Origin of the sequence: Rhizobium sp. SG2393 (assembly GCF_042610495.1) — a bacterium.
Lineage (GTDB): Bacteria > Pseudomonadota > Alphaproteobacteria > Rhizobiales > Rhizobiaceae > RU20A.
Window position 1 is genome coordinate 1 of the sequence record NZ_JBHGAP010000009.1, and the last position, 182,330, is coordinate 182,330.

Consider the following 182,330-nt stretch of genomic DNA (forward strand, 5'->3'; position numbering starts at 1 on the left):
CCACCCCGTCGAACCACACGCTCCCCGACGTCGGCCGATCCAGCCCCGCCATCAGACGCATCAACGACGTCTTCCCGCTCAGCGTCGGACCCAGCAAAACATTCAAGCTCCCACGCGACAGAACCAAATCCGTCCCGTGAACATGAACATCCCCCCCAACAACCTTCCGGACACCACGTAACTCAAGCATGACGTCTCCGGCCTCCCGATCCGCAGGCGTTGACCCCTCGAGGTCACCAGTTCAAGCAGCCTTCACCGCAGCGGCGGCGTTCAGGTAATCATCGAGCGCTGCGGCCTCCTCCGCCGAGACGCGCAGGCCAAGCTTCGTGCGGCGCCACAGAATATCCTCTGCGGTGCGCGCCCATTCCTTCTCCATCAGCCAGCGAACCTCGGCCTCCGTCAGGTCCGCACCGAAGCGGCGGCCGAGATCGTCAAGGCTGCGGGCATTGCCCAGAATGACGCCGGCTTCCGTGCCGTACTGGCGCACCAGCCGGGCTGCAAAGGCCGGCGACAGGAAAGGGTAGCGGCCCGAAAGTGTGCGCACCTCGGCCTCGTAGCCCTCGATGGCAAAGCCGCCGCCCGGCAGGCGCGAACCCGCCGTCCAGGGCTTTCCCTTGACGCCGATCGCTTCGCCGATCTTTTCCAGCGCGGATTCGCCGAGGCGGCGATAGGTCGTCAACTTGCCGCCGAAGACATTGAGGATCGGCGCATCGCCTGAATTGCCCTCGAGCTTTAGCACGTAGTCGCGCGTCGCCTCCTGCGCCTTCGAGGCGCCATCGTCATAGAGCGGACGCACGCCCGAATAGGCCCAGACGATATCGGCCTCGCGCACCGGCTCGGCAAAATATTCGCTGGCAGCAGCGCAGAGATAGCGCTCTTCCTCGGCGCTGATGCGCACCTGACGGGGATCGCCCTTGTAGTCGCGATCCGTGGTGCCGATCAGCGTGAAATCGTTTTCGTAAGGGATGGCGAACATGATGCGGCCATCCGGGTTCTGGAAGAAATAGGCGCGCGGATCGTCGAACTTCTTCTTCACGACGATGTGGCTGCCCTGAACAAGGCGCACATTGTGGCTGTCATTGCGACCGAGCGCACCGGCCAGCACATGATCCACCCAGGGTCCGGCCGCATTGACGACCATGCGGGCGCGATGCGCGTGGCGAACGCCTTCGGCGTCCTCCGTCTCGATGCGCCAGAGACCGGAGTCGCGGCGGGCGGAGACGACACGGTGACGCGCAAGCACCAGCGCGCCGCGCTCGGCGGCATCGCGTGCATTCAGAACCACCATGCGCGCATCATCGACCCAGCCATCCGAATATTCGAAGGCCCGGCGATAGACAGGCTTCAGCGGCTTGCCGGCGGGGTCGCGCGTCAGGTCCAGCGTGCGCGTGCCCGGCAGGCGCTTGCGCCCGCCAATATGGTCATAGAGGAAGAGACCGAGCCGCACGAGCCAGGCAGGACGCAAGCCGCCCTTCTGGATCGGCAGGACGAACCGCATCGGCCAGATCACGTGCGGCGCCATGGCCCAGAGCACTTCGCGCTCCATCAGCGCCTCGCGCACCAGGCGGAATTCATAATGTTCGAGATAGCGCAGCCCGCCATGCACCAGCTTGGTGGAGGCCGACGAGGTACCGGACGCGAAGTCCTTCATTTCGGCCAGCGCCACCGAATAGCCGCGACCAACCGCGTCGCGGGCAATGCCACAGCCGTTGATGCCGCCGCCGATGACGAAGATATCGTGGACCTGATCCGACACGCGACGAGAGCCTCCCCTGCCCTCTTTCGCATCGCAGCAATTTTGCGCGCATGCGAAAGCATCAATAGTTAAAACGAATTCATTTCGAATGTCAAACGAATGCTTCAGCCGCTGAACGAAAGCGAAGCGTCAGGGATGCGTCTCGATCAGCCGCACCCCCTGCTCGGCACAGATCTGGCGCACGGTCACCGATGCGCAGTGGTCGGTGATGAAGGCCTGTACCTGCGAAATATGGCCGATCCGAACCGGCGCCGTGCGTTCGAACTTGGTGGAGTCGGCCACTAGGATGACGTTGCGCGCATTGGCGATGATGGCCTGCGCGACCTTCACTTCGCGATAGTCGAAGTCGAGAAGCGCGCCGTCGGGATCGATGGCGGAGGCGCCGATCACGGCATAATCGACCTTGAACTGGCGGATGAAATCGACCGCCGCCTCGCCCACGATTCCGCCATCGGAGGCGCGCACCACGCCGCCTGCAATCACCACCTCCATGCTCGGATAGACACGCAAGCTGTTGGCGACATTGATGTTGTTGGTAATGATCATCAGTTCGCGATGGTCGACGAGTGCTGTCCCCACGGCTTCCGTCGTCGTGCCGATATTGATGAAGAGCGAGGCATTGTTGGGGATGAGGGCGGCGGCGGCCTGGCCGATCGCAAGCTTCTCCGGCGCCGCGATCCGCCGGCGCGCGTCATACTTCACATTCTCCTTGCCGCTCGGATAGATCGCGCCGCCATGCACGCGGTTGAGCGCGCGGGCATCGCAGAGATCGTTGAGGTCCTTGCGGATCGTTTGCGGGGTGACGGAAAAGCGCGCCGCAAGGTCTTCGACCAGCACGCGGCCCTCCGCCTTGGCGAGTTCCAGGATCTCGCTCTGCCGCTCCGTGAAATACATGGCGCGCCTCCCAACTGTTTTCGTTTTTCTTCATGATAGGAGAAAACGAAAACTGCGCCAGCGATTTTCGCGTCTCGCGCGCGCCAGGGGGTGAACAGCGCTTGCAAAACGCGCCCGTCTCGGCAAGCTTCACGCCGGAGGAAAGCGGTGGTGGCAGGAGCCCGGCCGCAGGATCGAATATCAGGAGGACGTTTCGTGTTCAGTTCCACATTGTTTCAGGATGCCCGCGTGGTGGTCACGGGTGCCGGCCGCGGCATAGGCCTTGAGGTCGCGCGCGGCTTTCTCGATTGCGGCGCGACTGTGCTGCTGCATGGCGGCCGGGCCCCGCAGGATAGCCTGCCGGATTTCCTGAAGCAGGCCGTCGCCGATGGCCGCGCCACGATCGTATATGCCGATTTTCTGGAGCCGGCGGGTGTGCAATCCTTCATCGATGCCGTGAAGGCGCGTTTCGATGCCATCGACGTGCTCGTCAACAATGCCGGCACCATGGTCGGCCGCTTTCCCGCCGATCAGCTGACGGATGAGCAGTATACGGCAGTGACCCGCCTCAACCAGCATTCCGTCGTCGAACTGACGCGCGCCCTGATCCCGCTCCTGAAGGGCGGCACCCATCCGGCCATCGTCAACACCGTTTCCATCTCGGCGCTGACGGGCGGCAGCCCGGGCTCGGCCATCTATTCGGCGACGAAGGCCTTCGTCTCGACCTATTCCAAGGCGCTAGCGCGCGAACTGGCGCCGGCCGGCATCCGCGTCAACTGCGTGTCGCCGGGCACGATCACCACCGATTTCCACCAGCGCTACTCCTCCGCCGACAAGCTCGAAGCCACCCGCAAGACCATCCCGCTGCAACGCCTCGGCACGGCGGAAGATTGCGCGCCCGCCTATCTCTTCCTCGCCTCGAACAGCCTCGCCGGCTACATCACCGGCCAGATCCTCGAGGTCAACGGCGGCCAGCTGATCGTCTGATCGGCACTTCGAAAGGCGGCGGGCGTGATCGACAAGCTCGAATATTTCATCGCGCTCGCCCGCGAGAAGCATTTCGCCCGCGCAGCCGAAGAACTCGGCATCTCGCAGCCGACGCTGTCGGCCGCGATCCGGCAGCTGGAAGACAGTCTCGGCGTCGTTCTCGTCAATCGCGGCTCGCGCTTTCAAGGCCTGACGCCGGAAGGCCAGCGCGTGCTGGAATGGGCACGCCGCATCGTCGGCGATGCCCGCACCCTGCGCGAGGAAATGCGCGCCGCCCACAAGGGCCTGTCGGGGCACTTGCGGCTGGCCGCCATTCCCACCATGCTCGCCATGGTGCCGAAGCTCACGACACCATTCCGCGAAAAGCATCCGGAGGTGACCTTCTCCGTCATCTCCGCCAACTCGCTGCAGATTCTGAGCCTGCTTGAAAATCTAGAGATCGATGCGGGGCTTACCTACCTCGAAAACGAGCCGCTGGGCCGCGTCACCAGCGTCGCCCTGGCCCAGGAGCGCTACCATCTCGTCACCTCCAGCGCAGGGCCGCTGGCCGATCGCGACACCGTGACATGGCGCGAGGCCGCCGATCTTCGGCTTTGCCTATTGACCGCCGACATGCAGAACCGCCGCATCATCAACCGCCATTTTTCGGAGGTGGGTGTCACCGTCTCGCCGGCGCTCGAGTCCAATTCGATGATCGTTCTTCTCTCCCATGTGCGCAACGGCGACTGGTGCAGCATCATGCCCCGCAGCGTCGCCGCGCCCTTTGGCTACGAGGCGGACCTGCGGATGATCCCGCTTACCGATCCCGAACCGGTCCACACGGTCGGCCTCGTCGCTACCCACCGCGAACCCTTCACGCCGCTGGTCTCCGCCCTGCTGCACGAGGCGCGCGGACTGGCCGAAAGCGGCCTGGATTGATAGCTTTTCCCTATCGGTCAACGGATCAGCCTTATTGACCATTTCGACCCCGCCTGAGAAGCTTTGCGATCAGCGGGGGATGGCTCGGATGGCTTCCCTGCCGGGATGACGGACGGGAGGATCAGCGATGAACATGGCGCGGCGCGGCGAGGATTTTGCCGAGCAGACACGGGCGATCGTCGCCGATCACAGCCATCTTGAAGGTCCGCTGCTGCCCATCCTGCATGCCATCCAGGAAGCCTTCGGCCATGTGCCGCAGGACTGTCTGCCCGTCATCGCCCGCGAACTGAACCTGTCGCGCGCCGAAGTCCACGGCGTCGTGAGCTTCTACCATGATTTCCGCGATCACCCCGCCGGCCGCCATGTGCTGAAGCTCTGTCGCGCCGAGGCCTGCCAGGCCATGGGCGGCGATGCGCTGGCCGAACGCGTCAAGGCGCTTCTTGGCATCGATTTTCACGGCACGACGGCGGATGGCAGCGTCACGCTGGAGCCGGTCTATTGCCTCGGCCTCTGTTCCTGCGCGCCGGCCGCGATGCTGGATGGCGCCGTGCATGGGCGGCTGGATGATGCAGCGATCCGCGATCTCCTTGCGGAGGCGCGCGCATGAGCGTCACTCTTTACGTTCCCAAGGATGCCGCAGCCCTCGCGCTTGGTGCTGACAAGGTGGCCGCCACGCTGGCAGCCGAAATCGAGGCACGCGGCCTCGACGCCCGCATCGTGCGCAACGGCTCGCGCGGCATGCACTGGCTGGAGCCGCTGGTGGAAGTGGCAACCGAGACGGGTCGCATCGCCTACGGCCCCGTGAAGGCGAGCGATGTCGCATCTCTCCTCGACGCCGGTCTGCTGACGGGCAGCGCCCACGCGCTCTGTCTCGGGCCGACGGACGAGATCCCCTTCCTCAAGCGCCAGACGCGTCTGACCTTCGCCCGCTGCGGGGTCATTGATCCCCTCTCCCTCGATGATTACCGCGCCCATGGTGGCCTGAAGGGGCTGGAGAATGCCGTCTCCCTGCCGCCGGCCGAGATCGTGCAGCAGGTGACGGACTCCGGCCTGCGCGGCCGTGGCGGTGCCGGCTTCCCGACCGGCATCAAGTGGAAGACGGTGATGGAGGCGGCAGGGCCGCAGAAATACATCGTCTGCAATGCAGACGAGGGCGACAGCGGCACGTTTGCCGACCGGATGATCATGGAAGGCGATCCCTTCGTGCTGATCGAAGGCATGGCGATTGCCGGCATCGCCACCGGTGCGACCAGGGGCTACGTCTATACCCGCTCAGAATATCCGCATGCGATCGCGGCCATGCGCGCCGCCGTCGGGATTGCGCGCGCCGCCGGCATGCTTGGTCCTTCCGTGCTCGGCTCCGGCAAGGCCTTCGACATGGAAATCCGCGTCGGCGCCGGGGCCTATGTCTGCGGCGAGGAAACCTCGCTTCTGAACTCGCTGGAAGGCAAGCGCGGCGTGGTGCGCGCCAAGCCGCCGCTGCCGGCCCTTCAGGGCTTCCTCGGCCGCCCGACCGTCGTCAACAATGTCATTTCGCTCGCCTCCGTCCCCATCATCATGGACCGCGGTGCAGCCTATTATCGCGATTTCGGCATGGGCCGCTCGCGCGGCACCATCCCGATCCAGATCGCCGGCAATGTGAAGCATGGCGGCCTCTACGAGACCGCCTTCGGCCTCACGCTCGGGGAGATCATCGACGATATCGCCGGGGGAACCGCGACGGGACGGCCGGTGAAGGCCGTCCAGGTGGGCGGTCCGCTCGGCGCCTATTTCCCACGTGCCCTTTTCGATACGCCCTTCGACTACGAAGCCTTCGCCGCCCGCGACGGCCTGATCGGCCATGCCGGCATCACCGTCTTCGACGACAGTGCCGACATGCTGAAACAGGCCCGCTTCGCCATGGAATTCTGCGCCGTCGAAAGCTGCGGCAAATGCACCCCCTGCCGCATCGGTTCCACCCGCGGCGTCGAGACCGCCGACCGCATTGCCCGCGGCATCGAGCCTGAGAAGAACAAGGCGCTGCTCGCAGACCTCTGCAACACCATGAAATTCGGTTCGCTCTGTGCGCTGGGCGGCTTCACGCCTTACCCGGTGATGAGCGCCATGACGCATTTCCCGGATGATTTTGCACCCGCGCCGGTGCGGGAGGCGGCGGAGTGACACTGCCATTCTCGCCGTCATCCTCGGGCTTGACCCGAGGATCCACGCCCCAGGCTCAATGCCGACCGGTCGTGATGGGATCGGAAGTAACAGTTGAAAAGCAGCAGATCCTCGGGTCAAGCCCGAGGATGACGGCTGGGAGGTAAGCACCATGTCCCTCGTTCCTGAAATCGACTACGGCACGCCCGCCTCCCGCTCCGAGAAGATGGTGACGCTGACCATCGATGGCCGTGAGATCACCGTGCCCGAGGGCACCTCGCTGATGCGCGCTTCGATGGAAGCCGGCATTCAGGTGCCGAAGCTCTGCGCCACCGACATGGTGGATGCCTTCGGCTCCTGCCGCCTCTGTCTGGTGGAAATCGAGGGCCGCAACGGCACGCCCGCCTCCTGCACCACGCCGGTCGCGCAGGGCCTCAAGGTCCACACCCAGACGGAGCGCCTGAAGCAGATCCGCAAGGGCGTAATGGAACTCTACATCTCCGACCATCCGCTGGACTGCCTGACCTGTGCGGCCAATGGCGATTGCGAGCTGCAGGACATGGCAGGCGCTGTCGGCCTGCGCGACGTGCGCTACGGCTATGAGGGCGACAACCACCTCAAGGCGCGCGGCGCCACCGGCGACGTCAACGCCCGTTACATGCCGAAGGACGAGTCGAACCCCTATTTCACCTATGACCCCGCCAAATGCATCGTCTGTTCGCGCTGCGTGCGGGCCTGCGAGGAGGTGCAAGGCACCTTTGCGCTGACCATCGAAGGCCGCGGTTTCGACAGCCGCGTCTCGCCCGGCATGCATGAGGCCTTTCTGGAATCCGAATGCGTCTCCTGCGGCGCCTGCGTGCAGGCCTGCCCGACAGCGACGCTCACCGAAAAGTCGGTGATCGCGATCGGCCAGCCCGAACACTCCGTCGTCACGACCTGCGCCTATTGCGGCGTCGGCTGCTCCTTCAAGGCCGAGATGCGCGGCGAGGAGCTGGTGCGCATGGTGCCGTGGAAAGACGGTCAGGCCAATCGCGGCCATTCCTGCGTCAAGGGGCGCTTTGCCTATGGCTACTCCACCCACCGCGACCGCATCCTGAACCCGATGGTGCGCGAGAAGATCACCGATCCCTGGCGCGAAGTGACTTGGGAGGAAGCCTTCGCCCATGTGGCCGCGGAATTTTCCCGCATCCAGTACCAGTATGGCCGCGAGGCCGTGGGCGGCATCACCTCGTCGCGCTGCACCAACGAGGAGACCTACCTCGTTCAGAAGCTGATCCGCGCCGGCTTCGGCAACAACAATGTCGATACCTGCGCCCGCGTCTGCCATTCGCCGACCGGCTACGGCCTCGGCCAGGCCTTTGGCACCTCGGCCGGCACGCAGAACTTCGATTCCGTCGAACACACCGACGTCGTCATCGTCATCGGCGCCAACCCGACCGACGGCCACCCGGTCTTCGCCTCGCGCCTCAAGAAGCGCCTGAGGCAGGGCGCCAAGCTGATCGTCATCGATCCCCGCCGTATCGATCTCGTGTCCTCGCCCCACATTCAGGCCGCCTATCACCTGCCGCTGAAGCCCGGCACCAATGTCGCCGTCGTCACGGCGCTGGCCCATGTCATCGTCACCGAGGGCCTCTACGACGAGGCCTTCATCCGCGAGCGCTGCGACTGGTCGGAATTCGAGGACTGGGCCGGCTTCGTCTCCGAGGATCGCCACAGCCCCGAGGCGATCGAGCCTTTGACCGGCGTACCGGCCGAGCTTCTGCGCGGTGCCGCCCGCCTCTTCGCCACCGGCGGCAATGGCTCGATCTATTACGGCCTCGGGGTCACCGAGCACAGCCAGGGTTCCACCACCGTGATGGCCATCGCCAACCTCGCCATGGCGACGGGCAATATCGGCCGCCCCGGCGTCGGCGTGAACCCGCTGCGCGGCCAGAACAACGTTCAGGGCTCCTGCGACATGGGCTCCTTCCCGCACGAGCTGCCGGGCTATCGCCATGTCTCTGATGATGCGACCCGCGAGGTCTTCGAAAAGCTCTGGGGCGTGACGCTTTCCAACGAGCCGGGCCTGCGCATTCCCAACATGCTGGATGCCGCCGTCGATGGCACCTTCAAGGGCATCTACATCCAGGGCGAAGACATTCTGCAGTCCGACCCCGATACCAAGCACGTCTCGGCCGGCCTCGCCGCCATGGAATGCGTCGTCGTGCAGGATCTCTTCCTGAACGAGACGGCGAACTACGCCCATGTCTTCCTGCCGGGATCGACCTTCCTGGAGAAGGACGGCACCTTCACCAATGCCGAACGCCGCATCAACCGCGTGCGTCGCGTCATGACGCCGAAGAACGGCTATGCGGACTGGGAGGTCACCCAGAAGCTTGCCCAGGCCATGGGCCTCGCGTGGACCTACACCCATCCCTCGGAAATCATGGACGAGATTGCCGCGACGACGCCGAGCTTCGCGCTCGTCTCCTATGACTACCTCGAGAAGGTCGGCTCCGTGCAGTGGCCCTGCAACGAGAAGAGCCCGGAGGGCTCGCCGATCATGCATATCGGCGGCTTCGTGCGCGGCAAGGGCAAGTTCATCCGCACCGAATATGTCCCGACCGACGAGCGCACCGGCCCGCGCTTCCCGCTACTGCTCACCACCGGCCGCATCCTCAGCCAGTACAATGTGGGCGCCCAGACGCGGCGCACTGAAAACACCGTCTGGCACGAAGAGGACCGGCTGGAAATTCACCCGCACGACGCCGAAAACCGGGGCATCCGCGACGGCGACTGGATCCGGCTGGCAAGCCGGGCCGGCGAGACGACGCTGCGCGCCACGATCACCGACCGCGTGGCGCCGGGCGTGGTCTATACCACCTTCCACCACCCGAACACGCAGGCCAACGTCATCACCACCGACTTCTCGGACTGGGCGACCAACTGCCCGGAATACAAGGTCACCGCCGTTCAGGTCTCCCCGTCGAACGGCCCATCCGACTGGCAGGTGGAATATGACGAGCTGTCGCGCCAGTCGCGCCGCATCGCCGGCAAGCTCGAGGCGGCGGAATAGGGCGATGACCGCTCCCCTGCCGCCGCTCAGCACGCTGACGGCCGCCGCCTGGCGCGGTGGTCGCCTCCAGCCTGCCGGCCGCGTGGTGCCGGAGGAAGTGCCGGTCGCCTTCTCCTACGGTGGCACGACCCATGCCGTGATGATGGCGACACCCGCCGATCTCGAAGACTTCGCCTATGGCTTCTCGCTCGCGGAAGGCATCATCGCCACGGCCAGCGACGTTCTCGCCGTCGATATCATGGAAGCTGGTGACGGTCTCGACGTGCAGGTGACGCTGGCCGAGCCGGAGGCCGACGCGCTTACCGCCCGGCGCCGCCGCATGGCCGGCCCCGTCGGCTGCGGCCTTTGCGGCATCGAATCGATCGAGCAGGCGACACGCGCCGTGCCGCACGTGCCGGACCATGGCCTGACCGTGACACCGGGTGAGATCGAAGCCGCCATCGGCGCTCTTTCCGCAGCCCAGGTGCTGAACCGGGAAAGCCGCGCCGTGCATGGGGCAGGCTTCTACATTCCCGGCGCGGGCCTTCTCGCCGCGCGCGAGGATGTCGGCCGCCACAATGCTCTCGACAAGCTCGTTGGTGCCGTCCTGCGCCGTGGCATGGCCGGCATGGCGGGCATGGTCGTCGTCACCAGCCGCCTGTCGGTCGAGATGGTCCAGAAGGCCGCCACCCTCGGCAGCCCCGTCATCGCTGCGATTTCCGCCCCGACCGCCCTTGCCATCCGCACAGCCGAAGCCGCAGGCATGACGCTGGTCGGCATCGTGCGCGCCGACGAATTCGAGATTTTCACGCGTCCAGACCGCATCCGCACACCCGGAGACCGCCATGTCGCATAGCAACACCGACGAAAAGCTGGTCCGCATGGCGAACCAGATCGCCACCTTCTTCCTCTCCCAGCCGGAGGGCGAGCGGGTGGACGGCGTCGCCACCCACATCAACAAGTTCTGGGAAGTGCGAATGCGCGCGCGCTTCTTCGAGATGATCGATGCCGGCGAAGGCGATTTCCTGCCGCTGGTGAAGGAAGCGGCTCAACGGATCAATCGGCCGGTCAAGGCCACGGCCTGAGCGAATCAAAGCCGTTCAGCCTTCCCGCAAACGGCTGATGGTGTGAACCAGCCTTCCGCGGGCAGGAACATCTCGCCTCCGCAGTTGCCGACAGACGAGCATACGAGCCCAGGACAACAAAAAAGCCCCGCGAAGGGGCTTTCCGTTTGGCATCAGGTGCTTTCGCCCGGTCCCTTTCAGGCCGGGATGAGCGTTTCCTTCAGCGAGGTGAGTTCGCCGATCAGGCGCTCCAGCGACGTCTTGCGGTCGTCGTCACCGTGACCGTCCAGCTCGTCGCGGGCAGCGGCGATGCGGCGATCGAGCTGCGACTTGTCGAGCTCATCGACATGAACGGCGGATTCGGCCAGTAGCGTGCAGCCGGTGGGAACGATGTCGGCGAAACCGCCGAACACGACGTACCGATCCGTCTTTCCATCGGCCCTTACCGTCACGACGCCGGGCTTGATCGTCGTCATCGTGGGGGCGTGGTTTGCCAGAACGGTCATTTCGCCTTCAGTGGCGGGGATCACGACTTCGCTGACCTTCTGGGACAGGAGAAGGCGCTCCGGGGAAACCAGCTCGAAATTGAAGTTGTCAGCCATGACGATCACTCTTCCTGGGCGGTCAGCCTTGCGACCGCGAACGTCGAAAGCCTGCCACCGCATGTCCGGCGGCAGGCGAAGACCGGCGCGACGGGCGCGCCGGTCGATCGGTCATCAGGCTGCTTCGGCAGCGAGACGCTTGGCCTTTTCGATGGCTTCGTCCATCGAGCCGACCATGTAGAAGGCCGCTTCCGGCAGGTGGTCGTACTCGCCATTGACGAGGCCCTTGAAGCCCTTGATCGTGTCTTCGAGAGCGACCAGCTTGCCCGGCGAGCCGGTGAAGACTTCGGCCACGAAGAAGGGCTGCGACAGGAAGCGCTCGATCTTGCGGGCGCGGGCAACCGTCAGCTTGTCTTCTTCCGACAGTTCGTCCATGCCGAGGATGGCGATGATGTCCTGCAGCGACTTGTAGCGCTGCAGCGTGCCCTGCACCTTGCGGGCCACTTCGTAGTGCTCTTCGCCGACGATCATCGGGTCGAGCATGCGCGAGGTGGAGTCGAGCGGGTCAACGGCCGGGTAGATGCCCTTTTCGGCGATCGAGCGCGACAGAACGGTCGTGGCGTCGAGGTGGGCGAAGGACGTTGCCGGAGCCGGGTCGGTCAAGTCGTCGGCGGGAACGTAGATGGCCTGAACCGAGGTGATCGAACCCTTGGTCGTGGTCGTGATGCGCTCCTGCATGGCGCCCATGTCGGTCGCCAACGTCGGCTGATAGCCCACGGCCGACGGAATACGGCCGAGCAGAGCCGACACTTCCGAACCTGCCTGGGTGAAGCGGAAGATGTTGTCGACGAAGAACAGAACGTCCTGGCCCTTGTCGCGGAAGTCTTCAGCGATCGTCAGACCGGTGAGGGCAACGCGGGCACGCGCGCCCGGCGGCTCGTTCATCTGGCCGTAAACGAGGGCAGCCTTGGATCCTTCGCCGCCGCCATGCTTGTTCACGCCCGACTCGATCATTTCGTGATAGAGGTCGTTGCCTTCGCGGGTACGCTCGCCCACGCCGGCAAACACGGAGTAACCGCCGTGCGCCTTGGCGACGTTGTTGATCAGTTCCATGATCAGAACCGTCTTGCCCACGCCGGCGCCGCCGAACAGGCCGATCTTGCCGCCCTTTGCGTAGGGAGCGAGCAGGTCGACGACCTTGATGCCGGTGACCAGGATCTGGCCTTCCGTGGACTGCTCGACATAGGCCGGAGCGTCCTGGTGGATGGCGCGCAGGGTCGAGCGGTCGAGCGGACCGGCTTCGTCAACGGGCTCGCCGATGACGTTCATGATGCGGCCGAGCGTCTGATCACCGACCGGAACAGAGATCGGCGCACCGGTGTCGGTGACGGGCTGGCCGCGAACCAGACCTTCGGTCGAGTCCATGGCGATGGTGCGAACGGCATTTTCGCCGAGGTGCTGGGCAACTTCGAGAACAAGGCGGTTGCCGTTGTTGTCGGTTTCCAGCGCGTTCAGGATCAGCGGAAGATTGCCTTCCTCGAAAGCGACGTCGACGACGGCGCCGATGACCTGGGTGACCTTACCGGTAGCGGCCATGTCAATAACCTCTTTCGTAACCTTTAGAGCGCTTCGGCGCCCGAGATGATTTCAATCAGTTCCTTGGTGATCTGAGCCTGACGCTGGCGGTTGTAGGAAAGCGTCAGCTTGTTGATCATCTCACCGGCGTTGCGCGTCGCATTGTCCATGGCGCTCATCTTGGCACCCATTTCGCCGGCGACATTCTCGAGCAGAGCCCGGAAGATCTGGACGGAAATGTTGCGCGGGATGAGATCGCTGAGGATCTGGCCGGCATCCGGCTCGTAGTCGTAGATCGCAGCCGCACCCGATGCTGCCGGCGACACCGTCTCGGCCGAGGCCGGGATCAGCTGCAGCGCCGTCGGCACCTGGCTGATGACCGACTTGAACTCGGAGTAGAACAGCGTGCAGACATCGAATTCGCCGGCTTCGAAGAGCGAGATCACCTTGCGGCCGATCTGGTCGGCATTGTCGAAGCCGATCTTCTTGACTTCGCGCAGGTCGATACGGTCGATGATCAGCGACGCGAATTCGCGGCGCAGGATATCGTAGCCCTTCTTGCCCACGCAGACGATCTTCACCGTCTTGCCCTGGGCGAGCAGCTTGCGCACGTGATCGCGGGCAAAGCGCGCGATCTGCGAGTTGAAGCCGCCGCACAGGCCGCGTTCTGCGGTGCAGACGACGAGAAGATGCGTCTGGTCCTTGCCGGTTCCCGTCATCAGGAGCGGCGCGCTGTCGTCCTGGCCGACCGCCTGGGCGATATTGGCGAGGACGGCGCTCATCCGCTGCGAATAGGGACGTGCGGCCTCGGCCGCCTCCTGCGCACGCCGAAGCTTTGCCGCGGCGACCATCTTCATCGCCTTGGTAATCTTCTGCGTCGCCTTGACGGAGGCGATCCGGTTTTTCAGATCCTTAAGAGAAGGCATCCGTTTTCCGTCCTAGCTTCTGTCGTCCGATCAGGCGAAGGTCTTTGCGAAGGCATCGAGAGCAGCCTTGAGCTTGCCCTTGGTGTCGTCGCTGATGGCCTTTTCCGTGCGGATGGTGTCGAGGATCGCCTTGCCTTCCGAGCGCAGCGAGGACAGCAGACCCTGTTCGAAGGCACCGACCTTGTTGACCGGGATCTTATCGAGGTAGCCGTTCACGCCGGCGAAGATCACCGCGACTTGTTCTTCCGTCTTGAGCGGCGAGAACTGCGGCTGCTTCAGGAGTTCGGTCAGACGTGCACCACGGTTCAGCAGGCGCTGCGTGGAGGCATCGAGGTCCGAGCCGAACTGGGCGAAGGCGGCCATTTCGCGATACTGGGCGAGTTCACCCTTGATCGAGCCGGCAACCTGCTTCATCGCCTTGATCTGGGCGGAAGAGCCCACGCGGGAAACCGACAGACCGACGTTCACGGCCGGGCGGATACCCTGGTAGAACAGGTCCGTTTCGAGGAAGATCTGGCCGTCGGTGATCGAGATCACGTTGGTCGGGATGAAGGCCGAAACGTCGTTGCCCTGCGTTTCGATGACCGGCAGAGCCGTCAGCGAGCCGGCACCGCGCTCGTCGGAGAGCTTTGCAGCGCGCTCGAGCAGGCGGGAATGCAGGTAGAAAACGTCGCCCGGATAGGCTTCGCGGCCCGGCGGGCGGCGCAGCAGGAGCGACATCTGGCGGTAGGCGACGGCCTGCTTGGACAGGTCGTCATAGGCGATCAGGGCGTGCTGGCCGTTGTCACGGAAGTATTCGCCCATGGCGCAGCCGGCAAACGGTGCCAGGTACTGCATCGGGGCCGCGTCGGAAGCCGTGGCGGCAACGACGATCGAGTACTGCAGGGCGCCGCGCTCTTCCAGAACCTTCACGAACTGGGCGACCGTCGAGCGCTTCTGGCCGATGGCCACGTAGACGCAGTAGAGCTTGTCGTTTTCCGGGCCGTTGTCGTGGATGGCCTTCTGGTTGAGGAAGGCGTCCAGGATGATGGCGGTCTTGCCGGTCTGGCGGTCGCCGATGACGAGCTCGCGCTGGCCGCGGCCGACCGGGATGAGGGCGTCGATGGCCTTGAGGCCGGTCGACATCGGCTCATGCACCGACTTGCGCGGAATGATGCCGGGAGCCTTGACGTCGACGCGCGAGCGGCGCGTGGCGTTGATCGGGCCCTTGCCGTCGATCGGATTGCCGAGCGCGTCGACGACGCGGCCGAGCAGTTCCGGACCGACCGGGACGTCCACGATGGCGCCGGTCCGCTTGACGGTGTCGCCTTCCTTGATGTCACGGTCCGAACCGAAGATAACGACACCGACGTTGTCGGCTTCGAGGTTCAGCGCCATGCCGCGGATGCCGCCCGGGAACTCGACCATTTCGCCGGCCTGGACATTGTCGAGGCCGTAGACGCGGGCGATGCCGTCACCGACGGACAGAACCTGGCCAACTTCGGAGACCTCAGCCTCCTGGCCGAAGTTTTTGATCTGATCTTTGAGAATTGCGGAAATTTCCGCGGCGCGGATATCCATCAGCCGACCTCTTTCAGTGCAAGCTTAAGGCTCGAAAGCTTTGTGCGAAGGGAAGTATCAATCTGCCGGGAACCGACCTTGACGATCAGGCCACCGAGAATGGAGGGATCGACGGTGACGTTGACCGCCACGTCCTTGCCGGTGACGCTCTTCAGCGTCGCCTTCAATTCATTTTCCTGCTCGCCCGAAAGAGCGTGCGCGGAGGTCACTTCGGCCGTCACTTCGCCACGATGGCGGGCGGCGATGGCGCGGAAACCGCGGATGACCGCCGGAAGCGCGAAGAGGCGGCGGTTGCGCGCCACGACCTTCAGGAAATTGCCGACCAGCGGGGAAGCGCCGGCGCTGGAAACGATCGCGGAGATCGCCTTGAACTGATCGTCTGCGGAGAAGACCGGGCTTTCGACCAAGCGCTTGAAATCTCCGCTTTCGGAAATCAGCGCCTCGAACTTGCCAAGATCCTGTGCGACCGCATCCACCGCGCCGGCTTCCAGTGCCAGATCAAACAGGGAGGATGCGTACCTTTCTGCAACACCGGAAACAAGCTGGGATGTGTCTGCCACGGGCACAAGCTTCTCTAATTTCTTCCAGCGTTCCCACCACAAAAAAGGCTGTGAGCAAGACGCTGAAAAGGTTGCTGTTTTTTTGGCTATCGCGGGCGTTTTGTCCCGCGTCTCCTCAAATTCGCGGTTCGTCTAGCATAGGAACTGGGGACTCGCAACACGCGAACGGCACGAATGCGCCATAAGTCGCGCCCTGATCGAAGGATTCTTCAAATCCCCGTCCCTGCATCAAGCACCCCGCGAAACAGGCTTTAACCGCACAATTTTGCCTCCCGATCAAATCAGACCGAAGACGTGGAGAAGAGGTGCGGCGCCGAGACACAACTGCAGGATGAGGAAGGTCAGTCCCAGCAGACTGAAGGAACGGTCCGACATCAGCGACAGGAGGCGCCCGAACGCCGCCAGCAGGAAGGCGCCGCCAAGACCCAGATAGAGCCAGTCCTGGGCAAGCAGGATGGCGGAAATCGCCAGACCGGCCTGAAAGCCGCCGGATGAGCGTGCTGTCGCCAGCCCGTCCGCGCGCGCCGGATTGGTCGCAAGCCCACCGAGTTTCAGGGAGGTGCGCGGCGCAATGAGGCCGAGAAGCCCGAGAACAGCGGCGATGATGGCCGAGATGAAGGCTGCGAGCTCGCCGCTGCTGGTCGGTACATAGAAGTCCATCGCACGCCTCTCCTCTGCGTCGGCACTCTTATGACATGCCAGACGATTCGCCCGAAAGAGCGCTTCGCCCTCTATGAACAGAAGCCTCGGTGTTCAAAGGAAGCTTTGCGGATCGATGTCGATCTGCACCTGGATCGAGGCCCGCGGCTTCGGTCCGCGGTCGATCATCTGGCGCAGATAGGCCTGCATGTCGCTGGTCCGCCGACCGTGCACCAGAAGCCGGAAGCGGTGCCGGCCGCGAATCATCGCGAGCGGCGCTTCCGCCGGCCCGAGAACCTGGATATCGCCGACGGATGGCGCCGACTGCCGGAGCCCGCGCGCATGCCCTTCCGCCTGGGCACGCTCGTCTGCCGAAACAATCACGGAAGCGAGCCGCCCGAAAGGCGGCAGCAACGCCCGCTCCCGCTCGCCGATCTCGCGCTCATAGAAGGTGCGCGCATCGCCCGAAACGATCGCCTGCATCACGGGATGCTGCGGCTGGTAGGTCTGCAGCAGGCCGAGGCTCTTGCGCCCCGTGCGCCCGGCGCGCCCCGTTACCTGGCTCAGAAGCTGGAACGTCCGTTCCGCCGCCCGGGGATCGCCGTTCGTCAGCCCGAGATCCGCATCGATGATGCCGACCAGCGTCATCAGCGGAAAATTGTGCCCTTTGGCGACAAGCTGCGTACCGATGACGATATCCGCCTCGCCGCGCGCGATCGCCTCCAGTTCGAGCCGCAGGCGTTTGACGCCCATGATGTCGGAGGAGAGCACGATGGTGCGAGCCTCGGGAAAATGGCTTTCCACCTCCTCCGCGATGCGCTCCACGCCCGGCCCGCAGGCGACCAGATGGTCCAGCGTGCCGCATTCCGGGCAGGCGTTCGGCGTCTTCTCACTGTAGCCGCAGTGATGGCACTGCAACTGGCCGCGAAACCGGTGCTCCACCAGCCAGCTGGAACATTGCGGGCACTGGAAGCGGTGGCCGCAGACCCGGCACAGCGTCAGCGGCGCATAGCCGCGCCGGTTGAGGAAGAGCAACGACTGCTCCTGCCGCCCGAGCGTCTTTTCCATCTCGCGCAGCAAGACCGGTGAGAGGAAGCCGCCGCGCGCCGGCGCATGGCGCCTGAGATCGACGACGCCGAGCGTCGGCAGCGCCGCATCGGCAAAGCGCGTCGGCAGGTGCACATCATGGTAGCGACCGGCCTGCGCATTCACCTGGCTCTCGACCGATGGCGTTGCCGAGACGAGGACCACGGGGAAGGAGCCGATGCGCCCGCGCACCACGGCCATGTCGCGGGCATTGTAGAAGACACGATCCTCCTGCTTGAAGGCCGGATCGTGCTCCTCATCCACGATGATGAGGCCGAGATTTTCGAAGGGCAGGAAAAGCGCCGAGCGCGCGCCGGCCACCACCCGCACACCGCCCGTCGCCACCTGCCGCCAGACCTTTTCGCGGGTACGCGGCGCAAGGTCGGAATGCCATTCGGCCGGCTTGGAACCGAATCGCTCCTGGAAACGCTCGAGAAAGCTCGCAGTCAGCGCGATTTCCGGCAGCAGAATAAGCACCTGTCTGCCCTGCCGGAGCGTCTCGGCGATCGCCTCGAAATAGACCTCCGTCTTGCCCGAGCCCGTGACGCCATCGATCAGCGTCACGGCAAAGCCGCCGGCTTTCACGGTCGCCGCCAGCTCCCGCCCGGCGTCCGTCTGGATGCCCTCCAGCCGCGCCGGGGCAAAATCGGGATCGGGCGGCGCCACGACGGGCGGCGGCTCCATGAAGATCGTCTCGAACACGCCCTGCTGTGTCAGACCATCGATGACGCTGGAGGACACGCCGGCCGCATGGGCAAGGCCGGAGCGGGTCCAGGCGAAACCGTCTTCAGCCGTCGCGATCACCCGCTGGCGGGCCGGTGTCAGCCGCTCCGGCCGCAGTTCGGTCAGCTTCAGGCCCTCGACCATGGGCTCGGGATCGAAGGCGGCCGGCGCCCGCAGCGCCATGCGCGCCACCAGTCCCGGCGGCGAGAGCGTGTAGCTCGCCACCCAATCGAGAAAGCGACGCATGCGCTCGTCGAGCGGCGGGCAGTCGAAGACCTTTTCGATGGGTTTCAGCTTCTTCGGATCGACCCGGTCGTCGGACCCGCCATCCCAGACCACGCCGACGACGAGCCGCGGACCGAGTGGCACCTGCACGATGGAGCCCGGCTGCACGGCCATGCCGTCGGGCACGCTGTAGGAATAGGCCTTCTCCGCCGGCATGGGCAGCAACACCGGCACGGCCCGCACTGGTGCCGTCTCGCGCGCGCTCGCGCCAAAAAGGTCCGTCGAATCTCTCGTCATGATCGCGGACCATGCCTTCGGCGGCGGCAAAAGAAAACCGCCTTGCCGCAATCACGCACAAAGGCGAGCCTTAACAATTTCCTAAGCCGGATCACGGCAGACTGTGCGCTCAAAAGGATTGAAGCGACCTGCCATGGATGCACCCCTGATCTTTGCCAGTCCCGAGCTTGCGGAAGAGCGCCAGCGCTGGCTGGCAACCCTTGCCGGCGAACGGCGGCTGTCCGGCAATTCGGTCGAGGCCTACGAGCGCGACACGCGCCAGTTCCTCACCTTCCTCACCACCCATATGGGTGGTCCGGCCCGGCTTGCCGACCTCAGGGAACTGAAACCGCTCGATCTGCGCGCTTTTCTCGCCGCCCGCCGCCGGGACGGCGCCTCCGCGCGCACGCTGGGCCGCGGCCTTGCCGGCATCCGCTCCTTCCTGCGCTATCTCGAGCGCAAGGGCATGGTGAATGCCGCCGGTGCCGGCGCCGTGCGCACGCCGAAGCAGCCCCGCTCCCTGCCCAAGCCGCTGACCGACGGGCAGGCCCTGAAGGTGGTCGCAAGCGAGGCCCAGCTTCACGAAGAGCCCTGGATCGCCGCCCGCGACGCCGCCGTCCTGACCCTGCTTTATGGCTGCGGCCTGCGCATTTCCGAGGCGCTCGGCCTGACACCTGCCGATTTTGCCGGAGAGCCCACCGCCTTGCGCATCGCCGGCAAGGGCGGCAAGACCCGCATCGTGCCGTTGCTGGCCGCTGCCGTGGACGCTGTTGGCGCCTATCAGGCCATTTGCCCCTATCGCCTCGCCCCTGCCGAGCCCCTGTTTCGTGGCGCGCGCGGGGGCCCGCTGCAGCCGGCGATCATCCAGCGGGAGATGCAAAGGCTGCGCGGCGCGCTGGGCCTGCCCGACAGCGCCACGCCGCATGCGCTGCGGCACTCCTTCGCCACCCACCTTCTGGCCGGCGGCGGCGATCTGCGCACGATCCAGGAGTTGCTCGGCCATGCCAGCCTCTCGACCACGCAGATCTACACCGGCGTCGATTCGGCCCGCCTGCTCGACATCTACGATCGCGCCCATCCGCGGGCCTGAAGCCGGTGTTCACGGATGAGGGGGCAAGGTTGCGATTTGACCGGGTTCATTAAGCAATCCGTGACGCCGCACCGCTAGGCTGACGCGCGATCCGGTCGCTGCGCATCAGAAGCGCGACGCCATACCCATGCGCGGTGAGCCGCGCACCGCCTGCAAGGGGCATCGGAGACGGACATGAAGACGACTTTTTCACCCGCGCCGGCCGGGCGCAGCCAGCCCCTCGACAGGCTTGTCGATCTCATGGTGCGGGCCGCCTTTCTGCTGCCGCTCCTGCTGCTCGCCTGCCTTCTCGCCACGCTGACCGCCGTCGGCTCGGCCCGCGCCGAAGAGGCGTGCAGCGGCCGAGACCTGATGGCGGAGTGGCGTGCGACCTATCCGGATGTCTTCGCCACCGTCGAGAAGGAGGCGGCCGCCATCCCGAACGGCAAGGGCATTTTCTGGAAGATCGAGAAACCGGGCATTCCCGCCTCCTATCTGCTCGGCACCATGCATGTCACCGATCCCAGGGTCATTCAGATGCCGAAGGGGGCGACGCAAGCCTTCGCTGCCTCGAAAACGGTCATCGTGGAATCGGATGAAATCCTCGACCAGCAGAAGGCCGCCGCGGCGCTGCTGGCGCGCCCGGAGCTCACCATGCTCCCACAGGGAAAGGCGATTACCGATTACCTCGACGACGCCGAAGAAAAGACGCTGGCTGCCGAGCTCCAGGCGCGTGGCCTGCCATTGCCGTTGCTCACGCGCATGAAGCCCTGGCTGATCGCCAGCTATGTCGCGTTGCCGGCCTGCGAGCTCGCCCGCAAGGGCAAGGGTGCCGCCTTCCTCGACATGAAGATCGCACAGGACGCGGTGCGGGACGGCAAGCAGTTGAAAGGGCTGGAAACGCTGGTGGAACAGCTCTCCGCCATGGATGACCTGCCGATCGAATTTCACCTGAAGGCGCTGATCGAGACGCTGGCGCTCGGCAAGACGATCGATGACGTCATGGTGACGATGACCGATCTCTACCTTGCAGGCGAAACCGGCATGGTCATGCCGATGATGAAGGCCGCCGCCAAGGCGGCGACGGGCAAGGACGATACCGACAGCACCGATTTCGAACAGCGCATCATCATCGACCGCAACCACGTGATGGCGGAGCGCGGTGCGCCGATCCTTGCCCAGGGCAACGTCTTCATGGCCGTCGGCGCCTTGCACCTGCCGGGCGCGGAAGGTCTTGTCGAATTGTTGCGCAAGGACGGCTACACCCTCACCGCCGTCAACTGAGACGCCTGACCGCCGTTCCATCAAGGCCGAAGTCGATGCGTTGTTCGCCCGCCATATTCCGGCGGGCGCTCGTCGTTCTCGGCCTCAGGACACACGCCCGTGCGTCATGCGGGCCAGCACATTGGTCTTCCAGTAGAACTGATGGACCAGCGCACCGCCGACATGGGCGACGATCAGCAGCCACAGCAGAAGCTTCATGACACCGCCATGCAGTTCGCCGGCCACCTCGACGCCGAAGTAATAGGCGGCGATGCCCCCCAGCGGCATGGCAAACAGCAGCAGATAGAGAAGGCCATGCGTGGCCTTCGCCGCAAGCCGAAGAAGAGCCGGCTCCTCCGCCGGCGGTTCCGGCGCACCCTGCACGAGGCGCAGGATGATGCGCACGGCAGCCAGCGCCAGGATCGCAATGCCGACATAGGCATGGATATTGGCCGAAGCAATGTCATCGGGCGTCACCGTCTCGCCGCGACGAACGAGACGATTCCAATGCTCCATCCCATCGGAAAAGATCAGATTGAAGAAAATCAGCAGCGCCATGCCCCAGTGCAGGACACGTTGTGGCACGGAATAGCGAAGTGGAGACATTTCTTCACCTTTTCAAGGGCTTAAATTCAGCAAACAATACAGAACCCCGCCTGCGGGGCAAGCGGGGTTCTCGTGAAGGTTTCATGTCAGCCTGACACGGCGCTGAAAGCCCCGCGCCAAACGGCCGCAAGCTGTTACATGTGCAGCGGCTTGAAGAAGGTGGAAAGCGCGGCTTCCTTGACGGCTTCGGACATGGTCGGATGTGCGTGGCAGGTGCGGGCGAGATCTTCGGAGGAACCGCCGAACTCCATCAGCACGGCAGCCTCGTGGATCATCTCGCCGGCACCGAAGGCGATGATGTGCACGCCGAGCACGCGGTCGGTCTCGGCATCTGCCAGCACCTTCACGAAGCCGTCCGTTGCCTGCATGGCGCGGGCGCGGCCATTGGCCGTGAAGGGGAACTTGCCGGCCTTGTAGTTCACGCCGGCAGCCTTCAGCTCTTCCTCGGTCTTGCCGACGGAGGCGACTTCCGGCTGGGTGTAGACCACACCCGGAATGACATCGTAATTCACATGGCCATGCTGTCCGGCGAGGATTTCGGCAAGCGCCACACCCTCGTCTTCCGCCTTGTGGGCCAGCATCGGGCCCTTCACCACGTCACCAATGGCGTAGATGCCCGGCACGTTGGTGGCATAGTGACCGTCGATCTCGACGCGGCCGCGATTGTCGAGCGCCACGCCGGCTTCCACAAGGCCAAGGCCTTCGGTGTAGGGCTTGCGACCCGTGGCGATCAGCACGACGTCGGCAGGGAGCGTGACGGCCTCGCCGCCCTTGACGGGCTCGAAGGTCACGCTCGCGCCGCTCTCCGTGCGGGCGACGCCCGTCACCTTGGCGCCGAGCTTGAAGTCCATGCCCTGCTTGGCCAGCATGCGCTGGAACTGCTTGGAAACCTCGCCATCCATGCCGCCGAGGATCGTGTCGAGATATTCGACGACCGTCACCTTGGCGCCGAGGCGCGACCAGACCGAGCCGAGCTCGAGACCGATGACGCCGCCGCCGACCACGATCATCTGCTCCGGCACCTTCTTCAGCGCGATGCCGCCCGTGGAGGAGACGATGACCTCCTCGTCGATCTCGACGGGAACGCCGGGAATGCCGGCGACGTCGGAGCCGGTCGCAATCACGATCGACTTGGTTTCCAGCACGGTCTCTTCGCCGGCATCGTTCTTCACGGCCACCTTGCCGGCCGAGAGGATGCGGCCCCAGCCCTGCACGCCGTCGATCTTGTTCTTCTTGAAGAGGTAGGCGACGCCCTCGACGTTCGACTTCACCGTCGCGTCCTTGTGGGCCATCATCTTCTCGAGGTTCAGCACCGGTGCCGGAACCTCGACGCCGAGATCGGCCGCGCCATGGGCGACGTGGTGGAAGACTTCCGACGCATGCAGCAGCGCCTTGGAGGGAATGCAGCCGATGTTGAGGCAGGTGCCGCCATAGGTGGCGCGCTTCTCGACCACGGCGACCTTGAGGCCGAGCTGGGCCGCCTTGATCGCGCAGACATAGCCGCCGGGGCCCGAACCGATGACAACGACATCATAAGACATGGGACATTCCTCTCAAACCCGTTTCAGCGCGACGGAACCTCGCCCGGGCGCCCTTGCTGTTGTGTGGCCCCTGCGGAGCCGGCGGTGGCGCATTGTCCATCCGCGAAAGCCTGCCGGTCAGCGCGTCTGCGCCGTGGCGGCGAGCTTCAGGCCGAAGCCGATGAAGACGAGGCCGCTGACCTTGTTGATGGCGCCGGAGGCCCGCTGGAAGGCAGAGCGCATCGACGGCGTGGTGAGAAAGAAGGAGACGCCGACGAACCAGACGATCAGCGCCGAGGCCATGACGAGACCGTAGCCGAACTTGACGACACCGGGCGTGTCATGGGCAACCACCGTCGAGAAGATCGACAGGAAGAAGAAGACCGGCTTCGGGTTGAGTGCATTGGCCATGAAGCCGAGACCGAACGCCGTCAGGGCCGACTGCCGCTTCTTCTCGCCGACCGCCTCTCCAGCCTTGGCAAGATCGATGCGCCCGGCGCGCAGCGACTGGATGCCGATATAGACGAGATAGGCGACGCCACACCACTTGATGATGTTGAAGACGAGGATCGACTGGGAAATGATCAGCCCGAGACCGAGGATCGTGTAGCTGACATGGAACATCAGCGCCGTGCCGATACCGAAGGATGTCAGGATCGCCTCGCGGCGGCCCGCCACCATCGACTGGCGGATGACCATGGCGAGATCGGCGCCCGGAACGACGATGGCAAAGGAGAAGACCGCCATCAGCGATGCGAGTTCGAAGAGATAGGGATGCATCGGTGTCGGGTTCCTGTAGAGCGGTCGGGCGCTTCGGCCGGGGATCGGGATCCGGAGTCTAGGCGAAAACGATGGCGATGAACATCGCCAGCAGGCCCGCCATCGCCCCAAGCCAGACCAGCGAGCGCACATAGGGAACGCCGGCCAGATAAAGCGGGATATAGACGATACGGCAGGCGAACCAGACATAGGCGCCGATCAGCGCCCAGCCGCTGGTGATCCCCATGAGACCGGCCGCCGCCGCAAGTGCGACGAAGGCCGGATAGGTTTCGCGGAAATTGGCAGAGGCGCGTTCGGCGCGACCCGCGAGGGCGCCCTTCGGCTTCTTCTCGTCGTCGCGCGGGCCGGCATTCCACTTGGAGCCGAGTTCGCGCGTGGCCAAGTGCCCCTGCAGCATGATGTGGACGACGAGAAGCACCACGCTCCAGGCGAGCAGCAGCACGAAAGGCGAGTAGGCGAGCGTCGCGCCGTCCATCATAGGTTCTCCTTTTAGAGCATTTCCGGTGAAAGCCAGATCACCTGAAATGCCCTATCCATTGTTTTCCGCAGTCCGGACGCAAAACCGCTAACGCACTTTTGCTGGACGTGCTTCAGAGATCCAGAACCAGGCGTTCCGGATCTTCCAGGCTGTCCTTGACGCGCACGAGGAACGTTACGGCTTCCTTGCCGTCAACGATCCGGTGATCGTAGGACAGCGCGAGATACATCATCGGACGGATGACGATCTGGCCGCCGACGACGACCGGGCGCTCCTGGATCTTGTGCATGCCGAGAATGCCCGACTGCGGCGCATTGAGGATCGGCGAGGACATCAGCGAGCCGTAGACGCCGCCGTTGGAGATGGTGAAGGTGCCGCCCTGCATGTCGGCCATGGAAAGCTGGCCATCGCGGGCAGCCTTGCCCAGGCGCCCGATTTCCTTCTCGATCTCGGCAATTGACATCTGGTCGGCATCGCGCACGACCGGAACGACGAGACCCTTGTCCGTGCCGACGGCAACGCCGACATGGCAGAAGTTCTTGTAGATGATGTCGGTGCCGTCGATCTCGGCGTTGACGGCCGGCAGTTCCTTCAGCGCATGCGTGACGGCCTTGGTGAAGAAGCCCATGAAGCCGAGCTTCACGCCATGCTTCTTTTCAAAGATGTCCTTGTACTTGTTGCGCAGGCTCATGACCGCCGACATGTCCACCTCGTTGTAGGTGGTCAGCATCGCCGCCGTGTTCTGGGCGTCCTTGAGGCGCTTGGCGATCGTCTGGCGCAGGCGCGTCATCTTCACGCGCTCTTCGCGCGGCGCATCCTCGGCCGGCGACGGGGCGCGGGCGGCCTTGACGGGCTCGACGCTCGCGGCCGGAGCCGCAGCGGTGGCACCACGGGCGACAGCGGCGAGCACGTCGCCCTTCATCACCTGGCCGCGCTTGCCCGAACCGTCGACATCGGAGGCCGACAGGTTGTTTTCCGACAGAAGCTTGGAAGCGGCCGGCGAGGCGGAAACGGCGGCGGCCGCGGCATCCTTCTTCGGCTCGGCGGGCGTCTCGCGCTGTTCGACGGGCGTCGGGCCGGCAGCCGGCTGCGAGGCGGCCTGTTCACCGGCGGCACCGGCGGAGATCTGGCCGAGCAGGGCGCCGAGGCCGACCGTTTCGCCGGCCGCAGCCACGATTTCGGTCAGTACGCCGGCAGCCGGCGCGGGAACCTCGATGGTCACCTTGTCGGTTTCCAGCTCGACGATCGGCTCGTCGGCCTTTACGACATCGCCGACCTTCTTGAACCAGGTGCCGACGGTGGCCTCGCTGACGGATTCGCCCAGGGTGGGCACGCGGATTTCTGTAGACATGGTTTCTTCGTCCGTTTGTCAGTGTCTGTTTCAGGCTTTCGATCGCTGGAAGGGGCGAAAACGCCCCCTCCCTCAACCGCCGAGTGCGTCTTCCAGGAAAGCCGCGAGCTGTGCGAGATGCTTCGACATCAGGCCCGTTGCCGGCGAGGCGGCGGCGGGACGGCCGGTGTAGCGAACGCGCTGATACTTCGCATCGATATGCGCCAGCACCCATTCGAGATAGGGGTCGATGAAGGCCCAGGCACCCATGTTCTTGGGCTCTTCCTGGCACCAGACCATCTCCGCATGGCGGAAGCGCGAGAGCTCGTTGATGAGCGCCTTGGCCGGGAACGGATAGAGCTGCTCGACGCGCAGCAGGTAGACATCGTCGATGCCCCGCTTCTCGCGCTCTTCCAGCAGGTCATAATAAACCTTGCCGGTGCACAGCACGACGCGGCGGATCTTGGCGTCCTTCTGCAGCTTGATCGGGCCGTCCTTGATGACCTCCGCATCGTCCCACAGCAGACGGTGGAACGAGGTCTCGCCGGCCATTTCCGACAGCGAGGAGACCGCACGCTTGTGGCGCAGCAGCGACTTCGGCGTCATCAGGACGAGCGGCTTGCGGAAATCGCGCTTCACCTGCCGGCGCAGGATGTGGAAGTAGTTGGCCGGCGTCGTGACGTTGGCGACCTGCATGTTGTCTTCGGCGCAGAGCTGGAGGAAGCGCTCGAGGCGTGCCGAGGAGTGCTCGGGCCCCTGCCCTTCATAGCCGTGCGGCAGCAGGCAGACGAGGCCGGACATGCGCAGCCACTTGCGCTCGCCCGACGAGATGAACTGGTCGAAGACGACCTGTGCACCATTGGCGAAGTCGCCGAACTGGGCTTCCCACAGCGTCAGCGCATTCGGACGCGCCAGCGAGTAGCCGTATTCGAAGCCGAGCACGGCCTCTTCCGAGAGCATCGAATTGATGACCTCGTAGCGAGCCTGGGTCGGCGAGAGGTTGGCCAGCGGAATGTAGCGATCCTCGGTCTCCTGATCGTAGAGAACCGAATGGCGCTGCGAGAAGGTGCCGCGCTCGCAGTCCTGGCCCGACAGGCGGATCTTGTGGCCCTCGACGCAGAGCGTACCGAAGGCAAAGGCTTCCGCCATGGCCCAGTCGATGCCCTCGCCGGTCTCCACCATCTGCGCGCGGTTTTCCATGAAGCGCTGGATGGTCCGGTGGGCGCGGAAGCCTTCCGGAATGGTGGACAGCTTGCGGCCGATTTCCTTCAGCTGCTTCATCGGCACGGAGGTCTTGCCGCGACGCTGTTCGTCCTGGTTGTCGGCAACGCGAAGACCGGACCATGCGCCGTCCAGCCAGTCGGCCTTGTTCGGCTTGTAGGACTGGCCGGCGTCGAATTCCTGCTCCAGATGGGCGCGCCAGTCGGCCTTCATCTTCTCGAAGTCACCTTCGGAGATCAGGCCTTCGGCAATCAGACGCTCGCCATAGATCTGGGCGACCGGCTTGTGGGCGCGGATCACCTTGTACATCTTCGGCTGCGTGAACGCCGGCTCATCGCCTTCATTGTGGCCGAAGCGGCGGTAGCAGAACATGTCGATGACGACAGGCTTGTGGAACTTCATGCGGAATTCGGTCGCAACCTTCACCGCATAGACCACCGCTTCCGGATCGTCGCCGTTGACGTGGAAGATCGGCGCCTCGATCATCTTCGCCACATCGGACGGATAGGGCGAGGAGCGCGAGAAGGCCGGGTTCGTCGTGAAGCCGATCTGGTTGTTGATGATGACGTGCATCGTGCCGGCCACGCGGTGACCGCGAAGGCCGGACAGGCCGAGGATTTCAGCAACGACGCCCTGGCCCGCGAAGGCCGCATCGCCGTGCAGCAGCAATGGCAGCACCTTGGAACGCTCGCGCAGCGGAATGATGTCGCCTTCGAAGACGGTCGCCATCTGGTCCTGCTTGGCGCGGGCCTTGCCCATCACGACCGGATTGACGATTTCGAGGTGCGAGGGGTTCGCCGTCAGCGACAGGTGAACCTTGTTGCTGTCGAATTCGCGGTCGGAGGAAGCGCCGAGGTGATACTTCACGTCGCCGGAGCCTTCCACGTCGTCAGGGGCGTAGGAGCCGCCCTTGAACTCGTGGAACACGGCGCGGTGCGGCTTGCCCATCACGTTCGTGAGAACGTTGAGACGGCCACGATGCGCCATGCCGAAGATGATTTCCTTCATGCCCAGCTGGCCGCCGCGCTTGATGATCTGCTCCAGCGCCGGGATCAGGCTTTCGCCGCCGTCGAGACCGAAGCGCTTGGTGCCCTTGTACTTGACGTCGATGAACTGCTCGAAGCCTTCCGCCTCGATCAGCTTCTGCAGGATCGCCTTCTTGCCCTCGGGCGTGAAGCCGACACCCTTGTCCGGCCCCTCGATGCGCTCCTGGATCCAGGACTTTTCTTCGGGATTCGAGATGTGCATGAACTCGACGCCGATCGTTGAGCAATAGGTGCGCTCGAGGATCTCGACCATCTCGCGAACGGTCGCGTATTCGAGGCCGAGCACGTTGTCGATGAAGATCTTCCGATCGAGATCGGCATCCGTGAAGCCGTAATTCGACGGCGACAGCTCGTGGTAGTCCTCGACCGGAGCGGCAATGCCGAGCGGATCGAGCTTGGCATGGAGATGGCCGCGGGCGCGATAGGCGCGGATCATCATGATGGCGCGAACCGAATCGCGCGTCGCCTGCAGCACATCGGCCGGATTGACCGTGGCGCCGGAAACGGCGGCCTTTTCCTCGGCCTTGGCCTTGATCTTCTTTTCGACGGTCTTCTCGACCGTGCCCCAATCGCCGTCGAGCGCCGAAACCAGTTCGCCGCCTTCCGCCAGCGGCCAGTTGGACCGCTTCCAGGAAGCGCCCTTGGCGGCCTTCACCACGTCGTTCGGATTGTCCTGCAGCGCCCGGAAGAAGGATTGCCATTCACCGGAGACGGAGCCCGGGTCTTCCTGGTAGCGCGCATAGAGCTGCTCGATGTAGCCGGCGTTCGCTCCGTCAAGGAAGGACGTCAGCTGGAATTGCTCGTTGGCCTCTTGCCGTGTCATGGTGTTTCCGCGGGCCGCCGCCCGCCTCCTGACTTGTTGTCCCTGCCGGTTCGTCCGGCCCGGTCGTTTCTATGTCCGTATCGTTCTTGGATGGCTTCGATTGCGCCATCCTTGCGATCTGGGCCACGTGCCCACGTCTTCAAGCAAATTGATGGCGAAGCGGACGCTTTCACGCCCGCCTCGCCCGATTGTGTCAGCCCTTGAGCACGTCGACGAGCGTGGTGCCCAGACGTGCCGGCGAGGGCGAAACCCGGATGCCGGCGGCTTCCATGGCCGCGATCTTCGATTCCGCATCGCCCTTACCGCCGGAAACGACAGCACCGGCGTGACCCATGGTGCGGCCCTTCGGCGCCGTGCGACCGGCGATGAAGCCGGCCATCGGCTTCTTGCGGCCCTTCTTGGCTTCGTCGATGAGGAACTGCGCCGCATCTTCTTCAGCCGAACCGCCGATTTCGCCGATCATGATGATCGAGGTCGTGGCGTCGTCGGCGAGGAACATCTCCAGCACGTCGATGAACTCGGTGCCCTTGACCGGGTCGCCGCCGATGCCGACAGCGGTGGTCTGGCCGAGGCCTTCGTTGGAGGTCTGGAAGACTGCTTCATAGGTAAGGGTTCCCGAACGGGAAACAATGCCGACCGAGCCCTTGCGGAAGATGGAGCCCGGCATGATGCCGATCTTGCATTCTTCCGGCGTCAGGATACCCGGGCAGTTGGGGCCGAGCAGGCGCGACTTGGACTTGTCGAGCTTGGCCTTCACCCGCACCATGTCCATGACCGGGATGCCCTCGGTGATGCAGGTGATGAACGGGATCTCGGCTTCGATCGCCTCGATGATCGCATCCGCAGCACCTGCCGGCGGAACGTAGATCACCGATGCGTCGGCACCGGTCTTTTCCTTGGCTTCCGCGACGGTCGCGAAGATCGGCAGGGTCTCCCCCTTCGAGCCGGTCCAGTTTTCGCCACCCTTCTTCGGATGGATACCGCCGACCATCTGCGTGCCGTAATAGGCAAGCGCCTGTTCGGTGTGGAAGGTGCCGGTCTTGCCGGTCAGGCCCTGAACCAGGACCTTGGTGTTCTTGTTGACGAGAATCGACATGAAATCAGGTCCTTCAATTAGCCGTTGATCGCCGCGACGATCTTCTTCGCCGCATCGTCCAGATCATCGGCCGCCGTAATCGCCAGACCCGATTCGTTCAGGATCTTCTTGCCAAGCTCGACATTGGTGCCTTCGAGACGGACAACGAGCGGAACCTTGAGGCCGACTTCCTGAACGGCAGCGACAACGCCTTCGGCGATGACGTCGCACTTCATAATGCCGCCGAAGATGTTGACGAGGATGCCCTCGACCTTCGGGTCAGCCGTGATGATCTTGAAGGCGGCCGCAACCTTCTCCTTGCCGGCACCACCGCCGACGTCGCAGAAGTTTGCCGGCTCCTTGCCGTAGAGCTTGATGATGTCCATCGTCGCCATGGCGAGACCGGCACCATTGACCATGCAGCCGATATTGCCGTCGAGCGCGACATAGGCGAGATCCCACTTGGAGGCCTCGATTTCCTTGGCGTCTTCCTCGGTCTCGTCGCGCAGCGCCTTGACATCGTCGTGGCGGAACAGGGCATTGCCGTCAAACGACATCTTGGCGTCGAGCACGCGCAGGTGTCCGTCCTTCATGACGATCAGCGGGTTCACCTCGAGAAGGGCCATGTCCTTCTCGTTGAAGGCCTTGTAAAGCGCCGGGAAGAGCGCCTTGGCATCTTCGACGGCCGCGCCTTCGAGCGCCAGGGCCGAAGAGATCTTGGCAACGTCATCGGCGGTCACGCCGGCTTCCGGGTCGATGGCGATCGTGTGGATCTTCTCCGGCGTGTCGTGGGCGACAGCCTCGATGTCCATGCCGCCTTCGGTGGAGACCACGAAGGCCACCTTGCCGACCGAACGGTCGACCAGCAGCGAGCAATAGAGTTCGCGGGCAATGTCGGCGCCGTCTTCAATGTAGAGGCGGTTGACCTGCTTGCCGGCTTCGCCCGTCTGGGCGGTCACCAGCGTGTTGCCGAGCATGTCCTTGGCGTGTGCCACGACTTCCTCGATCGACTTCGCCAGGCGAACGCCACCCTTGGCGTCGGGGCCGAGTTCCTTGAACTTGCCCTTGCCGCGACCGCCGGCATGGATCTGGCTCTTGACGACGTAGAGCGGACCCGGAAGCTGCTTTGCAGCAGCTTCCGCTTCCTCGACCTTGAGAATGGCCACGCCCTGCGCAACCGGTGCGCCATAGCCCTTCAGAAGAGCCTTGGCCTGATATTCATGAATGTTCATCGGTTCATTCCTGCTTGAAAGCGGAGGAGGCTTACTTCAGCGCCGGGGCAATGTTGACGCAGGCGTCGCACAGGCCCTGAACGGCGCCGACCGACTTCTGGAAGGCCTCTTCCTCGGACTTGTTAAGGTTGATCTCGATGATGCGCTCGACACCGCCGGCACCGATGATCGTGGGAACGCCGACATACATGTCGTTGACGCCGTACTGGCCTGAGAGATAGGCGGCGCAGGGCAGAACGCGCTTCTTGTCCTTGAGGTAGGATTCGGCCATCTCGATGGCGGAAGCGGCCGGGGCGTAATAGGCCGAACCGGTCTTTAGCAGGCCGACGATTTCGGCGCCGCCGTCACGGGTGCGCTGGATGATCTCTTCCAGGCGCTCCTTGGTGACCCAGCCCATGGTGACAAGGTCGGTGAGCGGAATGCCGGCGATCGTGGAGTAGCGGGCGAGCGGCACCATCGTGTCGCCATGGCCGCCGAGAACGAAGGCGGTGACGTCCTGGACGGACACGTTGAATTCCTGGGACAGGAACAGACGGAAGCGGGCGGAGTCGAGCACGCCAGCCATGCCGACGACCATGTTCTTCGGCAGGCCGGAGAACTTCTGCAGCGCCCAGACCATGGCGTCGAGCGGATTGGTGATGCAGATGACGAAGGCGTTCGGGGCATACTTCTTGATGCCGGCGCCGACCTGTTCCATGACCTTGAGGTTGATGCCGAGCAGGTCGTCGCGGCTCATGCCCGGCTTGCGGGCAACACCGGCGGTGACGATGCAGACATCAGCGCCTTCGATGGCAGCGTAGTCGCTGGCGCCGGTCAGGCTGGCGTTGAAGCCTTCGACGGGCGAGGACTGGGCGATGTCGAGGCCCTTGCCCTGCGGCACGCCATCGGCAATGTCGAACAGGACGATGTCGCCGAGTTCCTTCAGGCCGGCAAGATGCGCCAGCGTTCCACCAATCATTCCCGAACCAATAAGTGCGATCTTCTTGCGCGCCATGACGTGTTCCTTTGGACCCGACTTTGTTCGAGGCCGGACGACGGGCAACATCAGCCCACGCCAAGCCTTTCGGCGCAAGGGATTATCCTTCCACAGAAAAAAATTCAACCACTACTTTGGAGGTGAGAAAATTCAATCGTTTAGAACATAAAAATCTTACGTAAACGTAAGAACTATCCTGAATAGTCGTGACTATTCAGTGTCCGCGAAGCTGCTGCTTCGGTCTCGTAGTCCCGGCTCTGCATCTCGGTCAGACGCGAAACGGTACGATCGAACTCAAAACCTTCCGTCCCGTGGCGTGCCGTCAGCAGGTCGAAGGGCGACGAAACGGCCGATGCGAAGAGGCGCGCACGCTGGTCGTAGAGGGTATCGACCAGCAGGATGAACCGCTTCGTCTCGTTGCGCCGTTCTGGCCCCATATGTGGCACGTGATCGATGAAGATCGTGTGATAGCGCTCGAGGATGGCAAGATAGTCGGAGGCGCCCAGCGGCGCCTCGCAAAGGTCTCGGTAGGAGAAGCGTGCCACGCCGCCCGCAGCAAGCGGAACCGCAATCGATCGCCCCCGATGCGGAATGCTGGCGGGCGCCGGCACATGCCCCGCCGTCTCCCGCTCGAAGGCAAGCTGCATGTTGCGGTCGGCATCAGGCCCCAGCGGGAAGGACCAGACCGGCACCTCCGCATGCTTTTCCATGCGGTAGTCCGTCTGGGACTCCACAGCCACGACGTCGGTATACTGTTTCAGGAGATCGATGAACGGCGTGAAGAGGCTGCGGTTGAGACCGTCGCGATAGAGGTCGTCGGGCGCCACGTTGGATGTGGCGACCAGCACGCAGCCGCGCTTGAAAAGCTCGCCGAAAAGCCGCGACAGGATCATCGCATCGGCAATATCCGTCACCGTGAATTCATCGAAGCAGACGAGGCGCGCCTCCGCCATCAGATCGGCGGCAACCGGCGGCATGGGGTCGGCCTGGTTCGTCTCGCCTGCCTTCAGCTTCTGACGGTGGCGATTGATGCGCTCGTGGACGTCGGCCATGAACTCGTGGAAGTGCGCCCGACGCTTGCGCTTGATCGGCACGGCCTCGAAGAACATGTCCATCAGCATGGTCTTGCCGCGCCCGACCCCGCCATGGATATAGAGACCACGCGTGGGCGCCTGCTCGGCCTTGCGCCGCGCAAACAGCCAGCCGAGCGCATTGGACTTCTTCTCTGCCCGGCTCTGGGCGAGCGCATCGATCAGAGCATCGAAGCGGCGGGCAATCGCAAACTGGACGGGATCGCGCGAGAGCGCGCCCTCGGCGACGAGCCGCTCAAGCTTCTGGGTGACGAGGGCTTGGGGATTGGGCATCCTCTATCGGCGCTCCGTCCTGGAGAGCGCGACCGACGAAGGCCCCAGGCGAGGCCCTTCGGGAAACGGTCGCGGCAGCCGCCGCGGAAACGGGCGGCTCGGGAATATCAGCGGCTGAGGCTCAGTGGCTGGCCGGAATTGGTCTGGCCATCGAAACGATTGTCGGCCGTCTTGAAGACGCGGCCGATCGGGTTGCCGTTGCGATCCTTCAGCACGACCTGCTTTCCGGCAACTTCCCAGGAACCCATCGTCGTCAGCTCGCCGACGCAGCCGCGCGTACCACCGCGCGAGCCGGAACCGAGATTGGTGAGCGTCAGGAACATGTCGCAGGAAGCGCCGCCATTGCTGACGCGCCAGTTGCCGACCATGCCTTCCTTCTTGACGTCGAGCGCATTGGCCGCGACCTCGACATTGGCCGGCTGACCCGGCGGCGTGGTGGTCGCCGTCACCGGGGCTGCCGGAAACTGGGACGTATTGGCAGCACCGGCTGTCGGATCTGGAAGCTGGCTTGCCTGCACGCCCGGCACGGGTTGTGCCTGAAGCGGCGCGGGCTGATACGGCTGGTTATTGGAGGCCGCGAAATCGTTCATGCTCGTGCGCTGACACCCGGCCACCGCCGTGATTGCCAACAGACCCGCTGCAACGCGAAGAAGCTGCATATCCAAACTCCCGATTTCCCGCATCCGAACCAATACTGCAGAGCAATATAGAGCGAATCAAAGCTTTGAAATGGCCGGTCAACCCTGATGGCCATTTCTTTATACGGTTGTGGCAAGAAGGCGACGCCCGCGTCAGAGGCGACGCTCGACCATCATCTTCTTGATTTCGCCGATTGCCTTGGCCGGATTGAGACCCTTCGGACAGGCCTGAGCGCAATTCATGATCGTGTGGCAGCGATACAGCCGGAAGGGATCCTCGAGATTGTCGAGACGTTCACCCTTGGCCTCGTCACGGCTGTCGATGAGCCAGCGATAGGCCTGCAGCAGCACGGCCGGACCGAGGTAGCGGTCGCCGTTCCACCAGTAGCTCGGGCAGGAGGTCGAGCAGCAGGCGCAGAGAATGCACTCGTAGAGACCGTCAAGCTTCTGGCGATCCTCGTGGCTCTGGCGCCACTCCTTTGCCGGCGTCGGCGACACCGTCTTCAGCCACGGTTCGATCGAACGATGCTGGGCGTAGAAGTTGGTGAGGTCGGGAACCAGATCCTTCACCACCGGCATGTGCGGCAGCGGGTAGATCTTCACCGTGCCGTTGATCTCGTCCATGCCTTTGGTGCAAGCGAGCGTATTCGTGCCGTCGATATTCATCGCGCACGAGCCGCAGATGCCCTCGCGACAGGACCGGCGCAGCGTCAGCGTCGGGTCGATCTTGTTCTTGATGTAGAGCAGACCGTCGAGAACCATCGGACCGCAATCATCGATATCGATGAAATAGGTATCGACACGCGGGTTCTGGCCATCGTCGGGATTCCAGCGATAGACCTTGTATTCGCGTGTGTTCTTGGCGCCCGCCGGCTTCGGCCAGACCTTGCCTTCGGTGATCTGCGAATTCTTGGGAAGAGCGAGTTCAACCATCTGCGAATCCTCCGATCAATACACGCGCGCCTTGGGCTCGATCTTGTGCGGATCGATGCCGTCGGCAATCAGGTCGGTATGAACCGGGCGGTATTCCAGCTTCACGTCGCCGGTCTCGTTCACCCAGGCCAGCGTATGCTTTCGCCAGTTCTCGTCGTCGCGGCCGGCGAACGGGCCGTCCTTGTAGTCCTCGCGCGCGTGCGCGCCGCGGCTTTCCTTGCGGGCCTCGGCGCCATAGACGGTCGTGATGGCGTTGGCCATCAGGTTTTCCAGCTCCAGCGTTTCCACGAGGTCGGAGTTCCAGACCATCGAACGGTCGGTGACCTTGATGTCGGGCAGTTCCTTCCAGATGGCGGAGAGGCGCTGGCAACCGTTTTCGAGCGATTCCTGCGTGCGGAACACGGCGGCGTCTTCCTGCATGGCGCGCTGCATCTTCTCGCGCAGCACCGCCGTCGGCGTGGAGCCGGAGGCATGGCGCAGACGATCGAAGCGATCCATGATCCGCGCGCAGGCAGCTTCGTTGATCGTCGGGATCGCCTCGCTGCGGTCGATGACCTGGCCGGCGCGGATGGCGGCGGCGCGGCCGAAGACCACAAGATCGATCAGCGAGTTCGAGCCCAGACGGTTGGCACCGTGCACGGAGGCGCAGCCCGCTTCACCGACGGCCATCAGGCCGGGCGCCAGGCGCTCCGGATTGTTGGCATCGGCATTCAGCACTTCGCCCCAGTAGTTCGTGGGAATACCGCCCATATTGTAGTGAACGGTCGGCAGAACCGGAATCGGCTCGCGCGTTACGTCCACACCGGCGAAGATCTTCGCGCTTTCCGAGATGCCCGGCAGACGCTCGTGCAGCACGGCCGGATCGAGGTGGTCGAGATGCAGGAAGATGTGATCCTTGTTCTTGCCCACGCCGCGGCCTTCACGGATTTCCAGCGTCATGCAGCGCGAGACGACGTCACGCGAGGCAAGATCCTTGGCCGACGGCGCATAGCGCTCCATGAAGCGCTCGCCTTCGGAGTTGACGAGATAGCCGCCTTCGCCGCGTGCGCCTTCCGTGATGAGACAGCCCGCACCGTAGATGCCGGTCGGGTGGAACTGCACGAACTCCATGTCCTGGAGCGGCAGGCCGGCACGCGCGACCATGCCGCCGCCATCGCCGGTGCAGGTGTGCGCGGAGGTCGCGGAGAAGTAGGCGCGGCCATAGCCGCCCGTCGCCAGCACGACCATCTTGGCCGAGAAGCGGTGGATGGTGCCGTCGTCGAGGTTCCAGGCGACAACGCCCGTGCAACGGCCGTCATCGGACATGATGAGGTCGAGCGCGAAATACTCGATGAAGAACTCGGCATTGTTGCGCAGCGACTGGCCGTAGAGCGTGTGCAGGATGGCGTGGCCCGTACGGTCGGCGGCAGCACAGGTGCGCTGCACCGGCGGACCGGCACCGTAGTTCTGCATGTGGCCGCCGAAGGGCCGCTGGTAGATGCGGCCGTCCTCGGTGCGCGAGAAGGGCACGCCGTAATGCTCGAGCTCATAGACCGCCTTCGGCGCTTCCATGGCGAGATACTGCATGGCGTCGACGTCGCCCAGCCAGTCGGAGCCCTTGACGGTATCGTAAAGGTGCCACTGCCAGCAGTCCGGCGTCATGTTGGTCAGCGAGGCGGCGATACCGCCCTGCGCGGCGACCGTGTGCGAACGCGTCGGGAAGACCTTGGAGATGCAGGCCGTCTTCAGGCCCTGTTCGGCCATGCCGAGCGTGGCCCGCAGGCCCGCGCCGCCGGCACCCACGACCACCACGTCAAAGGCGTGATCGACATAGGTATAGGCCTTGCCGTTGATGTTGGGCGAGGTGTTCGATGCCATGGCGAGATTATCCTGCGAAGGCGATCTTCAGAACGGCGAAAAGACAGAGCCCGCCGATCAGAACCGCGAAGAAGGTGTTGAGCATGAGAAGAAGGATCTTGGCGCCTTCCGCATGCACGTAATCCTCGATGATCACCTGCATGCCAAGCTTCATGTGGACGAGACCCGAAATGACCACCAGCCCCATGATGACCGCCACCAGCGGATGCGCCAGGGCAGCGCGAACCTCGGCAAAGGGCGCGCCGGCATACATGACGACGAAGACGACGAAGAATGTCAGGAGGGGAACGTTGGCGACGGCCGTCAGGCGCTGGCGCCAGAAATGCTCGGTGCCGTCCTTGGCGGAGCCGAGACCACGAACCTTGCCGAGAGGTGTGCGCATATCCATCAGTATTCTCCCCGCTCAGCGTACGGCATAGCCGATGATCCAGATCACCAGCGTCAGAGCAATCGAGGCGACCGGCGTGGCCTTGGCGAGCTTGGTCGAGAAGTGCTTCTCATAGCCGTGGCCCATGTCCCACATGAAGTGACGGAGGCCGCCCAGCATGTGGTGGACCAGGGCCCAGGTATAGCCGAACAGAACCAGACGGCCGATCCAGGTACCAAAGGCCCAGCTGACCCAGTCGTAATAGGCTTCACCCGAAGCGGCGGCGATCAGCCACCAGGCGACGAGAATGGTGCCGAAGTAGAGGGCGCCGCCTGTAATGCGGTGCACAATCGACATGGCCATGGTCGGAATGAGCTTGTAGATCTGGAGATGCGGCGAAAGAGGCCGGCCTCGGGTGACATTCGTCATCTGAACCTCACGTAAAAACCGGCTGAGCGCGTCTGCCTGCGACGCAGCCTGTCCGGCCATGCACAGAATTGTGCCCTATTATGTCCTGCGGAGCTTTAATCCCCGGATGTTTCAACGACAAGTCTGTTTGCAGGGCAAAATCGATTAAATGAATTTGGCCCGCTGCCCTGCAGGATCAAGCGGATCCGCCACCCGGCCGTTAACGTTAAGCGCCGAAATTACCAGACGAATCCGTGACTTCAGGAACAAAGAGGGCCATCCTTCCGGTTAATGAAGCGTTAACGCGCAACGGAGGTTCTGGCGATGATGAGAAAATCTGTCGCAGCACATGCAACAAAAGGACTAGGTCTTGCTCTAGCCACGACCGTCCTCATGCTCGCAGGCGCAGCATCGGCGGGCGACTATGGCAACTGGAACGATGGCTGGCGGGACGGGCAGCCACAGGCCTGGCGCCATCGCGAGCGGGAGCGGCGCGAACGGCCGGTCTATGGCGGCAATGGCCTGCCAAGCGTCGTGCCCGGCATCGGCACCTATACAGGCGGGCTTTCCGCCGTGCGTGTTCCCGGCAGCGGCGTCTATATCCAGGTCGATCATGACAGGGGCGCGCGTGCCCGTCCGGGAAATCCCATCGTGGACGACAGCGGTGAGACGAAGGTCATCCATGTTTCGCCGTCGAACAGCCGGCGCGCCTGCTCCTACGAGGCCGGCGTCTGCGTCGTCAGGCCCTGAGGGCGATCATCCGCGGAAACGCCAGACCGTCGTCTTCTTGACCTCGCTGTCTTCCAGCGCCCGCGACACCGGCACGCTATAGGTGGCAAGGGCTTCCAGGCGATCGCGCGGGCAATAGCTGCGGCCGGGATCGCCGACGATCACGCTGACGCCCGCCGAGGTCAGGGCCGAGAACCAGGGCAGGAGACGATCGGCAAAGGCCTTGTCGTAGAAGACGTCTCCGGCCAGCAGGATCTCCGCGTCGATGGGCAGCCCCAGCCGGTCCTCGCCGCAGAAGGTGAGATCGACGGCATTGAGACCCGCATTCAGCCGCACCGCCGTCCCGGCCCAGGGATCGATATCCGCCGCCGTGACATGGACAGCGCCGGCCATCCGCGCCGCGATCGCCACGAGGCCGGAGCCGGTGGCGAGATCGAAGACGCGCCTTCCGGCCACCGCCTCGGGATGATCGAGCACATAGCGCGCAAGGCCCTGCCCACCGGCCCAGGCAAAGGCCCAGAAGGGCGGCGGCAGGCCGATTTCCTCAAGCTCGTCTTCCGTCTTCAGCCAGAGATCATGGGCCTCGCTCGCCAGATGCAGCCGGATTTCCGGCACATGCGGCGGCACCAGGATGGCGGTGTTATCAAGGATGAACCGTTCGGGATCCGTCTTCACCGACTGCCGCCCTCCTCAACCACCTCAGCCTCAGCGCGGCGGATTGCCGAGCCCGCCCATGCGGCAGACTTCCAGATATTCGTCCTCCGTCACCGGCTGCACCGACAGGCGCATGGAGGTGACGAGCGACATTTTCTCAAGCTTCGGGTTCGCCTTGATGTCCTTCAGCGAAACGGGCTTCGGCATGTCCATGACGGCGCGGATATCGACGCAGTCCCAGCGCAGGTCGCCCTCTGCCGTCGAATCCGGATGGCTCAGCGCCGAGACCTCGGTGATGCCGACGATCTCCAGCCCCTCGTTGGAGTGGTAGAAGAAGCCCTTGTCGCCGATCTGCATGGCCCGCATGTTGTTGCGGGCCAGATAGTTGCGCACGCCCGTCCATTCGGTGCCGGCGCTGCCGGCATCCTTCTGCATCTGCCAGGACCACTTGAAGGGCTCGGACTTGTAGAGCCAGAAATTCGCCATGCCGCTCATGCCTCGGGCTTGTTGAAGACCCAGTTGAAGGCCTTGACCTCGACGCCGGCGAAAAGCCCGGCCTTGGCATAGGGATCCTGCGCGCCGAGAGCCGCCGCGGCCTCCTTGCTGTCGGCCTCGATGATCACGAGGCTGCCCATCGGCTTGCCCTCGTCATTCAGGAAGGGGCCGGCCATCTTCAGGATGCCCTTTTCATTGAGATCGGTGAGGAAGGCGACGTGATCGGGCCGGGTGTCGAGCCGAAGCTGCAGGCTGTCGGGGCGGTCGGTGCACAAAAGAGCGTAGAGCATGGAAGCCTCCTTGGATGATGATGGACGACCCGCCGGTCATTCCTCGCGGATCGGGCGGGACATGAGTTGTTCAAGCGCGGTCAGCACATCGAGTTGACCGTCGATGATGGCGGCGACCGCCGCGGTGATCGGCAGGTCGATCCCCAGCCGGCGCGCCGTTGCCGCGGCGACCGAGGCGGTAAAGGCGCCTTCCACGAGATCGCCGCCGGACGCCGATGCGTTTGCGCCCCTGCCCTGCCCCAGCGCGATGCCGAAGCGCAGGTTGCGCGACTGGTGCGACGTGCCCGTCAGCACGAGATCGCCGAGACCGGAAAGCCCGCTGACGGTCTCCGCCTCGCCGCCCTGCGCCGCCACGAACCGCGACAGTTCCGCAAGGCCGCGGGAAATCAGCGCCGCGCGTGCGGACTCCCCAAGCCCCGCCCCCTCGACGATGCCGCAGGCGATCGCCAGCACATTCTTCAGCGCCCCGCCGAGCTGCACGCCGACGCGATCCGTGGCGGCATAGAGCCTGAAGGTCGGACCGGAGAGCGCAAGCGCAAGCGCCGTCGCAAGGCCCGCATCCTCGGCCGCCACCACCATGGCCGTCGGCAGCCCCCGCGCAATGTCTGCCGCAAAACCGGGGCCGGAAAGGACGGCGACCGGATGTCCCGGCAGCTCCGCCTCCAGCACGTCGCTCAAAAGCCGCGAGGTCGTCTTCTCAAGTCCCTTGGCGCAGGTGACAACGGCAGCCCCCGGCCGCAGGTGCGGCCCGTAGGCCAGGGCAGCCGCGGCATGCGCCTGCGACGGCATGGCAAACAGCACGGTGCCGGCCGCGCCGAGAACGGCAGGATCGCCGGAAAAACCGAGCGCATCCGGCAGGCGGATGCCCGGAAGCGCCGCTTCATTGAGCCGGCTATCGGTCAGCGCTGCGGCCATCTCGGGCCGCCGGCACAAAAGCGTCACCTGCGCCCGCCCCGTGGAGGCGGCAACGCTGGCGAGCGCCGTGCCGAAGGCCCCCGAACCGATGACGACGATCCGTTCCGGCATCCCTGTCACGCCTTGGCTCCCCGGCGCCCGGAGCCGACCAGCGCGGCGGCACCCGCATCGAGCGGCCAGCGCGAACGCGGCGCGACATCAAGGCTGTCGGCCGGCAGACCGCAGGCCATGCGCTCGGCACCCGCCCAGGCGATCATGACGGCATTGTCGGTGCACAGGCGGATGGGCGGTGCGACGAAGCGGAAGCGCCTGGCCGCACAGAGATCGGACAGCATCGTGCGCAGCACCGTATTGGCCGCCACGCCACCGGCCACGACCAGCGCCGGCTGCGGCACGGCCGAACCGTAGCGCTCGCGGAACCGGTCGAGCCCGCGGCCAATGCGGTCCTTCAGCGTGCGCGCCACGGCGTTCTGGAAGGAGGCGCAGATATCGGCGACATCCTGCCCGGTCAGCGGCGCGACACTTTCGGCCGCCTGGCGCACCGCCGTCTTCAGCCCGGAGAAGGAGAAATCGAGCCGTGCTTCGCCCACCATGGGGCGTGGCAGGGAAAAACGCTCGGGATCGCCGTCGCGCGCCGCCCGTTCCACGGCGGGACCACCCGGATAGGGAAGGCCGATCAGCTTGGCGGTCTTGTCGAAGGCCTCGCCGAGCGCGTCATCGATCGTCGTGCCCCAGCGCTCGTAATCGCCCACGCCACGCACGAGCACGAGCTGCGTATGCCCGCCGGAGACGAGCAGCATCAGAAAGGGAAAGTCCAGCCCGTCCGTCAGCCGCGCCGTCAGCGCATGGCCTTCCAGATGGTTGATGCCATAAAGCGGCTTGCCGGTGGCCAGCGCCAGTGCCTTGCCGGTCATCAGCCCCACGATCAGCCCGCCGATGAGGCCGGGACCGGAGGTAGCCGCAATCGCATCGACATCGCCGAGTGCGAGACCCGAGCGCAGCAGCGCCTCTTCGACCAGCGTATCCAGCGCCTCCACATGGGCGCGCGCGGCGATCTCCGGCACGACACCGCCATAGGCGCTGTGCTCCTCGAGCTGGCTCAGCACCGTCTCGCCGAGAATCTCGCCGCGACCGTCGGGAAACCGGCGCACGACGGCCGCAGCCGTTTCGTCGCAGCTGGTCTCGATCCCGAGGATGGTGAGAGGCGCGGTCATGGGTTTTGACCCTGAGCAGTTCGGACACATTGCGAAGGCCGTCAAAGGCCGGTACACGTCACCCGGTAACAATGGATGCGCATGGATGCAAACAAAACCTTTCCGCATCGGCACGCGTGGCAGCCCGCTGGCGCTTGCCCAGGCCCATGAGACGCGCGACCGCCTGATGGCCGCCCACGCGCTGCCGCAGGAGATGTTCGAGATCGTGGTCATGTCCACGGCCGGCGACCGCATCACCGACCGGGCGCTGTCGGAAATCGGCGGCAAGGGCCTTTTCACGCAGGAGCTGGAGGACAAGCTTCTGTCCGGCGATCTCGATTTCGCCGTCCACTCCTCCAAGGACATGCCGACCCGCCTGCCCGATGGCCTGGTGCTGTCGGCATACCTGCCGCGCGAGGACGTGCGCGACGCCTTCATCGGCCGCGCCGCCCCCACCCTGATGGAACTGCCGCACGGCGCCGTCATCGGCTCATCCTCGCTGCGCCGCCAGGCCCTCATCCGCAGCCTGAGACCCGATATCGAGGTGATCACCTATCGCGGCCTCGTGGATACGCGCCTGCGCAAGCTGGCCGAAGGGCAGGTGGATGCGACGCTGCTTGCCTATGCCGGCCTGCGCCGTCTGGGGAAGGCCGATGTCGTGACCGAGCTTCTCGATCCCGAGCGCTTTCCGCCCGCACCGGCGCAAGGGGCGATCTGCATCGAAAGCCGCATCGACAATGCCGCCGTCAACGACCTTCTGGCCGCCATCAACCATGCCGACACCTTCGCCGCCGTCAGCTGCGAGCGCGCCTTCCTCGCTGCGCTCGACGGTTCCTGCCGCACCCCGATCGCCGGCCTGGCCCGCACGGAGGCCGGCCGCATCATCTTCTCCGGCATGATCCTGACCCCCGACGGGGCGAAAACCCATCGGGTGAACCAGGACGGCACGGCAGACGATGCCGCCCTGATCGGCGCCGCCGCGGGAGAAAAGATCAGGGCCGAAGCCGGCACCGCCTTCTTCGATAGCTGGGCCTAGTCCCATGCGCGTCCTCGTGACCCGGCCCGAACCCGCCGCCACGAGGACGGCGGAAAAGCTTGTCGGCCTCGGCCATAAGCCCGTGCTGTTGCCGCTGTCGCGCGCCCGCCATGATGCGCAGGCCGCCCTGCGGGCCCTTTCGGCTCCTGTCGGCATCCGCGGCGGCGCGGCCGCCACACCGGCGCTCCCCCACCCCGCCATCGCCGTCACCAGCGCCGAAGCGCTCCGCGCCCTCTCGGATGCCGGCGCGAGTCTGACGCCCTTCCTCGACCGCCGGCTCTTTGCCGTGGGGCAGGCGACCGCCGCCGCCGCCGAAGCGCTCGGCTTTCGCCGGATCGTCACGGGGCATGGAAACGGGGCAGACCTTGCCCGGCTGATTGCGGACCATCCGGAAGGACGCACCGGCATCGTCTACCTCGCCGGCCGGCCGCGTGCCCGGGGGCTGGAAGATGCGCTTGCCGCCGCCGGCATCCCGGTCTCGGTTGCCGTATGCTACACGATGCAGCCGCTCGACCACGATCCTAACCAAGTGGCCGCCCTGCTTGAAGAGGCAAACCCGGACGCTGTTCTCGTCTATTCCGCCGAAACCGCACGCGCGCTTTTGTCACTCCTGCGCGGCGATGCCCTTGGAGGACTTGCGGCAGCGATGACCTGGTATCCGCTGAGCGCGGCCATCGCGGCCATCCTGCCCGCGACCCTGAGCGTCGCCACCCCGCCCGCGCGGCCGGATGAAGATCTGCTTCTCTCCACCCTCGCTTGAGCTTTCGATTGAATTTGCCGTTCGGCCCTTTTCCTCCCGCCGCGCGGTGACTAGTTTGTCCCAAGGAACGGAAACGGGAAGACACTCATGGCCACCAAACCGCCGTCACGCCGCAAGCCGGGCGAGAGCACCGAGCAACCGACGACGATCGACCTGACTGCCGAAAAGACCGTGACGTCCGATCCGACAAGCGATCAGGCTTCCTCCGCGCCGGTAGCCCCGGAGGCAGCGGCCATCATCGAAGCTGCATCCGTCGATCCCCTGTCCACCCAGGCCGGCCCCACGGATTCCCCGCTTGCCCATGGCGATGAGGCCCTCGCGAGTTCGACAGCGGACAGCAGCGCCGGAACATTCGCAACCGAAACGCCGCGCGATGCCGCAGCCGATGCAGCCGCAGCCTTCAGCGAAGAACCCGCATCCTCCCGCCCGGAGAGCAGCAGGTCCGAGCCGGCCTACACGGCGCCCACCCGGCAGAAGTCGGGCACCTCCACCAGCGGTGCGCTGGCCGCCGGCATTCTGGGCGGCCTCATCGTGCTCGCAGCCGCCGGCAGCCTGCAATATGCCGGCATCCTGCCCTCGCTCTCGCCGCGCGAAACGAGCAGCGAATCCATCGCAGCCCTGCAGGCAGAAATCGATACGCTCAAGAACGCGCCCGCCGCCGCATCCGCTGACCTCGCCCCTGTCGAACAGCGCCTCGCCGCGCTGGAGCAGAAGACCGGCGAAGGCCAGGGCGTCGATCTTGGCCCCCTGACGCAGCAGCTGACGGATCTTTCCACCGCGGTCGCAAGCCTGCAGGCGGCGTCGGGCACCGCCGAATCGACGCTGGGCGGTCTCAACACCCGCATCGAGGCCATCGAGAAGAAGCTCGCCGAACCCACCGCCGAAACGCGCCTGGCCCGTGCCGTCGCCGTTACCGCGCTGAAGACGGCGATCGATCGCGGCGGCCCGTATCTGGCCGAGCTCGACGCTTTCAAATCCGTTGCGCCCCAGGATCCCGCCATCGCCCCGCTGACTGAGGACGCACAGGCCGGTGTCGCCACGCGCGCCGACCTGATCGACGCCTTCCCGGCCATCGCCGATGCGATGCTGGATGCCGTTCGCCAGCGCGACCCGAACCAGGGCGTCTTCGGCCGCCTGCTCGACAGCGCGGCCTCCGCCGTGCGCATCCGCCCCGTCGGCGATGTCGAGGGCAGCGGCCCCGATGCGGCAATCGCCCGCATCGAGCGCGCCCTCACCAATGGCGACCTGAAGGCCGCGGCCCTCGAATGGGACACGCTGCCGGATGCGGCAAAGACGGCCGGCGCCGATTTCCGCCGCAAGCTCGATCGTCGCATCGCCGTCGAGACCGCCATTTCCAGCGCCGTGGCCGCTCCGGTCACCACGCCAAACCAGGGTTGAGGACGAACCATGATCCGTATTCTCGTCTTTGTCCTCCTCATCCTCGCGCTCGGCAGCGGCTTTGCCTGGCTCGCCGACCGTCCGGGCGAACTCTCCGTCGTCTGGATGGGCATGCGCATCGAAATGTCGCTGATGGTGGCGGCCACCGTGCTGGTGGCGCTGGTGGCGGTGATCTTCTTCGCGATCTGGCTGGTGCGCACGCTGATGCTCTCGCCCCACACGATCACCCGCTACTTTCGCGCCCGCAAGCGCGACCGCGGCTATCAGGCGCTCTCGACCGGCCTGATCGCCGCCGGTGCCGGTGATGCCACGCTGGCCCGCAAGATGACCGCGCGCGCCCGCGGCCTCATCCGCGCCGACCAGGAGCCCCTCATTCACCTTCTGGAAGCCCAGACCGCCCTCATCGAGGGGCGCTATGACGATGCGCGCCGCAAGTTCGAACAGATGGCGGATGACCCGGAAACCCGTGAACTCGGCCTGCGCGGCCTCTATCTCGAGGCGAGCCGCCTCGGCGCGAGCGAAGCCGCCCGCCAATATGCGGAGCGCGCCGCCGCCAATGCACCCCATCTTGCCTGGGCAGCCCTTGCCACACTCGACCACAAGAGCCAGGCCGGCGCCTGGGACGAAGCGGTCCACATGATCGACCAGATCCGCGCCGCCCACGTCATCGATCGCAAGGAGGCCGACCGCAAGAAGGCCGTGCTGCTGACGGCGCGCGCACAGTCGCGCCTCGAAGCCGACCCGCGCGGCGCCCGCGACGATGCCCAGACGGCCCTCAAGCTTTCGGACGGCTTCGTGCCCGCCGCGCTGGTCGCCGCCAAGGCTCTCTTCCGCGAGGACAATCTGCGCAAGGGCGCCTCCATCCTCGAAAAGGCGTGGAAGCAGGAAGCCCATCCGGAGATCGCCAAGCTCTACGTGCGGGCCCGCAGCGGCGATAGCGCGCTCGACCGCCTGAAACGCGCGACCAAGCTCGAAACGATCCGCCCGAACAACCCCATCTCTCTTCTGACAACGGCTTCAGCCGCGCTCGACGCCCGCGAATTCGCCACCGCCCGCGCCAAGGCGGAAGCCGCCGCGCGCATGGCGCCGAGCGAAGAGGCCTTCCTGCTGCTTGCCGATATCGAGGAGGCCGAAACCGGCGATGTCGCCCGTATCCGCCACTGGATGAGCCAGGCGCTGAAGGCACCACGGGATGCGACATGGATCGCCGATGGCGTCGCCAGCGCGGATTGGCAGCCGGTCTCTCCGGTCACCGGCCGTCTCGACGCTTTCGAGTGGAAGACACCGGTGGTGCCAGGCAGCGGCGAGGTCATCGACGCGGAAGCCGCGATCCGCAGCCTGCCGCCCGTGAAGCCGGCGGCGAAGGTACAGGAGCCGCAGAAGGTTGCGACGCCCGTCGTCGTCACCGCAACGGCCCCGGTCCCCGCCCCCGTCATCGTCGAGAAAAAGGTCGAAGCGCCGGCGGCCCCTGTCGCAACACCGGAGGTGCTGCAGACCGCTGCAACCGCCGAAAAGGCGGTGGAGCCCAAGCCGGTCGCCAGGCAGGCTGCAAAGCCCGCACAGGCCGTCACGCAACCCTCGAAAGCCGCCGCAAAAGTCGAAGCCGAGGTGGTCGATCCCTTCTTCGGCCGGCCGCCCGACGACCCCGGCGTCCGTGATCCGCAGGCAGATGAAAAAGCCGCCGCTCGGCTCTATTGAGGACACCGGATGTTTGACCGCCTGCGCAGCTTTATCGATAGTCTCACCCGCCCCGATGCCAGCCACAGCTTCACCCCGGACGACCCGCGCGTGGCCGTCATCGCGCTCTGCATGCAGGTCATGGAGGCCGATGGCCAGATCATGGACACCGAGCGCGACACGCTCCGGCAGGTCGTCCGCGAGCATTATCAGCTGGACGACACCACGATCGAAGCGCTGATAGTGGCCGGCGAAACGGCCGAAAAGGAAGCCATCGACTACTACCATTTCACCACCTTGCTGAACCGCAGCCTGAGTGAGGAGCAGAAGATCGAACTGGTGGGCATGCTCTGGGAAATCGTTTATGCGGATGGCAATCGCAGCGAGATGGAAGACCATGCGCTGTGGCGCATCGGCGATCTCCTCGGCGTCTCCGGCCGTGACCGGATCGTCCAGCGCCAGCAGGTGGCATCAAAATTGCACCTCGGGGAGGAAAAGGCCGAAACGATCTGATCGGTCACCGGAGTCCTCCATGCCTGCAAGGCCTGCCCAGAAGCCCATTCTCATCATCCTCCATCAGGAGAGATCGAGCCCCGGTCGCGTCGGCCAGATTCTCGAAGAGAAGGGCTTCCTTCTCGATATCCGCCGTCCGGTTCTGGGCGATCCGCTTCCGGCAACGCTGGCCCGCCACGCGGGTGCGGTGATTTTCGGTGGCCCGATGAGCGCCAACGATCCCGAAGACTATGTGCGTCAGGAGATCGACTGGATCGAAATTCCGCTGAAGGAAGGCAAGCCCTATCTCGGCATCTGTCTGGGCGCCCAGATGCTGGTGAAGACGCTGGGCGGCACCGTTGCCCCGCATGAAAGGGGCCTGACCGAGATCGGCTGGTATCCGCTGAAGCCCACCCGCGTTGGCGAAGCGCTGATGGCCTGGCCGGACATGGTTTATCATTTCCACCGCGAGGGCTTCGACCTGCCGGCAGGCGCCGACCTCCTGGCGACCGGCGAGACCTATCCCAACCAGGCCTTCCGCTACGGTGACAACGCCTGGGGCATCCAGTTCCACGGCGAGCTGACGCGTGCCATGATGCACCGCTGGGTCGTCCACGGCGCGCATCGCTTTGATCTCCCCAATGCCCAGATTGGCCGCCAGCACCTCGACGGCCGCTTCCTCTATGACGCGGCCCTGCGCCGCTGGATGGAGGACTTCCTTCAGCTTGTATTCCTGCGCGAGGGACAGGAAGCGAGCCATGTGCGCGCAAAGCACGGGCAGCCCGCACAATTTTCAGCCGCAGGCGGATGAGCCGACCACATTTGGCGTTATCGCGTTAAACATGCCGAAACCAGCGGATGCGCGCGGGCTTGCCGGGTCTGGCGGCAATGACTACATGTCAAGCACCAAACGATTTGGAGAAGCGTATGCTCGCGGTCATCGCCACCTTGAATTTTATCATCAACATTGCCTGGTTCCTGATCATCGCATCGGCCATCTTCTCCTGGCTCTATGCGTTCAACGTCATCAACGTGAACAATCAGGCGATCAACATGATCGGCCGCTCGCTCTACCAGCTGACGGAGCCGCTCTACCGGCCGATCCGTCGTATCCTGCCGGACATGGGCGGCGTCGATCTCTCGCCGCTCGTCGTGCTCGTCATCCTGTATTTCATCCAGATGCTGCTGAACACGACCATCGCCCCGGCGCTCCTCGGCGTGTGACCCGGACGACGCCGCTTGACGCCCTGACGGTCCATGCCGACCACCTGCGCCTCACCGTCCGGCTGACGCCGGGCGGCGGGCGCGCAAAGGTGGAAGGCGTGGAGCGCGATGCCGCCGGCACGGCCTATCTGAAGGCGCGCGTGGCCGAGCCGCCGGAAAAGGGCAAGGCGAATGCAGCCCTCATCCTTCTTCTTTCAAAGACCTTCGACATCCCGAAAAGCGCGATCCGTTTCCAGTCCGGCGAGACGGCGAGACTGAAAACGCTCCGGATCGAGGCCGATCCGGAGCGTTTCAAATCCGTCTATCTGGCATTCTTCGGCGGGGCATGAACCCCGCCGCGACAGGCCTTACTTGGCCTTTTCAGCCTTGGCGCGCTCGATCGCCTCGACGATCAGCTGCTTGGCGACATCCACACCCTTCCAGCCGAAGACCTTCACCCACTTGCCGGGCTCCAGATCCTTGTAGTGCTCGAAGAAGTGCTCGATCTGCTGCAGGGTGATCTCCGGCAGGTCGGTGTATTCCTTGACCTTGTCGTAGCGCTTGGTGAGGTGGTAGTTCGGCACGGCGACGATCTTCTCGTCCTTGCCGGAATTGTCTTCCATCATCATCACGCCGATCGGGCGGACATTGATGACGCAGCCCGGGACCAGCGGACGGGTGCTGGCGATCAGCACGTCGATCGGGTCACCATCGTCCGACAGCGTGTGCGGCACGAAGCCGTAGTTCCCCGGATAGGTCATGGGCGTGTAAAGGAAGCGGTCAACGATCAGCGTGCCGGCGTCCTTGTCCATCTCGTACTTGATCGGGTGGCCGCCGACGGGGACCTCGACGATAACGTTGATATCTTCCGGTGGATTTTTGCCGATGGAAATTGCATCAATACGCATGATGGTCCTCAGGAACGGGGCTGGAAAAGCTGCCTGTCCGATAGAGCGAAACGGTGCCGGACGCAACATCACTTTCGTCGGTAAGGTAAAAATGGGCGATGACCATGAAATGGCGAAACGCGAGAACGAAGAATCTGTGCGGGATGCTCGCCGCCTTGGGCATGACCCTTGTCGGCCCCGGCTTTGCGGTACAGGGCTTCGCGGCCGAAAGCCGCTACACGGATCTTGATACCAACGCCTGTGAAAAGCTTTCCGAAGAGGAGGGGATGGGCGTCAGCCTGAAATGTGAAGGGCTGGACGGACTGCCGGTTTACTTCAAGGAGGGCGATCTGCGCATGTCGCTCTTCTTCGGCGCCGTGCCGCAGTCGTATATCGATGAGGGCTTCGAGACCTTCGGCGCGTTCAATTCCGTTGGCACCAAGATCGAATGGCGCAGTGACGGAAACGATCGACCACGCGCTGCGATCCTGCGCTGGTTCCTTGACAATATCGATCCGGATACCGGCGCCGTCGATCCCAAGCGCCGGGGACAAGTGCTTGTGATCTCGCGCGTCGCTGCAACAGCCGAAGAGAAAGGCTGCATGGTCGGCTTCGTCGATGCGCTCGCCAATGCTGATGCCAACGCACTGGCGCGCAACGTCGCCGACACGGTCGCCCCGGATTTCCAATGCGGCAGCGATACACCGGTCTATCACGGTGAGCGCGGCGACAAGGCCGGGGAACCGTCGCGACACCTTCCGGAGTGAGGGCCCGCATGGCCGAACAACCGTTCCTCAGTCGACCGCGGCCTCAGTCCCAGACGTAACCGATCTTCTTCAGAAGCGTATCGTCGAAATCTTCCATGCCCTCGGCAATGTCGCGCCCGCCGGCCGCCCGGAAGAAGCTGTCGGCATGGTGGCTGTCTTCAAGGCACCAGACCACAAGGCCGCGGCACCCGAGCGATTTCAGAAGGTTGCGCGCCTCGGTGAAGAGGATGCGGCCAAGCCCCATGCCCTGATATTCGGGACGCAGATAAATCTCGTAGACCTCGCCTTCCTGCGGCAGGGCGCGGGCGCGATTGAGCCCCATGGTCGCATAGCCGGCGATGTTGCCTGCGATCTCGACCACCATCAGCGTAGCCGGCCCGCGCGTCGCGCGACGCCACCACCGCTCGTCGCGGCGATTGACCATTTGCAGCAGCGCCCGATGCGGAATGAGCCCCTTGTAGGCCTGAAGCCAGCTTTCCCGATGCGCAGCCGAAATCGCGGCCGCGTCATCCGGCTCCCCCGGCCTCACTTCGATGGATACTGTCTTCATGGCAGGACTCTAGACCGGCAGGTCCCCGTAACGGAATCCCGCGGCGGCGAACGATCGGCTTAACTCACAGGCAACATTCATTGCGGCCCTGCCAAAAAAGTTAACGCAAAGCTAACCTGTCCCGCAAGCAACCAGAGGGACGCCGCACAACAAAAAGGCCCCCGGCTCGAACCGGAGGCCTTAACGATTTTGAAAGGGATGCAGCGCGGATCAGGCGGCGCCGACCGACTTCATCTTTTCGAAACGCTTGCGATCGTTCGGATCGAGATACATCTTGCGCAGACGGATGGACTTCGGCGTCACTTCCATCAGCTCGTCGTCCTGAATCCAGGAAAGCGCGCGGTCGAGCGTCATGCGGATCGGCGGGGTCAGCTTGACGGCCTCATCCTTGCCGGCGGCACGGATGTTGGTCAGCTGCTTGCCCTTGAGCACGTTGACCTCGAGGTCGTTGTCGCGCGAGTGGATGCCGATGATCATGCCCTGATAGACCTTCTCGCCCGGCTCGATGATCATCGGGCCGCGGTCTTCGAGGTTGAACATGGCATAGGCCACGGCTTCGCCCGAGGCGTTCGACAGAAGCACGCCGTTGACGCGGCCGGCAATCGGCCCCTTGTAGGGCTGGTAGTCGTGGAACAGGCGGTTCATGATCGCCGTACCGCGCGTGTCGGTCAGGAGTTCCGACTGGTAGCCGATGAGGCCGCGGGTCGGGGCCAGGAACTTCAGGCGCACGCGGTTGCCGCCCGACGGGCGCAGTTCCGTCATTTCGGCCTTGCGCTCGGACATCTTCTGCACGACGACGCCGGAATGCTCTTCATCCACATCGATGACGACTTCCTCGATCGGCTCCATGGTCTGGCCGGTCGTCTCGTCCTTGTGCATCACGACGCGCGGACGGGAAACGGCGAGCTCGAAACCTTCGCGGCGCATGGTCTCGATGAGAACGGCGAGCTGCAGTTCGCCGCGGCCGGACACGAAGAACGAATCCTTGCCTTCAGCCTCTTCGATCTTCAGCGCGACGTTGCCTTCGGCTTCCTTGAACAGGCGGTCGCGGATGACGCGGCTCGTGACCTTGTCGCCTTCGGTGCCGGCGAGCGGGCTGTCATTGACGATGAAGGACATGGTGACCGTCGGCGGGTCGATCGGCTGCGCCGTCATCGGCTCGGTGATGGCGGGATCGCAGAAGGTGTCGGCAACCGTGCCCTTGGAGAGGCCGGCGATGGCGACGATGTCGCCCGCATGCGCTTCTTCGATCGCGGTGCGCTCGATGCCGCGGAAGGCGAGGATCTTCGAAATACGGCCGGTTTCGATGAGCTTGCCGTCCTGGCCGAGAACCTTGACCGGCTGGTTCGGCTTGATCGAGCCCGAAGCGATGCGGCCGGTGATGATGCGGCCGAGGAAGTTGTTGGCTTCCAGGATCGTGCCGATCATGCGGAACGGACCTTCCTCGACGGTCGGAGCCGGAACGTGTTCCAGCACAAGGTCGAGCAGCGGCGCGAGACCCTGATCCTTCGGGCCTTCCGGGTTGACGTTCATCCAGCCGTCGCGGCCGGAACCGTACATGATCGGGAAGTCGAGCTGCTCGTCAGTGGCGTCGAGATTGGCGAAGAGGTCGAAGACTTCGTTGATGACTTCCTCGTGGCGGCCGTCCGGACGGTCGATCTTGTTGATCGCCACGATCGGGCGAAGGCCCACCTTCAGCGCCTTGCCGACCACGAACTTGGTCTGCGGCATCGGGCCTTCCGAAGCGTCAACGAGAACGATCGCGCCGTCCACCATCGAGAGAATGCGCTCCACTTCGCCGCCGAAGTCGGCGTGGCCGGGCGTATCAACGATGTTGATGCGCGTGTCCTTCCACTCGATGGAGGTCGCCTTGGCCAGGATCGTGATGCCACGTTCCTTTTCGAGATCGTTGCTGTCCATCATGCGCTCGGCAACGCGCTGGTTCTCGCGGAAGGAGCCGGACTGCTTCAGGAGCTCGTCCACGAGCGTCGTCTTGCCATGGTCAACGTGTGCGATGATCGCAATATTGCGCATTTTCATGTTTGGAATCTCGGAGGTTCGGGCAGACCCCTGAGGGTCGCAATCTTCAATTGACGGGGCTCATACAGCTTTTTCCGCATTTGCGAAAGGGGGAGAAGCGCGCAAAGCCCTGCCGTGCCGGACAGGGCGGCCATGCGCGAACGCGAGGGCAGGCTTTTGCCGGCGCCTTCGAAGCCGCGGTGGAGTGAGGCCGCGACCTCACACACCGACATAGCCTTCCGGCTGAAGCGTCACCCGCCACAGCTCGTGATTTTCGCGGTCCATCAGCCGCACCATCGCCTCGCCGGAGGCGGCGATGTCGACAAGGCCGAAGAACTGCAGGCCGGCCGACGGTGGCAGGTTGCTGTCGATGCCGCCGCCGGACGCCTTGATGAAGCGCACCTCCGGCCCGAAGGTGGGATCGAGCGGCTTCGGCCCATAGGTGCCGGAATGCAGGGGACCGGACACGAACTCCCAGAACGGATCGAAATCGCTAAAGACAGCGCGCGCCGGATCGTAGTGATGCGCGGCGGTATAATGCACGTCGGCCGTCAGCCAGATCGTGTTGCGGATACCCTTGCGCTTCATGAAGGAGAGGAGATCGGCAATCTCGCCCTCCCGCACCGATGGCGCACCGCCTTTACCATCCGCCACGCCCTCGATGCCGGATTTGCGGCCATAATCGTCCCAGATGACGAGACCGAGCGGCATGTCGCAGGCAAAGACCTTCCAGAGCGCGCGCGAGGCGGCAAGTTCCCGCTTCAGCCAGTCGATCTGCCGCCAGCCGAGAAGACCGCTCTTCTCGTCCTGGTTCTCGCCGCGATAGCTGCGCAGGTCGAGGAAGAAGACATCAAGCAGCGGACCATAGGAGACCTTGCGGAATATCCGCCCCGGCTCCGTCGGCGGCACGCGGATCGGCGTCATCTCGTCAAAGGCCCGCGCCGCGCGGGCCGCGTAGATGGAGATGTCCTTCTCCGGGTAGCGCGGGTCGCCGCCAAGATCGGTGGAAGCAGACCAGTTGTTCAAAACCTCATGGTCGTCCCACTGGTAAAAGGTCGGACAGGCCGCATTAAAGGCGCGCACGTGGTCATCCAGCAGATTGTATTTCCACTGGCCGCGATATTCGGGCAGCGTGCGGGCCACCTCGCGCTTTTCGTCCGTGACGATGCGGTTCTTCCAGACCGTGCCGTCCCTCAGCGCGATCTCCTCGGGGATGGGGTTGTCGGCATAGATCGTGTCGCCGGAATGGATGAAGAAATCCGGCTGGTGCCAGGCCATGGTCGAATAGGTCTTCATGCCGACATCGTCGATGCCCCAGCCCTGGCCGGCGGTGTCGCCCGACCAGGCAAAGCGCACGGCCCGGCGCTTCAGCGGCGCAGTGCGGAACTGACCAGTCGCGGCTTCCGAGACCAGATTGACATCGGCAATGTCATGGGCGCGAAAGCGGTAGAAATAGTCTTGGTCCGGCAAAAGCCCCTCGGCGAGCCACTTCACCGCATGGTCGCTCCGCGGCAGCGCATCCTTCGGCGCGAGCCGGATCGGGTCGGCGAAGCTTTCGGTCGTTGACAATTCCACGCTGACCCTCGCCGGCCGATCCGTCCGCGTCCAGACCATGGTCGACCCGCCATCGACATCGCCGGACTGCACGCCAAGCGAAAATGCCGGCCGCTGTGCATTGCGGGCATAGAAGGGCGCCGACAGCGCGGAGGTAGCTGCAAGACCGAGCGTGCCGGAGGAAATCAGGAAGGAGCGGCGGGAATAGGTGCGCGCGAGGATGGACATGGCGGAGGCTCCGGTCGCGAAGCAGGCAGAGGCCTGATCGCGGGACCATGAGCGCCCGCAGTGTCAGTCACGTTACGGCGTTGCGACCATTTCGTAACGTCGCGACGAAGTTTCCGTGACAGCCGGCATTTCCGGCAAAGGTGTGCAGCAGTTTTGCGCCCGGAAATGCGAAAAGAAGACTTTGAGCCGGATCAGGACTGGCGCCGTCAGGCCGCCAGCCCCTTCTTGGCGAGCATCGCATCCGGGCTCGGCAGCTTGCCCCGGAAGGCCTTGTAAGCCTCTTCCGGATCGATGGAGCCGCCGACGGAATAGATGTGGGCCTTCAGCTTCTCGGCCATGCCGGGGTCGAAGGCATTGCCGGTTTCCTCAAACGCCGCGAAGGCATCGGCATCCAGCACTTCCGACCACATGTAGGAGTAATAGCCCGCCGAATAGCCGTCGCCGGAGAAGACGTGCTGGAAATGCGGCGTGGCGTGCCGCATGACGATGGCGCGCGGCAGGCCGATGCGCTCCAGAACCTCGGCCTGCACGGCCATCGGGTCTTCCGGCGCCGGGATCGTATGCAGCGCCATGTCCACCAGCGCGGAGGCCGTGAACTCGACCGTCGCGAAGCCGGAATTGAAGGTGCGCGCCGCCAGCACCTTGTCGAGCAGGGACTGCGGCATGGGCTCGCCGGTCTCCACATGCACGGCATAGGTCTTCAGGATCTCCGGCACCGTCAGCCAGTGCTCGTAGAGCTGCGAGGGCAGTTCCACAAAGTCGCGCGAGACACCCGTGCCGGACACGGAGGGATAGGTGACATTCGACAACATGCCGTGCAGCGCATGGCCGAACTCGTGGAAGAGCGTACGCGCATCATCAAGCGAGAGCAGCGCCGGCCGGCCGGCCGCGGGCTTTGCGAAATTGCAGACATTGTAGATGATGCCGATCTCGCCCTTGGCCCCGTTCGGCAGATCCAGCCGGTGCTGCGACTGGAAGGAACTCATCCAGGCGCCGGAGCGCTTGGACGAGCGCGCGAAATAATCGCCGAGGAACAGCGCCACGAGGCCGCCGTCGCGATTGCGGATCTCGAAGACGCGCACATCCGGGTGATAGCCCGTCACGTCCTTGCGCTCCACCGCCGTGATGCCGAAGAGGCGGCTGGCGACGTCGAAGCATGCATCGATGATCTTTTCGAGCTGCAGATAAGGCTTAAGCTCGCTTTCGGAGAAACTGAAGCGCTCGGCGCGCAGCTTTTCGGCGTAGAAGCGCCAGTCCCACGGCATGATCGTCTCGTTGCTGCCGGCGGCGGATGCGAGCGCCTGCAGATCGGCCTCCTCCTCGCGTGCCCGCGCCACGGCCTTTTCCCAGACTTGGCTCAGCAGCCCGTTCACGGCCTCGGGCGTCTTCGCCATCGTATTGTCGAGCTTCAGGGCCGCGTAATTGGCGTAACCGAGCAGGCCAGCCTTTTCGGCGCGCAGTTTCAGCGTCTCGGCCACGACACCGCGATTGTCGGTCTCGCCGCCGTTTTCGCCGCGCGCCACCCAGGCCTTGAAAGCCTGTTCGCGCAAGGCGCGGACCTCGGAAAACGTCAGGAAGGGTTCGATGATCGAGCGCGACAGGGTGACGGCATAGGCGCCGTCGCGGCCGCGCTCGCGGGCGGCCGACGCCATGGCATCCCGCAGGAAGCCCGGCAGGCCGGCAAGATCGGCTTCGCTGTCGAGGAACAGCGCCCAGCTCTTCTCGTCCGCCAGCACATTCTGGCCGAAGCGCGTGCCGAGGCCGGCGAGCGTCTCGTTGATGGCAGCCAGGCGCTCCTGCTCCTCGCGCGGAAGCTTCGCACCCGATTTCACGAAGCCCTTCCAGTGCCGCTCCAGCACCCGGGTGGCTTCCAGATCGAGGTCGAGGGTTTCGCGCGTCTCCCAGAGACTGTCGATGCGGGCAAAGAGCGCCGCATTCATGCCGATCTTCGAATAATGGCGCGACATGCGCGGCGAAATCTCGCGCTCCAGCGCCTGGATCGCATCGTTGGTATTGGCTCCGGCAAGGCACCAGAAGACAGAAGACACCCGCGACAGCGCATCACCGGCGATTTCCAGCGCCACGATCGTGTTCTCGAAGGTCGGCGCCTCCGGATTGTTGGCGATCGTATCGATTTCCGCTTCGTGTTCAGCGAGTGCCGCATCGAAGGCGGGGGCGAAATCGGCGTCGCTGATCGCCTCGAAACGCGGCAGGCCATGCGGCCCGTTCCAGTCCGTCACGGCGGGGTTCAGGGCACGCGTCTCGGTCATGGCAGCTCCTTGCGGCAGGCGATGAATGTCGGGGCGAGCCTGATTCTCTCGCCCGCCGATCCGAGGTAAGCCGCCCTCGCGACAAGTTCAAGGCGGCCGGCCTCAGGCGCGCTTCAGCCCCAGGAGCCCCGGTGCCGCATGCCAGATGGCCTGCGCGGCAAAGCCGAGGAAAAGCAGGCCAGAAAGCCTGACGATCAGCCGCTCGTGCCGGCGGTAGAAGCGTCGCACCACACCCGCCCCGATGATGGCGATGAGGATGACATCGGCAACGAGGAAACCGGCAAGCGAAGCAGCCAGCAGCACCGGCAGCGCGTCGAAATCGAGCGCATTGGCCGAACCGGCCAGGAGGGCCGTGAAGGTGGCGAGCGCCACCGGGTAGCCCTTGGGGTTGGTAAGCCCGAAGATCAGCCCCCGGCGCAGCGGATGCGTCACGACGGCGATCGGCCCGCCATCCGCCTTGGGCTTGGCGGTCAGCGCGCTCCAGCCGATCCAGGCCAGATAGAGTCCGCAGGCAAGGCCGAGCGCATCGAAAATCACCGTCCCGAGCGTCTTGGCACCGACGATGGCGACAAGCGCCAGCGCCGACCAGACGAGGTCGCCGGCCAGATGCCCGCCCATGAAGAAGGCGCCCGCCTTGCGACCCTGCCCGGCGCCGATGCCGAGAAGCGCCAGAAAGGCGGGACCCGGAATGAGGACATAGAAGAGCGCGGCGAGGAACGCCCCGCTGATGAGTGTGGACGACATGCGATTCCCCTCTTGTTTTCGCCATGAGGGGTCAACCGCAGGCTGCCGTCAATCGCGGATTGCTGATGTCAGCATGAGTGGATTTGATATCTGCCGAACGCCGTTCACGCCCGCTTGCGCGTGGCCGCCCATTCGCGCGCATCTGCAAGAAGAGGATAGGTGCCGACCACCATCAGCGGCAGGCCGAAGACGAAGGAGGCGGCAAGGCCGAGCCAGGCAAATAACACGGCTCCGCAGAGACCGCCAAGGAAGAAGTGGCTGACCATGATCGTCAGGAGAGCAAGCTTGGCACGATCGGCGATCACCGGTTTTTGCGCCATCGCGCCGTTGCGATAGAAATACTTGCCGATCTCGATGCCGATGTCCGTCACCATGCCCGTGACGTGGGTGGTGCGGATGCGGGCACCCGAAAGCTTGGTGATCATCGCGTTCTGCAGGCCCATCACATAGCACAGCAGCATGATGACCAGAACCGCGTGGCCAAGCAGGCTCACATCCGCAAAACGGGCACTGCCAGCGAAGGTGGCGAGCAATAGAGCCTGCCACAACAGGGGGATGGCATATTGCGAATGAAGATCCCGCTGACGCGCCCAGTTGATGAGAATGGCCGATGTCGCCGCACCGATCACGAAGGCAAAAAAGGAGGACACGCCGAGAAAAGCCAAGGCCCACTCGCCGAGCACCAGATGATCGGCCAGCGCGGAAACGACCCCTGACATATGCGATGTATATTGATGCACGGCCATGAAGCCGCCGGCATTGATGCCGCCCGCCACGAAGGCGAGCAGGAAGGCGAGATGACGATCGGCCCGTTCGCTACGGTCGCGGTCGATGAGGCTCAAGAGATAGACATGCATGTCGGGTCCGCGAAGCTTCGGTCGAAAGCGCACCAGAAGACGTCCCGCACCTGCCGACTTACGGGACCGGTTCCGTCACCGGCTCGGGCAACGAAGACGCCAAGTGTAGACCAAAAACCTTCCGAAACGGAAATCAAACCACCCCAGGCCGCGACCAATCTTAGGGGTCGGTGTAGCCGAGGACCGTCAGCCGTAACGTTTGCGGCGTCGGCTCACCCGCAAAGAAAAGCGCCCCCTCCTCCAAGGATTCGGACGCGACATAGTCGAACGTCACGTCGGCACTCTCGATCGCCTGCCCGTCGCGCAGAAGATCGCCGCGCACATGCACCTGCGCGCCCGTGGAAAGCGAGGGATTGCTGACCGCGATGGTGACCCGGTATCGCCCGTCGGCCGGCTCGATGGCGGTCGCCGTGACCTCGAAACGCGCGGGTTCTTCCCGGTGCCGCACGATGTCGATGACGATCATGGCGAAGAGGCCGGCGACAAGCAGGCTGCACAGAAGCGCAGTCACCCACTCGACCCAATGGGACGACTGGCCCTTGCGGCTTGCGGGATCCATGCTGACTGCCATTTGTCGTGCGCCTTTCTCCGGACGGCGTTACAGGATGAGCCGTGCCGAGGCGGCGCCGATTGCGCCCGGCAGGCCCAGCACCACCGTCGTCGTGATGATCTGCTGCAGGGAAACGCTCTCCAGTCGCTCGAAGGTCCAGAGCACGTAGAGGCTGACGAGGAGCGCCAGCACATAGCCGGGGATCGTGTAGACGAGAAAGGGTCGCCACCACCCCGCCCCTTCCGCCCGCTTGTGGCCGCCGCGAAACTGCACGGCGTAGACGAAGCCGTGCATCAGCACGATCGACGTCACCACCATCAGCAGCGTGTGGATGGGTGTGATCTTGAAGGCGATGAGGTTCATCTCCTCCGTCGGCGCGACGTTGAGATTGAGGAAGAGAGCGCCCACCACCATCATGAAGAGTTCGCGCCCGTAGCCCGTCTCAGGAACGGCGTTGTCATCGTCCTCGTTGTCACCGTCCGATGTGTCGCCGAGCTGGCTCCGTCCGAGCAGGGCGCCGATGCTGGCCGGCACGGCCTGCAGCGCGATTGTCGCGACCAGCGTTTCGGCCGGCGACTGCGGACCGAGAACGTTGAACATCAGGAGGAAACCGGCAGAGACGACAATGGCGAGCCCATAGGCAGTGATCGCATCCCGGCAGGCCGTCCGCCAGGAGATCGATTTCTCGAAGCCGATATAATGGGCCAGCAGCACGAGCATCGGCAGGTTCACCGCGCAGAGCACGAGGAGCCTCACAGGATGGATGTAGAGGCCGAGAAACCACATCTCCATGGTCATGAGCATCGGCAGGCAAAACAGCAGCGCGCCGGCAAGACCGCGGGCGAGGCCGATCAGGAAGGCCCTGTCCGCGTCATCGAGCCCTTGCGAAGTGCCGGCCCCGCGCGCCGAGCCTGTCCGCGCCATTTTCAAGACTCGCGATCGGCTTCTTCGGATACGGATGGCAGGAGAAGCGCAACCTCGCGCCGGCTGGTCTCGTCCAGCGACTCGATATGGACGCGCCAGAAGTCGTCGGCCTCTTCCGGCTCGTCGTCCCATTGGCGGACGGAAACCTTGTTGTCATCGATGATCGCCTGGCGGCGTCCACCGAGCTGGAGGTAACGCTCGGCCAGATCCTGATGCGGCGTATGGATGCCCTGCATGATGCACTCCCCTCGAGCAAAGACACGGTACCGGGCTCAAACCGTCTGCGGCACGGAAAGTTCCGGCGACAGACAAAGGGGCAGCGGCCGGTGTCCACAATCGACCGATACAGCCGCGGGAGGAACATTCACGACCCTCGCCGCTTAGGCCGGGCGCCTTCCAGTCCGGCGAACGCGGCACACACAGAGAAAAAAGGAAATTTCATGCAAAGAGGCCTCATGCTCGCGGCTCTCATTGCCGTCATCGCCCTGGCAGCCTTCGCGTTATCGCAGCGGGGAAATTCCGATACGCCCGGACGGCCCTCGCCCCACGCCATCGACCAGTCGCCCTGAGACATCCATGAGGCATCTGATCGTGCCAATGGGGCGGGAAATCCTACCACCCTTGGGCCAAGCGGCTGTCAGTTGCCGCGCTTGCCATCAATGGCAATCTGAAGTTCGCGTGCCAGTTCGAGCAGACGTTCTGGCACGTCTTCCTGCTTGATCTTGCTCATCAGTGCCGCGACGCGGTCATCCGTCACGGCACCATTCGGCTTTGCGGACTCGGGTTTCTTCATCCCACGTTCCTTTCCTTGCCGCGGGTCTACGCCCCGGCGGCCGGATCGGTTCACCACGCGGTGATCGGAGCGATCGCCATGTGCCGTCAGAAAGGTCGCCGCGCCCATGCGAAGGCCCCGCCCGCGGCGAGAACCGTTGGGCAGGATAGCGAGGGCGGTGGGAGAGGAGGCGGCCAGTCAAAGCGGCGCCCACGGCGCCCAATGTTTAACGGACGCGCTGCCATTTCGGTGGATATGCGCCCTAGCGCCGACCGCCATCAAGATCGTGATGAACGCTCCATTCCTTCGGGCGTCGCTTCTTGTCGGGACGGCTGTGCGTGGTCGCATCGTCGCTGCCGGTGATCACGCGCGGCTTGGCGCTGGCAACGCCGTTATTGTCGCCACCGGCCTGCGTTTTGGCAAACTGGCCCTCCGCGTCCTTCTCGACGCGCGCCTTGGGATCATGATGGTCTGACATGTCTGTCTCCTCGACGTCCACACGGGGAAGATGCGGGCAGGCTATGCCGGCAGCGGACGGCCGCCGAGTTCGACAGCCAGTGCCTCCCGTGCCCGGCTGAGCCTGCTCTTGATCGTGCCCACCGCACACTGGTGGATTTCGGCTGCCTCTTCGTAGGAAAAGCCAAGCCCGCCAACGAGCATCAGAACCTCCCGCTGGTCGGTCGGAAGCCGGGCCAGTGCGGCTTGCAGATCGGCCTCCATGCAGGCCCATTCCTGCGTTGGCTGACTGACAAGTTTGCTGGACACGCACTCGACCGGCCCCGGCGTTTCCCGAACGCGGACCCGGTACTGGTTGCAGTAGGTGTTGCGCATGATGGTAAAGAGCCAGGATTTCAGCTGCGTGCCGCGCTGGAACTGCTCAATACTACGCAGGGCGCGCATCAAGGTCTCCTGCACGAGATCGTCCGCATCGGAAACGTTCAGCGTGAACGTCCGGGCGAACGCACGCAACGCCGGGATCAGCGCCACCACGTCGTCCCTGATGTCAAGCGAAGGGGGAGGAACAGGCTGGAAAGTGTGGTGCCGCTGGAGGGATGACATGAATTTGCAAACGCTCGCGTTGAGGACCATGAATAAACAATGGTCCTGCATCGCAATTGTTCCCGTCACATGCGAAATGAAAGCATATTTACATATATAAAAATAGAATATTCGGTATATACGGCGTATTCTCCATTAGAAATAGACAGCAAAAGAACACGGTTTTGCATCATTAGTTCCATCTATTCAAAGATATTATTGCCATGGAAATTCCGGGGAGACACAAGATGCCATCCCTTGGGTGCCTTTGAACTCCCATGAACACATCGGCCATGATCGAGGGCGAGCCGGATGGTGGAAAAGCCCGCGCGGGCAAGGACGCTGTGGGAGAGACGCTTGCCAATCCCACGCAGCAGGGCGACGCACGCGGCTAAGAAACGGAACGACGGGAAACCACCGCCGAAAACCCGGCCATAGGGCATTAGAAACGAAAGGCGCGCTGCGGAATGGTCCGCAGCGCGCCATTGTCGTCGCCCTTCAAAAGGACGTGCGTCAGATCATGATTTCCCCGCCCGTGACGGGAATGACGGCACCGGTCATGTAACTGCCGAGGTCAGAGGCGAGCAGCACATAGGCTCCTGCCAGTTCTGCCGGCTGCCCGGCGCGGCCCATCAGCGTCTTCTTGCCGAAGTCCTTTACCTTCTCCTCCGGCATGGTCGAGGGAATAAGCGGCGTCCAGATCGGCCCCGGCGCCACGGCGTTCACCCGAATCCCTTTGTCCGCGAGCATCTCGGCGAGACCCGCCGTGAAATTGAGAAGAGCGCCCTTGGTACTTGCATAGGGCAACAGATGGGCCGAGGGCTGCCGCGACTGGATCGACACCGTGTTGATGATCACACTTCCGGCCTTCATGCGCGCGGCTGCCTCGCGCGAAAGGACGAAGGGCGCAAAGATGTTCGTCCGGAACGTTGCATCCCACTCCTCCGCCGTGATGTCGACAATGTCGGAAAAGCTGCGCTGCCGCGCGGCATTGTTGACGAGAATGTCCAGTTGGCCGAGCGTCGTTACCGTCTGCTCGATCACTGCCTGGCAGTGGTTCTCCTGGCCGAGATCGCCGGGCAGGAGCAGCGCGCGCCGGCCGGCAGCTTCCACGAGGCGACGCGTTTCCTCGGCATCGTCGTCTTCGGAGAGGTAGGCAATCGCCACATCGGCGCCCTCCCGCGCAAAGGCGATCGCCACGGCCCGGCCGATGCCCGAGTCTCCTCCCGTGATCAGCGCGACCTTGCCCGCGAGACGGCCGGCACCGAAATAGCTTTGCTCGCCATGGTCGGGAACGGGGTTCATCCGCTCGGTCTCGCCCGGTGGCGACTGGTGGGCGGCGGAATAGGGCGGGGCAGGACGGCGGATCTGTTCGTCGGACATGGGTATCTCCAGCTTCGAGTTTACCCAGCCAAACCGTCCCGTCGCCTGCTTGTTCCGCACGAACAAGGGCGGATTCCTGGGAGGAACCCGCCCGGCTGTCGTGTTGGGTGCGTCCTGAGTGCGGCCCGATGGCCACGCAACGGAACCGACGGGATCATGTGTCGGTAAGTGCGCCATAAGCGCCGATCTGATCCTGTCGGATCGAACGCCGCTCTAATGAAGCTGCACCTGCTGGGGCGGCTGGTCGTTTTCATCCGGATTGGGCTCGGGCGCCTCGTCCGGCAGCCGGTCCGGCTCCGGCTCCCGGATCGGCGGCGTCGGGTTGCCGATCGGCGGCATGTCCTGGCCCGGCTGGGGACCGGGGGTGGGCACAGGTGTGGGATCGACGGGTGCAATGGCCATGATGCTCTCCTTTGCACCCTCAACACATGCGCCGGCCGACAGGTTCCAGTCAGGACGATAAACGCCGATCCGCCCCCTCCTGCGACACCTCCCCCTGCGCCTGCCGTGCGCTACCCAGGCGAAAACAGGGCCCACGACGCTCATCGGAGATAGGGGATCGTATCCCTCAACCGGATATGGAGGCCAGATAGGCGCGCCAGCCGCCGAAGGCGGTGATGTCCTCGGCGCCGGGGAGGCCTGCCGTTTCGCAGAGGAAGCCCTTGACGGCCGTGCCGTCCGCCAGCCGCACCGTCCCGATTGCAAGTGGCGCGGGAACGCCCGTCATGAAGGCGCCGAACCGGTCGAGCGGGAGTGCCCAGATCTCCAGCGCGATCGCCTGCCCCTCGTCCTCCGCCCTCACCAGCCCCGGCCGCCGCGGCGGCCCTCCGGCAAGCGCATGGAGACGGTATTCGGGCGCCGTCCGGCTCTCGGCAAGGAAGCGGCCGCCAAGCCGGGTCACCTCGCCATTCAGCGGCAGGCCGCGCATGTGGGCGCCGACCAGCGCGATGGCGATTTCTCCGGGGCCGGCGGCCGGCGCCGGGGCCTCGGCCGGCTCATAGGCCCAGCCGGTGGCGCCGAGCGGGCGGGCGGCGTCGGCCTGCAGGCGCGCCGCGACCCCGGCGATGCGCCCGTCCTGCCCGGTCTTGCCCAGCAGGGTCACGCTGCCGGGCCGGCCATCGGCCCGTGCCGCGACCGGCACGGCGATGCCGGAGAGATCGAGCAGGTTGACGAAATTGGTGTAGGTGCCGAGCTTCGAATTCGGGTTGACCGGATCCTCCTTGAGATCCGCCAGGCTGAAGAAGCGCGGGATGGTGGGCACGCAGAGCATATCGACCGCCGCCAGCAGCGGGGTTGCGGCACGCTTGAGATCGGCGAGCCGGTAGGTGTCGCGGAAGGCATTCGCCGCCGACAGCGTTTCGGCCCGCCCGATGATGCCGCGTGTCACCGGGAAGAGCGCCTCCGGCGTGTCGCGGATCACCGTCTCGATGGCGGCGTAGCGCTCCGCGACCCAGGCGCCCTCGTAAAGCAGCGCGGCAATGCGGTAGAGAGGCGTGAAGTCGAGCGGCACGATGCGGTGGCCGAGTCCTTCCAGCGTCGCAAGCGTCGCCTCGAAGGAGGCCTCCTGGAAGACATCGTCGAAGAACAGGCGCGAGGCGGCATCGGGAATGCCGATGGTGAAGCCGGCCCCCGGCGTTTCGAGGAAGGGGGCGGTAAGATCGCGCGAATAGGCGTCGTCGGCGTCGTAACCGGCTGCGGCGGAATAGGCGGCGAAGGCATCCTCCACCGTCAGGGCAAAGATCGAGATCGTGTCCAGCGTGCGGCAGGCCGGCACCATGCCGCTCGCCGACAGCGTGCCGAGCGTCGGCTTCAGCCCGACGATGTTGTTGAGCGCGGCCGGCACGCGGCCGGAGCCGGCCGTATCCGTTCCAAGCGCGAAGGGCACGAGGCCGCGCGCCACCGCCACGGCCGAGCCGCTGCTGGAGCCGCCCGGCACGATCAGCGGATCGATCGCGTTCTTCGGGATCGGATAGGGGGATCTGACGCCGACGAGGCCGGTCGCGAACTGGTCGAGATTGGTCTTGCCGATCGGCAGGGCACCCGCCGCGCGCAGCTTCGCCACGACAAAGGCATCGGCCGTCGCGGCATATTCGAAGGCCGGGCAGGCGCAGGTGGTCGGCATGCCGGCGACATCGATATTGTCCTTCACCGCGAAGGGAATGCCGTAGAGCGGCTTTGCCGGATCGTAGGGGCCGAGCGCGTCGGCGGCGGCCAGCACGGTCTCCTTCGGCGCGAGATGGATGAAGATGCCGGGATCGTCAGCCTCCGCGATGCGCCGGTAGACCTCCTCGATCACGGCTTTGGGGCTCTTGCCGGCGGCATAGGCGGCGCCAAGGCTGGCAAGCGTGAAGGGCAGTGTGTTCATGGCGGCACTTCCGGATGTCAGAGAATTTCGACGGGTTTCGTCCACTGGATCAGCACGACACAGCCTTCCTCCGAGGAGACGGAATGCACCGTTCCCTCGGGATTGGCGACGAGCGAACCGGGGCCGTAGTGACCGTTCTCGTCGCTCTGCGAGCCCTCCAGCACGAGGATGGTTTCAAGCCCGGTATGGCGGTGCTGCGGGACGCTGGCGCCCGGCGCATAGCGCAGCAGCGCCAGCTCCGGCTCGCCCTTCACCAGACGGCAGATCTCCACGCCTTCGCGAAAATGTTCGAAAGGCGCCTCGTTCCAGCGGTTTGCCAGGAATTGTGCCATATGCAGGGTCTCACGCATCAAGGGCCTCGACAATCTGGTCCACGGTGGCCGCCCAGCCGACGATCGCGCCTTGTGCGGTGATCATGTCGATGGCGGCTTTCTTGAATTCGGGGAAATAGCTTTCGGTGGCATCGGTCGCGAGAAGGCACTCGTATCCCCGGTCGTTCGCCTCGCGCATGGTGGTCTGCACGCAGACCTCGGTCGTCACGCCGGCAAAAACGAGCTGGGCGATGCCCTTTTCCCGCAGAATCTCGCCGAGCGGCGTTGCGTAGAACGCGCCCTTGCCGGGCTTGTCTATCACGGTCTCGCCGGGCAGCGGGTAGAGGGCGGCAACGATGTCGGCTCCGTCCTCGCCCGCAATCAGGATGCGTCCCATCGGGCCGGGATCGCCGATCCGCAGCGAGGGCCTGCCGCGCGAAAGCTTGGCGGGCGGGCAGTCGGAAAGATCGGGCGCATGGCACTCGCGCGTGTGGATGACCGTCAGGCCGGCGCGGCGGAAACCGTCGATCAGCCGTGCGGTCGCCGGAATGATCGCCTCAAGCAGCGTCACGTCGTTGCCGAGCGTGGCGCCGAAGCCGCCCGGCTCGATGAAGTCGCGCTGCATGTCGATGACGACGAGCGCGGTCTTGTCCGGCACGAGCGTGAAGTCGAAGGGTCTGGCCTTTATGATCGCCATCAGTGATGCCCCGCCATGTGTTTTCCGATCTCCCCCACATCGGCGCCGGCAGCCGGCGTCTCGAAGACGATGGCGCCTTCCGACATGACGAGGATGCGGTCGGAGAGTTCGAGGATCTCGTCGAGATCCTCGCTGATCAGAAGCACGGCCGCGCCCTGATTGCGGGCCGCCATGATGCGGGAGCGGATTTCCGCCACCGCGGAGAAATCGAGCCCGAAACAGGGATTGGCGATCAGGAGCAGGTCCACCTTGCCGCTGAGTTCGCGGGCCAGCACGGCGCGCTGCACATTGCCGCCGGAAAGCGCCGCAATGGGTGTCTGCGGCGAGGCGGTCTTGACCTTGTATTCCCCGATGAGCTTCGCTGCGAGCCCGGCCATGCGGCGGCGGTCCAGCCAGACCTTGCCCTTGCCTTGCGCAAAATCGAAGTCGCGGAAGAAGATGTTTTCGGCAACGCTCATCTTCGGCGCGCAGGCATTGCGCAGCGGCTCCTCCGGCAGGGTGCGCACGTTGAGCGCCCGCATCTCGTGACGCGTGGCACGAAACGGCGTGCCGCAAACCTGAACCTTGCCGTCAGCAAGCGGCCGCTGCCCGGAGAGGATCTCCATCAGCTCCATCTGCCCGTTGCCGGAAATGCCGGCGATGCCGACGATTTCCCCGCCACGAACGGAGAGATCGTCGATGGCGATGGTCTTCAGGCCCGAGCGATCCGGCGCCTTCGCACCGGCAACCGTCAGCACCGGCGCGCCGTTGATCGCCACGCGCGCTGCGGGCCGCACCAGTTCCTTCTCCCCGATCATCATGGCCGCCATCTCGGCGGTCGAAAGGTCGGCCACCCGGCCGCCGCCCACATACTCGCCGCGCCGGAGCACGGAGACCTGATCGGCAAAGGCCGTCACCTCGCGGAACTTGTGGGAGATCATCAGGCAGGTGAGCTCGCCCGCCGTCGTCAGGCCGCGCACCATGCCGAGCAGCTCGTCGGCTTCCGCCGGCGTCAGCACCGAGGTCGGCTCGTCGAGGATGAGGAAGCGACGGCCGAGATAGAGCTGCTTCAGGAGTTCCAGCTTCTGCTTCTCGCCGGCCGCCAGCCGCCCCACCGGCACATCGAGCGGCACGGCAAAGGGCATCGTCTCCATGAAGGCGGCGAGTGCGGCACGTTCGCGTTTCCAGTCGATGCGGGCTGGCACGTCGGCGCGGCTGATCACCAGGTTTTCCGCCGCCGTCAGCGACGGCACCAGCGTGAAATGCTGGTAGACCATGCCGAGGCCGAGATCGTGGGCGGCGCGCGGATCCGGCACCTCCACCTCGCGTCCCTCCACCGCCAGCTGGCCCGATGTCGGCCGGTAGAAGCCCATCATGCATTTGACGAGGGTGGATTTGCCCGCGCCGTTTTCGCCGAGCAGGACGTGGAACGAGCCGGCGTCGATGCGGATCGACACGTCGTTCAACGCCGTGAACGACCCGAAACGCATGGTCATGCCGATCGTTTCCACGCCGATGGCGCGGGCGGGCGTCTGGTGCTGCTCGGCCGGAACTCTCATGGCAGGGCCTCGACGAATTTGACGCTGTCGGAGACCGAGCCGAAGACGCCGCCCTGCATCTTCACCATCTTGATCGCCGCGGCATGGTTGCCGGGGTCGGTCGCCGCGCAGCAATCCTCCAGAAGCAGGCACTCGAAGCCGCGGTCGTTTGCCTCGCGCATGGTGGTGTGCACGCAGACATCGGTGGTGATGCCCGAGAGCACGATGTTCTCGATGCCGCGGGTGCGCAGCAGGAGTTCGAGGTCTGTGGCGCAGAAGGAGCCCTTGCCGGGCTTGTCGATGATGGGCTCGCCCGCGAGCGGCTTCAGCTCGTCGATGATCTCCCAGCCCGGCTCGCCGCGCACGAGGATGCGCCCGCACGGACCGGCATCGCCGATGCCCGCGCCGATCTGCTGCGAGCGCCAGCGCTTGTTGGGCGGCAGGTCGGACAGATCGGGACGGTGCCCCTCCCGGGTGTGGATGATGTGGTAGCCCTTCGCCCGCATGGCGCCGAGCACCGTCTTGATCGGCTCGATCGGCGCGCGGGTGAGCCCGATGTCGTAGCCCATCTTGTCGACATAGCCGCCCGGCCCGCAGAAGTCCGTCTGCATGTCGATGATGATGAGCGCCGTGTTTTCCGGTCTCAGGTCGCCATTGTACGGCCAGAGATAGGGATCGGCCTGGACGGTGGTCATCTCGGGTCTCCATTCGCTTGGCCGCTCGCGCGGCGCTGTTCATTTGACGATGCTGAGTTCGCCGGGTGCCGACGGCATGGCGCGGGTGCGCGAGCTGGTCGCGACCAGCAGCCCGAGGGTGAGCACGTAAGGGGCGGCGTAGAAGAGATAGTAGCCGCTGGTGACGCCGACCGATTGCAGGGCCGGGCCGAGCGCGCCGGCACCGCCGAAGAGCAGCGAGGCGTAGAGGCAGTTCACCGGGTTCCAGCGCGCGAAGATCACCAGCGCCACCGCCATCAGGCCCTGGCCGGAGGAAATGCCCTCGTTCCAGCTTCCGGGATAATAGAGCGAGAGATAGGCCCCGCCGACGCCGGCAAGCGCCCCGCCCGCCGCCGTGCACCACAGCCGGACACGGTTGACGTCGATGCCGAGCGCGCGGGCCGCATCCGCGCTGTCGCCCGCGACCCGGATCGTCAGGCCCATGCGGGTGTTCTTCAGCATCCAGGCGGTGGAGAAGGCGAGCACGATGCCGGCGAGGAAGAGCACGTTGACGTTCAGCGCCGCCTGCACCTGCGGCAGGCTCGACCAGAAGCCGAGCGGAATGGCCGGAAGGTCGGGTGCGACAGGCTGCACGTAGGGCTTGCCGAAGAAGAAGGCGAGGCCGGTGCCGAAGATCATCAGGGCAATGCCGATGGCGATGTCGTTGACGCGCGGCAGCCGGCAGATCCAGCCGTGCAGGAGGCCGAAGAGCAGGCCGGAAAAGGCGGCGGCCAGCGTGCCGAGCCAGGGCGAGCCGGTGTGATAGGCCGCCGCATAGCCGCTCATGGCGCCGAACACCAGCGTGCCTTCCAGCCCGAGATTGATGCGGCCGGAGCGCTCCGTCAGGCATTCGCCGATGGAGACGAAGATGAAGGGGGTGGAGACGCGGATCGCGCCGCCGAGGATCGCGAGGGGCACGCCCCACAGGCCGATGTCGTCGGTCATTTCTGCCTCCGCTCAAGGAATGCGAGGAACCGGACACGGCCCTGCAGCGTGTCGGACAGAAGGATGGCGATGAACACCATGCCCTCCAGCACCAGCACCGTCGCATCCGGCAGGTCCATGCGCCGTTGCACCAGCCCGCTCGAGGCCTCGATGCCGGCGAGCAGGATGGCGGCGGGGATGATGGCGAGCCCGTTGTGGCGGGCGAGGAAGGCGATGAGAATGCCCGTATAGCCATAGCCGGCGGCGAGCGAGGCATTGGCCGAGCCATGGATCGCCGCCACCTCGAACATGCCGGCAAGGCCCGCAAAGGCACCGCCGAGCGCCGTGAAGCCGATGGCGAGCGTGCCGGCCGGCAGCCCCTGGATCTCGGCGGCGCGCACATTGCCGCCGACGATGCGGGCCGCAAAGCCGACAGTCGTGCGCTCGATCAGCACCCAGGCGACGATGCAGGCGAGAATGCCGAAGGCGAGGCCCCAGTGCACGCCGATGCCGGGCATGTCGCCGATCCGCCAGGCTTCAGGCAGCGGCGCCGTCGAGGGCTTGTTGAGGCTGGCGGGGTCGCGCAGCGGCCCCTCGATCAGGTGGTTCATCAGCGCGATGGCGATATAGGCCATCAGCAGGCTCGAAATCGTCTCGTTGACGCCGCGCAGGTGCCGCAGCGCGCCGACCGCGCCGATCCAGAGCCCGCCGACCGCCATCCCCGCACCCGCCATGAGCGTGATGCCGACGCTTGCGGGAAGGCCCGGCATCAGCATGGCGACGGCACCGGCCGCAACGCCGCCCAGCACGATCGCCCCCTCGCCGCCGATGATGACGAGGCCAAGCCGCGCCGGCAGCGCCACGCAGAGCGCCGCAAGCAGCAGCGGAGCGGCCCGCGTCAGTGTGTTCGTCCAGGAAAAGGCGGTGCCGAAGCCAGCCTTGAAGACGAGCGCATAGAACTCGCCGGGCGACCTGCCGATGAGGGCGAGGAAGATCGCGAAGGCGACCATCCCCGCCAGAAGCGCCGCCAAGGGCAGCACGGCCGCCTCGATGCGGCGGGCGCCGGCCTCCGTGAGGAAGCCGGTCCGGCCGGCGAGCGATGCCATCTGTTCGACCTGCAGGCTCATGTTCCCGCCTCCTGTTTCGCGCGATGCCCTCAGGAGGTGGAGCCGACGACGCCTTCCACGAGGTAGTCCATGCTTTCCAAGGCGACATCGGTCTCGACGAAGGCCTGGCCCGCGGTGGCGACCACATTGCCCTTGTTGTCCTTCAGCGGACCCTTGATCGCGGCAAAGCCACCCTTCATGATCTCGGCCTGCACGGCCTCGAAGCGGGTGCGGGCCTCCGGCGTCACGGCGGGCCCGAGCGGGCTCATCTTGATGAAGCCGTCGGCGAGACCCCCGCGCACGAAATTCTCGATCGTACCGCCGGAAAGCGTCGTCTTGACCATATCCGTATAGACCTTGGCCCAGTTCCACTCCGCGCCGGTCAGGTACTTTTCGGGCGCCAGCGCGCTCTGGTTGGCATGGTAGCCGCACAGATACATGCCGCGGCCCGCACCCGTCTCCATCACCACCTTCGGCCCGTCCACATGGCAGGTGATGACATCGACGCCCTGGTCGGCGAGCGCATTGGTGGCTTCCGCCTCCTTCACCGCCAGCGACCATTCGCCGGTGAAGATCACCTGGCAGGTGATCGTGGGATCGACGGCGCGGGCGCCGAGCAGGAAGGAGTTGATGTTGAGCAGCACCTGCGGAATGGGCTTGGCGGCCACGAAGCCGATCTTCTTGGACTTCGTCGCATAGCCGGCGGCGATGCCGTTCAGATACTGGCCCATGCCGATATAGCCGAAATAGGAGCCGACATTCTTCGGCTTGTCCGGCGTCCACAGGCCACCGCAATGTTCGAAGCGAACCTCGGGGTTCTTCGGCGCGACGGCGAGGATGTGGGGATCGAAATAGCCGAAGGAGGTGGGGAAGAGCAGGGTGGCGCCATCGAAGCCGATCATGCTTTCCATGGTCTTCTGCACATCGACGGTTTCGGGAACCTGCTCCTCCTCGACGACGGTCACGCCGTCCATCGCCTTGACGGCGGCCGCACCTTCGGCGTGGGACTGGTTGTAGCCGAAATCGTCCTTGGGGCCGACATAGATGAAGCCGACGGTGAGACCGGCAGCGCGCGCCATGCCGGCGGGCAGCAGACCGGAGAGCGCCGCCGCACCGGCAAGACCGGCCGAGTTCATCAGAAACTGGCGACGATTGGGCATCAGGATCCTGGACATGTGAACGTTCCCCGCTGTTCGTTGCGCCGGTGCAGCCCGGGTTCAGGGGGCTTGCGCATCCGGCTTTCGGACGTCAGTAATCCAGATGGACGCGCTTCTGTCTTGTGCTATGTTTTCGCCGGGCCGCTGCAAAAAATGCAGCACAGGCACAGGGCCATCCATGCGTTACCTCGCCTCCATCCGCTATATCGATGCCGTCGTGAAGGCCGGCTCCATCCGCGCCGCCGCCGATACGCTCGCCATCACCTCGACGGCGCTCAACCGGCGTATTCTGGCGATGGAAGAGGAATTGGGCGTGCCGATCTTCGAGCGCCTGCCGCATGGCGTGCGTCTGTCGGCGGCCGGCGAGATCTACATCCACCACATCCGCAACCAGCTGTCGGACATGGAGCGGGTGCGTTCCCAGATCGCCGACCTCTCGGGTGTGCGGCGCGGCCATGTGTCGATTGCCTGCAGCCAGGCACTGCTACCCTATTTCCTGCCGAGCCAGATCGCGCTCTACCGCAAGGAGCATCCGAACGTCACCTTCGGCGTCCACCTGCGCGACCGCGAGGCAGCAGAGCACGCGCTTGTCGACCACAGCGCCGATCTCGCCATCGTCTTCGAACCCGTGCGCCTTACCGATTTCATGACGCTGATCCGGGTGCGCCAGCCTGTTCATGTGGTCATGGCACCTGACCATCCATTGGCCGCCAAGGCGATGGTCAGGCTATCGGATTGCGTCGATTACCCGATCGCCCTGCCGACGACGGCCTATGGTGTGCGCCACCTGCTCGACATCGCCATGCGCATTGCCGGCGTGCGCCTCGATCCGGTCATCCAGTCCGACAATTTCGAATTCCTGCGCAATCACGCCGTTGCGGAAAACATCATCACGTTCCAGATCCCCATCGGCCTGTCCGACCAGACATCGACAGGACACATGGTCTCGCGGCCACTCGACGGGCGCGACGTGCCCGCCGGCATCCTCTATCTCGGCCAGTTGAAAGGCCGCACCCTGCCCGTCGCCGCCGCCCGCTTTGCCTCACAGCTGACCAGCGCCCTCGCCGATCAGTTCGAAGCGTCGTGAAGTCTGAAAGGCACCATGCACTGCCGGCACAACCAGGCAGAAAGTCCTGGAAGGGCGCACGGGCGATACGGCATCAGCCGGACGCCAGATCTCGGGCAAGCAGGCGCGCGACGGCCGCTGCATCGATGGCTTCGATGCGGTAACGGTCGTGCGGCGTGCCGCCGGTCGTGCGCGCAGCGACCATGGCATTGACGACAGCTTCCTCGATGCTTTGCACGGCGGCCTGATAGATGGGGTCGAGGAACTCGTCGTTGATCATCTCGAGACTGAGCACGGGTCCGGCACGGTGGCGCAGGGGATGTGGGTTCGCCGTGGAAAAGGCGAGGAAAATGTCGCCCGAACTGTTTCCACCGACGGTGCCGTTGCGGCCGATGCCGATCGCCCCGCGCCGGGCGAGTTTCTGCAACTGATGTGGCGCCAGCGGCAGGTCGGTTGCCAGAACCACGATGATCGAACCGCGCTCCGCCAGTACCGGATCAGACTGGGAAAGCAGACGACCGACAGGACGGCCGGCAATCGTCAGCCAGTCGCGCTGGCCGTGATTGGCCTGCACGAGCGCACCGACCGTGAAGGAGGATGCCCCGACATCGACCCGACGCGAGGCAGTACCGGTACCGCCCTTGAAGCCGTAGGCGATCATGCCGGTCCCGCCGCCGACATTGCCTTCGGCGACCGGGCCTGAAGCCGCCCCGTCCAGCGCTTCGAAGACATGCTCCAGCGTCACATGCTGGCCGTTGATATCGTTGAGAAGCCCGTCATAGGTCTCGGCCACGACCGGCAGCAGCCACAGGGGCTCGCCGCCATCGAAGGTGTCGCGGTAACGGTCCAGCATCCAGCGCACGGCGCCGTGGTGGACCATCCCGACGCTGTGGGTGTTGGTAATCAGAACCGGACCAACGAAATACCCCCCATCCTCGATCCAGTGCGCGCCGGTCATCTCGCCATTGCCATTGAAGCGATGAACGCCCGCAAACACCGGAACGGGTTCCGCTGAACCTGCATGCGGCACGATCGCCGTCACGCCGGTGCGCACCGGAAGGCGCCGGCCCAGACGGGGCGTCTCCTCCACGAGGGTGGAAAATCCGACATGCACCCCGGGCACATCCGTCAGCGCATTCAAAGGGCCCGGCACGCCGTCAAAGGGAATACCGAAATCCCGGGCCCGGCGGATGGCCGGATGAGGGTTGGGGGTCATGGCGCGCTTTCCGTCGAGTAAAGGTTTCAGGCGAGCGTGAGGGTCACGGCATTGGCGGCGAGACGGTCAAGGAGCGGCTGCACGGGTGCCTTGTCCGTTACGAGATTGCCGACGGCACTCCATGGCGCATAGCGCGCTGGAAACAGCCGATCATGCTTGGAATGGTCGGCCACCACCACGGTGCGGGCCGAACGCGCCATCATCGTGGTGTAGACCGCACCGCATTCGATGAGGGCATCGGAGGGACCGTCCGGCCCGAGCCCGCTTGCGCCCAGAACGGCAAATTCCGCATAGAAACCGTTGAGGAAGGACACCGTATGAGCGCCGACCGTCGCACCTTCCGTGGCATGGTAGTCGCCCGGCAGAATGATGACCTTGATCGTCGGATTGATCGCCAGCACCGTCGCCACGCCGAAGGAATGGGTGAGGACCGTGATGTCGCGCATCTCCACGGCAATCCGCCGCGCCGTATGCACCGTCGTCGCCCCGGAGCCGATCATCAGCACGCGGGCACCCTTGAGGATCTGGACTGCCGCCCGCGCGATGCGTTCGCGCTCGGCGACGAAGAGCATGTGACGCTCGGTGACGGACGGCTCGGTGGAGAGCGAGCGCACGGCGCCGCCATAGGTGCGGTTGAGCAGGCCCTGCCCTGTCAGTTCGTCGAGATCCCGGCGAATGGTTTCCGTTGAGACGTCGAGACGTCGCGCAAGTTCGGCGACCCGCAGGCTCGGCGCCTGCGTGAGTTCGGTCAGGATTCGTTCCTGGCGAATGCTCTTCGGTTTTTTCATGATCGATCGTCCATTTGCTGCAGCTGGCTCCTGTCCCTCTGCCACAGAGCAGCACGGCCGACATGCCCTTGGCTTTCTTTCTGGCAAGAAGGACAGGGCAGCACAAGGACGCAACGCCCGCAATCCCGGCCCGTCTTATCCATCTCAAGCCGGCAGATAGCCGATAACTTCGTCGGTCATCATCACATTGGCGTAGATCATGTGCAGGCGCTCGAGTTCGCTGACATGCAGGTCCATCGCACCGGCCGCGCAGGCATCATCGACAACGATCACATCGAAGCTCTCGTCTGCCAGGCTGCGGACGGTGGAAGACACGCACTGATCGGTGAAGATACCGCTGCAGACCACGTGGGTGATGCCCATATTGGTGAGCACGAGCCGCAGGTTCGTCCCCGTGAGCGCGCTGTCGGTGGTCTTGGTCACCACGATCTCGTCCGCCTTGGGCGCGATCTCCGGCAGGATCTGCGAGGCAGCCTCGTCCTTCGGCAGCAGCAGGTTGTTCCATCCAGGCTTGCGCTGGCTCAGGGACCGATCCCGCCCGTCATGCCGCAGACAGGCAATCCGAGCAAAAAGGACGTCCAGCCCGCGGGTCCGGAAATGCTCCAGCAAACGCTGGTTGTTGGGAATGACCGTCTGGTGCATGCGCTCGTGGAACGGCGTCCACGCACGATAGCGCTCAAGCGCCTCGCCCGAGAGACCCGCCGGATCAGGCCGCTCCAGATAGGTGTTCTGCATGTCGATGACCAGCAGCGCCACCTTTCCCCTTTCCAGCACGGGATCATCAGGCGCCGGGGCGCCCTGATAGTAGAAGGATCGACGTTCGGTCTTCCAGTTCATGGCTCTCTCTCACGCATCACGCTGGCGGCGGCGCAGGATCATGATCACCAACCCGCCCGCCAGAAGCAGGGTCGCTGCCGAGAGCGTGCTCATCGTTCCGAGCGCAGGCACCATCGGCGAATATCCCGCAACCATCTTGGAATAGAGCCATTTCGGGATCGTGGAATCAACGCCGGCCGTATAGAGCGACAGCGGAAAATTGCCCCAGGAAAGCAGGAAGGCAAAGAGCGCACCCGACCAGATGCCCGGCCAAAGGATCGGCAGCGTGATTTCCTTGAGGATGAACCAGCGGCTGGCACCCAGATCGCGCGCCGCCTCCTCAAGCGTCGGGTCGAAGGAATAGACCTGGATGGCGATGACGAGCGTCACGACCGGCACGATCCAGACGAGGTGGGCGATCACGGCCGTCTGCCAGCTCGGATTGATGCCGATCGCATTGAACCACAAAAGGAGCGCAAGCCCGAGCACCGGCTGCGGGAAAAACACGGGCAAAAGGATCGCCTTCTGGAACAGTCGCCGACCCTTCCAGTCGTAGCGGGCAAAGGCAAGAGCACCGAAGAAGGCAAAGAACACCGAAACCAGCGTGACGATGAAGGCGATGAGAAGCGAATTCTGCACCAGCGTCTGGATTTCCAGAGAAGCGACGGTCTTGCCCCACCATTCCGTAGAAAAGATGCGGACCGGGAAGCCGAAATAGCGCCCCTTCGAAAGGCCGGCCAGCGCCCCGCAGACGATCGGAAGGTAAAGCGCGAGGACCACGAAGCCGGTCCAGGCCTTCACAAAGGCACGCGCATGGATCTGTGAACGCGTTTCCATTCTCTCACCTCCGGCCAAGAATGCGGTCGAGATCGAGCTTCGACAGCATGAAGAGGGCCAGCCCGCTGACGATGACCACGAGGAGCAGGGCGAGGGCCGAACCGAGCGGCCAGTTCTGGGCATAGGTGAAGGCGATCTCGATATCCTGGGCGATGGTGATGACGGACTGGCCACCGAGGATCTTGGATTCGGCAATCGCCCCTGCCCCCAGCACGAAGGTCAGCAGCATGCCGATCAGGATGCCGGGCATGGCCAACGGCAGTTCGATTTCCCGCCAGATCATCAGCCGTCCGGCACCGAGATCGCGTGCGGCATCAACGAGATCGCGCGGGATCATGGCAAGGCCGAGAGACATCGGAAACAGCATGAAGGGCAGGTAGACATAAAGCATGCCGAACAGCGTGGCGCCCGGCGTATAGAGGAGTTCCGGCCCGCCGGAAAAACCCAGCCACTTCAGGCCACCATCGAGAACACCGTTCTTGATGAAGAAGAGCACCCAGCCATAAAGGCGGACATTTTCCGACACGAAGAGCGGAAAGACGAAGAGAACGCTGACGAAGCCGGCCCATTTGCCGAACATGCGGTTGAGACCATAGGCGATGGGATAGGCGATGACGGCCAGCAGCACGGTCGTTGCCAGCGCAAAGGAAAGCGACCAGACAAAGGACGTCCACACCGTGTTCGTGGGCTCGACGATCGCCGCGAAATTGGCGAGCGTGAAGGAGCGGAAGACATCGAAGCTCTTTGGCGTCGCAAAGGCATAGGCCGCAACCGTCACCAGCGGCGCCAGGAAACCGAGCACGAGCAGGAGAATGACCGGAGAGGCTGCCCTGAGACCGACGGGGACAGCAGGAAAGGATGCACCTTCGGCCTTTTCCTGCTGAGAGGAGACGATGGCGCTCATGTCAGTCTCCCACCAGAATGGCGTCGCGCGCATCCCAGCCGATGGTCACCGTATCACCCGCCACCAGACCGGCCGCCGCCGCCCGCGCCACTTCGACGAGATAGATGCGCTCGCCGGCATGCACCTGATACTGCATGCGCGATCCCAGCGAATATTCGTTGTAGATCCGGCCAGAAATCAGATTGTCGGCGCTCGACGGCCCGGTCACGAAGCGCATCGTCTCCGGCCGCACGACGATGGTCGCGGTTTCCCCGACCTCTTTGCCGGTCGGTGCGACGATGATCGGCCTGCCATCGGCCTGTATCCAGCCGCCGGCCGTCGCGCGCTTCACCGGGAAGCTGTTCACCTCGCCAAAGAACTCCGCAACGAAGCGCGTGGCAGGCTTGGTGTAGATCTCCTCCGGCGTTCCGATTTGCACAAGCCGGCCACCGCTCATCACCCCCACGCGGTCGGACATGACCATCGCCTCTTCCAGCGAGTGGGTGATGTAAACGAAGGTCTTGCCGCTTTCGCGGTGCAGGTCCTTCAACTCCTTTTCCAGCACCTTCTTGAGCTTGTAGTCGAGCGCCGACAGGGGTTCGTCGAAGAACAGGACATCGGGATCATAGGCAAAGGCGCGGGCGAGCGCGACACGCTGCTTTTCCCCACCGGAGCAGCGCATGACGTTCTTGGCGTAGTAGTGTTCGGGAAGGCGCACCATGCGCATCAGCTCCAGCGCGCGGCTCTTGCGCTCCGCCGCAGGCACCTTGCGCACCTTCAGCGGAAATTCGATGTTTTCCCCCACGGTCTTGTGCGGGAAAAGCGCGAGCGACTGAAAGACGAGACATGTCGGCCGCTTGTCGGCCGGCACGTCGTTGATCAGCGCACCGCGCAGGGTGATGTAGCCGGAAGAGGGTGCTTCCATTCCGGCCAGCATCCGCAACAGCGTCGTCTTGCCGGAGCCGGACGGGCCGACGATCGTGACGAACTCACCCTCCTTGATATCGACGGAGATACCATCGACTGCCGCGAAATCGCCGAAGACCTTGCGGACATCGACAAGCTGCAGCACCGGCAAGGCCTTCCCCGGTGCAGCGGCTTCGGTTCCGGTGTCCGTGTCGTCCAAGGCCGGGGAGATCATCGCGATACCCATTTTCTTCTCCGTCTGGTCCTGTCCGTCTCAGCCGCGAAGACGCTTGGCGGCCGTCATCAGCTCAAGCGCCTTGTCGTAGTCAGGCACGATGTCGTATTCGGCAGACCGCGCCATGTCCTCCTCGAGCGTATCCCACTGGATCGCCTCCAGCTGCTCGGCCGTGAAGAGCTCGAAGCATTTCGGGTTCCCCATCTGGCTGACCGGATTGAAGGTTCCCTCGGCGAATGCCACGGTGTGGGCGGCAACCGGATCCTGCACGTATTTGAGAAATTCGACGGCGAGGGGCGAGAGTTCGGGATTGTTGACGGTGGAGGTGATCTCGATCCAGGAAATGCCGCCCTTGCCGTCGATCGGCCCCTTGAGGGGCGTGATGGCGCGCAGGTTCGGATAGCCGTCTGCGCGGGCCGGAGAGACCGAATAGGTGCCGCCGGTCATGTAGAGATCGATTTCGCCGGAGACCAGCGCCTGGTTCAGCGAGGCCATGTCGCCGACCATCTTCGCACCCTTGAAGACTTTCGCAGCCGTCTCGGAGAAGGCCTTCATCTCGGCTTCGTCATGGGTCTTGAAGGGATTGATGCCGGCGATCAGGAAGATGTTGAAGACGTTCCAGTCGTCCGACTCCTGGATACCGTATTTGCCGGCAATCGCGGCATCGTTGAAGAGGTTCCATCCCTGCTCTTCAGCCGTTGCCTTGCTGATCTTGTCCGTATCGACAACGAAGCTGTAAGGCCCGAAGCGCTGGGCCATGCCGAGCAGATCCTTGCCATCCTCGCTCATGGCCCAGCGATATGGTGCCTTGAAGTCGGGAAGCATCGTGTCGAAGTACGGCTCGAACTCGGCACGCGGCAGAGGCTTGATCAGCCCGGCCGGCGCCATGACCTTGCGCGCCCAGGGATTGTTGACGTTGATCAGATCCCAGAGCTTCGTTTCGCCGGCCCGCAACCGGTTGATCATGGTCGGGTCGTTCGTCAGGCTTTCCGCCTTCACCGTCGCCGACTGGCTGGAGCGGAACGGATCGAGCACCTGGGCAGAATTGTAACCCTCCCAGCACAGGATGTTCAGCTCCTTGTCGCGGGCCGCAAAGGCGCGGCTGGCTGAAGCCAGCGGCCCCGCAAAGGTCGCCGCACCCATCATCTGCATCAGGTTGCGCCTCGAAATCATCATCGTCAGTTCCCCTTTTGCTGCGGTCGGCTCTGCGGCCGCCGGATCATTCATTTTGTTGGAAGTGTGTCGTATGAATGTGTGATTTACAACATAAATTTTCTGCGTCATGCTGCATTGCGAAATTCGGGGAAGATAGACGAGACGGAGCAAAGCGAGATCATTCGATCGCGCCCAAGCAACTGGAAAGACTGGAGATAGAGATTGCACTTCTTTTGTGCATGGTCGGCGCCGAATGTGAGCGGCTTTTAAGCCGATAGCCAAAATTTGGTGCATTCGCCACAGAAAGCACCACAAACCACAACATAAAGTGAGTCAGAAATGTTGAAGTCACTACAGGGGAAAACCGTTATCGTCACAGGCGCGAGCCGAGGCATTGGCAAGGGAATCGCACTTCGCTTCGGCGCGGCCGGGCTGCACGTGCTGGTGATTTCCCGCAATCAGGCCGATGCCGACGCGGTCGCGGGCGAGATCGGCCCTCATGCCTCCGGGCTTGGCGCCGACGTGAGCACCGAAGAGGGCTGCCGGGCCATGGCAGAGGCTGCCGTTCAGCGTTACGGCGCTATCGATATCCTGTGCGCCAATGCCGGCATCTTTCCCGCGGCGAAGCTCGGCGAAATGACAGCGGCCGACTTCGATCACGTCATCGCGACGAACCTGAAAAGCACGTTTCTCAGTGTTTCGGCCGTTCTCCCCGCCATGACGCGCGCCGGTGCCGGGCGCATCATCATCACCTCATCGATCACCGGCCCCATCACAGGCTATCCGGGCTGGGCCCATTATGGCGCCAGCAAGGCGGGCCAGCTTGGCTTCATGCGCACCGCGGCCATCGAACTCGCGCCGAAGAACATCACGGTCAATGCCGTCATGCCCGGCAACATCATGACAGAAGGGCTGGAGGGAAATGGCCCGGATTACATTGCGGCCATGGAAGCATCTGTACCGCTGCGCCGACTGGGCACACCGGCAGATATTGCCAATGCCGCCCTGTTCTTCGCCTCGGAAGAGGCGGCCTACATCACGGGACAGTCGATCGTCGTCGACGGCGGACAGATTCTTCCAGAGTCCCTCGGAGCACTCGAGGCCATGGGCTGAAGCACAGGCCGGCAGACCACGAAACATGACCAGCCCTGGGTCTGCCGGCCCCACGTCCATTTGTAAAGGTTCAGCCCCGATTAGACGCCGGCTCTGCGCTGCACGAGGATCTCGGCCAACGTGTCGGTGAAGAGATCGACGTCGGCGTTGGAGAAACAAAGCGGAGGACGGATTTTCAGCGTGGCGCCGTACTTGCCGGCCGCACCGATGAGAATGCCGCGGGCCCGCAAGGCGTTGATGACGGCGCGAGCCAAGGCCGCATCGGGCGCGCCGGTTGACGGCTCCGTAAAATCGAGGCCGAGGAAAAGGCCCGCACCACGCACCGCGCCGATCTCGGCAGATACCCCCATCAATGCCTCTAGCCGGCGACGGAAATAGGCGCCGACGGTGCGGGCGCGCTGCACCAGCCCCTCCTCATCCAGCACCTTCAAAACAGCATGACCGGCGGCGGCGGCGACGGGATTCCCGCCGAACGTGTTGAAATAGCCGGTCTCCTCGCAAAACCGCGCCACGAAGTCTGACCGCGTGACCACGCCCCCCATCGGGAACCCGTTCCCCATCGGCTTGCCCATCGTCACGATTTCCGGAACGAGGCCGTGGCGCTGAAAGCCCCACAGTCCCTCCCCCTTCTCGTCACCGCCGGTGCGGCCGAAGCCCGGCTGCACCTCGTCGGCGATCAGCACGCCACCGGCACGGCGGACCACCGCGACAGCCTTTTGCAGGAAGCCGGGCGGATCGGCATGAATCCCGTCACTGGAAAAGATCGTGTCGACGATCAGCGCCGCCAGCGCGACGCCCCGTGCCTTCAGCGCGGCAATCGCCTCCTCGACCGAGGCCGCGAAACTCTCGGCGACATCGCGCCCGTCCCGCGCCTCGGGAGCCGGAATGACGGCGACGAAAGGGGCGGGCGTCCGCTTGCGGAGCGAAGAGGGTGAAATCTCCGTCACCAGTGCCGTATTGCCATGATAGGCCGCCTCGGTGACGATGAAGCCTTGCCCGCCGGTGGCAATGCGGGCGATGCGCATGGCCAGATCGTTGCTCTCGCTGCCCGTGCAGGTCATCATCAGTGTATCGAGCCCGGCCGGAAACCGCGACAGCAGGTCCTCGGCATAGGCATCCACCACGCCATTCAGGTAGCGGGTGTGGATGTTGAGTTCAGCCACCTGGCGCGTGATGGCTTCCACCACGCGCGGATGACAGTGACCGACCGACGGCACGTTGTTGTAAACATCGAGATAGCGACGCCCTTCGGCATCGATGAGATAGGCACCCTCCGCCTTTACCATCTCGATCGGCTGCTCGAAGAACAGCACGGAGGATGCACCAAAATTTGCCTGCCGGCGCGCCACCTTGCCCGCCAGATTCGGCGACAGTCTCGCTGCGGACAGGACGTCGAAACGGTTGAGGTCGAGAATTTCCGTTTTTGCAGCGCTCATCGCGATCCTCTCACCCGTGTTCGGAAAGATAACGTTCGGCGAGCATCACCGTGCCGTCTGTATAGGCCGTTCCCATGCTTTGGGCCGTCGGGGTCTCCGCATGCGAGGCGATCCAGGCGGTCAGCTGCATGCGTCGAAGCATGATGAACATCGGCAGGGCCGCGACCTGTTCGGGCGCCAGTGGCGCGGTGCGCCGGTAGCCCTCCAGCCACGCCTCCATCAGGGCGGGCACGACAGGGTCGTGCTCGATGAAGCTGATGGCCGCCGCAAAGTCATAGGCGAACCAGGAAAAACCGCAGTCGTCGAAGTCGATCACGCCCAATCGCTCGCCTTCAACGAGAAGGTTGGCAGCCCGCATGTCGCAGTGAACGAGGCCGAAGCGGTCATTGCCCATGCCATAAGCCGCGGTCTGGGCCTGGAGCAGCACATGCATACGCTCCAGAACAGCGCGCCCCTGGGCGTCAAGACCAAGCGCCTCGCGCCAGTCGCCCCAATGCGCGCCGGCCCCGATGATCCGGTCGAAATCCCATGTCTTGCGCACGAAACCCGCCGGCCGACGCCAGCGGCGGCTGTGGCCGTGAAGTCTCGCATTGATTTCGCCGAGCGCGCCATACCACTTGACGAGATCCGTCTCCGCATCCGGTTCGCTCCCCGTCATATGCTCGAAGGCGACGGCATGCCGCAGGCTCTCTCCATCCGAAAAGCGCTGGAGCAACCCGCCATCGGCAGCCGCCAAAGGTTTCGGGGTTGCCACGACCCCCTCGGCACGCAATGCGTCGATCCAGGCCAACTCGGAAAGAATTTCCGCTTCCGAATGGTAGTCGGGGCGGTGCACCCTGACGATCACCTTCCGCTCGGCCGCCGGATCGTCGAACAGAAAAGTCGCATTCTCCGAAATCGTCAGAAGCCGAAGATCCGCATCGTCGGACACGGCCCAGACGGGTGCAAGACCCCGCACGCCGGCCGCAAGTCGCGTCAAGAAATCTTCATCATACAACACCTGAGCAGCCCCATTCCTGACCCTGAGCCAAAACCAACACTATAAATGTTGGAATGGCAACATTTAATTGCTGGAAACACCACGTTGAAAATTCCGCGCCACACAGGCACGATCTCGACTGGAATTCGGATTGCAGCGCCAAAACACGCCGAATGCAAGGGCTCGGGAGACCCTGTCATCCACGCCGCGCAAGCCCTGGCGCGCGAAAGTGAAGACAACGGTCCCCGACCGCATGTCATCCAAGGAGGACATTGTCGGCTGGACCTGTGGGACCCGCCAAATCTCGACCCCACGCGGCGATACGCAACCGCAATCGCCACGTGCTCCCTCTTGCGCTTCCCAGGAAGAGGAACGGGATACAACCAGGCCATTGGTCAATCGATGAAGCCAGACCACAATGTCCGCGCCACGGCACCCTTGGCGACGCAATGACCGGCTCATACCGAAGCGAAAGAAGCCCTGCCCGTATGACGAAGCCCGAAAACACAAAAGCCCCGGCGAACCGAGGCTTGCGACATCTTGGAGAATTGGAGCGGGTGAGGCGATTCGAACGCCCGACCCCAACCTTGGCAAGGTTGTGCTCTACCCCTGAGCTACACCCGCTCATTCCTGCGATCCGGGGGTAGACGGTGGATCGCCGGCCGCCGTTTGTTGCGGCGACGGGCGCTATATGGCTCAAGCCATTTTCAAATGCAACAAGGAAATGACGGCAGATCGAAGAAATTTTGGCAAGCTCTCCGCAAAGCCCTGATACGTCGGCATTCCGGCCGGATCTGTCGCGATCGGCGTTGCCGTCGCGGGCGCGGCGGCCTATGGCAGGACAAGAAGATCAGGACAAGGAGACCGATGATGAGCGATGCCCCCGCAGCCGAGACGGCGAGCCCGAAGACATCTGACGACCTCTTCGCCTTCCTGGACAATCTCGGCATCCGCCACGAGACGAAGGAGCACCCGCCCGTCTTCACGGTCGCAGAATCGCAGTCCCTGCGCGACGTCATGCCGGGCGGCCACACGAAGAACCTTTTCGTGAAGGACAAGAAGGACAACTATTTCCTGCTGACGGTCGAGGAACATGCGACCGTTGACCTGAAGACGATCCATACCGTGATCGGCGCAGCCAGCAAGGTCTCCTTCGGCAAGCCGGAGAAGCTGATGGAATATCTGGGCGTCATTCCCGGCGCCGTCACGGCCTTCGGCGTCATCAACGATTCGGGAAAGGCGGTAAAATTCATTCTCGATGCCGACCTCCTGCAGGAGGAGATCATCAACTGCCATCCGCTGCGCAACGACGCGACGACCGCCATCGCCACGAAGGATCTGCTGCGCTTCGTGGAAGCGACCGGCCACGAGCCGCTTGTCTTGAAAGTGACGGCCTGACATACGATCTTGCTGCCAGAAACAAGAGAACTTGACGGTGCGGGCGTCCCCGTGGCGGAGAGTGCGAGAGGACAGGATCATGAGCGGCGACAACAATCCCTACGCGGCCTCCTTCGGCAGTTCGATGACGGCCAGCGCAACGTTTTCGCCCCAGTCGGCCGCGCCCGCTGCTGCCGCCGGTGACGTTGTCTCCGACACCACGACGGCGACCTTTGCGCGCGATGTCCTTCAGGCCTCGCTCGAAACGCTGGTGCTCGTGGACTTCTGGGCGCCCTGGTGCGGCCCCTGCAAGCAGCTGACGCCCGTCATCGAAAAGGTAGCGCGGGAAGCCAGGGGCCGCGTCAAGCTCGTGAAGATGAACATCGACGACCATCCGCAGGTCGCCGGCCAGCTTGGCATCCAGTCCATTCCCGCCGTCATCGCCTTCAAGGGCGGACGCCCGGTCGATGGCTTCATGGGCGCCGTGCCGGAAACCCAGATCCGCCAGTTCATCGAGAAGAATGCAGGCCCGGCGACCGATGACCGCGCGCTGGAGATCGAGGCAGCGCTGACGGAAGCGGCAGCTCTTGCCGAGGCCGGCGACCTTGAGAATGCGGCCGGCCTTTACGCAGCCGTGCTCGATGCCGAGCCGACCCATGTCGGCGCCTTCGCCGGTCTGGTCGATTGCATGCTGAAGGCCGGTGATATCGAGAGTGCGAAGGAGCAGCTTGCGGTCGCGCCGGAGGAAATGCAGAAGGATCCGGCAATTGCCGCCCTCACCAAGAAGATCGGCCAGATCGAGGAGGCTCGCAAGCTTGGCGATCCCGTCGCGCTGGAGCAGCAGATAGCCACCAACCCCGATGACCACGCGGCCCGCGTGAAGCTCGCCAAGATCCGCAACGTGGAAGGCGACCGGACGGCCGCCGCAGACCACCTGCTCTGGATCATGAAGCGCGACCGGACGTTCGAGGATGATGGCGCGCGGCGCGAGCTCCTGCAGTTTTTCGAGGTCTGGGGTCCGAAAGACCCTGCCACGATCGCGGCGCGGCGGAAGCTTTCCTCAATTCTCTTCTCGTGAAATATGACAGGGGCGCTTGAGAACGCCCCGGCGAACCCCATTTTGTTTCCGAGTGAATTGCGCCCTGCAAAGCCCTCGGCACCGCGAAGCCCGTGACGCGCCGTGCCGGCTGCGAAACGGGCCGGGGCGGGAAAGAAGGTGGACACCATGCACGTCGGCAATGCCCGTTATCTGGAAGCAGCGGATCTGCCCGCCACCGTTCCCGTCTTTCCCTTGACCGGCGTTCTCCTGCTTCCGGGCGCGCAGTTGCCGCTGAACATTTTCGAGCCGCGCTACCTCACCATGTTCGACGACGCGCTGTCCGGTAACCGGCTGATCGCCATGGTGCAGCCGTCGCTGTCCAGCGACCGCGAAGAGGCGGAGCCCGGCATGACCCAGGCGCTGTGCGAGGTCGGCTGCATCGGCCGCATCACCTCCTTTGCCGAAACCGGCGACGGCCGCTACGTGATCTCGCTGACCGGCATCTGCCGCATCCGGCTGTTCGAGGAAGTCAACAACCACAAGGCCTATCGCAGCTTTCGCATTGCCCCCTTCCTCAGCGACCTCCAGGGGCCGGAAGATGACAGCCAGGTGGATCGCAAGGCGCTGCTCGCCGCCTTTCGCGCCTATCTCGACGCCAACAAGCTGGAGGCGGACTGGGACAGCGTGGAGCGCGCCAGCAACATCACGCTCGTCAATTCCATGGCGATGATGTCGCCCTTCGGCCCGGCTGAAAAGCAGGCCCTGCTCGAAGCGCCCGACCTCAAGACCCGCGCGGAAACGCTGATCGCCATCACGGAAATCGTGCTGGCCCGCAATTTTGGCGATATTGATACGATCCTTCAGTGAGGCCGATATGGATAGCGTCACCAGCAGCGTCGATCCGAAGCTTCTCGAACTGCTCGTCTGCCCCCTGACGAAAGGGCGGCTCACCTATGATCGTGCGGCAAACGAACTGGTCTCGGAAAAGGCGCGGCTCGCCTATCCGATCCGCGACGGCATCCCGATCATGCTCGTCTCCGAAGCCCGCAAGATCGAAGACTGATGGGAGCGACCAGGGTCGGCGATCGCGTCAGATCGCCTGTCCCGCCAGCATCTTCGGGTCCGTGGGCTTTGCGGCACCCGAGGCCTGCCGGATGAAGAAGGACTTGAGCGCGGGCAGCCGATCGACCAGTCCAAGGCCGATGTCGCGGGCGATCCTGACCGGCGTGATGTCGTTGGAAAACAGCCGGTTCAGCACATCGGTGGTGACACCCATGCGGAACGTGTCGAAGCGCCGCCATGTCTGGTAGCGCTCCAGCACCTCTTCCGAACCGATATCGAGCCCGAGCCGGTCGGCATCGACGATCGTTTCGGCAAGTGCTGCCACATCCTTGAAGCCGAGATTGAGGCCCTGGCCGGAAATCGGGTGAATGCCGTGGGCGGCATCGCCGGCCAATGCAAAGCGCGGCGCGATGAAGCTGCGGGCGAGCGTCAGGCCCAGCGGATAGGCCCGGCGGCCGCCGACCACGCGGATCGCACCGAAGCGGTGACCGAAGCGGCGTTCCAACTCTTCCTCAAACACCAGATCATCGCTGGCGATCAAACGCTCCGCATCCTCGGTCCGTTCGGTCCAGACCAGCGAAGAGCGATTATGGGGAAGCGGCAGTGTCGCGAAGGGGCCGGCCGGCAGGAAATGCTCGAAGGCCGTGCCATCGTGCGGGCGTTCGTGCTCCACGGTCGTCACGATGCCGGACTGGCCGTACTCAAAATGCACGGTCTTGATACCGGCAGCATCCCGCAGCTTCGAGCGCACGCCGTCGCAGGCGATCAGAAGTCGAGCCGGCATTTCCTCGCCCGAGGCAAGCTTGAGCGTGACGCTTGCCACATCCGTCGAAAATCCGTTCGCCACGACACCCTGCCGGATCTCGACGCCGGCCTGCTCAGCCGCTTTACGCAGCGCGCCGACCATGGCGACGTTCGGCACCATATGGGCAAAGGCACCCTCCTCCGTCAGCCCCTCGAAGGTAAGGAAAACAGGGCGGACAGGATCGCCACTGCGCGAATCGGTAATGTCCATGCGCAGGATCGCTTCGGCCTCCGGCAGGATCTCGCTCCACACGCCGAGCACGTCCAGCATGCGGCTGGCAGCAGCGGCAATCGCCGAAGCCCGCTCGTCGCGCTTCCACGCGCCCTCCGGAGCGGCATCCACCACCGTGACGGAAAGGTGAGGCGCTGCTGTCTTGACCGACAGGGCGAGCGCGAGGCCGACATAACCGCCACCGGCAACCAGAAGATCGATCATACCGCGCACTCCGATAGGCTTGAGACACTTGCGCTTTCTATATAGTCGAGAGCGACGCCCGTTCCTACCGCCGGAGAGTGCCGAAAATGTCGCGCCCAGAAACGAACGCTGAGACGAACGCCGAGCCCCGCACCGCGATGGATGTCCTGCTTCAGACGCTCGACCTCGAAAAGCTGGAGGAAAACCTCTATCGCGGCCTGAGCCCGCAGGTGGGCTGGCAGCGTGTCTTCGGCGGACAGGTGATCGGCCAGGCGCTGGTCGCCGCGCAGCGCACCGTGGATGCTGATCGCTACGTCCACTCGCTGCACGCCTACTTCATGCGCCCCGGCGATCCGTCTGTGCCCATCATCTACGAGGTGGACCGTATTCGTGATGGCGCGAGCTTCGCGACCCGGCGCGTCGTCGCCATCCAGCACGGCAAGGCGATCTTTTCCATGTCGGCATCCTTCCAGTTCGACGAGGAAGGCTTCGAGCACCAGTTCCCCATGCCGGACGTGCCTGCGCCGGAACAACTGCTCGGCGAAAGGGAGATTGCCGAGCGCTTCCTGGCCGATGCGCCGGAGGCCATCCGCCGCTATTGGGAGCGTCCGCGCCCCATCGAGATCCGGCCCGTCTCCCTCACGCACTACTTCTCGCGCGACAAGCTGGAGCCCACGCAGGATGTCTGGGTCAAGGCCGTGGGCAAGGTACCTGACGAACGCCACCTGCAGGCCGCCGTACTCGCCTATCTCTCGGACATGACATTGCTCGACACCTCGCTGTACGCGCACGGAACATCCGTTTTCGACCGCACGCTGCAGGTGGCGAGCCTCGATCACGCCATGTGGTTTCATCGCCGCTCGGCGATGGATGACTGGCTGCTCTATACCCAGGATAGCCCCAGCGCCCATGGCGCACGCGGCATGACGCGCGGCAGCCTGTTCGACCGCCAGGGTCGTCTCATCGCCTCCGTTGCCCAGGAGGGGTTGATTCGGAAAAAGGCAAATGACTAATTATTGGTCATAATTATTTCTATGCATAAAAGTTAGCCTGAATAACTGCCGCAAATTTTGGCGGCAGACGCCCTCCGGCCGTCCTTTGGTATCAGATTCACGGATTTTCAAGCCTCCCAACAGGTGCATGCGAATCTGGCACGCGCCTTGAATGTGTTTCACCAGTCGACGGGAGTGAACCTCTCTCGCGGCAGGAGAGTCGGCGCCACGCCGGAGATGAACACGAAGGATGGGAACCAGATGAAAATTGTGATGGCCATTATCAAGCCGTTCAAGCTGGACGAGGTCCGCGAGGCCCTGACCGCGATCGGCATCCAGGGCCTGACGGTGACCGAAGTGAAGGGCTACGGCCGCCAGAAGGGGCACACGGAAATCTACCGCGGCACGGAATATGCGGTCAGCTTCCTGCCCAAGCTCAAGGTCGAGATCGCCGTCGCATCGGAAGTCGTCGAAAAGGCCGTCGAGGCGATCGCATCGGCCGCCAAGACCGGCCAGATCGGCGATGGCAAGATCTTCGTCTACTCGATTGATCACGCCGTGCGCATCCGCACCGGCGAAACGGATTCAGAAGCGCTGTAAGTCAGGCTTTAGGGAGCACTTATCAATGACGTCAATCAAGCTTTCCACCTCGCTCCGCCTGGCGGGCGCAACCATGGCGGCCGTTCTTGCCCCCATCGTCGCCTTCGCGCAGGAAGCCGCCCCGGCCGCTGCCGAAGCAGCCCCGGCCGCCGCTGCCGCCGCAGCGCCTGTCATGGACAAGGGCGACACCGCCTTCATGTTCCTGTCGACCATCCTCGTCCTCTTCATGCTGATGCCGGGCCTCGGCCTGTTCTATGGTGGCCTCGTGCGCGCCAAGAACATGCTCTCCGTGCTGATGCAGTGCACGGTCGCCGGCGCAGTCGTCATGCTTGCCTGGGTGATCTACGGCTACTCCTTCGCCTTTGGCGGCTCTGAATCGCCGTTCTGGGGCGGTACCGCCAAGCTCTTCCTCGCGGGCGTCACCAAGGATTCGACCGCCGCGACCTTCTCTGCAGGCGTCGTCATTCCGGAATACATCTTCATCCTGTTCCAGATGACGTTTGCGGCCATTACGCCGGCGCTCATCGTCGGCGCCTTCGCCGAGCGCATCAAGTTCTCGGCCGCCATCCTCTTCTGCCTGCTCTGGGCCACCTTCGTCTACTTCCCGATCGCCCACATGGTCTGGGATGCCAAGGGCCTTATTTTCGGCTGGGGCGCGCTGGACTTCGCCGGCGGCACGGTCGTTCACATCAACGCCGGTGTTGCAGGCCTCATCGGCTGCATCATGGTCGGCAAGCGCACCGGCTACGGCAAGGACATGATGGCGCCGCACTCCATGACCCTGACGCTCGTCGGCGCGGCCATGCTGTGGGTCGGCTGGTTCGGCTTCAACGCAGGGTCCAACCTGGAAGCTTCCGGCGGCGCGATGCTCGCAACCGTCAACACCTTCATCGCAACGGCTGCTGCCATCGTTTCCTGGTCGCTGGTTGAAACCTTCACCCGCGGCAAGGCATCGGCCCTCGGCGCCGCGTCGGGCATGATCGCCGGTCTCGTCGCCATCACCCCGGCTGCCGGCCTGGTCGGCCCGATGGGCGGTATCGTCATGGGCCTGCTCGTCTCGCCGATCTGCTACTTCTTCGTCTCCGTGATCAAGAACAAGTTCGGCTACGATGACACCGCCGACGTCTTCGGCGTCCACGGCGTGGGCGGCCTCTTCGGCGCGCTTGCCACCGGCATCTTCACCTCGTCCTCGCTCGGCGGCGTCGGCTATGTCGAAGGCGTCACCATGGGCGGCCAGTTCATGACGCAGGTCTATGCGGTCCTCGTCACGCTCGCCTGGTGCGGCATCGGCTCGCTGGTTCTCTACAAGGTCGTTGACCTCATCGTCGGCCTGCGCGTCCCGGTCGAAGCCGAGCGCGAAGGTCTCGACCTCTCGTCCCACGGCGAAGCTGCTTACCATAGCTGATCACGGTCCGGCGCCGCTCCGGCGGCGCCGCCCTCAGTCCCGTCGGGAGCCTGCATTCGCAGGATCCCTCCTGGCCCGGATCCCCTCGATCCGGGCCATTTTCGTTTCTGCCCGACGTCCACGATCTTCCTTCGCATGGTTAATGGCCCATTAACCCCGCTCCCCTAAGGTGCAGTCGGACAGGTGGGCCATACCAGGCTCGGGACGCATTCCTTAACGGACAGCAGACATCATGGGCAGAAGCAATCAGATGGCGATCGACGGCCGCGCCGAACGGTTCGTCTTGTCTCATTTCCTCCTGCGGCAGCTGGGCACGCTCACGGGCGCGGCCCTCTTGCTGGCATTGGCGCTGGCCATCGCGGCACTCGCCACATGGAATGTCGAGGACCCGAGCTTCTCCTTCGCCACCGCCAATCCGCCGACCAATTTGCTCGGCCTGCCCGGCGCCACCTTCGCCGATATCTTCATGCAGTTCTTCGGCCTTGCGAGCGTCATCGCGCTGCTTCCGGTCGTCGCCTGGGCCATCATTCTCATCACCCACCGTCGCACGGACAAGTTCATCAAGCGCGGCCTGGCCTGGTTCGTCGGCTCGGTCTTTGCCTCCGCGGCCCTGGCTTGCGTGCCCGCGCCGGTCACCTGGCCCCTGCCCAACGGCCTCGGCGGTGTCTTCGGCGACATGATCCTGCGCTTCCCGGCCCTCTTCACCGGAACATTCCCCACCGGCGGCTTCGCGATCGCCTGCGGTATCGTCTTCGCCATCCCGGCTGTCGGTGCACTCGTTCTCTCTACGGGCCTCGTCGCTGTCGATGATCCCGTCGAGGACGAGCCGGCCGCGCCGGCAACGCCCAGCAAGGCACGGACGGTACGCGACGAAGTGGACGACGAAGACGATCGCGGCGGCCCCTTCACGCTGATGGCGGGTGCCCTGGCCCACATGCGCTTTACCGCGGAAGCCCGCTTCCGCCGTCTCTTCGGCATCAAGGGCAGCAAGCGCCGTCGCGGCGACGCCTTTGAGGAGCCCTATGATTTCAACAACGACGAATTCGGCACGCTGAACGAGCCCAATCGTCCGCGTGGCCGCGCCACCGGCGAGCGAATCGAGCCCTCGCTCGACCGTTCCGAGCGCCGTGTCCTGTCGCCGCCGTCCATCGCCCATGATGACGACGAGGATGAGGACTTCGACGACCGTCGCCCGGCCGATATCCTGCCGGATGACGAGGACGACGACCCGGCCGCCGACTGGGCCCCGCGCCCCGCGCCGAAGCGGTCTGGGCTGCCGACCGGATCGCGCGTTTCCGCCTCGGCACCCCGTCCACGCCCCGGCAGCCGTGCTGACCGGGAAGCCCAGGGTTCCTTCATCGAGGATGATGGCGACTACACACTCCCGCCGATCCACTTCCTCGCCGAACCGAAGAATGTCGCCAAGGATGCGACGCTGTCGGCCGATGCGCTGGAGCAGAATGCCCGCATGCTGGAAGGCGTGCTGGAGGACTTCGGCGTCAAGGGCGAGATCATCCATGTCCGCCCCGGCCCGGTCGTGACGCTTTACGAGCTGGAGCCCGCCCCCGGCATCAAGTCCTCCCGCGTCATCGGCCTTGCCGACGATATCGCCCGCTCCATGAGCGCGATCGCCGCCCGCGTCGCCGTCGTGCCGGGCCGCAACGCCATCGGCATCGAGCTGCCGAACCAGCGCCGCGAGACCGTCTACCTGCGCGAACTCGTGGCTTCGCGCGATTTCGAAAGCTCCAAGGCGCGCCTCGCCATGGCGCTCGGCAAGACCATCGGCGGCGAACCCGTGATCGCCGACCTCGCCAAGATGCCCCATCTTCTCGTCGCCGGCACCACCGGCTCGGGCAAGTCGGTCGCCATCAACACCATGATCCTGTCGCTGGTCTATCGCCTGCGGCCCGACCAGTGCCGCCTGATCATGATCGACCCGAAAATGCTCGAACTCTCCGTCTATGACGGCATCCCGCACCTGCTCTCGCCCGTCGTCACCGATCCCAAGAAGGCCGTGGTGGCCCTGAAGTGGACGGTGCGTGAGATGGAGGAACGCTACAAGAAGATGTCGAAGATCGGCGTGCGCAACATCGACGGCTTCAACAGCCGCGTGGAGCAGGCGCTGGAAAAGGGCGAAGTTCTGACCCGCACCGTACAGACCGGCTTCGACCGCCAGACCGGCGAAGCCATGTACGAAACGGAAGAATTCGACCTGAAGCCGATCCCCTACATCGTCGTGATCATCGACGAAATGGCCGACCTGATGATGGTCGCCGGCAAGGATATCGAAGGCGCCGTGCAGCGTCTGGCCCAGATGGCGCGTGCCGCCGGCATCCATGTCATCATGGCCACGCAGCGCCCCTCGGTCGACGTCATCACCGGCACGATCAAGGCGAACTTCCCGACCCGCATCTCCTTCCAGGTCACCTCCAAGATTGACAGCCGCACCATCCTCGGCGAGCAGGGCGCCGAACAGCTGCTTGGCATGGGCGACATGCTCTACATGGCGGGCGGCGGGCGCATCCAGCGCGTCCACGGTCCCTTCGTGTCCGACGGCGAAGTGGAAGAGATCGTCTCCTACCTGAAGAGCCAGGGCGCGCCGCAATATCTCGACGCGATCACAGAGGATGACGAAGACGAGGATGGCGAGGGCGGCGGCCCGGCCGGCACCGGCAACATGGCAGACTCCGACGATCCCTACGACCAGGCGGTCGCGGTGGTGCTGCGCGACGGCAAGGCCTCCACCTCCTACATCCAGCGCCGCCTCGGCATCGGCTACAACCGCGCCGCATCCCTCATCGAGCGCATGGAGAAGGAAGGCCTCATCGGTCCCGCCAACCATGCGGGCAAACGCGAGATCCTCGTTCCGACCGAGGACTGACCGGCCGACTGAGGATTGGCCGGTCCGCACCGCCTGCATCCGGCAGGCGGCGAATGGCCCTTGTTCCGCCAGGGCGGATTGCAGGGGCCCACGCCCCGTTACGGGGCCTTGAAGGCGCCGCACTTGCACGCCACATCAAGACAAAAGGAGATACCCATGAGCGAAAAGACTGTCCCCGCCGCCGGCCGTATCATCGTTTCGCGCCGTGCGATGCTGGCGGGAACGGGCGTGCTCGCCGCCGGCCTTGCGGTCGGCCTGCCCCTGTCGGAGGCCGCCGCACAGCAGACCTCTGGCGCCGCCCAGAAGATTGCCGATCACTTCGCCTCCGTGAAGACCATGGCCGGTGAATTCGTGCAGTTCGGTCCACGCGGCGAACAGACCGGTGGCAAATTCTACATCAGCCGTCCCGGCAAGATCCGCTTCAACTACGATGCACCCTCGCCGATGCGCGTGATCGCCGATGGCAAGTCGGTTGTGATCGGCAACCAGAAGCTCAAGACCTGGGATATCTATCCCCTGTCGAAGACGCCGCTGAACCTGCTTTTGAGCGACAAGATCGACCTGACTGGTTCCATGGTGCGCAACGTCAAGGAAGAACCCGACCTCATCACCATAGTCCTCGGCGACAAGTCGATTTTCGGTGATTCCACCATCACCATGATGTTCGACCCCCGCACCTACGACCTGCGCCAGTGGACCATCACGGACGCCCAGAAAAAAGATACGTCCGTGATGATCTTCAACGTGCAGACCGGCATCCCGATGGACGACCGTGTCTTCCGCATTCCCTACGACGAAGTGCGCAACAAGGGCGGCTGAGACAGCCTGTGGACGCCACCTGCCGCCCTGCGCTGCCGGGGGTGGCATTGCGACCGTGAAAAGCCTATTCCAGAGCCGTGCCGCCCTCCGCGGCGCGGCTTCTGCTTTTCATGAGGACAACCCGTGGCCCTGACGATCGCGACCTGGAACATCAATTCGATCCGCCTGCGCATGCCGATCGTCGAACAGTTTCTGACAGCCCATCAGCCAGATATCCTGTGCCTGCAGGAAACCAAGTGCCCGAACGACCTCTTCCCGCATGCGCCGCTGGAAGCACTCGGCTACCACCATATCGCCATCCACGGCCAGAAGGGCTATCACGGAGTGGCGACGATCTCCCGCCTGCCGATCGAGGAAACGATCGAGCGGCGCGACTATTGCAACATCGGCGACAGCCGCCACCTCTCGGTGATCTTTACCGCCGGCGGCAAGCGCATTCGTCTGCATAACTTCTACGTTCCCGCCGGCGGCGACGAGCCGGACCGCACCATCAATCCGAAATTCGGCCACAAGCTCGATTTTATCGAGGAGATGAAGCTCCTGAAGGCGGACGCCGATGCCGGCATCTCCTCCGTGCTCGTCGGCGACCTCAACATCGCACCGCTGGAACACGATGTCTGGTCCCACAAGCAGCTTCTGAAGATCGTCAGCCACACGCCGGTGGAGACGGAAGGTCTGCTCGCGATCATGACCGGCGGCAACTGGGTGGACCTGATGCGCCAGCATGTGCCGGAGCCCACGAAGCTCTACACCTGGTGGAGCTACCGCGCCCAGGACTGGGCCGCGGCCGATCGCGGCCGCCGCCTGGACCACATCTGGTCATCGGTCGATCTTGCACCGCGCCTCACCGACATGCAGATCCTGCGCGAGGCGCGCGGCTGGGAGCGGCCTTCGGACCACGTCCCGGTTATCGCGACCTTCGATCTCTGACCGGAAGCAAGACTCAGGCGAAGCGCGGCGCGAGCGCGGCAGTGCCATCCATCAACTGGGCGAGATTGTCCTTGATACGCTGCTCGACCACCTGACTGACGTCGGGATACTCCTCCAGCAAGCGCTGGAACAGCGGACGGCCGATGCGCATCACATCCGCCTCCTCCGCCGCAACGGCCGTGAACTTGCGCCGGACGGCAGACACCATCGCCAGTTCGGACAAGAGCGCGCCCCGCCCCACAGTCGCGATGTGGTCAGTCCGCCCGGGCTCGGTGCGCGTCAGATGCAGCGTGCCCCGCACCACGACATAGGCACAGTCTGCCGGGCTTCCCGCCACGAACAGAACCTCGCCAGCCGCAACGCGCTGGTGCTCGGCACCGAACGCCACAAGCCGCAACCGATCCTGGTTGAGGCTGGAAAACAGCGGGCAGCCTTCGAGCAGGGCAATATCGTCGGCAAGCGCCATCAGGAACCTTCGGGACGGAGATGCGGTCGAACCGCTTGACCGCAAGACATAAACCATCGCCCCGAAAATCGGAATCGATTTTCGGGGCGATGGTTTCGCATATCGAAGGAAGGAAGACGGCGATCAGGGAACGATCTTGTAGCCGCCATTCTCGGTCACGAGAATTTCCGCATTGGACGGGTCGCGCTCGATCTTCTGGCGCAGGCGGTAGACGTGGGTTTCCAGCGTATGGGTCGTCACGCCGGAATTGTAACCCCACACTTCTTCCAGCAGCACGTCGCGGGTCACGACCTTCTGCTCGGCGCGGTAGAGATAGCGGATGATCGCCGCTTCCTTCTCCGTCAGGCGGATCTTCTGGCCGTTTTCCAGCGTCAGCAGCTTCTGGCTCGGCTTGAACGTATAGGGACCGACCGTGAAGGTCGCGTCCTCGCTCTGCTCGTGCTGGCGCAGCTGGGCGCGGATGCGGGCGAGCAGCACGGCGAAGCGGAACGGCTTGGTTACATAGTCGTTCGCACCGGCTTCGAGCCCGAGGATCGTGTCGGAATCGGTATCATGGCCGGTCAGCATGATGATCGGCGCCTTGAAGCCGCCCTTGCGCAGCAGCTTCACCGCCTCGCGCCCGTCCATGTCGGGCAGGCCCACATCCATGATCACGAGGTCGATCTGCCGGCTGCGGGCCGTCTGGATACCCTTGCCGGCGGAGGCTTCGTCCACCGTCTCGAATTCCTCATAGAGCGAAAGCTGTTCGACGAGCGTTTCACGCAGGTCGTTGTCATCATCGACGAGGAGAAGAGTGCGAGCGGTCATGGGCAATCCGGTTCTGTTTGGCGTTCATTAGAGGTAAGCGTTCCACCGTCTTTGACAAGAGCGCAACGATGGCCTGTTCCCGGTTTACGCATGTGCTAGGAAGGGAATGCCATCACGGCGAAGCACAACTGCGTGACCGCACAGCAAAAATGACCGCAAGAGCGCCCATTCTCACCCTCCATTCCTTACCTGGCAACCGCCAGCGCGGCCTCCTGACCATCGGATCCATCACCGTCCCGGCCGCGATCGGCCGATCGGGCCGCACCAGCCGGAAACGCGAGGGCGATGGCGCCACGCCCATTGCGGAGATGCGCGTGGTCGAGGGCTTCTGGCGCACCGATCGTGGCCCGCGGCCCGTGACCCGGTTACCGATGAAGCCCATCGCACGCGATGCACTCTGGTGCGACGAACCGCGCCACCCCCTCTACAATCGCCCCGCCCGGAAGCCGCTGCGGGCCAGCCACGAAGAGATGCGTCGCGCCGACGGCCTCTACGACATCTGCATCGTTCTCGACTGGAACCTGACGAGCCGCAAGCGCTATGGCGGCTCGGCGATCTTCTTCCATCTTGCCCGCCCGGATTTCACCCCGACCGAGGGCTGCATCGCGATTTCCGAGCGCGCGATGCGCCGCCTTCTGCCCGCAATCGTCCCCGGTACGCGGCTCCGCGTGATTTGAAAGGCCTTTCAATCCGGGTTCATCGGCCTATATCGGGTTCACGTGCCCGTGCGCATCATCCTTCCGCTCCTGACGGATTTTACGAAGGGCCGCGCACCCCGATGTTCCCCGAGCCGAAACGGAGACGATTGTGACAATCACCCAGCCGACGATCACCTTTCACGATGGCAAGACCATTCCGCAAGTGGGCCTTGGCGTCTGGCAGACGCCGAACGACAGCGCCGCCGACTGTGTACGCACCGCGCTGGAAACCGGCTATCGCCACGTGGACACCGCCGCCATCTACGACAATGAAAGCGGCGTCGGCGAGGGCATCAAGGCCTCCGGCATCGACCGCGGCGAGATCTTCCTGACGACGAAGCTCTGGAACGACCGGCAGGGCTTTGACACCACCCTGCGCGCTTTCGACGAAAGCCTGGAACGCCTCGGCACCGATTACGTCGATCTCTACCTCATCCACTGGCCGTCGCCGCATCGCGGCCTTTTCGTGGATACCTGGAAGGCCTTCGTGCGCCTGAAGGAGGAAGGCCGCGCCCGCTCGATCGGCGTATCCAATTTCTACCCCGAACATCTGGATCGCATCATCGGCGAGACCGGCGTCGTGCCCGTCCTCAACCAGATCGAACTGCATCCCGATTTCCAGCAGGCTGTCACCCGTGAGGCCCACCAGCGCCACGGCATCATCACCCAGTCCTGGAGCCCGCTTGGCCAGGGCAAGCTGCTCGGCCATCCCATGCTCTCGGCCATTGCCGCCAAGCACGGCCGCACCACCGCGCAGGTCATCATCCGCTGGCACATCGACATGGGCTTCGTCGTCATCCCGAAGTCCGTCACCCCAAGCCGCATCGTCGAAAACTTCCAGGTCTTCGACTTCGCGCTCGACGCCGACGATCTGGCCTTGATCGCCAAACTCGATGATGCCGGTGCGCGCATGGGGCCGGACCCGATGACGGCAACGTTCTGAGACCCTGACCAAACGCAAAAGGCCCCGGATGGAGCACCATCCGGGGCCTTCGTTTTTCCGTCTCAGCGGAAAAGGATCAGTTCCACTCGCGAATATCGACGAAATGGCCGGCAATCGCCGCGGCCGCTGCCATGGCCGGCGAGACGAGGTGCGTGCGACCCTTGAAGCCCTGGCGGCCCTCGAAGTTGCGGTTCGACGTCGAGGCGCAGCGCTCGCCCGGCTTCAGCCGGTCGTCGTTCATGGCAAGGCACATGGAGCAGCCCGGCTCGCGCCAGTCGAAGCCTGCGGCCTTGAAGATCGCGTCCAGGCCTTCCTTCTCGGCCTGTTCCTTCACGAGGCCGGAGCCCGGGACGATCATGGCGCTGACGGTGGAAGCGACGGTCTTTCCTTCGACGACCTTGGCGACGGCGCGCAGATCCTCGATGCGGCCATTGGTGCAGGAGCCGATGAAGACGCGATCGACGGCGATGTCGGTGATCTTCGTGCCCGGCTTCAGGCCCATATAGTCCAGCGCGCGCCACTTGGAGGTGCGCTTATTTTCATCCTCGATCTCGTCCGGGTTCGGAACCGAACCCTGCACCGAGATCACGTCTTCGGGGGAAGAACCCCAGGAAACGATCGGCGGCAGGTTGGCAGCATCGAGCACGACGACGCGGTCGTAATGGGCGCCTTCATCCGTGTGCAGCGTCTTCCAGTAGTCGAGCGCCATGTCCCACGCCTTGCCCTTCGGCGCGCGCGGCTTGTCCTTGACGTAGGCGAACGTCGTCTCGTCGGGCGCGATCAGGCCGGCGCGAGCGCCGCCTTCGATCGTCATATTGCAGATCGTCATGCGGCCTTCCATCGACAGCGAGCGGATCGCCTCGCCGGCGAACTCGATAACGTAGCCGGTGCCACCGGCCGTGCCGATCTCGCCGATGATGGCAAGGATGATGTCCTTGGCGGTGACGCCCGGCGGCAGCTGGTTATCGACGCGCACCAGCATGTTCTTGGCCTTCTTCTGGATCAGCGTCTGGGTGGCCAGAACGTGCTCCACTTCCGACGTGCCGATACCATGGGCCAAGGCACCGAAGGCGCCATGCGTGGAGGTGTGGCTGTCGCCGCAGACGATCGTCATGCCCGGCAGGGTGAAGCCCTGCTCCGGACCGACAATGTGCACGATGCCTTGGCGGACATCGTTTTCGGAGTAGTATTCAACGCCGAAATCGGCCGCATTCTTGGCGAGCGCCTCGACCTGGATGCGGCTTTCCTCGTTCTTGATGCCGAGCTTGCGGTCCGGCGAGGTCGGCACGTTGTGATCGACGACGGCGAGCGTCTTTTCCGGATGGCGAACCTTGCGGCCGGCCATGCGCAGCCCTTCGAAGGCCTGCGGGCTCGTCACCTCATGCACGAGGTGACGGTCGATGTAGAGCAGACAGGTGCCGTCTTCCTGTTGGCTGACGACGTGGTCGTCCCAGATCTTGTCGTAAAGTGTACGCGGTGCGCTCATGGCGTTTCATCCCGTGATGTCGAGAAATGTCGGAAAGGCAAAGGCCGGATAGCCGCCGGCCGCGGAAGGCGGGCCTAGCCGCGAAGGCTGTTCAGCGCGCCGGACAGGCACGAGAAAAAGCGGGCCGGCAGGCGCTTGTGGTCCTGCAGCACGACGACTCCCCGGCAATTCAGTCCGAATTTGGATTCCATGACGGGCACATAGCAATTTTTTGAGCGCTCGGCAATTCTGCCGTTCGCGCCTGCCTCACGGCGCGGCGAACGCGATTTCGGAAGGTGGAAGGCAGGGACGGCGTGCCCCGCCATAGGGCTGGTAGCTGTTGTCGGACTCGCGATAGGAGCGATAGCGCGCCTTGCACCACGCCGCCGCCGCATCTGTCCGGGGGGCGTCGGCGACGATAGCGCCTGCGACCTCCTCCGAAACCGCTACCGGCGCACTCTCGAAGGGCGAATGACAGGCCTTCATGACACCGGAATAGCTGCGATAGGTGTTGTCATCCGCGCGGTAGGACCGGTAGCGCTCGGCGCACCATGCCATGTGTTCCTCGCTGAAGGATGGCTCGATGGCACCCTCGGTCGGCGGGGCAAGGGACGCCGAGGAGGAGGATGCCGTCTGCACCGCCGCCGGGTGGCCGGCATTGGCGGCCATGATCTCCGCCGCCGTCTGGCCCTGGCGACTGAGATAGACAGGCGTGAAGGTCCAGAGCGGGGCATCGATGGTGCCGAAGGCGTGCGGCGCGTCCGGCTTGACGAAGACGGATGCCGCCGCGACTGCGCCCGAAACGAGAAGCACGCTGGCACCGATGCCGGCAACAGCCGCGAGGACCGTCTTCATTGGATCATCTCCGCTTACCATTGACGGAAGCGGAATGCGAAAACAGCTTCAAGGTTCCGGAAAGAAAGAAGAATTTCCTGAGAGCTTTCTCACTCTACCGCCTGCCGTCCAAGCCGCAAACGCTGCTCCAGTCGTCTCAGCAGCAGCGACAGCCCGATCGTCAGGATGAGGTAGACATAGGCGACGATCGAATAGGTCTCGAAGAAGCGGAAGGAGCCAGAGGCATAGACCTTGCCCATTTGCGTGATGTCGGCGACACCGAGCACGGAGACGAGCGAGCTGTCCTTGACCATGGCAACGAAATCGTTGCCAAGCGGCGGCAGGATGGTTCTGAGCGCCTGCGGAAAGACGACGAGGCGGAACCGCTGCGTTCCGCTGAGCCCCAGCGCCTTGGCCGCTTCGATCTGGCCCTTGTCCACGGCAAGAATGCCTGCACGGAAGACCTCGGCAATGAAAGCGGAATAACCGATCATCAACGCCAGGATGGCCCGCCACATCAGTGAGAGATCGCGCACCTGCATCGGCTCGACAAGACCCTGGGATACGAGCGGCGAGAGCAGCACGTTGATCAGCGCCACAAGAGCCGGTGCGCCCACGAAGGCGATGTAGAACAGCAGGACGAGGATGGGGATGCCGCGAATGACCTCGGTATAGAACCGCGCCGCCTGCCGCAGGAAAGCACTGTCGGAAAGCCCCATCAGCGCAATGCCGAGCCCCAGCGCCGTCGCGAGGCTGAAGCCGGCGATGGTTACGAAGACGGTGACGCCCAGCCCCTTGATGACGGTGGTGAACACCTGCGCATACAGGTCGTTGGCGATGATGACGCCGGCAAGGACAAGCGCAATCAACACGAGAACGACCAGCCACCAGGGCCGGTCGTTCGTGCCTGCGCTGCCGGAAGGGGGCGAGACAGCCATTCTCTCGGGATCAGCCGCCCATCTTGTAGTCGAGGAACCACTTCTTGTTCAGGGCATCGAAGGTGCCATCCGCCTTCAGTGCCTTGATCGCGGCATTGACGGGCGCGACGAGATCGGACCCCTTCGGGAAGATGAAGCCGAAATCCTCGCTGCCGAGCGGCCCGCCGATCAGCTTCAACCCGCCATTGGAGGCATCGACATAGCCCTTGCCGGCCGTGCCGTCGGTGAGGACGGCATCCACGTCGCCGGCCTTGAGTGCCTGTACGGTGGCACCGAAGGTTTCGAAAAGCTTGATGCGTGGGTTCTGCTCATTGCCGTCGAGCACTTCGTAGACGGCGGTGTAGAAGGGCGTCGTGCCTGGCTGCGCACCGATCAGGCCATCGGCGAAGGCTCCGAGGCTCTTGCCGTCGGTGAAGCGCTTCTCGTCGCCGCGCACCAGCAGGAACTGTTCGGAGCGCATGTAGGGATCGGAGAAATCGACCTTCTCCTTGCGGTCTTCCTTGATGGTGATGCCGGTCATGCCGATCTGGTACTGCCCGTCCGACACCGACTGGATCATGGCGTCCCAGGAGGTGTTCTGGTACTCGACCTTGAAGTTCAGCCGCTTGGCGATTTCGTTCATCGCATCATATTCCCAACCGATCGCCTTGCCGGTCGAGGGCTCGACGAACTGCAGCGGCGGATAGGCATTTTCCGTCACGACGACGACGGTCTTGCCGCCGAGATCGGGGAGATCGGATGCGAAGGCGGGAGCGGTGGTAAAGAGCGCGGCAGCGAGACCGGCCATGCCGGCAAGGAACTGACGTCTGGAGGACATCGGGAAACTCCTGAAAATCTGTGGCTCACGGACGTTTCCCGATCGCAGCGACGAATGCAAGAGCAGGCCTTTGCAAAAATGGCCCACGAAGCGAAATGGATATCCGGATAAGGATCAGTCGGGCCGGTCGCCGCTATCTTGATCCGCCTTTGACGATGTGGGATGGAGCATCGAACGCCAGCCGGGCGCCCGGCGACACGGTTCTCCAGAAAGCGGACCGGCATCTCGGCCGCCGATACCCTCATCAAGTGCCAAGGCCCCGCCATGACCTTCACGATCCGCGACGCACGCCCCTCCGATATCCCGGCGCTGACCGCCATCTATCGGGAATCCGTCGAAAACGGCGTGGCGACCTACGAGATATCAGCGCCGGACGAGGCGGAAATGGCGACCCGCTTTGCGACGATCACCGGCAATGGCTACCCCTATATCGTCGCCACCGACGCCGACGACACGGTGCTGGGCTATGCTTATGCCTCCGCCTTCCGCACCCGCTCGGCCTACCGTTTCCTGGTGGAGGATTCCATCTACCTCGGCCCGCAAGCGCGTGGGCGGGGCATCGGCCGGGCACTCCTCGACCAGCTTGTCGCCCGCTGCACCACGCTCGGCTTCCGCCAGATGGTCGCCGTCATCGGAGGGGCGCACCCGGCCTCGATCGGCGTGCACCGCGCCGCTGGCTTTATCGATTGCGGCACGATGAAAGGTTCCGGCTACAAACACGGCCGATGGCTAGATACGGTCTTCATGCAGCTGCAACTGGGCGACGGCCACGAGACCCATCCAGAGGCCGGCACCTATCCGGACACGCTCTACCGCGTCTGAGCAAGACTATTTGTCGATCAGCTTCAGCGCGCTATCGAAGACTTTCAGCACCTGCGCCAGATCATGGCCGCGCTTCAGGATGCGCCCATGCGTGTTCACCACGCTGAAGGCGCCCTGGCGACTGGCAAGCTTGGGGTTTTTCTCGATCCGGAAAAGCGGCATCTCGCCGGAGCGCTTGAAGACCGAGAAGACGGCCCGGTCCTTCAGATGGTCCAGCGCATAGTCGCGCCATTCGCCTTCGCCCACCATGCGCCCATAGACCCGGAGGATCAGGTCCAGTTCCCGCCTGTGGAATGTGATCGGCAGCGGATCTTTCTGCGACCGGTATTCCTGGAGATCGACCACCACCGGCGCTCTCGTTTCGCCAGGCGTCACATCCGTTGCATCCGTCATCTCATCTCCGCATCTCACGTGACAGATGAGTGACAGTGTGCCTGACAGACCTCAAAATGCAAGCCGGCTCTTCGCCACCCGACACGGTCTGGCACAGCCATGCAATCGGTCCAGGAATGCCCCATTTCGGCCCAAGCCACGCCCCATTCGGCATCGAAACTCCGCGAGCTTACGGGAAAGCTTGCCCCGCATTCCCGAAAGCTGCAGGTGGGACGCCGCGTATCGTAAGGCTCTCCATCCGCCAGGGTCGGTCCGGACGTGTCGAAACCCTCAAGCCCCAGCCCCCTCGGTGCGGCCGGGCCGGCCCCTCGAAAGAATGCCAATGGCAGGCCAACGCAAGTCCCGTCGCAGGAGCTATTGCGCCGCCTGCACCATCTCCGACACCGTGATCGACGCCGCGCCTAAGATTCGGCCCGGACCCCCATCCGATGTCGCTGCCTGCAGCAGGATCGCGCAGCCATTGCGGTCTGCCGCCTCGAGCACAGAGCGCGGCAGGGTGAAGCGCTTGGCGCTGCCGTCCCACATGCCGATCGTCTGCACGTCGCGAACTGGGTGGGCATAGGTGATGTCGCGGCCGCTGTTTTCGCCCTTCTCGACTTTCACCCGCTCCTGGACATCGAAATAGACGACGACGACATTGGCAAGCGGTGTGCCCTTCCGATCTTCCGGACCCGCGCCGATGGCGATATCGATTTCCTGGCCGTTCATGCTGAGATCGACCGGGATGGTCAGTCCCTTGCCTGACTTGCCGAGATCATCAATCTTGGCGCGAATGCCGCCGAGATCACGGCCATTGGCATGGTCCTCGCCGTTGACGATGGCCTGAGGCGTATAGACACCGGCCCGGCCCAGCGCCTTGGCATAGGCATACTGGCGCGCCGTATTGTCCTTCGATGCCAGCGTGTCGTTCCAGCCGAGATAATTCCAGTAATCTACGTGATAGGCGAGAGCCACGACATCGCCCTGCCGGATCAGCGACTTCATCACCTCGTCGGCCGGCGGACAGGAGGAGCAGCCCTGGCTGGTAAAGAGTTCCACGACCGCCTTCGGGCGCGCGACGATATGGCTTGCGGCCTGCGCAACGGCGCCCGTGCCGATGGCCATGAAAGCCGCCAAAACTATGCACCCGATCCGTCGCATGGTGGTCCGTTCAAGCTGGCCCTGCGCACGACTCCCATCAGCAGGCGATGAGATTTGACGGCCGGACCCGTTCATTCCGATTTCCCGGCCAGGTGTCTGGCACAGGCGTGAAAGGTTGTTCACCCGTCTCTAGCGCGGGGCCCGGCCCACGCAAAGTCACGTTGGAGTGAGACGGCCGCTGGGCCGGAGGCATCGGAAATTGCTTGAGAAACCGCAACTGCCTGCCGCGGAAGCGTGATTCACGACCGGACAATGATCGCCCTGCCGCGCTGCTGGGACGGTCACAAAAAAGAGAACGCCGGAGAGAGCCCCGGCGTTCCTGTTTCATTGAGGATCAGACGATCAGGCGGCGAGATCGCGCAGAACCGTCTGCAGGATGCCGCCATTGTTGACGTAGGTGACTTCGTCGAGCGTATCGATGCGGCAGACCAGCGGCACTTCCTTCACGGAACCGTCGCCATAGGTGATCTTGGCGATCTTCTTCTCGCGCGGCTTGATCTCGCCGTCGAGGCCTTCGATCGTCACCGTCTCGTCGCCCTTGAGGTCGAGTGACGCCCAGGTCGTGCCTTCCTCGAAGACGAAGGGGATGACGCCCATGCCGACCAGGTTCGAGCGGTGGATGCGCTCGAAGGACTGGGCGACGACGGCGCGCACGCCGAGCAGGTTGGTGCCCTTGGCAGCCCAGTCACGCGACGAACCGTTGCCGTATTCGACACCGGCGAAGATGACGAGCGGAACGCCCTCGGCCTTGTACTTCATGGCCGCGTCGTAGATCGACATCTCTTCCTTGGACGGATAGTGGATCGTGTAGCCACCTTCCTTGCCGTTCGGGCCGAGCATGTGGTTGCGGATGCGGATGTTGGCGAAGGTGCCGCGCATCATGACTTCATGGTTGCCGCGGCGCGTGCCGTACTGGTTGAAGTCCGCGACGCCGACGCCGTTGTCGATGAGGTAGGCACCGGCGGGCGAGGCCGCCTTGATCGAACCGGCCGGGGAAATGTGGTCGGTGGTGATCTTGTCGCCGAAGAGACCGAGAACGCGGGCGTTCACGATGTTCTCGACGCCCGTGCCGGCCTGCTTGGGCATGCCGACGAAGTAGGGCGGGTTCTGCACATAGGTCGACTTGTCGTCCCAGGCGTAGGTCTGGCCTTCCGGCACCTGCACGGCCTGCCAGTTTTCATCGCCCTTGAACACGTCGGCATACTTCGTTTCGAAGAGTTCGCGCGTTACGTACTTCTGGATGAAGTCCTGCACTTCCTGCGAGGACGGCCAGATGTCCTTGAGGTAGACGGGGTTGCCGTCCTTGTCCTCGCCGAGCGGCTCCTTCGTCAGGTCCTTCTGCACCGTGCCGGCCAGCGCATAGGCGACGACGAGCGGCGGCGAGGCCAGGTAGTTTGCCTGAACGTCGGGCGAGATACGGCCTTCGAAGTTGCGGTTGCCCGAGAGAACACCGGCCGTGATCAGGCCCTTGTCGTTGATGGTCTTGGAGATCGGCGCCGGCAGCGGGCCGGAATTGCCGATGCAGGTCGTGCAGCCGAAGCCGACGAGGTTGAAGCCGAGCGCGTCGAGCTCCTTCTGGAGGCCCGACTTTTCGAGATATTCGCCGACGACCTGCGATCCCGGAGCCAGCGAGGTCTTTACCCACGGCTTGGACTTCAGGCCCTTGGCAACGGCGTTGCGGGCGAGAAGGCCGGCCGCGATCAGCACGCTCGGGTTGGACGTGTTGGTGCAGGACGTGATGGCGGCGATGCAGACATCGCCGTGGCCGAGGTCGAAGCTCTCGCCTTCGACGGCGTAGCGGCTCGCAAGCTGGCCGGGCTTCTTGTAGTCGCCTTCGAGCGCGGTCGCGAAGTTCGGCGCGATCGTTTCGAGCGGCAGGCGGCCTTCCGGACGCTTCGGGCCGGCCATGGAGGGCACGACGTCGTTGAGGTCGAGTTCGAGCGTGTCGGTGAAGACGAGCTGGGCGCCGTCATTGTCGCGCCACATGCCCTGCGCCTTCGAATAGGCTTCGACGAGCGCGATGCGGTCCTTGGAGCGGCCGGACATGTCGAGATAGCCGACGGTGGCGGCATCGACCGGGAAGAAGCCGCAGGTCGCGCCGTATTCCGGACCCATGTTGCCGATGGTGGCGCGGTCGGCGACCGGCAGCGTGTCGAGGCCGGGACCGAAGAATTCGACGAACTTCGAGACAACGCCCTTCTTGCGCAGCATCTGCACGACAGTCAGCACGAGGTCGGTCGCGGTCACGCCTTCCTTCAGCGTACCCGTCAGCTTGAAGCCGATCACTTCCGGCAGCAGCATGGAGACGGGCTGGCCGAGCATGGCGGCTTCGGCTTCGATACCGCCCACACCCCAGCCGAGAACGCCGAGACCGTTGATCATCGTCGTGTGGCTGTCGGTGCCGACGCAGGTGTCGGGATAGGCGATCGTTTCGCCGTCTTCGTCCTTCGTCCAGACGGTCTGGCCGAGATATTCGAAGTTCACCTGGTGACAGATGCCGGTGCCCGGGGGAACGACGCGGAAGTTCTTGAAGGCCTGCTGGCCCCACTTCAGGAAGCGGTAGCGCTCGCCATTGCGCTGGTATTCCAGCTCGACGTTGCGGGCAAAGGCGTTCGGCGTGCCGAATTCATCGACGATGACCGAGTGGTCGATGACGAGATCGACGGGAACGAGCGGGTTGATCTTTTCCGGATCGCCGCCAAGCGCCTTGATACCGTCGCGCATGGCTGCCAGGTCCACCACGGCGGGAACGCCGGTGAAGTCCTGCATGAGGACGCGGGCCGGGCGATAGGCGATTTCGGCTTCCGTCAGGCCCTTGTTGGTGAGCCAGGCAGCGACAGCCTCGATATCGGCCTTGCGCACGGACCGGCCGTCCTCGTTGCGCAGCAGGTTCTCGAGCAGAACCTTCATCGAGTAGGGAAGCTTGGACACGCCGGCGAGACCGTTGGCCTCAGCCTTGGGGATGCTGAAATAGACGTATTCCTTGCCGCCCACGGTGAGCGTGGAACGACAATTGAAGCTGTCGAGGGATTTGGACACTGGGTACTCCCGCTCCGTTTGATCGCCAAAAACTGACGTACGAACGCCCGAGCGCCTGGCGGCGCGATATGGGATGCGGGTGCGGCCATTTCCGCTGTCCGTACGTGGAAAGTCTTCCATGTTCGGCGCTAGAATGAAATTCACGCCGACCGCTGGCGTGTTGAGGGCGTTATAGATAATTTCGCCGGAACGTGCCAGACCGGGACAGGCCGTCGGGCGAGATTTTTTTGCATTGCGACGAAGGTCGTAAAGGGAACGTGAATGCCGCTTCTCCTCAGCGTCGAAGGACTGGCCGCCCGGCGCGGAGAAGACTTTGTTTTCCGCGACATAACCGTCACATTGGAGGCCGGCGAAGCGCTCGTCGTGACCGGCCCGAACGGTTCGGGAAAATCGACCTTTCTGCGCGTTGTGGCGGGGCTTCTGAAGCCCGATCTCGGCACCGTCCGCATGACGTCTGCTGAGCACCCGATCGAGCGGGTGGCGGAGGCCTGTCACTATCTCGGCCACCGCAATGCGATGAAGCGGGAACTGACCGTGGAGGAAAACCTGGCCTTCTGGAAACGCTTTCTCGGCGATGTCGCACCGATGCGTGGTCAGGCGATCGATGAGGCGGCCGAAGCGGTGGGCCTGCCGGACATCCTGCACCTGCCCTATGGCTATCTTTCGGCCGGCCAGCAGCGCCGCATGGCCATGGCGAAGCTTCTCGTCGCTGGCCGCCCCATCTGGATCCTGGACGAGCCGACCGCAGCCCTCGATGCGGCCTCCGAAGCCCTCTTTGCCGATCTCGTGCACCGCCACCGCGCCGCCGGCGGCATCGTTCTCGCCGCCACGCACCAGCCGCTGGGCTTCGAAGGCGCAAAGGCCCTCTTCATGAAAGGCTTCGAGGCACGCGAGGAGGAGCTGGCATGGTGAGCGGCCAACGCCTGTCGCACCGCATCCGCCGGAGTATGCGGCGATGATGGCGCTCCTTGTCCGCGACCTGCGCCTTTCGGTCCGCGCCGGCGGTGGCGCGCTGATCGGCATCCTGTTTTTCATGACGGTCGTCGCCGTCATTCCCTTCGGCGTCGGGCCCGACCTCAACCTGCTCGCCCGCATCGGTCCCGCGATTCTCTGGATTGGCGCACTGCTCGCCGCCCTTCTCGGCCTCGACCGTCTCTTCCAGGCCGAGCGGGAGGACGGCTCGCTCGATCTCCTGCTGATGCAGGAAACGCCGCTCATCGTCACCGTCTTCGTCAAATGCCTGGCGCACTGGCTGTCGAGCGGCCTGCCGCTGGCGCTGGCGGCACCGCTGCTCGGCCTCTTCATGAACATGGATGCGACGGCCATCGGCGCCGCCATGCTGACGCTTGTCGTGGGCACGCCGGCCATCACCTTCATCGGCGCGGTCGGCGCTGCGGTCGCCGTCTCCCTGCCCCGCGGCGGCCTGCTCGTTTCCATCCTCGTCCTGCCGCTGGCGATCCCCGTCCTCATCTTCGGCGTCAGCGCCAGTTATGCGGCCGTCGAGGACCCGGCACCCTTCCTGCCGCCCTTCCTGATCCTCATCGCCATCACACTCTTCTTCGCCGTGATCGGACCCCTGGCTGCCGCCGCCGCCTTGCGCAACGCCAGCGACTGAGACGGGCGCCCGGATCGAACCTGAAAAGGCGCAACTGGCGATAACGCCGTTGATCGCGGTCAATTGCCGGAAGCCGGCAGACACGGTAAACAGGTGTCATGAGCGAACAGAGCCTTGCCATCCGCAGGATCAGCGATCTTGCCAATCCCACCCGCTTCCTGGCGCTCGCCGGACGCGTGCTCCCCTGGCTTTCGGCCGTGACCGCCATCCTGTTTGCGGTCGGGCTTTACCTCTCCTTCTCCACCGAAGGCGATTACCAGCAGGGCGAAACCGTCCGCATCATGTATATCCACGTGCCTTCGGCCTGGCTGTCGATGATGTGCTACACGGTCATGGCGATCTCTGCCCTCGGCACGTTGGTCTGGCGCCACCCCTTGGCCGACGTCTCGGCCAAGGCAGCAGCCCCCATCGGCGCCGTTTTCACCTTCCTCGCGCTCGTCACCGGCTCGCTCTGGGGCAAGCCCATGTGGGGCACCTGGTGGGTCTGGGATGCGCGGCTGACATCGGTCTTCGTGCTCTTCCTCATGTATCTCGGCCTGATCGCGCTCAACCGCGCCTTCGAGGATCCGGGCAAGGCCGCACGCGTCTCGGCGATCCTCATCCTCGTCGGCTTCGTCAACATTCCCATCATCAAGTTCTCGGTGGAGTGGTGGAACACGCTGCACCAGCCGGCAAGCGTGATGCGTATGGACGGTCCGGCGATCGATGCGGAATTCCTGCGTCCGCTGCTCGTCATGGCCGCCGCCTTCACGCTGCTCTTCTTCACGCTCCACACCGCTGCCATGCGCAACGAGATCTGGGATCGCCGCATGATGGCCATGCGCCGCCAGGCCGCCCGTCTGGCCGGCAAGGGCGAGGCCTGACATGACCCACACGACCTATGTGCTCGCATCCTACATCATCGCAGCCGTGACGGTGATCGGTCTGATCCTGTCGATCTATCTCGGCGGACGCCGCCGACAGCGCGCGCTTGCGGCGCTGGAAGCATCCGGCATCCGCCGCCGCTCCGCCACCGCCCAGACCGCACCGGAACAGTCCGCATGAGCATCGAGACCAGCAAACCGGACGCCGGGGCGCCGGCACCTGAGACCACACCGGCCGGTCGCGGGGGCCCCTTGCGCATCCTGCTCGCACTGATGCCGCTCGTCATTTTCGGGGCGCTCGCCTACATCTTCTGGGCTCAGCTCCAGTCCGGTCGCGACACCAGCGTCATCCCCTCCGCGCTGATCGGCACGAAAGCGCCGACGCTTGCGCTCGAACCGCTCTCCGGGGCGACACGCGACGGAAAGCCCATGCCGGCGCTCACCGACGCCGCGATCGCCGGCAAGCTGACGCTCGTCAATGTCTGGGCCTCCTGGTGCGTGCCCTGCCGGCAGGAACACCCGATCATTCTGGAATTGTCGAAGGATCCGCGCCTGACGGTTGTGGGCATCAACTACAAGGACCAGAACGAAAACGCCCTGCGCTTCCTCGGCGAGCTCGGCAATCCCTTCCACGCCATCGGCATCGATCCGCGCGGCAAGGCGGCCATCGACTGGGGCGTCTACGGCATTCCGGAATCCTATCTCGTCGCACCTGATGGAACGATCCTCTACAAGCGCGTTGGACCGTTCGACGACAAGAGCCTCGAAGAGGGATTGAAGCCGGCGATCGAGAAGGCGCTGGCGAAGAGCTGATCCTGGATCGGATGGTAACCGGCCCGAGCGTCGGCCGAAGCCCGCCCGGCAACGGCACGCAGCGTGCTGGCTGGCAACCGGACAAGCGCTGTTTAACCCGCTGACGCCAAACCGGGTTCGGCATCTCGCTTCTTTCCCTAACGACGAAAGATCCTCGGTATCAGAGCGCAGCCTGCCAGGCCTTGATGGCCTCGACTGGCCAGACCAGCATGATGACGTTGAGCGTCAGGTTGTCCCGGATGAGATAGCCGGTCAGCAGCTCGAAGACGATGGCAAGACCGATGGTGAAAGCCACCGGCAGGCGCAGCGCTGCAAGGAATCCGATCGCCATGAAGATCGTATCCATCGACGAATTCAGGATGCTGTCGCCGTAATAGTCGAGCGAGACGGTCGCGGACCGGTAACGGTCTATGATGAGCGGCGTATTCTCCAGGATTTCCCACCCCATCTCCACGATGACCGCCGGAACGAGCCGGAAGGCGGCTGAGGCACGCGGCCAGACGGCCTTGGTTGCGGCGTAGAAGATGAAGCCATGAATGATGTGGGAGAAGGTATACCAGTCGGCAATATGCTGGGAATTGCCGGGACCGGTCGCGTTGGCCTCGAACAGCTTCACGAAGCCGCAATCGCAGATCCAGATGCGGCCCATGGCGCGCAGCGTGATGATCTGCGCGATCAGCAGAAGGGCTGCGAGCCCCAGCCACGCCAGTTTTCGATTGCCGCCCTCGGCTGCCGGAACCAGGCCCGTCATGCTTCCGGCTTTTCCTCGATGGTGTGACGCATGATCAGGGGCAGCTGCGACATGGTGAAGACGATGGTGATCGGCATCGTGCCCCAGACCTTGAAGGCAACCCAGAAATCGGTCGAGAAATGGCGCCAGATCACCTCGTTGAGCACGGCCAGAAACAGGAAGAACACGCCCCAGCGGAAGGTGAGCTTGTACCAGCCCTCGTCCGTCAGCCTGAAGGCGGAGTGCAGCACGTAGCCGAGCAGGGATTTTCCAAAGAACAGGCCACCGAGCAGGATAGTGCCGAAAAGCGCGTTCACGATGGTCGGCTTCATCTTGATGAAGGTATCGTTCTGGAGCCAGAGGGTCAGCGCGCCAAAGACGAGAACGACGATGCCCGAGATCAGCGGCATCATCGGAAGCGTGCGCGTCAGAACCCAGGATACGGCAAGCGCAATGGCGGTCGCGGCCATGAAGAGGCCGGTGGCGATGAAGATCGGCCCGCCCAACTCGGCGAGAACCGGGAAGCGCGTCGCCAGCCATTCCCCGCGCGAATTGGCGAAGAAGAAGACCAGCAGCGGCCCGAGTTCGAGAATGAGCTTCGGCACGGCGCTGAGCTCCTGACGGGGCTGTTCCGGCGTGATCTTGCCCGGTTCGGCGGTGGACATCGGCGTCAGGCTCCTGCTTGCCTCATTGCGTCTCGTTCGTCGTCAGCCCCGTGGATGCCGTATGCATCCGGGAAGCCTCTGCCAGCAGCCACACACCCGCATGGCGGCAAAACCATGTCAGTGCGGCGTGCCGGCAATCGCAGCGGCGAAATCCTTCGCCTCGAAAGGCTCCAGATCGTCTATACCCTCGCCGACGCCAATGAAATAGACCGGCAGCTTGTGCTTGGCGGCGATGGCGACGAGAATGCCGCCGCGCGCCGTGCCATCGAGCTTGGTCATGATGAGGCCGGAGACGCCGGCCACGTTGCGGAAGATCTCCACCTGCTGCAGCGCATTCTGCCCCGTCGTCGCATCCAGCGTCTGCAGCACCGTGTGCGGCGCATCCGGATCGATCTTGCCGAGCACGCGGACGATTTTTTCAAGCTCGGCCATCAGCTCCGTCTTGTTCTGCAGCCGGCCGGCGGTGTCGATGATCAGCACATCCGTGCCATTGGCCTTGGCCTGCTGGTAGGCCTCGAAGGCCAGCCCCGCCGCATCGGCGCCGAGCTTGGTCGAGACGATACCCGAGCCGGTACGGTCGGCCCAGATCTTCAGCTGCTCGATGGCCGCGGCACGGAACGTGTCGCCCGCCGCCAGCATGACCTTGAGGCCGGCACCGGAAAGCTTTGCGGCCAGCTTGCCGATCGTCGTCGTCTTGCCCGTGCCGTTGACCCCGACGACGAGGATCACATGCGGCTTGTGCGACAGATCGAGCGCCAGCGGCTTGGCGACCGGCTCCAGCACCTTGGTGATCTCGTTGGCCATGATGCGCTGCACGTCCTCGCCCGTCACGTCCTTGCCGTAACGTTCCGAGGACAGCGTATCGGTGATGCGCATGGCCGTCTCGAAGCCCAGATCGGCCTGCAGCAGCAGGTCTTCCAGATCCTGCAGTGTCGCCTCGTCCAGCTTGCGCTTGGTGAAAAGGCTGGTGATCTGGCCTGTCAGCTGCGAGGAGGTGCGGGCAAGACCGGCGCGCAGGCGCTGGAACCAGCTGAGGCGCGGCGCGGCGGCAACCGCAGGCTCCGGCGTCACGGGCGCAGAGCCGATGGCAAAGCCCCTGGGCAGGATGGCCTCGCCAGCCGGCACGGAAGCAGGCTCCACCACCTCGACCGCCAGTGCGTCCTCAATTACGATTGCCTCGGCATCGCGCGTATCCGCGTCGCTCCGATTCCCGTCGATGCCGTCCAGCCGGGCCAGATCCGCAATGTCCTCTTCGTCGTCATCGACGGGACCGCCTGCGGTCTCCATTTCGGCATCGAGAACCGGATCCTCGGCAGTCGGCAGGTCTGGCATCGGCTCAGGGACGACCTCGACCTCATCTCCATGCGTTTCCTTGAAGGCCGCAATCGACTCGTCCTCCGCCGGCACCGCCCAGGCCTCGGAGGCCTCCAGCGCGCGTTCGGCAGTCTCGTCCGGCGGCAGCACCGCATCGGCGGCGGGCTGCGGCTGATCCTTGCCGAAGGTGAAGACTTTCTTGATGAAGCCGAAGGCCATGCAACTGTCCGTTTCCGGGGAAAGCGCTCACGCCGCAGCGTCGGCAACCGTCCCGATCTGAAGATGACGGCCATTGTGGCCGGTGATGGTGACGCCCACAAGGGCACCGGGCGAAAGACCGGGTGCCGCAACCAGCGTGAAATCCTCCGTATGCGCCATGCCGTTGCGCTCCACGAGGATCATCTGCCGGCTGCCGGCGAGCCTGTCGAGATGGCGGACGTGCAGGCGTTCGGCGACAGCGCGAAGCGCCGCCGCCCGCGCTTTCACAAGCCCGCGATCGAGCTGCGGCATGCGCGCCGCCGGCGTGCCCGGACGCGGGCTGTAGGGGAAGACGTGCAGGTGCGCGATCCCCATCGCCTCGGCAAGGCGCGCGGAATTCTCCGCCATCTCCGCCGTCTCGGTCGGGAAGCCCGCGATCATGTCGGCGCCGAAGCTCATCTCGGGCCGCAGCCGCCGCGCCGTCTGCGCAAAGGCGAGCGCATCGGCGGCAAGATGGCGCCGCTTCATCCGCTTCAGGATCATGTCGTCGCCATGCTGCAATGACAGATGCAGATGCGGCATGAAGCGCGGCTCGTCGGCGATGAGGTCGAGAAGATGCGTGTCCACCTCGATACTGTCGATCGAGGAGAGCCGAAGCCGCGCGATCTCCGGCACTTGCTTCAGCAGCGTCTTGGCCAGTTGCCCGAGCGTCGGCCGGCCGGGCAGATCGCCGCCATAGCTGGTGGCGTCCACACCCGTCAGCACCACCTCGCGGTAGCCGCCTTCGATTAATCGCCGCGCCTGATCCACCACGGCGCCCATCGGCACGGAGCGCGAATTGCCGCGGCCATAGGGGATGATGCAGAAGGTGCAGCGATGGTCGCAGCCCGTCTGCACCTGCAAAAAAGCCCGCACATGCCCGTCGATGCCATCGACGAACTGCGGCGCCGTTTCCGTCACGCTCATGATGTCGTTGACGCGAAGCTTTTCTTCCGCCTCGACACCGAAATCCGGCAGGGCCACGTAGCTTTCGCGCTTCAGCTTTTCCTCGTTGCCGAGAACGGCATCCACCTCCGGCATGGCGGCAAAGGCAGCGCCCTCGACCTGCGCGGCACAGCCCGTCACCACGATGCGCGCGCCCGGCTGTTCGCGCTTCAGACGGCGGATCGTCTGGCGCGCCTGGCGCACCGCCTCGCCTGTCACGGCGCAGGTATTGACGAGAACCGCCCCCCGCAGCCCGGCGGCCTCGGCCTCGCGGCGCATGACCTCGCTTTCGAAGGTGTTGAGCCGGCAGCCGAAGGTGATGACCTCGACGCTCAACGCTCCGCCGCCTCCGGCACATCCGCCGCATCGCGCGAAAATTCACCCGTCTGCGGATCGACCATTCCGGACCATTCCCAGGTCGCGGGGCCCGTCATCACCACATGATCGTCGCGCTCGCGCCAGTCGATGATAAGCTCGCCGGGCGGCAGGGCGCTGGCAACCTTGATCGTCACCCGCCGTCCCGTCCGTCCGGTCCGTGCCGCAGCGACCCCGGCCGCGCAGGCCGCAGACCCGCAGGCGAGCGTCAGCCCCGCCCCGCGCTCCCAGGTCCGCGTCGTCAGCGTGTCCTTGCCGGTCACCTGCGCGATCGTAATGTTGGCGCGCTCGGGAAAGATCGGATGATTTTCGAGCAGCGGGCCAAAGCGCTCGAGATCATAGGACCAGACATCCTTCTCGACCCAGAAGATCGCATGCGGATTGCCCATGGAAACAACGGCCGGCGAATGCAGGATGGGCGCATCGATCGGCCCGATCTGCAGTTCGATGCGGCGCGTGTCGTGGAATTCTTCGGCCAGCGGGATCTCGCTCCAGCCAAGCCGCGGCTTGCCCATGTCGACGGAAATCGAGCCGTCCGGATGCTCGTCGGCCTCCAGCAGGCCCGCAACCGTGTGGAAGAGAAAATGCCGCTTGCCCGTCTCGGCCGCAAGCGCCTGCACGACGCAGCGCGTGCCATTGCCGCAGGCCTGCGCCTTGGTGCCATCGCAGTTGAGAATGTCGATGAAGGCATCCGTGCCGGCCGCTCTCGGATCGTGCACGGCCATGATCTGGTCGAAGGACGTCTGCGGGTCAGCGGCCAGCGCAATCGCCGCTTCCGGCGTCACGCGCCCGGCGCGACCGCGCATGTCGATGACGAGGATCTTGTTTCCAAGCCCGTTCATCCGCGCAAACTGAACCTTCTGCGACATCCGCGTTCATCCCATCAAAGGCAATTGCGCCGTATATGGCGCAAAAACCCTGCAAATGCCAGTCTTGCAGCCGTGCGGTCCGATGCGCGAGGCCTCAGGCCACCGGCGGGACGTCAAAGGCTTCGCCGGCAAGCATCGGCCGGAACCGCTCCCGTCCGATCCCGGCCGCATCGAGCGCGGCAAGAAGGGCCTGCCGCGGTGCATCCGGCGTCTCGTTCGTCAGCCGGAAGGTGCGCCAGTGATGGCCGGCGACATAAGCGGCATGGCAAAGCCGCATGCCCTCCACTGCTTCCTCCGGGTTCTGGTGCTGCCCCTTCATGAACCAGCGCGGCTCATAGGCGCCGATCGGCAGATTGGCGAGGCGGAAGGATCCGTAACGCGCCTGCACGGCGCGATAGTTGATGCCCTCGTGAAATCCGGTATCGCCGACATGATAGATGCGTCCCGCAGGCGTTGCGATCACGAAAGCGGCCCACAGCGCCATGGACCGGTCGCCGATGCCGCGCGCCGACCAGTGGTGGCAGGGCTCGCAATGCACGGAAACGCCTGGCATCACCTGCACCGCATCGCCCCAGTCCATCGCCTCGACGGCCGCATGGGGAATGGCGCGGCGAATGATCGTATCATTGCCAAGCGGGGTGAGGATGCGCGGCGCATGCACCTTCACGAGCCGCTTGAGGGCGTCGATATCCAGATGGTCGTAATGATTGTGCGTGACGATCACGAGATCGATCGCTGGCAATGCATCGAAGGCAACACCGGGCGGCGTCACCCGTTTCGGCCCCACCAGTCCGAGCGGCCCAACGCGGGTGGCAAAAACCGGATCGACCAGAATATTGAGGCCCACCACCTGGATCAGCATGGAGGCATGGCCGATCATGGTGACGCGCAAGCCATCGCCTTCTACCCGCGCTTCCGGCACCGTTCCGACGAAGGGGCTCTCCAGTCGCTTCGGCCAGTCCTCGATCCCTCCCCCCGTTTTCCAGCGCCAAACCGCGCGCAAGCCCAGCGGTGCGACACCACCCGGATTGAAGAAGCGGTTTCCGTCGAAATGGTCGGAAACCGGACCGGAATAATAGCGATTGCTGGGCATGGGGGATAAAGTGTCCTGCTGGGGCGGCGAGAGGTCCACTTAAGTTGGTTGCTCACCGTGAAATTGCAAATCCGTGGCGGTAAACGCCAAAAACCCCGGCATCCTTGACTTTCGCCCCGCTTTCCTGTTTAAGCCCGCCGTTCGCTTTCATGCAGACGAGACCACCGAGCCTCCGACCGGGTCATCCTTTCAAGGACAGAACCCGGAGGGCAACATCCGACAGCGCGTTGCGCCCTCGGGTGCTTTTTGGCTTTGCGTCTTGTTTTCGCGTGGGAAACACCCGACGTTTCGGATGATCGAAACGACTAGGATGAGATGATGTTCGAGAGCCTTCAGGACCGCCTCGGGTCCATATTGAACGGACTGACCGGCCGTGGTGCCCTGTCGGAAGCTGATGTTTCCGCGGCGCTGCGCGAGGTTCGCCGCGCGCTGCTGGAGGCAGACGTGGCGCTCGACGTGGTGCGCGCCTTCACCGAGGCCGTGCGCGAAAAGGCCGTCGGCGCCGAGATCGTCAAGTCGATCAAGCCCGGCCAGATGGTCGTCAAGATCGTCCATGACGAGCTCGTGTCCATGCTCGGCACCGAGGGTGCGTCGATCGATCTCAACGCCCCCGCCCCCGTCGTCATCATGATGGTCGGCCTGCAGGGCTCGGGCAAGACGACCACCACCGGCAAGATCGCCAAGCGCCTCACCGACCGGGACCGCAAGAAGGTCCTGATGGCCTCGCTCGACACGCGCCGCCCGGCCGCGCAGGAGCAGTTGCGCCAGCTGGGCGTCCAGACCGGCGTCGATACGCTGCCGATCATCGCCGGCCAGACCCCGACCGACATTGCCGCCCGCGCCGTTCAGGCCGCGAAACTCGGCGGCCACGATGTCGTCATCCTCGACACCGCCGGCCGCACCCATATCGACGAGCCGCTGATGCTCGAGATGGCCGAGATCAAGCGCAAGTCGAACCCGCATGAAATCCTGCTGGTTGCCGATGCGCTGACCGGTCAGGACGCCGTCAATCTCGCGCGCAACTTCGACAGCCGCGTCGGCATCACCGGCCTCGTGCTGACCCGCATGGACGGCGACGGCCGTGGCGGCGCGGCACTCTCCATGCGTGCCGTCACCGGCAAGCCGATCAAGCTGATCGGCGTCGGCGAAAAGATGACGGAGCTCGAGGAGTTCCATCCCCGCCGCGTGGCCGACCGCATCCTCGGCATGGGCGACATCGTTGCGCTCGTCGAAAAGGCGGCCGAGAACATCGACGCCGAAAAAGCCCGCGCCATGGCCGAGAAGATGGCCAAGGGCAAGTTCGACCTCAACGATCTCTCCGACCAGCTGAAGCAGATGCAGAGCATGGGCGGCATGGGCGGCATCATGGGTCTGATGCCCGGCATGGGCGGCATGAAGGACAAGCTCGCTGCCGCCGGCCTCGACGACAAGATGTTCAAGCGTCAGCTCGCCATCATCTCCTCGATGACCCGCGAGGAGCGCGCCAACCCCGATATCCTGAAGCACTCCCGCAAGAAGCGCATCGCCGCCGGTTCCGGCACGGATGCGGCCGACATCAACAAGCTTCTGAAGATGCACCGCCAGATGGCGGACATGATGAAGATGATGGGCGGCAAGGGCAAGGGCGGCATGATGAAACAGATGATGGGCGGCCTTGCCGGCAAGATGGGTCTGGGTGGCCTTGGCGGCGGCATGGGCGGCATGCCGGATCTGTCCAAGATGGACCCCAAGCAGCTGGAAGCGCTGGCCAAGCAGGCCGAAGCCGCCGGCATCAAGCCCGGCAGCCTGCCGGGCATGGGTGGCGGCCTCGGCGGCATGCCGGGTCTTGGCGGTCCGAAGCTTCCCGGCCTCGGCGGCGGTTTCCCCGGCCTGCCGGGCATGCCCAAGAAGAAGTAAGGAGCCGCGGCGATGGTCGATCCCGAGGTGAAGAAGGAATTGGCGGGTTACCGGCAGTCGATCGACAATATCGACGCCGCGCTCGTTCACATGCTGGCCGAACGGTTCCGCTGCACCAAGGCGGTCGGCGTTCTCAAGGCCAGGTACGATTTGCCGCCGGCCGATCCGGCGCGCGAGGAATACCAGATCGAACGGCTGCGCAAGCTTGCGCGGGATGCCGATCTGGACCCGGATTTCGCCGAGAAGTTCCTGAACTTCATCATCAAGGAAGTCATCCGGCACCATGAAGCCATTGCCGCCGATCTCGGCGGTTCAGACACGTAAAACCAGACCGGAGCCCGTCGGAAGACGGCCTCTCAAAAACATCCAAAGGAGCAAACCATGTCCCTCAAGATTCGTCTCGCCCGCGGCGGTTCCAAGAAGCGTCCCTACTACCAGATCGTCGTTGCCGACGCCCGTTCGCCGCGTGACGGCCGCTTCATCGAAAAGCTCGGCTCCTGGAACCCGATGCTCGGCAAGGACGACGCCAACCGCACCGTCCTCAACAACGAGCGCGTCCAGCACTGGCTCGACAATGGCGCCCAGCCGACCGACCGCGTCCTGCGCTTCCTGAACGAAGCCGGCCTCGCAACCCGCGAAGCCCGCAACAACCCGAACAAGGCAAAGCCGGGCAAGAAGGCCCAGGAACGCGCCGCCGAGAAGGCCCAGAAGGCCGCCGACGCCGCAGCCGCAGCCGAATAAGGCCGGGCAAACGGGATTTTCCCATGACGGGCGGCGTGCGAACGCCGCCCGTTTGCGTTATGCAGAACGCCAGAGGATGCAAGGACCTGCTACCATGCCGAAGCTCGAAGACCCGATCCTGATGGCAACCGTCGGCGCGGCCCAGGGCCTGCGCGGCGAGGTGCGACTGAAGGCCTTCACCGAAGACCCCATGGCCGTCGGCGATTACGGCGCGCTGCACAGCATGGATGGCCGCAGCTTCGAGATCCTCGAAATCCGCGAGGCCAAGACCGTGGTCATCGTCCGCTTCCGCGGCATCAACGATCGCAATGCCGCCGAAGCCCTGAACGGCCTCGACCTCTACATCGAGCGCGAAAACCTGCCCGACGAGGATCTGGAAGAGGACGAATTCTTCTATGCCGATCTCGAGGGGCTGGAAGCCGTGGACGCCGAGGGCCGCAGCTACGGCAGCGTCACCGGCGTCTTCGACTTCGGCGCCGGCGATCTCCTGGAGCTGAAAGGTCCGGGCAAGCGCCCCGTTCTCATTCCCTTCTCCGAGGCCGCCGTGCTCGAAATCGACCTCGAAGCCGGCAAGATGCTGGTCGATCCCATCGCCGCCGGCCTGATCGACACCGACAAGGACGGTACCGAAAGCCCCTTCCTGCCGAAAGGCAGCTGAGCGCCATGCCGTTTCGCGCCACCATCCTGACGCTCTATCCGGAGATGTTTCCGGGCCACCTCGCCCATTCGCTCGCCGGCAAGGCGCTGGCGCGGGGAGACTGGGCCTGCGAGCCCGTGCAGATCCGCGACTTCGCCACCGACCGGCACCGAACCGTGGATGATACGCCGGCCGGCGGCGGCGCCGGCATGGTGCTGAAGCCGGATGTGCTGGCCCGGGCCATCGACCATGTGACCGAGGGCGACGAACGTCCGCGCCTGCTGATGAGCCCGCGCGGCCGGCCGCTGACGCAAGGCCGGGTGCGCCAGATCGCCGACGGCCCCGGCGTCGTCATCGTCTGCGGACGCTTCGAGGGCGTGGATCAGCGCGTCATCGAGGCGCGCGGCCTCGAAGAGGTCTCCATCGGCGACTATATCCTGTCAGGCGGCGAGCCGGCGGCGCTCACGCTGCTCGATGCCGTCGTGCGCATCCTGCCGGGCGTCATGGGCAATGATCTCTCCGGCGTGCATGAGAGCTTCGAGGGCGGGCTGCTGGAACATCCTCACTATACCCGCCCGCAGGTCTTCGAGGGGCGCGAGATTCCGGCGATTCTCACCTCCGGCAACCACGCCGCCATCGACAGATGGCGGCACGAGGAAGCCCTGCGCCTGACCCGCGAACGCCGCCCCGACCTTCTTCAGGCCGTCACGAAATAATAGCCCGTGAGGAACAGGCCGACCGCCACGACCAGCGCCCGGATAATGCCCTGCGGCACGCGCCGGGCCACCCAGACGCCCGAATAGCCGCCGAGCGCTCCGGCCGGGATCATCACCAGCGCCTCCGGCCAGGCCACGACCCCGCCGCCGGCAAAGACGACGATGGCGATCGCTGCGATCACCATGGCGATGAAATTCTTCAACGCATTCAGCCGGTGATAGTCGCCGCCGGTCGCAAGGCCGAGCACGGCGAGCATCATGATGCCCATGCCGGCGCCGAAGAAGCCGCCATAGATCGATGTCACGAACTGCCCGACCATGCCGCCGAACCCGACATCGCGGTGTTCGCCGGTGCTCTTCGGCCGGAGATAGGGCCCGGCCCAGAAGATCGCGGTCGCCGCCAGCAGCAGCCACGGTACGAGGCTGCGGAAGGAGGGATTGGACAGCGACAACAGGATCAGCGCGCCGCCGAGACTGCCGATGATGGAGATGAGACCGAGGATGACCGCCTCGCGCGGCCGGGCAAGGATTTCCTTGCGGTAGGCGAGCGCAGACGTGACATAGCCCGGAAACTGCGTGACGGAGGAGGTCGCATTCGCCGAAATCGGCGGCACACCCGTCAGCGTCATCGCCCCGAAGGTCAGAAACGTCCCGCCCCCGGCGATCGCATTGACGACGCCGGAGAGAAAGCCGGCTGCGGCGAGCAGCAGGATGGTCAGAATGGTCATGATATCTCCTCCGCCATCCCGCTTATCTGGGCATTTGCGAAGTTTCAAGTTGGACAAGAGGCGAAGAAGCCGGCGTGTTTTCAGGTATTCCAGACGTTTGAGGGGGTGACAAACCCGTCATTCTCCTGTAAAGCCCCGGCCGGTTCGGGGAATCCCGTCCGCCAATAAAGAATGGCGCATTCGCTCCCGCTGATCACGAAAATGGATCGCGCGACGGCCGAGGCAAAAGTCCGAGGCGTTGCAGAGAGCGCTCTGGTCGTTTCAGAAGAAATGGAAAAGGTAGACCAATGACCAACATCATTGCCCAGCTCGAGGCCGAACAGGCCGCCAAGATCGCCGCCAAGCGCGAGCTTCCCGCATTCTCCGCCGGCGACACCATCCGCGTCAACGTACGCGTGACGGAAGGCAACCGTACCCGCGTCCAGGCCTATGAAGGCGTCTGCATTGCGCGTTCCGGCGGCGGCATCAACGAGAGCTTCACCGTTCGCAAGATCTCCTACGGCGAAGGCGTCGAGCGCGTGTTCCCGGTTTACTCGCCGCTCGTCGAAAGCGTCGAAGTCGTCCGCCGCGGCAAGGTCCGTCGCGCCAAGCTCTACTACCTGCGCGACCTGCGCGGCAAGGCTGCCCGTATCGTTGAAAACACCAACACCCGCGCCCGCAAGCTCAACGATGCCGAGCGCCAGGCCGTTGCCAACGAAAAGGCCCGCATCGAAGCCGAGAAGGTCGCTGCTGCCGAGAAGCTCGCTGCTGAAAAGCCGGCTGACGCTGCAGAATAAGATCTGGTCCGGATCATCCGGTATAATGCGAAAGGCCTCGGTTCTCCGGGGCCTTTTTCGTTGTTGCCCTTGCCTATAAAGGACAAAAGAAAATGGCCGCATCGTTTCCGATACGGCCATTCGCCAAGAGTGTCGGTCTGTAACCCGTTCGCCGCCTTCCTCAAACGAGAGGAAGACAGGCGCTTTTCCGTTAGTTGCGGTTTCCGAGGAAGCGCAGCAGGAACAGGAAGAGGTTGATGAAGTCGAGGTAGAGCGAGAGAGCGCCCATGATGGCCTTGCGGCCGGCAACGTCGGCGCCATCGGCTTCGAAGTACATTTCCTTAATCTTCTGCGTATCCCAGGCGGTCAGGCCGGCAAACAGCAGCACGCCGATGGCCGAGATCGCGAAGTTCAGCGCGGAGGAGGCGAGGAAGATATTGACGATCGACGCGATGATCAGGCCGAAGAGACCCATGATCAGGAACGAGCCGAAGGCCGACAGGTCACGCTTCGTCGTGTAGCCGAACAGCGAGAGCGCGCCGAAGGAAGCGGCCGTCACGAAGAAGGTCTGCACAATGCTCTGGCCGGTATAGACCATGAAGATCGACGACAGCGACAGGCCCATCAGGCCGGCATAGACCCAGAAGGCCGTCTGCGCGGCACCGACGCTCAGCGAATTGATGCGGAAGCTCAGGAAGAAGACCATTGCGAGCGGCGCCAGCATGATCACCCACCTGAGCGGAGATGCGAAAAGAAGCTGGGCGAAGGCCGGATTGGAGACCGCCGCCATGTAGGTGCCATAGGCGGCGACGCCGGTGATCGCCAGGCCGATGGCCATGAGATTGTAGACCTTCAGCATGTAGCTGCGCAGGCCTTGATCGATCACCGCACCGGCCTGTACGCCGGCCGGCGTCGAGCGGGTTTGGTAGTTTCTCAGATCAGCCATTGTTTCCTCTATAGAATCCCCGGGTCCATCGAGCCATGCGGTGCGGTTTAGGTCGCATCCGCTTCAGGCGCCGCTGCGGGATTTCAGCTTGCCTTGCAAGACAATATGAGGGGGCGGCAGGCAGGAGACAAGACCCCGCCCGCGTCAAAGAGATTACAAAGGGTTAATGCGTCCGTCTTTGCGCGTTTCCTAAGGCTCCCGCAGCACCGGCCCCGCCTTCTGCCCGAGAACCCGCCAGGTGCCGACAAGCCCGATCCCGACCGTCATGACGAGCGCAACGAGAAGCGTCGTCAGCGCCACATCCGGCAGGAAGGCCGATGGCAGACCCATGATCTGCGAGACCACGAACCATGCGGCAACCCCGCCGGCCGCAAGCGCGAAAACCGCCGTTGCCGCGCCGAGAATGGCATATTCGTAGCTGAAGGCGCGGATCAGCGTTCGCCGCGTGGCACCCAGCGTCTTGAGGATCACGGCATCGTGGATACGCGCCCGGTTGCCGGCGGCAAGCGCCCCCGCCAGCACCAGAACGGAGGCGGCAAGCGCCACGGAGGCCGCCGCGCGGATCGCCGTTGCCAGTTGCGCGACCAGCTGGTTCACGATGTCGAGCGCGTCCTTCACGCGCACGCTGGTGATCGTCGGATAGGCATTGGTGATGCGGCGCAGCGCTTCGGCCTCCTGGGGCGCCGTCGCCGTGGGATCGATGATCGTCGCAAGCCACGCGTGCGGCGCTCCGGCAAAGGTATTGGGCGAGAAGACCATGACGAAATTGATCGAGAGCGATTCCCATTCCACCGTACGGAAATTGGCGATTTTCGCGGTGATGTTGCGGCCGAGCACATTGACCGTCACGGTGTCCCCGATCTTCAGGCCGAGTTCCCTGGCCTCCTGCGCCGAGAAGGAGACGAGCGGCTCGCCGCTATAGTCGGCCGGCCACCAGCTGCCTTCCGAAAGCGCCGAATTCTCCGGCAGGTTCTTCGCATAGGTGATGCCACGATCGCCCCGCAGCACCCATTGACCGGCCGGCGGCACGGTGAGTTTTGCGACATCGACACCGTTGAAGGCGATGATCCGCCCGCGCAGCATCGGCACCTCGATGATCTTGCCCTCCGGCAGGGCTTCACTCAGTAGCGTGCGGAAGCCCTCCACCTCGCTGCCCTGGATATCCACGAAGAAGAAGTTCGGCGCCCGTTCCGCGAGGCTTCCCGTCAGCTGGCGCCTGAGATTGCCGTCGATCAGCGCGATCGTGACGAGAAGCGTCAGGCCGAGGCCGAGCGACAGCACGACCGACGGCGTCAGCGCGCCGGGACGATGGATGTTGCCGACCGCCAGCCTGAGCGGCGTCGAGCGGATCGCCGGACTGCGCCGCGCCAGCCACGCCACGCCGAAGGCGACGAGCCGGAGCACGACGAAGGACCCGGCAACGGCCGCCAAGAAGATCGCCGAGATGCGCCGGTCATAGGCCGTGAAAATGGCGAGGCCGCACAGGATCGCCAGCAGCACGACCGCCGCCGTCAGATAGCGCCAGGGCGGCAGGCGACGGCCGTCCAGCCCCTGCTCCCGGAACAGAGCGGTGGCGGGAATGCGCCGCGCGCGGCCGAGCGGCAGGATGGCGAAGGCAAGTGCCGTCGTGATGCCGAAGAGGGCGGCCAGCGCCAGTGCTCCGGGATAAAGCGAAAACCCTTCCGGCACCGGCAGCGTGCCGGCCAGGAACTGCGCGGCCGCGTAAGGGATGATGGCGCCCAGCACGAGGCCGATGGCAATCCCGATCAGCGCAATGGCGAGGATCTGGATGAGATAGATCATCAGCACCACGGAGGCCGGCGCGCCGAGGCACTTGAAGGTGGCGATCACCGCCCGCTTGGAATCGATATAGGCGCGCACGGCGTTCGCCACGCCCACGCCGCCGACGATCAGCGCCGTCAGACCCACCAGCGTCAGGAATTGCGAAAACCGCGTCACATTGGCGGTCAGCGCCGGAGCGGCATTGGAGCTGGTGCGGATCGACCAGCCGGCGGCCGGGAATGTCTCCTCGGCCAGACGCCGGGCCTCCGCGGCGCTCTCGCCGGGCGCAAGGCGGATCTTGTAGGCATGTTCGATCAGGCTGCCGGTCTGCACCAGCCCGCTGGCCGCCAGCGCCTGCCGCGATATCATGATGCGTGGCGCAAAGCCGAACCCGTCGGAAACCGCATCCGGCTCACGCGTCAGGGAAGCCGTGATCACCAGCCGCGCCTTGCCGAGCATCAGCGCATCCCCGACCTTCAGGCCCAGCCGGTCGAGCAGCAGCGGGGCCGCAACCGCCCCGAACGCATCGTCGCGCGGCTGCAGAAGCGCCTGAATGCCCTCGCCTGCCGGATCCGTCTGCACCGTTCCGTAGAGCGGATAGGCCTCATCGACCGCCTTCAGCTCCACCAGCGCCTGGTTCGATCCATCTGGCAGCCGCGCCATGGAGCGCAGGCCGGAATTGACCGAAACCGTGCCCAGGCGTTCGAGAAAGGCCCGCTCTTGCGGCGTCGCCTCGCGATTGTCGAGTTCGAAGCGCAGATCGCCGGCCAGAAGCTCGCGCCCCTGCCCCTCGATGGCACCGGTAATGGCCTGCGAGAGCGAATTGACGCCGGCGATCGCCGCCGTGCCGAGCGCGATGCAGGCAAGAAAGATGTAGAAGCCCTTGAGGCCGCCGCGCATTTCCCTCAGCGCGAAGCGGAAGGCAACGGCAAGCTGCCCGCGCAATCCGGCCCGGCCCGCAGCCATGTCCGCGCTCATGCCCGCGCCGCCTCCGCCAGCGGTCGCGCGGCTGACGCGGCACCGTCGGTGACGATCTCGCCCGAGCGCACCTTCACCTGCCGCGAGCAGCGCGCCGCCAGGGACGGATCATGGGTGACGAGCACCAGCGTCATGCCGCGCCCGGCCTGTTCGGCAAACAGGAGATCGGCGATCTGGCGACCTGTTTCCGTGTCGAGATTGCCGGTCGGCTCGTCGGCGATGAGCAGTTTCGGCTGCGGGGCGAGGGCCCGCGCGATCGCCACGCGCTGCTGCTCGCCGCCCGAAAGCTGGCCCGGATAATGCGACAGCCGCGCACCAAGCCCCACCGCCTGAAGCTCCTTGCGGGCGATGTCGAAGGCATTCGGCGTGCCGGCCAGTTCCAGCGGCACGGCAACGTTTTCGAGCGCCGTCATGTTGGGAATGAGATGGAAGGACTGGAAGACGATCCCGATCGTGCGGCCGCGGAATTCCGCCACGCGATCCTCGCCAAGTGCATGCAGCGCCACATCGTCGATGACGATCTCGCCGCTGTCCAGCCGCTCCAGTCCGGCAAGCACCATCAGCAGCGTCGATTTGCCCGACCCGGAAGGGCCGACGATGCCGACCGACTGGCCCGCCTCGATGGACAGCGTCATCTGCTTCAGCACGTGGACGGAAGCCTCGCCCTGTCCAAGCGTAAGATCGGCATTTTTCAGCGCAATGATGGTTTTTGCCACGAAAGGGAACCCTATATGTGCGGGAGAGGCGTCTCGGCGTCATCGCGATTTAGGAAGAGCGGCATGGGAAAAAAAGGCTGGTTCACGCTTTTGTTTGCGGCCTGCGCGTGGATGGCGGCCGCCATCCTGCCTGCGGCGGCCGAGCCTGTGAAGCTCGTCGGCTTCGGCGACAGCCTGATGGCCGGTTATCAATTGCCGCCGGGTGACGCCTTTCCGGCCCGCCTGCAGAAGGCGCTCAACGACAAGGGCATCGACGTCACCATCGAAAATGCCGGCGTTTCCGGCGACACGACCTCGGGGGGGCTTGCCCGCATCGACTGGTCTGTGCCCGATGGCACGAAGGGTGTCATCCTCGAACTCGGCGCCAACGACGCCCTGCGCGGCATTTCCCCGGCTGACAGCCGCGCCAATCTGGAGCGCATGATCACCCGGCTGAAGGAGCGCGGCATCGCCGTGCTGCTCGTCGGCATGCTGGCACCGCCGAACATGGGCGAGGATTATGGCCGGGATTTCAACGCCATCTACGGCGATCTCGCCAAGGCCCATGGCGTGGCGCTCTACCCCTTCTTTCTGGATGGCGTCGTAACGCATCCGGCATTGCAGCTGGAAGACGGCATGCACCCCAATGCCGACGGTGTCGGCGTGATGGTGGAGCGCTTCCTGCCGACGGCCGAGGCCTTCATTGCCGGCATCGGGAAAAGTGCGCCCGCAAATTGAGTTTTTGCAGGTGCTAAATAGGAGTTGCGTCGATGGCGGATGCATGATTCGCTGAGGCCATAGACCTTGAATCGGGGAGCTCGACATGCCGAGACTGTTCACCGCACTCGAGATCCCCCGCAGCGCCGCCATGAGCCTGTCTCTGTTGCGCGGCGGCCTGCCCGGCGCACGCTGGATCGATGTGGAGAACTACCACATCACGCTGCGCTTCATCGGCGATGTGGATGGCCGCACAGCCGACGAGATCGTCGACAGGCTCGACCGCATCGAACGCCCGGAATTTCAGATCCAGCTGTCGGGCACCGGCGCCTTCGGCTCCAAGAAGCCGCATTCGGTCTTCGCCGGCGTCAGCGCCAGCCCGGACATGACCGCGCTGCAGGCCGAGATCGAGCGCATCTGCCAGCGCCTCGGCCTTCCCGCCGATCCCCGCAAGTTCACGCCCCATGTGACGCTCGCAAGGCTGCGCAACACGCGTGTGGAGGATGTGGTGGAATATCTGGCCGGCCGCGGCAATTTCCACACGCTGCCCTTCACCGTCGGACGTTTCGTGCTGCTGTCGTCGCGCGATTCGGTCGGCGGCGGCCCCTATCTCACCGAAGAGGTCTTCCCGCTGATGGAAACCGGCGGCTTCGGCGGCGTGGATGATTACCATCCCGTGCCGCTGGCCTGATCCTCACGGCAAGCTTCGGCCGAGAAAGGCAAGCACGCCCCGCGCCGCCGCTTGCCCCGTACCGAAGCAGGCCGTCAGCAGATAGCCGCCCGTCGGCGCTTCCCAATCCAGCATTTCGCCGGCTGCGAACACGCCGGGCAGCGCCATCAGCTGATAATCTGCGCCAACCGCATCAAGCCGGATGCCGCCCGCCGAAGAAATCGCCTCGGCGATCGGCCGCGGGCTGGCCAGCGGGATCGGCAGGGCCTTGATGACCTCAGCCAAAGCGCTGGCATCACGCGCCGCAAGATCAGGCACCACCTCCCGCAGCAGCGCGGCCTTGACGCCGTCAAGCCCGGTTGCCCGCCGCAACCGGTTGGAAAAGCTGAGCTTCGGCGCCTGCCGATGCAAGGCCGCCGCCAGCGCCTCCACCGTCCTGTCCGGCGCCAGATCCACCACGAAATCCGCCTTGCCCGTCTCCAGCAGCCGGTCGCGAAGGGCCGCGCAGGCCGCATAGACGAGGCTTCCCTCGATCCCGTGGCCGGTCACGACGAACTCGCCCTTCACCATCCGGCCGCCGATCGGGGTCGCGACCGATTTCACCGGCGCGCCCGCAAAACGCGTCGCGAACATCTCGCTCCAGCGGACATCGAAACCGCAATTGGCCGGCCGGAACGGCGCGATCGTCACGCCCTTCTCCGCCAGAAGCGGCACCCAGGCCGCATCCGACCCGAGCCGCGGCCAACTGGCCCCGCCGAGCGCCAGCAGGACCGCATCCGCCGTCACCCGGGCCAGGCCTTCGGGTGTCTCGAAGCGCAGCGCCTGCCCGTCGAACCCCGTCCAGCGGTGCCGTGTCCGCACCTTGACGCCAAGCGCCGCAAGCCGCGCCAGCCAGGCACGCAGGAGCGGCGAGGCCTTCATCGCAACAGGAAAGACGCGGCCCGAACTGCCCGTGAACGTCTCCACCCCGAGCCCGGCCGCGAAGGCCTCCACATCCCGGCCCGTCATGGCATCAAGGGCGTGGGCGAGGAAACCGCCGGCCGCGCCGAAGCGGGTCCGCAAGCGCGCATGCGGCTCGGAATGGGTGATGTTGAGGCCGGATTTTCCCGCCAGGAGCAGCTTGCGCGCCACCGAAGGCATGGCGTCGTAGACCGTCACACGAATGCCCGCGCGCGCCAGCACCTCGGCCGCCATCAGCCCTGCCGGCCCGCCGCCGACGATCGCCACCTGCGGCGCGGGCCGGGTGACACTCTCCATGGACGCTTGCGTGCTTGGCTCTCTCATGCCGCCGTTCTGCCCGAGCCGGCCCCGCCGTTCAAGCCGTCCGTCGATCCCGCGCCTGCCGCCTGTGGTAGACGCTGCCGCAAGACTTCCCGCCAAAAGAGGATTGACTCTCCGGACGCCCTCTGGAATCCATTAGAACAAAACAGGAACATTGGAGAGTGCCATGGACGGTGCCCAGATCTCTGGCCAGACTGCGGGTCTGGCCGGCGACCGCCTGTCGATGTTGCGTGACACCCTGGCCCGGATCGAGGGACGCACACCGTCCTTCAGGGATCGCAACCCGGCATGTCCGGACGACGCGCAATTTTCAGGCGAAGCCCGCCTGCCGCTCGGCGCGGCGCGCTTCGACGCGCTGCTCGGCGGCGGTCTTCCGCAGGAAGGCCTGATCGAGGTGCGCCACGACGAGACCCGCGAGGCCGGCACGGCAAGCGGCTTCACGCTTGCGCTTGCGGGCCTCTACCAGCGGGACCGCCAGGCCACGGGACGCCGCAGCCTGCTCTGGGTGGCCGAGCGCCAGGCAGCCGCCGAGGCTGGTCTTCCCTATGCGCCCGGTCTTGGCGATCACGGGCTCGACACGATGCGCCTTCTGTTTTCCCGCCCGCGCCGTATCGAGGATGCGCTGTGGGTGGTGGAGGCCGCCCTTGCCTGCGGAGATTTCGCAGCCGTCACGCTGGAGGTGCGCGGCAATCCCGCCGCCCTCGGCTTCACCGAAAGCCGCCGCCTGCACCTGAAGGCGAAGGCATCAGGCCTGCCGCTTCTGCTTTTAAGGCAGGGCGGAGAGGCGCAGGCAAGCGCCGCACGCTTGCGCTTTGCCGTGCGACCTGCCCACGCCGCCGCCCGCCGCCTGTCGGACGGGGCCGCCCTGCCCGGCAGTCTCGGCAATCCCGTCTTCGCCGTCACCATCGAAAAAAACCGTGCCGTTCCACCGCAAACCCTCAGCCTCGAATGGAGCGCCCATGACCTTCGTTTCCACGACCACGATGACACCATCGGCACCGCTCTTGCCAACTCCACTCTTCCAGGCACAGGGCAGCCGCATCCTGTCGATCGTCTTCCCCCATCTGCCGACGGACCGGATCAGCCGCAGTCTCTGGGGCAGGTCGTGGCTTTCCGCCGGGCGTCCTGATCACCCGCCCATCGTTCTCTCCGGGCGCGACGGTAATGCCATGCGCATCGTCGCGCTCGACCGCATGGCGGAAGAGGCCGGGCTGCGGCTCGGGCTGGGCATTGCCGAAGCCCGCGCCATGCGGCCGCGGCTCGATGTCATGCAGGCCGACCCCGCCGCCGATCGCGCCCTGCTTTCGGGCATTGCCGACTGGTGTGATCGCTATACGCCGCTGGTCGGCCTCGACGGCACGGATGGCCTCTTTCTCGATGTCACCGGCTGCACCCATCTGCATGGCGGCGAAAAGGTGCTGATCACCGATCTGCTCGCGCGCCTTTTCCACCTCGGCCTTGAAGCCCGCGCCACGATTGCCGCCACGCCCGGCCTTGCCTGGGCGCTCGCCCGCTTCGGTGCCGCCCCCGCCCAGATCGTCGAAACCGGCGCCGAGGAAGAAACGCTCGCCCCATTGCCGCTGGCGGCCTTGCGCCTGCCGCCGGAGATGCGCGACGGCCTGGCCCGGCTCGGCCTGGCCCGCGTCGGCGACATTATGAGCCTGCCGCGCGCCCCGCTTGCCCGCCGCTTCGGCCCCCTGCCGCTCCTGAGGCTCGATCAGGCGCTCGGACGAGAGGACGAGCCGATCAGCCCGCGCCGCCCCGTCGCCCTCCTCTCGGCCGAGCGTCGGCTTGCCTCCCCCGTGGTGGCGCAAGACGATATCCTCGCGATCACGCTCAGCCTCGCCACCGGCCTCACGCCCGGCCTCGAGGCCCGCGGCGCAGGCGGCCGCAGCTTCGAACTCCAGCTTTTCCGCGTCGATGGCCGCGTCTTCCGTCTCGATGTCGCGACCTCTGCGCCGCTGCGGGAACCCGCCCGCATTGCCGGCCTCTTCGGGGAAAGACTGGCGGCCCTGCATGACGATATCGATGCCGGCTTCGGGTTTGAAATGCTGCAGTTGCGGGTCATGCGCGAGGAAAAGATAAAGGCCCTGCAAAGCGATCTGGAAGAGGCCGGCCAGGAGGACCGACCACTCGCCGGCTTCATCGATCAGGTGACGGCACGGCTTGGGGCCGAAAGCCTCGAACTCACCCTTCCCCGGCAAAGCCATGTGCCGGAGCGGGCCGCAAGCTTCCTGCCGGCCGCCGAAGCCGGCATCGCCGGCCTGCGGGCAGAACAGGCCATGGCGCGCCTGACCCGCGCCGTGGCGGCCATCGGCACGGTCCGTCCACTGCGCCTCTTTACCCGGCCGGAACCGGTCGAGGCCACCGCCGAAGTGCCGGAGGGACCGCCGATGAGCTTCCGCTGGCGCCGCGCGCTCTATCGCGTTCGCCGTGCCGAGGGGCCGGAGCGCATCGCCGGCGAATGGTGGATCGACGGCGAAGACCACCCGGTGCGCGACTATTTCCGCGTCGAGGATGTCGAGGGCCGCCGCTTCTGGCTGTTCCGCGAAGGTGTCTTCAGCGGCATCGCCATGCCCCGCTGGTTCCTGCATGGCCTCTTTGCCTGAGGAGGATGGCTGTCATGTCTGCTCACCCCCCTGGGCCAAAGACGAAATCGCCGAAGGACGCGGCCGCTCCCGCCTTCTTCGAACTCGGCCTGCGCAGCAATTTCTCCTTTCTCGAAGGGGCCTCGCACCCGGAAGAGCTGGTGACGGCCGCCTCTCGCCTCGGCATCGGCGGCATCGGCCTTGCCGACCGCAACACGGTGGCCGGCGTGGTGCGCCTGCATGCGGTGGCAAAGAAGGAGCGCTACGGCTTTCGCCCCGGCGCCCGGCTGTCCTTTGCCGACGAAACGCCGGATCTGCTCGCTTACCCCATGAACCGGGTCGGCTGGGGCCGCCTCTGCCGCCTGCTGAGCGCCGGCAACATCCGCTCGACCAAGGGCACCTGCACCCTCTTCGAGCAGGATCTCATCGAGTGGAACGCCGACCTCCTGTTTGCGGCCTTCGCCCCTTCGGCGGAGACCGCCGCCATCGACGCCTTCCGCATCCGGCTGGAGCGTCTCACCCCTCATCTCGGCCAACGCCTGCACATTGCCATCGGCCCGCGCTATGACGGCACCGACCGCCTCTTCTTCGCCGAACTCGCACGCCTCTCCGATCGGCTCGGCCTGCCGCTTCTCGCCACCAACGATGCCGTCTACCACCGCGCCGACCGCCGACCGCTGGCCGACGTGCTGACGTCGATCCGCGAACACGTACCGATCGTCGAGGCCGGCTTCCGGCTGACGGCCAATGCGGAGCGTCACCTGAAAGCACCCAAGGAAATGGCCCGCCTGCTGCGCGACCACCCGGAGGCGATCGCGGCCACGGAGCGCTTCTGGCTCCGCCTCGACTTTTCCCTCGACGAGATCGGCCACCAGTATCCCGACGAGGCGATCGACGGCGAACCCGCTGCCGTGGCGCTGCGCCGACTGGCGTACGAGGGTGCACGCAGCCGCTTTCCGAACGGCGTGCCGGAAAAGGTGGCAAAACTCGTGGAGGACGAACTGACGCTGATCGCCGAGAAGCGCTACGAACCCTTCTTTCTCACCGTCTACCGCATCATCCGCGCCGCGCGCGCAAAGGACATCCTCTGCCAGGGCCGCGGCTCTGCCGCCAATTCCGCCGTCTGCTATTGTCTTGGGATCACCGAGGTGAACCCGGAACAGACCACCCTTCTCTTTGCCCGCTTCATCTCCACCGAACGCGACGAGCCGCCCGATATCGACGTGGATTTCGAACATGCGCGCCGGCAGGAAGTAATCGACTTCATCTACCAGACCTACAGCAAGGAGCATGCAGCCCTTGCCGCTGCCGTCATCAGCTATCGCGCCCGCTCGGCCGGCCGCGAGACGGCGAAAGCCTTCGGCCTGTCGGAAGACGTGCAGTCGGCGCTGTCGGGCTCCATCTGGGGCTGGTGGACCGAAGGTTTCAGCGAGGATCAGGCAAAGGCCGCCGGCCTCGACATGCGCGAGCCGACGACGAAGCGCGTGCTGGGCTATGCCGACCTCCTGCAGCGCTTTCCCCGCCATCTCTCCCAGCATGTCGGCGGCTTCGTCATCACCCGCGACCGGCTGGACGAGATCGTGCCGATCATGAACACCGCCGATGGCCGCTACATGATCGAATGGGACAAGGACGATCTCGATACGCTGAAGATCCTGAAGGTGGACGTGCTCGCCCTCGGCATGCTCACCTGCCTCGCCAAGGGCCTGCGACTGCTGGACCGGCACTACGGCCGGCGCGAGACGCTGGCCTCGATCTTCAACGACCATCAGGACGCCGTCTACGAGATGGCGACGCGGGCCGACACGATCGGCGTCTTCCAGATCGAAAGCCGCGCCCAGATGAGCATGCTGCCGCGCCTGAAGCCGAAACGGTTCTACGATCTCGTCATCGAGGTCGCGATCGTGCGTCCCGGTCCCATCCAGGGCAACATGGTGCACCCCTATCTCAAGCGCCGCGAAGGCCGGGAAAAGGCCGATTACCCGAGCAAGGAACTGGAGGCCGTGCTGGAGCGCACCCTCGGCGTACCGCTCTTCCAGGAGCAGGCCATGCAGATCGCCATCACCGCCGCCGGCTTCTCCCCCGGCGAGGCCGATCGGCTGCGCCGCGCCATGGCCACCTTCCGCCGCACCGGCGAGGTCGGCAATTTCAAGCAGCGCATGATCGATGGCATGGTGGCGCGGGGATATCCGGCCGATTTCGCCGAGCGCTGCTTCAGCCAGATCGAGGGCTTCGGCGAATATGGCTTTCCCGAAAGCCATGCCGCCTCCTTTGCGCTGCTCGTCTATGTCTCCTGCTGGTTCAAGGCCTTCTACCCGGATGTCTTCTGCGCCGCATTGCTGAATTCGCAGCCCATGGGCTTTTATCCCCCAGCCCAGCTCGTGCGCGATGCCCGCGAACACGGCGTCACGGTGCGCCCGCTGGACATCAACGCATCGGACTGGGACACGCGTCTGGAGCCGCTGGGACCGGGCGACGGCGACGGCATAAGCCCGCACGCCGTCCTGCCCCGCCACCGCCCGATGATCGGCATCATGCGCACGCGCCACGCGCTGCGGCTCGGCTTCTCGCTCGCCAAGGGCCTTTCCGAAAAGGACATGCGCCACCTCGTCGCCTTGCGCGGGCGCGGCTACGATTCCGTGCGCGATCTCTGGCGCCGCACCGGCCTGTCACGCGGCACGATCGAGAAGCTGGCCGAGGCAGATGCGTTTCACTCGCTCGGCCTTGATCGCCGCGCCGCGCTGTGGGCCGTCAGGGCGCTCGATGCCCCGTGCGAGGATCTGCCGCTTTTTTCCGTCACCGAAAGCAGCGACATCCAGCCGGAAGCGGCCGTCAGCCTGCCGTCGCTTCTGCCGGGCGAGGAGGTGATCGCCGATTATCGCAGCCTGTCGCTGTCGCTGAAGGCCCATCCGCTCTCCTTCCTGCGCGCCGATCTCGACCGTCTGGGGTGCCGGCAGAACAAGAGCCTCGACGCCACCAGAAGCGGCACGCGCCTCACCGTTGCCGGCCTCGTCCTGGTGCGCCAGCGCCCCGGCTCGGCCCGCGGCGTCATCTTCATGACGCTGGAGGACGAGACGGGTGTGGCCAACATCATCGTCTGGCCGAAGGTCTTCGAAACCTTCCGCCCCGTCGTCATGGGCGCCCGTCTGGTGCGGGTGCGCGGCCGGCTGCAGAACCATTCGAATGTCGTGCATGTGGTGGCCGAGGAGATCGTCGACATGACCGCGGCGCTTGGCCTTCTCAAGGGCGAAGAGCGCCGCTTTGCCCTTAACCCGCGCGCCGACGAGGCCCAGCGCCCGACCGTCGATCAACGGCGCAAACCCTCACGCGCCGAGATCATCGAAGCCGCGCAGGCCATGCCCGGCGGGAGGAATTTCCATTGAAAGCAGGCGATCTATCGCAGGCTATCCAGCAAATGCATGGTGCTTTTCCCGCCGAGACAACGGCCGGGCACAAGAATCGTATTCGATGCACCGCGCAGCAGGCGATCGCAGGCAGGCTCGAGAGGCAGCTACACGCACGCCGCGCCCTCGCCGGACTCCTGCTAAGCCGTGGCGGCGAAAGACGGAATCCGGCAGCCCGCGAATCCACGGAAATATTCGATGGGACCGGCGACAGCCGAGACGCAGCCTTGCCGCCGCGAATGCCGGAATGCCCTACCGCACAGGCGCCAGATCGATACGGATCACCGCGGCTTCGGACACCACGCCCAAACGTTCGCCCGCATCCACCTGAACCGTATCGAACGCCGTCACCGCAGTGGTTTCACCGCCGACCATGACACCAAACGGTGCCGTCGCCACCAGCAGCGTCCCGGCTTCAGCACCAGCGATCTCGCTATCGACAGGCAGCACGATCCGTTGCATCCAGTGCGTCAGCCGTCCGCGCCGGGTCATGATGTTGAGGTCCACGGTCGGCCCCGCGAAGAGGCGGCTGACCACCGCCGACCCGCCGTCAAAGGCGAAGGGCGCCGCCGCTTCCAGCAGCGCAACCTCGTCGCCGCCCTCGACCGACAGCCCCATACCGCCGCCAGACAGCACGGCGATGCTGCGATCGATGCCGGGAAAGCGAGAGAAGGGACCATCGGTGTCGACATGCGCGATGCTGAGCCGCCAGTCGAAACCGTCCATGTCAGCGCCAGGCGGGTGGACGGCGATCTCTTCGGTGAGACCGCCGCCATTCTTCCACGGCATACGCCGATAATCCGCCCGGCGAAGAATGCGCATCTCCGCCCCTCAGTTGCCGAGAATGCCCGGCAGGCGCAGGCCCTTTTCCGTCGCGCAGTCAAGCGCGATGTCATAGCCCGCGTCCGCATGGCGCATGACGCCGGTCGCGGGGTCGTTCCACAGCACCCGCTCCAGCCGGCGTGCCGCATCGTCGGTGCCGTCGGCGCAGATCACCATGCCCGAATGCTGCGAAAAGCCCATGCCGACCCCGCCGCCATGGTGCAGCGAAACCCAGGTGGCACCCGAGGCACAGTTGAGCAGCGCGTTCAGCAGCGGCCAGTCGGAAACGGCATCCGAACCGTCCTTCATCGCTTCCGTCTCGCGGTTCGGCGAGGCGACGGAGCCGGAATCGAGATGATCGCGGCCGATCACCACCGGCGCCTTCAGCTCGCCATTGCGCACCATCTCGTTGAAGGCCAGCCCGAGCTTGTGGCGATCGCCAAGCCCGACCCAGCAGATGCGCGCCGGCAGGCCTTGGAAGGCGATGCGCTCGCGCGCCATGTCCAGCCAGGTGTGCAGATGCGTGTTGTCGGGCAGCAGTTCCTTCACCTTGGCGTCCGTCTTGTAGATGTCTTCCGGATCACCGGAGAGCGCCGCCCAGCGGAAGGGACCGATGCCCCGGCAGAAGAGCGGGCGGATATAGGCCGGCACGAAGCCGGGGAAGGCGAAGGCATTCTCGAAGCCCTCTTCCCGCGCCACTTGGCGGATGTTGTTGCCGTAGTCGAGCGTCGGCACGCCGGCATTCCAGAAATCGACCATGGCCTCCACATGCACCTTCATCGAGGCGCGCGCCGCCGCTTCCACGGCCTTCGGGTCGCTTTCCTGCTTGGCGCGCCATTCGGCGACGCTCCAGCCGGCCGGCAGATAGCCGTGGATCGGGTCATGGGCCGAAGTCTGGTCGGTGACGATGTCGGGACGCGGGCCGCCGGCCTTCATGCGGGAGACGAGCTCCGGGAAAATGTCGGCGGCATTGCCGATGAGACCGACCGACTTCGCCTCGCCGGCCTTCGCCCAGGCATCGATCATCGCCAGCGCCTCGTCCAGCGTGTGCGCCTTGGCATCGACGTAACGGGTCCGCAGGCGAAAATCGACACGGGTCTCGTCGCATTCGACGGCCAGACAGCAGGCGCCGGCCATGACGGCGGCGAGCGGCTGGGCGCCGCCCATGCCGCCGAGCCCGCCGGTCAGGATCCACTTGCCCTTGAGATTGCCGCCGTAATGCTGGCGCCCGGCCTCCACGAACGTCTCGTAAGTGCCCTGCACGATGCCCTGCGTGCCGATATAGATCCAGGAGCCGGCCGTCATCTGGCCGTACATGGCAAGGCCCTTCTTATCCAGCGCGTTGAAATGATCCCAGGTGGCCCAGTGCGGCACGAGGTTGGAATTGGCGATCAGCACGCGCGGCGCATCCCTGTGGGTGCGGAACACGCCCACCGGCTTGCCGGATTGCACGATCAGCGTCTCTTCTTCGGTCAGATCCTTCAGCGTCGCGACGATGCGGTCGAAATCGTTCCAGGTGCGGGCCGCGCGACCGATGCCGCCATAGACCACCAGCTCGTGCGGGCGCTCGGCGACATCGGGGTCGAGATTGTTCATCAGCATCCGGAGCGGCGCTTCCGTCATCCAGCTCTTGGCGGTGAGCGTGGTGCCCTGCGGGGCGCGGACATCGCGGGTATTGTGGCGGGGATTGCTCATCGGGATCATCCTTTCGCGTGTTGAAGACGAAGCGCGGTGTCCTCCAGGCGCTTCAGAAGGTTTTGAAGGGTCCCGCGCAGCCGCGCGGCCTTGGTCGGGTCATAGGCAAAGGGCGGGGCTTCGGTGGCGAGGTGAGTCACCTGCGCCAGCTCCATCTGGATGGCATGCACGCCCGTCTCTGGCTCGCCGTAATGGCGCGTCGTCCAGCCGCCCTTGAAGCAGCCGTTCAGCACGTGGCTGTAACCGTCGGCCGACGCCACCACGGCCATGGCGCCAGCCTCAAGCGCCGGGTCGCAGGTTTCGCCGCCATTGGTGCCGATGTTGAAATCCGGCAGCCGACCCTCGAACAGGAAGGGGATGTGCGAGCGGATGGAATGGCAGTCGTAGACGATGGCGATGCCATGGAGCGCCTTCACCCGCTCGACCTCGGCGGCGAGCGCCGCATGGTAGGGCGCGTGGAACGCGGCCAGTCGCGCCGCGATATCGGCCTCCGTCGGCTCCGCCCCCGCCTTCCAGATCGGCGCGCCATCGAAATCGGTGAGCGGCACGAGACCCGTCGTGTTCTGCCCCGGATAGAGGCTGACGCCGGCCGGATCCCGGTTGGCGTCGATGACATAGCGGTGGAACGTCGCCCGCACCGTCGTCACATCCGGCAAGAGCCCGTCATAGAGCCGTTCGATGTGCCAGTCCGTATCGGCCAGCAGCCGGCCATTGTCGTTCAGCCGCGCATGGATGTCGGCGGGGACATGCGTTCCCGTGTGCGGCAGGCCGAGAATGATGGGCGAGGTGCCGCGATGGCATTCGTATGGCGCGGTCATCCTAACCCTCCAGCCCCGGCAGCAGCCCTTCGCTGACGGCTGCGACGAGCGCGCCCGAGGCGACCAGCGCCGTTGCGGCGGCAAGATCCGGCGCCATGTAGCGATCCTCGTCGAGCGATGGCACCACGGCCCGCAGCGCCGCAATCGCCCTTTGCAGTTCCGGGCTGGTCACGAGCGGCGCGCGCAGCTCCACACCCTGGGCCCCCGCCAGCGCCTCGATGCCGAGAATGGCAAAGAGATTGTCCGTCATGGTCAGCAGGCGCCGCGCGCCGTGGCAGGCCATGGAAACGTGGTCCTCCTGATTGGCCGAGGTCGGCGTGGAATCGACGGAGGCCGGATGCGCCATCTGCTTGTTTTCGCTCATTAGCGCCGCCGAGGTCACCTCCGCGATCATCAGTCCGGAGTTCAGCCCCGGCTTGCGGGCGAGAAAGGCCGGCAGACCGTAGGAGAGCGCGGGATCGACCAGAAGCGCGATGCGACGCTGGGCGATCGCGCCGATCTCGCAAACGGCGATGGCGATCTGGTCGGCGGCAAAGGCCACCGGCTCGGCGTGAAAATTGCCGCCGGAGACGACGGAATTGTCCGACAGAACCAGGGGATTGTCGGTGACCGCATTGGCCTCGATCTCCAGCGTACGTGCCGCCATGCGCAGCACGTCGAGGCAGGCGCCGTCCACCTGCGGCTGGCAGCGCAGGCAATAGGGATCCTGCACCCGCTCGTCGCCCTGCAGATGGCTTTCGCGAATGACCGAACCGGCCAGCAGGCCACGCAGCGCAGCCGCCGTATCGATCTGGCCGCGATGGCCGCGCAGCGTGTGGATGTCGGCGGTGAACGGCGCGGACGAGCCCATGGCCGCATCCGTGGACAGCGCGCCGGTGACCAGCGCCGAGACGAGGCCGCGATGGGCGCGGAAAAGGCCGGCGAGCGCGAGCGCCGTGGAGGCCTGCGTGCCGTTGATCAGCGCCAGCCCTTCCTTGGCCGCGAGCACGACCGGCGAAAGCCCGGCCCGCTCCAGCGCCACCCGTCCCGGCAGTCGTTCGCCGGCGAAGAAGGCTTCCGCCTCGCCCATCATCACGGCGGCGAGATGCGCGAGCGGCGCAAGATCGCCGGATGCGCCGACCGAGCCCTTTTCGGGAATGACCGGCACGACGCCCCTTTCCAGCATGGCCTCGATCAGCCGGACCAGCACCAGACGCACGCCGGACGCGCCGCGCCCGAGCGAGATGAGCTTCAGCGCCATGATAAGGCGCACGACATTGTCGGGCATCGGCTGGCCCACGCCGCAGCAATGGGACAGAATGAGATTACGCTGCAGCGTCGCCGTATCGGCGGCATCGATCTTGATCGAGGCCAGTTTGCCGAAGCCGGTGTTGATGCCGTAGACCGGCTCGTTGCCGGCCGCGATCTCCGCAATGCGCGCCGCCGCCTTCTCGATCCCGGCGTCGAAACCACGATCGAGCACGGCCGCTTCGCCAGTCAGGTAGATGGCGGCGAGCTGGGCAAGGCCAACGGAGCCGGGATGAAGGGTAATGGTCATCGGATGTCTCCCCGTTGGGCGGTGTGGCGGGCGCAGGCGCTGTCGGCGATGCCGCCATGGATGCGGTCGAAAAGCGGGTTGAAGCCCATGCGATAGACGAGCTCGGCCGGCTCGCGGATGGACCAGAGGCAGAAATCGGCGCGCTTGCCCGCTTCCAGCGTGCCGATCTCGCCGGAAAGGCCAAGCGCCCGTGCCGCCTCGCGCGTGACGCCGGCCAGGCATTCGGCAACGGTGAGGCCGAACAAAGTGGCGCCCATGTTCATCGTCAGCAGCAGCGAGGTCAGCGGCGACGTGCCGGGGTTGCAGTCGGTGGCAAGCGCCATCGCCGTCCCGTGCTTTCGGAAGAGATCCACCGGCGGCTTCCGCGTCTCGCGGATGAAATAGAAGGCGCCGGGCAGCAGGACTGCGATCGTGCCGCTTTTGGCCATCGCTACCGCCCCGGCCTCGTTCGTGTACTCGACATGATCGGCCGACAGCGCCCCGCAGGAGGCTGCGAGCGCTGCACCGCCGAGATCGGAAAGCTGGTCGGCGTGGAGTTTCACCGGCAGACGGAGCGCCTGCGCACGGTCGAAGACGCGCCTGATCTCCTCCGGCGAGAAGGCGATGCCTTCGCAGAAGCCGTCAACGGCATCCACCAGACCGGCGGCATGCGCGGCCTCCAGTCCCGGAAGAACGATGTTGTCGATGAAATCGCCGTTTCGGCCGCGATATTCGGCGGGCGTCGCATGCGCCCCGAGATAGGTGGTGGTGACGCGGACGGCACGGTGGGCACTCAGGCGCCGGGCGGCGCGCAGCATCTTCATCTCGTCGGCCACCGTCAGCCCGTAGCCGGATTTGATCTCGACCGTCGTCACCCCTTCGGCCATCAGCGCATCGAGACGCGGCAGGCTTTCGGCAACCAGCACCTCCTCGCTCGCCTCGCGGACCTGCCGGACGGAGGAGACGATGCCGCCGCCGGCCCGCGCAATCTCCTCATAGGTGGCACCGGCGAGCCGCATCTCGAACTCGCGTGCCCGGTTCCCCGCAAAGACCAGATGGGTGTGGCAGTCGATCAGACCCGGCGTGATCCAGCGCCCGCCGCAATCGATGCTCTCGGCGCCCGCAGCGATCTCGCCCGGCAGTCCGGCCTCGGGACCGACATAGATCAGTCGCTCGCCCCTGACGGCGATGGCGCCATCGCCTACCAGGCCAAGGTCCCCCAGTCCGGGAGAGAGCGTCACGAGATGGGCGTTGCGCCAGATTCGATCCCCGTCCGCCATGACCGCCTCCCTCGAAACCGAACTTGCATCCTGTTCACATCTCGATTATGTATATACTTATTATCGGGAGCGCAAGTCGAATTTTCGCAGGACCGCTGGAGGGCAGAATGACGGTGATTCACGTGGAACGGGCCTGGACGGGCACGGAGTGGCTGGAAAACGCCCGCATCACCCTTGATGGCGCAACCATCGCCAGCGTGACCGCGAATGCCCGGCCCGAAAGCGGAGACGAGCGCCACGCAGTGGTCATCCCGGCGGTTGCCAACCTGCACAGCCATGCCTTCCAGCGCGCCATGGCCGGGCTCGCAGAACGCCGCGGCCCGGGCGACGACAGTTTCTGGAGCTGGCGCACCGTCATGTATCGCTTCGCGCTGACCATGACGCCGGAGCAGATCGAGGCGGTCGCTGCCCGGCTCTACATGGAGATGCTGGAATCCGGCTTCGCGCGCGTCGGGGAATTTCACTACCTGCACCATGGCATCGACGGCGCGCCCTATGCCGATATCGCCGAGCTTGCCGGCCGCATCGCTGCGGCAAGCCAGACGGCCGGCATTGCGCTGACATTGCTCCCCGTCTTCTACGCCCATTCCGGTTTTGGCGGGGCAGCCCCCATCGACGGTCAGCGCCGTTTCATCAACGATATCGACAGCTTTACCCGGCTCATGGACCGCGCCCGCACGCTTCTTGCACCGCTCGATGGCGCGGTTCTCGGCCTTGCGCCGCACAGCCTGCGCGCCGTCACGCCGCAGGAACTGGCGGCCATCCTGCCGCTGGCAGGCGACGGACCCGTGCACATTCACGTGGCCGAGCAGGTGAAGGAGGTGGAGGATTGCCTTGCCTGGAGCGGCCAGCGCCCCGTCGAGTGGCTGCTGAACAATGCGCCCGTCGATCATCGCTGGTGCCTGATCCACGCAACGCACATGACGGAGGCCGAAACCCGGGCAATGGCGGCGCGCGGCGCGGTTGCCGGTCTCTGCCCGATCACCGAGGCCAATCTCGGCGATGGCGTCTTCGAGGCCCCGGCCTTCCTCGCAGCCGGCGGCCGCTTCGGTATCGGTTCGGACTCCAACGTGCTGGTTTCCCTGCCGGAGGAACTGCGCACGCTGGAATATTCGCAGCGCCTGCTGCGCCGCGCCCGCAATGTCATCGCCGCCCCCGGCGCGCCGACAGGCGACCGGCTTTTCCGCGAAGCACTGACGGGCGGCGCGCAGGCGCTTGGCACCGAGGCGGGGATTGCCCCAGGCATGCCGGCCGATCTCGTCTCCCTCGATCTCTCGCACACGCCCTATACGCCGACAGAAGCATTGATCGACAGCTTCGTCTTTGCCGGTGCGCCGCGCATCGATTGCGTCTGGTCGCGCGGCCGCAAACAGGTGGAAGGCGGCCGCCACATCCGCCGCGATGCCATCTCGGCCCGCTTCAACGCGGCCATGCAGACGCTGGTCGCAGGCCTATGACACCGGGATCCGGGGCCGCCATCAACAGGCTTGAGCGTGCCCGGCCTGCATTTCCGCTTTTCCACCGGCCGTGCCGCCGTTTACAACGGACAGCCGGAGCGCAACGAAAGACAGCCATGTGACGGACGATCGCGTGTCAGCGGCGGGGGAAGACCGATCGGCGGAGGAGACGACCGCGCCCGACACGCGCGAGCCCACGCTGCACCAGAAGATCCTCGGCGAGATCGAAGGGCGGATCATGTCGGGTGAATGGCCGCCTGGCTTTCGCCTGCCCTTTGAGGTCGATCTGGCCGAGCACTACGGCGTCTCCCGCATGACCGTGAACAAGGTGATGACCCAACTTGCCAAGTCGGGCCTCATCGAGCGTCACCGCAAGGCTGGCAGCTTCGTCACGCAACCGCGCGCGCAGTCCGCCGTGCTGGAGATCCATGATATCGAGACCGAGGTGAAGTCCCTCGGCCTTCCCTACCGCTTCGAATGCCTGAAGAGCGCGGAGCGCCAAGCCACCTCCGAAGACCAAGCGGTCATGGGCATCGAGGATGGCACACCGCTGATCGACATCGTCTGCGTGCATTTCGCCGGCCCCCGCCCCTTCTGTGTGGAGGAGCGCCTGATCAACGCCGCCGCGGTGCCGGAGGCAGCCGACGCCGATTTCGGCGCGACCCCGCCCGGCCAGTGGCTGCTGCGGCAGGTGCCGTGGAGCACGGCCGAACACCGTATTCAGGCCATGTCCGCCCATGCCGATCTGGCAAGGCGCCTCGGCATCGCCAAGGGCACCGCCTGCCTCGTCATCGAACGCCAGACATGGAACGCCCTCGGCCCCATCACCCGCGTCCGCTTCACCTATCCCGGCGACACCCACGCGCTCATCGCCCGCTTCACGCCGGCTTCACAGTAAGCGGATCCGGCAAGGCATCGTGCCGCATTGTGCGCGCACGGCCAGAGAAGGTGGGTGCGGAGCCCCGATCAACCAGCCCTTACCGATGTCTTGGAAAGATCGGCAGGCGGCCAAATCCCGCACGCAGTGCCATTGGCATCCGGGCGAAAATATTGTTCCTATGGGCGGCTTTGATGGCGAGAAGGACACCTCGCCGGCGGAAGCCGGGAATGCCTGCCGGAACTGGCCGACGATGCTGCGCAGATGGGAACGACGCATGACGACCGCACCGCTTTTCGATCTCACCGGCCGACGGGCCCTCGTGACCGGAGGAAGCCGCGGCATCGGCCAGGCCATTGCCGTGGCGCTGGCCCGCGCCGGTGCCACCGTGGCGGTGACCGCGCGCAGCAAGAACAGTCTTGCAGAGACCTGCGGAGCCATCGAAAGCGCTGGCGGCACCGCCATTGCCATCGCGCAGGACGTTTCCGACCCGGACAGCGCCCGGGATGGTGTGGCAGAAGCCGTCAGGACGCTGGGTGGCCTTGATATCCTTATCAACAATGCCGGTATCGAGGAGGTATGCCCGTCACTCGACGTGGCCCCGCCCCTCTGGGACCGCATTGTCGATACCAACCTCAAGGGTGCTTTCTTCGTCGCGCAAGCGGCCGCACGCTCCATGCGGGATGGGGGAAACGGTGGCGCGATCGTCAATCTCTGCTCGCTCACCTCCTATGTCGGCGTCCCGACGGCGGTGCCCTACGGCGCCTCAAAATCCGGACTGCTCGGCATGACCCATGCACTGGCAACGGAATGGGCGCCGCTCGGCATCCGCGTCAATGCCATCGCGCCAGGCTATTTTCGTACCGCCATGACGGAAGTGTTCTACGAGAACGAGGACTGGCAGAACCGCATGCTGTCGCGCATTCCGCTTGCCCGTTTCGGCGCCGAAGCGACCGATATCGGCGGCGTCGCGGTTTTTCTGGTCAGCGATGCGGCCGCCTATGTGACAGGGGTATGCATTCCCGTCGATGGCGGCTATCTGGCGTCCATCTGACATAGGCCGACACGATCTTGCCAATTCAACAGGCAGTCGCCTGGAGCGCACAGGAAACCGGCAGTTTCATTGACGATAGCCACCGTATATGTCTATACAAGGAATAAGAGACCGAAGATGTCCGCAGATCCGAGACGAGGGAACCGCTGATGGCGCCGACACTGCCCAGCACCGCGCAAAAGACCGCGCCGTCATCCGAGCCGGCCGTCTCCGTACGGGCCGTCAACAAGGTCTTCGGTGATTTCCACGCGGTGCGCGATGCAAGCTTCGATCTGCCAAAGGGCCGGTTCCTGACCATCCTCGGCCCCTCCGGCTCGGGAAAGACGACGCTCTTGCGCATGATCGCCGGCTTTGATGCGCCGACATCGGGCGAGATCGTCATCGGCGGCGAACCCGTGAAGGCCGTACCGCCGCACAAGCGTCTCATCGGCATGGTCTTCCAGAAGCTCGCGCTGTTCCCGCACATGACGGCGGCCGAGAACGTCGCCTTTCCCCTCAAAATGCGCCGCCACGATGCCCGCACCATTCCGGACAAGGTCGAGCGCTATCTCGATCTCGTGCGCCTCGGCGGCTATGGCGGCAGGCGCATCAACGAGCTCTCCGGCGGCCAGCAGCAGCGCGTGGCGATTGCACGCGCGCTGGTCTTCGAACCCGATCTGCTGCTCCTCGACGAGCCGCTGGCGGCCCTCGATCGAAAGCTGCGGGAAGAGATGCAGCTCGAATTCCGCCGCATCCAGAAGGAACTCGGCGTCACGACGATCAACGTCACCCATGACCAGCGCGAGGCGCTCGTGGTCTCCGACGAAATCATCGTCATGGATGGCGGCCTCATTCAGCAGAAGGCGGCTCCGGTCGGCACATACCGCACGCCGGCCAACGCCTTCGTTGCCAATTTCATCGGCGTCACCAATTTCATCGACGGCATCTTCACCGACGAGGGCGGGCGCACCGCGATCCGCCATGGTGATCTCGCGATTGCAGGCATGGTCAGCGAGACTGCGGCACCGGCGAAGGGTTCGGCCGCGACCGGCGCCGTGCGCGCCGAACAGGTGCGCATCACCGGCATCGGGTCGGAGCTTTCCGGTCTCGACACGATCGTGACGGGAACCGTGACCGATGCGATTTTCGAGGGCGAGCGGATCGTCTACGAAGTCGAGGTTCCCGCCATCGGTGCCGGCGCCTTCCGCGTCTTCGACCACGATGCCGAGGATCACCAGCAATTTGCCCCCGGCGCTGCGGTGCGGCTCGGGTGGAATGCCAGGGACGTGCATATTTTCAGGAAATGACCGCCAAGGGCCGGATACCAAGGCCCATCAAGAGGAGAACACGCTGATGTCGAACGAGAAGATCCTGTCTGCGGCCCTGCGTCGCCGCACCCTGCTGAAATCTGCCGCAGCGCTCGGCGCCACGGCCGGCGTGACCGGCCTCGGCCTTGGCCGCGCCTTCGCGCAGGAGCCGGAAAAGCCGGCCGAAATCATCGTGCGCGCCTGGGGCGGCAGCTGGGTGGATGCGCTGAAGGCCGGCGTCTCCGACAGCTTCACCAAGATGACCGGCATTGCGGTCCGCCATGACCTCACCGAAGACAACGAGATCCAGCCGAAGCTCTGGGCCGCCGTGGCGCAGGGCCGCGTGCCGCCGATCCACGTCAACTGGGACACGACCACCAACGCCACGAAGTCGGCGCTGCGCGGCGTGACGCAGGACCTCTCCGACCTGCCGAACCTCAAGAACGCCACCGAGCTTGCCAAGCCCGTGGGCCTCGACGGCTATCCGATCGTCAACACCTACGGCTATGTCTACGTCCTCGCCTACCGCCCCTCGGCCTTCCCGAACGGCGCGCCGAAATCCTGGAAGGACCTGCTCGATCCCAAGCTGAAGGGCCGCATAGCGCTCTACAATGACGGCATCGGCTTCCACTTCCCGGCCCAGGTCGCCGGCGGCGGCAAGCTGGAAGACATCCCGGCCAACATGCAGCCGGCATGGGATTTCATCGCCAAGATCAAGGAACAGCAGCCGCTGCTCGGCGAAGACCCGGACTTCACCACCTGGTTCCAGAAGGGCGAGATCGACGCGGCCTGCACCATCTCCACCAACGCCCGTGAAGCCAAGAAGAATGGCATCGAGCTCGCCTGGGTCGTGCCGGAAGAAGGCGCCAAGTTCGACACCGACGGTCTCTGGATCCCGAAAGGCCTGCCGGAAAACGAGCTGTACTGGGCCAAGCAGTATGTAAATCACGCCCTGACCAAGGAAGCCCAGCAGATCTGGCTCGATGGCCTCGGCCTGCCCGGCGTCATTCCCGGCGTCAACCCGCCGGCCGATCTCGTCGGCGACCCCTCCTATCCGACGACGGAAGAGCAGTTCAAAAAGCTGATCCGCATCTCCTCCAAGGTACAGGTGGAAAACGAGAGTCAGTGGTTCGCCAAGTTCAAGGAAATCATGCAGGGCTGATCGTCCCCGCCTGAACCATCTTCCGTGCGGGGCAAGAACGCCCCGCACGGCATCCCCGCGCCACGACGGCGGAAGCCATCAGGACCCTTCGATGCGAAAAACGCAAAGCGCCTACCCGCTCGCCTGGCGCATGATGGATGGACTGGAACGTGTCGCAGCGGCCCTCTGGCCGGCGCGCTTCGGCAGGGCACTGCCCTACCTCATGCTGCTTCCGGCCCTGCTGCTCGTCGGCGTTCTCGTGCTGGGCCTGATCGAGATCGGCGACACCTCGCTGCGCACCCTCGACACCTCCACCTTCCTGATGTCGGAGACCTATACGCTCGCCAACTACCAGCGCGCGCTGACGGAAAGTTTCTTCGCGACTGTCGCCGGCCGCAGCCTTATGGGATCGGTGATCGTCACGATCGTCACCCTCGTCTTCGCCTTCCCCTATGCCTACCTCATGGTGCGCACCCAGAGCTCGGCCTTGCGCAAGCTGCTGCTCGTGGCGCTGTTCCTGCCCTTTTTCATCGGTCAGGTCGTGCGCGCCTATGGCTGGCTGATCATTCTCGGCAATCAGGGCATGGTCAACGAAGCGCTCGGCCTCGTCGGCGTGCCGCCCGTGCGGCTCCTCTACAATTATCCGGCCGTCCTCTTCGGCCTCGTACAGTACATGCTGCCCTTCGCCGTGCTCATGCTGGCCCCGGCGCTGACCGCTATTCCCGAAGAGCTGGAATCGGCCGCAGCCTCGCTCGGTGCCGGCTGGGTGCGCACCTTCCGCTACATCGTCCTGCCGCTCGCCCGTCCCGGCCTCGTCGGCGCCGGCCTCGTTGTCATGACGCTTTCGCTCACCGACTTCGCCATTCCCGCCATTCTCGGCGGCGGCTCGCAGGATTTCATCGCCAACGCCATTTACGACCAGTTCTTCCGCACCTCCGACCAGGGCATGGGGGCGACCCTGTCGCTGCTGCTCGTCGCGGTCGGCTCCATGCTGGTCGGCGTCGTCTTCCTGCTCTTCGGGGCCGGCACGCTGGCGATGACCGGTGAGAAGAAGTAGGAGGCGGAGATGATCGGCAGCCGCAGCAAATCCGTCGTCATCTGGACCTTCGTGCTCCTCGCGGTCCTGATGCTCTCGGCGCCCACCATCGTGGTTCTCGGCGCCTCCTTCACGGCCGGCAACATCATCACCTTTCCGCCGGACGGCCTGTCGCTGAAATGGTACGGCGCGATCGCCGGCGCCTCGGACCTGCGCCAGGCCTTCGTGCGCTCGCTGATCGTCTCGGCCATCTGCACGCTGGTCGCCATTCCCGTCGGCACGCTGGCCGGCATTGCGCTCGCCAAGCACCGCGTGCGCTTTGCCCGCTCCATCCAGGTCTATCTGCTGCTGCCCTTCACCATCCCGCTCATCGGCTCCGGCATCGGCATGATGCTGGTCTTCGGCGAGATGCGCGTGCTGGGCCAGCTCTGGCCGGTCGGCATCGCCTGCGCCGTCATCAACCTGCCCTTCATGATCTGGGCGGTGACGGCGAGCGCCAGCAATCTCAGCCCCGATCTCGAACTCGCCGCCGCCAATTGCGGGGCGCCGCCGCTCAGCCGCTTCGTCTACATCACCCTGCCGGCCGTGATGCCGGGCGTCATCACCGGATCGCTGCTGATGTTCATCCTGGCGCTCAACGAATTTCTCGTCAGCCTGCTGCTGGTCGATGCCCGCAGCGTGACGCTGCCCGTGCAGATCTACAACTCGATCCGCTCGATCATCACCCCGGATCTGGCCGCGATCTCCGTCGTCTTCATCGCCGCCGCCGCAATCGCGATTGCCGCGCTCGACCGGCTGGTCGGCCTCGACATCTTCCTGAAATCGAAATGACCCGGCACCGGGACAACGAAGCCCATCAAGGACAAGACCATGACTGACGTGTCGTTCTACGAATATGCCACGCTCACCGCCGACGAGAAGGCTGCCCTGCTGCGCCGCTCGGAAACGGACATCTCCGGTTTCATGGACAAGGTCACGCCGATTATCGAGGCGGTGCGGACCGAAGGCGATGCCGCGCTCGCCCGCTTCGGACGCGAGCTCGACAAGGCCGACGTGGCGGAAAAGACGCTGAAGGTGACGGAAGCCGAGTTCGACGCCGCCTTCAAGGCCGTCGATGACAGCGTCATCGAGTCGATCCGCTTCGGCATCGACAATATCAGGCACTTCCACGAAGAGCAGAAGCCGGAAGCCATGTGGCTGAAGGAGATCCGCCCCGGCGCCTTTGCCGGCGACCGCTTCACGCCCATCAAGTCGGTGGCGCTCTATGTGCCGCGCGGCAAGGGCTCCTTCCCCTCCGTCACCATGATGACCTCCGTTCCGGCCGTCGTTGCCGGCGTGCCGGATCTCGCCATCGTCACCCCGCCAGCCCCCGATGGCGGCGTCGATGCCGCCACCCTCGTCGCCGCGCGCCTTGCCGGCGTCGAGACCGTCTACAAGGTCGGCGGCGCGCAGGCCGTCGCAGCCGTCGCCTACGGCACGGAGACGGTGAAGCCGGCGCTGAAGATCGTCGGTCCGGGAAGCCCCTGGGTCGTGGCCGCCAAGCGCCTGCTCTCCGGCGTCATCGATACGGGGCTTCCGGCCGGTCCGTCGGAAGTCATGATCCTTGCCGACGATACGGTCCACGGCGGCCTCGCCGCGCTCGATCTCCTCATCGAGGCCGAGCACGGCCCGGATTCCTCCGCCTATCTCGTCACCCACAGCCGTCGCGTGGTAGAAGAGGCACTGGCAGCTCTCCCCGAACACTGGGCGAAGATGACCGAACAGCGCGTCGGCTTCTCGAAGACGGTGCTTACCGGCAAGAACGGCGGCATCGTTCTGACCTCGTCGATCGAGGAAAGCTACGCCTTCGTCAACGCCTACGCGCCGGAGCATCTGGAACTGCTCTCCGAACAGCCCTTCGTCCATCTCGGACACATCACGGAAGCCGCCGAGATCCTGCTCGGCACCCATACGCCGGTCAGCATCGCGAATTTCTCGCTCGGCCCGAACGCCGTGCTGCCGACAAGCCGCTGGGCGCGCACCTTCGGGCCGCTGTCGGTGACCGACTTCGTCAAGCGCAGTTCCATCGGCTACGTGACCGCGCCGGCCTATCCGGAATTCGCCCGCCATTCGCACAATCTTGCGCTCTACGAGGGCTTCTCCTCCCACGCGCTCGCCGTGTCGCCGGTGCGCGAGGCCTATCTCAAGAAGGGCGGTTGAACCGATGAGGGCGGTCCGGCTTTACGACAAGGGCGATTTGCGCGTCGAGACGATCGACGCGCCTGCGCCCCCCGGCCCCGGCGAGGTCCTGCTCGCGGTAGAAGCGGCCGGCATCTGCGGCTCGGACCTTCACAACTACCGCACGGGCCAATGGATTAGCCGGCGCCCATCGACCGCCGGCCACGAGTTTTCCGGCCGCATCATCGCAGTCGGGCCCGGTGTGGAAGACCTTTCCGTCGGCGACCGCGTGTCGGCCGATAGCCGCGTCTGGTGCGGCATCTGCCCGGCCTGCACCTCGGGCCGTACCAATATTTGCGAGACGCTGGGCTTCGTCGGCGAAGTCTGCGATGGCGGCTTTGCGGAACAGGTCGTCCTGCCGGCCCGGCTTGTCTTCAGACATGATCCCGTCTTGCCTGCCGCCGTCGCCGCCATGGCCGAGCCGCTTGCCGTCAGCCTGCACGCCGTGCGCCGGCTGTCAGCGCGATCGGGAGAAGCCGTCCTCATTGCCGGCTGCGGCACGATCGGCGGACTTGCCGCACTCCTGTTGTCGCGCCTCCACGACGGCCCCATCCTGCTCTCCGACCTCAATGCGGCCCGCGCCGCCCGGGTGGCGGAGGTCAGCGGCGGAAAGATCGTCGCGTTGGAGAAGGGCAGTATTGCCGCCGCTCTCGGTGAAAAAGGCCGGCTGCGCTACGCGATTGACGCGACCGGCAGCACGGCGGCCATCGCCACCCTTCTCGCGCTTCTCTCGGGCGGCGGTGCGCTGGCGCTGGTGGGCATCAGCCATGGGACGCTCGATCTCGATCCTAACATCCTCGTGGAGCGGGAAATCGCCCTCCTCGGCTGCCATGCCTTCGAAAACGAGTTGCCGGAAGCGATCGCCTTCCTGCCGGACTTGGCACCGAAACTCACCGCGCTGTGCCAAACGGTAAAGACTCTGGACGCGATCCCCGATGCCTATACGCGCCTGATCACTTCCGGCTCGCCCTTCCTGAAGACGATCGTGGATCTGACCTCGGCGCCAGGCGCGCCGGAGTGACCCGCTCCCCCAAATGATGGACCTTCCCGTGACCAACGCCGACGACACCGCCGCCCGCCACACCAGCCGTACGGCCGAGATCCGGGCGCTTGCCCGGGTGGGCGATATCGAGATCGCCGCCGAGCGGCTGGCCGCGCTACTCGCCGATCTCTTCCAGATTGCGCCGCGCGACATCGTCATCAACCAGGACCGCTACAGCCTGAATTCCCTGAACGGCTTCTTCGTGACCGACGATGGCGAATTCTTCTTCAAGTTCCATCAGGAGGAAGGCGAGGAGGCGATGCGCGGCGAGTATTACCGGGCCGATATTCTCGCCCGCGCCGGCCTGCCGGTCGACCAGCCCATCCTGACCTCCGTTCTTCCGGGCGAGCAGATCCTCGTCTATCGCCGCCGCTCCGATCCGCGCTTCTCCGATGTGCTGCGCCAGCTTGATCTCGATCCCGACACCGCCGCGGAAGCCGAGGCCATTGCCGCCAAGCGACGTCTTTCGGCCCATGTGCTCGATGTCTACCGCCAGACGCTGCATCCGATCACGCAGGAGCAGGCGGCGGCGGAACCGATCCACCGCCTCTTTCACGAGCGCCTGATCGATCCCGTCAGCGATCACTATCCCGGCGGTCGCCTTGCGAGCTTTTACATTGACAAGGATTTCGCCTTCCCTGGCCTGACCCTGCCATGGGCCAAACTCAAGGACTGCCGTTTCGTGGTCAATGGCGTTCCCTATCGCCGCACGCTGGGTTCGCTCTTCGACGAGGCCAACAGTCGTCTGGCACCGGAGCGCCTTGCCGATGCCGGCGGTGTCACGGCCCATGGTGACGCCCACAATGCCAATGTCTGGTATGGCCATGATGAGCAGGGAGCACCGCTCCTCTCCTTCTTCGACCCTGCCTTCGCAGGCGAGCATGTGCCGACCCTGCTTGCAGAGGTGAAAACCACCTTCCACAATATGCTCGCCCATCCCCTCTGGCTCTACGATCCCGACGAGGCCGGCACGCGCTTCAAGGCGGAGGCCAGGCTGCAAGGACGCGACCTCATTGTGACGACGGACTTCGCGCCGAGCCGCATCCGTCTCGCGCTGCTTGCCGTCAAGGAACAGGATCTGTGGAAGCCGCTGCTGGCAACACTGAAGGAACGCGGCCTGCTGCCGCCCGACTGGCGCCGCGTCGTGCGCCTTGGTCTCTTCCTGTGCCCGACGCTGGTGATGAACCTGCGTGCCGGCGCCGGAAATCACAATCCGGTCTCCTCACTCATCGGTCTCTCGATCGCCGTCAGCGTCGGCTCGGAGCCGGAAAGCGGCGAAGATCTCATCAGCCGCTTCCTCGATGCGATCGATCCGGATCGGCAGGGGTAAGCCCGATCAGGCCACGAGATGCCGGAAGGCGGCAACGACCTGTTCGTAGGCCGGCCGCTTGAAGTCAACAATCAGGCCCGGCAGCAGATCCATAGCCTTCCAGTCCCACGCGTCAAACTCGGCCGTATGGCCGCCCGGCGGCGGGTTGATGGCGATCTCGCTTTCGTCGCCCTCGAAGCGGAAAGCGAACCAGCGTTGCTTCTGGCCGCGATACTTGCCCTTGAGGCCGATGCCGATCAACTGGGCCGGCAGATCATAGGTGATCCAGGCTGGCGCTTCGGCCAACAGCGAGACGGAACGGATGCCGGTTTCCTCGTAGAGCTCGCGGTGAGCTGCCTTCAGTGCGTCCTCGCCCTCGTCGATCCCGCCCTGCGGCATCTGCCAGAGCTGCGGCGTGCCGGGCGCGGCCTCGCTGTTGCCTTCCGAGAGCCGGCGACCGACCCAGACGAGCCCGTCCCTGTTCAACACCATCACGCCCACGCACGGGCGATAGGGAAGGTCTTCCGCACGCTTGACGGACTTGCTGCTCATGATCTGTCCTCTTCACACCATCATCATTGCGGCTGCGGCTCGGCGATCAGCGCTGAGGGGCCGACGATCTCGACCCCTCGCCCGGAGGCCTCATCGGCCCACTTCGCAATCGCCGAAACGCTTTCATCGAAGGCCGAGGCAACGCCGATCGCGCTGCCATTCTTGCGGGCGATGCGCTCGAGTTCATCGAGCTTGCGCAGGATGGCGCCCTCCTCCAGCGTTCCATCGAGCGTCAGATCCGCAAAACCGTGCGGCATGTCGATCGCCCCTGCAATCTTGCCGGAAAGCGACTGGGCCGAGGAACCGTCGTCGAGAAAGAGCAGTCCGCGCCCGGCCACGTCCCGCATCACGGTTTCCAGCGCATCGCCATCGGAGAGGAACTTGCCTCCGAGATAGTTCATCACGCCCGTATAGCTGCCCATCCTTACGAGTGCGGCCTGCAGGTCGGCCTCGAGCTGTCCACCCTTCGCCGTCGTCAGCAGCGTGAGCGGACCCGGATCGTTCTCAGGATAGTCGAAAGGCTCCATCGGCAGCTGCAGCAGCACCTCATGACCGTCGCGGCGCGCCTGCTGGACCCAGCGTTGCAAGCTGTTGCCGGAGGCGGCGAAAGCAAGTGTGATCGACGGCGGCAACACCGCTATTGCGCGCTGCGTTCCCGTCTGGCTGAGCCCCAGACCACCGACGACGATCGACACGCGAACACCGCGCGCGCCGGACCAGGGCCGGGCGTAAAAATCCATTGGCCGCAGCCCCTCCGGCCCGACGATCGGCAACGGACCGTCCGGCGTCTCCTCAACCAGCGTCGGATCGGGAAGACCGGCGTTGCGGGGATCCTGCCGGCGCGCATTGCCGACATCAATGAAGGCGGGCCCGTCGCCCGCGCGCTGTCCGGGAGAGAAGGTGGTGACGACATTGCCGTCTTCCAGCGTCTGCCGGTTCACGTTGGCGCCGGAGAGCGGGCCGCTGCGCGGGTCACGTCCGGCCGTCTTGCCGTCCGCCGCGGGCTCTTCTCCCGGCTTTCCGATGGCCTGGTCCGTTTTCGCGGTCTCGACCGGCGTCGTCTTCAGCGCCGAGGTGGAGAGATGGCTCCAGAGTGGCACGCCAACCGCCACGCCGAGGAGGAGCAAGCCGAGCAGTCCGCCGCCGATCAAACGGCCGAACCGCCCCTTGCCCTTGTCCGGCTTGCGCGGGCCGCCGAGCGGCGCATTTAGATCCGTGCTCAATGGTGATCCGGTCTTGGCAAAAGGTCGTTGCGATCCGCATCTGTCTCAGGTGCGCGACATCGTCCCCACCGCTAGCTGATTCGCCGTGACCCCGCATGTGACAAATACATCCGCGAAGGCAGATGGTGCCCGAAGCAAAACGGCCGCCCGAAGGCGGCCGTCGATCGATTTACTGCTTGAGTTCCGCTTTCTGCGGATTGGCCGGGAAGGAGGGATCCGTCTTTTTGCCCTCCAGGAGATCCAGCGCATAGTTGAGCTGGATGTCGTCCTTGGTTTCCGGCGGCACGTAAGCGATGGAGCCCGAGCCTTCTTCCGTCTCGCTCTGGCCCTTGATGTGGCCGGCAAGCTGCGATTCGCCAGCGGCTTCCACCTTGCCAAGCAGTTCCGGCGGCAGCGGTTGCTCCACCTTGATGTCGGGCGAAATGCCCGTGCCCTGGATCGACTTGCCCGACGGCGTGTAATAAAGCGCCGTCGTCAGACGCAGCGCGCCGGCATCGCCGAGCGGAATGATCGTCTGTACCGAGCCCTTGCCGAAGGACCGCGTGCCGACAACGGTCGCGCGCTTCAGGTCCTGGAGCGCGCCGGCAACGATTTCGGATGCCGAGGCCGAACCGCCATTGACGAGCACGATCACCGGCTTGCCATCCGTAAGGTCGCCCGGCGTCGCGTTGAAGCGACGGGTTTCTTCCGGATTGCGGCCGCGGGTCGAAACCACTTCGCCACGATCGAGGAAGGCGTCCGACACGTTGATCGCCTGGTCGAGCAGACCGCCCGGATTGAGGCGCAGATCGAGCACATAGCCCTTCAGCTTGTCGGCCGGCACATCGGCCTTGATCTTCTCGATACCCTTCTTCAGGTCATCGAACGTCTTCTCGGTGAAGGAGATGACGCGCAGATAGCCGACATTGCCATTCTCGACGCGATATTTCACGGCGCGAACCGCGATGATGTCGCGCACGATGGTGATTTCGATGGGCTTGTCGGCGCCCTTCCGCAGGATGGTGAGCTTGATGGGCGTGCCGACGGCGCCGCGCATCTTCTCGACCGCTTCCTCGAGCTTGAGGCCGCGGACATCCTTGCCGTCGATCTTGGAAATCAGATCGCCGGCCAGAACGCCGGCCTTGGCGGCAGGCGTCTCGTCGATCGGGCTCGTCACCTTGACGAGATCGTTCTCCATGGTGACCTCGATGCCGAGGCCGCCAAATTCGCCGCGCGTCTGGGTGCGCATGTCCTCTGCGTCGGTCGCATTCATGTAGCTCGAATGCGGATCAAGCGAGGTCAGCATGCCGTTGATCGCGGCTTCGATCAGCTTGTCATCCTTCGGCTGCGTCACGTACTGGGCGCGCACGCGCTCGAAGACGTCGCCGAAAATCGACAGTTCGCGATAGGTGGACGGATTGGCCGCCACGGCCGGGACCACGGCCGAATAGACCGTTGCCGTCGCCGCGGCACCCACCATCGCCCCGACCATCACAAGGGAAGCCCTACGAATCATTGCGCGCCTTTCCAGGTTCTGCGGCGGTCCACCAAGGTCCAGAATCGACCGGCTTTCCGTCCTTTCGAAATTCAATGTAAAGCGTTGGCCGCTCCGTTTCCAGCGCCAATGCCGTCGCACTCGCAACACGTTTGGCACCCATCGTGGCCAGCGGCTCGCCGGCCACCACGAATTGCCCTTGCGTGACGTTCGTCGCCTCCATCCCGGTCAGCACCACATGGTAGCCGTCGCCTGGATTGAGGATAATCGTCTGTCCGTAACTGCGAAACTTGCCGGCAAACACCACCCAGCCGTCCGATGGGGCCGTGACCAGTGCGCCCGGGCTCGTCTCCACGATCGCGCCCTGCAGGCTGTGGCCGGTTCCATCCTCGTCGCCGAATTTTCGCACCAGCGTTCCGGCAACGGGCAAGGGAAGTTTCTTCTTCAAGTCGGCAAAAGCATATGCGGGCGCAATACGGTTTTTGTCGGGCACGGCCTGCTCGGCGCGCGCCCTGGCCGCAGCCCGTTCGGCCTCGCTCTGCCGCGCGCGTTCGGCATCGAGCTGACGAGCGGCATCAGCCGCGTCCCGCACGCTTGAAATTTCCGATTCGAGCGACACGATCAGCCGGTCGAGGCTGGTCGCCTGCGAGGCGAGCGTCTCGGCCCGGCGCTTCTCGATAGCGAGATCGGCTGTATTCTGGTCCCGCAGCTTCGCCTTTTCGGCAATCAGCAGGTTGGTCCGCTGCTCTTCCTCGACGGCCGACTGCATGGTCGCCCGCATCGTGTCGCGCTCGGTGACGATCTGCGTTCGCACATCCGTCAGCGCCTTGAGATCGGCCACCAGCCGGTCGGTCTCCTGGCGAAGGCCGGGCACCACCGCCCCCATCAAAATGGCGCTGCGCACCGAATTCAGCGCATCCTCCGGGCTTACGAGCAGCGCGGGCGGCGGATTGCGGCCCATGCGCTGCAGCGCAGCCAGCACCTCGGCCAGCACGTCGCGCCGCGCCAGAAGCGAAGACTTCACGCTCGACTCCTGGCCGAGCAGCGTGACGAGCTTCTTCTCGCCATCGACGATCTTCTGCTCCAGGTCCTGACGTCGTTTCGCGGAAGCGACGAGCTCGGCCCTCAGCGTCTGCGTCGTCTTGTCGAGATCGGCAATGCTTTTTTCGAGCTCCGCCGCCCGGTCGCGCGAAATGGAGATGGACTGCGAAAGCGCCTGCAGTTCCGCCCGGGTGCGGTCGCGCCGTCCGGCAAGATCGGCAGCGGCATCCGCCTGCGTGGTGACTGTGGTCTGCGGGGGCACAGTGAGGGTCGCCGCAGGTCCGTCGCCCGACACAGGCGCGCCGGTCCCCTCCTGGCTCCAGCCGGCCGTTGCGACGAGCGCAACGACCAGCGCACAGCCCGCCGAAAGGGCGAAATGCCTGCGCCATGCCGGATAACGCTTCATAGAGGACCAATCCTGAAGGTTGCTGAAAAGGGCGCGTCGCATCTGATTCGCGCATCGTCCCTTGTCCTGACTGTGCCTGTCACCGCCTCGTCTTTCAAGCAAGCCACGCGCGACCATTCCGCACGAACGGGTGAAGAGGGGAGCATGGCTTGCAAAGGTTTATGGAGCTTTTGTGGATGCCGTCGAAAAAGATGCGCCAACAGGGACACGGCATCAGACGCGGTGATAGGGATGGCCGGAGAGAATGGTCGTCGCCCGGTAAAGCTGTTCGGCCAGCAGGATGCGGGCAATCTGGTGCGGCCAGGTCATGCGGCCGAAACACAGGACTTCGGCCGCCCGGTCATGCAGGGCAGGCAGCAGGCCGTCGGCCCCGCCAATCGCGAAGACCACATCGCGCCTTCCATTGTCGCGCCAGCTGCCGATGCGCGCCGCGAAATCCTCCGAACCGATCATCTTCCCACGCTCGTCGAGAAGAACGAGCTGGGTCTGGTCGGTCAGGATTTTCTCAAGCTCCGCCGCCTCGTCCCGTTTGCGTGTCTCGGGATTGCCGGCGCGGCTTTCGTTGATCTCGACCATGCGGCCGAACTCCAGCCCCACGGCCGGCCCCGCCTTCGCGAAGCGGTCGATATAGCGGCTTGCAAGATCCTTCTCCGGCCCTGATTTCAGGCGCCCGACGGCAAAAAGGCTGACGCGCATTGCTCCACTCCCGCCGCCCACGCTTCTGCGAACGGAGGGCGCAGGCCCTCAATCTCCGGTCACGGCCGAACCGTCAAGCCCCTCGCCGAAAGGCGAGGCTGTCACGGCGTTGGAGCCTATGACGTTTGCCGACTAATGAATCGTCTCGTCGTCCAGGTCCGGGGCCTGCCACATCTTTTCGATGTTGTAGAACTCGCGGATTTCAGGACGGAACACGTGAACGATCACGTCGCCGGTGTCGATCAGCACCCAGTCTCCGGCATCGAGACCTTCGACACGAGAATTCCCGAAGCCTTCATCCTTCAGGTCGCTGATCAAGTGATCGGCAATCGCCATGACATGACGCGTCGAACGGCCGGAGACGACCACCATGAAGTCCCCGAGCGCCGATTTACCGGCAATGTCGATTGTCACGATATCTTCTGCCTTGGAGTCCTCGAGGCTTTCAAGGACCAGTTGAAGAGCGCGGCCGGCTGCATCGTCGCGGCGTTCCGGGCTCTTGTGGAAAGTGCTGCGAGCACTTGCCTTTGCGTGCACTGTTGTCAGAGTTTTTCCTTTCCCAATGACCAGAACAGGCAGGACGCGGCGCGATTTGGCAATTCGGGCCGCACGAAAAAGGTGGCACCGAAGGATTAACGTTTCAAGACGCAAGAAGTTGCCGACGCTTTTTTACGCCGTTTTCCCGCCCTTTGCGCGCTGCGCGGCCCGGAGCGCGCTCGATGATAGGGTGGAACGCGGCCCGTGAATGAACGTCCAGGCCGGCGCCGGGCAGGTGGGCAGCGTGGCGGCGTGATCCTCGTCGATCCGCGCATAATCGAAGGTCCGCGCCATGCGGCTGGAGAGATAGGCAAGCGTCGAGCCGGGACGGTCGATCACCGCGATCGGGAAGGTGCGGGCGATGTCCTGCCATTTCTGCCAGCGGTGGAAGCTCGCGAGATTATCGGCCCCCATGATCCAGACGAAGCGGATGCCGGGATTGCGCGCCTTCACGATCTTCAGCGTATGCGCCGTGAAGTTCTGGCCGAGCCGCTTTTCGAAGGCCGTCACGCGGATGCGCGGATTGCGCGCCATCGCCTCGCAGAGCGAGAGCCGCTCGGAAAGCGGCGCCAGTTGGCGGTGATCTTTCAGCGGATTGCCGGGCGTGACGATCCACCAGAGCTGGTCGAGATGAAGCCGCCGCAGCGCCGTCTCCGCTACCAGCACATGACCGTCATGCGGCGGATTGAAGGAGCCGCCGAACAGCCCCACCCGCATGCCGCGCTCCACATGCGGCATCCGCAGATAGCGTTCGTCCACCCCTTCCGCGTCGCGCACTCAGGGCCTGACCTGACCGGTGCCCCGCACCCTGTACTTGAAGGAGGTCAGTTGCTCGACACCAACGGGCCCGCGCGCATGCATCTTGCCCGTCGCGATCCCGATCTCGCCGCCCATGCCGAATTCGCCGCCATCGGCAAATTGCGTGGAGGCATTGTGCAGCAGAATGGCCGAATCGATCTCGTTGAAGAAGCGGGCCACGACATCGGGGTCCTCGGCAATCACCGCTTCCGTATGCGAGGAGGACCAGCGGTTGATGTGGTCGATGGCGCCCGAAATCCCGTCCACGAGGCTGACCGAGATGATGGCATCGAGATATTCCGTGCGCCAGTCCTCGTCGTTTGCCTCGTTCAGATCGCCGATGCGCTCAAGGATTTCCCGTGTCGCCCGCACCTCGCAGCCCGCCTTCACCAGCGCCTCGACCAGCGGCGAAAGCAGCCGGTCGGCATCATTGCGGTCGATCAGCAGCGTCTCGGCCGCCCCGCAAATGCCGGTCCGCCGCATCTTGGCATTGACGACGATCGCAACGGCCATGTCGAGATCGGCGGAGCGGTCCACATAGACGTGGCAGAGACCTTCGAGATGCGCAAAGACCGGCACCCGCGCCTCGCTCTGCACCCGCGCAACGAGGCTCTTGCCACCGCGCGGCACGATCACGTCGATGCACCCGTCAAGCCCCGACAGCATAGCGCCCACAGCGGCACGATCCGCAACCGGCACCATCTGGATGGCGTGCTCCGGCAGACCCGCCACCTTCAGCCCGTCAACGAGGCAGGCATGAATGGCCGCCGACGAATGCAGGCTGTCCGAGCCGCCGCGCAGGATGACCGCATTGCCTGCCTTGAGGCACAGCGCCCCGGCATCGGCCGTCACATTCGGCCGGCTCTCGTAGATCACACCGATGACACCAAGCGGCGTGCGCACGCGCTCGATATGCAGCCCGTTTGGCCGGTCCCATTCGGCGATGATGTCCCCAACCGGATCCTTGAGCTCGGCGATCGCCCGAATGCCATTCGCCATGTCGGCAATGCGCTGGGCATTCAGCGTCAGACGATCGAGGAAGGAGCCGGAGACACCGGCCTCCTTGGCCGCCTCGACGTCGATCGCATTGGCAGACAGGATCGCTCCGCTCTCGGCATCGATGCGATCGGCCATCGCAAGCAGCGCGGCACGCTTCTGCTGCGCAGACGCCGTCGCCAGCGGACGCCCGGCGGCCTTGGCCTGACGGCCGATCGCGGCCATCAGCGTCTGGATATCCGTCCGGCCTGCGGTTTCAAGCATTGGCAATCGTCCTCGTCTCTCCGGCCTCGCGCGCCTCCGGCGCCGTCATCACGAGATCGTCGCGATGCACCATGGCCGCGCGGCCCGCATAGCCGAGAATCGCCGCAATGTCGGGCGACTTGCGCCCGGCGATCTGCCGCGCCTCATCCGCATCGTAACCCGCAAGCCCGCGCGCAATCTCGCGGCCGGCCACGCCGATGATGGCGATCGTATCGCCCCGGCTGAAGGAACCCGTCACCTGGCGCACCCCGGCCGGAAGCAGGCTCTTGCCGCTCCGCAGCGCCGTCTCGGCTCCTGCATCGATGGCAATGGAACCTGCCGGCAGAAGCTGCCCGGCAATCCACGTCTTGCGCGCCGTCACCGGATTGCGGGCCGGCTGGAAGAAGGAGGAGCGTGCGCCCGCCTCGATGGCCGACAGCGGCCGGTCCGTCTTGCCCGACGCAATGATCATGGCGCAGCCCGCCGTCGTGGCGATCTTGCCGGCATCGATCTTGGTGCGCATGCCGCCGCGGGAGAGTTCGGACGCCGCCCCGCCCGCCATGGCCTCGATCTCGGCATTGATTTCCGGGATCACCTCGAGGAACCGCGCAGCGGGATCGACATGCGGCGGCGCCGTGTAAAGACCGTCGATATCGGACAGCAGCACGAGGAGGTCAGCGCCCGCCATGGTCGCGACGCGCGCGGCCAGACGGTCGTTGTCGCCATAGCGGATCTCGGTGGTCGCCACCGTATCGTTCTCGTTGATGATCGGCACGACGCCGAGCTTCAGAAGCTGCTGGATCGTGGCGCGTGCATTGAGATAACGCCGCCGCTCTTCCGTATCGCCAAGCGTCAGGAGGATCTGTCCGGCCACGATGCCATCGGCCGAAAGCCCATCGGACCAGGCTCGCGCCAGCGCGATCTGGCCGACGGCCGCCGCCGCCTGGCTTTCCTCCAGCTTCAGCGCACCAGCCGGCAGGGAAAGAACAGTGCGGCCAAGCGCGATCGCCCCGGATGACACCACAAGCACTTCCACACCCCGCGCCCGGAGCGCGGCAATATCGGCGCACATGCCCGTGAGCCAGGCCTTTTTCAGGCCCGCTCCGCGATCCACCAGAAGCGCCGAACCGATCTTGATGACGATGCGGCGATGCCTTGCGAGCGGTTTGCGGGTGGCGCTCATGCTAGTCCGTCTCCCCCGCCTCTTGCGCATATGCGGAATCGATCACCGAACGCAGCGCCCGAAGCGCCTCCACCATGCCCGTGCCGACGACCGCGGAAATGGCGAGCGGCGTGCTGCCGCACGCCTTCGCCAGCGCCTTTGTCTTCTTCTTGAGCTCTTCGGGCGTCAACGTGTCGATCTGCGACAGCGCCACGATCTCCTGCTTCTCCATGAGATCGCCGCCATAGGCTTCCAGCTCGTGCTTCACCGTCTTGTAGGCCTTGGCGACATCCTCTTCCTGCGCCGAGACCAGATGCAGCAGCACGCGCGTGCGCTCAACATGGCCGAGGAACCGGTCGCCAAGCCCGACACCCTCATGGGCACCCTCGATCAGGCCCGGAATATCCGCGATGATGAATTCGCGCCCGTCGGAATTGGCAACCCCAAGGTTGGGATGCAGCGTCGTGAACGGATAATTGGCGATCTTCGGCCGCGCCCGCGTGCAGGTGGCGAGGAAGGTGGACTTGCCGGCATTCGGCAGACCGACGAGACCGGCATCGGCGATCAGCTTCAGCTGCAGCCACAGGGTCTTTTCCTCGCCCTCCAGACCCGGATTGGCCCAGGTCGGTGCCTGGTTGGTCGAGGTCTTGAAATGCGCATTGCCGAAGCCGCCATTGCCGCCGGCAGCCAGCCGGAAGCGCTGACCCTCGGCGATCATGTCGATGATCAGCGTCTCGCCGTCTTCCTCGAAGATCTGCGTGCCGACCGGCACCTTCAGCGTGACATCCGCGCCCTTGGCACCGGTGCGGTTGCGGCCCATGCCGTGAATGCCGGTGCCGGCCTTGAAATGCTGCTGGAAGCGGAAGTCGATCAACGTGTTGAGGCCATTGACGGCCTCGACCCAGACATCGCCGCCGCGCCCGCCATCGCCTCCGTCAGGACCGCCGAACTCGACGAATTTTTCCCGGCGGAACGATACGGCGCCCGCGCCGCCATCGCCCGAGCGGATATAGACCTTGGCTTCGTCGAGAAATTTCATCGTTCTGTCCAACGGGCGCGGAACGGCCCTTTTGTTTCGCCGCCATCGATATCGTCGCTTCGGCAGCAGGTCAAAGATAATGTGCGGCCGGACGGCCGGTGAACCGCCGCAAGGCCATGACGCCGGCGGCCTCTGACAAGGCCGCCGGCAGGATCGGATCGATCAGGGCCGGGTCAGGCGCGCCGCATCGACCGTCAGGGTGATGGCCATGACCATGCCGGCCCGCGCCGCGCTGTAGACCTCTTCGCAGCCCGTCACCTCGAAACCGAGCTTGCGGGCNGCGCCGCATCGACCGTCAGGGTGATGGCCATGACCATGCCGGCCCGCGCCGCGCTGTAGACCTCTTCGCAGCCCGTCACCTCGAAACCGAGCTTGCGGGCGAGCGCCAGCGAAGCCGGATTGTCGGCGAAGATGGCCGCCCCGACCTCAGCCCCCGGCATGCGCCGGAAGAAGCGGTCAAGGGCAGCATGAACGGCCGCACTCCCGATCCCCTTGCCCCAGAAGAAGCGGTTGACCCAGTAGCCGAGCTCCCAACGCCCCTCCCGCGGCTCGATCGAGACCGAACCGAGATGGGTATCGTCGCCGCAGGTGACGGCAAGCCGCCAGCCCGGCAGCAGGCCGGAGGTCACCGGCACCAGCCAGTCGAGCGCGTCCTGCCGGAAATAGGGTGCCGGCACCCGCGCCAGCATGGAGGACACGCGGCCATCGGCCAAGGACGCCGCGATCGCATCGGCATCCGCCAGCCGGTGAGCCCGCAAGGTAACGGAACCGGCGGCAATCACCGGCTCCGGCCCCAGCATGGTCAACGGCGGGCGGACAAGGGGCGAAACGACATGCGCGTTCATCGTCCCGCCCCCCAGCTTCTCAGCGACATCCAGGTCTTGCGGTCCAGCCTGTACCATTCGACGGCAATGGAGCCGCCGAGGGCCAGGCTCGGAACGAGACCGCTGCCCTGGAACTGGAACCCGCACTTCTGGATGACCCGCCGCGACGCGACGTTCATCACCCGGCAGCGCGCATCCATGTGGCTGATGTCGCGCGTGCGGAAGGCCATGTCGGTCAGGGCCTGCGCGGCTTCCGTGGCATAGCCCCTGTTCCAGTGCGGCTCGCCCAGCCAGTAGCCGAGCTCGACCGTGGTTCCCATCGCGTCACCCTCGATGCCGCAGCAGCCGAGGAAAGCGCCGTCATCCGCCTTGGTGATCGCGTAGACGCACTTGCCAATTGTGCCTGCAGTGGCGCGTCGGACAAAGTCCTGTGCGTCCGCCACCGTGTAGGGGTGCGGCATGCGCGAGACCATGGTGGCGATGTTGGCGTTGTTGGCAAGATGGGCAAGGGCGTCGATATCGTCTTCCAGGGGCGCTCTGAGAACGAGCCTGGGGGTCAGCAATATCGGGCAATCGGTCCTTGACCTCTGCGGCCTCAGCCGTTCTTCGGGAGACCGGGACGGGCCTTCCCTCAACATTTCGCTCTGCATGTTCAGGTCCTCCTTGGACAAGACGAAAAGGGGAGATGGGACTTGCCCCATCTCCCCTTCCGATTGTCTCGGGACCTGAGCGGTTGAGAAGCTGCTCCAGCCGGGTCGATGGGACGCCGGCTGTTTTAGAGCGCTACCGGCTTATTCCGCTGCTTCCGCCGTCGGCATGACGGACACGTAGACGCGACCGTTGGCTTTCGTACGGAAATTCACATTGCCGGCCGTGAGCGCAAAAATCGTGTGGTCCTTGCCGAGGCCGACATTGGCGCCCGGATGCCACTTCGTACCGCGCTGACGGACGATAATGTTGCCTGCAATGACGGTTTCGCCGCCGAACTTCTTCACGCCGAGGCGCTTGGACTCGGAATCGCGACCGTTGCGCGAGGAGCCGCCAGCTTTTTTGTGTGCCATGGGTTTTCTCCTTTACCTGTCCTGAACTTACTCGGCCGCTTCGACGGCTTCGGCCTTCTTGGAGGCCTTCTTCGTCTTGCCGCCGGCTGCCGCGATATCGACGATGCGGACAGTGGTCTGGTGCTGGCGATGGCCACGGATGCGCTTGGAGTTCTGGCGGCGACGCTTCTTGAAGGAGAGAACCTTCTTGGCGCGGCTCTGGCCGACAACTTCAGCAACAACGACGGCGCCTTCGACGAAGGGCGCGCCGATCGTGGCATCGGCACCTTCGCCGACAACCAGCACTTCGGTGAATTCGATCTTGTCGCCGGCTTCGCCCGCGAGCTTTTCGACAACGACGAGGTCGTTGGCCGAAACGCGGTACTGCTTACCGCCGGTCTTGATGACTGCGAACATTTTTTAACCTTTCATGTTCGATCCGGCTCTGTCTTCCAGGACTGGAAAACGGCCGTCTTTTTATCAGCCTTAAGTGAAAGCCGCCGGAGCGCTGAAGCGCCCGCCTGCGGCCGGTGAAAGGAAAGGCAGCCTCGACAGCCCCTCCAGCCTCCTGAAGACGCAATGATCCCAAGAGACCGGCAGGCGTTACGTGAGAGGCCGCCCCCTGTCAAGACAATCCCCGGAAAAATCGAAAAAATCCCGCACTCCGCCCCTTGCCAACCCATCCCCCACCCGCTATGACCCCTCCGCGCCGACAAGCGCCAACCAGCCCCGCGGAGAGGTGGCAGAGTGGTTGAATGCACCGCACTCGAAATGCGGCATGGGTGCAAGCCCATCGGGGGTTCGAATCCCCCCCTCTCCGCCATGGTTGTATCCACTCTCCGCCAGTTACCTGTAAAGCCCTGGATTTCCTCACAAAACTCCTGCTCGTCAGCGGCCCTTGAGGAGTGGAGATCATGCGGGTATCGCGTCCGGTACACCTTCCGGTACACGTCGGGGTATCGCCCGAGGCGTCGAATCAGACTGAACCTGCCACGCTGAAACGCGCCAGAGGGCCCGGCGCCTATCTTGCGAAATCAGGGACCGTTTACATCTTCCAGATTAAGCTGCCGAAGACGAGCGGCGGCACGCGTGCCATCCCGCCCTTGCGGCTCAGCCTCGGCGCCTGCTCTCACAGGCGCGCAAGGCTTCTGGCCGACCTTCTGGCGGCGAAGGCCAGACTGATGTTCGATAAGATGAGGCACGGCGAAGGCATGCAGGACGAGGACGACGACGAGGACAGCGCGCTGCGGGCGCTCGAAGCGGTCATGGAGATGAAGGGCGAGCTCAAGGCCTATCTCCGGATGATCGATCACTCGGACGCGCCGATCACCGTCGAGGAGATGCAGAAGACCGCGGGTATCCGCGACCTCGTCGGCCTCAATCGTGAACTGGAGCGTAAGGCCCGCGGCGAGCCCTTCAACGAATTGATCGTCGGTCATGCGGACATGCTGAGGCAGTCCGCGATCGCCAAACTGTCTGCGTCGTCGGTGCTCTCCGATCCAGCACCGCTGCCGGTTCCGAACGCAACGCCTGCAACAGGGGCACCTCCGGTATCGCGCGCCGATGCCCTTCATCGCGATTCGGCCGCTGAAGCATCTTCCCACGATGGGGATGCGCCTCGTGATGCCCAGGGCAAACTGATCCCTGCCTTCGAACTTGATCGGAGAACCGTTCGGCGGCCGAAGTCCGTGCAGCCAAAACTGAGCGACGTGATCCCCACCTACATCGCTGCACGCCGTCTTTCAGGCGGCGCCAATATCGCCCGAGACCTTGCCACGGCCCAGAGCCGCCTCGCGCTGTTCATCGAACTGATCGGAGACCATCGCGTCGACACCTATGTTCCCGCCGACCTGCAGGCCTTCGTCAACCACATGCAGTACTGGCCGGGGGACAACAATCAACGCGACCCGGACCTGACGCCCTGGCAGGTCATCGAGGACAACAGGGATCTTCACCTGAAACCCTTGGCCAGGAAAACGCTGGACGAAGGCTACCTCGCCGTCGTCAAGGCCGCGATCCGTTCAGCGATCACTGCAGGCGGCTTCAGCGACCCCTTCGCCGGCGCGAAGATCAAGATTCCGAAGACGGCAGCCAGCCCTCGCAAGGCAACCCCGATCGGGGCAACGAAGATGAACGGCCTGTTCCGGGCGGGCATCGAGTCCGGGCTGATGGAAGACATCATGCTGCCGCTGCTTGGCCATCTCACCTCCCGACGCCTCGGCCTGCTGATCCATCTGCGCGGCACGGACATCCGCGAGCAGTATCCGGATGTCTGGGTCGGGCAGGTAACGCGCCTTTCGAACGTCAACGGCACATGGACCACGATCCCGGTAAAGACGGATGACAGCGAACGATATTTCGTGCTCCACGATCTCCTGAAGCAGATCGGCTTCATCGACTGGGCGGTCCGCCAGGGATCGAACTTCCTGTTCCCGAACATCATGAACCTGAAGGACCCGAGCAAGAGCGGCTCGTCCTACATGCAGCGGCTGTTTGCGAAGGCGGGCATCAAGCCGAGGTCGGGTGAAGAGGGCAACGGGCGGCGCGAGGTCTTCCACTCTCTTCGCAGCGGCAACATCCAGGACATGCGCGAGTCCGGCGTCGATCCGCGCGAACGTCGTGTCCAGGCCGGACACAGCGCTGGCGTTGACGAGCATGACCTCTATGGGTTCGACGTCGCGACCGAGAAGGAGGCACGCAAGCTCAAAGCCCTGCCGCTCGATCCGGAGATTGACTACTCGATCTTCGAGAGATTGGATTTCGACGCGATCGCTAGGCGAAGACGTAAAGCCGGTCCGCCAGAGCGGAAATGATTTCCGATACTGGTGTTCGTGGCTCAGGTCTCGCTGTCTGGCGGCTTTGCGCCTCCATTCCGGCCGTTGGGTGACGTTTAACACTTCCTAAAAGCCGACGTTTATTTTTAGCGGCCGTTGTGAGTGCTCTTGCGTCCTTATCGAGCAAAATCGACAGTATGGCATTTGGGGAGGAATCAATGCAGCTTGAGCGCGCGCGTATTAAAAATTTCCGATCACTTAGGGATGTTGAAGTAGCTTTTGGCGCGCACACCGCATTTATCGGCGGTAACGGCGCCGGTAAATCGTCAATCCTAAAAGCGATTGAGAAGTTCTATTCGACGTCGAGAAATTGTGAGGCGGACGATTATTTCGGGCGAGATCAAGCGCAACCGATCGAGATTGAGTTGACCTTCCATCAGCTCAGTGATCAAGAGGCCGCTTCGTTCGAGGGCCGGGTTCGCGACGGCAAGCTGGTGATCACCCGCATTTTCGACGGAGGTACGTCGAGCGGTCGTTATCATGGTGTGGTTCCCCAGAACCCCGATTTCGTAGCGATCCGATCGCAGTCCGCCGCAAACCCCAAGCGTGCGGCGTACAGTGCCCTTCGCGACGAGAATCCCGTTTATGCGGGATTACCTAACGCCGGAAGCGCGGCTGCGGTCGACCAAGCACTGCTGGAATGGGAGGCAAATCATCCTGCTCAACTGGTGCTATTGCCAGACGATGGTCAGTTCTTCGGCTTCCAAAACAACAGCCGCGGAAAGCTCCAGCGTCACACGAGTTTTGTGTTCATTCCAGCCGTGCGTGATGCGTCGGCGGATGCTGCCGACGGCAAGGCTAGTGTAATTGGCAAACTTCTTGAACTCTTGGTGCGCAGCCAGATCTTGCAAAGGCCGGATGTTCAGGCCTTCAAGACGCAAATGACCGAGGCTTACCAAGCGCTGGTTTCAGCCGAGAATATGCCAGAACTAAATACTTTAGCGGCCACGCTGACCGCAGACCTACGTGGCCTTTACCAAGACGCCGAGGTCGCGCTGAGCTGGCGCGAGATTGGAGAAATGCCGGTCCCGTTGCCAATGGCGGACGTCCTCCTCAGGGATGACGGGTTCGGAGGGCCGGTGGATCGGCAAGGTCATGGTCTTCAGCGTGCCTTCATCTTTACTTTGCTCCAGCATCTGGCACGCACGGCGGTGCCGGAGGCCGACGACCCCGTTGTGGCTGACGGCGACGGAGCGCATGATGCCGCGGCGGTCGTGCCACAAGCACCGACGTTGATTCTCGCAATCGAAGAACCCGAACTCTATCAGCACCCTACAAAGCAGCGGCATTTCGCTGAGGTGCTACGCGGTCTGAGCAGTGGTACCCTCCCCGGAGTCCAGGGGCACACCCAGATCATTTTCGGGTCGCATTCGCCGATGTTCATTTCGATGGGTAAGGCAGACGAAATCCGCCTTACCCGGCGTTCGGTCTGTGCTGACAGCGCGTTCAAGCAATGTAGCTTGCAGGCGCTTGACCTTGATATCGTCGCACAGAAGCTTGAGCGTGGTTGGGATAAGCCTCCAGGCTCATACAGCGCACAGACTTTGATGCCGCGGCTCCACATTCTCGGCGCCGAATTGGCTGAAGGATTTTTCGCCAGTGGCGTCGTCCTGGTTGAGGGTCGTAGCGATAAGGCGGCGCTTACCGCGACGGCACGGATGCTAGGCGTGAATTTCGAGGCAGCCGGGATCGCGATCCTTTCGGCCGAAGGCAAAGCCAATCTCGATCGTCCCTATGTGATCTTTCGGGAGTTAGGCATACCGACTTTCCTGTTGTGGGATTGCGACCAGAATCTGCCCGAAGGCAAACGAACGCCGGCATTAGATCTTGCTCTGAGTAAGCTCGCGATGCCAGAGAATGTGTTCGATGCAGCTCCGATCGTTGATCTCGTCAGCGATTGCTATGCACATTTCGGTACGACGCTAGAACATCGCTTGAAGCAGGACCTTACACCGGAGGTACATGCGGCGTGCCTTGCCGCGGCCTGCGAGCCGTTCGGCGTCAACCCCAGCAATGACACACAGAAGATCCCCGAGGTCGTCTACAAGACACTACTGCGTGCAAAGGAGCAAGGTCGCGAGAGCGTGATGCTGAAGGATCTCATTCGTTCGATGTGGCGCTTTTTCCGCAACGAGGATTTGCCGGGCGAAGCACAACCGCAAGCGCCGGCAGCCGCCACATGAAAGTCGAGGACGGTTTCAATAAACGAGTACTGGCGCATGAGCGACGGGCCCACGGCCCATGGAGCGACCTTGCACTCCATACCATCGGGTGGCGAGCATTTCAGGACTTATGTTCGCAGGTCTGTGAAGTTGTCCTGAATCGTCCCGTCGAAATTTTTCGGGAGGCCCAAGATGGCGGCCAGGACGCAGTATTTTTTATTCCTTCAGGATCGGAAGCGCCGCCAATCGGCACAGTTCAATGCAAGCACACCTCGGAGGCGGGGAAAGCTCTGAAGACAGGTGATCTCTCTGGCGAGATCAGAAACGTCGAGGAATTGGTCAAGGCAGGTCAGGCCGATACCTACGCGTTAATGACCAACATGAGCGTGGACGCGCCTGTCGCTTCCGCGATGCGCGCGCGACTGCGTGCTCTTGGCGTGCGCAAGCCCCATATACTGGGGCGCCAATATATTGTACGCGTGATCAGAAGCAGTTCACGACTGCGCGCGCTTGTCCCACAGGTGTACGGCCTTGGCGATCTTACCTCGATCATCGATGAGCGGCTGAGCGAACAGAGTCGGGCGCTGCTCGATAGTTGGGTCCCAAAATTGCGTACCTATGTCCCAACCAAAGCTCATCGCGACGCCGTCAACGCAATTTCCGACTATGGCGTGGTGCTCCTCCTCGGCAATCCGTCGAGCGGCAAATCGGCGATTGGTGCCATCGTTTCTACTATAGCCTCGGAAAATCCGGATAACACCGTCCTCGCCCTTACGAGCCCGCGCGATTTTGAGGCGGGATGGAATCCTAACGACCCCGGCCGCTTCTTCTGGATCGACGACGCTTTCGGTTCAAACGTGCTGCGTGAGGACTACGTCCAAGATTGGGCTTCTGCTTTTTCAAAGCTCCGCGCGGCGATCAAACACGGCAACCGCTTCCTCCTGACTTCGCGCAAGCACATCTATGAGGGGGCTCGGCGGCGGCTCGGTCAGCGCAACCTCGCTCAGTTTGCTGACGGTAGTGCCGTCGTCGACGTGGGCGACCTGACATTCGAGGAGAAAGCGCAGATCTTATATAATCATGTTAACTTCGGCCATCAAAGCCAGAGTTGGCGATCAACCGTGAAGCTCCACCTCCCGGCCGTCGCCGCCGCTAAAAATTTTCTTCCCGGTATTGCCGAGCGACTTGGAGATCCGAATTTCACCAAGGGGCTAGCGCCGCGTGAGAGTTCGCTTGTCCGATTCATGGAGGAGCCCACCGAACACCTCATCGATACGATCAATGCACTGGACGATCGACTGCAAGCGGCGCTCATCCTCGTTTATGTGCATCAGGCTGGCTTCGATCCGGGCGATCAAGATTCACTCGCGGCACAGGCTGTCGCTGAACTCACCGGCTATCCAATCTCAAAGATCCAGGATTCCTTTTCCGAGCTCAAAGGATCGTTCCTAAAGCTTTCTGGCCCCAGATGGACCTTCGCACATCCGACGATCTCTGACGCGTTGACGGAGATCATGCGGCAGAAGCCACATATGATGGCGGCGCTGGTTCGCGGTGCGCCGGTCGATACCATTCTCGGTAGTTTTACCTGCGAGGGATCAACGCTCATTCAAGACGCGCTTGTTATAAATGCCGTGCTCGACGATGCTTTGGTCGCTCGCCTCGGTCGAACGCCGGACGAGCGGCACCTCAACTGGCTTTTGTTCCATTTCCTGTCCTACCGCGCAAGCGATGTCGTTTTCGCAAAGGTTGTCCAACAGTTTCCGGATTTACTTCGGCGATATTGCTGGCGGACGGAGCTCGTTGGCAATGACCCCCAGCTTGCCGCCTACGGCCGGGCATATCGTCTCGGGCTATTACCCGACGATCTGCGGCTGGAAGCGGCGGACAGACTTGAAGCGGCTGTGCATTCGTCGCTGGACGTTTCATTCTTTGAAGAACGGGATATGCTTGCTCTGTTATTACCACTGCGCCTGATTGGCGTAGGCATGGCGTTACGCACGACGGTCCTGCCATCGCTCGAGGAGCGCATCGACGAAATTACGGCAGATGCCGACCTTGACGAAGAGCCCGACAGCCACTTCAAGAAGCTCCTTGATGTTCTGAATCGTGTGGAGGCACTCGGCGTCGATTCAGAGGCTGCGACGTTGATCAAAAATGCTCGGGACCAGGTCAAGAGATCGGTTGACGAAATCGAAGAGCGTAAGCGGGAGCATGACGAAGAGACGGAAAGCGAAACGGATTGGACCCATATCGTGACTCAGAAGAAGGAGGACGCTACCGCTTCCGCTGTGCCTCAAATAACCCGCTCTGTGTTCGATGACGTAGACAAATAGAGCAGAGCGGTTCGGCGAGTGGGCAGGCAGGCTTGATGATTGGATGGCCTGACATTGGACGCTCAATCAGCTGGGCCGGCCGGTGAATGGCGGATATTTGCGCAAGTGCAGCGGAGACCGGCCAGTCCGCAAGCGGCCCCCTTGTGGAAATCATTTCCGCTTTGCGCCTTCATTTCAGTCATATAAGCGATCTTTGCCTCCGCCCGAAAGCAGACATTGGGGTGACCACGTGGAAGTAGTAGTTGCCCCAAAACATCGTTTCGGCGTTCATTCCTGGCATGATCGGCTCAAACAGTATTGAGGCGAGACCCACCCACATCGCTACCTTGGATAAGGGGCTGTCGCGCCACCCTTGGTTACTCGCCCGACCCGTAACGTTCCCGCTCCAGAGCCACCGGGCCACGGGGGAAACAGGGTTCATTCCGTCCGCCTGCGGCCGCCTTCAGACTCGCGAATTCGTTCGAGCGTTTTCAGAACGGGCGCATCAGTAACATTTGTCGGAATGAAGGGTGGGTCATCTGGGTCGAGTGCCATCATGTCCGGGTCGTTGGGGCCTTTTTCCCATCCCTGCCTCACGGCTAAGTCGTACTTGCCAATGCCGAGGTCCAGCTCAACGGACGGCGTAGCCGTGAGCGTTGGCAAATTGCGCCGGAGCCAGCAGGAACCGACCATGCCGCTCCAGTTCCGCCAGAAATCTTTCGAGGGTTTCTGACGACGTTCGCCTGAAACCAGACGATCCCGTCCGACGAGGCAGGTCGCGGCGTCGCGCTCTGCGGTGGCAAGCTCAAATCAGCCGACCCTTTCTTTTACGCAAGGGATTGTCACCGGATGGCCGAGACGCGCCTCCCGCGGCGCGGATCTTGCGCATCTCGGTGAACGTAGAGTAGAGCCTGGCCGGTGAAACGGGGTGCCGTCACCTGCCTTTCTTTGATCTTGCCTTCGGCGCTGGTTCTGCATCGCTCGCCAATTCTCTTATGGTTCGAAACCGTTTGGCGAAATTGTGCACGTCGTACTGACCGAGTTTCGACACGGCGTCTGCCTGCGTCGGTGTCGCCTCGATTACGCGAGCGTTAAGTTTCTTGTCTAAAACCGCAATAGCGAATGAGTGGGTGAATTTTCCTTCTTCGCCCGCTTCGTCGCCGTATCGCTTCTTCTCCTGATAGCGTTGGAGTTTGACCAGAACGATAAGGTCACGATCAAGGTCGGTCAGAAGCTTCGATAGGAAGGCGCTGTCGCAATAGAGCGCATGTCCAGTATGCCGTTCTTCGCTTTCGCCATCGCCTTGCCAGCCGCCCCACGCGTTGTATTGAAACCCTTTCGAACCGTTCTTCTGTTGCCAAGCATGCGACCAAGGCTCGGTCGCAGCGAGTTGGAAGCGCGCGATGACGGATGTCGCGGGCCGATAGATGGAAAGCGCCGCTGGAGAACCAAACGGATCGCGTTCATCCAGATTCTCCGACGGCTGCAGATGCGTAATCCACGGCTCACAAGGTTGCATCTCATCGCGACGGAAACGCGGGTCTTCCTCGTCATGCGGCTCATGAAAGGGCAGCCACATATGAAACCTGGGTGACGTTGCAACGGCGAGCGCCGTCAATTCCGCTTGCCTAGGATCGACTAGGCTGGACATGACACTGCAATCCACGCCATCTGGCGACTTCCACCATGCTTGAACGGCAATGCCCACCGGCAACTGTAGCCCTATGCCGGCAAGCGACAGCAGGAACGTCTTGTCGCCAATTGGCAGATCTCGTTCCGCTTCATCGCCGACGCCCGTTCTTAGATCATTCAACGCAACCAGGGGATAGCGCCCGGTGCCATCGGATATCCAGTAACCGTCCTTGCGCGTGGTGCGGTACTCTGACAGCCAATCCTGCCAGGGATCGTTATAATAGCTCTCTTCCGTAACGGGACGCTCCAGGAGCAGGCGCCCTCCAACGAGCGCCAGCGAATGCCAGGCAAGATACGTGCCGTGCGATTGGTACGCTTCCTCCGTTGGCCGATAGTAGCCGCGCTGACTGTACGGGCGGTGCCTGCCGGAAAAGTCGTTCATCGACTTAACGCCCGGTGCCCATGTCCTAATCCATTCTCGGCTGAGGTCATTGATGCGCCACTTTGGAAGCCCAAACACCCTCGCTAAATTGTCGATTTTGTACTTTTCAAAGTCGTAGTCGAAAAAGAAATGGGGCTCGGGCTCCGGAACATCCTTAGGTCGCTCCCAAGGAAAATCCCGGACGGTGTTGTTGCGGGTCTTGGCAATGGGAAACGATGACACGTTCACCTTGCTGATCCGAGCATGAAGCCTCTGCGCGCTCGCACCACGCTTACCCGCGAGACAATGCCGCAAGGCGTCGCATGCTGCTTCGCGAAGTCCGACATGGGGAAAGGCGTCGTCAAAAGCGATAGCCTCCAGATTGGATTGGAAACGCGCAATCTCTGCCGGAAAATCCAATGCGACGCGCGCCACTGCCAGCAAGAACCATAACTGCGCGTTCTGCTTGAAGAACGGAAGCGACCGATCCTGAAACGCCCCGCCATCAGCAGCGCCAAGCAGCGTGAACATCCTGGTGATGACATCCCAATGCCCTCGCCTGGCCATCGAGCGCACCGCGTGTGCCGCACGCCACCTTTCTCTGGCGACCGGCGATCCGAGGCCGAACCACACTAATCCCGCGGCTATTTCGTCCGCGTCCGTTCCGGGGTTCAGTTCCTCGCGCCAAGGTCCGTCGCCCACGGCGTCCGCCAATCTCGCCGCGCCGCTATCGAGCAGACGCGCAAGTGCGGCACTTGGCGCGGCAGCATCGGCCCGTTTTGAAAGGATCGTCGCGGTGCTTAGCCACGTCATCGCCGCCGCGTCGAGTTCTCTGGTCGTCGCCGCTTCAACCAGTGCGATGGCGAGTTCGTCGGTAGGTGTCCCCGTCACCTCCGACAGTTTGTAGATGTCGGGTGCGAAACCCCATTTCTTGCCAAGCAGGTCTTCGGCATGTTCGCGGACGAGCCGAACGCCAAAACCGGAAAGAGAGGCCAGTTGGGTCGGCGAGTCCTTTGTCCACTCGTCCTTGATGGCCTGTAAGAGGTCATTCTTGTCGGACAGCTCCAAATTCCGAGCCGCAACGATGGCTTCCAGATGCTTTTCGCGATCCGCATAGGCAACGCGATCACGTAGCGACTTGTAGATTTGGCGCTTGTTGAGATGCCAACCGGAGAGATCATCCAGCTTTTCCACGAAGCTCTCAAACGATCCGGCATCCGTTGGGTCGGCCTCGGTCAACGCTTTTCTCAGCATGGCTTGACGGTTCGCCTCTTCCTTCTTGCGAACATTCTCCTGACTGGTGTGACTCGGCAAGGACGAGCGATTTTCGGTTTCGATTTTCCTCGGCAATGTGCCGCGCTGCTCGAACGATGCGAGGCGTGCAGCAAAACTTGCGGCAACTTTTGGATCGGAGTCGAAGGCCCTGCGAAGCTCGTAAAGACGGTGACTGGATGAGCGGCCGGGCAACGAGTGCTCGTATTGATCGAGCACTTCGTGCAACATCGCGTCGGTAGCGTCCCGCCTTAGCAAGGCGCGGACCAGATCGTGCCAATCCCAATGCCATATAGGCTGCGGATCAACCAGCCAAAGAAGTGACACCGCCATAGACGGGCTCAAGGTGCCGTCGCTCACCAAATGTGTAAGCGCAGACGGCAAGGTCAGGCTTAGATCGACTTTATCGCGGTCATGCCAGCGTGCGATCTGTGCGAGGTAGGCAGCACCTGATGTCCTCGAAAAAGCTCGCGCCGTCAGTGGCCAATGCCACTTATGCGAGTCGTAGACATTGATCTCGCAAATCTTGGCCAAGCGAAGCGCCAACGACGGCGGCAAGCCTCCGTTTCGGAGCGTGGCTGCAAACTCCAAGAGCGCGTAGGTGAACTCATAGTCTCCCGAGCCTATGGCGTCGAGTTCCTTCAATCCGCGCTTGAAGATCATCGATGCTTCAGTGCGGTTGGCGCGCAACAGCGCGCGTGACAGCCGTGCGAATAGCTGGCTGCGATGTTGGACTTCATCTTCGCGTTCAATCAACCGGACGGCCAACACGGCCAATTTCCCGGCTTGGCTGTGACAGTCACGGCGCATCGCGAGTCGTTTGACGAAATCGATTACAGTGTCGGGCGCCAGGATTTCGCATGCCTCCAAGCAATCGGCCAATTGCGGGGCGAAGACGGGTATGAGTAGGTCGAGCGCCGCGAAAAGCTCAACCGCGCATCCCTTGTAGAGCGCATTTGTAAACTGCACCTGTTCACGTGGGACATACGAGCCGCGTTCGCTGCTCTTCGTCTGTTGCGTTCTCCATGCCTCGAAAAATGCGGAGGTTGCGGCCCTCTGATCGGCAGATTTCACCGCAGCGATCATGGTCGTAAGTTGTCTTACCAATGCAAGCAGAGGCACGACACCACGCGAAATCCTGTCCGACACATGGTATCGCTCCGATGATGACAGCGTACTTTTCTTCCTTCGTTCCTCAATTTCGGCGGTCGTCTCTTGCTTGGTCTTCTGCAGTTCCTTGAGGCGTGTATTCAGCAGTTCCTGCTGCGCCTTATCCGTCGAAGGCCGTGGAGCGTCCTCGACCAATGCCCAAAGTTCCTGGGGCAAACAGTCGAAGAAGTCAGCCGTTCGCGACTCGGCCACGCAGCGTGCGGCAAGGCCCAGCGCGAACGGAACCAGTTGCTCGACATGCCATGCTTCACGCAGCAACCAGATGCGATAGCGTTCGGTCGCCGCGACCAGCAAGGTTCGATCCAACTCCTTTGCCATGCGAAGATTCGCCATGCGGACGGCGCACCGCATCAACGCTTTGCGATACGTGTCTTCGTGTCGGCTGCCTATGAACTCCTCAGGGGATCCCTTCGTGGTTTTCAGTTTTGCCGCGACCTTCTTCAACAAGGCCCGTGCTTGAGTGCGGGAAACAAAGTTGGGAAAGGCCGAGAACGATGCGACGATCAATGCCGGAGGAGCCTGCGCCAGCGAGACAGCTTTGACTAGCGTTTTCGCAAGCTCAGGTAGATTGCCGAATGCTTCCGTCGCCGCGCAATACTCAAACAGCCGGCTTGCGATCAAGAACCCGTAGAACGGTTTCCAGTCGGCAATGTATCTGGCAAGATTCTGCACACCGCCCTTGGCGAAGAGATAGAATCCAATCGAGGCGTAGTCGCTGTATTCGGGACCACCTCCCCTGCGCGTCTCCTCATCTTGGTCGCGGTGCCATCGGTGCCAGTCATCCGCTCTGACGGCGTGCCCGTATGCCTCGGCTGTATCGCCATCGGCGATGTAGGCCGTTGCAAGTCGAGCGTGGCGTGCACCGGGCCAGCCGGTGCGCGCCTCAAAAAGGCGTCGCAACGCTTCGGGATCGCCTAGACCGACCACAAGGTCGGGCTGTTCGAGCAAATAGTCTTCGCCGCGCTCATCGACGATTACGAGCGAAGCCAACTCAACCAACAGATCGACGGTGGCGCTGAAGTCCGTGTCCTTAGCGGCCGCTCCCACCGCGGTTCGCAGCCTATTGAGCCGAATAGTCCGTTTTGCGAGATCGCTGTCGAGTTCAGGCGGAAATCGCGTATCGAACGCCAGAGCACGCAGTAGCTCGGTTCTTCCCATCGCGAAGAGCAGCCCTGGAAGCGATCGGGCGGCATAGACCGAAAACGCCTGTGCGTTGGTCAAGCGCGCTACGACGCCATCCAGCAGCGAGAGTTGTTGGCCATAAGACTGGCGCACCAGTGTTTCGGTAGGCTCGTCGCGGAAGATGAGCCCGTGCCTTGTACGTTCCAGGAGCGGTGAGAGGTCCGCAGCAAAACTCTCAACTTCGGAAACCGTAATTCCGAATGCGGCGGCTATTTCGTCGATAGGGACGGGCGGAGGAAGGACCGACAGGGCGCAAAGAAACGCCGACACTTCTTGGCGCGTACTGCCTTTATCATCCGCCAATCGTATCGCTTTCTCAATCCGCTGGCGGATGAGGTCGTTCAGGTCGATATCGGTGGCGATGGTATCAACGTCCGCGAGGGATCGATCCGGCTCGATTAGGTTAGCCATCACTCGGGGATTGCCGTTTGATCGACGGTGGATAGCTTCGTTCTGGGAGATCGTGGCTTCAGGGCGCCGCTCCGTGATAAAGGATTGGCTTTCGCGAACAGAGAATGCGCTGAGTGCGAATTCCTTGCATTGGCTCCTGCCGATCGCCAGCTCACGACGCTCGGAGCGCGCTGTCGCGATACACACGAGACCCTCGATGGAAGGTGAAAGGTGCGACAGGCTCTCAAGCAGCATCTGGGGGAACGAAGCCTGTCCCCGGTCGCGTGCCTCCATGGCCGCATTGTCGGCGGCGTCGATGACGACAACCAAACGCGCAGCAGGGCGGACGCGGCGCAATGCCTCTATTGCCTGTGAGAACCGCTGGATACTCCGTCGCACCACTTCTGTTGGATCGGTGGCACCGGGAAGGATCGGATCACACAGACCACGACACGCGAGTTCATTGACGATGTGCATTAGTCCCTGCTCGGGGCGATGCCGGACATCAAGTGGGGAACGATAGGCACCACCGCCAAAACAATCGAATATGACCACTTCGTCGGTCTCGGCCAGGCGAGTTGCGGCGCTCTGCAGGAAGACGGTCTTGCCGACGCCACCGGCCGCATGAACGATCCACAGGTTTGAGCTGGCCAGCCCATCGAGGAATGGGCGCAGTTGTTCGCGTTCGACGACCGGGCCCGGCTCGGCAAACGCTTGCGGCGTGGGCAGCAGATCGCTCTCGTGAGCGATTCCAAGCTCGGCCAGCACGTCGATGTGTAGGATGATGTTGTTTTGCTGGCCCGCATGACCGGCCTTGTTGCGGACCAGTTGCCGAAGCTCGCCTAGCCTTGCACGCGCAACGGCGTCACTGGACGCCGACCAATCGGCGATGATCCGTGCATTGCCTTTTTCGACGGTATGAAGGTCGCCGCTTTGGCCAAGGAACGACAGCTTCGAAGCGAATGCCTTGCATTGTTCGGCAGCCAGCGGAATCGCGGCTAGGATTTGGTCGTACTGAGTCCGAACTTTTGTCTTCGATGGTACGGTCCCTTGCGCCAAGAAGGCGATTGCTTCGACCAATTCAGAGCCGATCGGACGGTTGGTGTAGATGGCGTATGAAACCTTCTTTGCTATGTCGGCCTGATTGGGTTGGGACAGAAATGCCGCTTCCGATGCCGCGAATTTCCTGAGGGTATTCGCTGCATCGGATGCAAGAAACTTGGCGGCGGCTCTCGCGATCGAGTATTTGAACTGCGCTATTTCTATACGCGTAGCATCCCGAAAGTTAGGCGCAGGACCGTAGTAAAAGGTGGCATCTGCTATCTCTATGGTGGCCTGGCTTGCCCCTTTCTGGTCCTCGACGGACAACCCTTCCACGGCGATCCCGCAAAGTTCGTCGCGGGGCAGCAGAAGCGCCATCGCGCGCCTCGCCAGCCAAGCTTCGTGGTATTGGTGCCCATCTCGCGAGGCGCGTACTTTGTCGATAGCGCTATCTGCCATAGGTCTCCTTGTCTGTCGTCTTTCCGACACTAAGGGCGAGGGCCGATCCGACATCAGAAAACGTATGGGGTCAATCAGGTAACGGTTAAAGTTGTGCATGGCTCGCGGTGCAAGCCATTGGATGCCCGCAATGGGATCGGGGAACTGATAGTGGCGAGGAATAGTAATGACGAACTGTTGCCCGCGCACGCTTTGGCTGAGCGCATGCGAACTCTGGTTGTCGGTACGCGAGACGACAGCTTTGAGAAAGTATTGGCAACCATTAATTCAGAGGACAGTCGGTGGATTCGCGATGTGGATACTTTCCCGGTCCAGCCATATCGAATAGGGCCGCAATTAGCCGAAATGCTGGGCGAACTCGAGACCATACTGCCCGAAGCTGGATACGAGTACAGGGCTGACGAAGACTTAGTCCGCAGGTTCGAAGCGGGCGAACCGTGGTTGCTTGGGACCGACCTTCGGGTGTTTACTACTCGCAAAATCCTCCGTGGCTATCTGATCCCTGTACAAGAGGTGCCCACCCGCGTCCGAATATCGCTACGAGTCTTTGCATTCCTAACAATCGACGGGGACAAAGATTTGCTTGATCGCGACAGCGATCAGTTCGGCATCCACTACCACTACGTCCTCGCTAGGAAGCAGCGGACAACAACGATGATCTGCTGGGATACGAAATGGGAGTCTGTCGACCGGACCGGTCTCAAAGGACTTAAGCTGCGTCCAATTGTTCACGAACTGCATGGAGAGGGAAAATATACAAAAGCGGCTCGACTTTAGGGATGGGGTGACAAGAAGCGGATGTCGGTCCGCGAAGTCTGTTTGTCAGACCTGCGGCAGTGGGACATCTAGGCGTTTCGTTGCGCGTCAAATAACGCCGATGCTGTCTGGCCGATCGGCTCAACTGTAACCCCAGGGCTGGAGCGGGCGGTATCAAAGAAGAAAACGAAGTGACAGTATCTTGCGAGGCATACGGTCCGATGCGGTGGTGCGGACGAACGTCTGCTTTCGAGCAACAACAATCGACCAGCTAACGTCCGAGGTGGGCAGAGCCCGCACGTCAGCTTTCTCAGTCTCTCGGACAGAACCGGACGGTCAGCAGACGGCCCCAAAGCAGCCGCATCCAGCGCGCTTCTTTCTTGAAATCCCATAAGCTCTGACGTCGCCATCACTCTGTTCGTCGGTGCGCAAGTGTTCAAAATTCCGATTCCTCGGCAAACGGCGTTTTACGAAGTAATGGGGGGAGAACACTGCACGTAGCAGGAAAAGCAAACGGCGTTTGCACCCATGCAGGCCGTAACGGCGCGCAGAACGGTGTGACGTCTCGGGCACGGAAGCGCAGGGACGCCTGACCTGGCGAGGTTCAGTCATCAGCCTCGGATCCATCCGGCGGCCCATCCGGAAAGAGCAGATGCAGCTTTCGCCGGAACGGGGGCTCGCCAGTCCTGTATTTGGCGATGAGGTCATCCAGGACCTCCTCGCACAGCCGCTCATCAAAACCCTGCTCGACCAGCATGCCCACGGTGCGGTCCCTGTACTTGTCGAGCATGCCCGGCTTCTCGTTGCTCGCGGCCACGCGGATCGTCCAGAAGAGAACAGTTCGCGCGACGTCGTCCCGGTCAGGTCGCTTCGCCGCCGTGTTCCGACGCCGTGCCTCCTGC

At 64.2% G+C, this 182,330-nt stretch carries 169 protein-coding genes and 2 tRNA genes; 66 read left to right on the forward strand and 105 right to left on the reverse strand.

The genetic code is table 11. The features are described 5' to 3' along the window. From ACED18_RS16505 to ACED18_RS16515, 3 genes are all read right to left on the reverse strand, one after another. Positions 1-190: ATP-binding cassette domain-containing protein (locus ACED18_RS16505; RefSeq protein WP_377294227.1), on the reverse strand; the 190-nt coding region annotated here is incomplete at its 3' end. A gap of 51 nt (positions 191-241) precedes the next feature. Then, positions 242-1,756 (reverse strand): glycerol-3-phosphate dehydrogenase, encoded by a 1,515-nt coding sequence (locus ACED18_RS16510; protein WP_377294229.1) that lies wholly within the window; start codon positions 1,754-1,756, stop codon positions 242-244. A 129-nt stretch (positions 1,757-1,885) separates the two neighbouring features. Beyond that, entirely contained in the window at positions 1,886-2,650 is a 765-nt protein-coding gene (locus ACED18_RS16515; RefSeq protein WP_377294232.1) for a DeoR/GlpR family DNA-binding transcription regulator, read from the reverse strand. A 195-nt stretch (positions 2,651-2,845) separates the two neighbouring features. Here ACED18_RS16515 and ACED18_RS16520 point away from each other — a divergent pair, with 195 nt between their 5' ends. The 7 genes from ACED18_RS16520 to ACED18_RS16550 all read left to right on the forward strand — a co-directional run bounded on the left by ACED18_RS16520 (position 2,846) and on the right by ACED18_RS16550 (position 10,792). Continuing rightward, positions 2,846-3,616: an SDR family NAD(P)-dependent oxidoreductase gene (locus ACED18_RS16520; protein WP_377294234.1), complete on the forward strand. Its 771-nt coding sequence runs from the start codon at positions 2,846-2,848 to the stop codon at positions 3,614-3,616. Between the two features lie 24 nt (positions 3,617-3,640). Further along, positions 3,641-4,534 carry a LysR family transcriptional regulator gene (locus ACED18_RS16525; RefSeq protein WP_377294236.1) on the forward strand — a complete coding sequence of 298 codons (894 nt, stop codon included), beginning with the start codon at positions 3,641-3,643 and terminating at the stop codon, positions 4,532-4,534. Positions 4,535-4,661: 127 nt separating this feature from the next. Further along, positions 4,662-5,141 (forward strand): formate dehydrogenase subunit gamma, encoded by a 480-nt coding sequence (locus ACED18_RS16530; protein ID WP_377294238.1) that lies wholly within the window; start codon positions 4,662-4,664, stop codon positions 5,139-5,141. Continuing rightward, positions 5,138-6,694: a formate dehydrogenase beta subunit gene (locus ACED18_RS16535; protein WP_377294240.1), complete on the forward strand. Its 1,557-nt coding sequence runs from the start codon at positions 5,138-5,140 to the stop codon at positions 6,692-6,694. Before ACED18_RS16530 ends, ACED18_RS16535 begins: the two co-directional genes overlap by 4 nt. A 151-nt stretch (positions 6,695-6,845) precedes the next feature. Continuing rightward, entirely contained in the window at positions 6,846-9,728 is a 2,883-nt protein-coding gene (gene fdhF / locus ACED18_RS16540) for a formate dehydrogenase subunit alpha (protein WP_377294242.1), read from the forward strand. Between the two features lie 4 nt (positions 9,729-9,732). Continuing rightward, positions 9,733-10,563: a formate dehydrogenase accessory sulfurtransferase FdhD gene (gene fdhD, locus ACED18_RS16545; protein WP_377294244.1), complete on the forward strand. Its 831-nt coding sequence runs from the start codon at positions 9,733-9,735 to the stop codon at positions 10,561-10,563. Beyond that, positions 10,553-10,792: a formate dehydrogenase subunit delta gene (locus ACED18_RS16550; protein ID WP_377294246.1), complete on the forward strand. Its 240-nt coding sequence runs from the start codon at positions 10,553-10,555 to the stop codon at positions 10,790-10,792. The genes fdhD and ACED18_RS16550 overlap by 11 nt, the downstream gene beginning before the upstream one ends. A 176-nt stretch (positions 10,793-10,968) precedes the next feature. Here ACED18_RS16550 and ACED18_RS16555 read toward each other — a convergent pair whose 3' ends face one another. From ACED18_RS16555 to ACED18_RS16585, 7 genes are all read right to left on the reverse strand, one after another. Next, positions 10,969-11,373 carry a F0F1 ATP synthase subunit epsilon gene (locus ACED18_RS16555; protein ID WP_377294248.1) on the reverse strand — a complete coding sequence of 135 codons (405 nt, stop codon included), beginning with the start codon at positions 11,371-11,373 and terminating at the stop codon, positions 10,969-10,971. Between the two features lie 114 nt (positions 11,374-11,487). Next, positions 11,488-12,909, reverse strand: a complete 1,422-nt coding sequence (atpD, locus tag ACED18_RS16560; RefSeq protein ID WP_377294250.1) for a F0F1 ATP synthase subunit beta — start codon at positions 12,907-12,909, stop codon at positions 11,488-11,490. 23 nt (positions 12,910-12,932) lie between these two features. Then, positions 12,933-13,814, reverse strand: coding sequence for a F0F1 ATP synthase subunit gamma (locus ACED18_RS16565; protein ID WP_377294252.1), 882 nt, complete (start codon positions 13,812-13,814; stop codon positions 12,933-12,935). Between the two features lie 30 nt (positions 13,815-13,844). Then, a complete protein-coding gene (gene atpA / locus ACED18_RS16570; RefSeq protein ID WP_377294254.1) occupies positions 13,845-15,374 on the reverse strand; it encodes a F0F1 ATP synthase subunit alpha in 1,530 nt (509 codons plus the stop codon). Continuing rightward, a complete protein-coding gene (locus ACED18_RS16575; RefSeq protein ID WP_377294256.1) occupies positions 15,374-15,940 on the reverse strand; it encodes a F0F1 ATP synthase subunit delta in 567 nt (188 codons plus the stop codon). Before ACED18_RS16575 ends, atpA begins: the two co-directional genes overlap by 1 nt. A gap of 270 nt (positions 15,941-16,210) precedes the next feature. Then, positions 16,211-16,594 (reverse strand): DUF4345 domain-containing protein, encoded by a 384-nt coding sequence (locus ACED18_RS16580; RefSeq protein WP_377294258.1) that lies wholly within the window; start codon positions 16,592-16,594, stop codon positions 16,211-16,213. A gap of 93 nt (positions 16,595-16,687) precedes the next feature. Continuing rightward, positions 16,688-18,904, reverse strand: a complete 2,217-nt coding sequence (locus ACED18_RS16585; protein WP_377294260.1) for a primosomal protein N' — start codon at positions 18,902-18,904, stop codon at positions 16,688-16,690. Positions 18,905-19,037: 133 nt separating this feature from the next. Between ACED18_RS16585 and ACED18_RS16590 the strand changes: the two genes are divergently transcribed. Together ACED18_RS16590 and ACED18_RS16595 are read left to right on the forward strand one after the other, a co-directional pair. After that, positions 19,038-19,973 carry a tyrosine recombinase XerC gene (locus ACED18_RS16590; protein WP_377294262.1) on the forward strand — a complete coding sequence of 312 codons (936 nt, stop codon included), beginning with the start codon at positions 19,038-19,040 and terminating at the stop codon, positions 19,971-19,973. A gap of 240 nt (positions 19,974-20,213) precedes the next feature. Continuing rightward, on the forward strand, positions 20,214-21,236 hold the full coding sequence (locus ACED18_RS16595; protein WP_377294544.1) for a TraB/GumN family protein: 1,023 nt from the start codon (positions 20,214-20,216) through the stop codon (positions 21,234-21,236). Between the two features lie 84 nt (positions 21,237-21,320). On the opposite strand, the gene ACED18_RS16600 is transcribed toward ACED18_RS16595, so the two are convergent. The 15 genes from ACED18_RS16600 to sdhC all read right to left on the reverse strand — a co-directional run bounded on the left by ACED18_RS16600 (position 21,321) and on the right by sdhC (position 37,890). After that, positions 21,321-21,821: a cytochrome b gene (locus ACED18_RS16600; protein ID WP_377294264.1), complete on the reverse strand. Its 501-nt coding sequence runs from the start codon at positions 21,819-21,821 to the stop codon at positions 21,321-21,323. Between the two features lie 134 nt (positions 21,822-21,955). After that, positions 21,956-23,362: a dihydrolipoyl dehydrogenase gene (gene lpdA, locus ACED18_RS16605; RefSeq protein WP_377294266.1), complete on the reverse strand. Its 1,407-nt coding sequence runs from the start codon at positions 23,360-23,362 to the stop codon at positions 21,956-21,958. Positions 23,363-23,479: 117 nt separating this feature from the next. Next, positions 23,480-24,121 (reverse strand): LysE family transporter, encoded by a 642-nt coding sequence (locus ACED18_RS16610; protein ID WP_377294268.1) that lies wholly within the window; start codon positions 24,119-24,121, stop codon positions 23,480-23,482. 58 nt (positions 24,122-24,179) lie between these two features. After that, on the reverse strand, positions 24,180-24,596 hold the full coding sequence (locus ACED18_RS16615) for an MAPEG family protein (RefSeq protein WP_377294546.1): 417 nt from the start codon (positions 24,594-24,596) through the stop codon (positions 24,180-24,182). A gap of 115 nt (positions 24,597-24,711) precedes the next feature. Beyond that, positions 24,712-25,950 (reverse strand): 2-oxoglutarate dehydrogenase complex dihydrolipoyllysine-residue succinyltransferase, encoded by a 1,239-nt coding sequence (gene odhB, locus ACED18_RS16620; RefSeq protein WP_377294270.1) that lies wholly within the window; start codon positions 25,948-25,950, stop codon positions 24,712-24,714. A gap of 72 nt (positions 25,951-26,022) precedes the next feature. Further along, the gene (locus tag ACED18_RS16625; RefSeq protein ID WP_377294272.1) at positions 26,023-29,019 is read right to left on the reverse strand and encodes a 2-oxoglutarate dehydrogenase E1 component; all 2,997 of its coding nucleotides are present in this window, start codon (positions 29,017-29,019) and stop codon (positions 26,023-26,025) included. Between the two features lie 193 nt (positions 29,020-29,212). Further along, the gene (sucD, locus tag ACED18_RS16630) at positions 29,213-30,115 is read right to left on the reverse strand and encodes a succinate--CoA ligase subunit alpha (protein WP_377294274.1); all 903 of its coding nucleotides are present in this window, start codon (positions 30,113-30,115) and stop codon (positions 29,213-29,215) included. 17 nt (positions 30,116-30,132) lie between these two features. Then, entirely contained in the window at positions 30,133-31,326 is a 1,194-nt protein-coding gene (gene sucC / locus ACED18_RS16635) for an ADP-forming succinate--CoA ligase subunit beta (protein WP_377294276.1), read from the reverse strand. A 31-nt stretch (positions 31,327-31,357) separates the two neighbouring features. After that, entirely contained in the window at positions 31,358-32,320 is a 963-nt protein-coding gene (gene mdh, locus ACED18_RS16640; protein ID WP_377294278.1) for a malate dehydrogenase, read from the reverse strand. A 173-nt stretch (positions 32,321-32,493) separates the two neighbouring features. Continuing rightward, positions 32,494-33,666, reverse strand: coding sequence for a cell division protein ZapE (zapE, locus tag ACED18_RS16645; RefSeq protein WP_377294281.1), 1,173 nt, complete (start codon positions 33,664-33,666; stop codon positions 32,494-32,496). Positions 33,667-33,773: 107 nt separating this feature from the next. Then, positions 33,774-34,325, reverse strand: coding sequence for an AprI/Inh family metalloprotease inhibitor (locus ACED18_RS16650; protein ID WP_377294283.1), 552 nt, complete (start codon positions 34,323-34,325; stop codon positions 33,774-33,776). A 132-nt stretch (positions 34,326-34,457) separates the two neighbouring features. Further along, the gene (locus ACED18_RS16655) at positions 34,458-35,237 is read right to left on the reverse strand and encodes a succinate dehydrogenase iron-sulfur subunit (protein ID WP_377294285.1); all 780 of its coding nucleotides are present in this window, start codon (positions 35,235-35,237) and stop codon (positions 34,458-34,460) included. A gap of 15 nt (positions 35,238-35,252) precedes the next feature. Continuing rightward, complete coding sequence (sdhA, locus tag ACED18_RS16660; RefSeq protein ID WP_377294287.1) at positions 35,253-37,094, reverse strand: succinate dehydrogenase flavoprotein subunit; 1,842 nt, start codon at positions 37,092-37,094, stop codon at positions 35,253-35,255. A 7-nt stretch (positions 37,095-37,101) separates the two neighbouring features. After that, a complete protein-coding gene (gene sdhD / locus ACED18_RS16665) occupies positions 37,102-37,482 on the reverse strand; it encodes a succinate dehydrogenase, hydrophobic membrane anchor protein (protein WP_377294289.1) in 381 nt (126 codons plus the stop codon). 15 nt (positions 37,483-37,497) lie between these two features. Next, positions 37,498-37,890, reverse strand: a complete 393-nt coding sequence (gene sdhC / locus ACED18_RS16670; RefSeq protein ID WP_377294291.1) for a succinate dehydrogenase, cytochrome b556 subunit — start codon at positions 37,888-37,890, stop codon at positions 37,498-37,500. 372 nt (positions 37,891-38,262) lie between these two features. On the opposite strand from sdhC, the gene ACED18_RS16675 reads away from it, so the two are divergent. After that, on the forward strand, positions 38,263-38,619 hold the full coding sequence (locus ACED18_RS16675) for a hypothetical protein (protein ID WP_377294293.1): 357 nt from the start codon (positions 38,263-38,265) through the stop codon (positions 38,617-38,619). 6 nt (positions 38,620-38,625) lie between these two features. Here ACED18_RS16675 and ACED18_RS16680 read toward each other — a convergent pair whose 3' ends face one another. Genes ACED18_RS16680 through tsaD form a run of 5 tightly spaced genes read right to left on the reverse strand, consistent with a single transcriptional unit; the run spans position 38,626 to position 42,166 of the window. Further along, positions 38,626-39,273, reverse strand: a complete 648-nt coding sequence (locus ACED18_RS16680) for a class I SAM-dependent methyltransferase (protein WP_377294295.1) — start codon at positions 39,271-39,273, stop codon at positions 38,626-38,628. Between the two features lie 30 nt (positions 39,274-39,303). Then, positions 39,304-39,738, reverse strand: a complete 435-nt coding sequence (locus ACED18_RS16685) for an EVE domain-containing protein (RefSeq protein WP_377294548.1) — start codon at positions 39,736-39,738, stop codon at positions 39,304-39,306. A gap of 5 nt (positions 39,739-39,743) precedes the next feature. After that, entirely contained in the window at positions 39,744-40,037 is a 294-nt protein-coding gene (locus ACED18_RS16690; protein ID WP_377294297.1) for a YciI-like protein, read from the reverse strand. 36 nt (positions 40,038-40,073) lie between these two features. Further along, positions 40,074-41,063 (reverse strand): NAD(P)H-dependent glycerol-3-phosphate dehydrogenase, encoded by a 990-nt coding sequence (locus ACED18_RS16695; RefSeq protein WP_377294550.1) that lies wholly within the window; start codon positions 41,061-41,063, stop codon positions 40,074-40,076. 5 nt (positions 41,064-41,068) lie between these two features. Then, positions 41,069-42,166, reverse strand: coding sequence for a tRNA (adenosine(37)-N6)-threonylcarbamoyltransferase complex transferase subunit TsaD (gene tsaD / locus ACED18_RS16700; protein WP_377294299.1), 1,098 nt, complete (start codon positions 42,164-42,166; stop codon positions 41,069-41,071). An 85-nt stretch (positions 42,167-42,251) separates the two neighbouring features. On the opposite strand from tsaD, the gene hemC reads away from it, so the two are divergent. The 8 genes from hemC to ACED18_RS16740 all read left to right on the forward strand — a co-directional run bounded on the left by hemC (position 42,252) and on the right by ACED18_RS16740 (position 49,061). Next, positions 42,252-43,181, forward strand: a complete 930-nt coding sequence (gene hemC / locus ACED18_RS16705; RefSeq protein WP_377294302.1) for a hydroxymethylbilane synthase — start codon at positions 42,252-42,254, stop codon at positions 43,179-43,181. A 4-nt stretch (positions 43,182-43,185) separates the two neighbouring features. Continuing rightward, positions 43,186-43,941, forward strand: coding sequence for a uroporphyrinogen-III synthase (locus tag ACED18_RS16710; protein ID WP_377294304.1), 756 nt, complete (start codon positions 43,186-43,188; stop codon positions 43,939-43,941). Between the two features lie 87 nt (positions 43,942-44,028). Then, entirely contained in the window at positions 44,029-45,339 is a 1,311-nt protein-coding gene (locus ACED18_RS16715; protein ID WP_377294306.1) for a COG4223 family protein, read from the forward strand. A 9-nt stretch (positions 45,340-45,348) separates the two neighbouring features. Continuing rightward, positions 45,349-47,037, forward strand: coding sequence for a heme biosynthesis HemY N-terminal domain-containing protein (locus tag ACED18_RS16720; RefSeq protein ID WP_377294308.1), 1,689 nt, complete (start codon positions 45,349-45,351; stop codon positions 47,035-47,037). Positions 47,038-47,046: 9 nt separating this feature from the next. Then, on the forward strand, positions 47,047-47,529 hold the full coding sequence (locus ACED18_RS16725) for a TerB family tellurite resistance protein (RefSeq protein ID WP_377294310.1): 483 nt from the start codon (positions 47,047-47,049) through the stop codon (positions 47,527-47,529). A 19-nt stretch (positions 47,530-47,548) separates the two neighbouring features. After that, complete coding sequence (locus tag ACED18_RS16730; protein WP_377294312.1) at positions 47,549-48,319, forward strand: glutamine amidotransferase; 771 nt, start codon at positions 47,549-47,551, stop codon at positions 48,317-48,319. Positions 48,320-48,435: 116 nt separating this feature from the next. Beyond that, positions 48,436-48,732, forward strand: coding sequence for a YggT family protein (locus tag ACED18_RS16735; protein WP_377294314.1), 297 nt, complete (start codon positions 48,436-48,438; stop codon positions 48,730-48,732). Further along, positions 48,729-49,061, forward strand: a complete 333-nt coding sequence (locus tag ACED18_RS16740) for a DUF167 family protein (protein WP_377294316.1) — start codon at positions 48,729-48,731, stop codon at positions 49,059-49,061. Before ACED18_RS16735 ends, ACED18_RS16740 begins: the two co-directional genes overlap by 4 nt. 18 nt (positions 49,062-49,079) lie before the next feature. Here the strand turns inward: ACED18_RS16740 and ppa are convergent, their stop codons facing one another. Then, positions 49,080-49,619, reverse strand: a complete 540-nt coding sequence (gene ppa, locus ACED18_RS16745; protein WP_377294318.1) for an inorganic diphosphatase — start codon at positions 49,617-49,619, stop codon at positions 49,080-49,082. A gap of 98 nt (positions 49,620-49,717) precedes the next feature. On the opposite strand from ppa, the gene ACED18_RS16750 reads away from it, so the two are divergent. Next, complete coding sequence (locus tag ACED18_RS16750) at positions 49,718-50,365, forward strand: hypothetical protein (protein WP_377294320.1); 648 nt, start codon at positions 49,718-49,720, stop codon at positions 50,363-50,365. 43 nt (positions 50,366-50,408) lie between these two features. Here the strand turns inward: ACED18_RS16750 and ACED18_RS16755 are convergent, their stop codons facing one another. From ACED18_RS16755 to ACED18_RS16795, 9 genes are all read right to left on the reverse strand, one after another. Continuing rightward, on the reverse strand, positions 50,409-50,915 hold the full coding sequence (locus tag ACED18_RS16755) for a GNAT family N-acetyltransferase (RefSeq protein WP_377294322.1): 507 nt from the start codon (positions 50,913-50,915) through the stop codon (positions 50,409-50,411). Between the two features lie 210 nt (positions 50,916-51,125). After that, positions 51,126-52,955 (reverse strand): translational GTPase TypA, encoded by a 1,830-nt coding sequence (gene typA / locus ACED18_RS16760; RefSeq protein WP_377294325.1) that lies wholly within the window; start codon positions 52,953-52,955, stop codon positions 51,126-51,128. Between the two features lie 198 nt (positions 52,956-53,153). Beyond that, positions 53,154-54,716, reverse strand: coding sequence for an alkaline phosphatase D family protein (locus tag ACED18_RS16765; RefSeq protein WP_377294327.1), 1,563 nt, complete (start codon positions 54,714-54,716; stop codon positions 53,154-53,156). 206 nt (positions 54,717-54,922) lie between these two features. Next, on the reverse strand, positions 54,923-56,986 hold the full coding sequence (locus ACED18_RS16770; protein WP_377294329.1) for a M3 family metallopeptidase: 2,064 nt from the start codon (positions 56,984-56,986) through the stop codon (positions 54,923-54,925). Between the two features lie 102 nt (positions 56,987-57,088). Further along, positions 57,089-57,730: a LysE family translocator gene (locus ACED18_RS16775; RefSeq protein WP_377294331.1), complete on the reverse strand. Its 642-nt coding sequence runs from the start codon at positions 57,728-57,730 to the stop codon at positions 57,089-57,091. Positions 57,731-57,834: 104 nt separating this feature from the next. Continuing rightward, on the reverse strand, positions 57,835-58,620 hold the full coding sequence (locus ACED18_RS16780) for a YoaK family protein (RefSeq protein ID WP_377294333.1): 786 nt from the start codon (positions 58,618-58,620) through the stop codon (positions 57,835-57,837). 127 nt (positions 58,621-58,747) lie between these two features. Continuing rightward, a complete protein-coding gene (locus ACED18_RS16785; protein WP_377294335.1) occupies positions 58,748-59,158 on the reverse strand; it encodes a TIGR02588 family protein in 411 nt (136 codons plus the stop codon). A 27-nt stretch (positions 59,159-59,185) separates the two neighbouring features. Beyond that, complete coding sequence (locus tag ACED18_RS16790) at positions 59,186-60,061, reverse strand: TIGR02587 family membrane protein (protein WP_377294337.1); 876 nt, start codon at positions 60,059-60,061, stop codon at positions 59,186-59,188. 2 nt (positions 60,062-60,063) lie between these two features. Next, a complete protein-coding gene (locus ACED18_RS16795) occupies positions 60,064-60,297 on the reverse strand; it encodes a hypothetical protein (protein ID WP_377294339.1) in 234 nt (77 codons plus the stop codon). A gap of 204 nt (positions 60,298-60,501) precedes the next feature. Between ACED18_RS16795 and ACED18_RS16800 the strand changes: the two genes are divergently transcribed. Then, entirely contained in the window at positions 60,502-60,630 is a 129-nt protein-coding gene (locus ACED18_RS16800) for a hypothetical protein (RefSeq protein ID WP_377294341.1), read from the forward strand. Between the two features lie 68 nt (positions 60,631-60,698). Here the strand turns inward: ACED18_RS16800 and ACED18_RS16805 are convergent, their stop codons facing one another. The 13 genes from ACED18_RS16805 to ACED18_RS16865 all read right to left on the reverse strand — a co-directional run bounded on the left by ACED18_RS16805 (position 60,699) and on the right by ACED18_RS16865 (position 72,062). Beyond that, positions 60,699-60,854: a hypothetical protein gene (locus ACED18_RS16805; RefSeq protein WP_377294343.1), complete on the reverse strand. Its 156-nt coding sequence runs from the start codon at positions 60,852-60,854 to the stop codon at positions 60,699-60,701. Positions 60,855-61,095: 241 nt separating this feature from the next. Continuing rightward, positions 61,096-61,311 carry a hypothetical protein gene (locus tag ACED18_RS16810; RefSeq protein WP_377294345.1) on the reverse strand — a complete coding sequence of 72 codons (216 nt, stop codon included), beginning with the start codon at positions 61,309-61,311 and terminating at the stop codon, positions 61,096-61,098. Between the two features lie 41 nt (positions 61,312-61,352). Then, positions 61,353-61,922, reverse strand: coding sequence for a sigma-70 family RNA polymerase sigma factor (locus ACED18_RS16815; protein WP_377294347.1), 570 nt, complete (start codon positions 61,920-61,922; stop codon positions 61,353-61,355). 462 nt (positions 61,923-62,384) lie between these two features. Continuing rightward, positions 62,385-63,254, reverse strand: coding sequence for an SDR family oxidoreductase (locus ACED18_RS16820; protein WP_377294349.1), 870 nt, complete (start codon positions 63,252-63,254; stop codon positions 62,385-62,387). Positions 63,255-63,467: 213 nt separating this feature from the next. Further along, positions 63,468-63,656 (reverse strand): hypothetical protein, encoded by a 189-nt coding sequence (locus tag ACED18_RS16825; protein ID WP_377294351.1) that lies wholly within the window; start codon positions 63,654-63,656, stop codon positions 63,468-63,470. A gap of 166 nt (positions 63,657-63,822) precedes the next feature. Further along, entirely contained in the window at positions 63,823-65,619 is a 1,797-nt protein-coding gene (gene atzF, locus ACED18_RS16830; RefSeq protein WP_377294353.1) for an allophanate hydrolase, read from the reverse strand. A 17-nt stretch (positions 65,620-65,636) separates the two neighbouring features. Continuing rightward, positions 65,637-65,969 carry a cupin domain-containing protein gene (locus ACED18_RS16835; protein ID WP_377294355.1) on the reverse strand — a complete coding sequence of 111 codons (333 nt, stop codon included), beginning with the start codon at positions 65,967-65,969 and terminating at the stop codon, positions 65,637-65,639. Next, entirely contained in the window at positions 65,962-66,627 is a 666-nt protein-coding gene (locus ACED18_RS16840) for a cysteine hydrolase family protein (RefSeq protein ID WP_377294357.1), read from the reverse strand. Before ACED18_RS16840 ends, ACED18_RS16835 begins: the two co-directional genes overlap by 8 nt. After that, a complete protein-coding gene (locus ACED18_RS16845; protein WP_377294359.1) occupies positions 66,627-68,165 on the reverse strand; it encodes an ABC transporter ATP-binding protein in 1,539 nt (512 codons plus the stop codon). The genes ACED18_RS16840 and ACED18_RS16845 overlap by 1 nt, the downstream gene beginning before the upstream one ends. Further along, positions 68,162-68,839: a cysteine hydrolase family protein gene (locus ACED18_RS16850; protein WP_377294361.1), complete on the reverse strand. Its 678-nt coding sequence runs from the start codon at positions 68,837-68,839 to the stop codon at positions 68,162-68,164. The genes ACED18_RS16845 and ACED18_RS16850 overlap by 4 nt, the downstream gene beginning before the upstream one ends. A gap of 39 nt (positions 68,840-68,878) precedes the next feature. Next, positions 68,879-69,802 (reverse strand): ABC transporter permease, encoded by a 924-nt coding sequence (locus tag ACED18_RS16855; protein ID WP_377294363.1) that lies wholly within the window; start codon positions 69,800-69,802, stop codon positions 68,879-68,881. Further along, a complete protein-coding gene (locus ACED18_RS16860; protein WP_377294552.1) occupies positions 69,799-70,887 on the reverse strand; it encodes an ABC transporter permease in 1,089 nt (362 codons plus the stop codon). The genes ACED18_RS16855 and ACED18_RS16860 overlap by 4 nt, the downstream gene beginning before the upstream one ends. Before the next feature lie 50 nt (positions 70,888-70,937). Next, the gene (locus ACED18_RS16865; RefSeq protein ID WP_377294365.1) at positions 70,938-72,062 is read right to left on the reverse strand and encodes a BMP family ABC transporter substrate-binding protein; all 1,125 of its coding nucleotides are present in this window, start codon (positions 72,060-72,062) and stop codon (positions 70,938-70,940) included. A 160-nt stretch (positions 72,063-72,222) separates the two neighbouring features. On the opposite strand from ACED18_RS16865, the gene ACED18_RS16870 reads away from it, so the two are divergent. Beyond that, positions 72,223-73,131, forward strand: a complete 909-nt coding sequence (locus ACED18_RS16870; RefSeq protein ID WP_377294367.1) for a LysR family transcriptional regulator — start codon at positions 72,223-72,225, stop codon at positions 73,129-73,131. Between the two features lie 73 nt (positions 73,132-73,204). Here ACED18_RS16870 and ACED18_RS16875 read toward each other — a convergent pair whose 3' ends face one another. From ACED18_RS16875 to ACED18_RS16905, 7 genes are all read right to left on the reverse strand, one after another. Continuing rightward, on the reverse strand, positions 73,205-74,326 hold the full coding sequence (locus ACED18_RS16875; RefSeq protein ID WP_377294369.1) for a P1 family peptidase: 1,122 nt from the start codon (positions 74,324-74,326) through the stop codon (positions 73,205-73,207). A 26-nt stretch (positions 74,327-74,352) separates the two neighbouring features. Further along, complete coding sequence (locus tag ACED18_RS16880; protein ID WP_377294371.1) at positions 74,353-75,114, reverse strand: DeoR/GlpR family DNA-binding transcription regulator; 762 nt, start codon at positions 75,112-75,114, stop codon at positions 74,353-74,355. Positions 75,115-75,258: 144 nt separating this feature from the next. After that, positions 75,259-75,951: a cysteine hydrolase family protein gene (locus ACED18_RS16885; RefSeq protein ID WP_377294373.1), complete on the reverse strand. Its 693-nt coding sequence runs from the start codon at positions 75,949-75,951 to the stop codon at positions 75,259-75,261. A gap of 9 nt (positions 75,952-75,960) precedes the next feature. Further along, the gene (locus ACED18_RS16890; protein WP_377294375.1) at positions 75,961-76,767 is read right to left on the reverse strand and encodes an ABC transporter permease; all 807 of its coding nucleotides are present in this window, start codon (positions 76,765-76,767) and stop codon (positions 75,961-75,963) included. A gap of 4 nt (positions 76,768-76,771) precedes the next feature. After that, positions 76,772-77,671, reverse strand: a complete 900-nt coding sequence (locus tag ACED18_RS16895; RefSeq protein WP_377294377.1) for an ABC transporter permease — start codon at positions 77,669-77,671, stop codon at positions 76,772-76,774. A 1-nt stretch (position 77,672) separates the two neighbouring features. Then, positions 77,673-78,803 (reverse strand): ABC transporter ATP-binding protein, encoded by a 1,131-nt coding sequence (locus ACED18_RS16900; protein ID WP_377294379.1) that lies wholly within the window; start codon positions 78,801-78,803, stop codon positions 77,673-77,675. Between the two features lie 27 nt (positions 78,804-78,830). Next, positions 78,831-79,967: a PotD/PotF family extracellular solute-binding protein gene (locus tag ACED18_RS16905; RefSeq protein WP_377294381.1), complete on the reverse strand. Its 1,137-nt coding sequence runs from the start codon at positions 79,965-79,967 to the stop codon at positions 78,831-78,833. A gap of 318 nt (positions 79,968-80,285) precedes the next feature. Between ACED18_RS16905 and fabG the strand changes: the two genes are divergently transcribed. After that, positions 80,286-81,059, forward strand: a complete 774-nt coding sequence (gene fabG / locus ACED18_RS16910) for a 3-oxoacyl-ACP reductase FabG (RefSeq protein WP_377294383.1) — start codon at positions 80,286-80,288, stop codon at positions 81,057-81,059. A gap of 80 nt (positions 81,060-81,139) precedes the next feature. On the opposite strand, the gene ACED18_RS16915 is transcribed toward fabG, so the two are convergent. The 3 genes from ACED18_RS16915 to ACED18_RS16925 form a co-directional block, all read right to left on the reverse strand. Then, the gene (locus tag ACED18_RS16915; protein WP_377294385.1) at positions 81,140-82,495 is read right to left on the reverse strand and encodes an aspartate aminotransferase family protein; all 1,356 of its coding nucleotides are present in this window, start codon (positions 82,493-82,495) and stop codon (positions 81,140-81,142) included. A gap of 10 nt (positions 82,496-82,505) precedes the next feature. Beyond that, entirely contained in the window at positions 82,506-83,495 is a 990-nt protein-coding gene (locus tag ACED18_RS16920; RefSeq protein ID WP_377294387.1) for a phosphotransferase enzyme family protein, read from the reverse strand. A gap of 528 nt (positions 83,496-84,023) precedes the next feature. Continuing rightward, positions 84,024-84,098, reverse strand: a tRNA-Gly gene (locus ACED18_RS16925). 246 nt (positions 84,099-84,344) lie between these two features. On the opposite strand from ACED18_RS16925, the gene ACED18_RS16930 reads away from it, so the two are divergent. The 4 genes from ACED18_RS16930 (at position 84,345) to ACED18_RS16945 (ending at position 86,953) form a co-directional block, all read left to right on the forward strand. After that, on the forward strand, positions 84,345-84,872 hold the full coding sequence (locus ACED18_RS16930; protein WP_377294389.1) for a prolyl-tRNA synthetase associated domain-containing protein: 528 nt from the start codon (positions 84,345-84,347) through the stop codon (positions 84,870-84,872). Positions 84,873-84,951: 79 nt separating this feature from the next. Beyond that, a complete protein-coding gene (trxA, locus tag ACED18_RS16935; protein ID WP_377294391.1) occupies positions 84,952-85,929 on the forward strand; it encodes a thioredoxin in 978 nt (325 codons plus the stop codon). 147 nt (positions 85,930-86,076) lie between these two features. Further along, positions 86,077-86,757, forward strand: a complete 681-nt coding sequence (locus ACED18_RS16940) for an LON peptidase substrate-binding domain-containing protein (RefSeq protein ID WP_377294554.1) — start codon at positions 86,077-86,079, stop codon at positions 86,755-86,757. Between the two features lie 7 nt (positions 86,758-86,764). Then, entirely contained in the window at positions 86,765-86,953 is a 189-nt protein-coding gene (locus ACED18_RS16945) for a Trm112 family protein (protein ID WP_377294393.1), read from the forward strand. Between the two features lie 27 nt (positions 86,954-86,980). Here the strand turns inward: ACED18_RS16945 and ACED18_RS16950 are convergent, their stop codons facing one another. After that, entirely contained in the window at positions 86,981-88,192 is a 1,212-nt protein-coding gene (locus tag ACED18_RS16950) for a ubiquinone biosynthesis hydroxylase (protein ID WP_377294395.1), read from the reverse strand. 86 nt (positions 88,193-88,278) lie between these two features. Between ACED18_RS16950 and tesB the strand changes: the two genes are divergently transcribed. From tesB to ACED18_RS16980, 6 genes are all read left to right on the forward strand, one after another. Further along, positions 88,279-89,184: an acyl-CoA thioesterase II gene (tesB, locus tag ACED18_RS16955; RefSeq protein WP_377294397.1), complete on the forward strand. Its 906-nt coding sequence runs from the start codon at positions 88,279-88,281 to the stop codon at positions 89,182-89,184. A gap of 240 nt (positions 89,185-89,424) precedes the next feature. Then, positions 89,425-89,763: a P-II family nitrogen regulator gene (locus ACED18_RS16960; RefSeq protein ID WP_377294399.1), complete on the forward strand. Its 339-nt coding sequence runs from the start codon at positions 89,425-89,427 to the stop codon at positions 89,761-89,763. Positions 89,764-89,788: 25 nt separating this feature from the next. After that, complete coding sequence (locus ACED18_RS16965) at positions 89,789-91,168, forward strand: ammonium transporter (protein WP_377294402.1); 1,380 nt, start codon at positions 89,789-89,791, stop codon at positions 91,166-91,168. Between the two features lie 232 nt (positions 91,169-91,400). Continuing rightward, positions 91,401-94,049: a DNA translocase FtsK 4TM domain-containing protein gene (locus ACED18_RS16970; protein ID WP_377294404.1), complete on the forward strand. Its 2,649-nt coding sequence runs from the start codon at positions 91,401-91,403 to the stop codon at positions 94,047-94,049. 156 nt (positions 94,050-94,205) lie between these two features. Beyond that, positions 94,206-94,868 (forward strand): outer membrane lipoprotein carrier protein LolA, encoded by a 663-nt coding sequence (locus tag ACED18_RS16975; protein WP_377294406.1) that lies wholly within the window; start codon positions 94,206-94,208, stop codon positions 94,866-94,868. A gap of 123 nt (positions 94,869-94,991) precedes the next feature. Beyond that, positions 94,992-95,798 (forward strand): exodeoxyribonuclease III, encoded by an 807-nt coding sequence (locus tag ACED18_RS16980; RefSeq protein ID WP_377294408.1) that lies wholly within the window; start codon positions 94,992-94,994, stop codon positions 95,796-95,798. A 13-nt stretch (positions 95,799-95,811) separates the two neighbouring features. Here ACED18_RS16980 and ACED18_RS16985 read toward each other — a convergent pair whose 3' ends face one another. Together ACED18_RS16985 and ACED18_RS16990 are read right to left on the reverse strand one after the other, a co-directional pair. Beyond that, positions 95,812-96,264, reverse strand: a complete 453-nt coding sequence (locus ACED18_RS16985; RefSeq protein WP_377294410.1) for a cyclic nucleotide-binding domain-containing protein — start codon at positions 96,262-96,264, stop codon at positions 95,812-95,814. A gap of 123 nt (positions 96,265-96,387) precedes the next feature. Beyond that, the gene (locus ACED18_RS16990; protein WP_377294412.1) at positions 96,388-97,071 is read right to left on the reverse strand and encodes a response regulator transcription factor; all 684 of its coding nucleotides are present in this window, start codon (positions 97,069-97,071) and stop codon (positions 96,388-96,390) included. A gap of 149 nt (positions 97,072-97,220) precedes the next feature. Here ACED18_RS16990 and ACED18_RS16995 point away from each other — a divergent pair, with 149 nt between their 5' ends. Continuing rightward, positions 97,221-97,748 (forward strand): L,D-transpeptidase, encoded by a 528-nt coding sequence (locus tag ACED18_RS16995; protein WP_377294414.1) that lies wholly within the window; start codon positions 97,221-97,223, stop codon positions 97,746-97,748. Positions 97,749-97,884: 136 nt separating this feature from the next. Beyond that, the gene (locus tag ACED18_RS17000) at positions 97,885-98,712 is read left to right on the forward strand and encodes an aldo/keto reductase (protein WP_377294556.1); all 828 of its coding nucleotides are present in this window, start codon (positions 97,885-97,887) and stop codon (positions 98,710-98,712) included. Positions 98,713-98,788: 76 nt separating this feature from the next. Here ACED18_RS17000 and leuC read toward each other — a convergent pair whose 3' ends face one another. The 4 genes from leuC to ACED18_RS17020 form a co-directional block, all read right to left on the reverse strand. Continuing rightward, positions 98,789-100,198: a 3-isopropylmalate dehydratase large subunit gene (leuC, locus tag ACED18_RS17005; protein ID WP_377294416.1), complete on the reverse strand. Its 1,410-nt coding sequence runs from the start codon at positions 100,196-100,198 to the stop codon at positions 98,789-98,791. 246 nt (positions 100,199-100,444) lie between these two features. Further along, a complete protein-coding gene (locus ACED18_RS17010; RefSeq protein WP_377294418.1) occupies positions 100,445-101,032 on the reverse strand; it encodes a BA14K family protein in 588 nt (195 codons plus the stop codon). 89 nt (positions 101,033-101,121) lie between these two features. Beyond that, complete coding sequence (locus ACED18_RS17015; protein ID WP_377294420.1) at positions 101,122-101,949, reverse strand: amino acid ABC transporter permease; 828 nt, start codon at positions 101,947-101,949, stop codon at positions 101,122-101,124. Positions 101,950-101,959: 10 nt separating this feature from the next. Further along, complete coding sequence (locus tag ACED18_RS17020) at positions 101,960-102,766, reverse strand: basic amino acid ABC transporter substrate-binding protein (protein ID WP_377294422.1); 807 nt, start codon at positions 102,764-102,766, stop codon at positions 101,960-101,962. Between the two features lie 264 nt (positions 102,767-103,030). On the opposite strand from ACED18_RS17020, the gene ACED18_RS17025 reads away from it, so the two are divergent. Next, positions 103,031-103,588 (forward strand): GNAT family N-acetyltransferase, encoded by a 558-nt coding sequence (locus tag ACED18_RS17025; RefSeq protein ID WP_377294424.1) that lies wholly within the window; start codon positions 103,031-103,033, stop codon positions 103,586-103,588. A gap of 6 nt (positions 103,589-103,594) precedes the next feature. On the opposite strand, the gene ACED18_RS17030 is transcribed toward ACED18_RS17025, so the two are convergent. From ACED18_RS17030 to acnA, 3 genes are all read right to left on the reverse strand, one after another. Continuing rightward, a complete protein-coding gene (locus tag ACED18_RS17030) occupies positions 103,595-103,981 on the reverse strand; it encodes a DUF2794 domain-containing protein (RefSeq protein ID WP_377294426.1) in 387 nt (128 codons plus the stop codon). 354 nt (positions 103,982-104,335) lie between these two features. After that, positions 104,336-105,085: a DUF1223 domain-containing protein gene (locus ACED18_RS17035; protein ID WP_377294428.1), complete on the reverse strand. Its 750-nt coding sequence runs from the start codon at positions 105,083-105,085 to the stop codon at positions 104,336-104,338. 378 nt (positions 105,086-105,463) lie between these two features. After that, positions 105,464-108,160 (reverse strand): aconitate hydratase AcnA, encoded by a 2,697-nt coding sequence (gene acnA / locus ACED18_RS17040; RefSeq protein WP_377294430.1) that lies wholly within the window; start codon positions 108,158-108,160, stop codon positions 105,464-105,466. A 261-nt stretch (positions 108,161-108,421) separates the two neighbouring features. On the opposite strand from acnA, the gene ccmA reads away from it, so the two are divergent. From ccmA to ACED18_RS17065, 5 genes are all read left to right on the forward strand, one after another. Continuing rightward, positions 108,422-109,072 (forward strand): heme ABC exporter ATP-binding protein CcmA, encoded by a 651-nt coding sequence (gene ccmA, locus ACED18_RS17045; protein ID WP_377294432.1) that lies wholly within the window; start codon positions 108,422-108,424, stop codon positions 109,070-109,072. 43 nt (positions 109,073-109,115) lie between these two features. Next, on the forward strand, positions 109,116-109,775 hold the full coding sequence (ccmB, locus tag ACED18_RS17050; protein ID WP_377294434.1) for a heme exporter protein CcmB: 660 nt from the start codon (positions 109,116-109,118) through the stop codon (positions 109,773-109,775). A 98-nt stretch (positions 109,776-109,873) separates the two neighbouring features. Further along, a complete protein-coding gene (locus ACED18_RS17055; protein WP_377294436.1) occupies positions 109,874-110,638 on the forward strand; it encodes a heme ABC transporter permease in 765 nt (254 codons plus the stop codon). Position 110,639: 1 nt separating this feature from the next. Then, a complete protein-coding gene (gene ccmD / locus ACED18_RS17060; protein WP_377294438.1) occupies positions 110,640-110,819 on the forward strand; it encodes a heme exporter protein CcmD in 180 nt (59 codons plus the stop codon). Further along, entirely contained in the window at positions 110,816-111,451 is a 636-nt protein-coding gene (locus ACED18_RS17065; RefSeq protein WP_377294440.1) for a DsbE family thiol:disulfide interchange protein, read from the forward strand. Before ccmD ends, ACED18_RS17065 begins: the two co-directional genes overlap by 4 nt. A 160-nt stretch (positions 111,452-111,611) precedes the next feature. Here the strand turns inward: ACED18_RS17065 and ACED18_RS17070 are convergent, their stop codons facing one another. The 6 genes from ACED18_RS17070 to ACED18_RS17095 all read right to left on the reverse strand — a co-directional run bounded on the left by ACED18_RS17070 (position 111,612) and on the right by ACED18_RS17095 (position 117,679). After that, entirely contained in the window at positions 111,612-112,202 is a 591-nt protein-coding gene (locus ACED18_RS17070; protein WP_377294442.1) for a DUF2585 domain-containing protein, read from the reverse strand. Next, on the reverse strand, positions 112,199-112,846 hold the full coding sequence (locus ACED18_RS17075; protein ID WP_377294444.1) for a septation protein A: 648 nt from the start codon (positions 112,844-112,846) through the stop codon (positions 112,199-112,201). The genes ACED18_RS17070 and ACED18_RS17075 overlap by 4 nt, the downstream gene beginning before the upstream one ends. Before the next feature lie 117 nt (positions 112,847-112,963). Next, complete coding sequence (gene ftsY / locus ACED18_RS17080; protein ID WP_377294447.1) at positions 112,964-114,379, reverse strand: signal recognition particle-docking protein FtsY; 1,416 nt, start codon at positions 114,377-114,379, stop codon at positions 112,964-112,966. Between the two features lie 27 nt (positions 114,380-114,406). Next, entirely contained in the window at positions 114,407-115,678 is a 1,272-nt protein-coding gene (mtaB, locus tag ACED18_RS17085; RefSeq protein WP_377294449.1) for a tRNA (N(6)-L-threonylcarbamoyladenosine(37)-C(2))-methylthiotransferase MtaB, read from the reverse strand. Next, entirely contained in the window at positions 115,675-116,586 is a 912-nt protein-coding gene (gene dapF, locus ACED18_RS17090) for a diaminopimelate epimerase (protein WP_377294451.1), read from the reverse strand. Before dapF ends, mtaB begins: the two co-directional genes overlap by 4 nt. A gap of 94 nt (positions 116,587-116,680) precedes the next feature. Beyond that, complete coding sequence (locus tag ACED18_RS17095) at positions 116,681-117,679, reverse strand: MBL fold metallo-hydrolase (RefSeq protein WP_377294453.1); 999 nt, start codon at positions 117,677-117,679, stop codon at positions 116,681-116,683. Positions 117,680-117,997: 318 nt separating this feature from the next. On the opposite strand from ACED18_RS17095, the gene ffh reads away from it, so the two are divergent. The 5 genes from ffh (at position 117,998) to trmD (ending at position 121,669) form a co-directional block, all read left to right on the forward strand. Continuing rightward, positions 117,998-119,575, forward strand: a complete 1,578-nt coding sequence (gene ffh / locus ACED18_RS17100; protein WP_377294455.1) for a signal recognition particle protein — start codon at positions 117,998-118,000, stop codon at positions 119,573-119,575. Between the two features lie 12 nt (positions 119,576-119,587). After that, a complete protein-coding gene (locus tag ACED18_RS17105; RefSeq protein WP_377294457.1) occupies positions 119,588-119,899 on the forward strand; it encodes a chorismate mutase in 312 nt (103 codons plus the stop codon). A 57-nt stretch (positions 119,900-119,956) separates the two neighbouring features. Continuing rightward, positions 119,957-120,316: a 30S ribosomal protein S16 gene (gene rpsP / locus ACED18_RS17110; protein WP_377294459.1), complete on the forward strand. Its 360-nt coding sequence runs from the start codon at positions 119,957-119,959 to the stop codon at positions 120,314-120,316. 94 nt (positions 120,317-120,410) lie between these two features. After that, positions 120,411-120,974: a ribosome maturation factor RimM gene (gene rimM, locus ACED18_RS17115; RefSeq protein WP_377294461.1), complete on the forward strand. Its 564-nt coding sequence runs from the start codon at positions 120,411-120,413 to the stop codon at positions 120,972-120,974. Positions 120,975-120,979: 5 nt separating this feature from the next. Continuing rightward, complete coding sequence (trmD, locus tag ACED18_RS17120; RefSeq protein WP_377294463.1) at positions 120,980-121,669, forward strand: tRNA (guanosine(37)-N1)-methyltransferase TrmD; 690 nt, start codon at positions 120,980-120,982, stop codon at positions 121,667-121,669. Here the strand turns inward: trmD and ACED18_RS17125 are convergent. Continuing rightward, positions 121,651-122,397, reverse strand: coding sequence for a sulfite exporter TauE/SafE family protein (locus tag ACED18_RS17125; RefSeq protein ID WP_377294465.1), 747 nt, complete (start codon positions 122,395-122,397; stop codon positions 121,651-121,653). The genes trmD and ACED18_RS17125 overlap by 19 nt on opposite strands. A gap of 287 nt (positions 122,398-122,684) precedes the next feature. On the opposite strand from ACED18_RS17125, the gene rplS reads away from it, so the two are divergent. Next, the gene (gene rplS / locus ACED18_RS17130) at positions 122,685-123,173 is read left to right on the forward strand and encodes a 50S ribosomal protein L19 (RefSeq protein ID WP_377294467.1); all 489 of its coding nucleotides are present in this window, start codon (positions 122,685-122,687) and stop codon (positions 123,171-123,173) included. 190 nt (positions 123,174-123,363) lie between these two features. On the opposite strand, the gene ACED18_RS17135 is transcribed toward rplS, so the two are convergent. The 3 genes from ACED18_RS17135 to ACED18_RS17145 form a co-directional block, all read right to left on the reverse strand. Then, a complete protein-coding gene (locus ACED18_RS17135; protein ID WP_377294469.1) occupies positions 123,364-124,098 on the reverse strand; it encodes a Bax inhibitor-1/YccA family protein in 735 nt (244 codons plus the stop codon). A gap of 189 nt (positions 124,099-124,287) precedes the next feature. After that, on the reverse strand, positions 124,288-126,858 hold the full coding sequence (locus tag ACED18_RS17140) for an ABC transporter permease (RefSeq protein ID WP_377294471.1): 2,571 nt from the start codon (positions 126,856-126,858) through the stop codon (positions 124,288-124,290). Next, the gene (locus ACED18_RS17145; protein ID WP_377294473.1) at positions 126,855-127,574 is read right to left on the reverse strand and encodes an ABC transporter ATP-binding protein; all 720 of its coding nucleotides are present in this window, start codon (positions 127,572-127,574) and stop codon (positions 126,855-126,857) included. Before ACED18_RS17145 ends, ACED18_RS17140 begins: the two co-directional genes overlap by 4 nt. A gap of 111 nt (positions 127,575-127,685) precedes the next feature. Here ACED18_RS17145 and ACED18_RS17150 point away from each other — a divergent pair, with 111 nt between their 5' ends. Beyond that, the gene (locus ACED18_RS17150; RefSeq protein ID WP_377294558.1) at positions 127,686-128,291 is read left to right on the forward strand and encodes an arylesterase; all 606 of its coding nucleotides are present in this window, start codon (positions 127,686-127,688) and stop codon (positions 128,289-128,291) included. 85 nt (positions 128,292-128,376) lie between these two features. Next, a complete protein-coding gene (gene thpR / locus ACED18_RS17155) occupies positions 128,377-128,961 on the forward strand; it encodes an RNA 2',3'-cyclic phosphodiesterase (protein WP_377294475.1) in 585 nt (194 codons plus the stop codon). A gap of 3 nt (positions 128,962-128,964) precedes the next feature. Here the strand turns inward: thpR and ACED18_RS17160 are convergent, their stop codons facing one another. Then, the gene (locus ACED18_RS17160) at positions 128,965-130,197 is read right to left on the reverse strand and encodes a TIGR03862 family flavoprotein (protein WP_377294477.1); all 1,233 of its coding nucleotides are present in this window, start codon (positions 130,195-130,197) and stop codon (positions 128,965-128,967) included. 190 nt (positions 130,198-130,387) lie between these two features. Between ACED18_RS17160 and ACED18_RS17165 the strand changes: the two genes are divergently transcribed. Genes ACED18_RS17165 through ACED18_RS17175 form a run of 3 tightly spaced genes read left to right on the forward strand, consistent with a single transcriptional unit; the run spans position 130,388 to position 136,192 of the window. Then, entirely contained in the window at positions 130,388-131,350 is a 963-nt protein-coding gene (locus ACED18_RS17165; protein ID WP_377294479.1) for an ImuA family protein, read from the forward strand. Further along, on the forward strand, positions 131,301-132,830 hold the full coding sequence (locus tag ACED18_RS17170; RefSeq protein ID WP_377294560.1) for a DNA polymerase Y family protein: 1,530 nt from the start codon (positions 131,301-131,303) through the stop codon (positions 132,828-132,830). The genes ACED18_RS17165 and ACED18_RS17170 overlap by 50 nt, the downstream gene beginning before the upstream one ends. Before the next feature lie 14 nt (positions 132,831-132,844). Further along, a complete protein-coding gene (locus ACED18_RS17175) occupies positions 132,845-136,192 on the forward strand; it encodes an error-prone DNA polymerase (protein ID WP_377294481.1) in 3,348 nt (1,115 codons plus the stop codon). Between the two features lie 273 nt (positions 136,193-136,465). On the opposite strand, the gene ACED18_RS17180 is transcribed toward ACED18_RS17175, so the two are convergent. From ACED18_RS17180 to hutI, 5 genes are read right to left on the reverse strand one after another with little or no spacing between them, the layout of a single operon-like run. Next, entirely contained in the window at positions 136,466-137,035 is a 570-nt protein-coding gene (locus ACED18_RS17180) for a HutD family protein (protein WP_377294483.1), read from the reverse strand. Positions 137,036-137,044: 9 nt separating this feature from the next. Next, positions 137,045-138,730 carry a urocanate hydratase gene (hutU, locus tag ACED18_RS17185; protein ID WP_377294485.1) on the reverse strand — a complete coding sequence of 562 codons (1,686 nt, stop codon included), beginning with the start codon at positions 138,728-138,730 and terminating at the stop codon, positions 137,045-137,047. Positions 138,731-138,735: 5 nt separating this feature from the next. Beyond that, complete coding sequence (gene hutG / locus ACED18_RS17190; protein ID WP_377294487.1) at positions 138,736-139,548, reverse strand: N-formylglutamate deformylase; 813 nt, start codon at positions 139,546-139,548, stop codon at positions 138,736-138,738. Between the two features lies 1 nt (position 139,549). Beyond that, positions 139,550-141,085, reverse strand: coding sequence for a histidine ammonia-lyase (gene hutH / locus ACED18_RS17195; protein ID WP_377294489.1), 1,536 nt, complete (start codon positions 141,083-141,085; stop codon positions 139,550-139,552). After that, the gene (gene hutI, locus ACED18_RS17200) at positions 141,082-142,344 is read right to left on the reverse strand and encodes an imidazolonepropionase (RefSeq protein WP_377294491.1); all 1,263 of its coding nucleotides are present in this window, start codon (positions 142,342-142,344) and stop codon (positions 141,082-141,084) included. Before hutI ends, hutH begins: the two co-directional genes overlap by 4 nt. 107 nt (positions 142,345-142,451) lie before the next feature. On the opposite strand from hutI, the gene ACED18_RS17205 reads away from it, so the two are divergent. The 10 genes from ACED18_RS17205 to ACED18_RS17250 all read left to right on the forward strand — a co-directional run bounded on the left by ACED18_RS17205 (position 142,452) and on the right by ACED18_RS17250 (position 153,784). Next, positions 142,452-143,801: a formimidoylglutamate deiminase gene (locus ACED18_RS17205; RefSeq protein ID WP_377294493.1), complete on the forward strand. Its 1,350-nt coding sequence runs from the start codon at positions 142,452-142,454 to the stop codon at positions 143,799-143,801. A gap of 199 nt (positions 143,802-144,000) precedes the next feature. Continuing rightward, a complete protein-coding gene (hutC, locus tag ACED18_RS17210) occupies positions 144,001-144,699 on the forward strand; it encodes a histidine utilization repressor (RefSeq protein ID WP_377294562.1) in 699 nt (232 codons plus the stop codon). Positions 144,700-144,955: 256 nt separating this feature from the next. Continuing rightward, the gene (locus ACED18_RS17215; RefSeq protein ID WP_377294495.1) at positions 144,956-145,732 is read left to right on the forward strand and encodes an SDR family NAD(P)-dependent oxidoreductase; all 777 of its coding nucleotides are present in this window, start codon (positions 144,956-144,958) and stop codon (positions 145,730-145,732) included. A 149-nt stretch (positions 145,733-145,881) separates the two neighbouring features. Then, entirely contained in the window at positions 145,882-147,018 is a 1,137-nt protein-coding gene (locus ACED18_RS17220) for an ABC transporter ATP-binding protein (protein ID WP_377294497.1), read from the forward strand. Between the two features lie 46 nt (positions 147,019-147,064). Continuing rightward, a complete protein-coding gene (locus tag ACED18_RS17225; protein WP_377294499.1) occupies positions 147,065-148,180 on the forward strand; it encodes a PotD/PotF family extracellular solute-binding protein in 1,116 nt (371 codons plus the stop codon). A 91-nt stretch (positions 148,181-148,271) separates the two neighbouring features. Next, on the forward strand, positions 148,272-149,216 hold the full coding sequence (locus ACED18_RS17230) for an ABC transporter permease (protein ID WP_377294501.1): 945 nt from the start codon (positions 148,272-148,274) through the stop codon (positions 149,214-149,216). Positions 149,217-149,225: 9 nt separating this feature from the next. After that, the gene (locus tag ACED18_RS17235; protein ID WP_377294503.1) at positions 149,226-150,026 is read left to right on the forward strand and encodes an ABC transporter permease; all 801 of its coding nucleotides are present in this window, start codon (positions 149,226-149,228) and stop codon (positions 150,024-150,026) included. A 39-nt stretch (positions 150,027-150,065) separates the two neighbouring features. After that, complete coding sequence (gene hisD / locus ACED18_RS17240) at positions 150,066-151,394, forward strand: histidinol dehydrogenase (protein WP_377294505.1); 1,329 nt, start codon at positions 150,066-150,068, stop codon at positions 151,392-151,394. Between the two features lie 4 nt (positions 151,395-151,398). Continuing rightward, a complete protein-coding gene (locus tag ACED18_RS17245; protein ID WP_377294507.1) occupies positions 151,399-152,433 on the forward strand; it encodes a zinc-binding dehydrogenase in 1,035 nt (344 codons plus the stop codon). A gap of 79 nt (positions 152,434-152,512) precedes the next feature. Beyond that, the gene (locus tag ACED18_RS17250; protein ID WP_377294564.1) at positions 152,513-153,784 is read left to right on the forward strand and encodes a hypothetical protein; all 1,272 of its coding nucleotides are present in this window, start codon (positions 152,513-152,515) and stop codon (positions 153,782-153,784) included. A 6-nt stretch (positions 153,785-153,790) separates the two neighbouring features. Here the strand turns inward: ACED18_RS17250 and ACED18_RS17255 are convergent, their stop codons facing one another. The 14 genes from ACED18_RS17255 to rplU all read right to left on the reverse strand — a co-directional run bounded on the left by ACED18_RS17255 (position 153,791) and on the right by rplU (position 166,211). After that, positions 153,791-154,315, reverse strand: a complete 525-nt coding sequence (locus ACED18_RS17255) for an RNA pyrophosphohydrolase (RefSeq protein ID WP_377294509.1) — start codon at positions 154,313-154,315, stop codon at positions 153,791-153,793. 23 nt (positions 154,316-154,338) lie between these two features. Next, positions 154,339-155,538, reverse strand: a complete 1,200-nt coding sequence (locus ACED18_RS17260; protein ID WP_377294511.1) for a divergent polysaccharide deacetylase family protein — start codon at positions 155,536-155,538, stop codon at positions 154,339-154,341. Positions 155,539-155,707: 169 nt separating this feature from the next. Continuing rightward, entirely contained in the window at positions 155,708-157,033 is a 1,326-nt protein-coding gene (locus ACED18_RS17265) for a S41 family peptidase (protein ID WP_377294513.1), read from the reverse strand. After that, on the reverse strand, positions 157,023-158,459 hold the full coding sequence (locus ACED18_RS17270; RefSeq protein ID WP_377294515.1) for a murein hydrolase activator EnvC family protein: 1,437 nt from the start codon (positions 158,457-158,459) through the stop codon (positions 157,023-157,025). Before ACED18_RS17270 ends, ACED18_RS17265 begins: the two co-directional genes overlap by 11 nt. 213 nt (positions 158,460-158,672) lie before the next feature. Continuing rightward, complete coding sequence (rlmH, locus tag ACED18_RS17275; protein ID WP_377294517.1) at positions 158,673-159,155, reverse strand: 23S rRNA (pseudouridine(1915)-N(3))-methyltransferase RlmH; 483 nt, start codon at positions 159,153-159,155, stop codon at positions 158,673-158,675. 132 nt (positions 159,156-159,287) lie between these two features. Continuing rightward, positions 159,288-159,734, reverse strand: a complete 447-nt coding sequence (gene rsfS / locus ACED18_RS17280) for a ribosome silencing factor (protein ID WP_377294566.1) — start codon at positions 159,732-159,734, stop codon at positions 159,288-159,290. A 90-nt stretch (positions 159,735-159,824) separates the two neighbouring features. Further along, positions 159,825-160,451 (reverse strand): nicotinate-nucleotide adenylyltransferase, encoded by a 627-nt coding sequence (locus ACED18_RS17285; RefSeq protein WP_377294568.1) that lies wholly within the window; start codon positions 160,449-160,451, stop codon positions 159,825-159,827. 18 nt (positions 160,452-160,469) lie between these two features. Continuing rightward, entirely contained in the window at positions 160,470-161,750 is a 1,281-nt protein-coding gene (locus tag ACED18_RS17290; RefSeq protein ID WP_377294519.1) for a glutamate-5-semialdehyde dehydrogenase, read from the reverse strand. Next, a complete protein-coding gene (gene proB / locus ACED18_RS17295) occupies positions 161,743-162,912 on the reverse strand; it encodes a glutamate 5-kinase (RefSeq protein ID WP_377294521.1) in 1,170 nt (389 codons plus the stop codon). Before proB ends, ACED18_RS17290 begins: the two co-directional genes overlap by 8 nt. Before the next feature lies 1 nt (position 162,913). Further along, positions 162,914-163,930 carry a GTPase ObgE gene (gene obgE / locus ACED18_RS17300; RefSeq protein WP_377294523.1) on the reverse strand — a complete coding sequence of 339 codons (1,017 nt, stop codon included), beginning with the start codon at positions 163,928-163,930 and terminating at the stop codon, positions 162,914-162,916. Between the two features lie 254 nt (positions 163,931-164,184). Further along, on the reverse strand, positions 164,185-164,775 hold the full coding sequence (locus ACED18_RS17305; RefSeq protein WP_377294525.1) for a GNAT family N-acetyltransferase: 591 nt from the start codon (positions 164,773-164,775) through the stop codon (positions 164,185-164,187). Continuing rightward, the gene (locus ACED18_RS17310; RefSeq protein WP_377294527.1) at positions 164,772-165,404 is read right to left on the reverse strand and encodes a GNAT family N-acetyltransferase; all 633 of its coding nucleotides are present in this window, start codon (positions 165,402-165,404) and stop codon (positions 164,772-164,774) included. The genes ACED18_RS17305 and ACED18_RS17310 overlap by 4 nt, the downstream gene beginning before the upstream one ends. 141 nt (positions 165,405-165,545) lie before the next feature. Then, positions 165,546-165,815, reverse strand: coding sequence for a 50S ribosomal protein L27 (gene rpmA / locus ACED18_RS17315; protein WP_377294529.1), 270 nt, complete (start codon positions 165,813-165,815; stop codon positions 165,546-165,548). A 27-nt stretch (positions 165,816-165,842) separates the two neighbouring features. Next, a complete protein-coding gene (gene rplU, locus ACED18_RS17320; RefSeq protein ID WP_149739069.1) occupies positions 165,843-166,211 on the reverse strand; it encodes a 50S ribosomal protein L21 in 369 nt (122 codons plus the stop codon). Positions 166,212-166,527: 316 nt separating this feature from the next. Here rplU and ACED18_RS17325 point away from each other — a divergent pair. The 4 genes from ACED18_RS17325 (at position 166,528) to ACED18_RS17340 (ending at position 173,126) form a co-directional block, all read left to right on the forward strand. Beyond that, positions 166,528-166,617 (forward strand) — tRNA-Ser (locus ACED18_RS17325). A gap of 91 nt (positions 166,618-166,708) precedes the next feature. Beyond that, entirely contained in the window at positions 166,709-168,607 is a 1,899-nt protein-coding gene (locus ACED18_RS17330; protein ID WP_377294532.1) for a hypothetical protein, read from the forward strand. Between the two features lie 179 nt (positions 168,608-168,786). Continuing rightward, positions 168,787-170,811: an ATP-dependent endonuclease gene (locus ACED18_RS17335; RefSeq protein ID WP_377294534.1), complete on the forward strand. Its 2,025-nt coding sequence runs from the start codon at positions 168,787-168,789 to the stop codon at positions 170,809-170,811. Continuing rightward, positions 170,808-173,126, forward strand: a complete 2,319-nt coding sequence (locus ACED18_RS17340; RefSeq protein WP_377294536.1) for a hypothetical protein — start codon at positions 170,808-170,810, stop codon at positions 173,124-173,126. The genes ACED18_RS17335 and ACED18_RS17340 overlap by 4 nt, the downstream gene beginning before the upstream one ends. 913 nt (positions 173,127-174,039) lie before the next feature. Here the strand turns inward: ACED18_RS17340 and ACED18_RS17345 are convergent. Further along, on the reverse strand, positions 174,040-180,672 hold the full coding sequence (locus ACED18_RS17345; protein WP_377294538.1) for a hypothetical protein: 6,633 nt from the start codon (positions 180,670-180,672) through the stop codon (positions 174,040-174,042). Between the two features lie 150 nt (positions 180,673-180,822). Between ACED18_RS17345 and ACED18_RS17350 the strand changes: the two genes are divergently transcribed. Continuing rightward, entirely contained in the window at positions 180,823-181,449 is a 627-nt protein-coding gene (locus ACED18_RS17350; protein WP_377294540.1) for a hypothetical protein, read from the forward strand. Positions 181,450-182,032: 583 nt separating this feature from the next. Here ACED18_RS17350 and ACED18_RS17355 read toward each other — a convergent pair. Then, a partial coding sequence (locus ACED18_RS17355; protein ID WP_377294542.1) for a hypothetical protein occupies positions 182,033-182,330 on the reverse strand: 298 nt, incomplete at its 5' end.

Bases quoted from the DNA above. Each gene is read 5' to 3' on its own strand.
- ACED18_RS16890 (WP_377294375.1), bottom strand. From the start codon at position 76,767: ATGGAAACGCGTTCACAGATCCATGCGCGTGCCTTTGTGAAGGCCTGG.
- ACED18_RS17070 (WP_377294442.1), bottom strand. From the start codon at position 112,202: ATGACGGGCCTGGTTCCGGCAGCCGAGGGCGGCAATCGAAAACTGGCG.
- ACED18_RS16840 (WP_377294357.1), bottom strand. From the start codon at position 66,627: ATGGCGATCATAAAGGCCAGACCCTTCGACTTCACGCTCGTGCCGGAC.
- ACED18_RS17025 (WP_377294424.1), top strand. From the start codon at position 103,031: ATGACCTTCACGATCCGCGACGCACGCCCCTCCGATATCCCGGCGCTG.
- ACED18_RS16810 (WP_377294345.1), bottom strand. From the start codon at position 61,311: ATGTCAGACCATCATGATCCCAAGGCGCGCGTCGAGAAGGACGCGGAG.
- ACED18_RS16650 (WP_377294283.1), bottom strand. From the start codon at position 34,325: ATGCAGCTTCTTCGCGTTGCAGCGGGTCTGTTGGCAATCACGGCGGTG.
- ACED18_RS16800 (WP_377294341.1), top strand. From the start codon at position 60,502: ATGCAAAGAGGCCTCATGCTCGCGGCTCTCATTGCCGTCATCGCCCTG.
- ACED18_RS16940 (WP_377294554.1), top strand. From the start codon at position 86,077: ATGCACGTCGGCAATGCCCGTTATCTGGAAGCAGCGGATCTGCCCGCC.
- ACED18_RS17290 (WP_377294519.1), bottom strand. From the start codon at position 161,750: ATGCTTGAAACCGCAGGCCGGACGGATATCCAGACGCTGATGGCCGCG.
- zapE (WP_377294281.1), bottom strand. From the start codon at position 33,666: ATGCCCAATCCCCAAGCCCTCGTCACCCAGAAGCTTGAGCGGCTCGTC.
- ACED18_RS17175 (WP_377294481.1), top strand. From the start codon at position 132,845: ATGTCTGCTCACCCCCCTGGGCCAAAGACGAAATCGCCGAAGGACGCG.
- rlmH (WP_377294517.1), bottom strand. From the start codon at position 159,155: ATGCGCGTCAGCCTTTTTGCCGTCGGGCGCCTGAAATCAGGGCCGGAG.
- ACED18_RS17230 (WP_377294501.1), top strand. From the start codon at position 148,272: ATGCGAAAAACGCAAAGCGCCTACCCGCTCGCCTGGCGCATGATGGAT.
- ACED18_RS17035 (WP_377294428.1), bottom strand. From the start codon at position 105,085: ATGGCCATCGGCACGGGCGCCGTTGCGCAGGCCGCAAGCCATATCGTC.
- trmD (WP_377294463.1), top strand. From the start codon at position 120,980: ATGCCGTTTCGCGCCACCATCCTGACGCTCTATCCGGAGATGTTTCCG.
- ACED18_RS17140 (WP_377294471.1), bottom strand. From the start codon at position 126,858: ATGAGCGCGGACATGGCTGCGGGCCGGGCCGGATTGCGCGGGCAGCTT.
- ACED18_RS17255 (WP_377294509.1), bottom strand. From the start codon at position 154,315: ATGAGCAGCAAGTCCGTCAAGCGTGCGGAAGACCTTCCCTATCGCCCG.
- ACED18_RS17310 (WP_377294527.1), bottom strand. From the start codon at position 165,404: ATGCAGAGCGAAATGTTGAGGGAAGGCCCGTCCCGGTCTCCCGAAGAA.
- ACED18_RS16610 (WP_377294268.1), bottom strand. From the start codon at position 24,121: ATGCATCCCTATCTCTTCGAACTCGCATCGCTGATGGCGGTCTTCTCC.
- trxA (WP_377294391.1), top strand. From the start codon at position 84,952: ATGAGCGGCGACAACAATCCCTACGCGGCCTCCTTCGGCAGTTCGATG.
- tesB (WP_377294397.1), top strand. From the start codon at position 88,279: ATGTCGCGCCCAGAAACGAACGCTGAGACGAACGCCGAGCCCCGCACC.
- ACED18_RS16915 (WP_377294385.1), bottom strand. From the start codon at position 82,495: ATGAGCGCTGCAAAAACGGAAATTCTCGACCTCAACCGTTTCGACGTC.
- lpdA (WP_377294266.1), bottom strand. From the start codon at position 23,362: ATGTCTTATGATGTCGTTGTCATCGGTTCGGGCCCCGGCGGCTATGTC.
- ACED18_RS17065 (WP_377294440.1), top strand. From the start codon at position 110,816: ATGAGCATCGAGACCAGCAAACCGGACGCCGGGGCGCCGGCACCTGAG.
- ACED18_RS16950 (WP_377294395.1), bottom strand. From the start codon at position 88,192: ATGATCGATCTTCTGGTTGCCGGTGGCGGTTATGTCGGCCTCGCGCTC.
- ACED18_RS16515 (WP_377294232.1), bottom strand. From the start codon at position 2,650: ATGTATTTCACGGAGCGGCAGAGCGAGATCCTGGAACTCGCCAAGGCG.
- ACED18_RS16530 (WP_377294238.1), top strand. From the start codon at position 4,662: ATGAACATGGCGCGGCGCGGCGAGGATTTTGCCGAGCAGACACGGGCG.
- ACED18_RS16820 (WP_377294349.1), bottom strand. From the start codon at position 63,254: ATGTCCGACGAACAGATCCGCCGTCCTGCCCCGCCCTATTCCGCCGCC.
- hemC (WP_377294302.1), top strand. From the start codon at position 42,252: ATGCAAACAAAACCTTTCCGCATCGGCACGCGTGGCAGCCCGCTGGCG.
- rimM (WP_377294461.1), top strand. From the start codon at position 120,411: ATGCCGAAGCTCGAAGACCCGATCCTGATGGCAACCGTCGGCGCGGCC.
- ACED18_RS17010 (WP_377294418.1), bottom strand. From the start codon at position 101,032: ATGAAGACGGTCCTCGCGGCTGTTGCCGGCATCGGTGCCAGCGTGCTT.
- ACED18_RS16550 (WP_377294246.1), top strand. From the start codon at position 10,553: ATGTCGCATAGCAACACCGACGAAAAGCTGGTCCGCATGGCGAACCAG.
- ACED18_RS16675 (WP_377294293.1), top strand. From the start codon at position 38,263: ATGCTCGCAGGCGCAGCATCGGCGGGCGACTATGGCAACTGGAACGAT.
- mdh (WP_377294278.1), bottom strand. From the start codon at position 32,320: ATGGCGCGCAAGAAGATCGCACTTATTGGTTCGGGAATGATTGGTGGA.
- ACED18_RS17030 (WP_377294426.1), bottom strand. From the start codon at position 103,981: ATGACGGATGCAACGGATGTGACGCCTGGCGAAACGAGAGCGCCGGTG.
- ACED18_RS16895 (WP_377294377.1), bottom strand. From the start codon at position 77,671: ATGAGCGCCATCGTCTCCTCTCAGCAGGAAAAGGCCGAAGGTGCATCC.
- ACED18_RS16720 (WP_377294308.1), top strand. From the start codon at position 45,349: ATGATCCGTATTCTCGTCTTTGTCCTCCTCATCCTCGCGCTCGGCAGC.
- ACED18_RS16850 (WP_377294361.1), bottom strand. From the start codon at position 68,839: ATGACCACCGTCCAGGCCGATCCCTATCTCTGGCCGTACAATGGCGAC.
- ppa (WP_377294318.1), bottom strand. From the start codon at position 49,619: ATGCGTATTGATGCAATTTCCATCGGCAAAAATCCACCGGAAGATATC.
- ACED18_RS17235 (WP_377294503.1), top strand. From the start codon at position 149,226: ATGATCGGCAGCCGCAGCAAATCCGTCGTCATCTGGACCTTCGTGCTC.
- ACED18_RS16880 (WP_377294371.1), bottom strand. From the start codon at position 75,114: ATGAAAAAACCGAAGAGCATTCGCCAGGAACGAATCCTGACCGAACTC.
- ccmB (WP_377294434.1), top strand. From the start codon at position 109,116: ATGATGGCGCTCCTTGTCCGCGACCTGCGCCTTTCGGTCCGCGCCGGC.
- ACED18_RS16655 (WP_377294285.1), bottom strand. From the start codon at position 35,237: ATGGTTGAACTCGCTCTTCCCAAGAATTCGCAGATCACCGAAGGCAAG.
- ACED18_RS17075 (WP_377294444.1), bottom strand. From the start codon at position 112,846: ATGTCCACCGCCGAACCGGGCAAGATCACGCCGGAACAGCCCCGTCAG.
- ACED18_RS16615 (WP_377294546.1), bottom strand. From the start codon at position 24,596: ATGGACGGCGCGACGCTCGCCTACTCGCCTTTCGTGCTGCTGCTCGCC.
- ACED18_RS16805 (WP_377294343.1), bottom strand. From the start codon at position 60,854: ATGAAGAAACCCGAGTCCGCAAAGCCGAATGGTGCCGTGACGGATGAC.
- ACED18_RS16775 (WP_377294331.1), bottom strand. From the start codon at position 57,730: ATGTCGTCCACACTCATCAGCGGGGCGTTCCTCGCCGCGCTCTTCTAT.
- ACED18_RS16765 (WP_377294327.1), bottom strand. From the start codon at position 54,716: ATGTCCATCCTCGCGCGCACCTATTCCCGCCGCTCCTTCCTGATTTCC.
- fdhD (WP_377294244.1), top strand. From the start codon at position 9,733: ATGACCGCTCCCCTGCCGCCGCTCAGCACGCTGACGGCCGCCGCCTGG.
- hutH (WP_377294489.1), bottom strand. From the start codon at position 141,085: ATGACCATTACCCTTCATCCCGGCTCCGTTGGCCTTGCCCAGCTCGCC.
- ACED18_RS16985 (WP_377294410.1), bottom strand. From the start codon at position 96,264: ATGGCGCTTGCCGACGATATTGCCCTGCTCGAAGGCTGCCCGCTGTTT.
- dapF (WP_377294451.1), bottom strand. From the start codon at position 116,586: ATGTCGCAGAAGGTTCAGTTTGCGCGGATGAACGGGCTTGGAAACAAG.
- ACED18_RS16930 (WP_377294389.1), top strand. From the start codon at position 84,345: ATGAGCGATGCCCCCGCAGCCGAGACGGCGAGCCCGAAGACATCTGAC.
- thpR (WP_377294475.1), top strand. From the start codon at position 128,377: ATGCCGAGACTGTTCACCGCACTCGAGATCCCCCGCAGCGCCGCCATG.
- ACED18_RS17135 (WP_377294469.1), bottom strand. From the start codon at position 124,098: ATGGCTGATCTGAGAAACTACCAAACCCGCTCGACGCCGGCCGGCGTA.
- fdhF (WP_377294242.1), top strand. From the start codon at position 6,846: ATGTCCCTCGTTCCTGAAATCGACTACGGCACGCCCGCCTCCCGCTCC.
- ACED18_RS16975 (WP_377294406.1), top strand. From the start codon at position 94,206: ATGAGCGAAAAGACTGTCCCCGCCGCCGGCCGTATCATCGTTTCGCGC.
- hisD (WP_377294505.1), top strand. From the start codon at position 150,066: ATGACTGACGTGTCGTTCTACGAATATGCCACGCTCACCGCCGACGAG.
- sdhD (WP_377294289.1), bottom strand. From the start codon at position 37,482: ATGGATATGCGCACACCTCTCGGCAAGGTTCGTGGTCTCGGCTCCGCC.
- tsaD (WP_377294299.1), bottom strand. From the start codon at position 42,166: ATGACCGCGCCTCTCACCATCCTCGGGATCGAGACCAGCTGCGACGAA.
- hutU (WP_377294485.1), bottom strand. From the start codon at position 138,730: ATGAGCAATCCCCGCCACAATACCCGCGATGTCCGCGCCCCGCAGGGC.
- ACED18_RS17225 (WP_377294499.1), top strand. From the start codon at position 147,065: ATGTCGAACGAGAAGATCCTGTCTGCGGCCCTGCGTCGCCGCACCCTG.
- sdhA (WP_377294287.1), bottom strand. From the start codon at position 37,094: ATGGCATCGAACACCTCGCCCAACATCAACGGCAAGGCCTATACCTAT.
- ACED18_RS16970 (WP_377294404.1), top strand. From the start codon at position 91,401: ATGGGCAGAAGCAATCAGATGGCGATCGACGGCCGCGCCGAACGGTTC.
- odhB (WP_377294270.1), bottom strand. From the start codon at position 25,950: ATGTCTACAGAAATCCGCGTGCCCACCCTGGGCGAATCCGTCAGCGAG.
- ACED18_RS17095 (WP_377294453.1), bottom strand. From the start codon at position 117,679: ATGCCCAGCAATCGCTATTATTCCGGTCCGGTTTCCGACCATTTCGAC.
- ACED18_RS16730 (WP_377294312.1), top strand. From the start codon at position 47,549: ATGCCTGCAAGGCCTGCCCAGAAGCCCATTCTCATCATCCTCCATCAG.
- ACED18_RS16825 (WP_377294351.1), bottom strand. From the start codon at position 63,656: ATGGCCATTGCACCCGTCGATCCCACACCTGTGCCCACCCCCGGTCCC.
- ffh (WP_377294455.1), top strand. From the start codon at position 117,998: ATGTTCGAGAGCCTTCAGGACCGCCTCGGGTCCATATTGAACGGACTG.
- rplU (WP_149739069.1), bottom strand. From the start codon at position 166,211: ATGTTCGCAGTCATCAAGACCGGCGGTAAGCAGTACCGCGTTTCGGCC.
- ACED18_RS16725 (WP_377294310.1), top strand. From the start codon at position 47,047: ATGTTTGACCGCCTGCGCAGCTTTATCGATAGTCTCACCCGCCCCGAT.
- hutG (WP_377294487.1), bottom strand. From the start codon at position 139,548: ATGACCGCGCCATACGAATGCCATCGCGGCACCTCGCCCATCATTCTC.
- atpA (WP_377294254.1), bottom strand. From the start codon at position 15,374: ATGGATATCCGCGCCGCGGAAATTTCCGCAATTCTCAAAGATCAGATC.
- ACED18_RS17020 (WP_377294422.1), bottom strand. From the start codon at position 102,766: ATGTCCTCCAGACGTCAGTTCCTTGCCGGCATGGCCGGTCTCGCTGCC.
- ACED18_RS17245 (WP_377294507.1), top strand. From the start codon at position 151,399: ATGAGGGCGGTCCGGCTTTACGACAAGGGCGATTTGCGCGTCGAGACG.
- ccmD (WP_377294438.1), top strand. From the start codon at position 110,640: ATGACCCACACGACCTATGTGCTCGCATCCTACATCATCGCAGCCGTG.
- ACED18_RS16590 (WP_377294262.1), top strand. From the start codon at position 19,038: ATGGATGCACCCCTGATCTTTGCCAGTCCCGAGCTTGCGGAAGAGCGC.
- ACED18_RS16535 (WP_377294240.1), top strand. From the start codon at position 5,138: ATGAGCGTCACTCTTTACGTTCCCAAGGATGCCGCAGCCCTCGCGCTT.
- sucD (WP_377294274.1), bottom strand. From the start codon at position 30,115: ATGTCGATTCTCGTCAACAAGAACACCAAGGTCCTGGTTCAGGGCCTG.
- ACED18_RS16860 (WP_377294552.1), bottom strand. From the start codon at position 70,887: ATGGCATCGCTCGCCGGCCGGACCGGCTTCCTCACGGAGGCCGGCGCC.
- ACED18_RS16905 (WP_377294381.1), bottom strand. From the start codon at position 79,967: ATGATGATTTCGAGGCGCAACCTGATGCAGATGATGGGTGCGGCGACC.
- ACED18_RS16755 (WP_377294322.1), bottom strand. From the start codon at position 50,915: ATGAAGACAGTATCCATCGAAGTGAGGCCGGGGGAGCCGGATGACGCG.
- ACED18_RS17335 (WP_377294534.1), top strand. From the start codon at position 168,787: ATGCAGCTTGAGCGCGCGCGTATTAAAAATTTCCGATCACTTAGGGAT.
- ACED18_RS17220 (WP_377294497.1), top strand. From the start codon at position 145,882: ATGGCGCCGACACTGCCCAGCACCGCGCAAAAGACCGCGCCGTCATCC.
- ACED18_RS16695 (WP_377294550.1), bottom strand. From the start codon at position 41,063: ATGCCGGAACGGATCGTCGTCATCGGTTCGGGGGCCTTCGGCACGGCG.
- ACED18_RS16845 (WP_377294359.1), bottom strand. From the start codon at position 68,165: ATGAGAGTTCCGGCCGAGCAGCACCAGACGCCCGCCCGCGCCATCGGC.
- ACED18_RS16585 (WP_377294260.1), bottom strand. From the start codon at position 18,904: ATGACGAGAGATTCGACGGACCTTTTTGGCGCGAGCGCGCGCGAGACG.
- ACED18_RS16600 (WP_377294264.1), bottom strand. From the start codon at position 21,821: ATGTCTCCACTTCGCTATTCCGTGCCACAACGTGTCCTGCACTGGGGC.
- sdhC (WP_377294291.1), bottom strand. From the start codon at position 37,890: ATGACGAATGTCACCCGAGGCCGGCCTCTTTCGCCGCATCTCCAGATC.
- ACED18_RS17205 (WP_377294493.1), top strand. From the start codon at position 142,452: ATGACGGTGATTCACGTGGAACGGGCCTGGACGGGCACGGAGTGGCTG.
- ACED18_RS16900 (WP_377294379.1), bottom strand. From the start codon at position 78,803: ATGGGTATCGCGATGATCTCCCCGGCCTTGGACGACACGGACACCGGA.
- rpsP (WP_377294459.1), top strand. From the start codon at position 119,957: ATGTCCCTCAAGATTCGTCTCGCCCGCGGCGGTTCCAAGAAGCGTCCC.
- rpmA (WP_377294529.1), bottom strand. From the start codon at position 165,815: ATGGCACACAAAAAAGCTGGCGGCTCCTCGCGCAACGGTCGCGATTCC.
- ACED18_RS16945 (WP_377294393.1), top strand. From the start codon at position 86,765: ATGGATAGCGTCACCAGCAGCGTCGATCCGAAGCTTCTCGAACTGCTC.
- ACED18_RS17265 (WP_377294513.1), bottom strand. From the start codon at position 157,033: ATGATTCGTAGGGCTTCCCTTGTGATGGTCGGGGCGATGGTGGGTGCC.
- ACED18_RS17165 (WP_377294479.1), top strand. From the start codon at position 130,388: ATGGACGGTGCCCAGATCTCTGGCCAGACTGCGGGTCTGGCCGGCGAC.
- ccmA (WP_377294432.1), top strand. From the start codon at position 108,422: ATGCCGCTTCTCCTCAGCGTCGAAGGACTGGCCGCCCGGCGCGGAGAA.
- hutI (WP_377294491.1), bottom strand. From the start codon at position 142,344: ATGGCGGACGGGGATCGAATCTGGCGCAACGCCCATCTCGTGACGCTC.
- sucC (WP_377294276.1), bottom strand. From the start codon at position 31,326: ATGAACATTCATGAATATCAGGCCAAGGCTCTTCTGAAGGGCTATGGC.
- obgE (WP_377294523.1), bottom strand. From the start codon at position 163,930: ATGAAATTTCTCGACGAAGCCAAGGTCTATATCCGCTCGGGCGATGGC.
- ACED18_RS16855 (WP_377294363.1), bottom strand. From the start codon at position 69,802: ATGACCGACGACATCGGCCTGTGGGGCGTGCCCCTCGCGATCCTCGGC.
- ACED18_RS16835 (WP_377294355.1), bottom strand. From the start codon at position 65,969: ATGCGTGAGACCCTGCATATGGCACAATTCCTGGCAAACCGCTGGAAC.
- atpD (WP_377294250.1), bottom strand. From the start codon at position 12,909: ATGGCCGCTACCGGTAAGGTCACCCAGGTCATCGGCGCCGTCGTCGAC.
- typA (WP_377294325.1), bottom strand. From the start codon at position 52,955: ATGAAAATGCGCAATATTGCGATCATCGCACACGTTGACCATGGCAAG.
- ACED18_RS17215 (WP_377294495.1), top strand. From the start codon at position 144,956: ATGACGACCGCACCGCTTTTCGATCTCACCGGCCGACGGGCCCTCGTG.
- ACED18_RS17125 (WP_377294465.1), bottom strand. From the start codon at position 122,397: ATGACCATTCTGACCATCCTGCTGCTCGCCGCAGCCGGCTTTCTCTCC.
- ACED18_RS17160 (WP_377294477.1), bottom strand. From the start codon at position 130,197: ATGGAGAGTGTCACCCGGCCCGCGCCGCAGGTGGCGATCGTCGGCGGC.
- ACED18_RS16735 (WP_377294314.1), top strand. From the start codon at position 48,436: ATGCTCGCGGTCATCGCCACCTTGAATTTTATCATCAACATTGCCTGG.
- ACED18_RS17105 (WP_377294457.1), top strand. From the start codon at position 119,588: ATGGTCGATCCCGAGGTGAAGAAGGAATTGGCGGGTTACCGGCAGTCG.
- ACED18_RS16595 (WP_377294544.1), top strand. From the start codon at position 20,214: ATGGTGCGGGCCGCCTTTCTGCTGCCGCTCCTGCTGCTCGCCTGCCTT.
- ACED18_RS17180 (WP_377294483.1), bottom strand. From the start codon at position 137,035: ATGCGCATTCTTCGCCGGGCGGATTATCGGCGTATGCCGTGGAAGAAT.
- ACED18_RS16865 (WP_377294365.1), bottom strand. From the start codon at position 72,062: ATGTCCAGGATCCTGATGCCCAATCGTCGCCAGTTTCTGATGAACTCG.
- ACED18_RS17015 (WP_377294420.1), bottom strand. From the start codon at position 101,949: ATGGCTGTCTCGCCCCCTTCCGGCAGCGCAGGCACGAACGACCGGCCC.
- ACED18_RS16690 (WP_377294297.1), bottom strand. From the start codon at position 40,037: ATGCTCTACGCTCTTTTGTGCACCGACCGCCCCGACAGCCTGCAGCTT.
- ACED18_RS16960 (WP_377294399.1), top strand. From the start codon at position 89,425: ATGAAAATTGTGATGGCCATTATCAAGCCGTTCAAGCTGGACGAGGTC.
- ACED18_RS16580 (WP_377294258.1), bottom strand. From the start codon at position 16,594: ATGGACTTCTATGTACCGACCAGCAGCGGCGAGCTCGCAGCCTTCATC.
- ACED18_RS16790 (WP_377294337.1), bottom strand. From the start codon at position 60,061: ATGGCGCGGACAGGCTCGGCGCGCGGGGCCGGCACTTCGCAAGGGCTC.
- ACED18_RS16710 (WP_377294304.1), top strand. From the start codon at position 43,186: ATGCGCGTCCTCGTGACCCGGCCCGAACCCGCCGCCACGAGGACGGCG.
- ACED18_RS16715 (WP_377294306.1), top strand. From the start codon at position 44,029: ATGGCCACCAAACCGCCGTCACGCCGCAAGCCGGGCGAGAGCACCGAG.
- ACED18_RS16795 (WP_377294339.1), bottom strand. From the start codon at position 60,297: ATGCAGGGCATCCATACGCCGCATCAGGATCTGGCCGAGCGTTACCTC.
- ACED18_RS16995 (WP_377294414.1), top strand. From the start codon at position 97,221: ATGACCGCAAGAGCGCCCATTCTCACCCTCCATTCCTTACCTGGCAAC.
- ACED18_RS16875 (WP_377294369.1), bottom strand. From the start codon at position 74,326: ATGACCCCCAACCCTCATCCGGCCATCCGCCGGGCCCGGGATTTCGGT.
- ACED18_RS17340 (WP_377294536.1), top strand. From the start codon at position 170,808: ATGAAAGTCGAGGACGGTTTCAATAAACGAGTACTGGCGCATGAGCGA.
- ftsY (WP_377294447.1), bottom strand. From the start codon at position 114,379: ATGGCCTTCGGCTTCATCAAGAAAGTCTTCACCTTCGGCAAGGATCAG.
- ACED18_RS17270 (WP_377294515.1), bottom strand. From the start codon at position 158,459: ATGAAGCGTTATCCGGCATGGCGCAGGCATTTCGCCCTTTCGGCGGGC.
- leuC (WP_377294416.1), bottom strand. From the start codon at position 100,198: ATGAGCGCACCGCGTACACTTTACGACAAGATCTGGGACGACCACGTC.
- ACED18_RS16785 (WP_377294335.1), bottom strand. From the start codon at position 59,158: ATGGCAGTCAGCATGGATCCCGCAAGCCGCAAGGGCCAGTCGTCCCAT.
- ACED18_RS16750 (WP_377294320.1), top strand. From the start codon at position 49,718: ATGACCATGAAATGGCGAAACGCGAGAACGAAGAATCTGTGCGGGATG.
- ACED18_RS17055 (WP_377294436.1), top strand. From the start codon at position 109,874: ATGAGCGAACAGAGCCTTGCCATCCGCAGGATCAGCGATCTTGCCAAT.
- atzF (WP_377294353.1), bottom strand. From the start codon at position 65,619: ATGAACACACTGCCCTTCACGCTTGCCAGCCTTGGCGCCGCCTATGCC.
- ACED18_RS17345 (WP_377294538.1), bottom strand. From the start codon at position 180,672: ATGGCAGATAGCGCTATCGACAAAGTACGCGCCTCGCGAGATGGGCAC.
- ACED18_RS16555 (WP_377294248.1), bottom strand. From the start codon at position 11,373: ATGGCTGACAACTTCAATTTCGAGCTGGTTTCCCCGGAGCGCCTTCTC.
- ACED18_RS16565 (WP_377294252.1), bottom strand. From the start codon at position 13,814: ATGCCTTCTCTTAAGGATCTGAAAAACCGGATCGCCTCCGTCAAGGCG.
- rplS (WP_377294467.1), top strand. From the start codon at position 122,685: ATGACCAACATCATTGCCCAGCTCGAGGCCGAACAGGCCGCCAAGATC.
- ACED18_RS17150 (WP_377294558.1), top strand. From the start codon at position 127,686: ATGGCGGCCGCCATCCTGCCTGCGGCGGCCGAGCCTGTGAAGCTCGTC.
- ACED18_RS16870 (WP_377294367.1), top strand. From the start codon at position 72,223: ATGCGTTACCTCGCCTCCATCCGCTATATCGATGCCGTCGTGAAGGCC.
- ACED18_RS16685 (WP_377294548.1), bottom strand. From the start codon at position 39,738: ATGGCGAATTTCTGGCTCTACAAGTCCGAGCCCTTCAAGTGGTCCTGG.
- ACED18_RS16885 (WP_377294373.1), bottom strand. From the start codon at position 75,951: ATGAACTGGAAGACCGAACGTCGATCCTTCTACTATCAGGGCGCCCCG.
- ACED18_RS17330 (WP_377294532.1), top strand. From the start codon at position 166,709: ATGCGGGTATCGCGTCCGGTACACCTTCCGGTACACGTCGGGGTATCG.
- ACED18_RS16990 (WP_377294412.1), bottom strand. From the start codon at position 97,071: ATGACCGCTCGCACTCTTCTCCTCGTCGATGATGACAACGACCTGCGT.
- ACED18_RS16815 (WP_377294347.1), bottom strand. From the start codon at position 61,922: ATGGTCCTCAACGCGAGCGTTTGCAAATTCATGTCATCCCTCCAGCGG.
- ACED18_RS16965 (WP_377294402.1), top strand. From the start codon at position 89,789: ATGACGTCAATCAAGCTTTCCACCTCGCTCCGCCTGGCGGGCGCAACC.
- fabG (WP_377294383.1), top strand. From the start codon at position 80,286: ATGTTGAAGTCACTACAGGGGAAAACCGTTATCGTCACAGGCGCGAGC.
- ACED18_RS16770 (WP_377294329.1), bottom strand. From the start codon at position 56,986: ATGACCGAGACGCGTGCCCTGAACCCCGCCGTGACGGACTGGAACGGG.
- ACED18_RS16625 (WP_377294272.1), bottom strand. From the start codon at position 29,019: ATGACACGGCAAGAGGCCAACGAGCAATTCCAGCTGACGTCCTTCCTT.
- proB (WP_377294521.1), bottom strand. From the start codon at position 162,912: ATGAGCGCCACCCGCAAACCGCTCGCAAGGCATCGCCGCATCGTCATC.